Below are 228,856 nucleotides of genomic sequence, written 5' to 3' on the forward strand. Positions count from 1 at the left end.
GCCAGTTCCGAGGGCGGCCTGGCGCATTTTGCGGCCAGTACCGGCGTGGACTTTGCCCAGTATGACCTGGATGAACCCATCAGCTTTGGCCCCAGCAACGCGATTCAATCCGCAGCGGCCGCAGCCCAGAAACAAGGCTGGACGACGCGCCGCAAGCTGCTGGAGCAATTCACGCTGGGTAGCCGCTACAAAACCATTGTGGGCGACCCGCAGCAAGTGGCGGATGCGCTAAGCACCTGGATTGATGAAGGCGAGATCGACGGCTTCAACCTGACCCGCATCGTTGTGCCTGAAACCTGGGAGGACTTTGCCAGCTACATCGTGCCCGAGCTGCAAAACCGGGGCCGTTATCGCACGGCTTATGAAGGTGGAACCCTGCGTCAGCAATTGTTTGGACAAGGAGATCGGGTATCTGCCACGCACCCTGCCGCGCAGTGGCGGCATTTGGTGCCCGGTTCGACCCCGGAGGCGGGATCGGATGAGGCGGCTACCTCTGCCTTGCAGGCAAGCTGATTAAGGCGAGAAAGAGCCAGTATCTGCTGCGTTGGATCATTTTTTACGACCCCTTTTTTAAGGTCAGGATCATGTTGTTTGCCCGTTTTTCTATTCGTGCCGTGTTTGCCTTGGCAGCTTTGAGCCTAGCGGGCCATGTGTCTGCTGCTGCATTGAAAATCGGCGTCACGCCCGGCTCTTTGGCCGATTCTGTTGCCGTGGCAGCCAAGGAGGCCAAGAAACAGGGCCTGGAGGTCGAGGTGATTGAGTTCACCGACTGGACCACGCCCAATACGGCCTTGGCCTCCGGGGATCTGGATTTGAATTACTTCCAGCATCAGGCTTTCCTGGACAATGCCGTCAAGGAAGGCGGCTATGCCATTGAAAGTGTGGCTTATGGTTTATTGCCCAATATTGGCTTGTATTCCAAGCAGTATTCGTCCTTGGATGCGCTGCCCGAAGGCGCTTCTGTTGGGGTGGCGAGTGATCCGGTGAATCAGGCGCGCGGCCTGCTGCTTTTGCAGACGGCTGGCCTGATTCAGCTGAAAGAGGGGGCAGCTGCGCGTGCCTCGATTCATGATGTGACGGCCAACCCCAGAAAGCTGCGCATTGTGGAAGTCGAAGGGCCGCAATTGGTGCGCGCAGCCGATGACCTGCCCTTGGTCCAAGGTTATCCAGCCCATTTTGTGAACGCCGGGCAGGCCGAGCTGGCCAGCAAGGCCTTGCAGTATTCCACGGTGGATGATCTGTACTACGCGATTCGCTTTGTGGCTAGAAGCAGCCATAGAGAGGATCCGCGCATACGCCAGTTTGTGGATCTTTATCAAAATTCCCCTGCCGTGGCCGCGCAGATCGACAGGTCTTTTGCAGGAGACAAAAAGCTGTATGCCTTGCCGTGGAAGACGGCGGGTCATGCCTCCATTACGCAGGTTCCTTGAGGGCTGCACATCATGATTACTGACACTGCCGTTTTTACCTCTGATGTTGCGCCACGCCGGACTGTGCCAGAAAGGGCTGCGCCAGCAAGTGCACGAGCTTCCGATCTGGGCGCCTTGCGTGCCCGTTTCGGCGCCCTCTTTCAGCGCATTGCCGATACCGCGGCAGAGCGCGAGCACACCCGTACCTTGGCTTACGCACCCATTCTTTGGTTGAAAGACAGTGGTTTTACGGCTCTGCGTGTGCCGCCTCAATGGGGTGGTAGTGGCGTCTCCATCCCCGTGTTCTTTGAGCTGTTTCAGGACCTGGCCGCGGCCGACTCAAACGTCGCCCAAATTCTGCGCCCTCATTTCGGTTTCATCGACCGATTGTTGATTGATCGGGATGAGGCCACGCAAGCGCAGTGGCTGCCATTGGCAGGCCAAGGGGCGATTTTTGGTAATGCCACGACCGAGACTGGTTTGGGCGCTGTAGGCCAGTTGCAAACCACGCTGGAGCCCGATCCAGAGCAGGCCGGTCAATGGCGTCTGAATGGCCGCAAGTTCTACAGCACGGGCACCTTGTACGCGGATTGGGTCACGGTGGTGGCTCGCAGCACAGGAACGGAGAAGGAGGATGAAACGGTACATGCCGTGGTCGCCACCGATCAGGAAGGGGTGGAGCGTCTGGATGACTGGCATGGTTTTGGCCAAAGGCTGACGGGATCTGGCACGACGGTGCTGACGGATGTGCTTGTGCCCGAGAGCGCCATCATCCGTTTTCCGCGCCAGGAGCCCACACCCTTGGTGGCTTATTTTCAGCTGGTGCATTTGGCGACCCTGGCAGGTATTGCTCAAGCCGTGCAGCGTGATGCAGTGGCCTATGTACAGGCGCGCAAACGTGTCTTTAGCCACGGCAGTGCCGCGCTGCCCAAGGATGATCCCTTGGTGCAGCATATCGTTGGGGAACTGGCCAGCACGGCCTATATCGCCCAGTTGGTGGTGCGTGATGTGGCCACGCATTTACAAAGCATTGCGGATCAGCGGCAGGCAGGCCTGGAAGTGCCCCTCGCAACTCTGGATGCTCTGGAACTGCGCACGGCACAGGCGCAAGCGGCTGTCGTGGAACCCGTCTTGCGGGCGGCCACGCGTCTATTCGATGTGGGTGGTTCTACTGCCCTGGAGGAGTCCCGTCGCCTGGATAGGCATTGGCGTAATGCGCGGGCCTTGGCCTCGCACAACCCGGTGATCTACAAGGCCCGTTCAGTGGGGGATATTTTGCTGAACGAGGCCGAGCCTGTGTACTACTGGCATGTGGGGACCAAGGGGAGTTGAGCTGATGCGGCCAGAGGCGGGGCCGCCTCTTGGAAGCAAAAGGGCACGAATCATTCGTGCCCTTTTGCTTGGTACGCTCGGAGACCGATGCATTGATGACAGGCGAGCAGACTGTGGCGATATCGTTAATGTCACTTGGGTGTTTTTAGGGCGAAGACGTCGATAGGCTCCAAGGGACACCGTCAAAAAAGGGGCGATGGTCTCGCCCCTCCTGGTGTGCATCTTGCTCTGCGCCTGACGTTTGTCCTGGATGAGTCAAAGCCGCCAGCGTTACCTGGGCAGCTGAAACAGCCTGGCTGCATTGTCATAAAACAGCTTGTCCAGAATGCTGTCCTTGAAGCCCAGCTGTTGAAAGTCCTCAATACTCTGGCGAATCGGGCGGAAGGTGTAGGACGAGCCAAACAGCAATTGCTCGGACAGAAAGCTGTTGGCTGCCTGCACATAGCCCTCGTTTCCCGGCTGGAAAATGTACATATCCGGCACCAGATGCACGTTCTCGTGCAGAAAGGCCAGGCCTATGGCCTGTTGCACATTGGGCCAATAGCCGTGATAGACCACTAAAGGCAGATCCGGGAAGGCTTTGGCCACTTTGGCCAGCCCGGCCGGGTCGTTGTAGCGCGGGTCCGGCGTGGTGGGGCCACTCATCAAAAAGACGGGTACTTTCAGGTGGCGCGCCAGTTCGTAAACGGGCCAGTAAACAGGGTCATCGGGGTGACGTGCTGGAACACCAAAACCCGGCTCGATATCAATGCCGGACAAGCCCAGCTCCTTGATGGCGCGTTCTGCCTCGGCCAGGGCTTGCTGCTCGCCTTGCAGAGCCGGATCAATACCGGCAATGCCCAGCAATTCATCGTGTCCGTGCACGATCTGATGAATGGTGTCGTTGGGCAAATGTTGCGACGGTGTGTGGCGGCCTACGACGACCGCTTTACTCAGTCCGGCCTGGCGCACTTCTTCCAGAAAGCCTTCCTGGCTAAGTGACTTTTCAAAGTGAGTATCGCTGCCACGAGTGCCAACGCGGCGGTTTAGCCAGCGCGCGGTGGCATGTTCTGGCGTACCAGGTTCGGCCCCGAAAAACTTGTGCAGAAAGGCAGGTCGGCAGCGTAGATCAATTATTTTTTGGCTCATGATGCAGAGGAAAGTTGCTGGTTTTGAACACCGCGCGCGTCAAAGGCGCCGCCGGTCTGGGCGCGATCACTGACGGTGACGGCCCGTTTGCCCAGAAGTGGAAACACCAGCTCGGCAAAGCGTATGGATTCTTCCAGATGGGGGTAGCCCGAGAGCACAAAGGAGTCCGCACCCAGGTCTATGTATTCCTGCAAGCGCTGGGCCACGGTTTGGGCGTCGCCCACCAGTGCGGTGCCTGCCCCGCCCCGTACCAGCCCTACCCCTGCCCACAGATTGGGCGAGACTTCCAGCTGATCGCGACGGCCACCATGCAAGGCCGCCATGCGTTTCTGGCCTACCGAGTCCATGCTGGCGTAGTTGGCCTGTGCTTTGGCAATGTCCTCGTCCGTCAATTTGCTGATCAGACGATCCGCCTCGGCCCAGGCTTCTTCATTGGTTTCACGTACGATCACGTGCAAGCGTACCCCCAGCCTCAATTTGCGACCACGGGCGGCGGCACGGCGGCGGATGTCCTCAAATTTCTTGCCCACAGCAGCCGGTGGTTCGCCCCAGGTTAGGTAAGCATCGACATGCTCGGCAGCCAGCTCATGGGCGGCGTCCGAGGAGCCGCCAAAGTACAAGGGCGGATAGGGTTTTTGCATAGGCGGGAAGAAGTTGCGGCCATTCTCCACCTTGAAGTGCTTACCCTGAAAATTTACGGTGTCGCCAGAGAGCAATTGACGCCAGATCGTCAGGTATTCATGGGCGTATTCATAACGGGCATCGTGGTCCAGAAACACGCCTTCGGCGGCCAGTTCGGTGGCATCGCCGCCGGGCACCACATTCAGCAGCAAACGGCCATGCAGGGCCTGGTCCAGGGACGCTGCCTGACGTGCGCTGGAAACGGGTGCGCCCAAGGAGGTACGCAGTGCCACCAGCAGCTTGATGCGCTGGGTAACAGGAACCAGGCTGGCCGCCACCACCCAGGGATCCAGGCAGGAGGCGCCGGTAGGAATCAGCAAGCCGTCATAACCCAGGTTCTCGCTGGTGACGGCAATGCTGCGCAGATACTCGTTGGTAGGCGCGCGGCCAAAGTCGGATTTGCCCAGATAACGGGTATCGCCCGAGGTGGGCAGGAACCAGAAAATATCGGGTGTGGTGGAGGTGATTTGGCTCATGCTGCCTGCGCCTCCAGAACAGAGTTTCGCAGTGGCAAACGCGTTTGAATACTGTGCAGTACCGGCACGGCCAGATCAACGGTGCGCTGGATGTGCTGTTGCAGGGCGGCGCTGGTGACTTCGCCGTCCTGAATCTCCTCGGGCGTGGCATAGACCCCGATGGGCAGGGTCAGCGCCTGGAAGAAGCTGAACAGGGGACGCAGCTGATGTTCGATGACCAGGGCATGGCGTTGGCTGCCGCCAGTGGCGGCCAGCAATACGGGGGTGCCATTCAGGGCATTCATGTCGACCAGATCGAACAGGTGCTTGAGCAAGCCCGGAATGCCCGCGCGAAAGATGGGCGAGCCCACGATCAGAAAGTCGGCCTGCTCAATGGCGGTGATGGCCTGATGCGCATGGGCGGGCAAGGCATCGGTGGACAGGGCCGCGCCCAGTTCGGGCAGCAGGCTGACCAGCTCGATGTTTTGCACGTCCAGTGCCAGTTGGTCGTTCAGTGTGTCGCGCAGCGCATCCAGCAGCACTTGCGTGCGGGAGGGACGGTGCAGGCTCCCATTCACAATAACGGTTTTCAGAGGGCGGCTCATGGCAATTCCTTGCAGTGAAATCAGAACAAGGTGCCGCCAGAAAACGGGGGCACCTGTGCGAGTCAATGCCTTGTATTACATGCCTGATCGCCGCTGCCACGAAAGACAATTCGCTCATGTGTTTATGGCCGATAAGCGTCCTTACTCTTTTGATTTGCTTATGAAAATCAGTATTGTTGAATGTGGAAAAATGAGCTGCCAAATGGCATGGGCATGAACTGTGTCAGGAGTTCGTCGCCGGTCTTTTTCGGGGTCAAATAAAGCGATCGGAGCGGGAGTGCCAGAACTGGATAGTGCGCCGCTACGTTGTGCCAAAGCTGGATAGTTCGGCGCCAAATGGCTTCATAGAATGAAACCAGGTCAATCCGGGGGGATTGGCATCCGACTGTGTGGGAAACACAGCGGCTTTTATTTCTATGAGAGAGACAAGTCATGACTCAAAACAGCACCCCACCCTATATCGACATTGAAAAACGCATCGACAAGGTACGCGACGAATACGCGCTGGTTGAAGGCCACTTCGATACGTCCGAGGAAACCTCCCCCTGGATTCCTTTCGGCCCCAATATCTGGCTGCGTCACCTGAGCTTTGATATTCGCAACAACACCTCGGTGCACATCATGCGCGCTGACAAAGGTGGTTCTTTGGGGCGTCATCGCCACCGCGCTGTGGTGACCGGCTACATTCTGTCCGGCAGCCTGCGCTACGAGGAATACGATTGGGTGGCCCGTGCCGGTCATTACATCCACGAAAGCCCCGGTCGCACGCACACCCTGGTGTCCGACGAAGGCATGGAAACCCTGTTCCACCTGGGCACGCCTATCGAGTTCCTGGACGAGAACGACAACATCCTGGAAATCATTGATGTGTTCTGGATGATCGACCACTACACCAGCTACTGTAAGAAGCACAATCTGCCCATCAACAAGTCCATGTTCATCTAGGACTGTTTGATGCTTGTGTGCCGTGTCTGCCCCGTTTGATGGGGCAGTTCCTTGAAGCGTTGCTGGTAGTAGGCAGAAAACCGCCCCAGATGCCCAAAACCATGCGCCAGTGCCACCTCGGTGACGTTGGGGCGGGGTCGGCTTTGCAGCACCTGATGGGCGGCGTCCAGACGCAGATTGCGTACCCAGCTCATGGGGGACTGTTTGTAGTGACGACGGCACAGCAGATGCAGGAAGCGGGGACTCACACCCGCTGACTGCGCCAGATCGTCCAGTGAGATGTTGCTGTGCAAATGCGCCAATACATAGTTTTTAGCTTGGAGCAGACGCATCTGCCCTGCTCGGGCCGCCGCTCCCATGGACTCATCCACCAGAGTCTGCACGGCTTGTCCATCGGCAGGATGACACAGCAAGAACAAGGCCAGGCTGCTTTCAATATGCTGCGTCCAGTTGGCTGGACGGTCGCCATGTTGCGCCGGTAGCAGAAGCAGGTGCTGGATGAGGTTGGCCCATTGCGGGCCCATACAGGGGTCCAGTTTGTAGACACAGCCCCGGGTCATGCCCTCTTGTGTCAGAGTCTGATGGCCCACGCCATCAAACAAGCTGTAGGGGATTTTCACGATCAGCTGTTCGCAACCGGCCTGCCACAAGGTGCGCACATGGTGGCGAGGGGATACCACCGCAATATCGCCGGGATAGGCCGTTAGTTTGTGATGACCATCGCTGATGAATTCGGCCGTACCCTGCAAAGGCATTTGCACCAGACAGAAGTCCCCGAAGGCATCGGCCTGGATTTCCACTTCGGCACCGTAGCCCAGTCGCATCAGGCTGATCTGATCAATATCGCGACGGTACAGGCTGGTGTTGATGCGCCCGCGACCCCAATGCAGGGCATGCCGGGAAATGGCCCGGCTAAGCGGCTGATGAGACAGCTCGGCGCTGTGCGAATGAAAGATTGGATGGCGGTACAACACCGACAGATCCAAGCCATTTTCTGCCGACATTGGGAACCCCTTGTTCCAGAGCATAAGGATGCGCGTGACCAGCGCCTAGTGTAAAAGTTGAGCGGCTGGGTGGGCATGGGGGCTATCCCTGATCGGGGCTGGTCGGTTTCAGAATATTATTTATTTACAGATAGATAGCCAGTTTTCTATTTTATTTAAGTTTAAAAAAAGCTGTCTGCTTCTTGGTGCTGTGGTTGAGGCTTGAAGAAGTCGGCAGCAGGAGTTTTAACGCCCCTGGGCCCGATCCCCTTTCAAGGCCATGACGGCGCTTTCCACTGTCGCAATCATCTTGCCGTCTTCTCGCTGGATTTCACAGCGGTAATGGCTGATGCTGCGCCCGCGATGCGTGGCCCAGGCATGGGCTTGCAGCCGCTCTAGCCAGACTGGCCGCAGAAAGGTGGCTTTCAGATCAATGCTGGTAAAGCTCTCGCCTTCCTGCATCAAGGTGGAATGGGCCGTGCCGATGGCGGCATCGGCCAGTTCGCACAAGAGGCCGCCATGTACCGTGCCCTGCTGGTTGCCATGCAAGGCAGCGTCTGCGTCCAGTTCCAGCGTGGCGCTGGCTTCATCTATAGCGGTAATACGAAAGTTCAGCAGCCGGGAGATTGCGGTGGGGTAACGCATATGCGTGTGCTCGCCCTCGGTCAATGTGCCATCCAGTTGGCGTTGCAGATACTCCAGTACAGGCAAGTGGCGAGATGAGCTTGGCATGGTGGCTCCAGTCGTTGCTAGGCGATTTGAGAATGTGGTGCTGGCCGTGAGGGTGGCTCTTGGTGGATCAATACATAGTGAATGACGCTGTCAGTGTGGTGGCTTAGCTTAAAAGCGCTTGCACCGGCGGATTCACGTCGCAAACGGAGAGGGTCATGCTGCGGTCAGCGTTAAATAAAAGGTCGAATAATCAGTTGTAGACCCAGGGCCGCCAGAAACAGCAGCAAGCATTGCTTGAAGCGGCGCGGGCTGATGCGTACGCGGATCTTTTGCCCCAGCCACATACCCAGTAAAGCCGGAACAATCACCAAGGTGGACATGCCCAGCTGGTTCAGCTTGAACACATCGTGCATGAACAGACCGCCAGCCAGCGCGATGGTGGAGATTGTGAAGGACAGCCCCAAGGCTTGCACCAGCTCGTCTTTATCCAGATTCAGGGCCTGCAGATAAGGTACGGCTGGCATCACAAAAACGCCGGTAATGCCGGTCACCACGCCGGTCACCAGACCAATCAAGGGCGAAAGCCAGGGCTCGAAGCGGGGTGACACGGTCAGGGCGGGGGCGATAAGCGCATAGCTTGCATACACCAGCAACGCGATACCCAAGGCCATGCCCGATAGCTGTGGTGAGGTACTGGCCAGCAGCGTTGAGCCCCAGAGCGTGCCCAGCACAATGGTCAGCATCATGGACCAGAGTCTGCGCAGCAAGGCCAGCATGGACGGCCCGGCAAAGCATTGCCAGACGTTGGTGATGAAAGAAGGCAGTACCAGCAAGGCGGCAGCCGAGGCCGGTGACATCATCAGGCCCAGCAAGCTCATGGCTACCGTTGGCAGGCCCATGCCGGTAATGCCCTTGACCATGCCCGCTATCAGGAAGGTGGCACTGAGCAGAAGAAGGAAAGAGAGAGATTCGTGCATGTCTGTATTGAAGCGTGGCAGGCAGGCGCACACAATGTGGATTTAAGGCGCTATCCTTCGGTTTATCCGAAGGGTTTTCAGGAGTGGTGATGCGACTGGGTCTGGCCGATCTGCATTTGTTCTTGAGCATTGTGGATGCAGGCAGCATCACACAGGGAGCGGTACGCGCGAATCTGGCTCTGGCTTCGGCCAGCGAGCGTTTGCGCCGTATCGAGGACGATGCCGGCGTTGCTTTGCTGGAGCGTCTGCCACGGGGAGTCGTCACCACAGAGGCAGGCGAGGCGCTGGCCCACCATGCCCGTTTGATGCTGCGCCAGCATGATCTGTTGAAAGGTGAGTTGCAGGATTTTGCTGTCGGGGCGCGGGGGACTTTGCACCTGTATGCGAATACGGCGGCCTTAACCGAATTTCTGCCGTCCCGTCTGGCACCCTGGTTGGCGCAGCGGCCCAATCTGCATATCGAATTGAAAGAGCGTACCAGCGCAGATATTGTGCGTACGGTTGCCGCCGGTTTGGCCCAGGCCGGTGTGGTGTCGGATGCAGTGCAGGCACCGGGGCTGGTGCTGGAGCCGGTGGCCAAGGATCATTTGGTGCTGATTATGGCTGCGGCTCACCCCTTGGCGGCACACAGCAAATTGAGCTTGCAGGATGTTCTGCATGAGCCGTTCGTGGGCCTGATGCCGGGTAATGCCTTGCAAGACCATCTGGACGAACATGCTCGCGCTGCGGGCCATGCTCTGGCGCAGCGCATCCGTATGAAAACCTTCGAGGGGCTATGCCAGATGGTGGCCCACGGTGTGGGCCTGGGGATTGTGCCGCAAGGCGTGGCCAGCCGCTACAAGCGCCGTCACGGCTTTGTGGCGCGGTCTTTGAGTGACGCCTGGGCCAAGCGCTCCTTGTGCCTGTGTTATCAGGACTGGGGCGCCCTATCCAAACCCATGCAGCGCTTGTTGCAGCATTTGGGGTCTAAGGAGACTGTCTGAGCCCACCTTTTTTGTGAAAACGTGTTCACGGAGCTGCATGCTTTCCAAGCCGCCAGGGGGCAGATGCCAGGCGTAAGGTTCATGCTGATTTCCGCATTTTTTGTCGGATTCAGCGATCTGTTTTTCTATTGGTGGTGCTTTGCAACTCTGTCGTTTGATGACTGGCTCTAATGCCGGAGCTCACCTTCCTTGTTTTCGCTTAACACCTTAGTGGGTCAGGCTGACAAATAGTGAGCGGCCGGTGATTTTATTCCAGCCCTTCCAGTTTGCTGGCAACAAGCGGCTCTTGCGATTCTGCTGGCTCTGCCAAGTTGATCTTCACTCCAATATCGGCCGGTTTCGCGTAGTGCAGGCTGCTGGTCACCAAGGCATTGACACCCGTTGCGGCATAGGCGGCTGCGTTACCTGCATGAATCCCGCCCGCCGCCAGAATGGTGACGTTGGGATGCGCGTTGCGCAGCGCAGGCACAATTTGTGCCAGGGTCTCGGGCTGGACTTTGTCGAACTGCACCACGTCCGCACCCGCCTGAGCCGCGCTATAGGCTTCATCCAGATCTGCCGCTTCGATCACGATTTTCTTTTCGCACAAGGCGTATTTGTGACGGGCAATCGCCCGGCCCACCTCCTCCCAGCCACCCATCAGCGCGCGGTGCTGGGGGAAGATCAAAATGGTTTCGCCCAGTCCCAGCCGATGCGGCATGGCTCCGCCCGATAGTGTGGCTTTCAAGGCCAGCTTGCGTACCCCAGGCGCATGTTTGCGAGTGGTCAGCACAGCCACCGAGGCATCTACCGTTTGCACGGCTTGCACGACTTGATGTGTCAGGGTGGCGATGCCGCAGGCAAACTCCAGCAGGTTCTGGCCGACCTTCCAGGCGCGCAGCAAGGCTTTGGCGGGGCCTTGTGCCAGCAAGATGGTCTGACCGGGCATGGCCGCCACGCCGCTGGGGGTGTAGTGCTGGGTCTGGCCGCCGCAAGAGCGCACAATCTCGGCCACCTCCTCAGTGCCTGCCACGCGGATATGGTCACGCACGACGTAACGCAGTGTGGTGTTCTGGTTGTGCAGTCCCAGCATGTGGCTGGTCAGATCCAGGTAGGAGGCATCCTCGCCAATCCATTGGTCGATTTGGCTTTGTTCAAAAAAAACCGTCATTTTTGATTCCCGTAGCGCCGCAGCGCCCAAAAGCAGGCTAATGCCGTCAGCCCCAGCAAGCAGGACAGCGCATTGGCACAGTCTGTGTCGCCATCCAGGACGGCGTTGTAGATAGATAAAGACAGGGTTTCGGTGCGACCTGCGATATTGCCACCCAACATCAGCGAGATGCCCACTTCTCCCATTGCCCGTCCGCCTGACAGAATCAGTCCCGTGGCCAAGGCAGGGCGCAGCAAGGGCAATTCCACCCGGAAGAAGTAGGACCAGGTGCCGTGGCCCAGTGTGGCTGCCGCTTCACGCAGCCGTGGCGACAGGCTGTTCATGCTGTTTTGCACGGGTTTGACCATCAATGGCAGCCCGGCGATAAAGGCGGCGATCAGCAAGGCCGCGGGCTGAAAAACAATATTGGGTGACCAGCCGGTGGCACTGGCCAACCAGCCCTGCCTGCCCAGGGCAAGCAGCAGCAAGTAACCGATAACAATCGGTGGGAAAACCAGCGGCAGGCTCACCAGTGAATCGAGTAATCCGTGGCCTGGGAAGCGCTTTCTGGCCAGTACCCAGGCCAGGGTTACCCCCAGAACCAATTGGGCCACCAAGGTGGCGGCCAGCACATATACACTCAGGCCCAGCGAGCTACTGGAGCAGCTCATCCAGGCGGACATCACAGGCCGTGACGCTCAAGAATGGATTTGGCCTTGTCCGAGCCCAGGAACTGGGTCCAGGATTGCAAGGCAGGGCTTGCAGGACGGTCCTTGAGCACGGCCAGGCTCAGATCAATCGGGTCGTGACATTGGGCTGGCATGGGCAGGATGGTGCCCAGCTTGTCCTTGTGGGCCAGCGCTTCGCTGCGGTTGATGAAACCGGCGTCCACCTCGCCATTGAGCAGGTAGGTGGATACCTGCGGCAGCATGGCGACTTCAATGCTGCGACCCTCGGCCTGGATTTTTTCACGTTCCATGCAGGTGGTGGCGGCGCGACCGTAGACGGTTTTCTTGGCATCGCCGATAGCAATGCGGGCATAGCTGGGCTGCTGCAAGTCCTGGATGGAATCAATGGTCTTGCCTTTGGGCACGGCCAGCATTAGGGCACCCTGGCTGATGTTCACAAACTGCTGGGTAATGCCCATGGGTTCCAGAAAAAAGCGGTCGCCAATAATGGCAGCAATGTCTGGATTTTGCTCGCTCTGAGCCCGGACCTGCTGCATATTGCCAAAGCTGCTCTCTACCGTCAGGCCTGTTTCTTTATTGAAGGCTTCCATCAATTCCGTGACGGGTTTGCGGTAGCCTGCGCCAGTAGCAATTAGCAGGTCGGAGGCCTGAGCGGTGGTGGACAGTGCCAGCAGGCTGGCGGCAGAAAGCAGCAGAGATTTCATAGGGTTTCCTGTCAGTAAAATTCGTTATGAGTTTGAGTTTATAACGAGAAGAAGCAGACAGGGACCACCAGGGGGATTTTAGGCCGTGGGTTTGAAAGTGGTATCAGACGCTGTGGCTCGACCGCAGGGTTGAGAGGTGTGGAGAGGACGGCAAACCGCGATTAAGCAGATGTGATGGAGGGCATGACAAGGAGGCAGTGTCGCCGTGTGAACATGATGTTTGCATGAGCTGGCTTACGGCTTACGGCTTACGGCTTACGGCTTACGGCTTACGGCTTACGGCTCATGGTCCATAGCCCATAGCCCACCAGAGTTCACGGCAACAATCCCGCCTCTTTCAGCAAAGGCTCCTCATAAACGGAGTCTTCAGCGGGATAGCGCAGGTTTGGCATGTTTTTGGCCTTGGCCAAGGCCCAGATGATGCTCTCCCCAGCAGGCAATGTATCGGGGGCTTGTGCGTACAAGGGGTCCTGAAATGCTGCCTCTGTTGATGTGATGGTCCAACCCTTGGCGGTAAATGCCGCGAGCACATCCGGCAATGCAGCCGCATTGATCTGGTTGGTATGCAAGAGGATTACATGAGCCGGACTGCGTCCCAGAACCTCTTGCGCCAACTGATCGTAATAGCTGGCACGGTCCAGCAGGTGAAGGATGTATTGCTCTTTCACGCGCTCTGCCTTGGCACTATCGCCTGCTTGCACATGATCTGCAAAGACCCGGCTGTAATACCAGTCGCTGGCATCAATGGATACGGGCGCGCTCTTGTAATCATGCGCCGCCATCCACTGACGGAAACCGTCGCGCTTGGCGATGGTGTCCCCTTCTTTCAGGTAAGGGAAGCGCAGCATGGGTGTGAAGGTGGGCAGGCTTTTGAACGCGGCATCGGCAAGCTGCACATCTGTAATGAAGTCCTCCAGACTGAGCGCCGGGTCGGCCAGGCTTTTGTGGCTGGCGGTATGGTTGCCGATCCGATGTCCTTCCCTAGACCAGGCCTGCACAAGACCCAGCCCCTCTTCCCCGCCCATACGGGCTAGCGATGGGAACAGAGTGGCCTTGATCTGGTGGTCCCGCAAGCTGGTCAATATTTGCTCATTCCACTGATTGGCCTGTGGCTGCGTGCTGGGGTTGAAGCCGTCATCAAAGCTGAGGGCCAGGGTCTGGGACGTGGCCCAAGTAGTGCAGAGAGCCAGAACAGCCGTAGCCAGGAAGTGCAGGGGAGAAATACGGAAAGCCATGCGAAAACGGAGAGGGTGAAAAGAGTGACGGAAACAGGCAAGCTTGCCCAGGCCTTGTCAGCATGCAGGACTGCAAGCGGCGGTGCAAGTTCGTAGTTATCGCAAGGGGCAAGTCAGCAGGCGAAAAAAATCCCCATCCTGAACCAGCAAGATGGGGATTTTGGGACACTGTTACCCGGAGTCAGGCTCCAGGCGACATTGTGTGCTTCAGGCTTGAGCGGCTTTGAATGCCAGACGCCATTGGTGCAGCAAAGGCTCGGTGTAGCCGTTAGGCTGTTCCAGACCCTTCAGAACCAGATCCTGAGCGGCGCGGAAGGCAAAGGAGCCTTCGAAGTTGCCGGCCATGTTCTGGTAGGCTGGGTCGCCTGCATTTTGCTGGTCAACCACAGCAGCCATGCGCTGCAGGGTTTCAACCACTTGTTCGTGGGTGACGATGCCGTGCAGCAGCCAGTTGGCGATGTGCTGGCTGGAGATACGCAGGGTAGCGCGGTCTTCCATCAGGCCCACGTCGTGGATGTCCGGTACTTTGGAGCAGCCCACGCCCTGGTCAATCCAGCGCACCACGTAACCCAGGATGCCCTGAGCGTTGTTGTCCAGTTCTTCCTGGATTTCCTTGGCAGACCAGCTGGTGTCAGTGGCCACAGGAATGGTCAGGATGCTGTCCAGGTAGTCGTTGGTGTCGCCTTCCAGACCCTTCTGGACGTCGACCACGTTGACTTGGTGGTAGTGCAAGGCGTGCAGCGTGGCAGCGGTAGGCGATGGCACCCAGGCGGTGTTGCCACCGGCCTTCACGTGACCAATCTTCTGTTCCAGCATTTCAGCCATCAGGTCAGGCATGGCCCACATACCTTTACCGATCTGAGCGCGACCACGCAGACCGCATTGCAGGCCGATCTGAACGTTGTTGCGCTCGTAGGCTGGCTGCCAGTCAGCTTGTTTCATGTCGGCCTTGCGCACCACGGCACCCGCTTGCATGCAAGTGTGGATTTCGTCGCCCGTGCGGTCCAGGAAGCCGGTGTTGATGAACACGACACGCTCGGTGGCCTGGGCAATAGCTGCTTTCAGGTTCACGCTGGTGCGGCGCTCTTCGTCCATGATGCCCAGCTTGACGGTGTTGGGAGCCAGACCCAGCAGGCTTTCCACACGGTCAAAGATCTCGCTGGCAAACGCCACTTCGTCAGGACCGTGCATTTTGGGTTTGACGATGTACAGCGAGCCGCTGCGCGAGTTCTTCTTCAGTTCCAGATCGCGCATGCCGATCAGGGTGGTGATCACGGCGTCCAGAATGCCTTCAGGGATTTCGCGACCTTCGCCGTCAATGATGGCAGGGTTGCTCATCAGGTGACCGACGTTACGCACGAACATCAGGGAGCGGCCAGCCAGAGTCTGGGTAGCGCCCGTCAAGTCGGTGTACTGGCGATCGTCAGCCAGGCGGCGCGTAAAGACCTTGCCGTCTTTCTTGATTTCTTCGGTCAGCGAACCGGTCACCAGACCCAGCCAGTTGCGGTATGCCAGGACCTTGTCGTCGGCGTCCACGGCAGCCACGGAGTCTTCGCAGTCCATGATGGTGGTCAGTGCGGCTTCCAGAACGATGTCTTTCACGCCAGCCGGGTCGGTCTTGCCGATGGGGCTGTTGGGGTCGATCTGCAGTTCAAAGTGCAGGCCGTTGTGCAGGAACACGATGGCTTCAGGCGCATCGGGCTGACCGCGGTAACCCAGCAGGGTCGAGGCGTCTTTCAGACCGGTGGTGCCGCCGTTTTCCAGGGTGACGCGCAAAGCGCCGTCAGCGATGGTGTAGGAGGTAGCCTGATCGTGGCTGCCTTGAGCCAGAGGAATGGTGTCGTTCAGGAACTGACGGCCAAAGGCGATAACCTTGGCACCGCGCACGGCGTTGTAGCCACCGCCACGCTGAGCACCGTCAGTGTCAGGGATGGCGTTGGTGCCGTACAGCGCGTCGTACAGGCTGCCCCAGCGTGCGTTTACGGCGTTCAGCGCGTAACGTGCGTTCATGATGGGCACAACCAGCTGAGGACCACCTTGTTCGGTGATTTCGGTGTCGACGTTGGTCGTGTTGACCTTGACGTCGGCAGGCGCTTCTTTCAGATAGCCGATGGAGCTCAGGAAGCTCTTGTAGGCAGGCATATCGGTGATGGGGCCTGGGTTGGCCGTGTGCCACTTGTCCAGTTCGACTTGCAAGCGGTCGCGTTCGGCCAGCAAGGCGCGGTTTTTAGGTGCCAGATCATGGACCAGCTTATCGAAACCAGCCCAGAAGGCTTCGGAGGAGATACCTGTGCCGGGCAGGGCTTCTTGTTCGATGAACTGATGAAGCACCTCGGCGACTTGCAGTCGCTGGCAGGAGATTCGAGTGGTCATGTGTACCCTTGCTGATAGTTAAAAGTGATTCGGTACAGCGGCAGGCCAAAACGGCCTTGCTAACTGCAATTACCTGGTCAAGAGCACTTTCAGATCTTGCTGAAATCGCGGGTGACAAGACCCACGCGGCGCCAGGACACAAATGACATCAGAGGGCGAGCAAATGCTTGAAGCGAAAATCATTAAAATACGCTAACCCATTGTAAATTAGCCTAAATACAAGCTAATTTGCGCGATGACGAGCTATGTCTCACACGCATGCCGAGCACACTGCCAGGTTGGATAACTTAAATTATGAAGGACTGACGCTAGCTGGATTTAATACTAAAAGTATTAAGACTACATACTTAATGTATTTACTGGATTTGGGCAAGTCTTATATATGAGGTAGAAGACGTGCCTGACTTCCACTTGCCATCATAAGCTGCCTCATCTGGTCCCGCTTGAAATACCTGATATGCCCGCCAAGCCGCTTGTCTAGCGCCATTAGCATAAAAACAGGGTCTTGGGTCAAGGGCTTGCGCCAGGGCTCTACCTACCTGATTCCGGAAAAATGGAATTTGCCTAAAACCGGGGTAAAGCTGCCTGTTTAAATGGGGCCTGTGAGTAAATTCAGTCTCAAAACCAACGATAGTCGTGTCCATTGTGTGGACAGTGGGGCTTGTGATTCAGTCAAAAACCAGTAACGACATTTGCTTTGAGTGGGACTGGGTCTGGGTTGCCTTGCTCGGATACGGCAAGACGCTGGGGCGCTAGGCGAGCCATTGCAAAGGTATATGGGTGATGGCTTTAAGCGCAGGCGAAACCGATAGCCGAACGTCTGTATTGGGGAGCGATGGTTCGCGAAAGCGGCAGACGGTCAGGCCTGTCTGTTCGGCTGGTACATGAGCGTCAGGATCAGGCGGCTGAATTTGTCATGGAGTCGTGTAGGAGGCGGAACAATAAACAGCTTATGATGCTTGCAGATCTGCTTGTCTTTGTTTCCCCTTGGAATACTTGTTATGTCTGATCCCAGCGGTTTTTCTCGTATCACGTCCACGCCGGAGCTGATTCCATTCAATGGCTATCAGGATGCCGGCCAGGCTTTGGAGCAGCTGCGCCATATTTACGACCGCAACACCGCTTTTTTGCGCGACTCTTTTGCCCAGTGTCTGGAAACTGGATTTCCACGCGGGCAGCGCTTCAGAGCCTGCTACCCTGCCGTGCGTTTGCGCGTCGATACCTATCAGGAAGTGGATAGCCGCCTGTCTTATGGGCATGTGGTCGAGCCCGGCGTGTACATGACCACCATTACCGCTCCTGGCCTCTATCACGATTACTTGCTGGAGCAACTGGAACTGCTGCTGCGCAATCACGGTGTGCAGGTGGAAGTGGGGGAATCCTCCGTGCCTATCCCGCTGCATTTCGCCCTGAATAATGGTGTGCAGTCCACGGTGACAACCGTGCCTGAATCGCCCGGTGACACCTTGCGCGATCACTTCGATGTACCGGATCTGGCGTATATGGACGATGCCATCGTCAACGGTACGTGGGAGCGCGTGCATAACGAACCCTTGCCGCTGGCGCCTTTTACTGCGCCGCGTATCGATTACTCCTTGCATCGTTTGCAGCACTACAGCGCTACTCGTCCCGAGTACTTTCAGAACTTTGTGCTGTTCACCAATTATCAGTTTTATGTGGACGAGTTCTGCCAGTGGGCGCGTGAAGTGCTGCAGGCGGATGATCAAGGCTATATAGATCTGGTGGAGCCGGGCAATATCATCACTCCGGCGGGTGCGAATGCATCGACAACCGGTTCGCCTTTGGCTCGCGCGCCGCAAATGCCCTCGTATCACTTGCGCCGTGCCGATCATTCCGGCATCACCCTGATCAATATCGGCGTGGGGCCATCCAATGCCAAGACCATTACCGACCACGTTGCCGTTCTGCGCCCTGCTGCCTGGCTGATGCTGGGCCATTGCGCCGGTTTGCGTACTACTCAGCGCCTGGGTGATTACGTACTGGCACATGGCTATGTACGTCAGGATCACGTGCTGGACGAGGATTTGCCTACTTGGGTGCCCATCCCTCCTCTGGCGGAAATTCAGGTTGCCCTGGAGCAAGCCGTGGCCGAGGTGGCCGGGCTGTCAGGTTGGGAGCTGAAGCGCATCATGCGCACGGGTACGGTGGCGTCTATTGATAACCGTAATTGGGAATTGCGAGACCACCACGAGCCGGTGCGGCGCTTGTCGCAGTCGCGGGCGATTGCGCTGGACATGGAGTCCGCCACCATTGCTGCCAATGGCTTCCGCTTCCGTGTCCCGTATGGCACCTTGCTGTGCGTGTCGGACAAGCCTTTGCATGGCGAGCTGAAACTGCCGGGTATGGCCAGCGAATTCTATGCACGGCAGGTTGGCCAGCATTTGCATATCGGGATTAGGGCGCTGGAATTGTTGCGTGAGATGCCTAAGGAACGACTGCACTCGCGCAAGCTGCGCAGCTTCCTGGAAACGGCGTTTCAATAAGATATTGCAGGCCTTGTCAGTGCCTCAGCGCCTGGGTGAGCTGTTGGCTCTTAGCACTGACTTACCATTTTTAGTGGTTTGAGAGCAGGCCGGGCTACCAAGTGGAGCACGGCCTCTTGGTTTCTTTGAGGACAGCAGATACTCATATGGTTAAAGCGTTTCAAGATTTTTATGCCGACAACTTCAGCCATTGCTACGGTTGTGGCAAACATAATCCCGACGGGCATCAGCTTAAGAGCTACTGGGACGGCGACGATACCGTGGCCCGCTACACCCCCCAGCCGATTTACAGCGGTGGCGTGCCCAACCATGTATACGGCGGCTTGATTGCTTCCTTGTTGGACTGCCACGGTACTGCTTCTGCGGCAGCCTTCATCTATAGGGATCTGAATATCGAGATGGGCACCAGCGAGGAGCCGATCCGTTGCGTGACAGCCTCCCTGAAAGTGGAGTTTCGGCGTCCCACTCCAATGGGGACAGAGCTGACGGTACAAGGCAAGCTGCGTGAGCTGGATGGACGCAAGGTCTGGGTGGACCTGTCGCTTAGCGCGAATGGCGAAGTTTGTGCGACGGGTGAAATGCTGGCGATACGCTTCAAGGAATAAGCGGGATTTTTTTGGGGCTCAGCGGTCAACGTGCTTTGACACGGTGTCTTGGACTTGCTGATCGCTCAGAAGGAAGCTGGTTTTTGATATTTGTAGGCTGTAAAGAATGCCCTCAGGTTGTGCCGCCGATTTATGGCATTTCTTTCTTCGAGGGTAACCCGGAGGTTGAAAGTATCCCCACGCTGCGCTCGTAGGCTGCTGCTTTCATGAGGTTTGTTTTGTGCAGGGTAGCCAGACAATAAAAAAAGCCGGGCCTGTATGGGCCCGGCTTTCAGTCTTTCAAACCCAGCTAATTAGCGGCTGGCAGCAATTGCGTCGCGTGCCTTCTTCACCAAGTCTTCACCGATGGTCTTGGTCCATTTCTCGACCACGCCTTCGGTTGCCTTGGCAAAGGCAGCGTGCTGCTCAGGCGTCAGGCTGGTGACCTTCACACCGTGGCTTTCGATCTCTTTGAGCAAGGTAGGATCTTCCGCCGTGATGCCGGTACGGGCAATCACGATTTCACGTTTACCAGCTTCAATAGCGGCTTCACGCACGATCTTCTGGTCTTCCTCGCTCCAGGATTTCCACACGTCGCGGTTCACCACAAACACCAGTGGGTCAGACACGTAGTTCCACAGGGTCAGGTACTGCTGCTGCACGTCGTACAGCTTGGCACCGGCGTAAATGGACAGGGGGTTTTCCTGGCCGTCTACAGCCTTATTAGCCAGTGCGGGTTGTGCATCTGCCCAGCTCATTTGCGTGGGGTTGGCACCCAGGGCGCTGAAGGTGTCCATGTACAGCGGCGAACCGACCACGCGCAGTTTCAGGCCCTTCATGTCTTCAGGCTTGGTCACTTCGTGCTTGGAGTTGCTGAGCTGACGGAAACCGTTTTCACCCCAGGCCAGAGGCACCACACCGGCTTTCTCGATGTAGCCAAACAGGTCCTTGCCCACTTCGCCGTTGATCAGGGCGTCGGTGGCTTTGGCATCCGGTTGCAGGAATGGCAGGGAGAACAGGTTCAGCTGCTTGATCTGGGGGGACCAGTTGATGGTCGAGCCCACGGCCATATCAATCATGCCTTGGCGAATGGCGGTGAACTCGCGTGTCTGGTCACCTTGTACCAGCGAGGTGCCGGGGTAGATCTTGATATTGATGCGGCCATCGGTACGCTCGCGCACCAGGTCGGACCAGATCACCGCCCCTTGGCCCCAAGGGAAAGTGGTACCCACCACGATGGACAGCTTGTACTCGGATTTGTAGGCGGCTTGGGCAGCGGGAACCACGGCCAGGGTGGCGGCTGTACATGCCAGAGTGGCCAGAATGTGACGTAATTTCATGGGTCAGGTCTCCCTTTCTATGAGTTGTGTTTCAGTCTTGTGGTTTTAGTTAAAGCCCAGGTAGCGTGGCAGCCACAGGGCAATCTCGGGTTCTGCGATAACGAGCAGCATGGTCGAGCCCATGCCCAGCAGCAGCCAGCCTACCCAACGCAGGGTGCTTTCCATGGGGACGCCCGCGATACGGCAGGCGACCATCAGGTTGACGGCGACTGGCGGAGTGAACTGGCCCAGAGCCACGTTCAAGGTCAGCAGGACCCCGAACCAGACGGGGTGCCAGCCAAAGTTGTAGGCAATCGGCATGAATAGCGGCACGAAGATCAGGAAGATCGAAATGCCATCCAGGAACATGCCCAGCACAATCAGCATGACAATCATCAGCGCCAGAATGCCGTATTCGCCCAGACCGGAATTGATGATGGCATTGGTGACGGGGTCAATAATGCTCAGGGTGGACAGCGCCCAGGCAAAAATACCGGCCAGTGCCACAACCATCATGATGACGGCTGATAGTTCGGCGGCTTCCCGCAGGATCAAGAAAAGATCGCGGAACTTGATGGTGCGATGGATGACCATGCCCACGAACAGGCCGTAGAACACGGCCACTACAGCGGCCTCAGTAGGGGTGAACAGGCCCAGGCGCATCCCGCCCAGAATGATGACAGGCGCAATCAGGCCCCAGGCGGCTTCTCGCAGGCTGCGCCAGAATGGTGGACGTGGCAGCTCGGCCTCGGCCAATCCCAGCTTGTGACGGCGCGATAGCCAGATGGCCGGAATAATCAGGCCAATCCCCGCCAGAATGCCGGGGAACATACCGGCCGCAAACAGCGCAGGTACGGAGGCCTCGGGCACCAGCACCGAGTAAATAATGAAGGCGATGGAGGGGGGAATCAGAATGTCGGTGGCTGCACCCGCGCCCACAATACTGGCCGCAAAAGGACCGGGATAGCCCGCACGTTTCATCGCGCCGATCATGACCGCGCCCACGGCGGCCGCGCAGGCCGGGCCGGAACCGGAAATGCCACCCAGGAACATGGCCACGCCGATGGCAACGACGGGCAGCATGCCAGGGCCGCGGCCAACCAGCGCGACCGCAAAGTTCACCAGACGGCTGGCTACGCCCGATCGGTCAAAAATGGAACCCACCAACACGAACATGGGAATGGCCAGCAAAGGGTATTTGGCCAGACCGGCATAAAAGCTTTGCGGCACGGCCATCAGGCCAAACCAGTGCGTATCCAGGTTGGACATCAAAATCGCAAAGGCACCACCTATACCCAGGGACACGCCCACCGGCACGCCCACCAGCATCAGGCCGATGAAGATGACAAACAGCAAGGTTGCAATCATGATTTAGCCTGCCAACGACGCACCCACATGCCCAGCAAACGCAGGCTCAGGGTAGTAGACAGGATGGGCAGCCACATGCTGTACCACCAGGTCGGGACACCAATGGAGGGCGAGGTATCGCCCCACTCGAACTCGTCCAGGGCCATGCGGCCGGACAGAATGGCCATGCCGACAAAGAACAGCAGGCTCATGCCAATGCCAAACAGGGCCAGGCGGCGTTGACGACGCACCGTGCCCGCATCGGCAAAGACTTCAATACGAATGTGCAAGTGGCGCACACAGGCGCTGGCACCGGCATTCATGGTCAGGACCACCAGCAGGAAGATGGAGATTTCCTCGGTCCAGGCAAAGGAGCTATCGGTCAGATAGCGCACAAACACGTTGGCAAAGGTAATTAAAGCCAGGGCCGCCATGATCAGGACCGAAGCCCAGTCCTCTATTTGCAAAGGAATACGCAGGCCGGATTCGGCGGGCGAGGCGGCGTGATTATCAGGTGTATCTGTAGAACTTGAATCCATGAGGTCTGTCAGATTTGGCAATAAAGCTACATGCTAGCGGTCAAAGACGGGGCTGGCAGTGAGTAATTTCCCCCGGTGCAATAGCACCCGCGGGCCATCATTGGCCTGGGGAGAGACGATAGGGATGGGGGCGAGGGCACACGCAATATGGGGGTTGGTGCTTCGCCTAGCTGATGAGGTCTGAAACCTGGCCCGGCACGACAGATGGGCCTGTGTGTGGCGCTCTGAGAGGCCCGACAGGGGTGTTGCCGGGCTTGCTGTGCGGGTGATTAGCAAGGGTGCAGGCTGCCGGTGAGGCAGCCTGGGCTAATGCAAGCTGGGGGACAGCTTACTCTTTTTTACGGTCCTTTTTCCCTTTTTTGCCTTCTTTGTCCTTTTTGGAAGGCTTTTTGTCTTTATTTTTATCCTTGTTTTTGGCTTTTTCTTTTTTCTTCTTTTTGCTCTTCTTATCCTTTTTGCCTTTCGCGCTTGAGGATTCTTTATCGCTATCCGCGTCCTCATCTTTATCCTGATCGGACTCGCCCTTTTCTGCTTGCTTAATGGCAGTGGCCTTCAGATCAGCGGCTTTTTGTTTGGATGAAACCGGCGTTTTGCGGGCCTGTTCCATTTCCGCATCCAATTCTGCGGCCACTTCGCGTAGCTCGTCGGCAACAGCCTGGGAGCGATCTGATTGCAGGGCAATCATGGTGCCACGGCACTGGGGAGCGCCACACAGGCAGCGGTAGTTCTGCTTGAGCTCCTCGGTAATTTCATCGTCGATGACCAGCGAGTAGTCATACAAAAGCTCTTCCCCGGCGGGAATATCGCGCATGGCCACAATAAAGACACGCGAGCCATCGGCGTTCTCGTGACCTTCACAGTTGGGGGCGCAAGAGTGGTTGATCCAGCGTGAATCATTGCCTCCCTGACCACCGTCCACGATTTTGCCATTGCTCAGTGCAAAGAAAAAAGTGTGGAAAGGCTCATCCGGATTGACGGGGAACAAGGCATCGGCCTGTTCCGGCGTAAGCCGCTTGCCAGCATATTGCAGGATGCGTGTTCCGGCTGGAATATCGCGTAGCGCAAAGACGCCGTTGCCATGCAGTTTGGATGGTTTAACGACGTGCCAGGGTTGGCGTTGAGTGACCATGGGGAATCAGCCTGTAAAAGGGGATAAACTGGACGGCGATCTCTATCTTACAAAACATGCAGGGCTACGCAACCATGTCACTTGAAACGACCGCCCACAACGGCGCGCAAATCTTGCTCGAAACCTTGATCGCTCAGGGTGTAGATACCATTTTTGGTTATCCTGGCGGAGCGGTGTTACCGCTCTATGATGCTCTTCATGCCCAACCGCGAATTCGTCATATTTTGGTTCGTCACGAGCAAGCTGCCGTACATGCGGCCGAAGGCTATGCCCGCAGCACCGGCAAACCTGGCGTGGTGCTGGTGACATCAGGCCCCGGTATGGCCAATACCACCTCCGGTTTGCTCGATGCCTTGTGTGATTCTATTCCTGTCCTGTGTATTAGTGGTCAAGTAGCGACCACCGCAATTGGTACCGCCGCTTTCCAGGAGTGCGATGCGATTGGCATTTCCCGCCCTGTGACCAAGTGGAATGCCCAGGTTCGTCGTATTGAAGACGTGGCCTCCCTGACGGCCAAGGCCTTGCGCCTGTGTACCCAGGGTCGCCCCGGTCCGGTGCTGCTGGACTTCCCCAAAGATATTCAGATCGCCACCCTGCCCGCTGCCAGCAGCGATGCGCCGGCCCAGGACGAGGCTGACAGCCTCTTGGCTCCTGCCGCTCCGGCCTCTGCCCAGGAAGCGGCGATTAAACGCGCCGCCGCCATGATTGCGCACGCTCGCCGCCCCGTGTTTTACGGTGGTGGTGGCCTGATCAACTCCGGGGCCGATGCCAGCCACGCCTTCACCAGCCTGGTTCAGGAAACTGGTGCACCTTGCACACTGACCTTGATGGGCCTGGGTGCCTACCCTGCACGTGATGAGCAGTTCGTGGGCATGTTGGGCATGCACGGCACGCTGGAAGCCAACTTGGCCATGCACCATGCGGATCTGATTATCTGTGTGGGCGCTCGCTTCGACGACCGCATTACCGGCCGTCTGTCCGATTTCTGCCCCCATGCCAGCAAGATTCATATTGATATCGACCCCGGTTCCATCGACAAGGTGGTGCGTGCTGATGTGGCTTTGGTGGGCGACTGTTATCCCCTGCTGCGTGCCTTGCGCAAAGAGCTGTCGCATCACGAATTGCCTGAAGGTCGCTTGAATGACTGGTGGCAGCGTATTGGTGTGTGGCGTGCACAAGAGTGCTTGAAAGTGACGCCACATAACGACGCTATCTTGCCGCAGCACTTGCTGCAACGTCTGGACGCGCATCTGGAAGGCCGTGATGCCATCGTCTCTACCGATGTGGGCCAGCACCAGATGTGGGCTGCGCAGTACATCAAGTTTGATCGTCCTCGCCGTTGGCTGACTTCGGGTGGAGCCGGCACCATGGGTTACGGCGTACCTGCTGCGTTTGGGGCGCAGATTGCGCATCCGGACAAGCTGGTGGTGTGTGTCAGTGGTGACGCGTCGGTACTGATGAATATTCAGGAACTGGCCAGCGCTGTGCAGCACCGCACGCCGATCAAGGTGATTCTGTGCAATAACCGCCACATGGGCATGGTGCGCCAGTGGCAAGAGCTGATTCACGATGGTCGTTACAGCCACAGCTATAACGAAGCCATGCCCGATTTTGTGGCCTTGTCGCGCGCCTTTGGTTGGGAAGCCGAACGCGTGGAGCATCCCGATCAGCTGGATGCGGCGCTGGAGCGTTGTCTGGCCCACGATGGCCCGTTCTTTCTGAACGTGGAAGTGCTGGCGCTGGAAAACTGTTTCCCCATGATGCCAGCGGGCTATGGCCATCAACAGGTCATGTTGTCCGAAGATAACTGGTACGTAGAAGAATAAGGTGCCCGGCTGGGACACAGGCGTAAAAACCCCTATGTCCCAGCCCGAGCACTACGCATTAAATACACTGATCCATTCAGACAGGAGGGGCATGCATGATGTACCGTCACATGAAGAACCGTCTTTTGGCCGCAGGTTTGATGCTGGGCTTGGGCCTGGCGGCGGGAGCGGCCACGGCCCAGACTTCCTTGAAGCTGGCTTACGCTTTGTCCACCAGCTCTCACTATGGTGCGGGTGCAAAAGCCTTTGCCAGTGCCTTGGAAAAGGACGGCAACTACACCATCGAGGCCTTTCCCAACAGCGCCTTGGGCGGCGAGCGCGAAGTTATTGAAGGCTTGCAACTGGGCACGATTGATCTGGCGATTGTGTCTACCGGCGCAACCCTGAACTTTGTGCCCAAGACTGGCGTGTTCGATATTCCTTTCCTGTTCCGCGACCTGCAACATGCCCGCCATGTACTTGATGGCAAGATCGGTCAGGACATGCTGGCTGAATTTCCCAAACGCGGAATTGTGGCGCTGGCCTGGGGCGAGCAAGGTTTCCGTCACCTGACCAATAATGTGCGTCCTGTCACCACCCCAGCTGATGCCAAGGGCCTGAAGATACGCACCACAGAGAACCCCATTCATATTGCCGCTTTCCGTGAAATCGGTATTCTGGCTACGCCTATGGCCTGGCCGGAAGTGGCGACCGCCCTGCAACAAGGCACCATCGACGGCCAGGAAAATCCCTTGTCCGTGATTGTGTCGGCCAAGCTGCCGCAGCTGCAAAAGTACCTGTCGCTGACGGCTCACGTGTATGGCCCGGCCTTGGTGCTGATGTCTCCGGCGGTGTATGACGGCCTGTCCGATCAGGACAAGCAGTTGATGAAAGATGCCGGCGTAACGGCTGCCCAGGCCATGCGTGACTACGTGGACGATATCGAGAAAACCGGCGTGGATGCCGTCAAGGCTGAAGGCATGCAGGTCAATACCGTTGACCATGCGGCGTTTGCCAAAGCGGTGGAGCCTGTCTATCCCCAGTACTACAAACAGTTCGGCCAGGAACTGGTCGAATCTATCCGTCAGACTCAGTAAACGGCATTCATCATGAAAGCTCTGTTGTCCGTTCTGGATAAGGGCCTGTTTCGTCTGGTGTCCTGGGTGACGCAGTTGCTGCTGCTCTCGGCAGTGGCGGCTGCGTTCTATCAAGTGATCGCTCGTTTCGTGCTCCAGTCGCCCGCCGACTGGAGCGAGGCCTGGTCACGTGCCGCTCTGATCTGGACAGTCATGCTGGGCCTGTGTCTGGCCTTGCGTCAGGGTGCCATGCTAAGCGTGGATGTGCTGCGGCTCTGGGTCGGAAAGCGGACGCAGCATTGGCTGGATGTGGCCGTGCTGATTACGTGTCTGGCTTTCTTCGGCCTGTTGACCTGGGTCGGCATTCAAATGACCTGGCGGGTGCGGTTTCAGACCATGCCTAGTCTGGAGTGGTCCATTTCCTGGGTGTATATCGCGATCCCGATTGGTGCCGTGCTGGCCATTTTGGGCCTGTTGGCCCGTTGGCTGGAGAAACCAGCGCCTGCTGTGGTCGATAACACGCAGCTCTAATTCAAGACCTGATTCCGTGCCTGTAAAGCACCACCGAACTCTCGATGCCCTACGGGCATCTGTTTAGACCGGAGACCGTATCGTGTCCCAGATCATGCTTGTGTCCATGCTGCTGTTTTTTGTATTGACGGTGCCCGTGGCGATTGCCGTGGGGCTGGCCAATATGGCGGGAGTAGCCTGGGAGGGGCGCATGACTTTTCTGGTCATCGCCCAGCAGTTGTATGCAGCTCTGGACAAGTACCCCCTGGTGGCGGTGCCCTTCTTCATTCTGGCAGGCAACCTGATGGAGTCGGGCGGCATGTCCAACCGTATGGTGGAGTTTGCCAAAAGCCTGGTGGGTGGTGTTCAAGGGGGCCTGGCTTGTAGCTGTGTGCTGACCTGCATGATTTTTGCGGCAGTGGCCGGTTCCAGTGTGGCAACCACTTTTGCTGTCGGGGCAATTCTTATCCCTGCCATGGTCCGGCATGGCTACCCGGCACCGTTCGCGGCATCCTTGCAGGCCTCAGCGGCGGAGTTGGGGGTGATCATCCCGCCGTCCATTCCCATGATTCTGTTTGCCGTATCCACGGACACGTCGGTAGGCGAGCTGTTCGTTGCGGGTATTGGCCCTGGCTTGTTGATCGGCGGCGCCTTGATGATTTATGTGTGGCTGTATGCACGCCGCCATGGTCTGGGTTTGCAGGACGGTGTGGGTCGTTTGGGTGTCTGGACGGCGTTCCGTCAGGCGTGGCTGGCCTTGTTGATGCCGGTGATTATTCTCGGCGGGATTTACGGGGGTATTTTCACGCCTACCGAGGCTTCGGCGGTGGCGGTAGTCTATGCCTTGATCGTGAGCATGTTTGTCTACAGCAGCGTTAAATGGGGCGACCTGTCCAAGGTGCTGCATCGTTCCGTGGTGTCCACGGCGGTCATCATGTTCATCATCGCCAATGCGGGTGTGTTTGGCTTCCTGCTCAATCGCACCGGCATTCCGGCTGCCATGGGGATCTGGTTGGGGGAATTGTTCAGTAGCCCCATGATGTTTTTGCTGGGTGTGAACGCGGCCTTGTTTGTGGTGGGCATGTTTGTCGAGACCTCGGCCTCGATTGTGGTGTTGGCTCCGCTCTTGCTGCCGGTAGCCATGCAGTTCGGCATTGATCCGGCGCACTTCGGCATCATCATGGTGGTCAATCTGGCCTTGGGGATGGTGACACCGCCCTTTGGCGTGAATCTGTTTGCCGCCTGTTCAGTGGCCGGGATTTCTTTGGAAAAACTGATACGTCCACTGCTGCCTTTTGTCGTCGTCATCTTGGCTTGCTTGATGCTGATCAGCTATGTGCCAGAAGTCAGTTTGTGGGCGCGAGACCTGGTGTACCGTTGATGAATCGTCTGCTTTCCTGAGCGCTGTTCATGAGCTATTTCCTCCTGTTGTTGGTTCACCTTCTGGCTGCGATTTTTTTTATCGGTACTGTGTTTTTCGAGGTGCTGATGTTGTCGCCTTTGGCGCGTCAGGTTTCCCGGCCATCGATGCGGGAGTTCGAGTATGCCCTGGGGCGGCGGGCGCGTCGCATCATGCCTTGGGTTTTGTTATTGCTCTACGGTGCGGGCTTGAGTCTGGCCTGGCAGCATCGGGCCTTGTTTGAGGTTGGTGGCGCTCGTGCCTGGATACTGGGTGTAAAGATCACCCTGGCGCTAAGCGTATTTGGGCACTTTCTATCTGTAATGGTGATGAGCCGACGCAAGACCATGACAGCGCGGCGATCACGGATTATTCACCTTAGTGTTTTTGCACACGTGCTGCTGATTGTGGTGCTTGCCAAGGCTTTGTTTTATTTGCCGCTGTAGTTGCGGTTTTGATGCTGCTGCATTGTTGTTTAGAAGGGTTTTGGCTTCAGACTAGTGCTTGGGATGGAGCTTGGCATAGGAGAGGTGATTAAAAGCCAGGCTCGAGTCCGTGGGGCGCTGGGGGTGGGCTGAGCACTTGCCGGTGCTGCGCACCGGTGCCCTAGTCAGGAGATAGCGCAGGGCGCATCCTGAACTCGCACGATGGTTTGTCCACCGGACAAACCATAAGCGTCGTGCTCAAACAGCAGGATGCTTGTACCCCTGCGCTATCTCCTGCCCGCGGCAAGTACTCTGACCCGCCCACCCCCAGAGCCCCACGGCCTCGAGCCTTCACACCGTTTTAATACCTCGGCCTTGCAACACTGTTTCGGTTGGGTTTGCATTGGCTGTGGCTGCGTGCAGGGTGCTGCGTGCTATGCACTATGTGTTGTTGTTGTTGTTGTTGTTGTTGTTGTTGTTGTTGTTGTTGTTGTTGTTGTTGTTTACTTTTCGATGCTTATGTTTGGTTAGCAGCCTATGTTTCGGTCGTTTCTTTATGTCATGTCCAGGGGCATACATAAGTATTTGGGTGGAATTGAGGTCATAAGGGTAAGAAGCCTTACAGCTTCTGGGCAAAGAACTATTGTGAGCCGTTCAGGGACCGGGTTTGGGTCTCGGGGCGGTTCAGAGTACTTGCCGCAGGCGAGTGCGGGATCCGGGATGCAAGCGCCCTGCTGTTTGAGCCCGGCGTTTGTGGTTTGTCCGGGGGACAAACCACCGGGCGAGTTCAGGGCGCGCCCGGAGCCTGTGCTCGACAAGGGAACCGGTGCGCAGCACCGGCAAGTGCTCAGCCCGGAGACCCAAACCCGGTCCCTGAATGGCGTTTTCACAGAGACTCTCTTCCCCAGCCTGCAAGCCCTACACGACTACCCATAAAAAAAGGTCCCCCCAAAAAAGGGAGGCCATTCCTTCAAACAAGCCGAGCTTTTTACTCCGCCTTGCTGGCCGTCTTTTTAGCAGCTGTTTTTTTAGCTGCCGTCTTCTTGGCCGCCGTCTTCTTCACTGCTGTCTTTTTAGCCGCTGCTTTAGTGGCCGTTTTCTTGGCGGCTGTTTTGCGACCTGGCTTCTCTGGACGAGGTTCGAACTCAAAGCCGATCTTGCCGTCTGCCTGACGCACCAGGAAGGCCTTGAACTTGCGGTTGGTACGCGAGGACACGAAACCATCCAGCAGGTCTGTCTTGCCTTCGCCCAACAGCTTGGCCATCTGTTCGCGGGTAATTTCCTGCTGCAAGATCACCTTGCCGCTACGGAAGTCGCAGCTCTTGGATGGGCCGACCGACTTCTCGCACAAGTAACGCAAGCCGTGCTCAAAGACCGGGGACTGGCACTTGGGGCAGGGGCCGACCGGGGTCTGGCCGCTGAAATCCAGGGCTTCGTCATCATCGTCGTCGTTCTGGCCGAAGTCGAACTCCAGCTTGTACTCGTCGGTAATGCGTAAAAGTGCCGCAAAGGGACGACCCATCTTGCTGATGAAACCGGGCAGTGGGCCCAGTTCTTTCTTGGCCAACAGCTCTTCAACTTCAGGCAGCTCAAAGGTGCGACCACCGGGGTGCTTGCCGATAGAGAAATCGCAAGCCGTGCAGGCATAACGACGGTAATTTTCTTTGACCACGCCACCACATTTAGGGCATGGCGTCTGCAAGGTCGCGTAATCACCCGGAACCGTGTCGCGCTCATATTCTTTCGCGCGCTTGACGATAACTTGCGTCATCTGCGCGATTTCACGCATGAACACGTCGCGGTCCAGCTGACGTTGCTCGATCTGCTTGAGCTGGTGTTCCCACTCGCCAGTCAGTTCGGGCGATGTCAGTTCGCTAACACCCAGGCCGGACAGCAAAGTCATCAGCTGACGTGCCTTGGCGCTAGGCACCAGTTCGCGGCCTTCACGACGCAAGTAGGCTTCGTTCAGCAGACCTTCAATAATGGCAGCACGGGTGGCTGGTGTACCCAGACCGCGCTCGGACATGGCTTCGCGCAAGGCTTCATCATCTACCAGCTTGCCGGCGCTTTCCATGGCCGACAGCAGGGTCGCTTCCGTAAAGCGTGCAGGTGGCTTGGTAGCCAGGGCCTTGGTGTTCACGTCTTCAGTGCGAACCTTCTCGCCGTCAGCAACCGGCACCAGGGACGCATCTTCACCTTGGGCATCGCGGCCGTAAATAGCCAACCAGCCCGGTTTGACCAGCACTTTGCCTTCCGTCTTGAAGTGGTGACCGGACACCTGCGTAATACGCGTGGTGACGCGGAATTCTGCAGCCGGGAAGAACACGGCCAGGAAGCGACGGCTGATCAGCTCGTAAATCTTGTGTTCGGCATCGCTCAGCTCCCGAGGCACCTGCAAGGTGGGGATGATGGCAAAGTGATCCGAAACCTTCTTGTTGTCGAAAATCCGACGGTTGGGCTTGACCCATTTCTGCTCGACCACTTCCTGCGCAAACGGTTGCACTGAAGCGCTGGCAGGCGTGCCGCTGTCAGCCAGCGCACGCATGGTTTCTTGCACCGTACTTATATAGTCTTCAGGCAGATAGCGCGAATCGGTACGGGGGTAAGTCAGCGCCTTGTGGCGTTCGTATAGCGTCTGCGCCAAGGACAAGGTGGTCTTGGCAGAGAAGCCGAAGCGCGAGTTGGCTTCGCGTTGCAGCGAGGTCAAATCAAACAAGGCGGGCGACATCTGCGTGCTGGGCTTGGATTCCTCGGTGACTACGCCGGGTTGCTCGCGGCACGCGGCCACAATGGTTTGGGCAGCCGTCAGGGACCACAGACGCGAGTCTTTTTTCTCGGGGTCATGCTCGTCTTTGACGAACTTGGGATCGAACCAGCGGCCGGTGTACAGGCCTGCAGCGGCAATAAAGTCCGCATGTACTTCCCAGTAATCGCGCGACACAAACTGGCGAATGCGGTTCTCGCGCTCGTTCACGATAGCCAGCGTGGGGGTTTGCACACGGCCCACGGGGGTCTTGAAAAAACCGCCATCCTTGCTATTGAAAGCCGTCATGGCACGCGTGCCATTAATGCCCACCAGCCAGTCCGCTTCAGCGCGCGAACGGGCCGCCGCTTCCAGCGGTTTCATGTCTTCATCGTCGCGCAGGTTTTCAAATGCTTCACGGATCGCCGATTGTGTCATCGAACGTAACCAAAGCCTTTGCACCGGTTTTTTCGCGCCGGCGTACTGCATAATGTAGCGAAAAATCAGCTCACCCTCGCGCCCCGCGTCACAGGCATTAATAACAGCGGTGACATCTTTTCGTTTGATCAGCTTGACCAGCAGTTTCAAGCGCTCAGTCGATTTCTTGTCAGTCGGGTTGAGCTCAAACTGAGGGGGAATAACAGGTAGATGTGTGAAGCTCCACTTGCCGCGGACCGGATCATTAGGGGCCACCAGGCCCAGCAGATGGCCGATGCTGGAGGCCAGCACATAGCGATCGCTTTCGAAATAATCACCTTCTCGAGTGAAACCGCCCAATGCCCGCGAGATATCTACGGCGACTGAAGGTTTCTCGGCAATGATTAGTGTTTTATCCATATGATTCCAGTGACAGCAACTGCGCTGCAATGCGCGAAATGATACGAGGTGCTTATCCCTCTATGCAAGTTATGAGACCTGACAAGACTAACGTATGGCCCACAGACTGGCGAGTGTTTCTGACAAAACTGGCCTGGGGTTTGGCCGTTTTGCTGCTCGCTAGTGGTCTGGTGACCTGGATTGCGGCCAATTGGGAAAACTGGGGGCACGTAGCCAAATTTGCCCTGGCTCAAGGCGCCGTGCTGGTTTCTGCAGGGCTGGCCTTGCTGTTTCGCCGACGTTCCGGTGGCTGGGGTCATGATCTGGGAGTGCCTGCTGCGTTGACCGGCCTGGCCGCCGTGGCCACGGGCGGTTTGCTGGCGCTGATTGGCCAGACTTATCAGACTGGCGCAGACCCTTGGCAGCTTTTCGCATTGTGGACTGTGCTGATCATACCTTGGGTATTCACAGTGCGCAGTGTCTTTCTGTCGGTGCTGTGGCTGGTACTGATCAATACCGCCTTGTACTTGTGGATTGATGTTGCCCGCTTGGGCTGGTTCGGGCGCAGTTACATCTCGCAGACCTTGCTAGCTTTGGCAGTCAATGCGCTGTTGTTGCTGGCCGCCGAAACCATCTGGCGTGCGCGTCATGACCCGTGGCGCATCGTGCCGCGTGTGGCAGCAATTGCGGTGGGTTTTTTCATCGGTGCCCAGGTCATGGAAGGCAACTTCCTGCTGGGACTGGTCCTGTTCCTGGTGCTGTACGGTATTTATCACTATCGCCGCCCGGATTTGCTGATCATGTCCTTGGCCTCGTTCGGTGCGTATGGCTCCTTGAGCATGCTGATTATCGAGTATGCAAGCGATGCGTTTTTGCTGATCGTGGTGGTGATTGTGGGCCTGGGCCTGGGCTTGCTCCGCTTCCTGCAGCAACAGGTCGTCCATTGGCGACGGACTCATGGTGGCGAGGCGGCCGCAACTCAAGCACCAGTGAACGCAGCAATGGCAACAAGTCCTGCCGCCTCAACAGCAGAGACCCTGGCCCACGCACAGGCTAGTGTTCAAGCTGACGCTCAGGATAGTGACGAGCATCACCCCTGGTATCTGCGCGTGATCAAGCTGTTCCTCTACCTGCTGTTACCGCTGATTATTCTGCTGTACTTGGCTGTTTCTCTGGATTTGAGTCTGGAAGCGCTAGGTGTACTGGGCGGCATCATGGCTCTGGTGTCCCCCGTGCTGTTTGGCAAGGCTCACACAGTACCCAGCCGGGATCTGGTCGGCGGCTGGGTTGCGTGTGCGCTACTCTTGCTGAGCGTGCCGCTTGTGGACATGCGCTACCCCTGGCCACCTGAGGCCAGCGCCATGATAGCCGTCGTGATCAGCACCTTGCTGTACAGACTTGCCAAAGGCCAGTTCGTATTGCGCATGTTGCTAGTGATTTGGGCACTGGCCGCGATCGAGTTTCTGGTGATCGAGCGCTTGTTTGATCGCTGGACCATGATGCCTTATTGGGTGCTGGAAATGCCCGCGGCATTCATGTTCTTTGCCGCCTTGTTGCTGGGGCATTTCTATCTGCGTGGTGAGCGCAAGCCGCATTTCTGGCTGCCCTTGTTCTGGTCCTTGCTGCTCGCTTCCCAGATTCATCTTGTTTCGGCGGGCACGCTGTTTTATTCCATGCCCTTCTGGGACGAGTCGCGGCCGTACCTGACCGTAGCTGGCTTTCTGCTGGCCATGGCTCCTTTGGCGATACTGGCGTTTTATTGGCGCGGCTGGCGTGACCAGCCCCTGGTTTATGGCATTGCCTTGCTGGGGATGGCCGCTTTGTGCGCGGTCTGGACACCCTATCCGCCAGTGGCCCTGGCCTTGAGCTGGGTTCTGGTGGCTTATGCCTGGCGTTATCTCAGCTTGTTGGCGGTGGCCGTGGCAATGGGCCTGTTCTGCCTCTGGCGTCTGTATTACATCCTGAATATCAGCTTGCTGGACAAGGCTGAACTGTTGCTGGCAACCGGAGTGGGATGTCTGGTCTTTGCCTATTTGGGTCAGTTGAGTCGCAAGAAGAAAGGGGCGGTAGTAGCGCCGCAGGAGACGCCCAAGGGTATTGTTGCCAGCGTTCTGCTGGGGACTGTGCTGGTGCTGGGTGTGGCCAACGTGGCCATCGTGCAAAAAGAACGTATCTTGAGCGATGGTCAGACGGTCTTGCTGGAGCTGGCTCCGGTGGATCCCCGTTCGCTGATGCAGGGCGACTATATGTCCTTGAACTTTGCCCTGTCGCAGAACTTGTCTGCCCTGTCCTGGGGCTTGCCCAAGGATGCGCTTGCCAAGATGGACGCTCAGCAATGGGTTGTTGTGGCGGTGCAGCTGGATGAGAACAAGGTGGCGCAGCTCAAGGGTGTTTATCTGGAGCAGGACGGCCAGGAGCGTCTGTGGAGCGAAGAAGGCCCTGTGGCTGAACCTTCCGATGTGATGCGCTTGCGCATGCGTCGTCACCGCAGTAACTGGACGCCTGGAACAGATGCCTGGTTCTTCGCGGAAGGCTCGGCAGATCGCTTCGATGCCGCCCGTTATGGCGAGTTTGCGGTGGTCGAGGGTGGTCAAAGCCTGCTGCGCGCGATGCTGGACAAGGACAGAAAGGAAATCAAGTGAGCCTGAGCTGAACAACTGCGCTCAATAGCCTGGAGCCGGATTGCCTCTAATAAAGACAATCCGGCTTTTTTGTGTCTGGGGTTTGTTTCGCTAGAGGCAGCCAAGCCAGAGCCAGTCAGCAGCAAGCCCAATCAAAAAGGCCCGAATCAGATGTGGCGTCGGATTCGGGCCTTGGTTTTTTGTGTTGAAGGACCCTCTTTATCGGGGCCGTTTCCTGAACAAAAAATAGGTTCCTGTGTATCAGCTTAGTGGGACTGACGGGTGGAGTCGTCGCTGAGCAGCTCTTCAAAGATCAGGTGATCGATTTCGGCTTCGTGGCTCCACAAAACCATCAGGGCGACAATTTTTATTTTGTCCAACGAGACCGGGCTTTCGTCCACCGTCATGGCGCTTTCAATCAGGATTTCGCGCAGGTGGGCGGTAAGAGCGCCGGAATTTTGCAAAAAGGTGATGAAACCCATGGCATCAGCGCCCAGCACATGTTGTTCGTGCTCAGAAAAAATACGCTGACTGTTGGGACTGAGTTGAGCCGTAGGCTGGCACTGCTGCGAGGTCTCGCCCAGTGCATGTAACCAGCCCAGTGCGTCGTTGATGTCCTCGTCTTCAAAGCCAATAGCCGCCAGCTTGTGGGCCAGAACCTCCGCCTTGGGACAGGACTGGGGGTTGTAATACGTCTCGAATAGATAAACCAGGATATCAAACATGGGTATAAGGTTGCCGTCCTAAGTGATTAAAAAAACTGCGTGATTTCGGTAACCAGTGACCAAACTTTACGCTGATTTGCGGTAGGGGGCAAATGGGGTGTTCAGGGGATGGATGGGTCTTGCCTTGCGCATCCAGACTGCTTTTTGCCTGGGTCTGCTCTGGCAGACGCCCTTTGCGGCGGGGCGTCTTTATGATTGAAACATAAATCGATTGTTGGGGCAGAAACTGTCGTTTATTTGAAACCACTGCAAGTGGGACCGCAGCGGTTGAAAGGCCACTAAACTAGCTGGCATCCGCATCCGCATCCGCATCCGCATCCGCATCCGCATCCGCATCCGCATCCGCATCCGCATCCGCATCCGCATCCGCATCCGCATCCGCATCCGCATCCGCATCTAGCCTCGGCTCGTGGCTTAGTTGTTCGGGCTTGGCTTCGCAGGCAGCGGGAAGCGTTGCGCCCAAGCGCTGATGGCCTGGCTCCAGAACTCGTTCAAGCTGTTTGCAGCCATGGGAGCAAAACCCAGAAAGGTCCAAACCCGTTGTAGCGTTTCCAGAGGGTGCTCCAGGTCAAAGGCCGGGGCATGATTCTGTTTGGAGAGCTTGCGGCCTTGCTCATCACAGGCCAGCGGCACGTGCAACGTGCGCGGGACAGGCAGGCCCAGGACTTTTTGCAGTACGCGCTGGCGGGCTGTGGAGCTGAGCAAGTCTGCGCCGCGTACAACATCAGTGATCTGGCTGTCCGCATCATCAATGACCACGACAAACTGGTAAGCCCAGAGCTTGTCGGCGCGCTTAAGAATGTAGTCCCCGACTTCTTTGGCTACGTCCTGTTGCTGCGGCCCGGCCCAGCGATCGGTGAAGTGTTCCACCCCTTCCGAGACACGTAGCCGCCATGCACGGATGGTACGGTCTGCCGGGATGCCGTGGCGGCAGGTGCCTGCATAGGGATATTCATGCGAATCCGGGGCAACCGGCATGGAAGCCGCCAGAATTTCCTGACGGGTGCAGGTGCAGCCGTAGACCAGATCTCGCTCGCGCAGGCCATCAAACACTTCCTGGTAGCGTGCCAGCCGCTGGCTTTGCCAAATCACCTCGCCATCCCAATGCATGCCCAGGCCTTGCAACTGCTTCATGATGATCTGGTCAGCCCCTGCGACCACGCGTGGCGTGTCTATATCTTCAATGCGCAGTAACCAGCGCCCGTTCTGGGCGCGTGCATCCAGGTAGCTGGCCATGGCAGCAACCAGTGAACCCTCGTGCAAGGGACCACTGGGACTAGGCGCAAAGCGACCACAGTAAGGGGTAAGAGGCTGGGCGGTCATGAGTCGTTCTTAACGGCAAGAGCCCCTGGGTGGGGGCTCTTGTTTGTGCGACTTTACGCCTATTTTCCCAGCCCGGCAATGCGTTTTACACGGGCTGGAAGGGAGGGGTTTCAGCTCTCCATGGTGACCAGTTCTGCACCTTCAGGCACTTGATCGCCCACCGCAAAGAACAGCTCGGCCACGGTGCCGTCTGCCGGTGCCTGAATGGAGTGTTCCATTTTCATGGCTTCCATGACCAGCAGCACATCGCCCTGTTTGACGCTGTCACCTGCGCCCACATTCAAGGCAATGATCTTGCCCGGCATGGGAGCGGTCAGGCGGCCTCCGTGGGCTTCCTGGCTGTTGGTGCCGGCACTGGCCAAGGTGTCGACCACGGCCAGGGTCCAGTCTGAACCAGCCTGGGCAACTTGCAGATGGTCGCCATCTTGCAGCACCTGGGCGCGGTACTCGACCTGATCCAGCCACAGACGCAAGGTCAGGGTGTTGGCCAGACCAGCCCTTGCCTCGGCTTGCCAGCGCAGCGCGTGTTGGGTTTCGCCCAGCGTGATCTGCCACTGGTTGTCACGACGTTGCAGCAGCACTTCGTGGGCTTCTTCACCCAGTTGCAAGGCCACTTTCTGATCGTAGTCCCCGCTCAAACGCCAGGCGTCATGTACCGCCCACGGGTCGGAGTTGGGGGCTTGCCCGCTCATACCCTGATGAGTCAGCACGGCGCAGGCGGCGAAGGCCAGCACAGAAGCTGGAACGTCCTGATTGCTGGGGAACAGCGCATCGTGACGACGTGGGATCAGACCCGTATCCAGATCGGCCTGGGCAAAGGCTTCATCGCCCAGCAGACGTTGCAGGAAGGTCTTGTTGGTGTGTACACCGGCCACTTGAGTATCGGCCAGCGTGCGAATCAGGCGACGACGGGCCTGTTCACGATCAGCACCATGGGTGATGACCTTGGCAATCATGGGATCGTAAAAGGGGCTGATGACGCTGCCTTCACGCACGCCGCTGTCGATACGCACATCACCGGAGGTGAAGGACGCATGGGCGGGGTACCGCAAGCTGCGCAGTGTACCGATGGAGGGCAGGAAGTCCTTATCGGGGTTTTCTGCGTAAATGCGAACCTCAATGGCGTGACCATTGATGCTCAGCTCTTCCTGCTTGGCAGGCAAAGGCTGGCCATCGGCCACACGCAGCTGCCATTCCACCAGATCGTGGCCCGTAATCAGTTCGGTGACGGGGTGCTCCACTTGCAGGCGGGTATTCATTTCCATGAAGTAGAAACGACCGTCCTGCTCGGCAATGAACTCCACCGTGCCTGCGCCTACATAGTTCACGGCGCGTGCTGCTGCAATGGCCGCTTCGCCCATGGCCTGGCGACGCTCAGGCGTCATGCCGGGGGCGGGAGCTTCTTCAATCACTTTCTGGTGACGGCGCTGTACCGAACAATCGCGTTCGAACAAGTACACGTACCCACCGTGCTGGTCACCAAAGACCTGGATTTCGATATGGCGTGGTTTGGTGATGTAGCGCTCGATCAGTACGCGGTCGTCGCTAAAGCTGCTGGCGGCTTCGCGCTGGCAAGAGCGCAAGGCCTCCAGGAACGCGCCGGACTCTTCCACAATGCGCATGCCCTTGCCACCACCACCGGCACTGGCCTTGATCAGCACGGGGTAGCCGATCTTGTCGGCTTGCTGGTGCAGAAAGTCGGGGTCCTGGTTGTCGCCGTGGTAACCGGGCACCAAGGGCACACCGGCTTTTTCCATCAGGGATTTGGCGGCGGACTTGCTGCCCATCGCCGCAATGGCTTGAGCGGGGGGGCCCACGAAAATAATGCCGGCTTCTTCACAAGCGCGAGCAAAGTGCTCGTTCTCGGACAGAAAACCGTAGCCAGGGTGGATGGCATTCGCGCCAGTGGCACGGGCGGCTTCCAGAATGGCGTCGATCTTCAAATAACTGTCGCGTGGCTCGGGGCCACCGATGCGCACGGCCTGATCACAAGCACGTACATGCTGGGCGTCGGCGTCCGCGTCGGAGTAAACCGCAACGGTACGCAGCCCCAGGCTGCGGGCAGTGGCGGCCACCCGGCAGGCAATTTCACCGCGATTGGCTATCAGCAGGGTCTGAAACACAGTGTCTCCTTGTCTTACATGCGGAACACGCCAAAGCGGGTGTCTTCAATAGGGGCGTTCAAGGCGGCGGACAGGCCCAGGGCCAGAACGCGCCGGGTATCCGAAGGCTGGATGATGCCGTCATCCCACAAACGCGCGGTGGCATAGTAGGGGTGGCCTTCATGTTCGTATTGTTCACGGATGGGGGCCTTGAAGGCTTCTTCTTCCTCGGCGCTCCAGCTTTGGCCACGAGCTTCCAGGCCGTCGCGGCGCACGGTAGCCAGCACGCTGGCTGCTTGTTCACCACCCATGACCGAGATACGGGCATTGGGCCAGAGGAACAGCAGGCGCGGGCTGAAGGCGCGGCCACACATACCGTAGTTACCGGCACCAAAGGAGCCGCCCAGAATCACGGTGAATTTGGGCACGGCTGCGGTAGAAACGGCGGTGACCAGCTTGGCGCCATGACGGGCAATCCCTTCGTTCTCGTACTTGCGGCCCACCATGAAGCCGGTGATGTTTTGCAGGAACACCAAAGGCGTCTTGCGCTGGCAGCACAGTTCGATGAAGTGGGCGCCCTTCTGGGCCGCTTCGGAGAACAGAATGCCGTTATTGGCGATGATGCCTACGGGCATGCCGTGAATATGGGCAAAGCCGGTTACAAGCGTGGTGCCGAAGCGGGCTTTGAATTCATCAAAGTCCGAATCGTCCACAATGCGGGCGATCACTTCGCGCACATCGTAGGGCTTGCGGGTGTCGGCAGGGATGATGCCGTTCAGCTCTTGCGGGTCGTAACGTGGCTCGCGCACTTCTTTCAGCGGCCAGGGCAGTTTTTTCTCGCGGTTCAGACGGCCCACGCAGCGGCGCGCCAGCTCCAGCGCATGAAGATCGTTTTCGGCCAGATGGTCGGCTACGCCGGACAGACGGGTGTGTACATCGCCACCGCCCAAGTCTTCGGCGCTGACTTCTTCACCGGTTGCGGCTTTGACCAGTGGAGGGCCACCCAGGAAGATGGTGCCCTGGTCGCGCACGATGATGGATTCATCACTCATGGCTGGAACGTAGGCACCGCCAGCGGTACACGAACCCATCACGACAGCAATCTGGGCAATGCCCTGGGCCGACATATTGGCCTGGTTGTAGAAGATGCGGCCAAAGTGGTCACGATCCGGGAACACGTCTTCCTGGTTGGGCAGGTTGGCCCCGCCCGAGTCCACCAGGTACACGCAGGGCAGATTATTCTGTTGGGCAATTTCCTGGGCACGCAAATGCTTCTTCACCGTCAGCGGGTAGTAAGTACCGCCCTTGACCGTCGCGTCGTTGCAGACCACCACGCATTCAATGCCTGCAATGCGGCCAATGCCGGTGATGATGCCTGCGCCCGGAGACTCGTTGTTATAGACATCCTGGGCAGCCAAAGGCGAAAGCTCCAGGAAAGGGGTGCCGGGATCAAGCAGACGTTCGACGCGCTCGCGGGGCAGCAGCTTGCCGCGACCCACATGGCGTTGCCGGGAGGATTCGGACCCACCCAAGGCGGTTTTCTGTAGCTTTTGGCGCAGATCAAGGATCAGGGCCTGCATGATCGAGGCGTTGTCCTGAAAGTCTTGGGAACGCGGATTGATGCGGGATTCAATAACTGACATGGCGTGCCTGGAAAGAGAACAGAGAAAAGCCCATAAAATCAGCCGGGCCGCAGCCCGGCTGATGAGCTTGCTTTAGACCAGCTCGACGGCCAGGGCGACAGCTTCGCCACCGCCAATGCACAGCGAGGCAATACCGCGCTTGCCGCCGGTCTTGCGCAGTGCGCCGATCAAGGTCGCCAGAAGGCGAGCACCCGATGCACCGATGGGGTGACCCAGGGCGGTAGCACCACCGTGGATGTTGACCTTGTCGTGCGGGATGTTCAGCTCTTTCATGGCAGCCATGGTCACCACGGCAAAGGCTTCGTTGATCTCGAACAGGTCAACGTCAGCCACGCTCCAACCGGTTTTATCCAGCAGTTTCTGGATAGCAGCGACTGGAGCGGTCGTGAACCAGGCGGGTTCCTGTGCGTGCTGGGTGTGAGCCACAATGCGGGCCAGCGGAGTTGCACCCAGTTCCTTGGCTTTCTCTTCGGTGGTGATCACCATGGCGGCGGCACCGTCCGAAATGGACGAGGCGTTGGCAGCGGTAATCGTGCCGTCTTTCTTGAAAGCGGGACGCAGCGTGGGGATCTTCTCGGGCATGGCTTTGGTGGGGGCTTCATCCTTGGCCACAACGACATCGCCCTTGCGACCAGCGATGGTGACTGGCGCAATTTCCCATTCAAAGCTGCCGTCATCGCTGGCTTGGCGAGCGCGGCGCAGCGACTCCAGCGCGTAAGCATCTTGCTCTTCGCGGCTGAACTCGTATTTGCTGGCGCAATCTTCGGCAAATACACCCATGGCGGTGCCACGACTGTAGGCATCTTCCAGGCCGTCCATGGCCATGTGGTCATACACGGTGGAGTGACCGTAGCGGTAGCCTTCGCGGCCTTTCAGCAGCAGGTAGGGAGCATTGCTCATGCTTTCCTGACCGCCGGCCACCACCACGTCCACGCTGCCTGCCTTGAGCAGGTCGTGGGCAAACATGGCGGCTTTCAGACCGGAACCACAAACCTTGTGAATGGTGGTGCAAGCTACACCCTGGGGTAGACCGGCGCCCAAGGCAGCCTGGCGTGCAGGGGCCTGGCCCTGACCGGCTTGCAGCACGTTACCCATGATCACTTCGTCGACCTTGTCGGCCTGAATGCCCGAGCGCTCCATGGCCGCCTTGATGGCGACCGCGCCCAGTTCGTGGGCGGCCAGATCGGACAGGCTACCCATCATGCCGCCCATAGGGGTGCGGGCGATCGAGACGATGACAACGGAATTAGTCATGAAAGACTCCTGGTTGCAAAGAGGAGACCGGCGCGCGTTTGGCAAACTCGTGCAGCTGCCGATCTTTGTTATACGGAAAAATATTTTCGATCCGACCTTGTGTCACCCGCAAGCGGCACTGAGTCCACCATTCAGGCTCCAGCAGTTCTGCATGGTGGGCCATGAAGGCTTTGCGAATACGAGGGTCGGTCAATAGAAAGTAGCCGAATTCTTCGGGAAATACATCGTTCGGGCCGATGGGATACCAGGGTTCGCTGGCCATTTCGGCTTCTTCGTTCGGTGCTGGCGGAATGGCGCGAAAGTTCATCTCACGCATGTGCTGGATTTCGTCGTAGTCATAGAAGACAACGCGGCCCAGACGGGTCACACCAAAGTTCTTGAACAACATATCGCCGGGGAAGATGTCGGCGGCGGCCAACTCCCGGATCGCCTTGCCGTATTGCTCCACGGCGGCGTTCAGGGCGGGGTCGCTGGCTTTGTTCAGATACAGGTTCAGCGGGGTCATGCGCCGTTCAATGTAGACGTGGCGCAGCAAGATGGTGTCCTCGGACTCTTCCAGCAGGCTGGGCACTTCGCGGCGAAGTTCTTCCAGCAAGGCTTCGGAAAAGCGTGCCTTGGGCAAGGCCACCTGAGCGTAGTCCCAGGTGTCGGCCATGCGTCCGACACGATCATGTTTTTTGACCAGCTGGTATTTGCTGCGCACCGTGGCGTGGTCCATGCCCTGCTTTTGAATTCGGTCGCGGATCAGCTTGAACACATAGGGGTAGGACGGCAGGGTGAATACCGTCATCACCATACCGGCAATACCGGGAGCCAGATCAAAGTGATCGTGCGAGTGCGACAGGTGGTGCAGAAAGTCGCGGTAGAACAGCGTCTTGCCCTGCTTTTGCAGACCGATGGCGGTGTACAGCTCGGCCTTGGGCTTGCGTGGCAGCAGGCTGGACAGAAAGTCCACGTAGGCCGATGGCGCTTCCATATCGACCAGAAAATAGGCGCGTGTAAAGCTGAACAGCGTGGACAGGTCGTCCGTGGTGTGCAGCAAGGCGTCTATATACAAGTGTCCCGAGGGGCGATGCAAAATGGCAATCGAAAAGGGCAGCACTTCACCCTGATTGATCAGGCGGCCCACTACATAGGCACCCTTGTTGCGGAAGAACAGGGAGTTCAGCACCTGAATCTGGCAATCCGAGCCAATGCGCGAGCCGTAGCCACGTGGCAGGCGGCGGCACAATTGGCGCACGGCCATGCGAGCCAGCGTGCGCACATCGCGCGGCAGGTCGGCAAAGGGGGCGGCCAGACCGAAGTCGGCCAGCATACTGGTCAGACTGGCTTCCAGACCTTCTTCGGTGGGGTAATAGACCCGATACGAAGGCAGCGCGCCGTCCAGATAATCCGTGGCAACGGCTGGGCGCACGAAAATGAATTCGTTGCGGAAGTAGTGCCGATGCAGCACGCGGCAGGAGACGGAGTTGAAGAAGGTCTCGGCACATTCTGGCTGACGGTGGCCCGACAGCAAACGCACAAACTCCGCCTTGGCCTGCAACCACAACTGCTGCTGGGCCTCGTCCAGATGGGCCGGATCGGAAGGCGTGGGCTGATGCAAACGCAGGTTCTGACTAAGCATGGCCGCGCATTCGCGCACCCGTGTCGCGTAGTACTCGATACGTTCGCGCGAGAGCTGCTGAATACCATGCCAGTCGCCCGATTCGTACAAAGACTTGGCGCGCTGGGCGCTGTAGCGAAACAGCGCATAGTGGCGATTGAACCCATCCAGCATGGCCTGGGCCACCTGGATAGCCGTCATCCCCGGTTTTTGAACCGGGGTAATGACGGTGGTTTCGCCAAAATCAGGGTTGGACATGCCTTTGCCTTTTTAGGCGGTTTCGGCGAACAGTTCGCGGCCGATCAGCATGCGGCGGATTTCGCTGGTGCCCGCGCCGATTTCGTACAGCTTGGCATCGCGCCACAGGCGGCCTGTGGGGAATTCGTTGATGTAGCCGTTGCCGCCCAGAATCTGGATACCTTCACCAGCCATCCAGGTGGCTTTTTCGGCGCTGTACAGGATCGCGGCCGCGCAGTCTTTACGCACAGAACGTACATGGCCTGCACCCAGACGGTCCAGATTCTTGCCCACGGCATAGCACAGGGCGCGGCTGGCTTGCAGGGTGGTGTACATATCGGCCACCTTGCCTTGAATCAGCTGGAATTCGCCAATGGCCTGGCCGAACTGCTTGCGGTCGTGAATGTAAGGAATCACCACGTCCATGACGGCTTGCATGATGCCCAGCGGACCACCGGCCAGCACGGCGCGTTCGTAGTCCAGGCCGGACATCAGCACTTTGACGCCACCATTGAGTTGGCCCAGCACGTTTTCTTCAGGCACTTCACAGTCCTGGAACACCAGTTCGCCTGTGTGGCTGCCGCGCATACCCAGCTTGTCCAGCTTTTGGGCAACGGAGAAACCGGCAAAATCCTTTTCGATCAGGAAGGCGGTAATGCCGCGTGCGCCGGCTTGCGGGTCCGTTTTGGCGTACACCACCAGGGTGTCAGCGTCCGGGCCGTTGGTAATCCACATTTTGGAGCCGTTCAGCACGTAGCGATCGCCCTTTTTGTCGGCGCGCAGCTTCATGCTGACCACGTCCGAACCGGCACCGGGCTCACTCATGGCCAGAGCACCGATATGCTCGCCGCTGATCAGCTTGGGCAGGTATTTCTGCTTCTGGGCTTCCGTCCCGTTACGGTTGATCTGGTTCACACAGAGGTTGGAGTGCGCACCGTAGGACAGAGCCACCGAGGCGCTGGCACGGGAGATTTCCTCCATTGCGATCATGTGAGCCAGATAGCCCAGGTTCGCACCACCGTATTCTTCGCTAACGGTCATGCCCAGCAAACCCATCTCACCGAACTTCTTCCACAAGTGCATGGGGAACTGGTCATCGTGATCCAGTTGAGCCGCTAAGGGGGCAATTTCGGCCTGGGAGAAGTCGGCGACAGCGTCGCGCAGCATGTCCAGGTCGGAGCCAAGATCGAAATTCAGGCCGGGCAGGCTCATGAGACACTCCGTGGAAATAAATGGGTTGTGGAATTGTATTTATATTACGTTTACGTAAACGTCACATATATGGGTTTTCCCTTATCGGGACTCCAACTTCAACTGTTCGCTCATGGTGTGACAGATGTCGAGCTGGTCCTGAATTTCCTGCAAGGTCTGATCCAGGTCCTGCCGCTGGCGCTCCAGGCGCAGGCGGTGCTCGTTCAATACCTCCTGATAGTGCTTAAGCTGGGAAGCCGTGTCCATCGGGGATTCATACATATTGATCAGCCGCAGAATCTCCGATAACTGCAGCCCCAGGCGCTTGCCACGCAGAGCCAGCTTCAGGCGGGCACGATCGCGGGGCTGATAAATGCGCTGTGTACCTTGGCGCAGCGGGCTCAAGATCCCTTGGTCTTCATAGAAGCGCAGGGTGCGAGGCGTGATGCCAAACTCGTGCGCCAGATCCGATATTGTCCAGGTTGTCGTTGTCATTTTTAGTGTGATTTACGTAAACGTAAACTATCATGCCATAGAGCCGGGGTGCGAACTAGGGCCTTTTAGTATGGACAGCCCTTACGCCCTACAAGAGCCATTCATTGGAGCGAGCATGAATCCTAACGAACAAAAATTGAATTATCCCTGGGCAGATACCCTGCCCCCAGCGGGTGGCAGCCTGGAAGTCGCGCCGGGGGTGCGTTGGCTGCGTATGCCTTTGCCTTTTGCGCTGGATCACATCAATTTGTGGCTATTGCGCGACCAAATCGAGGGGCGCGAGGGCTGGACCATTGTGGACTGTGGCGTCGCCCGTCCCGAAGTGCGCGAGCTGTGGGAACAGGTTTTCCAGAACGAGCTGGAAGGCTTGCCCGTGCTGCGCGTGATCGTTACCCATATGCACCCGGATCATGTCGGTTTGGCGGACTGGTTGTGCCAGCGCTGGAATGCACCTTTGTGGATCAGCATGACGGACTACGCGACCGCCAGGCTGTGGTCGGGGACAGGTGGACGCCAGACTGGCGCGGAGGCCGGTGGCCCGAATGGTGTGGCGGCAGAAGCGCATTTTGTCCGTCATGGCCTGCAAGATGAGAAAGCCCGTGAGCAGATTCGCAGCCGTGGGGATTACTACCCTTCGATGGTGCCTTCGGTGCCCGAGCGTTTTGTGCGCTTGATGGATGGTCAGCGTGTGGTGATTGCCGGTCGCCCCTGGCGTTTGATCGTGGGCTACGGCCACGCTCCCGAGCATATGTCGTTGTACTGTGAAGAACTGAAGGTGCTGATTTCCGGTGACATGCTTTTGCCGCGTATCTCCACCAATATCAGCGTGTTCGATACCGAGCCCTTTGCGAATCCCTTGCCTTTGTACCTGAACTCCCTGCTGTCCTATCAGGATCTGGCCCCGGATACTTTGGTGTTGCCTTCGCATGGCAAGCCTTTCCGTGGCATGCACGAGCGCATTCGTCAGCAGCAGGAGCATCACGCCGAGCGTCTGGAAGAAGTGTTGGAAGCCTGTGCCCAGCCCTGTACCGCCGCCGATATTCTGCCTGTGCTGTTTCATCGCAAGCTGGACTCGCATCAGATGACCTTTGCCATGGGCGAGGCCATTGCTCACCTGCACGCCTTGTATTTTGATGATCGTTTGCGTCGTGAGATGGGCGAGGATGGGGTTTACCGTTTCCAGCGCATTTAAACACTGGGGCGCCTCTTAATAAGAAGGGGCAATATAGCGACTGTTGGCAGAGGCGACCGGGCCCGCTCGCCTGTGGTAGCGTAGAGCTTTTCTTGCTACCGCCTGCCAACACTATGAGCTCTGATCTCGCCCTGGACACCGCCCTGCAACATACGGGTCTGGCCCCGTTCGATCCGCATACGGATGCGGCGCCGGTGGCCGTGCCCATCATGCGCACCAGTACGGTGCGCTTTCGTAATCTGGACGCTCTGGATCGAGCCCAGGCGGACAAGGCAGATCCTGAAAAACGCTCGGTTACCTACGGGCGCTCGGGCATGGATACCCACGCTGCACTGGAGCAGGTGTTCTGTCAGCTGGAATCTGCCACCCAGGCTTTGCTGGCACCGTCCGGCATGGCAGCGATTACCTTGGGTTTGCTGGCACTGCTGGATTCTGGCGATCACGTGCTGATTGCTGACAGTGCTTATGGCCCCGTGCGTTATCTGGAAAAGACCGTGTTGCGCCGGATGGGCATACAGGCCACGTTCTGTGCACCGACCCCCGAGGAAATGGCCCGTCATCTGCAGGACAATACCCGCATGGTGTACGTGGAGTCACCCGGCTCCTTGTTGATGCAAATGCTGGATATGCCCGCCTTGGCGGAGTTTGGCCGCAAGCACGATTTGCTGCTGGTTACTGACAACACCTGGGGCTCGGGCTATATCTACCGTCCCTTGGAGTTGGGTTTTGACGTGTCTATCGTGGCTGGGACCAAGTATGTGGCAGGCCACTCCGACTTGATGCTGGGTGCAGTCATGTCCGCAGATCCAGCCATCAACAAACGCCTGCACGACAATCACTATGCGCTGGGTTTTTCCATCAGTGCCGATGACGCCTGGTTGGCATTACGCGGTGTACGCACTCTGCCTATTCGTATGCGTGAAAGTGCCGCCAATGCGCTGGCCGTGTGCCAGTTTCTGGATAGTCGCCCTGAAGTTACCCGTATCTATCATCCCGCTTGGCCACAAGATCCTGGCCATGCTTTATGGCAACGTGACTGCACCGGCTCTAACGGCATGTTGTCGGTGCAGCTACGACTGAACAATGCGCAGGCACGCGCATTCGTAGATGCCCTGACCCTGTTTGGTATCGGCTTTTCCTGGGGTGGTTTTGAAAGCCTGGTGCAGTTGGTGGATACGGCGTTTCTAAGTGGTCATAGCTACTGGCAGGACAGCCAGGACAGTCTGGTGCGCCTGCATATCGGTTTGGAATCGACCAAAGACTTGTGCGCTGACCTGACGCAGGCTTTTGAGACGGCGGCGCAGGCTTAGGCCTTTCACTGACTGCTCCAGCCAGGGACGCACCCTGGCTTTAATAAATGGCCCAGACTTGCAATGACGTTGGAATCCCGTACCTTCTTGTAAGCCGCTGTTATCGAATTACTTACGAGTTACCGGCAGCTAATAGATCACAGATATAGAAACGCCAAGGGCCCTCAAAACCGGAACGAATCCAGTCTTGAGGGCCCTTGGTGGTATGGCTCAGCCAGATCGCTAATTAGCGATTAGTGACCATCTTCACCAGCTCTTGAGCTTTGGTGATGCTTTCGTCGTAACCATTGGCCAGTGCAGGTGAAGTCACAAACTTGCCGCCCACGGCCAGGCTAGGTGTGCCTTGGATCTGGTAGGTGTTGGACAGTTCGTTGGCCTTGTTGGCCTTGGTTTGCACGCCAAAGGAGTTGAAGGTCTGCTCGAAGCGAGCCTTGTCTACGCCTTGTGCGGCTGCCCAGGCCGTGATGGTCTTGGCATCAAAAATGCGCTCACGTTTCTGGTGGATGGCTTCAAACACCTTGGGATGCAGGTCCAGACGGTCCATGGCTTCCAGGGTGTAGTACAGCTTTTGCAGATCAGTCATGCCGGCATTGAAGGCAACAGGCACACGGCGCAGTACGACGTTGTCTGGCAGGGTCTTGGACCAGGCTTCGACCTTGGGTTCCAGGATGGCGCAGTGTGGGCAGCTGTAGGAGAAGAACTCCAGCACTTCGGTTTTACCGACGCTGTCCGAGGGCTGAGCCGCAGGCAGGGTAACGTAGCCTTGGTCGGCTTGTTGAGCCAGCGCGCTGGTGGCGGGCAACAAGGTCGCACCAGCCAAGAGACTGGCACCGACCAGGGATCGTACAAACAATGCGTTCAGCTTCATGAATCAATTTCCTTAATGGGGAAGATGAGGTCTATGACCTGTGCAATGGCGGAAAAGTTCACCTTGGGGCTGCCTTTGGCACAAATTGCTTAGGGCCGGACCACCGAAGTATCAATTTTTTCCTCGGCCAGACGGCTGCGTGCCCGGTTCATTTCGTCTATGCCCTTGAAGGGGCCCATGCGTACCCGGTTCACCGTGCTGCCATTGACCTGTGCACTTTGCACTGAAGCGTCAAAGCCTAGCATCAACAAGCGGGCCTTCATGGCTTCGGCGTCCGCATTGTTGCGAAATGCGCCTGCTTGCAGGTAGTAGGGGGTGGAGGTGGTGGCTGGCTTGGTCGCCGCCGGGGGCGCAGCCGGAGCTGGTGTGGCGGGTTTGCTGGTGGCCGGTGCCGGGGTGCTTGGAGCGGCAGGCGTTGTGGCCGGAGGCGTTACCGCAGGAGCGGTATTGCGGGTCTCTGGCTGGCGAGCTGGTTCCGTACCCATGGCGGGCAAGGTGGCGATCAGATCACCCAAGGCGTCCGGTGCAGCAGGCTTGGACGGGATGCTGGGCAAATTCACGGGGGGCAAGGTCAAACCGGGAATGGTGTCGCCCGGCGGAGGAGTTTGTCCACTGGAGCTGCCATACAGGTCCCGGTTCGGGTCCAGCAAGTCTCGCCCTTCAGGCAAGGCAACGGTAGGTTTGTCCCGGCTGGCCTTGTCCACAAAGGGCATGGGCACTTTGGTGACAAACAGGGCAACGGCGACCGCCGCGCCCAGACCCAGAATCAGGCCAATCAGAATGCCGGTATACGTACCGCCGGAACTACTGGATTTTTTACGTGCTCTTGCCATATCTGCCTATGGGTTTACATACGTTCGGGTGCGGACACACCCAGCAGGTTCAGACCATTGCGAATGACTTGGGCGCAGGCCTGGGCCAGACGCAGACGGGCCAGACGCAAGGTGGTGTCGTCTACCGACACGCGCTCGGCGTTGTACCAAGAGTGGAAGTCCGCCGCGCAGTCGCGCAGCCAGAAGGCAATGTGGTGAGGAGCCAATTCGCGAGCGGATTGGGCCAGCACATTGGGGTATTCGGACAGGCGTTGCAGCAGGGCGATTTCGGTGGGGGCGGTCAAAGGCGTGATGTCGGCCTGAGGAACCTGATCCAGCAGTTCTGCCGACTGGTTCAACACGGAGTTGATACGGGCATGGGCGTACTGGATGTAGTAAACCGGGTTTTCTTCGCTCTTGGACAGGGCCAGATCGATATCGAATACGAATTCGGAGTCGGCACGACGTTGGATCAGGAAGAAGCGTACGGCGTCCTGGCCTACCCATTCGATCAGGTCACGCAAGGTGACGTAGCTGCCTGCGCGTTTGGAAATTTTCACTTCCTGGCCATTGCGCATGACTTTGACCATCTTGTGCAGGATATAGGCCGGGAATTCCTTGGGGATACCCAGACCCAGACCTTGCAGGCCAGCGCGCACACGGGCAATGGTGCCGTGGTGGTCGGAGCCCTGAATATTGATGGCGTGGTGGAAACCGCGCTCCCACTTGGCCACGTGGTAGGCCACGTCCGGCACGAAGTAGGTGTAGCCGCCTTCGGATTTGCGCATCACGCGGTCTTTGTCGTCGCCTGTGCCCAGTTCCGTGGTGCGCAGCCACAGCGCGCCGTCCAGCTCGTAGGTGTGACCGGCGTCGATCAGGGCCTGCACGGTTTTTTCAACCTTGCCGGAGGTGTACAGCGAGCTTTCCAGGTAGAAGTTGTCGAACTTCAGGCCGAAGGCTTGCAAGTCCAGATCCTGCTCGCGGCGCAGATAGGCCACGGCAAAGCGGCGAATGTCTTCCAGATTGTCCAGATCACCACTGGCGGTGACGGAAGCGCCATCGGCAGCCTGAACGGTTGCGCCGGCCTGGTAGTCGCGGGCGATGTCCAGGATGTAGTCGCCTTTGTAGCCGTCAGCAGGGAATTGCTCGCTGTCGGGCTCGATGCCACGGGCACGCGCATGCACGCTGGTGGTCAGGTTGTCGATCTGGTTACCGGCGTCGTTGTAGTAGAACTCGCGGGTTACGTCGTAGCCTTGGGAGCTGAATACGCGGCACAGCGAGTCACCCAGCGCAGCCTGACGGGCGTGGCCCACGTGCAAGGGGCCGGTCGGGTTGGCCGACACAAACTCCACCATCAGTTTTTCCTGGGTAGGAGCAAGGTGACCGAAGTTATCGCCCTGTTCAGCAATAGTCTTCAGGACAGCCTGGTGCGTGGCGGTGGACAGACGAAAGTTGATAAAGCCCGGACCGGCAATTTCCGCGCCTGCCAGCAAAGCGGCGGCGTTCGGATCGGCCAGGAGGGTATCGACGATTTGCTGAGCCAGCTCGCGCGGGTTGCGACCGGCTGGTTTGGCCAGTTGCATGGCAATATTGCAGGCAGCATCACCGTGCGCAGCCACTTTGGGGCGCTCCAGCGTGATGTTGGGTTCAGCCTGGGGCAAGATGGCACGGACGGCAGCCTGGAGGCAGGCGATTAATTGAGATTGTTGCTCAGCAAGCATAGGAAAGGTCTGGATTGGTAGAAAGACAACTGCGGCGTGTGGAACACGCCCCAGATGGAAGGCGCGACATTGGCCCGCCGGATAGCCCCACATGATAGCGTGATTTGACGCCAAATTCTTTTCAAGAAGCCTGGCGCTCCCATCCCAGGTGGTTATGTAACCACGTATCGTAAGCGTCCATGTCTACCCAACCCACCTGATTTCCGGGACGGATGCGCCAGCTGTTATGGCGTTTGATCACGGTTTCAATGGATTGTTGGGTAGCCTGCCCCAGACGTGGATGCAGGTCCTGATACATCAGGTTTCGACCCGCTCCGTGATAGTCCACACCCCGCAAACTGCCTTTCGTCAGTCGCAGCCCAGGCAGGCGCATGTCCAGTAATACAGGGTGAAGGACGCTAAGGTCTGTGTGCGCCAGTTCCGCCAGCGTCAGGCCCGTCGCCCTGGCCTGCCAATGCATCCAGGCCAGCGCTACCTTATCCAGATCGCTGATGGTTTCTTCGTTTTCATCCGGCAGCGCACCGCCGCCAATTTGGCTGTGCGCGCCGATAAAAGGCATTTCCACGGTGTTCATGGCCTCTGCCAGGGCGCTTAAAGGGAAGTAGGCGCGGTGTTCATGCATGGCGACGGCATGAGCAACCCAGCTCCAGGCGTCAGACACACCCAGGCGGTATTGGGAGTTGCTGCCGCCTCCCAGCCCGAACTGGGCCACGGTGTCGAACAGCCCTAGAAAACGGGGCGTGATGCAGGCACGGATGGCGCCGCGCTGCGGATCATTCAGCACAAACCAGCCCTGCTGCACGTGGTCCAGAATTCGATTGGAAAAGTCTCGTGCCAGTGCCGCTCCCCGAGAAAAACCCAGCAAGTCCACGGGTACAGCGCTAGGAGCCGGGCCTTGTTCCTGCATGCGATTCAGAAAATTGTTCCATTGCGACTCCAGAATCTGCCCTGCTCGCCAAGCAGTCAGTGCATCCCAGTTCAGGGTGACTGGATCACCCGGCCCTGCGGCGTAATGCACCGCCCCATCCTGATACAACTGCGACAGTTTCCACACATTGCTATTGGTAATAGGAGCCTGTCGTGTGCCATCAAAGGCGAACAGGAGCAGGCCGGTGGGATCAATATGACGCAAAGGCTGTTGCTGTGCGTAACCCACGGCCTGGGTTTGTGGCCAGGGCCCCAACGGGTCCGCTTCCAGATACTGCCCGTGATCGGGTAGATAGGTACGCAAGAGATTGTCGTGCCAGCCGGTAGCCGATTCCGCGTACTGCCCCGGCAGGCGTAGGTTGAATTCCAGGGTTTCAAGCAAAGGCTCGGCCCGTCCTAAAGGGTTCAGGTCGGCAGCCCAAACCGGCTGGGTTTGCTGATCGCTAATCAGCCGCACAGCTCCCATCAAATCACTATGCAGGTAATACAGCTGCCCTTGTCCGTCTGGCTGATAAACAATCATGCCTATTGGTGTCAGCCCGGCATACAGATAGCGCCGGGAAATGAGCTGGCCGGGTGTAGCTGGTAAATCCAGCTCAGCCATTAATTGCTGGCCGTGAAAGAAGAAGGCACGCTCTTGATTGCCTTGCTGGCGCCAGATACGTTGGCCAAAGGCATCGTGCCGGTATTCGACCAGTGTGGAGCTTGCTGTTTGCACACGCTTCAAGCGACGGTTGGGGCCGTAGTCCAGATTCAGGTTTCCGACGGCTTTCGCCGTGCCGGAGGGAGAACGCTGAATGGAGGCGGCTGGCTTCGGGTGGCGTGCAGCAAGGCCACCGTTGTGGCTCCAGGCCAGCCACTGTTCGGGTTCTGTCTGGTCCTGGCGGAAAGCGATGAGCCGGCTTTGGGCGTCGTAGTGCAAGAGCCAATGACGGGTTTGCTGTAGCAGCGGGTATTCATGACGATCCTCCAGCACCCTGCCTTGGGCATCCAGACGGCGGGCTTGTGTCCAGGCAGGTTTGCCATCCGGCTGCAAAAGCATCAAATCCACCGCTTGCCCGGTGCTGTTCGCATGGCTGATCAGTTGCAGGCCATTGCCCCAGGCATAGCCCACCTCTTGTGCGTGGATCACGGTCTGGCTTTGCCCGGTTTGCTTGATCCACTCCAGAGACAGCAATCGTCCGCTTTTGTCCCAGTGATAGCGTAGCTGGCCACCTTCCGGCAGGGTGTGCCGCGTCAGCTTGCGCTGCTCGTCGTACTCAAAGCGCTCGGTCCAGCGTTGGCCGGGACTATGGCGGCGTTCCAAACGGCGCTCTTGTAGTAAACCGGCCCGCAATTTGAGCCATTGCGTTTCTGTGGGATGACGAATACGCAGCGCGCCAGGCCCGAGCCAGTCCAGCTCACTGCGTTCAGTGTCCTGACCTTGCTGATGCTCAAGACTGCTCAGGCGTCCCTGTTGGTCGTATTGAATTTGGAGCGCGCCTCCTTCGGCATATTCGAGGTACGTCAGTTTGCCATTCGGGTTCCAGCGCCGTGTTTCGCTTCCATGCTGGCTGGTGGCCCAGCTTTGCAAGCGCCCTTTTTCATCCAGCTCCAAACGTAATGCTCCCCAGCCGCCCTGCCTTTTCTCCAGTCGAGAGAGCGTTCCATTTGCCCGGCGTTGCGCTGTCCAAGGTCCGGCCTGCAACCAGCGCCCTTGCGGGTCATATTGCCATTCCGTGCTGTGGACCGGGCAGTCCCTACACAAACGACTTTCCAGTTTTTGTAGCCGCTGCAGGCCTTGATAGTCTCGGTAATGGAAGCGATGTCGCTCCGTACCTATGGACCATTCGCTCAGACCTGGCTCATAGCGTGCCGTCCAGTCTTGCTTGAAGGCGTGGGAGATCAACCTATTGACTCGGCCTTGGGCGTCGTACTCCCATTGTTGGACTGGCTGAGGGGCTTGCCCCGGTGCTTGCAGGCTGCTGCCACCCAAACGGTGCGACCAAGCTGCGGGGGCTGGATGATAGAGACGTTGCATGCCGTCCGGACGGCTGACGCTGGCCAGCCAGATTTGTTGATCCTGCTGTTCCAGAAGCAAGCGAAACGGCCCGGCCGGGGTTTTAATATTGATAGCCGTAGCCGTAGCCGTAGCCGTAGCCGTAGCCGTAGCCGTAGCCGTAGTTGCCTCCGTCGTCGCTGCTGCTACTGCGGCCGTTCCCGCTGCCCTTACCGCCCTTGTGACATGGGTCAGGGAACTGGTTTTAGTTTGGGATTGAACCTGTCCTGATGCCTGAACTTGAGTTTGGTTTTGTCTTGGTTCTTGACTCTGCTCCGGCCCTGGTAGCGACACCGACTCCTGCGTTTGGCTTTCCCAGTCAAACACCAGCGCTTGGCCCAAATGATTACGGACAGTGTTAACCGCATACGCCTGCGGATGCGTGCCCGCAAAACGTTTTATATCCAGCCACTGCTGGGTAGATATACGCACATGGATTAACCAGCCCTGCTCATCAAACCGCAGAATCAAACCATTCGGCCCTTGCCAGAACCAGCCCGAACTTTGCCGCTGTGCAGGTGGGTACAAGCGCGTTTGTCTTCCATCCGGCATGAACAAGGCATGGCCTTGCTGCCGCAATTGCAGGTCGTAATTCAAGGCCCAGCCAGTTTGCCCAAGTGTCGGTGTGGGGTTTCGCCCCTGCCCATTCCAATGACGCTGTAATTGCAGCAAAGGCCAGGCCTGGCTTAGCGGCAGGTCCGTATCGCTTTGGTATTTTTGTCCGCTGAGCAAATCCACTGGATTGAGCAAACCCATATCCGTTGCGGGCTCGGCCTGTTCTCCCAAGGCGGCCGCTGGTGCGCAGCGGGTGGAAGATGGAGGCAATGGGCATTCAAGCGAGCTTTGTGACCAGACCAGGGACGGCAAGGTGGTCAAGAGCAAGATTAACCATGGCAGAAACGCGGCAGGCATGAAGGACTCTCCAAGACGGGGAAAATCCTGCTATCTTGCAGGGGTGTGTATCCTGAAAGTCGAATCGGAAACACAAAGATCCATAAGGAGAAACCGTATGCTAGTCGTCTTTAAAAGCAAAGCCGCCGCCGATGTTCTGATGTTCTCTGAACATGCCATGCCTATTCTCCGGGCCGCGGGGCGTTCCTATCCTGATGGTTTGCCCGAGCGTGGCGTGTTCACGGCAGAGCAACTGTCCGAAGCTATTGGCAATATTGAGCGAGCGATCGGGCAGGACCGGGAAAACAAGCATTCGCCCCACGAGGACGAAGACGATGAAAAGGAACACCCGATTTCACAGGCCGTGAGTTTCAGCCAACGCGCCTATCCTTTGCTGGATATGTTGCGCCAGGCGAATAACACTGGCGTGCCGGTGATGTGGGAACCGGCTGATAGCTCCTGGTAGTCCCTGGAATGTCGGCCTGCCGACAATTTGGCAGGCCTTCTTTGCTTAAGCTCCAAAGTTGATCTATTTTTTTTCGGAGATCGTCTATGAGCGCTATGGTGCTTGTGATCTTTAGTCCTCGCCAGCACATAGAGCTGGTCACTCCTATACAAACCATTGATGCGGACAGCGGCAAGCAATCGCGTGACTGGTTTGATCGCACCTGGCAAGAGCTTGGCTGTGAACCCCTGCGGGCCAGCGGCAAAGTGCTGTTGCTGGACAAGATTATGGGCGTGGCCGATGCCCTGGGTTACACGCTGCTGTCGCAAGACGATGAGCGCGCCCAGGAATTTGCACGCCATTGCTTGCAAGCGGTGGGCTCCATGCAAGTTACTGTGGATTTGCCGGGTTTGGCGGTCACGTACTGATCTGCGGCAAGGCAAACAAAAACCGGCTCTTGGGCCGGTTTTTTTTCTTTCTGATTCTTCGGCAAGGGTTGCCGTGTGTGCTGTGACACCCTTATCCTTGCCTGCACCATCTTCAACTTCTTCCTTCCCAGCGCCATGGATCTGAACACGCTAGAAAAGTACCTTGATGCCTCACCTGTGCTGCAAGCGCATAAACAGTATTTTCTGGACCTGGCGCAACCGGCGGTTGCGATCCGTTTGGGGAAAGGCCAGGGTCAGCCTTTGCAAAGCCGCTTTGGTGGCCAACCTATGGTTCCTCCAGGCTTTACTTGGCCCGAGCATCCGGACGGTGAATATTTATTTGTCGGCCAGATCAATTTTGCGGAGCTGCCGGAAGGACCGGATCGCCCAGCGAATTTGCCCACGAGCGGGCTGCTGTCGCTGTTTTACGGTATGGACCAGGAAGACGTCATTTTCTGGCGCGACGAGGACTATCTGAAGGCTTTTTACTGGCCGGACACCACTGATTTTCACGAGCTTCAGGCCCCTCATGATTGGGGTACAGCAAGTCGGGAAGTGCTGTTCGAAAACTGCATTGATATTCCTCGCCATGAAGAGCTGCGCAAGGATTGGCCAGTGGATATGGACGAGCTGTATGACTGGTTTGAGGAGCTGGAAGAAAGCGGCGACTTGCCGCGCGACTATCTGCTGGGTCGCCCCTCTTGGGACAGCCTGGGCTATGACCCTACGCCGACGCAGGACGAGTATCCCAGTCAGTCGCCATGGCGTTCACTGCTGACCTTGCAGTCCCATGATGAGTTGAACTGGTGCTGGCAAGATGGTGCCCGCTTGATGGCCTTTATTGAAGAGGACAAGCTGCGCGCCAAGGACTTTAGCCGTCTTCAAGTGGATTGCGGCTAAACAGGGGGCAAGCGCCGTGTGGTGAGATTGGTCGTTTAGAGGCATATTGGCACAGCCATTTGTACTGTGCCGCGAGCATTGGCTTTACGCTCTGGTGCCGAACAGCCGAACAGCCGAACAGCCGAACAGCCGAACAGCCGAACAGCCGAACAGCCGAACAGCCGAACCAACTGGGCTAGTCAAGCTGACCAGGTCCAGTCCGGTCAGACTTGGCCCAGTCCGGTTTATCTACGGTGTGGGGCCACAGACTAATGGCCCGCCCACGAAAAACCCGCCTTGTGGGCGGGTTGCGGGCAGAGCGACGATAAGCCGGGCTGCGAAAGCGGGTCAGGCGCGGTTATGGTGAACCGGGCGGGCGCTTGGGTGGGATCACCACCCAAGTCGCGACATGAAGACGGTATTAAGCCGTGGTGGCTTCAGCTTCTTGCTGGGCGATGGTGTGGCGGTTGACCGCACTCAAGATCGCCAGGAAGGAGGAAGTCACGATGTCGGCGTGGATGCCCACACCAAAGCCCGATGGGCTGTCGCCGATACGCATTTCCACGTAAGCGGCAGCGCGGGTTTCAGCACCGGAACCGATGGCGTGCTCGTTGTAGTCCATGATCTTGATGGACAGATCCAAGGCATTCACAAAAGCAGAGATCGCACCTTCGCCCGAACCCTTCAGGGTGCGAACCTGGCCGTCGTGCTCCACATCCACTTCAATCGTGAATTGCTGGCCGCTGTCAGCGTGAGGCTGGCTGATGATGTTGTGCTTGAGCAGCTTGTAGTGCTTCTTGCAGTTCAGGTATTCGGATTCGAAAATGCCGTACACATCTGCAGGCGTCACTTCCTTGCCGGAAGAGTCGGTGACGCGCTGAATGGCGCGGCTGAATTCGATTTGCATGCGGCGTGGCAAGACCAGACCGTGCTCTTGTTCCAGCAAGTAGGACACACCACCCTTGCCCGACTGGCTGTTGACGCGGATCACCGCATCGTAGCTGCGGCCCAGATCGGCCGGGTCGATAGGCAGGTAAGGGACTTCCCAGATTTCGTCGGCTTTTTGCTGGGCCAAACCTTTCTTGATGGCGTCCTGGTGGGAGCCGGAGAAAGCGGTAAAGACCAGATCGCCCGCGTAAGGGTGGCGTGGGTGCACGGGCAACTGGTTGCAGTACTCGGCGGTGCGACGCACTTCGTCGATGTCCGAGAAGTCCAGTTCAGGGTCCACGCCCTGGGTGTACAAGTTCAGGGCCAAGGTCACCAGGCAAACGTTGCCGGTGCGCTCGCCGCTACCGAACAAGCAGCCTTCGATACGGTCCGCGCCAGCCATCACAGCCAGTTCAGCGGCAGCGACCGCAGTGCCACGGTCGTTGTGCGGGTGCACGCTCAAGGTGACGTTGCTGCGCTGTTCCAGATTGTTGTGCATCCATTCGATCTGGTCGGCGTACATATTGGGTGTGGTGGCCTCAATCGTAGCGGGCAAGTTCAGAATGACACGTTCGTCAGCGGCTGGACCCCAGGCTTTCACGACGGCGTTGCACACCTCCAGAGCAAATTCGGGCTCGGTAGTGCTGAACACTTCGGGCGAGTATTCGTAACCCCATTGGGTTTGCGGATACTTGGCCACTTCGTTCTTGACCAGGCGTGTACCGGTCAAGGCAATTTCCTTGATCTCGTCCTTGCTCAAGTTGAAAACAATCTTGCGAAAGGCGGGGGCACAAGCGTTGTACAAGTGAATGATGGCGCGTTTGGCACCGGCAGCCGCTTCAGCCGTGCGCTTGATCAGGTCTTCACGCGACTGCGTCAACACGATGATGGTGACGTCTTCAGGGATGCGGTTTTCGTCGATCAGCTTGCGAACGAAATCGAAGTCGGTCTGCGATGCGGATGGGAAACCGACCTCGATTTCCTTGAAACCGATTTTGACGAGTTGCTCGAAAAAGCGCAGTTTGCGAGCCACGTTCATGGGCTCGATCAGGGACTGATTGCCGTCACGCAAGTCAGTGCTCATCCAGATGGGCGCTTTGGTAATGCGCTTGGAAGGCCAGGTGCGTTCAGCGAAGTCGCGATCAAAGGCGACAAAAGGACGATACTTTTGAGAGGGGTTTTTCAGCATTGCCATGGGGATACCTGTCGGACAAAAAGTGTTGATTACTTCTTGCCGTCACCAGCGATTGCAGCATTTACGTAGGCCGGTGGCGGCACAAATGACGTAGATGTGGCTGAGTATTGGCTGCCGAACTGCCACGGGACACTAGGCCCGGCAACCGGACGCTAGTAGTAGCAGCTGGGATAGGCTGGAGGCAGGGGCCGAAGAACGGCCTTCACGCACGGAACGCGACAAGGCTGCTTCAGCGGCGGGGCTGAAACCTTGGCAGGCGTAGGAGAATTGGCGTGCGTGAGTCATGACCGTTAGTCAAACACAAAAAAAACAGGAAGGCAAGCTTTAGGCTTGTGGCTCGTGACGTTCGTAGTCGGCTTGCAGCAGGCGGCTTTGCTGCTCGGCCAGTTCGATTTTGCTAAAACGTCCGGAGCGCAACTCGCTATGGGCTCGTTGTAAATCGCCCACAGTCAACGGGCTGCGCTGGTCGGGCCAGCACCACAAAATCACTTCACGGGCCGGACGGCTGAGTGATCGGGCCAGTTGAGCCACCGTGGACTCGTCGATAATGCGTTGCTGGTTGCGTCGCATGACCCCTTGTACGAAGCCATACAAAAGATAGGCAATAATGAGGGTTATGACGCCCACTACCGTCCACCAGAAAAACGGGTTGTATTGCTTGATCAGCGCCAGGTTTTGAATGCTCAAGGCCTGCAGGCCGGAGTAATCCAGGCCACGCCCAAAGCTGATAAGACGGTTGAGCAGGTCCCACCAGATAATGGCGACCACGATAGTGACTACGGTGCAGATAATAGTGGCCGTGGCGCACAGCTTGAACAGTGTGCTGCGCAGAGCCTGACTATCGTTGGCGGTGGGTGTCTGGGCGTTGTCAGTTTTCATGGAAACGATTGTACCTATGCTTACGCGTCAGTCACTAGATTTACGCCAGCAGCAAACGCTGGTTTTGACGCCGCAATTGCAACAGTCTATTAAAGTGTTGCAGCTATCGGGGGCCGAGCTGGAGCAGGAGTTGGCTCAAGCTTTGCTGGATAACCCCTTGCTGGAACGTCTGGACGTGCAGACGGATGTCGCCGCCGAGCCATTGCCCGAAGCCGCTTCGGGCGAGGCGGAATCCTCGTGGGCGAGCCTTGAGTTTCCCAAACATCAGGGGGATTCGGACGACCCTGACTGGACTCCCGAATCGGCCATTGCCCAGGACCTGGCGGCTTATTTAAGCGAGCAGCTGGGACTGTTGCGTTTGAGCGACCGTGACCGCGCTTTGGCCCAGTTATTGATCGATGAGCTGGACGATAACGGCTACCTGCCCGTCTCGCTGGAAGAGGTGCTGGACTGCCTGCCCGACGAGCTGGATATTGATGAAAGTGATTTGCGCTGTGCGCTGGCCCAGGTGCAGTCCCTGGACCCGGCCGGTGTCGGTGCGCGGGATCTGGCCGAGTGCCTGGACTTGCAACTGATGCAACAGGCTCAGCAATTGGAACCTGCCTTGCTCGACTGCGCCCGCTATCTGGTGCGCGAGCATGTCGGCATTTTGGCCTCTCCTAGTCAGTTGCGTCAGCGCTGTGCCGGCCGCTATTCGGCCGAGCTGGTCGAGCGCGCCCATCATCTGGTCTTGAAGCTGGACCCCAAGCCGGGGCGGGCCTGGACGCAGGACGTCTCGGCTTATGTGGTACCCGATGTGCTGTTGATTCGCGGCAAGGACAATTGGCAGGCGGCCTTGAATCCCCTGGCTGTGCCGCGCCTGCAATTGGTGAATCTGCACGATTACGAAATTGAAGCGCACCCTGCTTTGCTGGCAGAGCGCCAAAAAGCGACCGGCTTGCTGCGCAGCGTTAACAGCCGTTTCGTGACGATTTTGCGGGTGGCCCAAGCGATTGTGCAGATGCAGCAGGACTTCTTCACGCAAGGTGTGTCGGCTCTCAAACCCATGCAATTGGCCGATCTGGCAGCCGAGCTGGATTTGCACGAGTCCACGATTTCTCGTGCAACGCGGCAAAAGTACATGCAAACACCGCATGGGGTGATGGAGCTTAAACAGTTCTTTACCGTGGCCTTGGCCAGTGCTGATGGCAAGGCTGATCTGTCGGCGGCTTCGGTACGGGCACAGATCGCACAGATGATTCGTGACGAGTCGCCAGCCAAGCCTTTGTCGGACCAGCAGATTACCGACCTCTTGCAGGCTCAGGGCCTGACTTTGGCGCGCCGTACGGTGGCGAAGTACCGGGAAGCGGAAGGTTTGGCACCGGCTTCACAACGCAAGATGCGGGCGGCGGCTGGCGTTTAGGGACGACACGCCATAGCAGCTCAAAGATGCTTGGTGGGCCCAGAGGCTCACCGTTTTAGCTGACAAGACCTGTCAAAACAAAAAAAACAGGGCCTGCATACACGCATGAACAGGCCCTGCAAAAGCGGAGTTAGACCCTGCCAGCCAGACGGAGAACTGGATGGCAGGGGGATCGCTGGTCTACTTAGAATTTCATGGTGGCTGAAGCCAGGAAGGTACGTGGCGAACCTTGGCCATTGCTCAAGGGCACGACCCAGTAGGCCTTATTACCCACGTTTTCCAGGCTGGCGCGCAAGGTCACTTCCTTGCCGGCAAAGCGCGTTTTGTAGCGCATGCCCAGGTCATAGGTGGTCACGCCTGGCATGTAGTAGCTGTTGCTGGCGTCGGCATATTGCTTGGACTGGCTGTGCAGGTTGGCATTCAAGGTCAGGCCCTGAACAAAAGGCGTATCCCATTCAATTCCGGCCTTGGCGACCCAGCGGGACAGGCCCACGGCCATACGCCCTTCGTTGCTCGGGTTGCTGGCCTTGCGAATCTTGGGGTCCAGGTAGGCAATACCACCGGTCAAACGCCAGTTTTCGGCAATTTGACCAAAGACCTGCACTTCGACCCCTCGGTTGCGCTGACGGCCGTCGTAGCTCAGGTTGGGCTTGCCGTTGAAACGTTCAGCGCTCTCGTAGCTATTGGGTTGGGTGATGTCGAACAGGGCCGCTGTCAGAGCGTAATCCCCGCTGTCGTACTTCATCCCGATTTCGTATTGACGTGTTTTCTGGGGCGCGAAGATCTGGCCTTCGTTGGCGTAGTCGTCACCGACGATCATTCCTTGTGTCAGACCCTCGGCATAGTTGGCGTACAGCATCCAGTCGTCACGCAATTGCCAGACACCGGCAATGGTGGGCGTCAGTGCATTCTTGCTGTAGTTGTCGCTCTTGCCGCTTTTGTCTTTGGTGCTGACCCACTGCTGGCGCAGGCCCAGCGTCAGCTGATATTTGCCATCCGCAAAAGACAGGGTATCGGCTAACGCTGCACTGTACAGATAGCTGACGTTAGGCGCACTTAGCCCATTCATGGGGACATAGGGACGAGCCGGGTAGTCTGGGTCGTAGATATTGATGGTCTCGGACCAGCCTTTGATGGAGGTGTTGTCGCTGCGCGAGCTTTTGCGGTTCCAGTCCACTCCGGCGCTGATGGTGTGGTGCACGGAGCCGGTGTCGAAGTTGTAGAACAGACCACTATTGGCGGCCAGGTTGTAGCCGGTATTGTTGCGGCGGGTCGCAGCCAGTTTCAGGTCCCCTTGCTCATTCAGTAAGGTGCTGCCCTTGGTGTTGTAGTTGCTCATCTCGGACTTGCTGTAACCCGCAGAACCGTAGACGGCCAACTTGTCGTTGGCAGCCCAGTCTGCACGTACCAGTGCGGTGGTTTCACGCGTCAGGCCAGCCGCCCACGGTACGCCCAACAAGACATTGCCTTTGGGTGGCGAGGGCAATGGGTTCTTGTCCAGCCCCTTGGCCAGACGCACGCCCCGGTTCAGACCGGAAATGTATTCTTCCAGGTGGTACAGGTCGGCAGACAGTTTGACTGTGCCCAGGCGATAGTCGGCCCCCAGAGAAATCAGCTTGTCGCGATTGGTGCGGTGGTCCACCACGCCCTCGCCGTCCTTGAATACGCCGTTCAAGCGCAGGCCCAATTCATTGGATTCCCCGAAACGGCGGCCCAGATCCAGATGCGTCCCGAATTGGGAAGGCTGGATGTAGGACAGGGTGACGTTGCTAATGGGATCATCCGTGGCGCGCTTGGACACCAGATTGATTGAGCCACCCACATCATTGCTGGCATTCATGCCGTTCAGCACGGCAGAGGGGCCTTTGAGAATTTCTAAACGCTCTGCGATGGCCATCACGCGGCGGCCACTGGTCAAACCTTGCAAACCATTTAGAGACACGTCACCGGCACGGAAACCCCGTATATACATGGTGTCTTTGCCGCCCGTTCCACCTGCACCGGGAGTCTGCACGGAAGGGTCGTTCTTGCTGATCAGAATGCGCAGTTCCTGACCTTGCAGATCTTCGATGTAGTCGCTGGTGTAGTTGATGGTGCTAAATGGGGTGTTCATGACATCCCGGTTGCCCAGCAAACCCAGGTTGCCGCCGGTAGCGACATGATTGCCTTCATAAGCGGGCGGCAAGTCAATGTATTCGCTGGCTTTGACTTCAATGGTGGACAAAGATGTAACTGGGGGAGCATCGGAAGATTGAGCCCAACTGCTGCCCGCGCTGAGCAGGCTCAGGCCAATAAGATGAGAAATGCGCATGGATCTGTAAGTTAAATATAAATAAAAATGATTCTCATTAATGTTTCATTTGTAGCATTTGCTTGTAGGTGCTTCAAGCAGTTAGGCGCCTTTGTGATATAAAAACGACCCTAAAAAACTTATGGGTATAAGTAGGCGGAGTAGTCGATTTCGCTCCGAAACTGCGCCGGAATCAGGGTTTCAGAGGGATTTTTGAGCAAAATAGAGGCCTCGTCTGACACGAGGGTGGGAGTGCGTCCCATGGAACAGTTTTGGCAAGAACAGGTGATCTTTGCTTGGCGAGGGGAAGGCAAAGGAGCGGTGATGGCTCCTGGCTAATAAGGGAGCGGCTCAAGAAATTCTTCTATTTGTGACTTGAACAGGCTTGAGCTGTGTTTCGATACTTGTCGACTGCGACTGCGACTGCGACTGCGACTGCGACTGCGACTGCGACTGCGACTGCGACTGCGACTGCCAGGGCGGGAGGCAGGCAGCGGCAAAAGTCCCCTTCCGCCGCTGCCCCTCTATCTATCATGCTTAGCTAAATAACCAGGGTTCCTGTTCCCGGCGCCGTTGTTCGTAAGCCTGGATCTGATTCATTTTTTGCTCTGTCACGCTGATATCGTCCAGCGCCAGCAGCAGGCGGTGGCGGCGTTCAGACTCCACCTGGAAACGGATGTGCTGGTTGGGACCGATCAACATGCAGGCCTCCAGATCTACCGTCCATTCATCCCACGGATTTTGTGTAGCTGTGGTGAATAAACCATCAATTTGCTCCGTAGCCAGCTGGATGGGCAATATGCCGTTTTTAAAGCAGTTATTGCGGAAGATGTCGGCAAATGAAGGGGCGATCAGCACCGCAATGCCTAAGTCCTTCAGCGCCCAGACCGCGTGTTCACGGCTGGACCCGCAGCCAAAATTCTCGCGTCCCAGCAGAATGCGGGCGCCTTGTGCATGCGGCTGATGCAGGCAGAAACTGTTGATTGGCTTACGCTCGGCCAGTGGCTTGCCGGGGTAGCCAATATCCGCGTACCGCCAGTTGTCGAAGGCATATTGTCCAAAGCCAGTGCGCGACAAGGATGTCATGTACTGCTTGGGTAAGATAGCGTCGGTGTCTACATTGGCGCGGTCCAGCGCAATCACGCGCGAGCGCACGGAAGTAAAAGGTGTGTTCATGCGGCGTCCCAGTTACGGATATCAACAAGATGGCCCGCAATTGCAGCGGCAGCAGCCATGGCGGGGCTCATCAGGTGTGTACGTCCCAAGGCGCCCTGCCGGCCCTCGAAATTACGGTTGGAGGTGGAGGCGCAGCGCTCGCCCGGGTTCAGGCGGTCTTCGTTCATGCCCAGGCACATGGAGCAGCCCGGCTCGCGCCATTCAAAACCGGCTTGCGTAAAAATCTGGTCCAAGCCTTCCTGCTCGGCCTGACGACGTACCAGTCCCGAGCCGGGTACAACCAAAGCTTGCAGCACTGTGCTGGCCACGCGTTTGCCTTTGATCATGGCAGCGGCGCTGCGCAGGTCTTCAATACGGGCATTGGTACAGGAACCGATGAAAACCCGGTCTATGGTGATGCCTGCCAGCGGCTGCCCGGCCTGCAAAGCCATATAGTCCAAGGCGCGTTGGGCATCAGCTTGTTTGCCCGTGGCAGCGGCTAATGGATCAGGTACAAGCTGGTCGATGGCCGCCGCCATGTCGGGCGATGTGCCCCAAGTGACTGTGGGGGCAACCTGCGTGGCGTCGATCAGCAAGTGCTGATCGTATTGGCAGCCTTCATCGCTGATCAGCGTGCGCCAGTACTGCTCTGCCTTGTCCCATGCCTCTCCTTTTGGTGCCAAGGGGCGGCCGCGCACATAGTCCAGGGTCTTGTCGTCCACAGCGACCAGACCAATACGGGCCCCCGCTTCGATCGCCATATTGCACAAGGTCATGCGCCCTTCCATGGACAAGGCACGGATGGCGGGGCCGGTAAATTCGATGGCACAGTCCCGTCCTCCATCCGCACCCAGGCGGGCAATGATGTGCAGGACCAGATCCTTGGCGGTGCTGGTGGCAGGCAATTCACCTTGCACATCGACCTGCAGGCTGCGCATGCGTTTTGCGGCCAGGCATTGCGTGGCCAGAACATGCTCCACTTCGGAGGTGCCAATGCCAAAGGCCAAGGCCGCAAACGCACCATGCGTGCTGGTATGGGAATCTCCTGCCACGATGCTGGAGCCGGGCAAGGTCATGCCCTGCTCGGGTCCGATCACGTGGATGATGCCCTGGCGCTCGTCATCCAGGCCAAAGTAGCGCAGGCCAAACTCCCGGCTATTGATCTCCATCTGGTCGATCTGTGCCTGCGCCAACGGATCTTCCAGACGCTGATTGCGGCGGCGCGTGGGCACGTTGTGGTCCACCGTGGTCAGCGCAGTTTCCGGGCGACGCACTTGGCGTCCGGCCAAGCGCAAGCTCTCGAAGGCTTGTGGACTGGTGACTTCGTACAACAACTGGCGGTCTATGTAGATCAGATCATGCTCATCGTCTACCGTCGCAACGCGATGTGCATCCCAGAGCTTTTGAAAAAGGGTGCGGGCCGTGCTCATGGTTGGCACACCTTCAAGGCGTAGGCTGGCCCGGCTTTGTGCAGGCGACTTTGTATAGGCTCGTGCGTCAGAGCCGCGATTTCTTCAGCCAAAGGCTGGAGCGCTTCCAGATTCAAGCCTGTTTCCACACCGCTGATCTGGAACATATGCGCCAGATCTTCCAGGCTGGCATTGCCGCTGGCACCGGGGGCGTAAGGGCAACCGCCCAAACCGGCCAAGGCTGCGTCGAACCGACGCCCTCCTTCGCGATACGCGGCCCAGGCATTGGCCAGAGCCAGCCCGCGGGTGTCATGGAAATGGCCGGTGACGCCTTGTTCACCATACAAGCTCAAGGCAGCCTGAGTCAGGCGTTCTACATCCACGGGCGAACCCATGCCGGTGGTATCGCACAGGCTGACGGAGCTGGCTCCCATGCGCTGCACTTGCTGCATCAGTGCAATCACGTGCGTGGGGGCGACGGCGCCGGTAAAGGGACAGCCAAAAGCGGTGGACAGGGACACGTTGACTGGCGTTTTGCCCGCCGCTTCCAGCACTTGCTCCAGCTGGGTCAGTGATTGCGCAATATTCATGCGCAGATTGGCCTGGTTATGCGCTTCAGAGGCCGAAAATACAAAGTTCAGCTCGTCCATATTGGCAGCTAAAGCACGCTGTGCACCGCGCAGATTGGGAACCAGGGCGGTGTAGCAGACTTGGGGCTCGCGCGCGGTCAGGCGAGCCAGCTCGTCGGCATCCGCCAGGGATGGGATGGCTTTGGGCGAGGTAAAGGACGTCAGCTCTATCTTGCGCACGCCGCATCGGGGCAGTGCTTGCGCGATACGCAGCTTGTCCGGCGTAGGCACCCAGCGTGGCACAATTTGCAGGCCGTCACGCAAGGTGACATCAGTTAATAACACGGTACTCATTCCACGATTCCTTGTTCACGCAGAGCTTGGCGGCGCTCCGGGCTCATGCCCAGTTCTTGCAGGATGCTGTCTGTGTGTTCACCCAACTCCGGCCCTAACCATTGGGTGGCACCGGGGCTGCGGCTTAGCTTGGGGACGATGCCGGGTATGGTCAGTTCCTGGCCATCCTCCAAGGTGTGTTTCTCCAGCATGCCGCGGGCCTGGTAATGCGGGTCATCAAGAATGTCGGCGGCGGTATAGATGCTGCCGCTGGGGACTTCAGCCTGATCCAGCACGCTCAGTACCTCTTCCAGACTGCGGGCGCCTGTCCAGTCGCCAATAGTCTGGTCCAGCATGGCGCTGTGTTCCACGCGTCCGGCGTTGTCGGACAGGCGCGGATCGTTGGCCAGATCGGGCCGGCTCATAGCCTGCATCAGACGAATGAAAATGGCATCGCTATTAGCCGCAATCACCACCCATTTGCCGTCGCCGGTGGGATAGGTGTTGGAAGGGGCGATACCGGGCAAGCTGGCGCCAGTGCGTTCACGTTGATGACCGTTCAGTTGATAGTCCGGAATCAGGCTTTCCATGATGGCAAAGACAGATTCGTACAAGGCCACATCAATCATTTGGCCCTGCCCGCCTTCCTGGCGCAGATGGTGCATGGCCAGCAGCGCGCCTATGGTGCCGTACAGCGAGGCCAACGTATCGCCCAGGCTGACACCGGCTCGCACAGGGGGGCGATCCGGATAGCCGGTGCCATAACGCAGGCCACCCATACATTCTGCGATGGCGGCAAAGCCGGGGCGACGGTGGTAGGGGCCGTCCTGCCCATAACCGGAGACGCGCACCATGATCAGGCGTGGGTTCAGTGCGTGCAGCGTTTCCCAGCCCAGGCCCCAGCGTTCCAGCACGCCGGGGCGGAAGTTTTCAATGACGATATCGCTTTGCAGGGCCAGTTCACGAGCAATCTCCTGGCCTTCGGGCTGGCGCAGATCGAGCGCAATGGAACGCTTGTTGCGACTTTGCACGCGCCACCACAGGGAGGTGTCTTTGTGCAACTGCCGCCAGCGGCGCAGCGGGTCGCCCTTGCCGGGCGGTTCGATCTTGATGACATCGGCCCCGAATTGGGCCAGCAGGCTGCCGGCATAGGGGCCGGCAATCAAGGAACCCAGCTCCAGGACTTTGATGCCTTTGAGCGGGGGTTCGGTAAAGCTGTTCTTATCCATTTCTGTTTCCTCCAGTTATTGATTCTGGGATAGAAAAAGAAAGTAGAAAAGCAATCAAATATTATGCTGCCATCGTAAAAAACGTGGATGGAAAATTAAAAAAACCCGCATGAAGCGGGTTTTATTTTTTAAAGCGTTCTGGGTAACCAAAGAATGATTTCGGGGAAGATTGTCAAAATAACAATCGCCAAAATTTCCAGTGCCACAAAGGGCAGAGCCCCGCGTGTAATCTGCTGTAGCGATATTTGTGGGGCAATGCCCTTGATCACATAAAGGTTCAAACCCACCGGCGGCGTAATGACGGCCATTTCGCAGGCAATAATCATTACAATGCCAAACCATAATGGATCGTAGCCCAGCGCCACAATTACAGGCAGTAAAACAGGTGTGGTGATCAGGATAAGAGAAACAATATCCAGGAACATGCCCACGACAATCAGGAACAACAGCACAAACAGGAGAATGACCCAGGCAGGCTGAGACGATGCCGTAATCAGGGCCACCAGCTTTTGCGGAATCATCAAGCGGGTCATGATGTAGCCAAACAGCAGCGCTGCGGCCAGAATCAGCAAAATCATGCCACTGGTGACGGCGGTGGAGCGCAGGATCTGCAAAGCCGTGCGCCAGTTCATTTCCTTGTAGGCAATGGCAATGATGAATGCCCCTGCAGCACCAATACCGGCCGCCTCTGTCGGAGTAGCAATACCCAGATAGATCGTGCCCAGCACCAGCAGAATCAGCAAGGAAGCAGCCCAGATGTCTTTCAGGGCGGCCAGTTTCTGTGCCCAGGTAACGACTTCCGAATTGCGCGGTGCGGACTCTGGCTTGAATATCGCAACCAGAGCGACATAGATCACCATCATGACGGTGACCATCAAGGCGGGTAGCAAGGCACCAATGAACAGCTTGCCGATGGATTGATCCGCCATTTCGCCATACAGCACAAAGCCAATGCTGGGTGGAATCAGCAAAGCCAGGGCACCGGCCGCAGCAATCGTGCCGCCAGACAGGCTGGGCGAGTAACCACGCTTGAGCATTTCTGGAATGGCAAAGCGACCAATCGTGGCGGCACCCGCCACGCTGACCCCGCTCATGGCGCCGAAAACGGCCGAGCTGCCCACACTGGCTACAGCCAAACCACCGGGCAGGCGGTTCAGCCACAGATAGAACAGCTGATACAGTTTGCCGCCAATACTGGTGCGGGCAATGACCTCACCCATCAGAATGAACAGCGGAATGGCGATCAGGGAATAGCTGGCCATGCCTCGGTGCAAAGTGGCGGGAATGACGTCCAGGCCGCCCAGGCCGGATTTCATCAGAATGCCGGAAATACTGGCAACACCCAGTGCGGCAAAAATGGGGGTGCCGATAACCATCAGGATGGCAAAGCAGGCCATCATCAGGCTGAAAATGAGCATGGAATCCATGTCAGAACTCCTTGATGCTGTCGTTGGATTCCACACTGTTCGGAATGAACAGTTGGCGCAGGGTAGCCAGGCCCAGCAAGGTGCCGCCCAGCGGGATCATGCCGTAGGCAATCCACAGGGGGAAGCGCAGCATGGAGGCCGAGCGGTAGTTACGGGCAATCGCTGTTTCCACCACGGAAATACCGGCCCACAACAGCACCAGGCAGAAGAACAAGATGCACAGCTGCGAAATGCAGGTGGCCAGGCGCTGGCCGCGTGGCGAGAAGCGCATATGGAAGGCTTCCACGCTGACGTGGCGGTTTTCCAGGTGAACCCAGCCGATGGACAGCCAGGAGCAGACCAGCAGCAAATACACACATACTTCGGTGATATAGATGCTGGGGCTATTAAAGACGTAGCGTGCAATGACGCCATAGGTGCAGGCGATCATCAGAGCGGCCAGTGCAACTTCGGCCACCAGAATGGCGAGCCGATTGCTACCGCGCGCAAATGCGCCCAGAAAATGAATAAGTGGATTCATGGTGTCTCCACACGAGGGATGCACGCCGGTTTGTGGTCCGGCGCGCAGTCACGCGTGATCAGGGCTGGCGGGTTTTCTCGATCAGTTCCAGATAGGCGGGACCGTTCTCAACCTGCTTGCTCCATTCATCAATGGCGGCTTGGGTTTGCTGACGCATTTCGGCCAGTTGAGCGGGCTCAACACGGTTGATGGTCACACCGGCTTGCTCGTAGCGTTGCAGGGCCTGGCCTATAAAGGCGTTCACGCGCTCAAACTGTTCTTCGTCGCGCTGGTGGGCGGCCTTGCTGATGATCTCTTGCAGATCAGGGGGCAGGGATTCCCACTTTTTGCGGTTGATGGTCAGCACGGACACATCAATACCGAAGTTGGCGATGGACAGGTACTTGGCCACTTCATACAGGTTGCGGCCAATGCCGGTCAGCAAGGGACGTGGGGTGGCGTCGATCACGCCACGGTCAAAGGCCAGGTACAGCTCGGAAGATGGCATGCCGGTAGGTGAGCCCCCCAGCAGTTGCAGGGCGCGTGCGTCCATGGAGCTGGTCGATGCCCAGACTTTGCCCTTGATGTCCGCGGCCGAGTTGATCGGTGCCTTGCGGCTGTAAAACTCGTACGGGTCCCAAGGGGCCAGGCCCAGCACCACGGCATCGTGGGTGTCACGCAGTTCCTGCTCGGCACCCAGCTTGAACAGACCTTGATCCAGGGCACGCTTCAGGTGGGCCGTGCTGTCAAACAGGAATGGCAGGGTAAAGATGTTCAGCGCTGGCACGGTGCCGCTGGGGTACGTGCTGGTCATGTTGACGATATCCACGTCACCGCGTGACAAGGCTGGCAGCTCCTCGTAGCCATCGAACAGCTGACCGGAGTGGAACACGTTGATCTTGATGCGACCCTGGCTTTCTTTTTCCACGGTCTGAACGAAGTTCTCGATGGGTTTCCAGGCGTACTCGTAGGCCGGAGGCAAATAGGTTGAGAAAGTCAGTTCAACTTCTTGGGCTTGGGCGGGCGAGATGCCCAGCGCCAGGGTGCAGGCGGCCATCGCCGCTGTCAGGGCTTTTTTCATGAGAGTCTCCTGTGGTTTCTTTTTTTGTTGCGCGTTTAAAGCGTGTGTAGATGAGCGATCAAGTCTGCCGAGGGCAGGACTTCGGCGTATTTGCTGGCCATATCGATCAGATTGCTGCGATGTTGGGCTGCCGAGCGGTCAGCCACCGCATCTTCAGCCACGAACGGGGCAAATCCCGACTGCAAGCTGTCCACCACGCTGGCACGCACGCAACCGCTGGTGGTGGCACCGGCCACAATCAGCATGTCGCAGCCCTGATGGGCCAGCAAGGCGGGCAGCGGCGTGCCGTAAAAGGCGGAAGCCTGGGTCTTGTACAGGATGATGTCTTGTTCGGGGTCGTAGTCCAGCCGCGGGTCCAGCTCACAGGCAGGCGAACCACGCAGCAGGCAGCGCAAGGACGAGGCCTTGGTCAGCCACAGATTGGCGTCGGCCAGATGGGCTTCGTAGCCGATGATGGTGAAAATAACGCGACCCTTGCCACGCATGGCGCGAATCAGGGTGTTGGTTTGTTCGATCTGGCTGTCGCAGTTCGAGGCCAGTGGCGTCAAGCCAGGCTCGGTAAAGCCGCGTTGAAAATCGATAACGACCAAAGCCGGTTGTTGCCCCATGGGCAGGGTGCCGTCAAAGCCCCCTTTCAGATTGTCGCTGTCGCGCATCTTGTTTCTCCCCTCACTCTCTATTCCTGACTTAAATAATCAGGTTCCGTATTATGTGCGTAGTCTGTCATCGCTAATGACGTGAGTACAGCGTCAAATTGCGATGGTGCTATCGCAATTGATGATGGCAGAGTGCTTGTCGACCCGCCCTTCCTAGGATGGAATACTGGCTTATGAACATCGATCCCAAATCTTTACGGCTGTTTTTATTGGTGCTGGAACGCGGCACCATCTCGGGGGCGGCCGAGCAGTTTCATATTGCGCCTGCCGCGGTCAGCAAGCGCCTGAGCGATCTGGAGCAGCAACTGGGCGCGGCCCTGATCGAGCGCAGCAACAAGGGTGTGTGTCCAACGGCAGCGGGCAAATCATTGGCGGCCATGTCCCAGCGCCTATTGGACGATATGGATGCCATGGGCGCGTTGATGCGTGACTTTGCCGGCGGGGCTACCGGGCACGTGCGGATTGCGGCCAACCTGTCGTCCATCACGCAGTTTTTGCCGCAGGCTTTGAGCTCCTTTATGGCGAGGCATCCCAAAGTGCGGGTGTCGCTGGAGGAACGTATCAGTGCGGGAGTGGCCCAGGCGGTGGCCGATAACAATGCCGATCTGGGCGTGCTGATACGCGGTGTAGGCAGTGCGGAGGTGGAGTACTACGACTATCGCCAGGACGAGCTGGTGTTGCTGGTGCCTGCTACCCATCCTTTGGCAGGACGGGGAGAACTGGCCTTTGCCGACACGCTGGATTTTGACTACGTAGGTATGCATACCGGCAGTCACCCCAATCTGTTGCTGTTACGCGCCGCCAGCGAGCTGGAGCGCACTTGGCGTTGCCGCGTGCAGGTGACCAGTTACGATGCCCAGTGCCGCATGATTGAGGCGGGGCTTGGAATTGGCGTGTTGCCGCGTTCTGTGGCCGAATCCTATGTACAAAGCCTGGGCCTGGCCTTGTGCGTGATCAAGGAGCCCTGGACCTCACGCCGCGTGGCCTTGTGCGTGCGTAGCCGCTATAGCTTGTCGCCCGCCGCGCGCTTGTTGATGGACCATCTACTGCAGAATTGATGCGACTGTCGTTTTCAGACCAAGACCGCAAAGGCAGGCTGCAAGCCATTCCCAAGGCCATATCGAGGTAAGACAGTTCTTAATGAGAATGACTCTTGATATTTTTAGGTTTCTTGATAATAATGGTTCTCATGTTTATCTGCATATGTAACGCGATCACCGAGCGTCAAGTACAAGAAGCAGTACGTGGCGGCGCTTCCAGCCTGGCAGACCTGCAAGGTCAGCTTGGCGTGGCGTCTTGCTGTGGCTGCTGCGCGGAGACGGCTCAGGACTATTTGCCCGGCGGACGCTATGCCAATCAGACCATGATTGCCAGTCTTGAAACCGCCCGGGTGGATTACGCTGCCAACGACAGCCTGATTCCTGCCCCTGAGTTCGGCCGTCTTGTTTGCCGCGCCTAAGCGCGTGTTTTTGATCAGGATTTTCCATTCCCGCTATTGCTAGTGGGAATGATTGTTATTGGTCCTGTTACTAACCCAAAAGTGCAACGCTTTCTGGGTGTTTAGCTGTTTTTTAAGCCATGGCACATGCGTGCATGGTAGCCTGTCACATTCATCCCCCACTGTGTTTTTGCCTGCATCGCGCCTGCGTGCGATCTGTGGCGTGAGCAGCATTTGTGGGGGCTCGGCGGCTCCTTGGGGGGAGCGCCGTCAGATTTACAGGAGAACAGCATGTTTGGCGATAAAGTGGTAATTCAGCATCTGAACAAGCAGCTAAAGAACGAACTAACAGCAATCAATCAATACTTCTTGCACGCTCGCATGTTGAACCATTGGGGCTTTAACAAGCTGGGCAAACACGAGTATGACGAGTCCATCGGCGAGATGAAGCACGCCGATATGCTGATCGAACGTATCTTCATGCTGGACGGCCTGCCCAACCTGCAGGACATGCACAAGATCATGATCGGTGAGAACGTGCCTGAACTGCTGGGCTGTGACCTGAAGCTGGAACAGGCCGCCCGTCAGACCGTGGTAGAGGCTATCGAGTACTGTGAGTCCACCCGCGACTACGTGTCGCGTGATTTGTTCTTGAAGATTCTGGACGATACCGAAGAGCACATCGATTGGCTGGGTACACAGCTGGAGCTGATCGAAAAAGTGGGTCTGCAAAACTACCTGCAATCGCAGATGGGCGACCACGACGAGTAAGCGACACAGTTCTTGCTGGTGTGATGCCGACAAGACATAAGCGGCTTGCTCTGGAATGCAAAACACCCCATAGCCTGGATGAGCTCCAGTGCTATGGGGTGTTTTTTTATGGCTATCGTACGGCTTCGGTATCAGGATGCTAGGGCTGGATCGGCGGGAAGTACGCCAAGGTCTGCCCCAGGCCCCATAAGAGCAGCAGCACTACGGGAATATGGACCAGTAGTTGCACGAAGGTAAAACCAATCAGATCTCGCGCCTTCAAGCCCAGCACACCCAGCAAGGGCAGCATGTAGAAGGGGTTGATCAGGTTGGGCAGTGCTTCGGCCGCGTTATAGATCTGTACGGCCCAGCCCAGGTGATATTGCAGGTCATTGGCTACCTGCATCACATAAGGGGCTTCAATAATCCACTTGCCACCGCCCGAAGGAATGAAGAAACCCAGGACGGCCGAGTACACGCCCATCAGCAGCGCGTAGGTATCGTGCGAGGCAATCCGAACGAAGAATTCGGAGATGTGGTGGGCAATGGTTTCCCCGCCCGAGCCTTGTACCGTCGTCATGATGGCAGCAATCGAGCCATATAGCGGGAATTGAATCAGCACCCCGGTGGTGGTGGGCACGGCGCGAGACACAGCTTCCAGGAAGCTGCGAGGACGCCAATGCAGCAAGGCGCCTGCCATCAGGAACAACAGGTTATAGGTGTTCAGGCCTGAGATCGCCAGAATCGCAGGCTTGGTAGCGAATTCTTGCCACAACCAGCCACCGGCCAGCGCGACCAGTACAAGGATCAGGAAGGGGCTGTGCTCCAGCCATTCGCCAGGACGTTGTGGCTTGGGTGTCTCAGGCAGGACAACCGTAGGATCAATACCGCAGGCCGCCGCATCTTTTGCACTGGCGTCGCTGGGTGCGGTGGCATAGGCCACGATCAGGGAGACGACAACCAGGACCAGCAGCATGATGCCCGACTGCCATAGGAAAATGGTTTCCGTAAAGGGGATGACGCCTGTAATGGCCAGGATGGAGGGTGGCAGACTGGCAGGGTTGGCTTGCAGCTGCGCAGCCGACGACGACAGACCCAATGCCCAGACGGCGCCCAGTCCCAGATAGGCGGCTGCGCCAGCTGCGCGGTAGTCCATCTTCAGGTCGGTACGGCGGGCCAAAGCCTTGACCAGCAAGCCGCCAAATACCAGGCTCAAGCCCCAGTTCAGCAAGGAGGCTGCCATGGAGATCAGGGCGACCCAAGCCACGGCGGAACGTCCGTTGCGCGGCACGGCAGCACAAATATCAATCAGGCGGGAAGCCGGTTTGGAACTGGCCACCACATATCCGCCAATCACCACAAAGGCCATTTGCATGGTAAAGGGGATCAGACTCCAGAAACCGTCGCCAAATGCTTTGGCGGTTGCGGTCACAGGTGCGCCGATAGCCAGGGCGGCCACGGCCACAATCAGTACGGCCAGGGTCGCAAATACCCACGAATCCGGGAACCAGCGTTCAGCCCAACTTGCACAGCGCATTGCAAAACGTGCTGAGCGGCTTTCTTGTAATGCTCCAGACATAAAGTGCCCTCCACTTATTGATATGAAAACAAACAGCCGCACCTCTTCTCGGACGTGCTGATCTGGTCAGAGGTATCGGCTGTAAAGACTTCTGGGTACAAAGCTTGAGGTCGCTAAAACAAGCGGCCTGACCATCTGTTCCCAAGTGATCCCATGCCGTTGTTGAGCAGGACAGTGCGTGTCCGTTCCCCGGTCTCCGTCTGGAATTATTGATTTGCTTGCTACTGGCGGTTATTACGCACAGAAAAAGACAGGAAGGCGACCCAACCTGACGACATACCTTTTTTATATACGCGGACGCGGTGAGGCGATCCCACCGGGCATGGGCTTGACAATGACTGGGTCAAGCCTGAGCCCGGGAATATCAGAAGGATTTGCTAGGACAGCCTGCAACTTTGCCCCACGCATTATTGGGACCGCAGTACTTGTTGCGAGCATCCCAGGAACAACTTGGGCGATCGAAAAAGCCTTTTTGGCTACAGGCATTCAACTCTTGCTGCAGTTGTGCCTGCCAGGCACCGTTATTGTTGCCGGCCACTTGAATATCCTGTGGTGGCGGTGGTGGGGGCGTGCCTACATCTACCGGCTGGATAGGCTCGGGGCCGCCCAGGTTCACACGAGCAATCCCTTGCAACTCCCGGTTCTGCTCGGTCATGGCAATTTGAATGGCCTGCTCCAGCGAAATGGACGTGGTGGCCAAGGCAATAGGTGGCTTTTCTTCCGTCAGCGTGGACGTGTCGATTTCCCAAGCGATCGGTGTGGGTGCTTGTGGCACTCCCAGGCGACCATTGGGTAAAGGCTGCGGCGGTTGCGCGGTAAAGGGTTTGCCATCGGCATCGAGCGTAGGCAAGTCTGACGGGTCGGGGGTGCTGACCGCCATGGACTTTTCAGGGCCGTGCGCGATTAGCCAGTTCCCCAGTTCCAGGCCGCCCCACACTGAAGCACCTGCGGCCAGCAGCAAGACAGCAATGATAAAACGCCAGGGCATAAGCGATGTCTCGGTTGAATCAGGGGCAATCCGGTCGGCCGGATGCGCGTAATTAAAAGAAAAGAGCCGTCATTGTAGCGAAATGTCGGCCCTGCTCTTGTGACAGAATTAGACGGCATCCCCGAAAACGTGTCCACCATGTTCACGTAATGCGTGGAATTCAATGCCTGGATTCAGCTCCTGAGCCACGCGCAACTGCGCAGGCGAGGTTGCTAAAAAGGCAATGGCCTCGACCACGTCATAGGCAATATTGCCCGCGTTGGTCTCGATAAACTTCTTCATGTCCTTGGGGTCTTTGGCTGTTACCCAGCGAGCCATATTGAAGCGGCTGGACGACAGGCGCGCTTCCACACCGTACTCCGTTTTCAGGCGGTGGGCCACCACTTCAAACTGCAGTTGGCCAACCGCGCCCAGCAGCATCATGCCGCCTGCCATATGGGGACGGAACACCTGAATGGCGCCCTCTTCACCCAGCTGGGTCAGGCCGGTACGCAATTGCTTGGTGCGCAATGGGTCTTTGACCTCAATGGACTGGAACAGTTCGGGGGCGAAGAAAGGCAGCCCGGTAAATTGCAGGTTTTCGCCTTCGGTCAGCACATCACCCAATTGCAGGATGCCGTGGTTGGGCACACCGATAATGTCGCCAGCAAAGGCATCGTCCAGAAGTTCACGGCGTTGCGACAGGAAGGACACCACGTTATTGGGGCGGATTTCCTTGCCGGTACGCGACACTTTCAGTTTCATCCCGCGCTTGAAATGGCCGGAGCTGACGCGCACAAAGGCCACACGGTCGCGGTGGGCGGGGTCCATATTGGCTTGCACCTTGAACACCACACCACTGAACTTGGGCTCATCGGGCTGTACTTCGCGCTGCAAGGCGGCGCGTGGGCCAGGAGCAGGCGCCAGGTCAACCAGTGCGTCCAGCACTTCCTGCACACCGAAGTTATTGATGGCCGAACCAAAGAACACAGGGGTTTGCTTGCCTTGCAAGAACAGGTCCAGGTCGAATTCGGGCGCTGCAGCATTGAGCAGCTCGATTTCTTCCTGAGCCTTTGCAAAGGGCTCGCCAAAGCGTTCGGCAATCACGGGATTGTCCAGGCCGGGGATGATTTCATCCTCGCCATGACGTTCCTGACCAGGCTTGAACACACGCATATGGTTGGCGCGCAGATTGAACACACCGCCAAAGCGACGTGCCATCCCGATAGGCCAGGAAAACGGCACTACTTCCATGCCCAGGTGCGATTCGATTTCCGACAGCACATCCAGCGGCTCTTGAACTTCGCGGTCCAGCTTGTTCACGAAAGTGATGATGGGCGTATTGCGGGCCCGGCACACTTGCAAGAGGCGAATGGTTTGCGGTTCCACACCGTTGGCCGCGTCAATCACCATCAAGGCGGCGTCCACGGCGGTCAGCACACGGTAGGTGTCTTCGGAGAAGTCCTGGTGACCGGGGGTGTCCAGCAAGTTGATCACGCAGTCGCGGTATTCCATCTGCATGACCGAGGAGGCCACCGAAATACCACGTTGCTTTTCAATTTCCATCCAGTCCGAGGAGGCGTGACGGCTGGCTTTACGGGCCTTGACGCTACCTGCAATCTGAATCGCACCCGCGAACAACAGCAGTTTTTCTGTCAGTGTGGTCTTACCCGCGTCAGGGTGAGAAATAATGGCAAAGGTGCGGCGTTTCTTGACTTCAGAGCGTATGTCACCGGACGACATTGAAAATCCTTGTGGCAGCGCCGGTCTGGCGCGTGGAAAACAGTGAGCGAATTATCCGTAAAGCAGGGCTTGGGGGCAAGCTGATGCGTGCACAAGGCTAACGCGACACGCTGGCCAATACCGTCCCTGCCAGAATAAATAGCGAACCGAACACGCGGTTCAGCAGCCGTACATGGCTGGCCTGACGCAGCAAATGCAACATGCGAGCGGCCAGCGACGTGTAGCAACCCATGGCCACCAGATCCGTAAAGCACAGGGTCATGGCGATCAGCAGGTATTGCAGCGGCATGGGCCGATTCAAGTCCAGAAACTGGGGCATGATGGCCAGCAAAAATACCAGACCCTTGGGGTTGGTGATATTGATCAGGCAACCCCGTATCAACAAATCGCGAATACGAAAGTCGCTGGGTTCCTGACCTGTGACCTGCACCGGCATGGCGTCGGTGCGCAATTGCTTCCAGCCCAGATAAATCAGGTAGGCGGCACCCAACCATTTAAGCGTGGTGAACGCCAGTTCCGAGCGCGCCAGGACTTGGCCCAATCCCAGGCTGATGATGAATATCTGGATCATGATCCCGATATTCAGGCCTATCGCCATCCAGTAGCCACGCTTGAAGCCGTATTTCAGGCCGGAGGACATGGAGGAAATCGCACCTGGGCCAGGTGAAAACGAAATAACCCAGGAAGCCGCGAAAAAGGCGAGCCAGGTGCTCAGTGCCATGGTGTGCTCGGTTCAAAGGCGGGCGCTGTGCCCGCCTTTGGCAGGCACAGCCCCTTTGCAGGGTTTAGGCTTTGGCTTGTGCGGAACTGCGGTTGCTGCGGTTCGGGCCGCGGCTGTCCTGACGGCCACCGGGGCGACCTTGGCCGGCACGGGCTGCGCCACCGCCTGCACCGCCAGGAGCGGCGCTGCGACGTGGGCGGTTGTCGTTGCCAGGACGGCGTGGGCGGCTCTCGCCATTACCACCACGGCCTTCAGCGGAGCGACCTTGGCCACCACTGTTGGAGCGACGGGCACCAGGAGCACGAGCGCCAGGAGCGCTGTTGAAGCGGCGCTCCGCGTAGGTGTCTTCCTTGGCTTCTTCAGCCAGAGCAGCGCGCGAAGGAGGCGTCCAGCCTTCCACCACGATGCGCTCGATAGGATTGCGGGTCATGCGCTCGATCTGCTTGAGCAAACGCATTTCGCTGCGATCTACCAGCGACAGGGCCACGCCTTCGCTACCGGCACGGCCAGTACGGCCAATGCGGTGAACGTAGTCTTCAGGAACGTTAGGCAGTTCGAAGTTGACCACGTAAGGCAGTTGATCAATGTCCAGACCACGTGCGGCGATGTCGGTGGCAACCAGTACCACAACCTTGCCGTTCTTGAAGCCGGCCAGCGCACGGGTACGAGCCGCCTGGCTCTTGTTGCCGTGCAGGGCTTCAGCGGCCATACCGTCCTTGGACAGTTTTTCGGCCAAACGGTTGGCGCCGTGCTTGGTGCGGCAGAACACCAGAACCTGGTTCCAGCCGCTTTCGCGAATGATGTGGCTCAGCAGGTCACGCTTGTGTGCCTGGTCAGCCAGAATCACTTGCTGGGTAATCAGTTCGTTGGTGGTGTTGCGGGCAGCAACGGCCACTTCGTCAGGGTTGTTCAGCGAACCACGGGCCAGTTCACGGATTTCGTCCGAGAAAGTCGCCGAGAACAGCAGAGTCTGACGATCAACCGGCATCAGGCTGATGATCTTGCGAATGTCGCGGATAAAGCCCATGTCCAGCATACGGTCGGCTTCGTCCAGCACCAGGATTTCCACGCCGGTCAGGTCCACGGTGCGTTGACGCACGTGGTCCAGCAAACGGCCAGGAGTGGCTACCAGAATGTCCAGGGGCTTGCGCAGCGCATGGAACTGGGGGTTGATGTTCACGCCACCAAACATGACCATCGAGCGCAGACGGGTGTGCTGGCTGTACAAACGTACCGATTCTTCAACCTGGGCGGCCAGTTCACGGGTAGGGGCCAGGATCAGCGCACGCGGGCGGCCTGGTTTACGGTTTTGCTGAGGGTTGTTCAGCAGACGGTGCAAGATAGGCAGGGTAAAGCCTGCGGTCTTGCCGGTGCCGGTTTGAGCGGCAGCCAACAGGTCGCCACCTTCAATGACCTTGGGGATGGCCTGGGCTTGAATAGGGGTGGGGTGGGTATAGCCTGCGTCGGTTACAGCACGCAACAGAGGTTCTGCCAGCTCAAGAGAGGCAAAAGTGATTTGAGAGTCCAAGAATTTTCCAGTGACTAGCCCAAAAGCCCTCTTTGGGGCCCTACCAATCCAGGCTAAGGTGTTTTGTTATGGCGACAATGCCACGGCAGGGGCAAGAACGCCGCCTGCTGCAAGAGGCGCAGTGATTGGTGCGCTGCGCAATCTGCCATTATAGCGTGAAATTAGTAAAAATCCTCATTGACCATCTTGTATCATTTTGAGCGGTAGCGTTAAAACAACCTGCTTCAAACGTAAACGGTCAGGCGGATTGCCCTGCCGGATTTGACAGAAATTGTTAAGCGCCGCCATAGACGTACTTGTTATGCTGCGGTACGCGGTTTACGCTTGGCGTGCACGGACCGCCGGGCTCTGTTTGGCACGTGCCCGAGCAAATGGGTCGTAACCCGTTTTTGTTGTTTATCTGCTTATTTTTGCAGGAAAAAAATCATGACATCATGGATACGATGGGTCTTTATCAGCAGCGTGGCGGTTTTGCTGTCGGGTTGTGGGTATAACGAGATCCAGCGCCTGGACGAGCAGGTCAAGGCCGCTTGGTCGCAAACCTTGAATCAATACGAGCGCCGCGCCGAACTGGTGCCCAAGCTGGTCAGCTCGGTCAATGCCTATATGGTGAACGAGCGCGCGGTGCTGACGCAGGTTACCGAGGCGCGCGCCAAGGTTGGCACCATTCAGATGAAAGTGGATGATCTGGACAACCCCGAAGTGATGGCACGCTTTCAGGAAGCCCAGAATCAGTTGTCTTCGGCGCTATCGCGTCTGATCGCCGTGTCGGAAAACTACCCGCAACTGAAAAGCGATGGCCTGTTCCGCGACTTGATGACGCAGCTGGAAGGCACGGAAAACCGTATTGCCACCGAACGTGGCCGCTATGTACAGACGGTGCAGGAATACAACCTGTTCATCCGTCAGTTCCCTACCCTGATTACCGCCAAGCTGTTTGGCTACAAGGTAAAGGAAAACTACGGTGTGGATCGTCAAAGCGAAATCACGCGTGACCCCGAGGTCAAGTTTGATATTCCTGCGACCCCCGCTCCTGCTGGGTATTGATTAATTCTGGAGGTGGAGTCATGAACGTGCACGATCTTGCACTGACTGCTGGGCCTGGGTCTGCACGTTCTGGCAGGCTGGCCTGGGCCTGTGGTTTGTTGATGGCCTTGTTATTGCTGTGCTGGCCCTGGACGCAGGCGCAGGCCAAACCTGAACCTGTTCCTGCCATTGCAGGGTGGGTAACGGATACCACGGGCACCCTTAGCCCGGATCAAAAAGACGCCCTGAACCAGCAGCTCAAAGCCGTGGAACAGGAAAAGGGCGCGCAGGTCGTGATTCTGATGGTACCTACCACAGGCGAAGAAACCATCGAACAATACGCGTTGCGTGTCTTTGATCAGTGGGAAATTGGCCGCAAGAAAGTGGACGATGGCATCTTGCTGCTGGTGGCCAAGGATGATCGCCGCATGCGTATCCAGACCGGCTATGGTCTGGAAGGCGCGGTCACGGACTTGCAGGCGGGGCGCATCATCCGCGAACAGATGACGCCTCGTTTTATCGAAGGCAACTTCTATGCCGGTATCCAGGCCGCAGCCGACAGTCTGGTGGGTCTGGTCAACGGCGAAGAGCTTCCCCCTCCTCCTAAAAATGCCCCTGTCACCTCGTCGGGTGAAGAAGGCGTGTTCTGGGAGCCTTTGCTGGCTGTAGGCGCGATTGTATTTTTTGCTTCGCCTTTGTTTGCCGCCTTTGCTGCTGGTGTGTTCACGCTGGTGGTGTCGGGCAGTATTGGCCTGGCCCTGCTTGCCGCTGTTGTCGGTGCAGGCTTGAGCATGATTGGCCGACTCTTTGGGGCAGGCGGCAAGTCCAGTTCCGGGCGTGCCTCGCGCCGGGGTGGTGTCATTGGCGGCTTGGGTGGTTATTCCTCCGGTGGTTTTGGCGGGAATGGCGGCAGCAGTGGTGGTGGCTTCGGCGGTTTTGGCGGAGGCAGCGGCGGCGGTGGTGGCGGTAGCGGAGGCGGTGGCGCTTCCGGTAGTTGGTAAGGCCACAGGGGAGCGACATGAGTGTGAATTGGAAAGAATTGTCGGGTTGGGCATCGGTGCAAGGCCAATGGCTGCGCCGTCGTCATTTCAATGCTGAAATGTTGGGCCATCTGGCTGAGCAGATCCGCAAGGGTGAAGAGAACCATAGTGGTGAACTGGTCGTGGCGATTGAAGCGGTTTTGCCCGCCCATGAAGCCGATAGCGCCCAGCGTGCCCTTGAAGTCTTCGGTCGTTTACGTGTCTGGGACACACCCTTGAACTCCGGTGTCTTGCTGTATCTGGCCTTGGGTCAGCGCCGTATCCACATCATTGCAGACCGGGGCATCAAGGCCGATCAGGCTCAATGGACACAGATCTGTCAGCAGTTGGAAAAAGATCTGGCCTCGCGTGAGTATTTGTCTGGTTTGCTGGCCGCTGTCAGCGCGATTGAAACCGTCTTGCAGCAAGGCGCTCCGGCGCAGACTCCAGGCGTGGCGGCAGTCAATGCCTTGCCTGACGAACCTGTACTTCTTTAAGTGATGGCCAGTGCCATGAAACCGTCTGAATCCGTCGGCTCCTGGCAGCAGCAAACTCTGGTTGAAGCCATACGTTTGCGCGAGACCCTGTGGGGGCCTGTTGAAGACCTGTCTGAATCGCGCCGTGCGCGGGCTGCAGGCGGCTCCTTTGCCCAACGTGTGTCGGCTCGGGCCTTGGCGCTGGCGCGACGCGATGGGCTGGAACAAGCCTGGACGCGCTGGTGGCGTGTTGCCCGCCTTCTATTGATTGCCATGGCGGTGCTGGCTTTGCTGGCCGGGGCCGGGACAGCCGCGGGTGCATTGGGCGATGGCAGTCGAGCCGTGAATGTAGTGACGGCTTTGGGTGCGTTGCTGGGTCTGCACCTACTGACTTTTATTTTCTGGTTGTTCAGCCTGGCCTGGTCGGGCAAAAGTAGCGGCACAGGCAGTTGGGCCGGTGATGCCTGGTGGTGGCTCAGTCGCCGCTTCGTCAAAGGCGACGCCAGTCTGGTTCCCCAGGCTTTTGCCGCCGTGCTGGCGCGCCGGGGCAGCCAATCCTGGTTGGCCGGTCTGATCAGCCATAGCTTGTGGGTGCTGGCCTTTTTGTCGGCCCTGAGTACCCTGCTGCTACTGCTGGCCTCACGCCGCTATCACTTCAATTGGGAAACCACGCTTTTGACGCCGGATACCTTTGTCTGGCTGGTTGAAGGCCTGGGCGCCCTGCCTTCCTTGTTGGGCTTTGCCCTGCCCGATACCCTCACCATACGTAGCAGCGATGGCCTGCAAATGCTCGATGCCCAGGCTCAGGCCCTGTGGTCCAGCTGGCTGTTGGGTGCCGTGGTGACCTATGGTTTGATCCCCCGCGTGCTGGCTCTGGGCTGGAGCTTGTGGCAATGGCGCAGACATACAGCGCGTCTGACGCTGGATGACAGCTTGCCGGGTTTGGCGGAGCTGCGCCCGCGCCTGATGCCCGCTAGTGAGCCCACCGGTGTGGATGAGCTGGCCTCGCCCGATCGAGTGGCCCGTATTCAAAACGACACCCACCCTCCCTTGGAGGCGAATGCCTTGTGTGTGGTGGGGTTGGAGCTGCCACCAGAACATAGCTGGCCCCCTGCTTTCATGCAGGCGCAGATGCAGGATCTGGGGCGGGTGGACTCGCGGGCCGAGCGTCTGGATATTCTGGGCCGCTTGCAGTCTGCCAGTCCTCGTCATTTGTTGATGGTCTGTGATGCCGCTCAGACGCCGGATCGCGGGGTGGTGGCAACGCTGGTTGAATGGGCACAATTGGCGCAGCAGTCCGATGTGGTGTTGTTGGATGAAGCTTTGGCCGACCCGGATCAAACGCGTCGTCGTAGCTGGCATGAACGTTTGGTGGCGGCAGGCTTTGCGCCTGGGCAGATTCACGATCAATGGCCTGACTTGTCTTTGAAGGAGCCATCATGAGTGCTGCGGCTTTGACGCTGGCGGTGGTGGGTCACACCAATACGGGCAAGACCTCTTTGCTGCGTACTCTCACGCGAGATACGGAGTTCGGCCAGGTCAGCAATAGTCCTGGCACCACACGGCATGTGGAAGGCGCCAGGCTGACGGTGGACGGCGAGGCTTTGGTGGAGCTGTTCGACACCCCTGGTCTGGAAGACAGCATGGCCTTGCTGGATTTCATGGATCAGCTCAGCCAAGCCGGTGAACGTATTGATGGGCCAGAGCGGGTACGTCGTTTTCTGGAATCCCCAGCGGCACAGGGCCGTTTCGAACAAGAAGCGCGCGTGTTGCGCAAGCTGCAATCCTGCGATGCAGGCTTGTATGTGGTGGATGCGCGCGATCCGGTCTTGAGCAAGCATAAGGACGAGCTGACCTTGCTGGCCTATAGCGGGCGGCCTTTGCTGCCTGTACTCAATTTCGTTCGTAGTCCGCAGGCGCGGGTGCAGGAATGGCGCAGTGCCTTGGCACGCTTGGGTCTGCATGCCTTGGCGGAATTCGATACGGTGGCACCGGCTTTGGATGGCGAGGCCTTGCTGTACGACAAGCTGGCGGTGCTGCTGGAGACGCATGCTGGGGTGTTGCAGCAGTTGAAGGTGGATTTGGCGCAGCAGGCAGCATTGCGGCGGCGGGATGCCTTGCGCTTGCTGGCAGAGCTGTTGATTGATGTGGCGGCCTGGCGTGTCAGTACACCCTCGGACAAGGAGTCCATGGAGCTGGCCGCGCAACAGTTAAGGGAGCCGGTGTTGGCCCGCGAGGCCAAGAGTGTGCAGGCTTTGCTCAAGCGCTACAGCTTTGGCCGTCAGGATGTAGTGGCGGATTTGCTGCATTTCGAGGGCGGCCGTTGGGGCATGGACTTGTTTGATCCCCAGGCTTTGAAGGAATTTGGCGTGCAGTTGGGCAAGGGTGTGGCCGCAGGTGCCATGGCAGGCGCCACGCTGGATGTGATGACAGGTGGCCTGAGCCTGGGAACCGGGACGGTGCTGGGCGCCTTGGCCGGTGGTTTGTGGCAAGGCGCGGATAAGTGGGGCCAGCGTTTGATGGGCAAGTTGCGGGGCGAGACGGAACTTAGCGTGGATGATGCCGTGCTGCGTTTGCTGGCTGTGCGGCAGCTAAGCTTGATTGCGGCTTTGGAGCGGCGCGGTCATGCCGCACAGACGCCGATTCGCCTGGGCGAGATTGATGCCGAGAATTTCGATCAGGCCTTGCAGCGGGAATTGAATGTCTGGCGGGCGCAAGGCCTGCCGGAGGAACTGGCGCAGGCACGGATACATCCGACCTGGTCTACCTTGCGTTCAGACTATGCGCCGGATTCGCGGCGGGAGACCTGTGTGCAGAGCTTGGTGCAGCGTTTGCTGGGGGCGCGTAATGGGCCGAATGCTAACGCTGTCGGGCAGGCGCAGGAATAACAAACCCCGGATTATTTCTTTTCATCTTTCATTAAGTGCGCATAGCAAACCGGCGAGCTGGGTTCATTGCCGTCGTGTATGCGATCTTCTTCAAGCAAAGCCTGAATCACAGCCTGTTTGAGCACCGTCAGGTACGAGGTTTGCGGGTCGTGGGTGGCGGTTAGCAATTGCAGTTCGCCTTTGCGAGCCAGCTTCATCAAGGAGAGCAAGGAATCAGGGTCGTGCTTGAGCTGTTCCTGATAGCGACGCTGGAATTGCTCGGGCGAAATATCGCCCTTATGAAAGCTTTTGCGTAATTCGCTTGTGGGGCTGGCCTCGTGCAGCCACTGGATGTCGCCCAATTCGTCTTTACTCAGGCCGCGTGGCCAGAGGCGGTCTGTGAGTACACGGGCCGCTTTGCCGGCAGGCTCATGGACGGCGTCGTAAATGCGACTCAAGGTGATGGTGTAGGGCATGACTGGCTCCGGGAGCGTCAGGCTTTTTGTGTTCACGCGCTGGCGGTCAATGACTTATTGTCTATTTTTTCTGTGAGTCAGAGTCGCGTATCGACAGGTATCGGCGAATCGAGCCTCATGCAGACTAGCAAATTGTTGTGTAGCAGCCTTGCAGCCGTGTGTGGTGAGGTTTCGGATCGCCAATCACATTAGCTGCAAGGCTGCTGTTTTGTATTTATACGGCGTTTTACGCTTTCTTGCTGACCAGTCCGTAGACAAACAGGACGATGATGGCACCCACAATGGAACCGATCCAGCCTGCGCCTTCACCAGGCACGTACCAGCCCATGGTTTGTCCCAGGTAGCCTGCGACAAAGGAGCCGACAATACCCAGGATGGTGGTCATTATCCATCCCATTTTTTGATCGCCAGGCATGATGGCTCGTGCCAGCAAGCCTACGATAAAGCCCACAATAATCATGGAGATAATACCCATCGTGCTACTCCTGTTCTGTGTTTGCCGGTCTGGGATTCGGACCGCTCTGCTTATCTTAGGTATGGAGTTTTTAGGCGTCTATCGTTTTGCGTTTTTGAAACAGTTAAAAACGTCAGGTTTTGTAAATGGATGGTGTGTAATCAGCTTTGCTTAGGTCAGCAAGGCAGGTTTACGCTTTTGCACCCACTGTGTGGCCTGCTCATAGGCGTAGGACAGCTGCAGCACCGCCATATCGGCCTGGGCAGGGCCCATGATCTGCAAGCCCATGGGCAATCCGGCTTCGTTAAAGCCCGCAGGCACGTTCATGACGGGCAGCCCTGCCAGAGAGCCGCCGATCACGATTTCCATCCAGCGGTGGTAGGTGTCCATTCTGCGCCCGGCGATTTCGCCAGGCCAGTGGGTGGTGCCAGCAAAGGGGAAGACCTGGGCGGTAGGCAGCACCAGATAGTCGTAGGTCTGGAACAGCTTGCGCAGGCTTTCGTACCATTTGCTGCGGTTGATGGAGGCTTGATAGACCTGCGCCCCGCTCAGGTTCAGGCCCCCCGCTACTTCCCAGATCGCCTCAGGCTTCATTTGGGCGCGCAGTTCCGGTTTGGCGTACAGGCTCTGTGCGCTTCCGGCTACGGTGAAGTGGCGCAGCGTCAGCCAGGTTTGCCATAGCTGCTCCATGGAGTAGTCGGGCTGGGCCGCTTCAACGGTGCAGCCTATGGCTTCAAAGCTCTTCAATGCGTTTTGGCACAGGTCCATGATGCCGGCTTCCATAGGCAGGTAACCGTTGTAGTCGCCCAGCCAGCCAATCCGGGTGCCTTTGAAGTCGCGTTGCAGTTTCCCGGCGAATTGTTGTGGGTCTTGACCGATGCTAAGCGGGGCGCGAGCATCGAAACCGGCCTGGGTGGACAGCAGCATGGCCAGGTCGGACACGGTACGGCCCATGGGGCCTTCGTAGCCCATTTGCTGGAAGAACACTTCGGAGGACGGGCCATAGGGCACGCGGCCTTGGGAGGGGCGAAAGCCGTAGACGTTGTTGAAAGCACCGGGGTTGCGTAGAGAGCCCATCATGTCGCTGCCATCAGCGACGGGCAACATGCGGGTGGCCAGGGCCACAGCGGCCCCGCCACTGCTGCCGCCAGCACACAGATCGGGCTGGTAGGCATTGCCGGTGGTACCGAACACGGAGTTGTAGGTGTGCGACCCCAGGCCAAATTCCGGGGTATTGGTTTTACCGATCAGAATGGCACCGGATTGCCGCACGCGCTCCACGACAATGGCATCTTGTTTGGGCAGATAGTCCTTGAAAATCGGTGAACCGCTGGTGGTGACAATATCGACCGTGGCCGCCAGATCTTTGGGTGCCTGGGGCATGCCGTGCATCCAGCCCATGTACTGACCTGCTTTCAGTTGCTGATCGCGCTTGTCGGCCTGGGCCAGCAGGCCGCTGCGCTCTTGCAGGGACACAATGGCGTTGACCTTGGGGTTCACACGGTCGATGTGGTCCAGATAGGCCACCATCACTTCGCGGCAGGAGACTTGGCGTTGTGCGATCCAGCCCGACAGAGTCAACGCGTCGGCCATGATGATATCTTGAGCCGTGCCCGGACCGGGAGCGGTTTTTGCGAAGGCCTGACGTCCCAGGGAAGGGGCCATACCCGCCAGCGACAGCAGTCCGGTGGTTTTCAAAAAGCGGCGGCGTGTACCCAGCGGCGTTGGGGAATCAGTCATGTTTGTCTCCGGTATTTTTGTAGGGCCATCCAAGTGGCCAAGCCATTCTATGCAGGTACAATGCGCGGCTCAAACGCCAAAAAATCATCAAGTTGATGCGGTCTGTGCATAAGCCGGTTCAAGCGTCAGCAAGGGGACAAGCATGGACTTTCGCAAGCTACGGCACTTTGTGGCCGTTTGCGAACACGGTACGTTTCACCGGGCCGCGCAAGCTGTCCACTTAAGCCAGTCTGCCTTGAGCCGTAGCATTCAGGCTCTGGAGCAGGAGCTGGGTGTGCCGCTGTTTGATCGCAGCAGTCAGCGCATTTTCTTGACGCCTTATGGTCGGGTACTGCTGGAGCGAGCCCCCCGGGTTTTGCAGGAAGGCCGTGCCTTGCAGCGCGAGCTGGCCTTGCTTCAGGGCGAGGACGCAGGCAGCCTGCGTTTAGGCTTAAGTTCGACCCCCGCTGCGGTCTTGCTGCATCCGTGCATGGTGGCGCTGCTGGACGAGTACCCGCGTTTGCGTGTGGACGCGGTGATTGGCCGCACGCTGGAACTGATCGAAGGTTTGCGCCGGGAACGCTACGATATGGTGGTGCTGGACGTCAGCGCGGTGACCGATGTGCGTGGCCTGGATATTGAGTATTTGCCCGCCATGCAAGGCGATATGCTGGTACGCAAAGGCCATCCGCTGTTGCAGCTGGAGTCGCTGGACTTTGCTGCGATCAGCCAGTATCCCGTGGCCTGCTCCGTGATCAGTGATGATTTGACCGACCGTCTGATTGCCGAGTTTGGCGCCCAAGGCCATCCCGACAGCTTTGTACGCTTTTGTTGTGATAGCTTCAGCATTCAGCGCGACGTGGTGCTGGATAGCGATATGGTCTTGATGAGTGTGCTGGCGGCGGTACGGCGCGATATTGATGCTGGTGATCTGGTGCCGCTGGGCCTGTTCTCTTCATCCTTGTCCGGTCACTATGCCTTGGTGCGCCTGTCGGGCCGTACGCAATTGCCGGCTCTGGATATTGTGTACGATCTGGCGCGTCGCCTGTGCAGGGCCTAGGCTAGACGCCCCGCTTTCTGATCTGCCTTGTTTGAGGGTTTGCTGATGACGATTCCCTTGCCCATTCTGGACCTGAAGCAGTCAGGTGCCGAACACGTTTTTCGCGCTTTCATCGGCTGGTGGCCAGACGCGCAAACCCGCGCCTGGCTGGCGGAGCAGGCGCTGCACGCGCATGCGATTTACGGCGGGCGGATGATGCAGCCTGATCACTTTCACTTGACCCTGGCGTTTCTGGACGGCAGCCGTGTGTCGGATCTGCAGACTTTGGCGACACAGATGGCGCAATGGACGGTGCCGCAGATCAAGCTGGATCTGACCATACGGGATGTATTCGAGAAACCAAGGGTAGTGTGGGCCGGGCCGGACGAGTCGCAAACTCAGGCAATGGCGGCCTTGCAGCAGTGGCATGATGAGATCTGGGCCAAGCTGACTGCTTTAGGCTGGACGCAGCCGCCGCGTCGTTTTCGCCCGCATGTGTCCTTGCTGCGCCATGCGCGGATTGCCGCCGGTCAGTCCCATTGCCATGCTTTGCCCACGCAGGCCTTTGTGGGTGATGGTGCCGGTCTGATCGTGTCCGTTCCCGCAGAGCTGCGTAGCCAATATCATCTGGCCGCCCTGATGAAGCCTGAAAGGACAGGTACATGAATATCCGCTTTTTAGAAACCTTTATCTGGATTGCCCGTTTGGGCAGTTTCCGTGCGGCAGCGAACAAGCAGCATCTGACACAAGCCGCCGTGTCGGGGCGGATTGCAGCCCTGGAAGCCGAGTTCCAGAAAACCCTGTTCGAGCGGGGCCACCGCGATCTACGCCTGACTCCGGCAGGTCGAAAATTGATGCAGTACGCCGAGCAGATGCTGGGCATGGAACATGATTTGCGTGAAGCTCTGGCAGGCTCCAGCCGCTTGAGTGGACGGGTGCGCCTGGGCGTGGTCGAGTCCATTGTGCATACCTGGTTCAAGGATTTGATTCGTCAGTTGCATGCGCTCTATCCCGAGCTGGAAATTGAGCTGACCGCCGAGTCCACCTTGCGCCTTCATGACTTGCTCAAGCGCGGCACCATTGATGTGGCCTTGCAGACCGACCCCATCATGGGGGACGGCATACGCAACTTGCCCATGGGCTCCATGCGCATGGGCTGGGTATGCATGGCCGATGAGTCCATGCCGGTACGCAGCGGTTTACAGGAGCTGGTGCAACGCTGGCCTTTGGTGACCTTCCCTCGTGGTTCCCAGCCGCATCTGGCCTTGGTGCAGCTGCTTGAGCCCTTGCCTGTGGATCAGGCCCGGATTCACTACGTTTCTTCAATTGCCGCCAGCACGCAATTGATCGAAGCCCAGCCTTGCATTGCCACCTTGCCCCTGGCGGCAGTCAGCCGTCAGCTGGATAGCGGTCTGTACCAGGAAATTGTTTGCGAACATGCCTTGCCTGATTTGCGCCTGGTCGCCAGTTGGCGGCCCGACCCTTTAACGCAGACTGCTCAAGCGGTGATTGGCGTGGCGCTGGAGCGCATGCACCATTTTGCTGCCCAGCATCCTGGCCTGGCTTTACCCCCGCCAGACACGCGTGTCTTCGCGATTTAGCCTTTGAGGGTTTTCCCCTTGCCTGCGCATGTGTACTGAGCGTGGGCTTGCTTGATAATCTATATACCGCGCCATTCGCTTGATCTGATCGCTTTTTCTTATTGCCCCAGGCTGAAATAAACCGTTTGGAATCTGCTTAGCAGCCGTTGGACACTCCCACAAAGAGTGTGCAATGACCTTGATTCGGGAGGGCTGTCGTGTCTGCTACTTTTCGCACTGATCGTGATGCGCCGGGGGAACTGTTCATCTGGACAGACATCGCCCCAGAGCATGAGCAGGATTTCAATCAATGGTATGAGCGCGAGCACATGGCTGAACGCGCTGCCATACCGGGTTTTCAATGGTCGCGCCGTTATGTGCGCCAAGGCGCCGGGCGCAAGTATCTGGCCTTGTATCGCACCGAGTCCCTGCGGGTTTTTGGGACGGCAGAATACAAGAAGGCCTTTGAACAGCAAACGGATTGGTCCAATACCAACTTTGCCCGCATGAGCAATACCCAGCGGCGCGTGATGGTGGTGTCCTTGCTGGGAGGGGTTGGCACCGGGGCCGTGGTCTTGCTGGTGCGTTTGCCGGAGGCAGCACAACTGGATGTGCTGGCAGCTCAGAGTTCAGCCTATCTGAAGCAAACCGATGGCCTGCTGGCCTTGCGTGTGCTGACGCCAGACCCAGAGCTTTCGACCCCTTTGCCGTCCGAGGATACGCAGCAGCGCAGCCTGGACCCCTACCTGGTGGCGGATCTGACCACCTTGAATGCTGCTCGTACCCTGGCTGCCCGTTTGCAGCAGGATCTGGGGGTGGCGACCAACGATGTATCCGAGTTTTCTTTGTTGTGGGATCTGCAGTCACGGGATCTGAATGCAAGCCGCTCATAAGGCGGCCATCACCTCAATTCTTGGGAGAAGCGACATCATGATCAAAAAACTACTTTCCATGGCTTGCGTTCTGGCGCTGGCTGGCACCGCGCAGGCGGCGACCAACTGGAACATGAGTACCGAGCAGCCTGATAACAACTTCCTGACGCAAAACGCGCGTGAGTTTGCGGCCGACATCAAGGCGGCAACCAACGGGGAACTGAATATCAACGTGCAGTCGAACTCGGTGCTGCTCAAGCGCCCCGAGGTCAAGCGCGGTGTACAGCAAGGTGTGGTGCAGGCTGGTGAAATGCTGGTGGCGGCCATTGGCAATGAAGACCCTTTGTTCGAGGTCGATAGTGTGCCGTTCCTGGCCTCGTCCTTCGATCAGTCGGAAAAACTGTGGAAAGCCACTCGCCCCTTCCTGGCCGAGCGTCTGGACAAGCAGGGCATCGTCCTGGTTTATGGTTCGCCCTGGCCACCGCAAGGCATTTACACCAAAAAGCCGGTGGAACAGCTGTCTGATCTGGCCGGTGTCCGTTTCCGTGCCTACAGCCCCGCTACCAGCCGCCTGGTTTCCTTGATGGGAGCAGTGCCCACCACGGTGCAAACACCCGAAGTGCCTCAGGCGTTTTCTACCGGCATTATTGATGCCATGCTGACTTCGCCCGCAACCGGGGTGGATTCGCAGGCTTGGGACTACGTGAAGTATTACTACGACGCCCAGGTCTTCATTCCACAAAGCTTTGTGATCATCAACAAGCGTGCCTTCCAGCGCCTGCCTGAAACTGTGCAAAAAGCCGTGCTGGATGCGGGTGCACGTGCCGAGGAACGGGGTTGGGCCATGTCGCGCGAGCAAACGTCCAAGCTGACGCAAACCATGGCGGATAAAGGCATGGTAGTGGGTAATCTCAGCGAAAAACTGTCCAGCGAAATGCACGCGATTGGCCAAACCATGACCGAAGAGTGGCTGAAGAAAGCCGGTGCAGATGGTCAGAAGTTGCTTGACGCTTACCGTCAACCATAAGCAAGGGGTGCGTCCATGATCGTTCTGGAGCGTATGGCCAGAGTCTGCGGCGCACTGGCCGCATTCTTCCTGTGTTTGATCGGGGTTGTGGTGACTGCGCAGATTGTGGCGCGCCTGTTTTCCATGCAAATACCCGCCTCGGATGACTTTGCGGGCTGGTTTATGGCGGCGTCTATTTTCCTGGCACTGCCTTATGCCATGTTGCGCGGGGATCATATCCGCGTCACGCTTTTGCTGCAGGTGATTCCCGAGCGTTTCCATCGCCCGTACGAGCTGCTGGCCACCACGATTGGTCTGGTGCTGGCCGCCTGGTGCACTTGGGAGACGGCTCATTTTGTTTATGAGTCCTTTATCTACAAGGAAGTGGCACAGGGCATGGTGGCGGTACCGCTGTGGATTCCGCAACTGGGTATGCCGATTGGTCTGGGATTGTTGACCCTGATGCTGTTGCGGCGCTTGCTGCACGCGGCGCAAGGTCAAACACTGGAGGCAACTGAACATGGCTGATTTATCTCAGGCAATAGTGCTGTTTGTGGTTCTGCTTGCCTTGCTGGCCAGTGGTGTGTGGGTGGCGCTGGTTCTGATCGCTTGCGGTATTTTGTCTATCTTTCTGTATGCCGACGCGCCTGCAGGCATTATTTTTGCCACCAAGGCCTGGGACTCTTCGGCCAGTTGGGCCTTGACGGCCTTGCCCCTGTTTATCTGGATGGGGGAAATTCTGTATCGAACGCGGTTGGCTGAAGATATGTTCAGCGGCCTGGGGCCTTGGGTACAGCGTTTGCCTGGGCGACTGGTGCACGTGAACACGTTTGGTTGCGGTATCTTTGCCGCGGTCAGTGGTTCCTCGGCGGCAACGGCGGCGACCATCGGGCGCATCTCCTTGCCTGAGCTGAAAGCGCGTGGCTATGACGACAGCATCAGCATTGGCTCCCTGGCCGGAGCAGGGACCTTGGGCCTGCTGATTCCACCGTCCATTGTGATGATTGTGTATGCCGTTGCTGCTCAGGTTTCCATCATTCGCCTGTTTGTGGCGGGGGTGCTGCCCGGCATCATGCTGATGTGCCTGTTCTCGCTGTACATCGCGATCTGGTCCTTGCGTCACCCGGACCGTGTGCCTGCTGATGTCGAAACCTTGACCTGGGGCGAGAAAATTCGCCGTCTGCGCTTGCTCTTGCCCGTGGTGCTGCTGATTATGGCGGTGATCGGCTCTATCTACGGCGGTATCGCCACCGCCACCGAAGCCGCGGTGCTGGGTGTGATCGGCTCTTTGGTCATCGCTGCGTTTGGACGATCGCTTAACTGGAAGAATTTTGTGGAGAGTTTGCTGGGGGCGGCACGGACCTCCTGCATGATTTCTTTCATCCTGATCGGCGCCGCTTACCTGACCAGTGCCATGAGCTTTACCGGACTGCCTGCGAATCTGGCCGCCTGGATCGGCTCCCTGGGTCTGAGCCAGTACGCGCTGATTGCAGTGCTGACGGTGTTCTTCATCATTCTGGGGGCATTCCTGGATGGCATCTCGATTGTGGTCTTGACCACATCGGTCTTGCTGCCTGCCGTGATCGCTGCGGGTATTGATCCAATCTGGTTTGGTATTTACCTGATCTTGACAGTGGAGATGGCGCAGATCACCCCGCCTATCGGCTTTAACTTGTTCGTGATTCAGGGCATTACCGGGCGCAACTTGTTCGAGCTGGTGCGCATGGCCTTCCCCTTCTTCCTGGTGCTGGTTCTGGCCACGGTGATTGTGACGATATTCCCGCAAATCGTCATGGTCTTGCCCAACGCCATGTAAGGGGGATGGGAGATGGCAATGGCTTACGTAACTCTGGGTTCTCAGCGCTACAAGGTAGAGCGCGCCTGGACTCAGGCGGACATCAGCAGCATCACCAGTGTGGCGGTGCTGGCTGATGGGCGCATCGCGGCCTTGCTGCGTCGCCCGGCCTGCGTGCTGGTGCTTGGTCCGGATGGGCAGGTGTCGGCGCGCTGGTCCCTGGAGGAAATCCTGTGTCCGCACCATATCAGCGCCCGGCCGCAAGGCGGGGTGCTGATCACGGATCTGGACGGGCATCAGGTTCTGGCGCTGGACGCCCAAGGCAATGAGCAATGGCGTTTGGGCAAACCCGAGCAGCCTCGCTGGCAAGAGCCTTTCAACCATCCCACGCATGCGGTCGAGTGCGCCGACGGGGGCTTATGGGTCACCGATGGCTACGGCAATACGGTGGTCCATCGCTTTGACCCGCAACGCCAATGGCTGGCGGCATTAGGCGCGCCGGGCTCTGGCCCCTTGCAGTTCAGCACCCCCCATATGCTGGCCTGTGCCGCCGACGGCTCGGTCTGGGTGGCTGACCGGGAGAACAACCGTGTCCAGCATCTGGATGGGCAAGGCCGTTATCTGGGCGAGCTGCGTCCCATGCACAAGCCCATGGCGGTAGCTGTGCAAACAGACGGTGCGGTGTTAGTTAGTGATCAAACGGCCAGCCTGTCCTTGTTCGACCCGGATTCGGGCACCTTGGTGGGACGTTGCCGGGTACAAGGCGTGTACGGGCACGGCCTGTCCGCCGGTTTGGATGGGCGCATTTATATAGCGGAAATGTTGCCGGATTGTTTGACCTGCTTACAGCCTGCTTAATTGTCCACAAAGCATGAAAAAGTAGCCGGCGCTATGGAAGCTCTCAGAGCAAATCCATTAGACTATGCGCATGAATACGTCCGTGCCTCTGTATGTTCGTACAGATTCCTCCGGCCAGCTGCAATTGCTAGGCGATTGGTCCTTGCGTCACTACGAAGCGCTGCAAAGCAGTTTGCGCTCGCTCAGTGACAAGCAGGGCCGTTGGTCTTTGGATTTCAGCGAACTGAAGTCCTTGGACACCACGGGAGCTCAAGTTCTGTGCGAATGGCTGGGTGCCGAGCGTGTGCAGGCGGCGCTGGACAGTGCGCAAGGCTTGTCCAAAGAGCGCCATCAACTATTGCAAACCGTTGCCAAGGCGATGAGCCGCATGGACCATGAGCAGTTGGTTCCGGCGCGTTGGGGCATTACAGATTTGTTCGAGCGCGTGGGCCTGTCCATGGTCCATATTTCGCGCAATGTGCGCGAGCTGTTGGGCTTTATCGGCCTGACGCTGGAAACCCTGATTCTGAACATGCTGCGGCCCAGCCAGTGGCGCGTTACGTCGATCGTGGCGCAGCTGGAAGAGACGGCCTTTAACGCCGTCCCTATTGTGGCCTTGCTGACTTTTCTGGTGGGCGCGGTGATTGCGTTTCTGGGGGCGACGGTGTTGGCGGACTTTGGTGCCACCATTTACACCGTAAACCTGGTCGGCTTTTCCTTTTTGCGTGAATTTGCAGTGCTCTTGACCGCCATCCTGATGGCAGGCCGCACCGCCAGTGCCTTTACCGCGCAGATCGGCTCCATGAAAGCGAACGAGGAAATCGACGCTTTGCGCGCCCAGGGCTTGAATCCCATGCTGATTCTGGTCATTCCGCGTGTACTGGCCATGTTGCTGGCCATGCCTATTTTGACCTTTGTGGGTATGGTGGCCGGGATCTTTGGCGGTGGGCTGGTCTGCGCCCTGATTCTGGATATTTCACCCACCATGTTCATCAATATCTTCAATCAGGATATTGATTTGCGGCACTTTGTGCTGGGTATGGCCAAGGCCCCGATCTTTGCCTTTTTGATTGCCGTCATCGGTTGTCAGGAAGGCTTCAAGGTGACCGGTAGCGCACAGTCCGTGGGTGAACACACGACCTCGGCGGTGGTGCAGTCCATCTTTATCGTGATCCTGATTGATGCGCTGGCAGCGCTGTTCTTCATGGAGATGGGATGGTAGAGGCCACCGCTCGTCCCATTATTCAAGTACGTGACCTGGACAATCGCTTTGGCGATCACGTTGTGCACGAGCATCTGGATATGGATGTGTATCCTGGTGAAATCGTGGGTGTGGTGGGCGGCTCCGGCACGGGCAAGTCCGTGCTGCTGCGCTCCATTCTGGGATTGCGCCCACCTACTGGCGGTACAGTACGCATTTTTGATCAGGAAATAGGCACGCTGTCACCCGAAGCCCGTTCGCGGCTGGAGCGTCGTTTAGGCGTGCTGTTCCAGCAAGGGGCTTTATTCTCCTCGCTGACGGTGGTGGAAAACATTGCCATGCCCCTGATCGAGCATATTGGCTTGTCCCGGTCTTCTGCAGAACATATCGCCGCCATGAAAATGTCTCTGGCGGGTTTGCCGGCCAACGCGGCCACCAAATATCCGGCAGAGCTGTCCGGTGGCATGATCAAGCGTGCCGCTCTGGCACGTGCTCTGGCGCTGGACCCGGAAATTCTGTTTCTGGACGAACCCACTGCCGGGCTGGACCCGGTCGGTGCGGGGGATTTTGACCAGCTTATTTTGACCTTGCGCGATGCGCTGGGATTGACCGTGTTTCTGGTTACACACGATCTGGATACGCTCTACACCATTTGTGATCGAGTGGCCGTGCTGGCGCAAAAGCGTGTGCTGGTTAACGACATATTGGCGCGCGTAGAGCAAGTTGATAACGACTGGATCCGGGAGTATTTCCACGGTCCACGGGGACGGGCCGCCGAACAGGCCCAAAACCGTCGTCAGGAGCATAGTTAATGGAACCGCGTGCCCATCATGTATTGATCGGGGTCTTTACCTTGGTAGTGGCTGTGGCTGCTGTCCTGTTCTCGCTTTGGCTGGCCAAGGCGGGGCAAGATGCCGAGACCCGCGATTACGATATTGTCTTTCTGGAAGGTGTGCGTGGTCTGTCTCGTGGCAGCGCCGTGCAGTACAACGGCCTGCGGGTTGGTGAGGTACGCTCGCTGCGCCTGGACCCGAACGACTTGCAGCGTGTGCGTGCGCAAGTGTCAATTCAGGCCGCCATCCCTATTCACGAAGATACCCAGGCTCGCCTGGCACTGGCTGGCATTACCGGCCAATCCGTGATCGAACTTAGCGGGGGGACACCGAACAGCCCCTTGCTGGAAGCCACCGGCGATAGCCTGCCCATGATTGTGGCTTCGCCTTCCCCTCTGGCCCAGTTGATGGCCGGTGGTGAAGAGTTGATGACGCAAATTTCCAAGCTGCTGGAGAACGCCAATACCTTCTTGTCGTCCGAGAACTCCAAGTCCCTGTCCGCCAGTTTGCAAAAGCTGGAAGCCTTGATGGGCCAGCTCTCGACCGCTAGCGAAGGCGTGCCATCCCTGGTCAAGGAGTTGTCCCAGGCCAGCCAGCAAGCCACCACCCTGCTGTCGTCTACACAAGGTCTGGTAGACCGTCAGGGTACGCAAGCCATGAATGCCATCCAGAAATCCATGGAGGATTTCAGCCGTGCCACACAAAGCTTGAACAAGCTGTTGGAGCAGAATTCGGCCGCTATTGGCCGGGGTGCTCAGGGTCTGACCGAGATCGAACCCGCCTTGCGTGAATTGCGTCAGGTGCTGGCCGGTTTCCGTGCCGTCACCTCCCGTCTGGAAGATAATCCAGCCGGCTACCTTTTGGGTCGCGACAAATTACAGGAGTTCACACCATGATGCCCACTGTTGTGCGTCGTTTCTTGCAGGTATCGCTAGTCGGTCTGGCCGTCTTGTCCACCGCCTGCTCGGTCCTGCCTCAGGCCGAATCCCTGACGTATTATCAGCTTCCCGCTATCAGTTTGAAGGCCCAGCAAGCGCCCGCTTCGCACAAGAGTCTGATTATTCAGGTGAACCGGCCCCACGCCGAGCGCCTGCTGGCCAGCTCGCGCATTACGGTTCTGCCTCAAGGTAACGAGCTAAGTGCCTACAAAGGCGTACGCTGGGGTGACGATGTGCCCGCCTTGTTGCGTAATCGACTGGCCGATGCCTTGCGTGACTCGGCTCAGTTCCGGGCGGTGGTGCTGGATACCGAATCTGTCATTGCTGATGTGGAAGTGGGCGGGACGCTGGGAGCATTCCAGGTCGAGTATATTCAGGGCGCCCCACGGGTACGGATTCAGTTTGATGCGCTAGTACGCGATCAGCGCTCGGGCCAGTTGATTCAGACCCGTCGCTTTGTCGCTCAACAGGATGTTGTCGGCACGGCCGTGCCACAGGTGGTTGAAGCATTTGGGCAGGCCACAGATGCCTTGTCCTTGCAGGTCAGCCAATGGTTAGCTTCTTTAACGGTCCAGGCTAATACTCTTTAATGACATGTATGAGTCACGTGATGAGCCCCTGATTACGGGGTGGCAATTTGCCAAGCGCCTGTTGGCGCATGCCCTTATCGGTATTGTTTTTGTGGCCTTTTCTCTGATGCTGGGTGCATTGGGCCATATGTGGTTTGAAGAGAATGTGCACTGGCACGATGCGGCCTTGAATGCCGCCATGATGGTCGGTGGGCTGGGGCCGATGGCCTTGCCTGAAACGTGGGCTGGCAAGGTATTCTTTGCCATTTATGGCGCGTATATCAGTCTGGTACTGGCCGCGACTTTCGGTCTGATTATTGCCCCTGTGCTGCATAGAATTTTGCACACTTTCCATCTGGAAGACTAAGCAACAGAAAAAAGGCCCCACACTACGCTTTTCGGTTTGCTGCCGCCCGAGGGGGCTTTTTATTGGCGGCACCGAGTCTTAAGACGGTCTGGCGGCAAAAAAGGCGCTGTGCTTTAGGCAGTTTCAAAAGAGGGAGATCCCACCTTTTGAAACTGCTCAAAACACAGCGCCTTTTCGATTGCCTGGCTATGAATCAGCCTTGTACCCGTTCCTGCTCCAACTTGGCAATCAAAGCGGGTAGCTCGTCCATGCGGCGGAAGGTGTCACGCACACCCAGGCGGCGCAATTCCTCTTCCTTATCAGGAACCGGGCAGTAGCCCAGCACGGTTGCACCGGCGGCCAAGCCTGCACTTGCGCCAGTCACGCTGTCTTCCACGACCAGGCATTGTTGCGGGTCAACGCCCAGCCCTTGAGCGGCGGCCAGATAGACATCCGGGTAAGGCTTGTTGCGTGGCGTTTCAGCGCCGCTATAGATATGGGTGCCGAAGTAATCCAGCAGGCCGGTCTGGCCTAATTGCAGCACCAATTTGGCGCGGTCTGCGCCGGACGCGCAGGCAATCATGCCGGGCTTGTCGCGCAAGATCGCATCCAGCGTGTCCTGAATACCGGGAATGGCCATGACTTCATTGGTTAGGGCGTGGTTGCGGCGCATGCGAAAGGCCATCACCCATTCCATATCCAGATCTTTACCTGTCATCTTGCGCACGGTGGGCAGCTCGTCGGGTAGCGCCTTGCCAATGAACCAGTCATAGCACTGCTCATAAGTCATCACCCAGCCTTCTTCTTGCAACATATCCCGCAGTACACGAACCGTGATTGGCTCGCTGTCTACCAGCACACCGTCACAATCAAACAGCACAGCGGAAAATGTCATGGGTAATACCTTTTAAGCCAACAAAACTAGAAGTCTGTGATGATACAGCAGGCCGTCCGCATACAGAATTCAGGTGCAATATCGGCGCCAGACCTTATGGGCCCGTAGCGCGCTTAGTGAAAACCCCGACTTATAAATAATTGATTATTGATATATTTATATCTAAACTAAAATTTCATAACAAACCTTTCTGCGGAAGTTCCGTCATGGTGAATAAAACAACTCGGGTGGTGGCAGCGGCCTTGCTGGCTTTGGGAATGGCTGGCGCGCAGGCAGCGGAAGTAACGCTGAAAGCGGTATCTGTCTTTACGATGGACACCTTCTTTACCAAGCGCTTCAAACAGTTTGTGGACAAGGTCAACGCAGAAGGCAAGGGCCTGGTGCAGATCAACGTGATTGGTGGTCCAGAGGCCATTCCTCCTTTCGAGGTAGGTAACGCGCTACGTTCTGGCGTGATTGATTTTGCCAATACCACAGCCGTATTCCACGCCAATCTGGTGCCTGAAGCATTGGCTTTGACGCTGACAGAAAAACCCATGAGCGAGCTGCGTCAGAACGGCGGCTATGAGTTGATGGACAAGATTCACCGCGAGAAAGCCAACATCACCTGGCTGGCTCGTACGACAGATGGTTTGCAATACCACATCTATACCAACAAGCCTGTGACCTCGGCAGACCTGTCGGGCTTCAAGCTGCGTGGCGTGCCCGTGTACCTGTCTTTCTTCCGCGAAATTGGCGCAACGCCGCTGCAGATTCCACCAGGCGAGGTCTACACCGCGCTGGAACGCGGCGTGGTTGACGGCTATGGCTGGCCTTCCGTGGGTGTGATGGAAATGGGCTGGCATGAAAAGACCAAATACCGTGTCGAGCCAGGCTTCTACAACGTGGAAGTGGGTTTCTTCATGAATCAGAAGAGTTGGGAAAAACTGGACGAAGACCAGAAAGCCTTCATGCGTAAGCAAATCGAGTGGATGGAGTCGCAGAACGTGACTGAACACCAGATGGCAATTGATGAAAAAGCGGCCACCGAACAAGCCGGTGTGCAAGCCTTGGTTCTGGAACCTGAAGTGGCTCGTGCCTTGCGTACCAAGGCTTACGAAGCAGGCTGGGCCGGTATCGATAAATCCAGCCCCAAATACGCCGCGCAACTGCGTGAACTGTTTGGTGGTTATCAGCCTTAAACAAGATTGCTGATTACGTAGTTTTTGACAGTGGACATTGCGCCCTTGGGGACAGTGTCCACTTTTTGATGGTGCCATACGGGCGGCAAGATGCCCGCCCTTTCAGTGACTTTGATCTGCGGAGAAGACGCGATGTCTGCTGCAACTGCCCCGGAAGGCCAGCCTTCCAACACGACCTGGGGGCGTCCTTACGCCCTGTTAATGAACGCTTGCGGAGCCGTTGCGGCGCTGACTTTCGGGCTGATGAGCCTGCTGGTTTGTGCCGACGTGGTGCTGCGCAACCTGGGTTACGACGCGCTGTCCACCAGCGTGGAAGTAACCGAATACATGCTAATCATTGCCACCTTCGTGGCAGCGCCATGGGTGCTTTACCTGGGTGGTCATATCCGTATCGACGTGCTGTTCAACAATCTGCCCACATCTGTCCAGCGCTTGCTGGACCTAATCTCCAACCTGCTGGGTCTGGTGGTTTGTGGTGTGTTGGCCTGGCAATGTGCCGTCGTCGCTCTGGATGCTCACGAGCAAGGAGCCATGGTATTTAAAGCCCTGGTGTTCCCGGAGTGGTGGCTGAATCTGCCTTTGCTGTTTGGTGCATCCATGCTGGCGCTGGAATTCCTGCGTCGCCTGATTTCCCGTCCTGTTGAGCAAGGAGTCTGAGCATGGAATGGCACATGGCCTTGATCCTGCTGCTGGGATCACTTTTTCTCTTGATGGCCATCGGCACACCGGTGGTCTTTGCCTTCCTGTCCGTGAACTTGCTGGGCGCGTGGCTGTTTCTGGGTGAGGCGGCTGGTTTGGCCCAATGGGCGCGTAACACCACCGCCTCTATTGGCAGTTTTTCCTTAACTCCTATCCCATTATTCGTCCTGATGGGCGAGGTGCTGTTCCACACTGGATTGGCCTTCAAAGCCATCGACTCCATCGAACGCATGATTTCGCGTGTGCCGGGCAAATTGTCCATCGTCAGTATTCTGGGCGGTACGACCTTCGCTACCTTGTCGGGTTCGTCCATTGCCAACACCGCCATGATGGGCGGCGTGATGCTGCCAGAAATGCTGCGTCGCGGCTATCACCCCACCATGGCCATGGGCCCCATCATGGCCGTAGGCGGCATTGCCATGTTGATCCCGCCTTCGGCCCTGGCCGTCATGCTGGGTAGCCTGGCCGGCATCTCCATCGAACGACTACTGATTGGCGGCATCCTGCCCGGCATGTTGATGGCAGCAGGCTTTCTGGCCTATGTGGTCGTGCGCAGCCGCCTGCGTCCGCAAGACGCACCCATGAGCGACGAAGATCCAGCCACTCGCCTGAAAGGCTGGGCCTTGTGGAAACCCTTCGTGTTCAACGTCGTGCCGTTGTTGGGTATCTTTATTGCGGTGGTTGGCTCGATGCTGGCCGGTTGGGCATCGCCCACTGAATCGGCCGCGATCGGCGTGGTGGCTTCGGTGATCGCCACCATCGCCTACCGTGCCCTGACCTTGAAAGCCTTGTGGAAAAGCCTGATCGAAACTGCCAAAGTCTCGGTTGTGATCCTGTTCATCCTGGCTGCGTCCACCACCTTCGCACAACTGCTGAGTTTCTCCGGTGCTAGCGCAGGCTTCCTAGGCATGATCAAGAACTACAACCTGTCGCCTTTCGAACTGGTTGTGTGCATGTTGCTGGTCCTGCTGGTCATCGGTACCGTGCTGGACCAAATCTCCATGATGATGATCGCCTTGCCCTTCTTCATGCCCTTGGCTCTGGCCGCTGGTGTGGATACCGTCTGGCTGGGTGTAATGATCCTGATCGCACTGGAAATTGGCTTGCTGACGCCACCGTTTGGTCTGTTGCTGATCGTGATGCAAAGCGTGGCACCCCCGTCCATCCGTTTGCCCCACATCTACCGAGCCGCTGTGCCTTTTCTGGTCATAGAAGTTGGCATCCTGGCCCTGGTCTTGTTCGTTCCCTGGATTGCCGTGGGCCTGCCAGGACTGATCGGCTAAGACAGAGCAGGCAGTCTGAAAGCGGGACAATAAGGATGTTGTCCCGCGAAGAAAGCCAGAGTCTGGAAAAGCTTTCCAAAACAAAAAAACCTCAGTTCGGCAGATGCCAAACTGAGGTTTTTTTATGCTCGATAGCGTTGATCACTTTTTGCCGCATATCTATGTGCAACAAAGTGATTTATGTGGGAGCGGCGCATAAGAACTTTAACGATCTTTCTGCCTGTTGCTGAGATCGATTTTGGAGGTGAGCAGGACGCAGGTTGTGTGCGTACCGACAGCGTTCAAGTCAGCTTTTAAGGCTTAAGCGCATAAGCCGCTACGTTTTTAACCTGTATGTATTAAAGCGCACTCAGACATTGGCAAATATGGGCCTAGGACAGCGACTGTCTACTCCTATCTTTCCAAGTAATCCCTTTTATCAAGCAGCTCTACGATCAATCATTTCTACGATCAGCGATCCCGTTAAGAACACTAAGTCGAAGCATTCAAACCCCAATCAACAATCGTCCGATAAAAGATGCTGTGAGCTGATTGAGGGGCTGTCCCCGTGTTGGGGCGGATCAGGTGACTTGCCGCAGGCAGACAATTGCGCAGGGGTGCAAGCACCTTGCTGTTTGAGTCCGACGCTTGTGGTTTGTCCGGGGGACAAACCACCGGACGAGTTCAAGGTGCGCCCGTAGCGATTATCTGACCAGGGCACCGGCGCGCAGCGCCGGCAAGTTGCCAGCCCCAACACGGGGACAGCCCCTCAATCAGCGTCTTATAGTCACCTTCTTCATCGCGTCGAACAGTTGCTGACTCCAAGCCTTGCGTCATCCCGATCTCTACACGCTGGGCATCTAAACCCAACCCCATCCAATCGAGCCATTCCAAAGAAAGCTGTTGAGAACGTGCCTTTACTCTCGCACAGGATCAGCATAGATCCCGCCATCCCGCAAAGCCAAAGCGACCTTATCTCTCCGCTGTACTGCTTCATCCAGCACACGAGCAATCAACACCGGCCCTGCATCGCTGGTCACCGTTGCCAGCATATACACGCTTGGCTCCTCGCCAGAGATGGCACTACGCGTCAGTTCTGTGACCACACCAGACGCACACGTCTGCGCCTCAAACTCATCCCCATGACACCTCGGACACAAGAACCGCGCCGGAAACACCCGATGATCACACTGCACACAACGAAATACAGAAGGGCTCATCACAAGGCCTCCAAAACAAGCGCCGTCGAACACATGCCATAGCGATACTCCACCATGCCGTATCCCGTGACCAAACCATAACGGGCCTGCGCCACCTGACGCTCCCCCGCCTGACCGCTCAACTGACGCATCACCTCCACCAGTCCATGCAGACTGCAAGCAGCCCCGGCCTGCCCAGCCGACAATTGCCCGCCAGAGGTATTCAAAGGCACACGTCCCGTTGCAATCGACTCGTGAATAAACTGCTTGGCGTTATCAGCCCGAAAGAAGCCCAAATCCTGCAATTGCGCCAGAACCATGACGGGGTAGTCATCATAAATACTGAGGACATCCATATCAGCCGGACTCAGCCCCGAGTCCGCCCACAAAGCCGGAGCCAAAGCCGCCAAACCCGTGCTCAAGCCATCGCCTTGCTGATCATCAATATTATGAAAACTGCGTAAAGCCTTTACCGTAATCGCCGGCTGATTCTGCGCCGCCGGATGATCCGCGCGCATCACAATCAAGGCATTGGCTCCATCCACCACCGGCACACAATCCAGCCGCGTCAAAGGATCTGCCACTTGAGGCGCATTCAAGTACTCATCCAGATTCATGGGACTGCGATACGCAGCACCCGGATTCATGCTGGCCCATAGCCGCTGGCGCATCACCAGAGCTGCGTAGTCCTCTCGCTCCAAACCCAGCTTGCGCATTTGATTCGCCGTCAGCATGGCAAAGCGATGATTCGGACTGCCCGCCCCTAAAGGGCGCAAATGATCGTAAGTTGTCTGGTTATAGTTTTCGACCAGTTGCTGGAAGTCCTTGGCCTGAAAATGATCCCCGGCCACAATCGCAATACAGCGGGCATCACCCGCCTGAACCGCACGAATAGCGTGTTGCAGAATATTCAGACCACTGGCGCCGCCATTGCTGTCATCCATGATCCAGCCTACCTTCAAGCCCAGCTTCCAGGCCAGATCAATAGCCCGATCCGGTGCGTGGGTGAAGGAGGCTACCCCCAGGCCATCAATGTCGCTGGCCTTCAGACCTGCTGCGGCAAGAGACTGTTTGAAAGCCTGGGCCAGCAGCTCGGAGGTGCCAAGTTGACCACGCCGGGTGTAGGCGACCTCGGTTGCGCCCAGCAGGCGCACCGTGTCCAGATTGAAATTAGGCGTCATATTGAATTCCTGTGGCAGCCATCAGCGGCGAACCTGATAGCCTGCTTTTTCTCTATCCCAGGTGTCGGGACCAATGCCGCGATCACGCAGGGCAAACTTCTGAATCTTGCCATTTTCCGTGGTGGGCAAGACCTGGGCAAACTCAATAAAGCGCGGCACCGCAAAGTAGGGCAGACGGCGCTCGCAATGCTGCAGCAGCTCCTCGCAGCTGACCGTGCAATCCGGACGCAACACAATCATGGCCATGACCTCGTCTTCGGCCAGCTCGGACTTGGCGGCATAGACAGCAACCGTATGGACCGCAGGATGGCTGGCCAAAGCCTGCTCGACTTCGTAGGAGGAAATGTTCTCACCACGACGGCGAATCATGTCCTTCAGGCGGTCCACAAAGCGGTAGTAACCATCCGCATCGCGCACGACGCGGTCACCCGTGTGGAACCACAGGTTTTTCCAGGTCTCCACCGTCTTGTCAGGCTGTCCGTAGTAACCCAGCGCGAAGGCATAGGGTTCATCGGCGCGCAGCAACAGCTCCCCCACTTCACCGTCTGGCAGGGGGTTGTCATTCTCATCCACCACCAGCGCCTCAAAGCCTTCAGAGACGCGGCCCATATAGCCATTGCGCTGTTCCTGAATGCCACGGCCCATCACATAGTTGGTTTCGGTAGAGCCAAAGCCATCCAGCAGATGCATGTGGCAGCGCTCCAGAAACTGGCTATGAAACTGCTCGGGAACACCTGGGCCCAGGGCAATGCGCGTCTTGTGCAGCTTCTCTGCCGCCGTCTCAGGTTTGGACAGCAAGATAGGCACCATTGCGCCTAGCAGATAGGTAATCGTGGCGCCGGTTTCATACAGATTGTCGAAGAAACGGCTGGCCGAGAAACGCTTGTCCACCACCATGCAGGCGTCGCTGACCAGAGCCTGGAAAAACGTGTTCAAGGCATTGGTGTGGAACATGGGCAGGCAGGTGTACAACACATCATCGGGCTTCATGCCCAGCTTGCTGGCGGTGTAAATGCCCCACCAGTAGAACTGGGCGTGCGGGCACTGAACGCCTTTGGAAGGGCCCGAGGTGCCGGAGGTGTACAGAATGGCCAGCGTATCGCCGGGGCCTATATCGGCAGGCTCGCAGTAATCGCCCAAAGCAGGCAGATCGCAGGTGCTCACCGCCAGTGTTTGTGCCGCTTCCTGGCCTTGAATCAACCAGGCTTGCTGGACGGCGGTAGCGCCAAGGTCCACATCGGCCAGCAGCGGCGTCAGATCCGTTTCCACTACCAGCAAACTGGCTTGGCTATTGCACAAGATGTGCTGCAACTGCGCCCCGCGCGAGGCCGTATTGATAGGCACCACAATCGCGCCCAGCCAGCCGCAACCCAGAACCATATCCAGGAATTCGTGGCGGTTGGTGCACAGCAAGGCAACACGGTCGCCACGTTTGATACCGGCGCGGCTCAATCGACTGGCACTGGCAGCGGCCGTCTGCAAGGTTTGCTGGCCGGTGTAGTGCGTGTTGCGGTCTGAAAACAGCGGAGCATCACCCATGCGCTCTGCGCGCAGGCGCAACAGGGCGGGTACCGTGCGTTGCGTGGCAGGTATTGAAAACAGCGGCAATTCAGAAGCAGGAATGGAATGGGCGTGCATGATCTATCTGTCTCCCGGCCAGCGCGCGATCAAGGCGGCAAGCCGATATGCATGGGTGAAATTACTAATATCCTGCAAACAGTATACTGCAATATATTATTTTGAAATTCCTGTCCTTCACCGGAAAAACCCGAAGTAGCAGAGCTCACCAGGCAGTGGTATTTCGCGCAAACCAGGGGCGGAGCAAGGACAGAAAAGGGGGCGTTTTGCAGGCCGGAGCAGGATGGCCAGCAAGACGGTTGATCAGGTTTATGGACGACAGTCGATCAGCAACAAGCAGGCCAGGCTCACGTGTTTGAGCCAATGTGCTTCACAATGACTTTGAATAAGCCCACAGGGGCAACGGGGATAGAACAATGAAGGTATGGCTTAAATTAGCAACGTGTTGTGCGCTGATGTTGGGTGCACAGGCCCATGCTCAAAACAAGAATGTGACGCTGGTTGTGCCTTACCCACCGGGCGGTGCGGCTGACCAGTTGGCGCGGGTGATTTCTCAGGAAATGGGCACACGCTTTGATCAGAAAGTCATTGTGGAAAACCGCCCGGGTGCGGGTGCCCAGGTTGCCATGAACGTGGTGAAAAACGCCAACCCCAGCTCCTTGGGTACGGTGTTGTTCCTGGCCGATAGCGGTGCTTACTCCTTGAACCGCCACCTGTACCAACGTCTGAATTACGACGTGGCTACCGACCTGATCCCCATGACGCTGGCTGCCAAGGCGCCGGTGTTCCTGCTGGTCAATAAAGACAGCCCCTTCAAGACGGTTCAGGATCTGGTTGCAGCTGGCCAGAAGCAGGAGCTGACATACGGTTCGCCTGGTATGGGTACGGGCACTCATCTTTTGGGCGAGATGCTGCGTAAAGAAACCGGCGCCCGTTTGGTGCATGTGCCTTACAAGGGCGCAGGCCCCGCTTTGATTGATGCCGTCAGCGGCCAGATCGACTTTATCTTTGACGTGCTGACGGGCAGTCGTGGCTTCCTGGAAGATGGCCGCCTGCGCGCGATTGCCGCTGCGACAACGGAGCGCAGCCCTTTGCGTCCAGACGTTCCTACGATTGCCGAAGCCGGTATCCCCAATGTGGCATTCACCATCTGGTGGGGTATTTCGGCCAAAGCTGGTACGCCTGATGAAGACGTGGCCCGCCTGACCGAGCAACTGACGGCTGTCCTGAAAGAGGATGCAGTGGTCAAGAAATTCGTGGACTTCGGCATCCAGATCGAGCCTTCCACTCCCAAAGAGTTTGCTGATCTGATCGAGCACGATGCTCAGGCCATGGGACCAACCATCAAGGCCCTGGAAATCACGCTGGACTAAGACGTGACGGCTTGAAGAAAAAAGGCGCTACGGCGCCTTTTTTTGTTGTGCGTGGGCTGTCCCGGAGCCAAGAGGGGACACTGTCTTCAGCACACTAGACAGTTGCTTGGGCTGACGGGCTAAACCTTGTATATGGGTTACAGCCGGGGTTTTATATTGCCGGTGATTGAGCAGGAAGCATCGGCGGCGGCAATCACCGCCTGCCTTGCTGCTTCCTGCTTATGCTGAATCATTAAGCCAGCAGCTCCACCTGCTTGAGGCAGTAAGCCGAGCAGCAAATGACCAGATTTTCCATGATCAGATGGGCCGCCTGCTCTTCCTGACGCTCGCTGAAAGCCTGACAAATCCCCTTGGCCCGTTGCATGGTTTCCAGACGGAATTGAGGGTCTTGCAAGCAGGCAATCCGGGCCTGATCAGCCTGATCATGCAGGCGCGCCATCGTATCGACTAGTTGCTTGTTGGGCACCATGCTGATCCAGGCGCTGCGGAACGCCCAGTTGGCCTGAATATTGTCGATAGGGTCGCCTTGCTGATGAGTAGCTTCAATACGGCTCAAGGCCTGTTCCATGGCCTGCATGCCCACTCTGCTTTGATTGACGCAAGCCAGCTTGGCGGCAGGCGGTTCCAGCAACAGGCGCACCGAGAAAATATCTTCAATATCCTGGGCGGTGTAGACCCGCAATACAAAACCGCGCGAAGTTCCTTCCAGCACCCCTTCGTTTTTCAGTTGCAGCAAGGCTTCGCGCACCGGCATGCGTGAGACATTCAGGCTGGCGGCAATTTCGTTATCCACCAGCCGCACATCAAAACCGATTTTGCCCAAGGCAATGTCCTGGCGCAGCATGCCGTAGACTTGTTCACGGATATTGGGTTCGCGTTTTTTATAAGGATTGGCAGCCATAAGCTCGCCCGGCGCCTGGCGCACGGCAAAAGACTCAAAGGGCTATAGGATACCAAGTAAGCACCGGGGACTGACGCGTTTTATGTCAGGCCAAGTTGCAGGATAATACCTTGTTTTCAGACCAGTACGCAGCAGGAGGGCCAAGCGATGCGGTGGCGGCATGTGGAAATTTTTGATGCGATTTGCCGTGGCGGCTCGTTGACGCAGGCCGCGCAGCTGCTGCATATCTCTCAGCCAGCGGCCAGCAAAATGTTGGCGACTGCAGAAATGCAGCTGGGCTTTCGATTGTTCGACCGTGTGCGCGGCCGCCTGATCCCTACGCGTGAGGCCAGCATTCTGGCTCCCTACGTTGCGCGTCTGCATCAGAATCTGGATGACGTCAGCCGCTTGGCGCGTAATCTGCGCTCCCACCATGAAGGCTTGTGGCGTATTGGCAGCAGCCCGGCTTTTGGTTTGGAACTATTGCCGGTGGCCTTGAGCCGTTGTCGTCGGGCTCACCCGGCCATGAGTTTCGAGCTGCGCACACACCACAGCGGTGAGCTCTTGCAAGCTCTGGAAACGCGCGACCTGGATATGGTGATGAGCTTTGATCAGGGCGAATCTTCCGGCGTGCAACAGCAGGTGCTGGCCCATACCGAACTAGTGCACGTTACCTTGCCGGGCGTTGCGCCTTTGCGTCATTGGGAGGAGATGGCCGAGCGTGCTTTCATCGCTTTGGACGCTGACGATCCCGTTGGCGCGATGGTGGAGGATCTGCTGCAAAGCTATGTCCCCGATGTTGCGCCCTTCATGCGTGTGCAGACCCATTACGTGGCTTGTGGTCTGGTTTTACAACAGGTGGGCGAGGCTCTGGTGGATCTGGTTACGGCCCGTGCCATGCAGGGCCGAGGCCTTGCCATACACCGCCTGCCCGAGCCTTTGCCAATTCCAGTCAGCATTTTGACGGCTCACGACGATGCCGGTTCTGGCTCGCGTGAACGTGTGTTGGACCACATCCGGCAGGCTCTGCTGGAATGCCGTTTTCCGGATTGAGTAGAACGCTGATTCCATAACCCAGGGTTATGGAGTGCGCCAACTATTCATTGGCGCTCTGCGGCGACCCCCAAGACAATAGAGGCCAGTTATTGGGGGTATTTCCATGCATGTATGTATTATCGGCGCCGGTGTCATTGGGATGAGCACCGCGTTCATGTTGCGCCAGAAAGGGGTGAAGGTCACGGTACTGGAAGCCGGTTCGCAAGTAGCCGGACAGACCAGCTTTGCCAACGGCGGACAACTGAGCTACAGCTATGTGGCCCCCCTGGCCGATCCCGGTGTGTTCAAGGATTTGCCACGCTGGTTATTGAATAAAGACTCGCCCCTGCGCTTCAAGCCTGCGTTGAGCCCGCAGCAGTGGCGCTGGCTGCTGCATTTTCTGAAAGCCTGCCGAGGCGATGTGGTGCGCCGTACCACCGCGCAGATGCTGACCTTGTCCTATCTGAGCCGCGATATCCTGCACGACTGGCAAGAGCGCTTCAATCTGGAGTTTGTCCATCAAAACAATGGCAAATTGATTGTGTTCCGCAGTCCCGGCCCGTTCCAGCATGCGCGTGAACAGGCGCAATTGCAGGCGGATATGGGATCGTCACAACAAGTGCTGGAAGCAGCCCAAGTGCTGGAGCTGGAACCTTCTTTGCAGGCGTTGGGCTCGCGCTTGCAGGGGGCGATATACACACCTAGCGAAGAAGCGGGCGATGCTTATCTGTTTTCCGTGGCCTTGCATGAGCGCATGCAAAACGATAGCGACTACCAGTTGAAGTTGAACACGCCGGTGCAGCGCTTCGTGATGGAAGGGCGTGATATTCGTGCGGTGCAAACCGCTGAAGGCGAGATACAGGCGGATCAGTTTGTTGTGGCCAGCGGTATGGGCACGGTGCCTTTGCTGCGTCAGCTGGGTGGCCGTCCCCTGATCTACCCCTTGAAGGGTTATAGCTTGAGCCTTCCTCTGGAAGGCTTGAATCAGGCCGTGCCGGCTATCAGCGTGACCGACTACGAACAGCGCATTGTGTACGCCCGTCTGGGTGAAGTGCTGCGTATGGCAGCGATGGTAGATATTGGTTTTGATGGCCTGGATATTCCCGCTGCCCGTATGGCAACTTTGAAGCAACAGGTGAAGGATCTATTCCCTGGCCTGCCGCTGGAGCAGGCGCAGACCTGGGCCGGTTTGCGCCCTGCTACGCCTTCGGGCAAGCCCGTTGTGGGGGCCAGCAAGCTGGCCGGTCGCTTGTGGGTGAATGCAGGCCACGGCGCATTGGGCTTCACCTTGGCTTGCGGCAGCGCGGCGATTCTGGCGGCTCACCTTACGGGCGAGGCTTCGCCTATTGATGATGCTCCATTTCGTCCTTAGACCTTGAAGCGGATGATGGGTACGTGGCAATCAATTGTCCGTGGCCGGTCATGGGTTTACGGTAGCAGGGCGTGGTATTGAACGTTTGGCGCTGGGTAATTGGCCGCTAGTACTCAGTAGCGATGATTGCGTACCAGTAGATGGAGATGGGCAAGTTTTCCCTTGGAAGCTTGCCCATTTTTTTTGACGTATTTGTTTTTAGACGGTTGCCCGCAAAACCGGCGTCGCTTTGAAGCCCGCCGTCAGCAACAGGGATAGCCCATAAATAGCTACCGCCAGCACCGGAATCGACCACAGCGCATTGAAATCCAGTGCCGTGAACAGGTAGCGGTACATCAGGTCGATCAGCCAGGGGTGGATCAAATACACCCCCAAGGTCAGCTCCGCCAGATGGGCGCTGATACGCGAATTGATCAAAGGCTGATCCCAGTCACGCAGCAGCAGAATCAGCGCGATGGACATGGGGATGACGGTGATGCTCAGGTAATCATAAAAGTACGCACCCGTTTGTCTATCGTGCGTGATAGCCAGTGCATAAAAGCCCCAGGCCGTTGCCACGATACTGCCCAGCAGCACCGTGATAGTCAGCCAGCGGGGCACATTCACCGGCACTTTGCGCAGCAGGTAACCGAGCAGGAAATAGGGCAGATAGGACAGGAACCAGGTAAAGAAGGGCGCAGAGTGAGTGTTCAAATCCGGATTACTGAGGGTGCTAAGGGCGGACAGCACAAACGCCGCTCCGGTCAGCGCAGCCAGCTGCTTCAAGTTGGTGTTCTGAACCATGCGACGCAAAAAGGGCGTGAACAGGTACAGGAACACAATCATGTACAGAAACCAGAGATGGAAATAAGGCCGACCCTGTAGCAGCCGCTCCAGATAGGGATAGGGGTCCGCGTCCGGCGTCCACCAATGCTGCTTGAAGGCCGTCCAGCCCAGGTAAAAAGTGGTCCAGAACAGCAGCGGCAGCAAGACTCGCGATGCTCGCTTCCGATAAAACAGCTTCATGCCTTCCTGGGGACGAGGCTCCAGCAAGAGTGCGCCGCTGACCATGACGAATACCGGCACACACCAGCGGGTGGCAGCATCGTAGAAGTTGCCACTCCACCAGTTTGCAGTACCCAACTCGGCGTTCAGGACGGCATAGGCGGCGATATGCAGGCAGACGACAGAGAAAATCGCCACGATCCGTGCATTGCTGATCCAGTTCATGACAAGACATAAAAATCAGAGACCTCCCCATCCTAACGAGCAGACGTTTCTGATTTGTCCCCCAAATACGGGATTTAGCGTCCAGTTTTATCTGGATGTGACTGTATGGCTGAAGGTGGTATGTGAATGCGGATTGGATGAAATCATCCCGTTCCCTTTCGAGAGAGACTGTAAAAGGGTGTATAAATTACCAGCGTTATACGGTTAAATAGCAGGCTTAGCCAGACAGACCCGCCAGGGCATTCCTGAGCGGGCGGTGCTGGGCAGGAGTACGGTGGATGGAGCTGGATTTGAGGGGCTTGGATGTGCTGATTGCCCTGGTCGCCTTGGCGCTGGGTTTGCTGATCGGGCTGTGGCTGCGGGCACGCATGAGTGCGCCTATCGAGCAGGCACTGGAAGATCGCTGCACACGTCTGGAACAAGATCTGGCCCATGCTCAGGAGCAGACTCAGGATGCGCAGGATAGGGCAGTAGAGCTGGACAAAGAGCTGATACGCCGCGATGCCCAGTTGCAGGCTCAGGAGATGCGCAATCAGGCCATACAAGAGGACCTGGAGCATAGCCGCGAGCAGATGCGTTTGCAGTTCGAGTCTTTGGCCCAGCAGATTCTGGAGGCTAAAGGACAGACCCTGCGTCAGGATAGTCAGCGCACTTTGGATGAAATGCTGCGACCATTCCGGGAGCAATTGGCAGGCTTCCAGCTGCGTGTGAATCAAGTGCACGATGAATCCGTCAAAGGCCAGACCGCCTTGAGTCTGGAGCTGCAGCGCATGCAGGAAATGGGCCTGCGCATGAGTGCCGAGGCTCACTCCCTGGCGGTGGCGCTGAAGGGCGACAAAAAGACCACTGGCAACTGGGGCGAAACTCAGCTGGAAAAAACGCTGGAAGTGGCCGGTTTGGTACGAGGTGTCCACTTTGACACACAATGGCAAGCCCGCGACGAGCAAGGCCGCTTGCGATACCCCGACTTCGTGGTGCACCTGCCGCAGGACAAGCATCTGGTGCTCGATTGCAAAGTGTCCCTGGTGGATTACGACCGTGCTATCCGCGCTGAGACTGACGAGGAACGTCAACAAAGCCTGCAAGCGCATGTGCAAGCGCTACGCAATCATATTGATGATCTGGCCTCCAAGGATTACAGCGCCTTGGCAGGCTTGAACAGCCCCGGCTTCGTGTTCATGTACGTGCCCATTGAAGCGGCCTATATGCAGGCTTTGCAGCATCATCATGGCCTGTTTGACTATGGCCTGGGCAAGAACGTCCTGATGGTCTCGCACACAACCTTGCTGCCTATTTTGCGTACCGTAGCCAATATCTGGATGATGGTGCGCAGCAACGAGCAAGCCCATGAATTAAGTCAGCGCGCAGGTGATATCTACAACCAGGTATCCATCCTGGCCGAGCGCCTGAAAAAGCTGGGCGAAACCCTGGGGCAGGCGGGCAAACACTACAACAGCACGGTGACTGCACTGGCCGGCCAGCAAGGCTTGTACGGCAAAGTCAGCCGCTTTGCCGAGCTATCGGCCAGGGCTAAACGCACTCAACCTGGCATTGAGCCCTTGCATACGGATATAGAGCACGAACGTCTGGATTGGGTCTTGTCGGAGGATGAGGTGCCTGGCCAAAACAAGGAAGCTGATGCCTGATGGTGTTTAGATCAGTGTTTGGGGGCGAATCAAGCTTTCGGCTGGGATACCAAGGGTGGTGTGCAAGCGCCAGATCATTGGCAGTGTCAGGCCACGTTTGCGATTCAGGACCTCGTAGACGCGATTGCGCTTACCGATCATCGGCTCCAAGTCTTTGGCCGTCAAACCACCTTGTTCCATACGGAACTTGATGGCCTCTACAGGGTCTGGCAAATCAATCGGATAGTGTTTGGCTTCATAGGCCAATACCAGTGTGGTTAGCACATCCAGACGATCGCCATCAGGCGTGCCCAGATCTGGGTCAGACTCCATAAGCCGAGAGATTTCTTTCAGAGCCGACTTGTAATCGGCCTCGGTGTGTACGGGGCGGATTTCCATGTTTACTCCATTTCAATAGTTTCGGCGTCGACCTTGTCGTACTCCTCGTGAGTGCCGACAAATTTTATGTAGACGATGCCTAGTTTGAATGCCACTGCAACAATCAGGCGGTAGTTGTTGCCTTTGATGTTGAAGACGACACGCCGATTCTTCAAGATACTGGCACTACGATAGTGAGCCTTGATATCGGTGGGTTGAGTCCATTGCGCCTTAGTCGCTTCATCGACCCATGCTTTGATGGGCTGCTCTGCATCGGGGTGTTTCTCCCAGAATTGGCGAAGGGTGCTGACGGCTATAACTCGCATGATCTGATATTAGTCCCATTTTGGGACTAATGCAAGATTGTTGGAAGGGTGATGCAGGAGCTTACTGCGGCTCCACCGGTCCGCAGTCTTGCTGAATCACTTCCAGCCACTGCTCCACCAATTGCGGTGCGCTGAACAGATAGCCTTGCAGTGCATGGCAGCCGCGACGCAGCAGAAATTCTTTTTGCTGCTCGTTTTCCACGCCCTCGGCCACGACATGCAGGCCTAGCTGTCTTGCCATCGCCAGAACGGTGCGCACAATGGCGTTGGCTTCCTGTTCCATGGGTACGCCCAGAATCAGGCTGCGGTCCATTTTCAGCTCGTACAGAGGCAGGCGGCGGATGGCGGCCAGGTTAGAGTAGCCTGTGCCAAAGTCGTCCATGGAAAAGCGGATGCCCAGGTCTTTCAGCTCTCGCATCATGCTGTTGGCAGAGGCAAAGTCCTCCATCAGCACGCCTTCGGTAATTTCAAAGATCAGGCGGTGGGCGGGAGCACCGCTGCTCTCCAGAATCTGGCGGGTGCGGCGAGCAAAGTCGGGTCGACGGAACTGAATCGGGCTGACGTTGATGGAAATGGGGAAGCTGCATTCCTGGGTCTGTAGCAGCAGATCACAGACGGATGCCATGATCCAGTCGCCCAAGGGGGTGATCAAGTCCGTGCTTTCGGCCAGCGGAATAAACAGGTTGGGTGTCAGCATGCCGCGTGTCGGGTGCAGCCAGCGCAGCAGCACTTCGGCCCCGCAGATGCGGTTTTGCTTGTCGTACTGGGATTGGACAAACAGGCGCAACTGATCCGAACCAATGGCAAATCGCAGGTCGTGCTGTAGGCTCAGGTGTTCTTCAAGCGCCTCTTGCATGCCAGGTTCGTACAGGGTGATCTGGTTGCGGCCATTCTCCTTGGAGCGATACATGGCGGTGTCGGCCTGACGCATCAGGTCCTCAGAGGTCAGGGTGCTGTCGGTAATCAGTGCCAAACCAATACTGCTGCTGCTCAGATAGGAGTGGCCTTCGATGCTGTAGGGCTCCTCCAGGCGGGTGCGTACCAGTTCGGCAAACTCCAGGGCCTCCTTGTAGCAGTCACGCACAGTGCCGGGATGCAGGATTTTCAGGATGACGAATTCGTCTCCGCCCAGGCGGGCCACGATGTCCTGGGGATCAATCATCAAGGACAGACGGCGCGCGACTTTGCGCAGCAAGGCATCGCCAATCGCGTGTCCTCGTGCATCGTTAATGTGCTTGAAGCGGTCCAGATCCAGGAAGTACAGCGCACCGGGTCGTTTGTACGGTTCTATGGTCTGCAGGTGACGTTCCAGACGCTGCAGCAGCAGGCGGCGGTTGGGCAGCTCGGTGAGCGGGTCATAGAAAGCCAGCCGGTAGTTCTCTGACTGCGTGGCTTTCAGGGCCGAGATATTCGTGGAGATACAGTACAGACTGGTCTGCCGGGTCTCGGGGTCTTTGACCGGCATTTTGATGGAAAAGAATGTCGCGCGGATATCGCCTTTCCGGTCGCGTACCACTTCTTCCACGGCCAGGCGTTCACCGCTGTACAGCACCTGCTCGTCGTTATGGCGAAACTCGTTAATAGTCTGCTTGTTAGCGTACAAATCCTGGTCGGTTTTGCCCACAATGCTGACGGTCGTGTAGTTCAGGTCTTCGCACAGCTTGCGGTTGGCGTACTGATAACGAAACTGATCGTCCTTGATGTAAACGTACGCATCAATCGCATCCAGTACCGTATGCAGATGGTGTTCGGTACGGACCAGCTTCTTGCGTTGACGACGCAGGCCAATGCGCATCAGGGTGACAGTCAACAGGGCAATGGTCAGCAAGACACCCAGTGTCAGCAAGGCGGGGATAATCCAGGGCTTGGTCGGTTTCTCGATCAGGCGCAGGCCCCATTGGTTCAGTGTTTCTGTGTAAAACGGGTCGTTGTTGTCTTGCCATTGCTTGATGTGGGTATCAATGGCGGCCAGCAGGTCCAGGTGGCGGTCCTTGGCCGTGACAAAGTAGGTATTGGTTGGCTCCAGCCGGATGGGGGCGGTTTTCAGGCCGTGCTCGCCCGCATGGCGCACTCCAAATAAATGGCCGACTACGGCGGCGTCGGCCTGTTTGCTTTGGACCAGTTTCAGGGCGTTGTATTGGGAGTCAGTAATGACCAGCTTGGAACCCAGCTCCAGTTTCTGCAAAATATTGTAGAGCTGGGTTAGTTGCAGGGTGCCGCTCATGACAGCAATGCGCTTGCCATTCAAGTCGTTCAGTGCACCGATATGGGTGGTTTTACCTGTGAAGATCTGGGACCAGTCCTCCAGCACGGCGCGACTGTGAAAGCTGTACAGGGCGGCGCGCTCAGGGGAATAAGCCAGGCCGGGCACAATATCCAGCAAGTCATTTTGCAGGGCATTCAAGCATTGCTGCCAGTCGCATTGCACGGCTTCCAGAGTCCAGCCTTCACGCTTGGCAATCTCCAGCAGTAGCTCGCCCATGATGCCGCCGGGCCTGGCTTGGCTGTCCAGCAGCAGTTTGGGTGGGTTTTCGTAAATACCCACGCGCACAATATGCTGCTGGGAATGCGGTGCAGCATGGGCGGCGGGGGCGACGAACCCCAGAGCGGCCAGCATGCCTAGCACGTACATTGCCCTGCGCAGCGATAGAGTAAAAAGGCGGGGCAAATTCATAGGGTAGAGGCTGCACAAAGCAGGTAAGCGGGGGCGGGTGCGGTCATGCAACAATGATGCGACTAATTTAACTGAATATTGAGATGCGGGGCGGATGCTGCCACATTTCGGGCACAAATAGCAGGGAGCAGGCTAATGGCGGATTGTGAAACGGTAGAAGTGTGTGTTAAAGGCCGGGTGCAGGGGGTGGGGTTTCGGGCAAGTGCGCTACGCCATGCTCATCTATACGGCGTCAAAGGTTGGGTCAGTAACGCGGCCAACGGCTCGGTCGAATTGGTGTTGCAGGGCAGTACGGATGCGATTGACCAGATGGTTAGCTGGCTGCATATCGGCCCTGAACAGGCCCAGGTCGAGCAGGTAGATATCCAGCGTTCTTACACAGACAAACGCTACGATTTTTTTGATATACGCTAGCTCGGCAGCGTTGACGGCAGAAGCTGGTGGGGCGCATTTCACCGACAAACAAGTGGTTACGTGCCAGATAGTTTGCGGGCAAACCCTAGGAAAACACTTGTTTTTTTTTAGTCGGTTCAGATTACCATTCGTTTTATTTCCAGCAGAACGTCGATGGAAGCCGAATGGAACCTTTGCTGCGACTGCAACGCATTTTGCCAGAATTGACGCCTGAGTTGCTTCGGGCTGCCCAGTGGGTGGAGCGCCATCCTGTCGAGGTCAGCCTTTGGTCCATGCGCAGGCAAGCTCAGGCCTTGTCAGTGGCTCCCGCCACCATGCTGCGTTTGGCACGGGCTGCCGGTTATGACAGCTACGATCGTTTCCGGGCGCCGTTTCAACAAGCCTTGCATCGCAATGACGACACCATGGCTTCGCGGGCTCAATCCTTGCAAGGTAGTCGCGCTGCCGAACAGCAGACCCAGGCCTTGGGCCAGCAGCAGGAGGCAGCGGTGGAGTCTGTCCTTCGGCTTAATCCGGCAGGTAGCCTGGATGCGTGTGCCAAAGCCATTCTGGCGGCACCCAAGGTTGGCTTTCTAGGAGCGGGCGCCAGCTTTGCCTGCGCCTTCCAGATGCATTACGCCTATCAACTGATGTGTGGCAACGGGGTGTTGCTTAACCGTGCCGCAGATGTATTGGTGGAGCTGGAGACTGGCCTGGAAAGTGGTGGCGTGCTGCTTGTGATCAGCCAGGCTCCGTATGTGAAGGCCGTCGTGAACAGCGTTCGCTCTGCGGTGGAGCGTGGCACGACCGTGGTGGCCCTGACCGATAGCGTCTTGTCACCCATTGCACAAGGTGCCAAGCATGTATTGCTGTTTGATCCTCATACGGGCAAGCAGCCCATGGCCAGCTTTTTTCATTCCTTGGTAGGGCCTGTGACCGTAGCCGAACATCTGCTGGCTCGTATCGCTGCACAGGGCGGCAAGACAGTGGTAGAGCGTCTTGCGCAGCTGGAGTCCTCATTTCGCCGTCAGGAGATTTATTGGCAGGATGGTGATGTTGCTGTCACCAATCCGCCTTGAGCACCACGATAGAAAGTAAACCGGACATTCCGGCAATTCAAATGGGGTCCACCCCAAGGGAGACAAAAGATGAAGCACACTGCAAAGAAAACAGGTAAGAAACTGGTGTTGGCATCAAGCACAGCCGCCGCTTTATGTGCCATGTTATTGAGCCCTTTGCCGGCCAGTGCCCAGCAAAAATTTGTCAGCATTGGAACGGGTGGGGTGACAGGGGTGTATTACGCGGCCGGCGGAGCTATTTGCCGGTTGGTGAATAAAGACCGTGGGACCGATGGCGTGCGATGCTCTGTCGAGTCTACCGGCGGTTCGGTGTTTAACGTCAATACCATCAAGGCGGGCGAACTGGATCTGGGGGTGGTGCAGTCCGACGTGGGCTACAACGCCTATAACGGCGAAGGGCAGTTCAAGGACGGCGGTGCCTACACCAAGCTGCGCTCGGTGTTTTCCATCCATCCCGAACCCTTTACGGTGTTGTCGCGCAAAGAAGCCAATATCAGTACCTTTGACGACTTCAAGGGCAAACGGTTTAACGTAGGCAATCCGGGTTCGGGCACACGAGCATCGATGGATCAGTTGTTGCAGGCAATGGGCCTGGATAACAGCTTTTTCTCGCTGGCCTCCGAACTGCGCCCGGACGAACATGGTCCAGCCCTGTGTGATGGCAAGATTGATGGGTTCATCTATGGAGTCGGGCACCCTTCGGCCAATATTCAGGACCCGACCACATCTTGTGGCGCCAAGCTGGTTCCTCTGACGGGGCCTGCTGTAGAAAAACTGGTCGAAACCTATCCTTACTATGCCAAGGCCGTCATTCCGGGTGGTCTGTACCCCAACAACCCAGACGATGTCCAAACTTACGGTGTTTTAGCGACTTTTGTGACGTCGGAGGATGTCCCTGAAGAGTCCGTTTATAACGTCGTCAAAGCCGTGTTCGACAACTTTGATGATTTCAAGCGTTTGCATCCTGCATTGGCAAACCTGAAAAAAGAAGACATGGTCAAGAACGGCCTGTCTGCTCCTTTGCACAAAGGGGCTGAAAAGTACTTCAAGGAAAAAGGGCTGCTGTAAGGCGGCCTGATATTGACCAGGCTGGCTACGCTGGCCTGGTCGCAAGTGCCACCGCACCGGCTGTGGTCTTGCTTCTGGTTTGGAGTTCCTGGGCTGCCTGGCCCAGGTGATCGGTGCTTGGTCGTTTGACCCGGCTGCATCGGCGCTTCAAACCAGACTTTCCTGGAGACATATGCAAATGACACAACAAGAACAGAAGAAAATGGGGTCGGACGTTGCCCTGACACAGGATGAAACGGCAGAACTGGAAAAGCTGGTTGCAGACGTAGACAGGGGCGGGCGCACTGTTGCGGGCGCAGCGGGCATGGTTTTGTTTCTGGCGGCCATAGGCTGGTCCTTGTTCCAGCTTTGGTACGCTTCCCCGCTGCCCTTTGCCCTGAATATGGGCATTTTCAATGACACTGAGGCGCGTGCCCTGCATTTGGGCATTGCCATGTTTCTGGCTTATCTGGCGTTCCCTGCCCGCAAAAAGTCGGCTCGGGACCGTATTCCAATTCATGACTGGGTCCTGGCCCTGATCGCTGCTTTTTGCGGCTCATATTTGTTCTTTTTCTATAAAGAACTGGCCATGCGCCCAGGCATCCCGACCACAATGGATGTGGTCGTGGCCAGTGTTGGCCTGGTGTTGTTGCTGGAGGCTACACGTCGCTCTTTGGGCGCGCCGATGGCCGTGTTGGCACTGATCTTTATCGCTTATATTTTTCTCGGCCCCTGGTTGCCGGATGCGCTGTCTCATCGCGGTGCTTCATTGCAGCGCCTGGTCTCGCATATGTGGCTGACTACCGAAGGGGTTTATGGGGTCGCACTGGGCGTTTCGGTTTCTTATATCTTTATTTTTGTATTGCTGGGCTCCTTGCTGGATCGTTGCGGGGCGGGCAATTACATGATGCAGGTCTCGTTTGCCTTGCTGGGGCATTTGCGTGGGGGGCCTGCCAAGGTTGCCGTGGTGTCCTCGGCGGTGAATGGCATTGTGTCTGCGTCCTCCGTTGCCAATGTGGTGACGGGCGGTATTTTTACGATCCCTTTGATGAAGAAAGCCGGTTACGGCGGTATTCGGGCCGGGGCCATTGAAACGGCGTCTTCCGTCAATGGCCAGATCATGCCGCCTGTCATGGGAGCGGCGGCCTTCCTGATGATTGAGTATGTTGGCATTCCCTATACCGACATCATTCGACATGCGCTGCTGCCCGCGGTCATTTCGTATATCGCGTTGTTTTATATCGTGCATCTGGAAGCGCTCAAGCTGGGAATACAACCGATGATGGCATCGGGCAAACCCAGAACGTTCATGCAGAAGCTGGCCGGCTGGGGCATGGGTACGGCGGGCACCTTGATTGTGATGGGACTGGTGTACTGGATAGGCGTAGGGGTTCAGGCGGTAGCTGGTGCCGCCGCTATCTGGATCCTGTTGTTCCTGCTGCTGGTGCTGTACGTGTTCTTGCTGAAAGTGGCCGCAGACCACGAGGACCTGCCCACCGATATCAATGTCAACACACCGGTGCGCCCCGAGCCTTGGCCAACGGTGCGAGCCGGTTTGTATTTTCTGATCCCTATCGGCATTCTGGTCTGGTGTCTGACGGTAGAAGTGATGTCTGCGGGCCTGTCGGCCTTCTGGGCCGTTGTGGCCATGTTGTTCCAGATGGCAACCCAGCGTCCCATCATTGCCTGGTTCCGCAAGCAGGCGACAGCTCAGCCATTGCGCCAAGGAGTCAGTGAAGTCTGGGTGGGGCTGCAGGAAGGTGCCCGCAATATGGTGGGCATCGGCATTGCTTGCGGGACGGCCGGCTTGATTGTGGGTGCTATCACCTTGACGGGTCTGGGCCTGCGCATGACAGCCTTTGTGGAGCTGGTCTCCATGGGCAATGTGCTGGTCATGCTGTTTTTTACCGCTGCGGTGTGTCTGGTTTTGGGCCTGGGTATGCCTACCACTGCCAACTACATTCTGATGGCTACCTTGATGGCGCCGGTGGTGGTGGAGCTGGGGGCGCAAAGCGGCATGATCATTCCGCTGATTGCCGTCCATATGTTCGTGTTTTATTACGGGATCATGGCGGACATCACCCCGCCTGTGGGCTTGGCCACTTTTGCAGCCGCTGCCATTTCAGGGGAGGACCCGATCAAGACAGGGGTGCAGGGCGTGACCTATGCCATGCGTACAGCCGTGCTGCCCTTCATGTTCATCTTCAATCCCATGCTCTTGTTGATTGGCATACATAGCGTCTGGGAGTTGATTATGGTCGTGCTGGGTGCGACCGTGGCTTCCCTGACATTTGCAGCGGCAACCATGGGATGGCTGCGCATCAAAACAAGCTGGCTGGAGACAGTCTTGCTCCTGTTGGTGACGTTCATGCTGTTCCGACCGGACTGGTTCATGGACCATATCAGCGAAAAGTATCAGAGTCGTCCCCCATCAGAATTGATGCAGATTGTTCAGAACACGCCGGACGGTGGCAATCTGGTGGTGCAACTGGCCGGCATGAATCTGGAAGGCAAAGACTTGCAGAAAACGGTTGCCGTATCCTTGCCGGCCTTGCCCCAAGGAGACGGGGCGACCGGCTTGGCAGCGGCCAGCAAGCGTTTGTCTCAGGCAGGGCTGACGGTGATGGCTTTTGGAGATACGGCGCAAGTGGCATCGGTCGCTTTTGGCAGTTCAGCGCTTAGAGCCGGGTGGGAGCAGGGCTGGGATATTCTGGAGGTGAAAGTGCCTCATCCAGATCGACCGTCCGAGTTTTGGGTCTATATTCCCGCGTTCCTGATTTTGCTCTGGCTGTGGCTAAGGCAAGGCCGGCGGATGCGTCTTGATGCCGTCCCACAAGCTGCAGTCCAGAGCTGAGCGAGCCAGCCGCCCTGAGGGTGGCTGGTAGTACACTGATGGCTCTGGATGTCTGGCCCGCTGCAATAGCGGGCCATTTTCTATTTGGTTTTTGTAATGACACCAACAACAAGTGCGCCGCCTGTCCCTTCGCGCGGTGGGGTCAGCCCCAGCAAAGTATGGTGCCCGCGCGGGCACTGGAACTTGCTGGAGGAGTTCTTGCTGGAACGCTTCCCCCATGTCAGCCCCGAGATTCTGTTGGACAGGCTGGCACGAGGCGACATTCTGGATCAGGACGGGGTGCCGCAACATTTTGGTTCGCCTTATCAGCCCGATCGTTGGTTATGGTACTTCCGCATGGTGGAAAACGAAGCGGTCGTCCCTTTCGATATGCCCGTTCTATACGCGGATGAGCGTCTGATTGCTGTGGACAAGCCGCACTTTCTGGCTACAACGCCGGGCGGTCGCTACTTGTACGAAACCGCGCTGACTCGTCTGCGGCGGGACTTCGGAGAGGATGGCATCAGCCCCATTCATAGGTTGGACAGGGAAACGGCGGGTATCTTGCTGTTTTGTCGTGATCCTGCGGCTCGCGGGGCCTACCAGTCCCTGTTTCAGCAGGGCGGGATCGAGAAAGAATATGAAGCGGTCGCGCCGTTTCAGGAAAAGCTGGCAAATGGGCTGCTGTACAGCAGCTGCATGAAAGAAGTGCCCGGCAAGTTTGTCATGTGTGAGGTTGAGGGCGAGGCCAATAGCAGCACCGAAATTATTTGCGAACGCCACTGGCAGGATGAGCAGGGTCAGGAGCTGGCCTTGTATCGCCTGCGTCCCAAAAGTGGCCGCAAGCACCAGTTACGCGTGCATTTGAGCAGCCTGGGGGCACCTATTATCAATGATGTGTTCTACCCTGAGCTTTTGCCGGAGCGTGACGCGGACGATTTCAGCCAGCCCTTGCAGTTGCTGGCTCGGCACATTGCCTTTGTGGACCCCATAACGGGTGAGCAAAGACGCCTCAGCAGTCAGCGGCAGCTGGAATTGGCTTGAGCCTATTGGCATTGCGCTTGAGTACGCTATTGTCGAACAGCCACAGCCACAGCCACAGCCAGCCTTGCCGCCCCTGGCCGTTACTTAGCCAGCGTGTCCAAGGGACGACAGCGAAAGCCCGAACCTTAATAGTCGCGGAAAGCCGCCTCTATCTCATCGTGCTCCAGTTGAGCAGCCAGACACAGCATTAATAAAATTCGGGCCTTTTGAGCAGGCAAGTAATGCGCGGCAATGGTGTTGTGATCCTGGTCATACGCACTGTCTGTCACAGGTCCTGCATGGATGCGAGAAGCCCGCACACACACCACGCCTAGTCGGTGTGCCCGGCTGACACCTTCCAAGGCTCCGGGGGTCAGGCTGCCGTTGCCAGTCGCCGCCACCACAATGCCTTGCACACCGCTTTGTGCGGCGTGGCGGTACAGTTCGGCCAAAGTATCGGGGTGATCGTAAAAAATCTGCACTTTAGGAAGGCTGTGCAAAGAGCGCACATCGAACAGGCTGCTGTGCGTATGGGGCAGCAGCGTACGCATCATGAAGCGCGGCTGCCCGCCTGCAACCAGACCCAAGGGGCCGGCATCGGGTGAACCGAAGGCGCTGGTCTGAGTGGTGTGTTGTTTGCTCAGGAAACGGGCGCTGTGTATCTGGTCGTTTAGCAGTACCAGTACACCTTGATCCTGTGCCAGCGAAGAGCAGGCTACTTGCACGGCCTGATACAGATTCAGTGGACCGTCGGCACTCAAGGCCGAAGCCGGGCGCATGGCCGCGACCATGACCACAGGCTTGTCGGTTTTCAGGGTCAGGTGCAGGAAAAAAGCGCTTTCTTCCAGCGTATCGGTGCCGTGGGTAATGACCGCGCCGTTGATGTCCGGTCGTGCGAGCAGAGCATTGAGCTTGTGGGACAGCTCCAGCAGCATCAGCGAGCCCATGGCCCGGCTGTCCACGTTGAAAATCTGATGGCATTCCAGATCGGCCAGCTCGGTGATACCGGGCACGGCTTGCAATAGCGTTTCTACGCCCTGGGTGATGTCGTAGTCCGTCAGACCAAGATTGGATTGGGTTGTGGCGGCAATGGTGCCGCCGGTGCCTACCAGGGCCAGTTTGGGGCGAGTCGGCATGTGAGGGTGCTCCGCGTCCAGTTGTTGCGCTAGGGGGTGCGGAGAGCCTGGGGTGGCGCCGGTTTAACGGCGCACTTTCAACCAGCGCTCGACCAGGTGCACCACCGATAGCAGGGTAAAGTTGATCAGCAGGTACAGCAGACCCGCAATAACAAAGGTCTCGATGATGGCGTAGTTCTGGTTCATCAAGCGTTTGGCATGGCCGGTCAGGTCCATGACGGCAATGGTCGAGGCCAGACTGGTGCCTTTGATGGCCAGCACAATTTCATTGCTGTATGCGGGCAAGGCCTGGCGAATCGCCAAAGGAAACGCCACGCGACGAAAGCGCATCCAGGCGGACATGCCGATGGATTTGGCGGCCTCGATCTGGCCCACTGGCACAGCCTGAAAACCGCCCCGGAAGACTTCACTGACGTAGGCGCCACTGTTCAGGCCAATGGCCAGAATCGCGCAGCGCATGCCGTCGCTGAACAGCCACCACAACGTGGGTGAGTCCTTTACAAAACTCAGGGTGCCAACACCGTAGTACAGCAGGAACAACTGCACCAGCAATGGGGTGCCACGAAATACCGTGCTGTAGCTAAAGGCAAAGCTGCGCAAAATGCGGCTATGGGACTGGCGCATCAGGGCCAGTGACAGGCCGATGAACAGCGACAGCACAATGCCCCACAGACCGATATAGACGCTCATGCCGAACCCCTTGAACAGGGTTTCAACGGTGGTATTGAATAATTCCAGATCAATCATGCCTGGGCTCTCATGCCTTTGCCGGTATAGCGTTCGGCCAGCAAAAACAGGGCCTGACTACAGGCACCAATCAGAAAATAAAGCACGCCTGCAATCAGGTACATGGCCATGGGTTCGCGCGTGTTGGCGGCTCCCAGGGTCGCGGCCCGCATGATCTCGACCAGACCCACCAGGGAGATCAGAGCCGTGTCTTTCAGTGCGGTTTGCCAGACGTTATTGGCGCCGGGCAGGGCGTACCAGAACATTTGCGGCAGGATAATGCGGCGCAGGCGCTGCCAGGGGGACATGCCAATGGCTTTGGCGGCCTCGATCTGGCCTTCGGGAATGGCTTGCAAGGCACCGCGAAACACCTCCACGCTGTACGAGCCTGCAATCAGGCCAATGGCCAAAATGCCGACCAGTGCGGGGAACCAGCGCGTCATCACATCTTCCATGCGCATGAAATCGGCCAGATCGGAGACGACTTGGACCGAGCCAAAAAACAGCAGGTAGATGATGAGCAGCTCGGGGATACTGCGAACAACCGTGGTGTACAGGCTAACGGGGCCACGCAGCCAGCGTGGCCCGTTGGTCTTGATGCTGGCTCCTGTAATCCCAATGACTACGCCCAGGGCCATGCCCAAAACGGAGATCAGCAAGGTCATTGCTGCTCCGCGAAGGAACATCCAGCCCCAGCCTTCGCGCAGCACATTAAAAATGGTCTCTAGCATCAAGTGGTACTTCTCGACTTATTTCTTGCAGATCTCGTAGTTGGCGATGTCGATGTCAAACCACTTTTCGCTGGCGGTCTTGACGGTGCCATCGTCGATCAGCTTGCACAGGGCAGCGTCAACCTTGGCTTTCAGTTCTGCATTGTCTTTGTGAATACCGACGGCAATGCCATAACCCAGAGTTTCAGGGTCGGAAGAGCCTTTGATGACCAGCTTGGACAGTGCAAAGTTGTCCTCGCCGACTTTATGCAGGAACTTGGACTGGGAGGTCAGGTCGGCAAAGGTGCCGTTCAGACGACCGGCGTCCAGATCGATTTGCATCTGGTCCAGGGTCTCGTAGTTCTTGACGGTGGTCTTGGGGGCTTTTTTGGACAGGAAAGCGCCGTGAGTGGTGCCACCTTGAACGCCAATGGTTTTGCCAGCCAGACCATCAAAAATAGCTTGTTCGTTGTCGGCACCGACCAGTTCACTGTTCTTGGGCAGAACGAAAATGGCGTCTTCAACGGCGTAAGGAATACTGAAATTCACGCGCTTGGCACGCTCGGGGGTGTAGGACATACCCGAGATGATCAGGTCAAAGCGTTTGGCATCCAGCGAAGGAATCAGGCTGTCAAAGGCTTGCACCATGAATTTGCAATCGCTGTTCAGCTCCTTGCACAGGGCAGCGCCCACGTCGGCGTCAAAGCCGGTGACTTTACCGGCTGCGTCCACCATGCTCCATGGTGGGTAACCGCCTTCGGTACCGATTTTCAGGGTGTCTGCCATTGCAGCCTGGGAGCCCAACAGGGCCAGGCTGGCACAGATCAGGGTCTTGCTGAGGAAACTCATGGTCTGGCTCTCCTTTGTGGATAGGCTGGTCAGAGCCGTATTGGCCCTGCTGGTTTTCCAGCCGGTGTCGTATTCACGAAGCGATGATCTTACTGCATTGGTTGTAGAAACTGCTGTAGACGCTCGGATTGTGGCCTATCGAACAGATCTTTGGGATGGCCACGTTCTTCAATCAGGCCGTTGTGCATGAAAATGGTCTCGGAAGAGACGTCACGCGCAAAATTCATTTCGTGGGTGACCAGGATCATGGTGCGGCCTTCCTGGGCCAGTTGGCGAATCACGCGCAGTACTTCGCCCACCATTTCCGGGTCCAGCGCCGAAGTCGGTTCGTCAAACAGCAAGACATCCGGGTCCATGGCCAGGGCACGGGCAATGGCCACGCGCTGCTGCTGACCACCGGACAGTTCGGCCGGGTAGGCATCGCATTTGTTGCTCAGGCCCACCTTGCCCAGCAGTTCGCGGGCGTATTCAGCCGCTTCACGGGCCGGGCGGCCTTTGACATGGATGGGGCCTTCGGTGACGTTTTGCAGCACCGTGCGGTGCGACCACAGATTGAAGTTCTGAAACACCATCCCCAAGCGGGCGCGGACTTGTTCCAGCAGGCGCGGATTGTCTGTCTGGCAAATGCCCTTGCGATTGCGATGGCTGCGCAAAATGTCATTGCCGATCTGGATTTCGCCCTGATCGGGGACGACCAGATGGTTAATGCAGCGCAGCAGGGTACTCTTGCCCGAGCCGGAAGCTCCAATAATGGAGAGCACATCGCCCTTGTGAGCTTGCAGGGAAATACCCTTGAGCACCTCGTTGGTGCCAAAGCGTTTGTGGATGTCGCGTACCTGGACCGCCGCGTTCAGGTCATTGTTATTCACAGCAACGTCCTTGCGGTCAAAGAGAAAGGGGGTAAGGGTTTCATACGGGTGTCATATCCTGGATGCCCCGATTCTACCGCTTTCCCCCTGTTTTTTTTGCACAAGCGCTGTATTTTGCTCATAAAAAGCGGCATAAACCGGGTACGCCGCCTTATGACCTTATGGATACAGGCCGCGTACCTGACGAGATTCCAGAATGCGGGCGCAACCCACGATAAAGGCAGCCGTACGCAAGGTGACGTTGTGCTCTTTGGCAACCGCCGCCACCGTGGTGTAGGCCGAGCGCATCATCATTTCCAGACGGTTGTTGATCTCGTCCTCGGTCCAGAAGAAGCTGGAGAAGTCCTGGACCCATTCGAAGTAGGACACGGTCACGCCACCGGCGTTGGCTACCACGTCCGGAACAATGATCACGCCCTTGTCGTTCAGGATGTCGTCGGCTTCCGGGGTGGTGGGGCCGTTGGCGCCTTCGATCACAATGCGGGCGCGGATGCGGTCGGCATTGTTCTTGTTGATCTGGCCTTCCAGCGCGGCCGGGATCAGCAGATCGGTTTCGATATGCCAGAAGTCTTCGTTGGAAATGGCCTCGGCATTGGGCGCTCCGGCCAGACCTTTGTGCTGCTCCATGTGGTTCAGCAAGGCCAGTACGTCCAGACCATTGGGGTTGTACACCGTGCCGGTGTGATCCTGTACGGCCAGCACCTTGGCACCGGCTTCCTGGAACAGGCGGGCAGCGGTGCCACCCACGTTACCGAAGCCTTGCACAATGACGCGGGCGCCATTCAGGTCGATACCGGCGTCGCGGGCCGCTTCACAACCCACGGTATACACGCCGCGGCCAGTGGCTTCCACACGGCCCAGGCTACCGCCCAGGGAGACAGGCTTGCCGGTGACCACGCCGGTGCTGGTGCCACCGACATTCATGGAGTAGGTGTCCATCATCCAGGCCATGGTCTGGGCGTTGGTGTTCACGTCCGGGGCTGGAATGTCCTTGTTGGGGCCAATAATCACACCGATTTCGCTGGTGTAGCGGCGGGTGATGCGCTCCAGTTCGGCCTGGGAGTGGTTGCGCGGGTCAATACGAATACCGCCCTTGGCACCGCCAAATGGCAGGTTCACGGCAGCCGATTTGATCGACATCCAGGCAGCCAGAGCCATCACTTCGGACAGGGTGACATCCTGGTGGTAGCGCACGCCGCCCTTGCCTGGGCCACGGGAAGTATTGTGCTGAACGCGGTAGCCCTCGAAGTGGGCCACGGTGCCGTTATCCAGTTCAATGGGTACGTCGACAATCAGCGTGCGCTTGGGGCGCTTGAGTGTTTCAACCCATCGGGACAGTTTGCCCAGATACGGAGTGACTCGCTCCACTTGTTCGAGATAAATACCCCACGGGCCGACGTCGTCGGCGTTCAGGTATGACGGCAAAGCATGGGTGGGACGATCTGTCATGAGCTCCTCGATAAGGTTGGGGAAACGGGATACGAGTACACAGTGAAGACGTGTGATTGCGCACAGACGCAGAACTTGGCAAACACGCTGTGGATGGGCTTAGCGGTGGCCGTGTGCAACAGTTATGCTATCGGAAATGGCCGCTGTTGTGTTTGCAGCGTTTGCGATGGTTTTATCTGGGTGCGTGTGCATTGATGGCTTCTTCTGACTCTTCCCTTTCTGGTCGCTTGGCGCAATTGCGCCAACGTATCGAACAGGCTTGCTTGCAGGCCGGCCGCCCTGCGGATGCGGTGGCTCTTTTACCGGTAAGCAAAACCTTTCCTGTGCCCGTGCTGGCTCAAGCTCTGGATTTGGGCCTGTCGCGAATGGGCGAGAACAAGGTTCAGGAGATTCGAGACAAGCAGGCAGAGCTGGCCGATCGCGCGGTGCAGTGGGTGATGATAGGCCATCTGCAGAGCAATAAGGCCAAAGATATTGCACGCTTAGCCAGCGAAGTACAGTCTTTGGACCGTTTGTCCCTGGCTCAGGCCCTGGATCGACACCTGCAACACGAGCAGCGTAGCTTGGACGTGCTGATCCAGGTCAAGACCTCGCCCGAGCCCAGCAAATTTGGTTTGGCACCTGAAGAACTGCCCGCTTTCATGCAGTCCCTGCGTTCGCTCGATACCTTGAAGGTCCGCGGTCTGATGACCATGGCCGTCAATAGCGATGACCCCCAGGCAGTTCGCGCCTGCTTTGCCAGCCTGCGCCAGTGGCGCGATCGTCTGGTGGAGTTGGGCCATGAACAGGTACAAGGCCTGTCCATGGGCATGAGCGGTGACTTTGAGCTGGCGATTCAGGAAGGTTCCACTGAAGTGCGAGTGGGTTCGGCCCTGTTTGGCGCACGCGATTACAGCTAATCGATATCCGCATCGTTACTAATGCCCTGTGCAGGGCTGTCCGCGCATAATGTCTCTGCGCATCCCGGACGGGATGCTTAAAACTTAAAAAAATAGCGCCAAAAGCGCTGTCTACACGCATGGAGGAGACATCATGCATTGGAAGAACTTTGGAGCCGGTGTGCTGTTGCTAAGCGCCAGCCTGACAGGAACGGCCTTGGCAGCAGACTGGCCCCAGTCTGCCGTCACCTGGGTAGTCCCTTATCCTGCAGGCGGCGGTTCAGATGTGATTGCCCGGCTGGTCGCCAAGCAGCTGGAAAGCAGCCTGGGCCAGACCTTGATTGTGGAAAACAAACCGGGGGCCGCCACCATTATTGGCGCAACCTACGTCAGCAATGCCAAGCCCGATGGCTATACCGTAGGCACGGCTGATTCAGGCACGCTGGCCTTTAACTCCTCTTTGTACAGCAAGCTGCAATACGACCCGGCTGCCTTCACCTATGTGGGCGGTCTGGCCCGCTTCCCCCTGATGCTGGCAGTGCCACAGGAGTCGCCCTATAAAACCGTGGCCGATCTGCTGGAAGCAGCGCGTAAACAGCCTGAAAAGCTGACGTCCTCGTCCGCTGGCAGTGGCTCTCCACACCATTTGGCTCTGGAGATGTTCAAGCAGCGCACGGACACCAAGATCGTGCACGTTCCTTACAAGGGAGCCGCACCCGCCATTCAGGATTTGCTGGGCGGCCAGGTGGATATGTCCTTTGTGGATTCCGCCGCAGCGCTATCCAACATCAAGGCCGGCAAACTGCGAGTGCTGGCGGTTGCCACGCCTGAGCGCAGTAGTCTGTTGCCTGATGTGCCAACCATGGCCGAAGCGGGTATTGCCGACTTCTACGCCTATGCCTGGCAAGGTTTGGTGGGCCCACCCAAGATGGACGAAGGCGCCCGTCAACGCTTGAGCCAGGACTTGATGCAGGCCCTGAAAACGCCCGAGCTGGACCAGCGTATTCGCGAGATGGGGGTGGAACCCATGCCCATGACGCCCGATGAATTCCAGGCTTACGCCCAGCGTGAACGCGCTGAATGGGCCACGGTTATCGAGCGTGCGGGCATCCGTATGGATTGACCTTGATGCGGCCCACAGTGGCCGCATAATCAGGCGGCATATTCATCGCCGTAACGTTTCAGGCCGTCCAGGTCCAGCACCTGGACGCCACCATACTTGATCAACAACAGCCCTTCGTTTTCCAGTTGGCGCAGGGCCTGATTGGCTCGTTGGCGCGACACACGCGCCAGGTAGCCGATCTCTTCCTGGGTAATGTCCAGGCGCAGACCTTTTCCGGGGTAGAGCAGCGGGTTGAATAGCTCTGCCAGACAGCGTGCCACGCGGGCATCGGGGGTAGACAGGCTGTTGTATTCCGCCTTGCCGATAAATTGCGCCACACGTTCATTGAGCTGATGCAGGAGGTAGCGGTTGAAAGCAATGCTCTGGTCCAGCAAATCGTTAAAACTGTGTACGGGCAAGCGGGCCACCTGGCTGTCGCGCAAGGCGACCACATCGTATTTGCGCTCTTCGTTTTTCAGCAAGGAGCCTTCGCCTATCCAGCCACCGGCAGGTACCCCGGTCATGGAGGCGATCTTGCCTTCGGAATTTCCCACCGACACTTTGAGCAAACCCGAGAGCACGCCAATCCACGCGGTGGCGCGTTCTCCCTTGCGTTCGACGATGGCCCCGGCCTCGTATGCGGTGATCAGTGTGTCGCGGCGGACACGCTCTTGCAGCTCGGGTGTCAACAAGCGAAACCAGGCGGCTCGCTCCGATAAAGCATCTACAACATGCATGAGGATTAACCCTCGATAAAGGTCGAATGTCATGTCCGTGACAATCTTCGGGACGGGCAGCCGATAACTTGATTATTAACAGGCTGCAAATAGCTTGAGGGCATAACATCTGCCTTCTGCCGCAATCATAAGCAGCCTCCTGGACCATAACAAGCCGGGAAAATTCGGAGGAGACATGGTTGTGCGGATGGATAAAGAGCAGGTAGCGGGTTTACCCGGCACCTTCCCAGCCTGGATAGAACACCATGCCCAGGTGCGCGGCAACAAAGTTGCCATGCGCGAAAAAGACCTGGGAATCTGGCAGACCTGGACGTGGCAGGAGCTGGCCGAACAGGCCGAGCAACTGGCTGCGGGCCTGGCCGGGCTGGGTGTCAAAGACGGTCAGCACGTCGCGGTGATCGGTGAAAACCGCCCGCGCCTGTACCTGGCCATGATGGCGGCGCAAATGCTGGGCGCTGTGCCCGTGCCTTTGTATCAGGATGCGGTAGCCCAGGAAATGCTGCACGTATTGCTGGATGCCAGCATACGCGTGGCCGTGGTCGAGGACCAGGAGCAGGTCGACAAGCTGCTGGAAGTCTGGGATCAGTGTCCCGATCTGGATGCACTGATTTATGACGACCCACGCGGTCTGCGCAATTATCAGCAAGAGCAGCTGCAATACATCGAGCAGGTCATGGAGCAGGGCCGCCTGCAATTGGCGCGGGATCCGGACTGTGTGCGACGTATCTGGAAGGCTATTACGCCTGACCATGCTGCCGCCATGTTCTACACCTCCGGCACCACCGGCAAGCCCAAGGGTGTGGTGCTGACTCACGGCGCTCTGGTGGATCGTGGCCTGGCCATTCAGGAACTGGAATCGCTGACCGATGCCGAGGAAGTGCTGGCTTATCTGCCTCCCGCCTGGATCGGGCAGAACATGTTTTCCTACACGCAGTTCCTGGTCACGGGCTTTACGGTGAATCACCCTGAGTCACCCGAAACCGTGTCCATCGACCTGCATGATATTGGCCCGACCTATTACTTTGCGCCTCCCCGCGTGCTGGAAGGCTTGCTCACGCAAGTGACTATCCGCATGGAGGATGCCGGTGCCCTGAAGCGCGCCTTGTACAAGCGTTTCATGTCTCTGGCGCACCGTGTGGGTGTGAAGATTCTGGACAAGCGCCCCGGCGTGGGGATGTGGGATCGCCTGTGCTATGGCCTGGGCAATATCCTGATCTACGGCCCCTTGCGTAATGCCTTGGGCATGAGCCGCGTGCGTGTGGCCTATACCGCTGGTGAAGCCATCGGACCCGATCTGTTCGACTTTTACCGTTCCATTGGCATCAACCTGAAGCAGCTCTATGGCGCTACCGAGACCTCGGTATTCGTCTGCGTCCAGGAAGACGGCCATGTGCGTGCCGACACCGTAGGCCCACCTGTGAAAGGCGTGGAAATCCGCGTGGCCGATAACGGTGAAATTCAGGTGCGCAGCCCCGGCCTGTTCAAGGAGTACTACCGCAACCCCGAGTCCACCGCCGAGTCCTTTACCGAGGACGGCTGGTACCACACGGGTGATGCCGGTTATCTGGACACCGATGGTCAGTTAAAGATCATCGACCGTGCCAAGGACGTGGGCAAACTGGCCGATGGCTCCTTGTTTGCACCCAAGTACATCGAGAACAAGCTCAAGTTTTTCCCCTTCATCAAGGAAGCCGTGGCTTTTGGCGATGGTCAGGAGGAAGTGTGTGCCTTTATCAATATTGATCTGGAAGCCGTGGGTAACTGGGCCGAACGTCGCAACCTGCCCTATGCCGGTTACACCGATCTGGCCGGCAAACCCGAGGTCTATGCCCTGATTCGGGATTGTGTGGCGCAGGTCAATGCTGATCTGGCTAACGACCCCAAGCTGGCCGGATCGCGCATCAGCGCCTTCCTGATTCTGCACAAAGAGCTGGACCCCGATGACGATGAACTGACCCGTACCCGCAAAGTACGTCGCGGCTTTATCGCGCAAAAGTACAAGGTTCTGGTCGACGCCCTGTTCAATGGCCTGGACAGGCAGTTTGTGGAGACAGAAGTGAAGTTTGAGGATGGGCGCAGCGGTCGCATTTCGGCAGACCTGCACATTGAGCGCATGACAGACGCAGCAGCAAGGAGCGCATGATGAGTGAGGCGCAAATGCCGGGCCGTCGCATTGGCCCAGTGGTACTGGATTTGAAGAATATTTCGCTGTCCTTTGGTGGTGTGAAAGCGCTGACCGACATCTCGTTCAACATCCGTGAGCACGAGATCCGCTCCATCATCGGCCCGAACGGCGCAGGCAAAAGCTCCATGCTGAACGTCATCAATGGCGTGTATGCACCACAACAAGGCGAGATTGTCTTGCGTGACCAGAGTTATGCCCGCATGAACTCGCGTCACACCGCCGAGCAGGGCATTGCCCGCACCTTTCAGAACCTGGCTCTGTTCAAGGGCATGAGTGTGCTGGACAACATCATGACCGGCCGCAATCTGCACATGAAAAGCGGGGTGTTTGCCCAGGCTTTCCGACTGGGCGGTGCCGAGCGTGAAGAGATTCGCAACCGTGAATATGTGGAAGGCATCATCGACTTTCTGGAAATCCAGGCCTACCGCAAAACGCCGGTAGGACGCTTGCCTTACGGCCTGCAAAAGCGGGTTGACCTGGGGCGGGCACTGGCGATGCAACCGAGCATTCTGCTACTGGATGAGCCCATGGCGGGCATGAACATCGAAGAAAAGCAGGATATGTGCCGTTTCATTCTGGATGTGAACGAAGAGTACGGCACCACGATTGTTTTGATTGAACACGATATGGGTGTGGTCATGGATATTTCGGACCGTGTGGTGGTCCTGGACTATGGCAAGAAAATTGGTGACGGAGTACCGGACGAAGTACGACAAAATCCGGACGTCATCCGCGCCTATCTTGGCGCTGGCCATTGAGGGGAACGGACATGGCATTTTTTCTTGAAACTTTGCTGGGCGGCCTGATGAGCGGGATGTTGTACGCCCTGGTCGCGCTGGGCTTTGTGCTGATCTTCAAAGCATCGGGTGTCTTTAACTTTGCACAGGGCGCCATGGTGCTGGTGGCCGCGCTGGCCATGGCCCGTCTGTCCCAGTGGATTCCGCAGTTGCTGGGCATGGAGCCGGGCATCCTGGGCAATGTGCTGGCTTTCATTGTCTCGGCCATCTTGATGTTTGTGCTGGCCGTCGTCATTGAGCGCTGGGTGCTGCGCTATCTGGTGAATCAGGAAGGCACAACCTTGCTGATGGCCACGATCGGTATCAGCTATCTGCTCGACGGTCTGGGTCAGATCGTGTTTGGCAGCTCCGTGTATTCCATTGATGTGGGCATGCCCAAAGACCCGGCTTTCATTCTGGAGTCCATGTTTGAAGGCGGCGTGCTGGTCAGCCTGGAAGACCTGAGCTCGGCCGTGGTTGCAGCCTTGCTGGTTGTGGCCCTGGCCATCTTCTTCCAATACACCAGCGTGGGCCGTGCCCTGCGTGCGGTGGCGGACGATCATCAGGCAGCGCAATCCATTGGTATTCCCTTGAACCGTATCTGGGTGGTGGTCTGGACCGTAGCCGGTTTGGTGGCTCTGGTTGCCGGCATTATCTGGGGCTCCAAATACGGGGTGCAGTTCACCTTGTCGACCGCAGCGCTGCGCGCCTTGCCGGTGGTGATTCTGGGTGGTCTGACCTCGGTGCCCGGCGCTATTGTGGGTGGCCTGATTATTGGTGTGGGCGAGAAGGTGTCCGAGGTGTACCTGGGCCCTTATGTAGGTGGCGGCATCGAGATCTGGTTTGCTTATGTGCTGGCCCTGGTGTTCTTGCTGTTCCGACCACAAGGTCTGTTCGGCGAGAAGATTATTGATCGCGTCTGAGGTGGAGTCGATATGATTTACCGCGAAAATGGTCAGTTCAAAAGCAGCTATCGGGCTGACCAGCAGATTTTTCCCATCCGCCAGGATCGCTATGTGGTGTTGGGCTTGTTGCTGGTGGCATTCCTGCTGGTGCCAGCCATGGCATCCAACTACTTCCTGCAAGCTATTCTGATCCCCTTTCTGATCCTGTCTTTGGCAGCGATTGGCCTGAACATTCTGGTGGGCTATTGCGGCCAGATTTCCATCGGTTCGGGGGCTTTCATGGCTGTGGGTGCGTATGCCGCCTGGAACTTTGGTGTCCGTATTCCGGAGCTGCCACTGGTCCTGCAGATCCTGCTGGGCGGCGTGTTCGCCACCTTGGTAGGCGTGGCCTTTGGTATCCCCAGCTTGCGTATCCGTGGCTTGTACCTGGCCGTCACGACCTTGGCCGCACAGTTCTTTGTGGATTGGGCTTTCCTGCGTATTGCCTTCTTCACGAACTACTCGCCTTCGGGCAACGTGTCGGTGCCTGCCTTGAGCGCCTTTGGCTTGCCGGTTCAAACCCCCATGCAGAAGTACCTGTTCGTGCTGATCTTCGTGGTGGTGTTTGCTCTGCTGGCCAAGAACCTGGTGCGTGGTGCGATTGGCCGCCAATGGATGGCTATTCGTGACATGGACGTGGCCGCAGAAGTGATTGGTATTCGTCCGGTCTACGCCAAGCTCACCGCCTTTGCCGTCAGCTCTTTCATCATCGGTGTGGCCGGTGCCTTGTGGGCCTTTGTGCACCTGGGTTCCTGGGAGCCGCTGGCCTTTGACCTGAACCGCTCCTTGCAGTTGCTGTTCATCGTCATCATCGGTGGTCTGGGCTCGATCGTAGGCAGCTTTTTCGGTGCCGCGTTCATGGTCCTGCTGCCCGTGTTCCTGACCAACGTGCCGCACTGGTTTGGTGTGTCTATTGGCGTGGATACCGCCTCGCATATTGAACACATGGTGTTCGGTGCCCTGATCGTATTTTTCTTGATTGTGGAGCCACACGGTTTGGCTCGACTCTGGAGTATTGGTAAGGAAAAGCTGCGCTTGTGGCCCTTCCCCCATTAACAGCAGGTAGGCAGTTCATTACAACAACAGCCCCGCCAATCGGGACGGGGTACTTAGACAAATGGTACTTATCGGAGGACCAGGAGATGACAACACGACTGAAACGCGCTGTGCTCGGTTTGAGTGCTTGCGCTGCAATGCTGACCATGAGTACAGCCGCTGTAGCAGCCGAGGAACAGTACATTCCCTTGCTGACCTACCGCACCGGCTCCTTCGCCCCACTGGGTATTCCATGGGCGGATGGCAAGCTGGACTATCTGGCTCTGGTCAATGAACGTGACGGCGGTGTGAATGGCGTCAAGCTGGTATACGAAGAGTGTGAAACGGCGTACGCCACCGACCGTGGCGTAGAGTGCTACGAGCGCATGAAAGGCAAGAACGGGGGGGCGTCTGGTTTTGACACCCAGTCCACGGGCATTACGTTCGCGCTGACCGACAAGGCCTTTGTGGATGGCGTGACCATTGAGACCATGGGCTACGGCCTGTCGCATTCGGCTAACGGTGCGGTATTCGAGTGGAACTTCCCGCTGCTGGGTACCTACTGGACTGCGGCTGACGTCATGATCCAGGACATCGCCAAGCAAGTGGGCGAGGACAAGCTGAAGGACCAGCGCATTGCCCTGGTTTATCACGACTCGCCGTACGGCAAGGAGCCTATCGCCCTGTTGCAAGCACGCGCCAAGGAACAAGGCTTCAAGCTGGATCTGTACCCGGTGACCGCCCCTGGCGTGGAACAGAAATCCACCTGGCTGCAAGTGCGCAAGAACCGTCCTGACTTCGTCCTGCTGTGGAGCGCCGGGATCATGACGCCTACCGCCATCCGTGAAGCTCAGGCTGTGGGTTACCCACGCGACAAGATCTACGGCATCTGGTGGGCAGCTTCCGAGAGCGATGTGGTCGATCTGGGCCAGACCGCCAAGGGCTACAAGGGCATCACCATTCACAACAGTGCCGGAGACGGTCCAGTGCATGACGCTGTGCGCGAGATGCACGCCAAAGGCAAAGGCGCTGAAAACGGTGACAAGTACGTCGGCACGCTGGCTCACACTCGCGGCATGATGATCTCCATGATGCAGGTTGAGGCTATCCGCACCGCACAAGAGAAGTTCGGCAAAGGTCAGCACATGACTCCCGAGCAAGTGCGCTGGGGCTTCGAGAACCTGAATCTGGACGAAGCACGCCTGAAAGAGCTGGGCTTTGAAGGCATCATGCGTCCCGTCAAAACCTCGTGCAACAACCACATGGGTGATGACTGGGCCCGTATTGTGCAGTGGGACGGCAGCAAGTTCGACGTCGTGTCCGACTGGTATCAGTCCGACAAGAAGTTTGTCGATCCTTTAGTCAAGGAAATGTCGGCTAAATACGCCGCCGAGAAGAAAATTACGCCTCGCACCTGCGAAGGCTAAACCCAGGCGCCCAGGGTTCGCCCTGGGCACTGCATTGCGTGGGGAAGATTATGAGTGAGACCGTAGGCCAAGTGGATGAGACGCCCATCTTGTTGGACGTCAATGGCATCGAAGTGATTTACAACCACGTCATTCTGGTACTCAAGGGCGTGTCCTTGCGTGTGCCAGAAGGGCGGATTGTTGCCTTGCTGGGCGCCAACGGTGCCGGTAAAACCACGACCTTGCGGGCCGTATCGAACTTGCTGCGCGCAGAGCGTGGCGATGTGACCAAAGGCCAGATCCATCTGCGTGGCGAACGTATTGATCAGCTGACTCCGGCGGATCTGGTCAAGCGCGGCGTGGTGCAGGTGATGGAGGGGCGTCATTGTTTTGCGCACCTGAGCATTGAAGAGAACTTGCTGACCGGGGCCTATACCCGTTCCTTGTCGCGCGGTGACCTGAGCGCCGAGCTGGACAAGGTGTACCAGTATTTTCCGCGTCTGAAGCAGCGCCGTACCAGTCAGGCCGGCTATACCTCGGGCGGGGAGCAGCAAATGTGTGCCATTGGCCGTGCCTTGATGGCCGACCCGGGCATGATCTTGCTGGATGAACCCTCCATGGGCCTGGCACCACAGGTGGTGGAAGAAATTTTCGAGATCGTGCGTGACCTGAATCAGCGCGAGCGCGTCAGCTTCTTGCTGGCCGAGCAAAACACCAACGTGGCCCTGAAGTATGCCGACTACGGCTACATCCTGGAAAACGGCCGCGTCATGATGGATGGACCCTCCCAGGCCTTGGCCGAGAACGAAGACGTCAAGGAGTTCTATCTGGGTGTGTCCGGGGGCGAGCGCAAGAGCTTTCGCGACAATAAATTTTATCGACGACGCAAGCGCTGGCTGGCTTAACTCCCAAGGATTTCCAATGTATCAGCAGGGCCTGGCCTGTATTGAAAGCAGCAGGATCAGCACAGGAGCAGGCCACCGATCGGGATGCACACAAGGTGCCGCCCTGACCCCTTTTGACGTTTTTAGTTTTGGGCAGCTTCTGGCTACACGGGGTGTGGTAGCAGAGCTTGGTATCGACACCTGTCTGTCTGCGGACAGAACGTCGGCTGGGCGCGGGAGTGTTTGAATGCCAATTCATCCCACTGGAGGAGAGATGAGCGAATATTACGACGAGCGCGAAACCCTGGAGCCGGACGAGCGCGAAGCCGATTTACTGTCCCGTTTGCCGCAGGTCTTGCAAGCGGCCGCAAAAGGGGCCCCTGCGATTGCCAAGCAACTGGGTTCGGTTGATCTGGCCGCCGTGCGCAGCCGCGAGGATCTGCTGGCCATTCCGGTGTTTCGTAAAAGCGAGCTGCTGAAAGCTCAGCTGGAAGCACGTGAGCAGGCTCGCTCGGGCGGGCCATCGGCTGATTACGCGCAGTCCGTATTCGGGGGCTTTTCCTCCATTGCCTGGGGTGCGGCCCGCAAGGTGTTTGCCTCGCCCGGTCCCATGTACGAGCCAGAAAGCCGTCGCCCGGATTATTGGGGCTTTGCGCGCGCACTGTACGCGGCTGGCTTTCGCCGCGAGGAACTGATTTTCAACTGCTTCTCCTACCATTTCACTCCGGCTGGCTCCATGATGGAGACCGCCGCACATGCCCTGGATTGCACGGTGTTTCCAGGCGGCGTGGGTCAAACCGAACAGCAAGTACAGGCCATGGCCGATTTGCGCCCGCATGGTTATACCGGCACACCCAGTTTTCTGAAGATCATCATGGAAAAAGCCCAGTCCATGCAGATTGCTCTGCCAGGGCTGAGCAAGGCCTTGTTCTCCGGCGAAGCCTATCCGCCTTCCTTGCAAAAGTGGTTCAGCGAGCACGGCGTGGCAGGCTACCAGGCCTACGGCAGTGCTGATCTGGGCATGATTGCCTATGAGACACAGGCCCGCGAAGGCTTGGTGCTCAATGAAAACCTGATTCTGGAAATTGTGCGTCCTGGTACAGGCCAGCCGGTTGCGCCGGGCGAAGTGGGCGAGGTGGTCGTGACCTCCTTTAACCCCGACTATCCGCTGGTGCGTTTCGGGACAGGAGACTTGTCTGCTGTCATGCCCGGCCAGTCTCCTTGCGGTCGTACCAACCAGCGCATTCGCGGCTGGATGGGGCGTGCTGACCAGACGACCAAGGTGCGCGGCATGTTTGTGCATCCGGGGCAGGTGGAGCAGATTCGTCTGCGTCACAAGGAGCTGGGCCAGGCTCGCCTGGTGGTGCGTGGTGCCAGCGGCCAGGATCAGATGGTGTTCCAGGTAGAAGTCGCGTCCAAGCCCGAAGGTCTGGAAAACGCTTTGGCCGACTCGATTCGTGAAATTACCAAACTGCGTGCCCAGGTGGAGTTCATGGAGCCAGGAGCCTTGCCTCGGGATGGTAAAGTCATCGAGGACCAACGCAGCTACGATTAATTAGCCATGTAGATATGCACACAAGTAGCAGTCGGGCTGCGGTACTATGCTGGAAAATAGTCAATACCTATATCTTTGAGGAGAGCCCGATGCGCTTTGTGCCAGTTTCTGCTGTAGTCCTGGCCTTGATGGCCAGCATGCCTGCTGCCCACGCCGACACCCTGGACAACGTCAAACAGCGCGGTCATGTGCTGTGTGGTGTGACCACCGGATTTGCCGGTTTTTCTGCCCCTGATGATAAGGGCACGTGGACGGGGCTGGATATCGATGTGTGTCGCTCGGTAGCCGCCGCCACCCTGGGGGACGCCAGCAAATTCAAGGCTGTACCCTTGAACTCGCAGCAGCGCTTTACGGCCCTGCAGTCCGGTGAGATTGATCTGTTGGCCCGTAACACCACCGTGACCCAGCAGCGTGACACCGCTGTCGGTGCTATCCACGCCGGTATCAACTTCTACGACGGCCAGGGCTTTTTGGTGTCCAAGAAACTGGGCGTATCCAGCGCCAAGGAATTGAACGGTGCCACGGTTTGTATGCAGACTGGCACGTCCAACGAAAACACCATGGCTGACTGGGCCCGTGCCAACAAGGTTGAGTACAAGCCTGTAGTGATCGAACAGTTCAACGAAGTGGTTAACGCTTTCGTGGCTGGCCGCTGTGACGTGTTCTCTACCGACGCTTCCGGTCTGGCGTCGATCCGTATCTCCAAAATGGAGAACCCGGACGATTACCTGGTACTGCCTGAAATCATTTCCAAAGAGCCACTGGGCCCATTCGTCCGTCAGGGTGATGATGCTTGGCTGAACATTGTGAAATGGTCCATTCAGGCCAGCTTCAACGCCGAAGAACTGGGTGTGACCGCTGCCAACGTGGACGAGAAGCTCAAGAGCAACAACCCCAATATCCAGCGTTTGCTGGGCGTGACTCCCGGTGCCGGTAAAAACCTGGGCCTGGACGAGAAATGGGCTTACAACATCATCAAGCAAGTTGGTAACTACGGTGAGTCCTTCGAGCGCAACGTGGGTAAAGGCAGCCCGCTGCAAATCGAACGTGGCCTGAACGCCTTGTGGATCGACGGTGGCCTGATCTACGGTCTGCCGATTCGTTAATCCTTTCGGGATTCGCGATATGCAAAAAGCAGCTCTCTTTGAGGGCTGCTTTTTTATTGACTGATCGATCTGGGGGTTATGACGTTGATGAGCTTTGTGCTTTTTGCCCCCTGGCGATATGGGCTGCCCTGAACCCTTGGTGTATGTATCGCCGTGTATTGGAACACGGCGATAGATAGGCTGCTTAACTGCAACGTACGGTTCTCGGTTTATCCCCATATGGTTAGCCGTATGGGGCAAACAGAGAGACTTAGCTCTTGCGCCGCAATACCAGCGAAATCTTGGCAAAGGCCACTTGCAGATCCTGTGTGGCACCCTGAAAAATCACAGGGCGGCCACGCCGGGTAAAGCAGATCAGGCGCTTTGAGTTGAATAGAGGTACAAATTTGGCAAAGTGAATATCCTGCCATTGCACCTCCCGTTTCATGATCCAGTTCTGGCGTATGCCATTCTGGTCAATCGTGGTGACGCCGTGCCACATGTGCCAGGCAATCAGAATCAGGCCGGTAAACAGCAGGACCAGGCAGCCCGCCAGGACGGGGCTGATGGCGGCCCCTTGTGGGGAGCTGGCCACCAGCGCGAAACGCACGCCGATCAGGGCCAGCACAATCCAGGCGCTGGCTGCTACCCATTTGGGCCAGGAACGGCCTTGAATGGGAAGCGAGCCCAGATCCTTCAACATGGCATCAATTTCCTCTTTCGAGGGAGCTTGGCTCATCAGCACGCGGCGGCCCCTTGCTTGCGGGCGGCCAGAGCGTTACCGGCGTTGCTGGCCGATTTGCGCTTCAAATGAGCCGAAATCCATTGCCCCGTGTCTACCACGGCGTTCAGATCAATGCCGGTTTCAATATCCAGGCCTTGCATCAGGAACAGAACGTCTTCAGTGGCGACGTTGCCGGTTGCCCCCTTGGCGTAGGGGCAGCCGCCCAGACCGGCCACGGAACTGTGGAAAATATGAATGCCAGCCTGCATGGAAGCAACGATATTGGCGATGGCCTGGCCGTAGGTATCGTGGAAGTGGCCGGACACATGAGCCGGGTCAATGTGCTCGGTTACCATGCGCATGACGTCATACACCTGGCGGGCCGTGCCTACGCCGATGGTGTCGGCCACATCGATCTCGTCACAGCCCAATTCGATCAGGCGTTTGCCCACTTTCAGCACATTGGAGGGAGCCACAGCGCCTTCATAGGGACAGCCGAAAGAACAGCTGATGGAGCCGCGCAGACGCAAACCGGCTTCTTTGGCAGCCTGGGCAACCGGGGCAAAGCGCTCCAGCGATTCTTCGATGCTGCAATTGATATTGCGCTGGGAAAATGCCTCACTGGCGGCGGCAAAGATCACTATTTCGTCAGCCTTGGCGGCCAGGGCACCTTCAAAACCACGCATATTAGGTGTCAGAACCGAATAAATCGTACCGGGGCGTCGGTCGATAGTGGCCATTACATCCGCACCGTCCGCCATTTGTGGCACCCATTTGGGCGAGACAAAGGAAGCGGCTTCCACGTTCACAAAACCGGCGTGGGACAAGCGGTTGACCAGTTCGACCTTGATGTCGGTGGGGATGAATTCTTTTTCGTTCTGCAAGCCGTCCCGAGGGCCGACCTCCACAATCTTGACGCGCGATGGGTATGACATGAAGTTTCCTGAAGGGGTAGATGGCTGGGGCTGGAAGGCCCTTACGTAATCGTCATGATACCTCTTGAAGGCCAGGGCTGGCGTCCTAGGAACTGCCCTATGGTCTTTAAGGTTTCAAGCGTTGAAAGCGTCCGTCTGCCAGGGGCTCGATGCAGCCTGCCAGCTCCAGTTCAGCCAGAACGGCGGGCAGTTCGGTCGCCAGCAGGCCTGTGCGTCGCATCAGCTGTTCGGGGCTGAGGGGCGCAAAATCGATACGCTCCAGAATAGGGCGCAATTCCTCGGGCAAGGCTTCATAAGGATTGGGTTTTGAACCAGTTTGTGGAGCCCTATCCAGATTGAAGTCGCCTTGCACATTGCCCAGTTCGTCCAGAATATCCTGGGCGCTTTCCACCAGTTTGGCGCCTTGGCGTATCAAGGCATGGCAGCCGCGAGCCAAAGGGGAGTGAATGGAGCCGGGAATGGCAAAAACTTCTCGGCCTAATTCTCCGGCCAGACGGGCCGTGATCAGGGAGCCACTTTGTTTGGCCGCTTCAACCACCAGTACGCCTTTGGCCAAGGCAGCCACAATGCGATTACGGCGTGGGAAGTGATGGGGCATGGCCCGGGTGCCCAAAGGAAACTCGCTCAGCAAGAGACCGTGAGCGCTGATCTGATGAGCCAGATCGCGGTGTGCTGCCGGGTAGACCAGGTCCAGCCCCGTCCCCATAACGGCAATAGTGCCTGCGGCAGAAGGGCCGGCTTTTAACGCCCCTTTGTGTGCCGCCTGGTCGATGCCGCTGGCTAGGCCGCTGATAATGCACCAACCCCTGGCTGCCAGAGTAGCTGCAAAATCTGTCGCGATTTCCTGGCCGGATTGGGTGGCATTGCGGGCGCCCACAATAGCCAGTCCTTTGCGTTGCAAGGCTCCCAGATCGCCGTTGGCATATAACAGCAAAGGTGGGTCGTGCAGGTCCAGCAAGGAGGCGGGATAGGTGGGGTCCGCCAGCGTCACGATATGGTGATTGGCTTGCTTGAGCCATGTCACCGCTTGTTCAATCTGCGCCTGCAGCTCGTCCAGTGGTTCCTGGCTTAATTGCACAGCCAGTTCGGCCGGAATATGACGTGACAGGGTTTGAACCGAGCTTTGATAGATTTGCGGTGGCAGCCCACAGGCAGCCAGCAATTGCCGGGCCTGGGCGGGCGCAAGCTCTGGCTCCAGCGACAGGCGCAACCAGGCACGCAATTCTTCCGAGATTTCATCCGAGCTAAAATGATCAGGCATAAGGTAGTGTGGCACGAAACCGATCTTTGTTCTGTGTGGCCCGGACGTTTGTATCCAGTGTGACTGCCGCTTTGTGGGCTAGGGCTTCATATGCTGCCGGGGCAATCGGGTGCCGCCCTGAAACTTGTTTTATTATATCGACTTATCGCTTTTTCTTCGGACATGACAATGGCTTTGCTTCCTATCCTTAAATTTCCTGACCCACGTCTGCACACGGTTGCCAAACCCGTGCAGGAGGTCGACGACCGCATTCGCAAACTGGTCAAGGATATGGCCGAGACCATGTATGACGCGCCCGGCGTAGGGCTGGCCGCGACGCAGGTTGACGTGCACGAGCGCGTGGTGGTCATTGACGTATCGGAAAGCGGCAATGAATTGCTGGTGCTGATCAACCCTGAGATCACCTGGAAAAGCGAAGAGCTGAAGGTTTACGAAGAAGGCTGCCTGTCTGTACCTGATACCTACGACAAGGTTGAGCGCGCCGCCAATATTCGCTTCAAGGCCCAGAATGAAAAAGGCGAGTGGTACGAGAAAGAAGCCGATGGCCTGTTGGCCGTGTGTGTTCAGCATGAACTGGACCACCTGGATGGCAAGGTGTTTGTGGAGTACCTGTCCGTGCTCAAGCGTGAGCGTATCCGCAGCCGTCTGCGCAAGCAGCAGCGTGAAGCACTGAAGGCAGGGCAATAGTCGCCATGCGTATTGTTTTTGCCGGCACCCCGGATTTTGCCCGTATCGCCCTGGAAGCCCTGTTAGCGCAGGGCTTTGATGTTCCTTTGGTCATGACGCAGCCAGACCGTCCAGCTGGCCGTGGCATGAAGCTCAGTCCCAGCCCGGTCAAGCAAGCCGCTGTGAACGCTAATATCCCGGTGCTGCAGCCGCACAGCTTGCGTCTGGATGGCAAGTATCCCGAGGAAGCAGCCCAGGCCCGCCAGACCTTGCTGGATTTACAGCCGGATCTGATGGTGGTGGCAGCCTACGGCCTGATTTTGCCCAAGTGGACTTTGGAGCTGCCGCGCTATGGTTGCTTCAATATTCATGCCAGCCTCTTGCCTCGTTGGCGCGGTGCGGCACCGATTCAGCGTGCGATTCAGGCGGGTGATGCGGCCACGGGCATTACCATCATGCAGATGGATGAAGGCCTGGATACCGGCGATATGCTGGTGCGCAGCGAGCTGGCGATTCGTGATGATCACAGTGCCGCAACCCTGCATGACGATTTGGCGCAGCTAGGTGCACAGGCCTTGCTGGAAGCCTTGCAGCAAGTGCGTGATGGCACCTTGCAGGCGACTCCCCAGCCAGAAGAAGGCGTGACCTACGCCGAGAAACTGTCCAAGGCCGAATCAGTGCTGGAGTTAGGCCAACCGGCCAAGGAGCTGGAGCGCCGTATTCGCGCGTTTGACCCAGTGCCTGGCTCCACCCTGTCCCTGCCCGGTTTGGAGCAGCCCGTGAAGGTTTGGCGCGCTCAGGCGCTAGAGCAGAAGCATTCAGCAGAACCTGGTCAGGTTCTGAACGTCAGTGCCCAAGGCATTGACGTGGCTTGCGGTGAAGGTGTGTTGCGTTTGCTGGAGCTGCAAAAAGCCGGTTCCAAGCGTCAGCCCGTCGCCGTCTTTGTGCAGGGCTGGCAGTCTCGCTAAGCCTTGCCGCCTGGACTCAGGCGCCAGACCTGTTCTGGCGCCGCCACTCCAGAGTCCCAATCACAATGCCGCTGGTACACACCACGGCAATCCCGATCCAGGTAAAGACATCCGGGAACTGACCCCAGATCAGCCATCCCAGCGCGGCTGCGGCCACAATTTGCAGATACACAAACGGGGCCAGCAAAGACGCCGAGGCGCGTTGATAGGCCTGGATTTGCAGCAGATGGCCCAGACAACCCCACAGCCCGGTCGAAATCAGAATCAACCATTGGAAAAAGCTCAGCTCTTTTAAGGCAGGCAGGGCGGCGGGCAGTAAAAAGGGTAAGGCAATGGTCAGGCAGATGCTGCCGACTGCACCGCTCCAGATCAGGGTGGTTAGCGAATTGTCCACAGCCACGCGACGTGTTGCGATAAATTGCGTGGCGAACAGACAGGCGGTCATCAAGCCAAACAGCACCCCTATTGGGTGCAGGCCAGCGGTAGGCCGGATGATGATCAGCACGCCCAGAAAGCCGACCCCGGCAGCTACCCAGCGACTGATGCGCGGTGGCTCTTTCAGAATCCAGGGGGCAACAGACAGCACCAGCAAAGGGGCCAGAAAGTTGATGGAGGTGGCTTCGGCTTGAGGCAGATAGCTCAAGGCGTTGAAAAACGAGAAGGTGGACAGCATCATCACTGTGCCACGCAGAATTTGTGCTTTGGGGCGGGAGCTGCGCAGGATCTTGCGGCCCTTGACCGGCAAGACCAGCGCCAGCACTAATCCCAGATGGATGACGTAGCGAAACCAGCACATCACCAGCAGGGGCACGCCAAAGCCCATGATCCATTTGCCGCTGGCATCCAGACCCGACAGGGCCCAGGAAGACAGAATCAGAATGAGCACCCCCGCCAAGGGAAAGACCGTGGGCGTCAGGGTCTGGGGCAAGGAGGAGGACTGGGGTGTGCTCATGACAGGCTCCTGACGAAAAGCACAAGGACGGCCGGATGGCCGTCCTGGAAGGAACGTAAATCTTACTGGATTAGCGTTTGCGCAGGGGTAATACCCGTTCGATTGCTGAACCTACTGCCAGCAGATGTTCGTCGTGGTAGGCAGGGGCTGCCACCATCAGGCCCACAGGGGCTTCATCAGCGGCATGACAAGGCAGCGACAGGGCGCAGCCGTCCAGGAAGTTGATCAGGGTGGGGTTGCGCAGGACCAGGCCGTTAGTGGCGAAGTAGACGTCGTCCGACTCTTTCAGATCGGCAATGCGGGGAGCGACAACGGGCACGGTAGGCATCAGGACGGCGTCGTAGCGCTCCAGACGGCTTTCCACCGCGCTGATCCAGGCCTGGCGGGTGTCTTGCAGTTCGATGTAGTCGGCGCAATCGATGTCCTTGCCGCGCAGGATGCGGGAGGCCACGCGTGGGTCATATTGCTCGCCCTTGCTTTGCAGGGTGTCGCGGTGCACGGACCAGGCTTCGGCGCAGACAAAGCCGCCTTTGCGGTTGATTTGCGGCAGTTGGTCAAACTCGGGCAAGTTGATTTCCTCAACCACAGCACCTTGCTCACGCAGCAGGGCGATGGCACGGTCAAAGGCGGCGCGCACGGTTTCATCAATGCCGTCAAACACAAAGGTCTTGGGCACAGCCAGACGCAAGGTGTCCAGGGCAGGTGTTGCCACGGGCACATAAGGCTGGTCGGTCAGGATGGAGTCCACAATGGCGCAACACTCTACCGAGGCAGCCAGAGGGCCATTGGAGTCCAGGCTGCGCGACAAAGGCATGGTGCCTTCGCTGGGAACGCGCTCGGCGGTGGGTTTGAAACCGGTCAGGCCGTTAAAGGCCGAAGGGATACGGATGGAGCCGCCCGTGTCGGTACCAATGGAGAAAACCGACATGCCTTGAGCGACGGCCACGCCGGCGCCGGAGGACGAACCACCCGGGATGCGGGCATTGTCACGGTCCCAAACGGAACGAGGCGTACCGTAGTGGGGGTTGATGCCCAGACCGGAGAAGGCAAACTCGGTCATATTGGTGGAGCCGATCAGAATGGCACCGGCGCGCAGCAGGCGCTCCACAATGGTGGCGTTCTGTTCGGCCGGTTCGGCGTCTTTCAGTACAGCCGACCCACCCAGAGTGATGTAGCCTGCGATGTCATGCAGATTCTTGACCGACATGGGCAGACCTTCAACCAGCGAGCGGCTCAAACCGGCAGCGCGCAAAATGTCGGAGGCCTTGGCGGCGGCCAGAGCCTGTTCAGCAAACACTTCGATGAACGTGGCAGCGCCGTCACGGCTTTCGTCCTGGATACGGTCCAGGGCTTGCTGGGTCAGTTCGACCGAGGTGGTTTCGCCACGATCAAGAGCACGTTGCAGTTCGGTAATAGTCGCTAGCATGGGTCACTCGCAAAATAAATGGGTGGGGCGGGCTGGGCCAGTTTAGGCTACTTCAGGCAGGATTTCGGTTACGTAGGTATGACGGATGCTGCGTTCGCGGCGGGGGTCATACAGTTCCATGGTGAACTGGGTGGCAGGGCGAATGCCACCAATGGCACCCACGGTACCGCAGGTCATGCCAAAGCCTTCAGGCATGGTGGTGGACTGGAAGTAGCCTTCGATCAGCTCCAGCGGGTTCTTCAGGGTGGACAAGGGACCATCCTGGTACAGGACTTCCTTGCCGTCTTCCTGAATGTAGGCGCGGATGATCAGCTCGTCCCAGTAGTCGGCCACATCGCTGAACAACCAGGCTTCGCGGGCAACGGGCTTGGCGCAGATCTGCTTGGACAGGGCCACGCTGTGGGCTTCCAGCACGCGGTCCGTGTGGTCCGAGGCCAGGCTGACCAGCAGGCGGCCCTGGTGGTTGAACACAAACACTTCGGTCTCGCCGGACGAACCGGAGCCCACGACCTGGATGTCGGCATCCTGGATCATCTGGTTGGCGGCGATGCGGTAGTACAAAGGCACCGAGCTAGGGCGTGGTACGCCCAGTTCGGCCAGCTCTTCAATGTGGTGCTCGATGGCAGCCAGATCGCGGCCAGCCCAGCCGGCCACGATGCAGTGCTGCAAATCAGCTTCGATGATTTCAGTGTGGGTGGCCTGGGCCAGTTCAAAGGTCAAACGCATAGCAGTACTCGTTTACTCAAAGACAGATTGGGATTAACCGAACAGGCGTGGCAGCCACAAAGCCAGATCCGGGAAGATAGCCAGCAGGCCCACCATGGCCAGCAGCATGATCACAAAGGGCAGGCTGCCAATCATGACGTCATTCATGCTGCCGCTCTTGCGCAGGCTCTGGACCACAAACAGGTTCAGACCAACCGGCGGAGTGATCAGCGCCACTTCCACCAGAATGATGATGGCAATACCCAGCCACACCGGATCAAAGCCCAGGGCGATCATGATGGGAGCCACGATAGGGATGGTGGTGATCATCATGGACAGGGTTTCCATGAAGCAGCCCAGCACCAGGTAGAACACCACAATGATCAGCAGCATGACCATGGGCGAGACACCCAGGCCCGTGATGGCATCGGTCAGTGCGTTGGTCAGGCCGGTGGCGGCCATGACAAAGTTCAGGAAGGCCGAACCGATCACGATCAGCATGATCATGGCGGTGGCTTTCATGGTGCCTTCCAGCACTTCCTTGATCATGTTCCAGCTCATACGGCCCGAGAAGGCAGCCAGAATCAAGGCACCGACCACACCCAGGGCAGCAGCCTCCGTTGGGGTGGCAATCCCGGCGTAAATCGAGCCCACGACCAGCAGGAAAATACCCAGTGGTGGAACCAGATGCACCAGGCTGGCAAAACGCTGGCCCCAGGAGGCCTTGATCTTCGCACCGCCCCATTTGGGTTTGACCATACATGCAGCAGCAATTGCCAACATGAACAGCAAGGCCATGCCCAAACCGGGGATGATGCCGGCCAGGTACAGCTTGGGCACCGAAGTATTGGTCAGTACGCCGTAGATCACCAGGTTGATCGAAGGCGGAATCAGAATGCCCAAGGTACCGCCAGCCGCCAGACTACCCAGGAACAGAGGCTCGTTATAGCCTTGTTTCTTGATTTGCGGCAGGGCCACGGTGCCCACGGTGGCAGCAGTGGCCACGCTGGAACCGGAGGTGGCGGCAAACAGGGCGCTGGCACCAATGTTGGCGTGCATCAGGCCGCCGGGTAGCCAGGACAGCCACAGGCTCATGGCGTTGTACATCCGTTCAGCCATGCCCGAGCGCAGCAGGATCTCGCCCAGCATGATGAACAGGGGAATGGCCACCAGCAGGAATTCGTTGCTGGTGCCCCAGGAAATTTCACCCAATGCGCCAGTCAGGGGCAGCATGGAGTACAGCGGGTCCAGAATCAGGCCCAAAACACCCAGGGCAGCGCCCACGGGAATGCTCAGTCCGATCAGAACGAGCAAGAGAGTCAGTGCGGTTGTAATCATTTGGCGTCTCCTTGCACCATGCGTTTGCCAGCCTCGGCTTCTTCAGAGGCTTCTTCCTGGGTGCTGCGGATACCGCACAGGGATTGGATACCGGCCAGGTCACCTGTAATCAGGGCCAGGCTGGAGCGCAGCAGCATCAAGGCCAGAACGACGCACAACCAGATCAGGCCGCCCACCCACAGGAACTGGGGAATCCACAAGGGAGTGCCCATGGCGGTGTTGGCGGTGGACTGGTTGGTCCAGGACAGGCCGGCCACGTCGGTGGCGTACAAGGTCAGGTAGACAATGAAAACAGACAGGGCCACCAGAGCAATCCAGTCCAGCAGGGCAGCCAGACGAACAGGTAAGTGCTGGTAGATGGCGTCGATACGGATATTGGCCCGTTGCAGGGTGGCAAAGGACAGTGCCCATGAAATGCTGATGGCAAAGGCATAGCCGGACAGTTCATCCGAGCCGCCCAGAGAGCTGCCACTGAATTTGCGGAACAGGACGTCCGCGGTGATGTAGAGGGCGCTGATCAATGTCAGGCTGCCTGCGAACCAGATGGCGACGCGCGACAGGGATGTGGCGGCGGACAGCAAACGGTTCAGCATGGCGAATTTTTCGGTATTTTCCATGATGTCTACCCCGTACAGGGTCTAGGAGGGAGGGGCCTGGGGTACAGGCAGCCTGCCACCGTGAGTCTGGTGGCAGGCAGGACGTACAGATTTACTTCTTGGCTTCGAAGCCCAGGATCGGGCTCAGGCTGGTGTTGAATGCAGCCACGGTGTCGGCGGCGCTACGCTCGGCCCACTTGGGAACCACGGTCTCGCTCATGACTTTCTTGAGCAGTTCACGGTCAGCGTCGGTAGGCTTGACCAGAGTCATCTTGCCTTTGACGGGCTGCGTGCAAGCGTCGGCGCCCGTGTTGCAGTCATAGCCTTCCTGTGTTTCCTTGGCAGCGGCAACCCAGATTTCTTCGGTCATGGCCTTGATGTTGCTGGCCAGGAACTCTTGAACTTTGGGGTCCAGCTTGTTCCAGGTGCCCAGGTTGGCTGCGTGAATCTGCTGGTTCCAGTTGATGGGCATTTCGTACAGCTTGGAGCTGACTTCGTACCACTTGGCCGAGTAGCCGGACATGGAGCCGGTAATGGCGCAATCGACCACACCGTTTTGCAGGGCAGGAACCACTTCACCAAATGGGATGGTTACGCTGTTGCCGCCCAGAGCCTGAACGAATTCAGCCTGAGTACGGCTGCTGGTACGCACCTTCTTGCCTTTCAGGTCGCTCAGGCCATTGAAGTTGCCATTGCAAAACAGAACTTGGGCGGGGTAGGTGGAAAAGCCCAGAACCTTGACGTTGCTCTTGGCGTAGAACTGTTCGTAGGCGGGAGTGAACGCGTCGGTCAGCTTCTTGGCCACTTCAATATCGGGAGCCAGACCAGCCAGGTCGATCGCTTCGTTAATGGAGTTGTCGCTGGCAAAGTAAGCCAGGGTGGCGGTACCGAAAGGAATCACACCTTGGCTGATCAAGCGCATGATTTCAGGACCTTTCAGGCCCATGTCGTTAAAGCCCTTGATATCGGCCGTGATCTGGCCGCCGGACAGCTCAGGTACTTTCTTGGTCCAGAAGGGCTGCTCGGTGTTCTGGTAGGCGGTCAGGTTGCTCAAGCCACCGACAACTTTCAAAGAAGTCTTGGGCAGTTCCTGGGCCATGGCAGCAGAGCCCAGGGCCAGCGAGCCCAAAGCCAGGGAGGTCAGTACGATTTTTTTCATAAGGTGCTCCTAATAGCGGTCCAGCTGTATGGTTGATAGAGTGCGCGCCCTTGTTGTCAGGGAGCTGCATATTGAAACCAAAGGGGCGACCGGTTTTGTGCCGGTCAAAACTTGCTTAAAGCGCGGCCAGCCGTGTGTTGGGCAGATCGGTAATCAACATATGGCCAGGGGCATGCGTGATACAAAACTGCGGCTTGGCCTGGGCAGCAACGGCTTGAGGGGTGACGCCGCAAGCCCAGAAAACGGGTAATTCGTCGGGGCCGACTGGCACTGCATCGCCATAGTCGGGTTGTTGCAGGTCGCTGATTCCAATCAGGGACGGGTCGCCGATATGAACCGGGGCACCGTGCACGGACGGAAAGCGCGAGGTGATCTGAATGGCACGGATGGCATCGGCCGCACGCATGGGGCGCATCGACACCACCAGCGGGCCAGACAGGCGCTGTGTGCCCTGGGTCTGGATAGAGCAGCGATACATGGGCACATTCACGCCCGCACTGATATGGCGTACATCAATCCCGTCGGCCAGCAGCGCTTCTTCAAAGGAGAAGGAGCAGCCAATCAGAAAGGACACCAGATCATCGCGCCAGACATCTTCGATGTTCAGCGGCTCGGCGCTGAGCTCGCCGTTCTGCCAGACACGGTAACGAGGGAAATCCGTGCGCAGATCAATCGAGCCACCCAAGGTTGGCACCTGAAGCTGACCGGGTTCCGTCACGGCCAATAAAGGGCAGGGTTTGGGGTTGCGCTGACAAAACAGCAGGAACTCATCGGCCCAGTCTTTGGGCAGAATCATCAGGTTGGCCTGCACATAGCCTGCGGCCAGTCCTGCGGTAGGACCAGTATGAGTTTCTTGACGGATCAGCTCGCGGCATTTTTCAGCCTCGGGCGCCAGCACAGGCAGGGTTTGCAGGTTCATGATGACCACTCGCACAAAGGGGGTTGATCACAGCCTCGGATTGCAACCGATCAGATAATTTGTGTCCAATCGTATGTTTGAATCCTAGGCCATAACGATTACTTATCGGACTGCACGTATTGTTGGGCGATTTCTTGGGCGTGATTGGCCACGACGCGGGCAATATGACTGTCCGGAGAATCCATCCAGCAGGCAAAAAATTCGATGGCCGGCAGGGGCTGATCCACCTTCAAAAGGCGCAGTTTTCCCTCGGAAAGCTCGTCTTTTATGACCTCGGGAGCCAGCACGCTGGGGCCCATGGCATGACGCGTCATTTGCACGATTGTGCTTAGCGATGCACTGCCAAAAATACGTGGGGATTTGACGCCGGCACGCAGCAAAGCTTCGCGTGTGGCGAGGTAGGGAACGCTACCGGATGGATAGGTGATTACAGGGTAAACCCCTAGCTCGGAAACGCTGACTTTGCGGCCATGCAACTTCAATTCGGGACTGGCGACCCAGCCTAACTGATAAGCGCACAGTCGAATGCATTGTTCTTTGGGATCCTGGCCTACGCCCACAATCATGGCCATATCAATCTGGAAGCTGGCCAGTTGCTGGCGCAGCACGCTGGTGGTGTCGACATGAATCTCGATGACCAAAGCCGGGTATTCCTGATGCAGCTTGTCGATCAGCTCATGCAGCCAGGTCTGCACAATGGTTTCAGCCACCCCCAGACGCAGCAGGCCGCGGATGGCGTTCTGCTCTTTGGCGGCGCGCAGCATCTCGGTACGCAGATCCAGCATGCGCTGTGCGTGCGACAACAACTCCTGGCCTTTATCGGTCAGCTTGATGCCCCGGGCACCCCGATCAAACAAGCGCAGCTCCAGACTGGATTCCAGTCCGGCGATACGCTGAGAAATAGACGGTTGGGTCGTGTTGAGTTTTTCGGCAGCTGCCCGGAAACCGCCAAGCTCGGCAACCCATACAAAGGCTTCGATCTGTTTGAGATCAATCATGTTTCCGGTCCAGAAAATAGGCAGTCTTATTATGCCTGATGGCAATTGGCGGGCATAAGTAGAGCAGGCGGATATTTTTCTGCATCTTTGTTTGATTGGACGCGGCCACCACTATAATTCGCCCATGACTTGCAAGATACTGATTGTGCGTACGTCCTCTTTGGGAGATCTGGTGCATATGCTGCCAGCAATCTCGGACATTGCACGCCATGTGCCCGGTGCACAAATTGATTGGCTCGTAGAAGAGAGCTTTGCTCAGATTCCGGGCTGGCATCCGGCAGTAAATGAAGTGATCCCGGTGGCGCATCGGCGCTGGCGCAAACAGTGGTGGTCTGCCCAGACACGCCAGGAACGCGCCGCCTTGCGCGAACAACTGCAATCACGCCAATACGATGTTGTGCTGGATATGCAGGCGCTGATGAAATCCATCTGGCTGGTACGGCAGACTAAAGGCCGTCGTCATGGGCTGGATTGGAAGTCGGCGCGTGAACCGCTGGCCTCGCTGTTCTACGATGTGCGTCATCGCGTCGGTTTCTGGCAGCCTGCTGTGTTCCGTCAGCGCAGCTTGGCCGCGTCTGCCTTTGGCTATCAGTTTGAAGGCGCTCCTGATTTTGGTTTGCAGGGTTTGGCCGCGCAAGCCCCCAAGGACGAGGATCCTTACGCCATTATCATGCCGTCGGCCAGCCGCGACGATAAGCTCTGGGAGCCGGAGAACTGGCAACAGGTCTTTGATCGCCTGCAAGGGGAAGGGATGGCATTGCGCTTGTTGGCGGGCAGCCCTGCCGAGTCCGCCCGTGCCGAGGCGCTGATTATTGGTCGCAGCCAGGCTCAGGTGATGCCAAGAATGGATTTGACGCCTATCGCTTTGCAATTGGCTGGAGCGCAAGTCATGGTGGGTCTGGACAGTGGTCTGACGCATTTGTCAGCCGGTTTGGGCCGTCCTACTATTGGTATCTATAAAGCCTCGACCCCAGTGCGTACCCCCCTGGAAGGTTCCGCCTACACCGCCAGCCTGGGCGAGCGTGGGCATCCTCCTTCAGCGGAAACGGTGCTCTGTGCCATCGATCAGGCGCTGGGGCGGACAGTAGTGCCGGAGGCGGCCTTGTTGGGCGCGCCAAAAGGCTAGTTCGGGTCTGATCGCCAATTCGTTTTTTTGTCAGCCGGCTTTGTGCTTACAATACGCGATGCTAAGGGGCCTGCAGCCCCGCCTGGGTGCAGGCCCTTTGTCTGCCTGACATTATTTTCTATTCGTCTTCCTGGTAGCGCCGAGCGTGGCTTGGCTGCTGCTGATTTCGTACTGAGGCTAAGCGGGTGAACCGATTCTTCTATACCGCCTCTATTCGCATATTGGCTCCAGCCTTGATGGCCTGGATGGGCTTGCGTGCCCGTCGAGCTGGTGGCGAATGGCAGGTGTTATCGGGTCCCCGCTTTGGTTTTTATGGTTCGCTGCCTGCGCCCAGGAAAGCCCCGGTGTGGGTGCATGCGGTCAGCCTGGGTGAAACGCGTGCGGCGCAGCCTTTGATTCGTGCTTTGCTGGATCAGGGTGAGACGGTCCTGTTAACCCATATGACAGTTACGGGCCGTACAGAAGGTGCGACTGCGTTTGCGGCTGAGATTGCCAGCGGGCAATTGCTGCAACAATGGCTACCCTACGACTTTCCGGGCTCGGTACGACGTTTTTTCGCCCATTACCGGCCATGTGCCGGGGTGCTGATTGAACGCGAGGTGTGGCCCAATCTATTGGCTGCGGCACGCCGGCAAGGTGTTCCCATGATGTTGGCCAGTGCCCGGTTCTCGGAAAGTGCATTGCGTACCAGCCTGAAAGCAGGTTCGGTCATGCGAGAGGCCTACCGCTCCTTCAAGTTGATCTATGCACAAAGCCTGGCTGATGCACAGCGGCTGGAGTTGGCGGGCGCACAAGGCGTGCGCGTGTCAGGGAATCTGAAGTTTGATGTAGTTTTGCCACAGGACAAGATTGCACGTGGCCGTGGCTTTGCCAGTGACCTGGGACGGCGTGTGGTGGTGATCGCCAGTACGCGCGAGACTGAGCATGTCGATTTCATTGATGCCATTGCCCATTACCTGCGCCGTGAACGAGAGCATGGTAGCGAGCTGCATAGCCCAGTCCTGTTTGTTGTGATTCCACGTCACCCGGAGCGGTTTGAAGAAGCGGCAGATTATCTGAATCAGCTAGGTTTGCGTTCCGTGCGGCGTAGCGAGTTGCTGGAGCAGGGCGATACCAGCACCAGTGCGATCAAGGCTTGTCGTGAAGTGGATGTGCTGCTGGGCGACACCCTAGGTGAAATGCACTGGTATTACGGCCTGGCACGAGTCGCCATTGTGGCGGGCAGCTTCCAGCCTTTGGGCGGGCAGAACTTTATCGAGGCCTGCGCAGTGGGTGTCCCTGTGATTGTGGGCCCGTATACTCATAATTTTGCCCAAGCCATGCAAGATGCCATGCAGGCCGGCGCTGCGATACGTGCGGGTACGCCAGCCTTGGCGTTGCAGCAGGCACTGGAGCTAGTAGATGATCCAGCACGTCATCACAAAATGGCTGATGCGGGTTTGCATTGGGTTCAAATGCACGAAGGCGCAGTGCAGCGTGTACTTTCTGGATTGGCACAAATCCGCGATTAAATACGTGGCTGTTTATTAGCTAATAAGTATTTAGTTTTACGTGTTTTGGAATTTGTGGCGATTTGAGGACAACTCGTCTTGATTTGAATCAAGTTAAATAAAAAAGCCCGCATTTAGCGGGCTTTTTTGAGATCTAAAAACTAATCGAGATCGATTTACAGTTTTTGGATGCTCTTAGCTTGTGGACCCTTTTGGCCTTCAGCCGACACGTACGAAACGCGCTGGTTTTCTTCCAAGGATTTAAAGCCCGTGCCCAAGATGTCGGAATGGTGAACGAAAAGATCTTTGCCACCGTTGTCGGGGGAGATAAAGCCGTAGCCTTTTTCGTTATTGAACCATTTCACGATACCGGTTTCTGTTTGCATTTCCTGCATTCCCTAAAAATGACGAGCAATCTGCTCAAAAAAGATTGTCAAGATGTAAAAATCAGGGCAATGAGTATTAGAAACAATACCGTATTGAACAAACTTCGACGAACTTGAAATCCTGCACCGCCAATCGTAGGGGGTATTTAACCTGTAAGTCAAGCTAAATCGACCCTCTGCGTGGTTTTAAGGCAGTGTTTGATCAACAATTGCAACCAAGCTTGTTATCGTAACGGACCCCTCTGCGCCCCTCGTTAAAGTCCGTGGTATTTACGACCAAATTCAAGCGTAGCATGAAAGAAACCGGACTTGCTACCACAGTCGTAACGTGTGCCTTCATATTCATATGCATATACCGCACGACTTTCCAAAAGACTGGCAATTCCATCCGTTAATTGAATCTCTCCACCTACCCCTGCTTGAGTGCGTCGCAGGTGGTCAAATATTTCCGGTTCCAATACATAACGGCCTACAACGGCTTGTGTAGAAGGGGCTACTTCGGGTGCGGGCTTTTCAACAATTCCATTAAGTCGAGTTGCTTTTGAGTCGACTAAATTACCCGAAACAATTCCATATTTATTTGTTTCATTTCTATTTACATTTTGAGTTGCCACAATACTTCCGTTGTATTGATGCGCAGCCTCAACCAGTTGCCGCGATACAGGTGTGGTGGCGTCGATCAGGTCGTCCGCCAGCAGGACCAGGAAGGGCTCGTTGCCCACAATGGGGGCAGCGCACAGCACGGCATGGCCCAGACCCAGCGCACGTGGCTGGCGGGTGTAAATACAGCTGACATGGCTGGGAATGATGTTTTGAACGGCATCCAGCAATTCCAGCTTGTTCTTGCCTTCCAGTTCGTGTTCCAGTTCCGGGATGCTGTCAAAGTGATCTTCAATGGCTCGCTTGTTGCGGCCAGTGATAAAGATCAGTTCTGTGACTCCAGCGGCAATGGCTTCTTCAACGGCATACTGAATCAGCGGCTTGTCGACAATAGGCAACATTTCCTTGGGCATGGCCTTGGTGGCAGGCAAAAAACGCGTGCCTAGACCAGCGACGGGGAAAACAGCTTTGCGTATGGGTTTCATAGTGTCGTCAATCGGGGATCAAGGGGAAGCTGGCATTGGATGGGCCGGGGTTCCAAGTTGAATGGCATCTTGGTTACGCTGCGAAAACTGTCTAGGCTCACGGCCTTGTTCGCTGGGGGGCGTGCCAAAAAAACCTTGTCCAAAAGCCAGCAAGGCCAGGTTTGCCACCAGGATCAGTATGAAAAGCAGTCGCATCGCAAATGCCTTGAAAAATACGGTTCAACCCAAGATTGTACGGGTAGGGGAGTTTAAGTTCATCCGTTTTAATGCCAATCGTATCTATGGGTCACCGGCAGTTCACAGGCAAGAGGGGGCAGAGGGACCGTTATAAGCTCGAATCGACTTACGGGTGCGCCGCAAACAGCGACAGACCTCGCAAGGCAGGAGTTTCCAGCTCGTGTAGATGGGGGGGCTCTATATTGAGCAAACGGCAATGATGACTTAATTGTTCTAACAGTTCTTGCTGGGCCAGTGCGCGGCCACCGCCCGCCAAAAAGACCAATGGGCTGTGTCCCAGATGCTGACGGCCTTTCTCCCATTGTCGCAACACGGCTCCGGCCTGTGCGGCAGCCACCCCGGTACTGATAGCTTCTTGAGTATTGCGTGGGAACGCCGCAGTTTGCCCATGCGCCTCAGGAAGCTGCGCCGTATTTTGCTTGAGTGAAGCCAGCATCAAGCTGGGACCGGGCAGAATGGAGCCACCTAAAAAGTGACGCACTCCATTTTGTGCAGGTCCCAGCAAGTCAATCGTGGTAGCAGTACCAAAGCTGATCAGCAAGGCGCCTTGGTCGACTGGGTATTCCTGGGTTAGCAAATCGCTTAACCCTAATAAGGAGGCCCAACGGTCGGCACCCAATTGGCCAGCCTGTTCATAATCGTTGTGCAGCCCAAAAGCCTGCTCTTGGGCCTGCAACCAGCGTACCGGGCCCAAGCCCAGACGGCTGACGGCCGCATCAATTTGCGCTTGGACCTGTGGCCCGGCCACATTCACTCCTAGTGCTTGTACACCTTTTTGTTGGGCGAATTCCTGCAGCGGGGCCTGGCCTGCCTCCAGCCAAACCGCCAATTGATCCAATTGGTCGGCATGCACGCTAACCGGCTGGCTTTCGCGCGCGCCGCTTAAAGGATGACACCACCCTAGTTTGATACGGGTGTTGCCAGAGTCGATGAGCAGGGTCATGCCGGATCGTCAGAGCTAAAAAGAGTGCAGTATAGCGATCAGCGGTGAGCGCGAACGGAAACTTCGCCCACTGTGACCGCACGTTCGGAACCATCGGGGTGGCGCAATAATAATTGCCCCGAGGTATTGATGCCCGTCACGATGCCTGTATGCAGGACTTGGCCATTGTCAATAATATGGACTTGCTGGCCAATTAGTGCGTCAACTTGCGCGTAGCGTGTAGGCAGATCAGCAAAACCGTGGGCTGTGACATGATTCAGGCTCAGGTACAGGCTTTGCGCGACTTTGGCCACAAGGTCCGAACAGCGTGCCAGAGACGCTTGTTGGGAGTGTTCAGCAATGCTGGTCCAGTCTGCAATGGCGCGTTGCGTGTTCTGGCTGACGGTCTCTGCTTCACGCAGGTTCAGGCCTATGCCGATAATCACCACATGATGGTCACTGGAGCTGGGCGCTGCACTGGCGCGAGTCGCCTCAACCAGAATGCCGGACAGCTTGGCCTGATCCCATAGCACGTCATTCGGCCATTTCATGGCCAGACGATTACGCACTGCCGGTTCCAGAAACTGGCGCAGTGCTTCCGTTGTTGCCAGACCGGACAGCGGCGAAAGAGTAGGCAGTTGCCGCGCAGGCAGAAAAATATCAAAGGCACAGGAAAACATCAGGTTTGCACCGACGCTGTTTTCCCACGTGCGTCCGGCACGCCCACGACCACGACTTTGCAGATGTGCGCCCAGCAACCAGGGACGCACACGCGGCCCGGATTCCTGACGAGCCAGGGCAAGCAAATCGGCGTTGGTCGATTCGGTCGAGTCTACCCAGCGTATCTGGGGAAAATGTGGCAAGCGCGTACGCAGCTCTGCCACCATATCGCGCGGGCTGGGTAGGGTGAATGCAGAAGAGGTATTCATGACAATCCGGTACACTGGATGAGTTAAACGTAATCTTATGTGATATTTGATCTGAGCATGTCTGAACGCGTAGATACAATCCAATTTTCCGGCCAGGCCGGTGTTATTGACTGTGCTCTGGACTGGCCTGCGGGCGAGCCCAAGGGTTGGGCCTTGTTGCTGCATCCTCACCCTTTGCATGGTGGGGCACGTAACAACAAAGTGGTGACAACCTTGTCGCGCAGTGCCACTCAACATGGTTTGCTGGCAGTACGCCCGGATTTCCGTGGTGTCGGAAAGTCTGCCGGGGAGTTCGATAGCAGCCGCGGCGAAACTGCCGATATGCTGGCTTTGATTGAGCAATTCCCATCACATTTCCCGCAGTGGAGTTCCGGCCCATCCATGTTGGCCGGGTTTTCATTTGGCACTGCAGTCGCTGCTCAAGTGTATGTCAGCCTGCAGGAAGCCCAGGCACCTTTGCCCGGCGCCTTCATCCTGACTGGTACTGCGGTCAATCGTTTCCGCTTCCGGGATGTCAGCCCTCCTGCCGATACCTTGCTAGTGCACGGTGAAACCGACGATGTCGTTCCCTTGTCGGAAGGCATGGACTTTGCGCGTGAGCATCAGTTGCCCATGGTTGTGCTGCCCGAGGCCGGCCACTTTTTTCATGGCAAGCTGATTCAGCTGCGTGAGTTGGTCAGCCGTCATTTGGCCGGGCTTGGAACCTAAGCCGGGTTTTGCTTTCAAATCGTTGCGTTTTCCTGTTCAGACTCAGGGGCCTTGCCTCTCACAGGCCCAGATGGCTCTGCCATAATGGGTTCTTTCCGCCACTGTCAAAGCAATCGATTTTTTCCATGACTTCTATTCAAAAATTTGCATCTCCAGTCCTCTCTCGTTGTGTGGTGGCACTTGCCCTGGCGCTGCCTATGGTGGCTCAGGCACAGACTCAAACCCCTACCCCGACAGAATCGGCTCAAGTGCTTGGCGCTCAGACGCCTGCCTTGCCAGGTGATTTGTCCGTTGTACCCGCACCTAGCCTGACGGCACGTGCCTGGTTGTCCATGGACGTTAATAGTGGCCAGATCATCGCGGCAGAAGGGCTGAACGAACAGGTCGAGCCTGCCTCCCTGACCAAGCTGATGACGGCCTATCTGGTCTTTGATGCTTTGGAATCCGGTCGCCTGAAGCTGGATCAGACCGTTGTGATTTCGGACAAGGCATGGCGCACCGAAGGTTCGCGCATGTTCGTGAAAGTTAATTCGCAAGTGGCCGTGAATGATCTGCTGCAAGGTGTGATCGTGCAATCGGGCAATGATGCCTCTGTTGCCTTGGCCGAAGCCGTTGCGGGTAGCGAAGGTGCTTTTGCCGCCTTGATGAACGAAGAAGCCGCCAAGCTGGGTTTGACGGCTACGCATTTCAAGAACTCCACCGGCTTGCCTGATCCAGAGCATCTGACCTCGGTACGTGATCTGGGCGTGTTGTCCGCGGCACTGGTTGCCCGCTTCCCCCAGTATCTGCACTACTACAGCCAAAAAGAGTACACCTACAACAATATCAAGCAGCCCAACCGTAACCGCCTGCTGTGGCTGGACAATACAGTTGATGGTCTGAAAACCGGCCACACCCAATCGGCCGGTTACTGCCTGGTGTCGACGGCCTTGCGCGATGGTCGTCGTGTGGTGTCGGTTGTCGTGGGTACAGCGAACGATGCCGCCCGTACAGAAAACAGCCTGAAGCTTCTGAACTGGAGCTTCCAGAACTTTGAAACGGTCAAACTGTACGACGCCAGCAATCCTGCTGTCACCGCCCGTGTTTGGGAAGGTGAGGTCGAAAATGTAGGCCTGGGTACAGAAGGAGCCTTGTGGTTGACGGTTCCTCGTGGCAAGTCCTCGGAAATCAAGCCTGTTGCCAACTATACCCAGCCTTTGCTGGCTCCGTTGAGCAAGGGTGACAAGGTCGGTACACTGACTTTGTCCCTGGATGGCAAAGTTTTGGCAGAGCAGCCTTTGCTGGTGCTGCAAGATGTGCCCGAGGCAGGCTTTTTTGGTCGTATGGTCGACAAAGTGCGCTTGATGTTTGAGTAATTCCTTGGTGCGAGGCTAAATCCTATGATTGCAGGCATTGACCCCGACAGCATTGTTTATTTGAACGGCGACTTTGTGCGCTTGGGTGAAGCGAAGATCTCGGTACTGGATCGTGGCTTTATCTTTGGCGACGGCATTTACGATGTCGTGCCTGCTTATCACGGGAAACCTTTTCGTATTGATGGGCACCTGGGGCGCTTGGAGCGCAGTCTGGCAAAAGTGGGCATCACCAACCCTTTCACTCGCCGTGAATGGGAAAAGCTGGTGCTGGATATGCTGGCCCGTTCGGGCCGGGGTGCCGACTGCATGGTCTACATTCAGGTAACCCGCGGTGTTGCCAAGCGCGACCACGCCTTCCCCAGCAATGTGCCGCCCAGCATCTTCATCATGGTCTCGCCCTTCAAGCGAGTGCAGCAAGAGCGCGAAACAGGTTTGAAGGCGGTGGCCATTGAAGATGAGCGTTGGCTGCGTTGCGATATAAAATCCGTTTCCTTGCTGGGCAATGTTTTGGCCAAGCAACAGGCTCTTGAAGCCGGTGTGGACGAGGTCATTCAGTTCAGAGACGGTTTTCTGACCGAAGGGGCCTCCTGCAATATCTGGATTGTGCGCGACGGTACTTTGCTGGCACCCATGCGCAACAATTTGATCCTGGAAGGGATTCGCTACAGTTTGATGGAGGAGCTGGCCGCCCAGGCGGGTATAGCTTTTCAGGCGCGTCAGATCTCTCGTGAAGAGGTCGACACTGCCGATGAAATTATGATGACGTCAGCTACCAAAGAGGTGCTGCCCATCGTTGTATTTAACGGTCAGCCCGTCGGCGACGGACGACCCGGCCCTGTCTTTGCCAAATTACGTGAAGGCTATGACAAGGCCATCAAGGCTGCGGAGCAAGCATGACAATTTCCCCCGAAGAATCGTTGATCGAATACCCCAGCGACTTTCCTATCAAAGTCATGGGCCAGACTCACGAAACCCTGCAAGACGAATTGCTGGCTATCGTGCTGGAACACGATCCAGGTTTTGACGCTGCCACCATTGAGGTGCGTCCCAGCAAGGCAGGCAACTACACGGGCCTGACTTTCACGGTGCGCGCTGTCTCGCGTGAGCAGTTGGATAACCTTTACCGTGCCCTGCATGCGCATCATCTGGTGCGTGTGGTGATGTAAAGCAGGGATCAGGCGTTCATGTCCGACTCAGTTCGTATCAAGTGGTTTGAGCGGCCTAGCGCCTATGAACCCATCTGGCAGGCAATGCGCGACTTTACCGAGCAGCGCGGGCCAGAGACTGCTGATGAAATCTGGCTTGTCGAGCACACGCCTGTCTACACTCAAGGGCAAGCCGGCAAGCCGGAACATCTACTGAATCCCGGTGGCATCCCCGTGGTGCAAACCGACCGGGGCGGGCAGATTACCTATCACGGCCCTGGGCAGTTAATGGTGTACTGCCTGTTTGATCTGCGCCGGGTAGGCTTATACGTCAAAGAATACGTACGCCTTTTGGAAGAGGCTGTTATTGCCTGTCTGACGCATTTTGGTGTCGAAGGGGCTTGCTGCAAGCCAGGGGCACCGGGTGTCTATGTACCGCAAGGGGTGGCAAGGCAGGAGTTGGCCAAGATTTCCGCATTGGGGATCAAGATTCGCAATGGCCGCTCTTACCATGGACTGGCCTTGAATATAGGCATGGATCTAAGCCCATTTAGCGGCATCAATCCCTGTGGCTATGAAGGGCTGCAAACAACGGATATGCGTTCGCAAGGCGTCGTGGTCCCCATGGACGAGGTTGCACAGTATTTGTCTAATTATCTATCGCAAGCGATGGCTCTGCGCCTACAGGCAGCGGCAGCTTAAATAGCGCAGCGATAAAGCGCCGCATGTGGCGGCGCTCATCTTTATATTGTTATTTATTCGTCAAGTGCCGCCTCAGGTTCCTCTCCAGTGCGGCGCGCGTTTCTCGATAAAAGCATCAATACCTTCGCAGGCATCATTGCTCATCATATTGTCAGCCATGACCTGACCGGCGTAGTCGTAGGCTTGTTCAATAGCCAGGCTGCGCTGGCGGTAGAACATGGCCTTGCCTGCGCGGACGGCGACCGGACTCTTGGCCATGATGCTGTCGGCCAGTTTCTGTACGGTTTGATCCAGCTGGTCTTCGGCTACCGCGTAATTGATCAGCCCCAGCTCTTGAGCTCGTTGGGCGCTGATGAATTCGCCAGTCATCAACATTTCCATGGCGGCCTTGGGTGGCACGCAGCGTGACAGGGCAACAGCAGGGGTGGAGCAGAAAAGGCCAACATTAATGCCTGATACTGCAAAGCGAGTGGACTCGGTGGCCACAGCCATATCGCAGGTAGCAACCAGCTGACAGCCCGCTGCGGTGGCCAGCCCTTGCACACGAGCAATCACCGGCACGGGCAAGGCCAGCACACCTTGCATGACGCGGCTGCAGCGGCTGAACAGATCACGGTAATAGTCGTGTTCGGGTTTGGAGCGCATCTGTTTCAGATCGTGCCCGGCACAAAAGGCCTTGCCTTCCGCCTGAATGATGACGCACTGCAAGCTGGGGTCCTGGGCCAGCTTGTCCAGAATGTGTTGTAAAGAGTCCAACACTTCTTCAGACAGCGCGTTGTACTTGGCGGGCCGGTTCAAGGTGATGCGGGCCAGTCCCTGATGCTGTTCCAGCAGGACGGGATCGGCGAGGTGCTCTTGTGACATGCAAGTCTCCGTACTTATAGTATGTGCAGGTTTTATTTTCGGGTGTTGCTGCATCGTTAAGTCGACCTCTATATTAGAGGGGTCTGGTACAAACTATCGCCCTTGTTCTAGGCGCTTGTAAAGCGAAGGGGCTACAATTGACCACTGCGCCCATCGTTTAGTGATGTTGCCCGCACGCTGTTTTTCTATTTAGACGCCTATGACCACCCCTACAGATACGTCCGTCGATTCCAAACCTACTGTGCGTCCTCGCGTTGTCGAATACGACGCAACGCAAAAGCAGAAGGCCGAGGCCAAGACCTCGCGCATTCCCATTAAGGTCGTGCAGGCAGAGCGTTTGAAAAAGCCTGATTGGATTCGGGTGAAGGCGGCTGCACCGAATTCCCGTTTCTACGAGATCAAGGAAACTCTGCGCGAGCACAAGCTGTTCTCGGTGTGCGAAGAAGCTTCCTGTCCCAATATCGGGGAGTGTTTTGGCAAGGGCACGGCCACCTTCATGATCATGGGCGACAAGTGCACACGTCGTTGCCCATTCTGTGATGTGGGCCATGGCCGTCCTGACCCGCTGGACGAGAATGAACCTGCCAACCTGGCCAAGGCCATTGGCGCCATGAAGTTGTCCTACGTGGTTATTACCTCCGTAGACCGTGACGATTTGCGTGATGGTGGCGCTGCCCACTTTGTGGAATGTATCCGTCAGGTGCGCGAGCATTCGCCAACTACGACCATTGAAGTGCTGGTGCCGGACTTCCGTGCTCGTCTGGATCGTGCGTTGGGCATCCTGAATGCCTGCCCTCCAGATGTGATGAACCACAACCTGGAAACGGTACCTCGCTTGTACAAGCAGGCGCGTCCTGGTTCGGATTACCACCACTCCTTGAAACTGCTGCAAGAGTTCAAGAAGTTGCATCCAAACATTCCAACCAAATCCGGTTTGATGGTTGGCTTGGGTGAGACCAACGAAGAGATTCTGGAAGTGATGCGCGATATGCGAGCTCACGATATTGATATGCTGACCATTGGCCAGTATTTGCAGCCATCCGGCCACCACTTGCCCGTGATGCGCTACGTGACGCCTGATGAATTCTTGATGTTTGAGCGCGAGGCCTATGCAATGGGCTTTACCCATGCGGCGGTTGGTGCCATGGTGCGTTCGTCCTATCACGCAGACCAGCAGGCGCACGCAGCAGGTGTGCAACCTTAAAGATAAGAGAACAGGTCTTTGTAAGACTTGGCTTTTATTTGAAGAACCCGGCCTTGGCGCCGGGTTTTTTTTATGACTTCCGGGTTTTCCGGTGTTGTTGATCCGCGTCTGCCTGTTTTTTTACAGGTTTCAGGGCAGCCAGCAAGCCGGAGAGTCGTTCGCGGTTCTTGGGGCATGTATCCCTGGCTGCCTGTATCACTGCTTGCTGGTGTCCTTTTATTCGGACGGTGGGCTTTCTACTGCATCACTCTGGGCCAGGGCCTTGGCAGACAAGCTCTCTATATAAGGCTCCAGCACTTCGTCGTAATCTTCGACGCCCAGATACCAGGCCGTCAGACCTTTGTTGTCTTGTTTAAGATCAGTCCAGCAGAATAAAGAGCGATCAAAAGAGTCCTTGATGGTCTCGTTCACAAACTTGAACAATTCATCCAGCAAGGGCAGGCTGCTTAAGGGGACGGCAAACGGCGTTTCTCCCTGAAATTGCCAGCCATATTGTTCGAGCAGTTCGTTCGACCAAAGAGCATGTTGTTCTTGAGAGTTTAATTCTGGATTGGCAGGGCTTAAAGGCATGGTTCTGGATCAGGTAAGGGGAACGGATGGTCAAGCGCCAGTGGCAAACCATTGTATGGGAGTGACGCCTTGCTCTTTGAGCCAGTCATTGGCTTGCTGGAAATGACCACAGCCAATAAAAGGAACAGGGGGGCGGCGAGCAGCCAAGGGGGAAGGGTGATTGGCCTTCAAAATTAGGTAAGGATGCTGGGAGTGCTGCTGAATCAGTGCTTCTTTGGCTTGGGCGTGAGCACCCCACAACATATAAACAATAGGGCGTGTAGTCTGCTGGGCCAGGTTCATCAGCAGGGAGTCAGTAATCTGCTCCCAACCTTTCTTGGCGTGAGAGGCAGGCAAACCATCTTCTACAGTCAGCGATGTATTCAATAGCAAGACACCTTGTCGACCCCAGTTGCTCAGATCATGACTGCTTGGCAAGGTGGTGTCGGGATATTCCAGCTCCAGCTCTTTAAAGATATTGCGCAGACTGGGTGGGGCCGGGCAAGTGTCAGGCACGGAAAATGACAATCCCTGCGCCTGATTGGGACCGTGATAAGGGTCCTGGCCCAGAATCACGACGCTGACTTTCTGCAATGGCAGCAGTTCCAGTGCGCGGAAAGGGGCGGCCGGGTAAATAGAGGCGCCATCCTGGCACTCCTTGTCCAACCACTTGGCCAGCGTTGCCAATATGTCTTGCAGCTCCGGGCGATCCAATGTTGCACGCCAGTCGCTGGGAAGGCGGGCAATTTGATTCAGGATGTTCTCGGTCAGGAGATTGCCGGAGAGTAGTTCCTCGCCAATCAGGCTGAGCTGTGCCGCAGGGGCTTGAGAAGATGAGCGGGCCATAGTCTGCATACAGAGTTATTTGTCTGCCTATTGTAATAGGGCAGAGGTGACCTACCTATCTGCTTGGATGGGGTGCCTCTATATAGAGAGGGGTTTGTGGGTCAAGAGTAGGGCGCTTGGTATGTCTCTATATGTAGAGGGATGGCCGGCGCTCTATATATAGAGTGTTGTAGACCAGGTTCTAGATTAGCGGCCCATGGTGATAGCCGGGGCTTTGTGTAGCCTTCCCCAGGGTTGCAACTGCATTCTTATCTTTTCTGTCTGTCTGTCTGTCTGTCTGTCTGTCTGTCTGTCTGTCTGTCTGTCTGCGAAAATACGTTTCGGGCGGGAGTTCAGCGCGAAACAAGAGAATCGATGCTGAGCTGGAGAGGAAAAGCCCGGAATCGACCTGTTCTGCGATGGGGCATCCTGGCGTTTCACCTGCCAGTTCTGGTGTCTCTCCAGCTATGAACGAGATACAGTCATTTCAGTATCATTTGGTTTCATTTAAGATTTGTTATATATAACAATGATCTAAGTGGAAAACTACTGTAAACCGCCTTTTTTACATGAAATATTCAGGTAAAAAACTTGCCAAGTCGAAAATCGTCGTGCTATAGTTCTTTTCTCGCTGCAGCACACACAGGGTTTTCCCTGAAGCGCTACAGAGAGCAGTTAGACAAGTTTCACCGCCTTGGCCAAGAGGCCCGCACCGAAGCTTGAATGACTGGTCAGAAAACTGACAGGGTGTAAAACCCGGAGCTTGACAAATCAGAAAATTCTGTGTTAAAGTTCTAGGTTCTGCTCCAGAGAACGCAACGTTAAGTTTTTAAGCGGTTTTGCAGGTTGAAACGGTTTTGAAAATTTACCCTTGTTTGTGAAGTTGGGTGGTTAGCCTCACGGTTGATTGTTCAGCAGGTAGAAAGGAACGAAAGTTCTGGTTTAAGCGAGACGAGTTGGACGGTTTTAAAACTTTCTAACTTCTTCAAAAAAACGCTTGACACACTGCCTGATCTGCTTCATAATCTCGTTTCTCTGCTGCTAACACAGCAAGGCACGAAGCGCTAGGCGCGACGAGCCAGCCGGGTTAGTCAGTAGAACGACAGGCAACTGTCACTGCTCTTTAACAATTAACAGCCGATAAGTGTGGGCGCTTGGAATGAGCGAGTCGAACCCTTCGGGGATCGCCACAAGTTTGTATCAAGTGCTCACAAACGAAAGATGAAGAATTACCTTGTGTAACTCTGAATTTTTCTTTGAGACACAATCGGTCTCGTCGCAAGACGGGACAACCACAGAGATTAAACTGAAGAGTTTGATCCTGGCTCAGATTGAACGCTAGCGGGATGCTTTACACATGCAAGTCGAACGGCAGCGCGAGAGAGCTTGCTCTCTTGGCGGCGAGTGGCGGACGGGTGAGTAATATATCGGAACGTGCCCAGTAGCGGGGGATAACTACTCGAAAGAGTGGCTAATACCGCATACGCCCTACGGGGGAAAGGGGGGGATCGCAAGACCTCTCACTATTGGAGCGGCCGATATCGGATTAGCTAGTTGGTGGGGTAAAGGCTCACCAAGGCAACGATCCGTAGCTGGTTTGAGAGGACGACCAGCCACACTGGGACTGAGACACGGCCCAGACTCCTACGGGAGGCAGCAGTGGGGAATTTTGGACAATGGGGGAAACCCTGATCCAGCCATCCCGCGTGTATGATGAAGGCCTTCGGGTTGTAAAGTACTTTTGGCAGAGAAGAAAAGGTATCCCCTAATACGGGATACTGCTGACGGTATCTGCAGAATAAGCACCGGCTAACTACGTGCCAGCAGCCGCGGTAATACGTAGGGTGCAAGCGTTAATCGGAATTACTGGGCGTAAAGCGTGTGTAGGCGGTTCGGAAAGAAAGATGTGAAATCCCAGGGCTCAACCTTGGAACTGCATTTTTAACTGCCGAGCTAGAGTATGTCAGAGGGGGGTAGAATTCCACGTGTAGCAGTGAAATGCGTAGATATGTGGAGGAATACCGATGGCGAAGGCAGCCCCCTGGGATAATACTGACGCTCAGACACGAAAGCGTGGGGAGCAAACAGGATTAGATACCCTGGTAGTCCACGCCCTAAACGATGTCAACTAGCTGTTGGGGCCGTTAGGCCTTAGTAGCGCAGCTAACGCGTGAAGTTGACCGCCTGGGGAGTACGGTCGCAAGATTAAAACTCAAAGGAATTGACGGGGACCCGCACAAGCGGTGGATGATGTGGATTAATTCGATGCAACGCGAAAAACCTTACCTACCCTTGACATGTCTGGAAAGCCGAAGAGATTTGGCCGTGCTCGCAAGAGAACCGGAACACAGGTGCTGCATGGCTGTCGTCAGCTCGTGTCGTGAGATGTTGGGTTAAGTCCCGCAACGAGCGCAACCCTTGTCATTAGTTGCTACGCAAGAGCACTCTAATGAGACTGCCGGTGACAAACCGGAGGAAGGTGGGGATGACGTCAAGTCCTCATGGCCCTTATGGGTAGGGCTTCACACGTCATACAATGGTCGGGACAGAGGGTCGCCAACCCGCGAGGGGGAGCCAATCTCAGAAACCCGATCGTAGTCCGGATCGCAGTCTGCAACTCGACTGCGTGAAGTCGGAATCGCTAGTAATCGCGGATCAGAATGTCGCGGTGAATACGTTCCCGGGTCTTGTACACACCGCCCGTCACACCATGGGAGTGGGTTTCACCAGAAGTAGGTAGCCTAACCGTAAGGAGGGCGCTTACCACGGTGGGATTCATGACTGGGGTGAAGTCGTAACAAGGTAGCCGTATCGGAAGGTGCGGCTGGATCACCTCCTTTTAGAGCGAATGGCTCGCAAAGCGAAAGCGTCCACACTTATTGGCTGTTAGTTAATGTCATGACCATTGAAGGTATCGCCCACTGGTGATAGATGGGTCAGTAGCTCAGTCGGTTAGAGCACCGTCTTGATAAGGCGGGGGTCGTTGGTTCGATTCCAACTTGACCCACCAACGATTACCTCGGGGGATTAGCTCAGCTGGGAGAGCACCTGCTTTGCAAGCAGGGGGTCGTCGGTTCGATCCCGTCATCCTCCACCACCGCTTTTGTGGTTGGTTGTCGATACAGCAAGGTTCATGACAGAGTATAGGGCACAGGCCAACAGCGGTTGACCTGGCGCTAGATTCAACGAAGAGTGTTCTTTTTAAAGAATACTGCTCGTTGGGTTATGCAACCCACGAATTGCTCTTTAACAATTAGGAAGAAGCACAACGAAGGTGTGTTGTCTAATAAACGCAAAGCGAATTTCGCCTTGTGATGACAATACACGGGTTGTGATTGCAACAGAACAAATTATGTTCAACGAAAGTTCTCAAAAATATAGACGTTGTTCAGTCTTCGGATTGGATAACAGCTAAGGATTGATGAACGGCAACAACGTATACTCATATTCCTATAACAGCATCAAGCGTTATAGGATCAAGCGAATAAGTGCATATGATGGATGCCTTGGCGATCACAGGCGATGAAGGACGCGGTAGCCTGCGAAAAGCTACGGGGAGCTGGCAAACAAGCTTTGATCCGTAGATGTCCGAATGGGGAAACCCACCGTAGTAATACGGTATCCCATGCTGAATACATAGGCATGTGGAGGCGAACCGAGTGAACTGAACCATCTCAGTAACTCGAGGAAAAGAAATCAACCGAGATTCCGGAAGTAGTGGCGAGCGAAACCGGACCAGCCTGGATGTTTTAGCGTAGTGAATAGTCGAATGGAATGGAAAGTCCAGCCGTAGCAGGTGATAGCCCTGTAGGCGAAATTCAGTACGTGGAACTAAGCATCGAACAAGTAGGGCGGGACACGTGAAATCCTGTCTGAATATGGGGGGACCATCCTCCAAGGCTAAATACTCGTGATCGACCGATAGTGAACCAGTACCGTGAGGGAAAGGCGAAAAGAACCCCGGAAGGGGAGTGAAATAGATCCTGAAATCGTATGCATACAAACAGTAGGAGCACCTTCGTGGTGTGACTGCGTACCTTTTGTATAATGGGTCAGCGACTTACATTCAGTGGCAAGCTTAACCGAATAGGGGAGGCGTAGCGAAAGCGAGTCCGAATAGGGCGATTCAGTCGCTGGGTGTAGACCCGAAACCAGGCGATCTATCCATGGCCAGGTTGAAGGCACGGTAACACGTGCTGGAGGACCGAACCCACTAATGTTGAAAAATTAGGGGATGAGCTGTGGATCGGAGTGAAAGGCTAAACAAGCCTGGAGATAGCTGGTTCTCTCCGAAAACTATTTAGGTAGTGCCTCGTATATTACTGCCGGGGGTAGAGCACTGTTATGGCTAGGGGGTCACAGCGACTTACCAACCCATGGCAAACTCCGAATACCGGCAAGTACAGTACGGGAGACAGAGCACCGGGTGCTAACGTCCGGACTCAAGAGGGAAACAACCCAGACCGCCAGCTAAGGTCCCTAACTATGGCTAAGTGGGAAACGAAGTGGGAAGGCATAGACAGTCAGGAGGTTGGCTTAGAAGCAGCCATCCTTTAAAGAAAGCGTAATAGCTCACTGATCGAGTCGTCCTGCGCGGAAGATGTAACGGGGCTAAGCCATAGACCGAAGCTGCGGATGTGTACTTTAGTACACATGGTAGGAGAGCGTTCCGTAAGCCTGTGAAGGTGTTCCGTGAGGAATGCTGGAGGTATCGGAAGTGAGAATGCTGACATGAGTAGCGATAAAGGGGGTGAAAAGCCCCCTCGCCGTAAGTCCAAGGTTTCCTGCGCAACGTTCATCGGCGCAGGGTGAGTCGGCCCCTAAGGCGAGGCAGAGATGCGTAGCTGATGGGAAGCGGGTTAATATTCCCGCACCGTCGTAGAGTGCGATGGGGGGACGGATTGCAGAATGTTATCGGGGTGTTGGATGTCCCCGTTGGCGCATCATAGAAGGCACTTAGGCAAATCCGGGTGCGTAATTCAAGGGTGTGACTGGATAGAGCTTCGGCTCTAAACTAACTGGAAGCAGTTCCAAGAAAAGCCTCTAAGCTTCAGCTCTACGAGACCGTACCGCAAACCGACACAGGTGGACGGGATGAATATTCCAAGGCGCTTGAGAGAACTCAGGAGAAGGAACTCGGCAAATTAATACCGTAACTTCGGGAGAAGGTATGCCTCATTAGTGTGATGTGCCTGCGCACAAAGCATGAAGAGGCCGCAGTGAATCGGTGGCTGCGACTGTTTACTAAAAACACAGCACTCTGCAAACACGAAAGTGGACGTATAGGGTGTGACGCCTGCCCGGTGCCGGAAGGTTAAGTGATGGGGTGCAAGCTCTTGATCGAAGCCCCGGTAAACGGCGGCCGTAACTATAACGGTCCTAAGGTAGCGAAATTCCTTGTCGGGTAAGTTCCGACCTGCACGAATGGCGTAACGATGGCCACACTGTCTCCTCCTGAGACTCAGCGAAGTTGACATGGTTGTGATGATGCAATCTCCCCGCGGCTAGACGGAAAGACCCCATGAACCTTTACTGTAGCTTTGCATTGGATTGTGAACCGGCCTGTGTAGGATAGGTGGGAGACGTTGAAGCGTGGTCGCCAGATCGCGTGGAGTCATCCTTGAAATACCACCCTGGTCTGTTTGCGGTTCTAACCTAGGTCCCTAATCGGGATCGGGGACCGTGCATGGTGGGCAGTTTGACTGGGGCGGTCTCCTCCTAAAGTGTAACGGAGGAGTTCGAAGGTACGCTAGAGACGGTCGGAAATCGTCTTGATAGTGCAATGGCATAAGCGTGCTTGACTGTGAGACTGACAAGTCGAACAGGTACGAAAGTAGGACATAGTGATCCGGTGGTTCTGTATGGAAGGGCCATCGCTCAACGGATAAAAGGTACTCTGGGGATAACAGGCTGATACCGCCCAAGAGTTCATATCGACGGCGGTGTTTGGCACCTCGATGTCGGCTCATCTCATCCTGGGGCTGTAGCCGGTCCCAAGGGTATGGCTGTTCGCCATTTAAAGAGGTACGTGAGCTGGGTTTAAAACGTCGTGAGACAGTTTGGTCCCTATCTGCCGTGGGCGTTGGATACTTGACGGAGCCTGCTCCTAGTACGAGAGGACCGGAGTGGACGTACCACTGGTGTATCGGTTGTCATGCCAATGGCATTGCCGAGTAGCTACGTACGGAAGAGATAACCGCTGAAGGCATCTAAGCGGGAAACTCGTCTGAAGATTAGGTATCCCGGGGGCTTGACCCCCCTGTAGGGTCGTCCGAGACCAGGACGTTGATAGGCTGGGTGTGGAAGTGCAGTAATGCATGTAGCTAACCAGTACTAATTGCCCGTGTGGCTTGATCCTATAACCCTTGAGGTTGTAGTGAGTTAAGTTGTTGACCACAGAACGTAATATTGAAGTGCAGCGCAACCCGCGCTTGACACCTTCGTAACCGCTGCTAGTTGATCCGTACTGATCGCTAGCGGTGTGCTTCTTCCAATTGGCTGGGGCGTCCCTTAAAAAGACGACTCGGCAACCAGTTACGCTTGACGACCATAGCAAGGTGGTCCCACACCTTCCCATCCCGAACAGGACTGTGAAACGCCTTTGCGCCGATGATAGTGGACGGACGTCTGTGAAAGTAGGTCATCGTCAAGCTCTTATTCCTCAAAACCCCCGCAAGCATCCCTTGCGGGGGTTTTGTTTTAGGCGTCGACAAAAGCGCAGGCTACCGGCCTGTCTCGGATTGCTCGAAGGCCTGACCCTGGACCGCCCGGTTCAGGCGCACCGCCACCCCTCCTGGCCCGTTCCGGGCTGCGTGTATTCCGTGTTCTTACCGACGCCGATTGGCCTAAGCCTAGTAGGTCGGTCATGGCATCCTGTCCCTGCACCCTAGGGTTTGACGTTCAATCCATCGCTGCTTACCTGCAGGGGGCTCGGTCGTTCTACTCTGCGCGCTTGTAGCATTAGTTGCTGAGCTTTCTGCATCAATCAGCTTTGATGACCAAGATTGACGCCTGCAACTGCCGACATCTGTCTCCTTAGCTTAGGGCTGTAGCGTACTTAGTCACTGCCTGTATTCGTCCTCCCTGATCCTTCTGAAATTCCTACTCAGTTTTCTCTTTAACGTCGACGTAGCTGGCTCTGCTAAGGCCTATTGCATCCATTCAGAATTCAAGTCGATTTGGAAATGAGGCTGTCCCCAATCAGTTTCCCCTCTCAATATTCCCTACCTCTAACATGGTCAAACTTGACCGCTTCTTGCTTGGATCTGTTCCTAAGTCATGCTGAACTAGCAGTTCTGACTATCTTTTTACGTCCTCTTTAAAACCTCGATTTATCTGTTTGACGTGTATCAATCAGGCACCGAGCTAATCTGAACAAGAGGGAACGGAGTATGTCAGTCTAGCTATGGTTCTATTTGGCTTACGGGAAAGATATGGCGGCTCAAGACATGGCCTCGCAGGCAAGCAATGAAGAATTGTCAGACACCAGGCTACTGCAGGGTGAAGGGCCGGGACGCTGGAAGCGGATACAGGCCCAGCTGGCTCATCTGCCTATATTCAAGGAGCTGCCACCGGAACAGCTGGAGCCCATCGCTAAAGGCACTCAGGAAATACATGCTTTGCGTGGGACGACTTTATTTCACAGTGGTGACCCTTGTTTGGGCTTTCACATGTTGGTCTATGGTCGGGTGAAGCTGGTATTTGTCTCGTCCACGGGCTCAGAGCGCGTCGTTCGCCTGGTGGGGCCAGGAGAGGGGTTTGGTGAGGCGCTGATGTTCATGGGCCGTAATTACATTGTGACGGCCCAGACTTTGGTGGATTCTCTGCTCTTGCATATCAACAGAGACACCTTGATGGAGCAGCTGGAGAAGGGCAGTGATGTTGCTCGCCTGATGCTGGCTGGTTTAAGTGAGCGGCTTTATCGCTTGATGGGCGAGTTGGAGGCCTATACGCTGCAAAATGGTGTGCAACGTCTGGTGAATTACCTTTTGCAGGAGTGGCCGGGCGAAGAGGGTGTCCCCTTCAGGATCGATGTCGGTAAGTCCGTCATTGCTTCCCGCCTGAATCTGACCCCGGAGCACTTATCACGTACCTTGCGTGATTTGATGGACCGGGATCTGATTCGGGTTCAGCGACGTAATTTTACGATTCTGGACAGCGCGGCTTTGCGGCAATATGGTGCTCTGCCTGATATGCGTGGATAGCGCGCAGGCTATGGCGATAACGCTGCCAGGCTGCCCATAGATTCCATGACAGGATCGCAAAGGACAGCAGCAAGGCAGGTGCTGCCAACCACGCGAAAGATTCGACGCCCAAGCTTGCCCCTGTCCAGAGTATCAGGCCCAGGCTATGCAAAGCCCAATGCGCGCGGGCGGTGGACGCGGGGATGTAGTTGGCAGTCTTGGGAATAAGGCGCAAGAGGGCACGCGTGTGCTCGGTATTGTCCGTATCCATGCTGACATGCTCCTGGGCCTCCCGCCAAAGTAGAAAGGGCACGATGGTATAGAGCATCCCACAGACGACGGAACCCAAGGCTCCCATAATGAGCAAGACACCAATCGCCAGCTCTGCGTTGGAGGCGGCGGGATTGTGGGTCCAGAAGTTCAACAGAACAGCAATCAACAGGCTGCTTAAGGAGCTATACCAGAATAAAGTGCTGGCTCCTGCTGTCGGACGCTTGCGTTTCCAGAGGCGCGCCCACGTAATCACCGCCCATAAGCCGTAGCTTAAAAAGATCAGGTAGGTGACCAGATCACGCACAGGTAACCAGGAGCCAGGTAAGGAGGCCAGGGCCCACTGTGCAATCAACAAGGCTCCTACGACCCAAGGTAGCCAACGTACTAGAGGCGCTGGGTAGAGTTCGGTGATTTGAAAAATAGGCAGCAGTTGGAACGACATGGCAATCAGCAGCAAGCCTGCCCAAGCTGCCAAGCCCATCGTCATGTGAAAATTCAGCAAATTGGCGACGGCTTGTTCGCTTGCCAGGGCGACCAGCATGGCAAGCCCCGTTGATACAGTCAGCAACAGTCCCAGCAAAGCCAGTCGGATAGGAGCAACGATTTCTTTGGCGCCGCGAAAGACGTCGCGCCGAGAGCGCCACAAGGTCAGCATGGCAGTCAGTAGATAAGCCCCCAAAGCAAAGGCAAGACAAGCGCCTGCCAGCGTGTAAGCCCAGCTTTGCCAGCTAAGAAAGCCCGTCATCAGAAATAGTGTGCCAGCGCTGAGCAAGCCCCAAAAAGCTAGCGCCTGACCGCGTGATACCTGAATACGCACATTGCAGGCCACGGCCAGGATATGTGCCAAAGAGGCAAACATGGCACTGCCCACGATCCCCAAGGTCCAGGCATGGGTTATGGCCAAGGTAGCGGGGTGCCAGCGGGAGTTGAATAATTCCGGTCCGCTATAGAGCGCCAGCATGGCAGCCAGCATTCCAAAAAAAGGGACATTCGCAAACAAGGGCAAGGTCAGTGACAAAGAGGGTGACTGATCCAGCGATAAAGCGCGTTGCATAGACTTAGTTCCTGCGGATGATGAGCTTGAAGCCGTTTTCTTGGTGGGTGCCGTGATATTTAAAGCCGCTGCGTCGCAGGATTTCATACAAGGGGAAGGGCTCTCGATCCAGCCACATGAGCAAGGCCTGGGTAGGAGCCAGTTCAGCCAGTGCTTCCAGGCAATGCTCCAAAGGCTCGGGTGCGGGCAGGCCGCGAGTATCCAGCGTGATCTCAGTTTGTGTCATCAAGACTCCAGCACGAAAGGCTTGGAAGGCATTGTGGACCATTCTGCCCGCCTATGGCGCAGGCAAAGTGGGACTTGTTTGCCACGGGTCAGGAGGTGGGAAGAATTTGATATGCGTTAAGGCCCCTTAATTTCAGAGCAGGCATAGTGGTGGTCTTGTCGAGCCAGGATCCACCCTGGCCAGATTGCTGATCGGGGAGTGTCATGAATACAGCGTCCACGGCTTTAGCCGCGTCCGATAACCCGCAGATGGAACTGGTTTGCCCAGCGGGCAGCTTGCCTGCTTTGAAAGCAGCCATTGATAACGGAGCCGATAGTGTCTATCTGGGGTTCCGGGATGCCACCAATGCCCGGAACTTTGCCGGGCTTAATTTTGATGCACAGGCGATTGCACAAGGGATTGATTACGCACACCAGCGCGGCCGCAAAGTTTTGCTGGCTCTCAATACCTACCCGCAACCCAATGCCTGGCAACAGTGGCGCGATGCGGTGGACCGAGCTGCCCAGGCTCAGGTCGATGCGGTCATCATGGCAGACCCTGGTTTGATGGCCTATGCCAGCCAGGCACATCCCAATCTGCGTTTGCACTTGTCGGTGCAGGGTTCAGCCACCAATCCGGAAGCCATCAAGTATTACCACCAGAACTTCGGTATTCAGCGCGTGGTTTTGCCGCGTGTCCTGTCCATGACCCAAGTGGAGCAGGTCTGTGAGCAGGTCCCTGTTCAGGTTGAGGTTTTTGGCTTTGGCAGCTTGTGCGTGATGGTGGAGGGCCGCTGTGCCTTGTCCTCCTATGCCACTGGTGAGTCCCCCAATACACATGGAGTCTGTTCCCCCGCCGGGCATGTGCGCTGGGAGCAGACTGATCAGGGCCTGGAGTCGCGTCTGAATGGTGTGTTGATCGACCGCTATCAGGATGGTGAAAACGCGGCTTACCCCACTTTGTGCAAAGGGCGTTTTGATGTGGCGGGCGAGAACTATTACGCACTGGAAGAGCCCACCAGCCTGAACACCTTGTCCTTGTTGCCACAACTGTTGGCGGCGGGTGTCAGCGCAATCAAGATTGAAGGCCGACAGCGCAGCCCGGCTTATGTGGCTCAAGTTACCCAGGTTTGGCGTCAAGCCATTGATTCGGCCAAATCCACGCCAGCCCGTTATTCAGTCCATCCGGCCTGGATGGGGGCTTTGAACAAACTGGCCGAAGGGCAGCAACATACGCTGGGTGCCTATTCTCGGCCCTGGAAGTAGAGCATGGGAGGCTCAATCATGAAATTATCTTTAGGCCCCTTGCAGTATTACTGGTCCCGCGTTGCCACGATGCAGTTTTATGAGTCGGCCTGCGACTGGCCGATCGATGTGGTGTATCTGGGCGAGACCGTATGTTCGCGTCGTCACGAGCTACGACTGGATGATTGGCTGGATATTGCCCAGATGCTGGCCCAGGCTGGCAAGGTGCCGGTTTTGTCTAGTCAGGTCTTGCTGGAGTCCGGGCGGGACGTGAATACGCTACGCAAGGTCACCGAACAGGCTGATTATCTGGTCGAAGCCAATGATATGGGAGCAGTACGTTTGATGCAGGGTCGGGACTTTGTCGCCGGCCCTTTTTTAAATGTTTATAACGGGCCAGTGCTGGATTTGATTGCTTCTCAAGGCGCGGTGCGTTGGGTGATGCCTCTGGAAATGGGCCGTGCAGGATTGGCGCAGTTGCAACAAGACAGACCTGCCGGTTTGGAAACCGAGGTCTTTGCCTTCGGGCGTTTGCCCCTGGCTTTCTCGGCCCGTTGCTTTGCGGCGCGTAACCGCAATCTGCCCAAGGACAATTGCCAGTACGTATGCATGGACTATCCCGATGGCTTGCTGCTGGAAACTCGTGAAGGGCAGGGTTTTCTGACGATTAACGGTATCCAGACTCAATCCGCCTGGGTGTACACCTTACTGGAGCAGGTACAGGATTTGCGCGATTTGGGTGTGAATATGCTGCGTTTGAGTCCGCAATCTCAGCATATGGATGCGGTCGTGCATTTGTTTAATGACGTGATTCAGGGGCGTATTCAGGCAAGGGATGCCCACGAGGATATGCTGCCTTTACTGCCCGCTAAGGCCTGCAACGGTTTCTGGCATGGTCGCCCCGGTTTGGAATGGGTGTCGCCGGTGTCAGAGCGTTTTTAAGGGAGGGATGGAAGAATGAATGAAATAACGACTCCCCGTTTACCCGCTGTTGTGGCGGGTGTTTTAAGCCGATTACCTCCGTGGCCCGGCTCCCGCTTGTTTTGTACGGGCTTGAACGTGCTGATGCGTCCGCACTTGCCGGCTGACATTGCGGAACGATTGGAAGGTCGAGCTTTACGCATACAGGTGGCGGATGCCGGTTTAGCGTTTGACTATACGTGGCGCCAAGGGGCTTTTTACCCTCTGTCGGCACGCGCACAACATCCGGATTTGACCCTGAAAGCGGATCTTTGGGCTTTTTATCAGCTTTTGCAGAGGCAGGAAGATCCGGATACCTTGTTCTTTAATCGACGTCTGTCGATTGAGGGTGATACCGAATTGGGTCTGATGGTGAAAAACACCCTGGACGCCTTGGACCCCGATATTCTGCATCCGCGTGCAGTGCTTAAACAGGGTAAAGCGGCTTTACAGGATGTGCTGCGCCGCCCGATACGCACCCCCGCTTCTTCCTGAGACAATTAAGAGCGTCGCACTTCAAAGTGCGGAAACAGCTTCTGGAGGTTTTCCAAAACTTCCGCTCCTGGGTAGGCCTGCAAAGCCTGCCCAGTTTCATTCAGGAAATCATCATTACAGCCTTGTGTGCGGAAAATCTGCACGGCATAGCGCTGGACGCCCAGCTCATGCAGGTGTTGTCCCAAAGCTTGTACCGAGGCGGGACTGTGCAGCTGGGGATGAATAGTGCTGCGGCACTCAAACAGAACGTCTTCGTTCAGCAGCAACTGCAAACTGCGTAAGGGCGCAGCGGCACTATTGCTGCGTTGAGTAATGGCGTCGTAGTGACTGAACTCTGCCTTGATATCCAGGCCTATCCAGTCCACCCAAGGCAGGATTTCCAGCAGTCTGGCCGGATGTGTGCCGGCCGTGTGTAAACCGATTTTGAAACCCAGCCTGCGCACCGCGCGGATGGCGGAGCCCAGGGCCGGGTCCAGTGTGGGCTCGCCGCCGCTAAAGACGACGGCATCCAGCAGGCCGACGCGGCGATTCAGAAAGTCCAGCAGGGCGTTCCAATCAATAGCACTGTCTGGTGTGCGCTCTTGCAGGTGGGGGTTGTGGCAGTAGCCACAGCGCCAGGGGCAGCCTTGCACAAAGATGACAGCGGCTAATTGGCCGGGGTAATCCGTAGCCGAGAAAGGGGCGCAGCCACCCACTTTCAATGCCACTTTGTGGGCAGGCGTGGCCGGGTAAAGATGGCGCGTGGCGTAAGTCATGGAATTTGACCGGGCTGTTTATAGGGTGGGGACGGCATTGCTTGCGCAGGCGCTGGCTTCGGTGAAGTAGCGTCGCTCATGAAACTCACCTTGCTTGCCAATATTGAAAGACGACATGGGACGGTGATAGCCCATGACGCGTGTCCAGATTTCGCAAGGCTGGCGTTCGGAATCTTGAAGAGTGATGGTGTCGGTGTTCATGAATAACTCCTTGGAAAAAAGGGCCGTCACGCTATGCGGATGTGACTAGCCTGGGTGTGTGCCAAGAGGCTGGTTGTAGATAAAGGCTGAGGACAACCAAAAGCCTGGTTTTAGTTGAGCCAAGTGGATTGGGTTTAGCCTGTCTTGGTAAAAAGTTGGCTTGAAGAGATCGGTTTTAATGGACTGGTGTCGGTGTCGGTGTCGGTGTCGGTGTCGGTGTCGGTGTCGGTGTCGGTGTCGGTGTCGGTGTCGGTGTCGGTGTCGGCGTGTCCGCGATAACTTCGTTTTGAACGTCAGCCTCGGCCCGAGCTTGAGCTAACTTGTTGGCCAGCAATTCGCTGTCGCAATGCGGGCAAAACTCATGTTTTCCAGACAGATAGCCGTGCTTGGGGCAGATAGAAAATGTGGGCGTAACGGTGATGTAAGGCAAGGAAAAACGGTTCAAGGCTCGTTGCACCAGATTGCGGCAGGCATCAGTGCTGGACAGTGCTTCGGTCATGTACAGGTGCAGCACGGTGCCGCCGGTGTATTTGCCTTGCAGCTCGTCTTGTCGCTCCAATGCCTCGAAGGGGTCTTCAGTAAAGCCCACCGGCAGCTGTGAGGAATTGGTGTAGTAAGGCATTTGCTCGGTCCCTGCTTGCAGAATGTCGGGCCAGCGGGCGCGATCTTCTTTGGCAAAGCGGTAAGTGGTGCCCTCGGCAGGGGTGGCTTCCAGGTTGTACAGGTGGCCGGTACTTTCCTGAAACTCCACCATGCGCTCCCGAATATGATCCAGCAAACGCAGGGCAAAGCGGTGCCCCCACGGCGTGCAAAGATTTTGCTTGTCCTGGGTAAAGTTGCGGATCATCTCGTTAATGCCGTTAACTCCCAGTGTGGAAAAGTGATTGCGCAAGGTGCCTAGATAGCGGCGTGTGTAGGGAAACAGCCCTTGGTCCATATGCTGCTGGATCACCGTGCGCTTGATTTCCAGGCTGTCGCGGCCCATTTCCAGCAGTTCATCCAAACGGGCAAACAGACCGGCTTCATCGCCTTGATACAGATAACCCAGGCGGGCGCAGTTCAGGGTGACCACCCCCAGGGAGCCAGTTTGTTCGGCAGAGCCAAACAAACCATTACCGCGTTTGAGCAGCTCGCGCAGATCCAGCTGCAGGCGGCAGCACATGGAGCGGATCATATTGGGTTCCAGCTCGGAGTTAATGAAGTTCTGGAAGTAGGGCAGGCCATATTTGGCCGTCATGGCAAACAGGCGCTCGGCATTCGGGCTGTGCCAGTCAAAATCCCGGGTGATGTTGTAGGTGGGGATCGGAAAGGTGAAGGCACGGCCACGGGCATCGCCCTCGCTCATGACTTCGATATAGGCCTGGTTGATCATGTCCATTTCGGTCTGCAGATCCCCGTAGCAAAACGGCATTTCTTCGCCACCGATTTGCGGAACTTGCTCGCGCAGGTCGTCGGGGCACACCCAGTCAAAGGTCAGATTGGTAAAGGGCGTCTGTGTCCCCCAGCGCGAGGGTACGTTCAGGTTGTAGATCAGTTCCTGCATGCATTGGCGCACCTGCTTGTAGCTCAGGCCGTCCTTGCGGATGAAGGGCGCCATATAGGTATCAAAGGAGCTGAAGGCCTGGGCACCGGCCCATTCGTTCTGCAGGGTGCCCAGGAAATTGACGACCTGACCGACCGCACTGCTTAGATGACGGGGTGGGCCGGATTCGATTTTTCCGGGTACGCCATTGAGCCCTTCGTTCAGGAAAGTGCGCAAGGACCAGCCGGCGCAGTAGCCAGAGAGCATGTCCAGATCGTGGATGTGCAGGTCGGCCTGACGGTGTGCCTGGCCGATCGCTTCGGGGTAAACGTGGCTGAGCCAGTAGTTGGCAATCATCTTGCCTGAGCTGTTCAGAATCAGACCGCCCAGCGAATAGCCCTGGTTGGCATTGGCTTGCACGCGCCAGTCCTGGCGGTCCAGATATTCAGTAATGGAACGGATGATGTCCAGCTGAGCAGCTGGACGCGATGCAGTTTCCTGGGTAGCCATATTTTTCACCAAAACCTATATGTAGTGATTTTTAGGATTAACGACACTATATATGGTGGTTTTTGAAGGGGCTAGGCGATTGTCATCCAGGCTTGATCTAGGTTAATTTTGTGCTCGAAGTGACTGGGTCAAGGGTTTTGTCGGAAAGAAGTCGTTGGGCACTCCTTACCCTGATCGTTCGTAGGTGGAGATTTGTGAAGTCGAGGTGGTCGTGCTGCCAGGTATAAAGAGTTGGCTATGGCCATGCTATGCAAGCAAGCTGTTTATGTGGGTTGCCGTGCAAGTAGCACAACAGCAGCTTGGCTCCTGCCGGTGGAGTCGCACTGTAGCGGGCTCCACGGATAAGCGGTGTACTTGTCTGTTACAGTGCGCCGTCTCTTTTCCGGGAGGCAAAAAAATACCCGCTGACTTTTTACAGGCCAGCGGGTATTTCTTGAATAGCAGGACTTGAATAGCGGGTTTAGTGCTTGAATCGTGCTTCTAGCGCAGTACGCAGTGCCTGCTGATAATCGCTGACTTGTTCAAGCAGGCGTTCCTCGTGGGAAGCCCAGCTTTGTTTCTGCTCTTCGGTGCGTGTGGGGGCGGGCGACCAGGCTGAATCCGGAAAGAAAGGGTCGTCCTTCCAGCGAGGGATGATGTGCCAATGCAGATGAGGCACTTGATTTCCGAATTGAGCCAGATTGATCTTGGCGACTCCCAGTTGTTCACGCTGAGTCTGCTCAACCACATATACGGCTGCCATGATGTGCTGCCGTTGTTCTTCAGACAGGTCTGTCATTTCAGCCACATGATCTTGCCAGATTACCCGTGTATAGCCGGGAAACGGGCTGTCCGTGACGGCCAGTACCTGCAGCCCTGCACCCGACCATAGCAATTGATCGGGTTTCAAGGCACACAGGGGGCAAGCGTGGGTGCTCATGCAGGCTGACCGAAGAACAGGTTCTGCAAGGCAACGCCTGGATCAGGTTCACGCATGAAGGCCTCACCGACCAGGAAGGCTTGCACCTGGTTCTCGCGCATCAGGGCCACATCTTCAATGGTGTGAATACCGCTTTCGGTGACAACGCGTTTTTCGCTGGGGATAAAGGGCAGCAGGTCCAGCGTGTTCTGGGTGCTGGTTTCAAAGGTGCGCAGATTGCGGTTATTGATGCCCAGCAGGCTGGTCTTCATTTGCAAGGCAATATCCAGCTCGGCGCGGTCATGTACTTCAACCAGTACGTCCATGCCCAGTTCGTGGGCCATTTCTTCGTACTCCATCAGCTGATCCTTCTCCAGCGCGGCGACGATCAGCAAGATGCAGTCGGCACCCATGGCTCGGGCATGGATGATCTGATAGGGGTCAATAATGAAGTCTTTGCGCAGTACGGGCAGTGCGCATACGGCACGGGCCTGGCGCAGGTGGTCGTAGGAACCCTGGAAATACTGGATATCGGTCAGGACCGACAGGCAGGCCGCGCCGTGGGCGGCGTAGCTGGAGGCAATCTCAGTCGGGTTGAAGTCGGCACGGATCACACCCTTGGACGGGGAGGCCTTTTTGACTTCCGCAATAATGGCAGGCTTGCCTTGAGCGATCTTGTCTTCAATGGCGCTGGCAAAGCCGCGCAGGTCGTTCCGGTTCTTCGCTTCGCGCAGCAGATCGGACTCGCTGCGCAGTTGGCGGGCGGTGACGACTTCAGCTCTTTTGGTGTCGAGGATCTTGGCCAGAATGTCGTTCATGGATTTAACTTCCTTGTATAAGCGCGGAATTGTTCGAGTTTTTCGCGTGCGGCACCGTTGGCAATGGCCTCAAAAGCCATGCGCAGGCCTTGTTCAATGGAGTCGGCGTGGTTGGCAGCATAGATGGCCAAACCAGCATTGAGGCCCACGATATCACGAGCCGTACCCTCTTGGTTATTGAGGGCTTCCATAATCATCACGGCAGATTCTTCCTTGCTGGAGACGCGAATGCTGCGGTTGGAGGTCATGGCCATGCCAAAGTCTTCGGGGTGAATTTCGTATTCCCGCACCTGACCGTCTTTCAGTTCGCCCACCAGGGTGGCCGCACCCAGAGAGGCTTCATCCATACCGTCCTTGCCGTGCACGATCAGCACGTGCTTGGCGCCCAGGCGTTGCATTACGCGCACCTGAATCCCCACCAGGTCCGGGTGGAAGACGCCCATCAATTGGTTGGTTGCTCCGGCCGGGTTGGTCAGTGGGCCCAGAATATTGAAAATAGTGCGCACGCCCAGCTCTTTGCGGACAGCAGCCACATTTTTCATGGCGCCGTGGTGAGCGGGGGCGAACATGAAGCCAATATTGGTTTCGGCAATGCTTTGCGCCACTTGCTCGGGCGAGAAGGTCAGGTTTACGCCCAGGGCTTCCAGCACGTCCGCACTACCGGACGAGGAAGAGGCACTACGGTTGCCGTGCTTGGCTACTTTCACTCCTACGGAGGCGGCCACAAACATGGAGGCGGTGGAGATATTGAAGGTATTGGAGCCGTCGCCACCTGTACCGCACATATCCAGCAGTTCGTCCGGATTGGGCGTAATGACGGGGGTGGCAAATTCGCGCATCACCTGGGCGGCGGCAGAAATTTCACCCACGCTTTCTTTTTTCACGCGCAAGCCCATCAGCAAGGCAGCCGCGATCTGAGGCGACATTTCGCCGCGCATGAGCATGCGCATCAGATGCAGCATTTCGTCGTGGAAGATTTCCCGGTGTTCGATACAGCGCACCAGTGCTTCGGTAGGAGTGATGGTGTTCATGATTTAAAGGTCCAGAAAGTTCTTCAGTAAGGCGTGGCCATGCTCGCTTAGCACCGACTCGGGGTGAAACTGCACGCCATAAATAGGCAATTCGCGGTGACGGACACCCATGATCTCGCCGTCTTCGGTTTGCGCGGTTACCTCCAGACAGTCGGGCAGGCTGTCGCGCTCGATGGCCAGGGAGTGATAACGGGTGACGTTAAAGGGCGAGGGCAAGTTGCTGAATACGTCCGTGCCCTGGTGAGTAATAGGGGAGACTTTCCCATGCATGATTTGCTGCGCACGGATAATGCGCGCACCAAAAGCATGCCCGATCGCCTGATGACCCAGGCAGACGCCCAGAATCGGTAGCTTGCCGGCAAAGTGCTGGATCAGTGCAACCGACAGGCCCGCATCCGCAGGGGACTTGGGGCCGGGCGAGACGCACAGATGGCTGGGATTCAAGGCTTCAATTTCTTCAAGTGTGACTTGATCGTTGCGTCGTACCACTACTTCCTGACCCAGTTCTCCAAAGTACTGGACCAGGTTGTAGGTAAACGAGTCATAGTTATCGAGCATGAACAGCATGGGAATACTCCGGCAAAAAAAGGATGGCAGTGGGGCGATTAAATAGGCTCGTCCAGACCGAATTGCACTTGTTCGGCAGCGCGGATTACGGCGCGTGCCTTGGCTTCGGTCTCTTGCCATTCTTTTTCGGGATCGGAGTCGGCCACGACACCGGCGGCGGCCTGCACATAGAGCATGCCGTCCTTGATGACGCCGGTGCGTATGGCAATGGCCAGATCCATTTCGCCCGAGTAGCTCAGGTAGCCAGCAGCACCACCGTAAACGCCACGGCGCACGGGCTCCAGTTCATCAATGACTTCCATGGCGCGTACCTTGGGGGCGCCGGTCAGGGTGCCCGCGGGGAAGGAAGCGCGCAGCACGTCCATCTGGCTCATGCCGTCCTGCAGTTCACCGCAGACGTTGGAGACCAGGTGCTGAACATGCGAGTAACGTTCGATCGCCATGGTGTCCGTGACTTGTACCGAGCCGGTTTTGGCGATACGGCCAATATCGTTGCGGGCCAGGTCGATCAGCATCAGGTGTTCGGCGCGTTCTTTAGGGTCGGACTTCAGCTCGGCGGCCAGTGCGGCATCGGCTTCAGGTGTGGCACCGCGTTTGCGAGTGCCGGCCAGTGGGCGAATAGTGACGCGCTCCATGTTGCGGCCATCCTGACGGTGTTCTTCCTGACGCACCAGAATTTCTGGCGAGGCACCCACGACCTGGAAGTCGTCGAAGTTCCAGAAGTACATGTAAGGCGATGGGTTCAGCGAACGCAGGGCGCGGTACAGGGATAAGGGCGAGTCGCGGAAAGGTTTGGTGATGACCTGGCCGATCTGCACTTGCATCAGGTCACCGGCTGCAATGTATTCCTTGGCGCGGGCCACGGCCTTCAGGTAATCCTCTTTGTCGAAGTCGCGCTCGCATTCGGTTTGCATGCTGGCGTAGGCGTAAGGGATCACGACGGGTGAACGCAGCTTTTCGCGTAGATCCTTCAAACGACGCTTGGCCAGTACGTAGGCTTCGGGCTGGGCGGGATCGGCGTAGACCAGCAGGTAAGTGCGGCCAGCCAGATTATCCACAATCACCAGCTCGTCTACTTGTAGCAGCATGATGTCCGGCACGCCTTCTTCCTGGTCGGAAGGGAAGGGTTTGCGGTTCATACCCAGGGACGGTTCGATGTGACGCACCGTGTCGTAGCCGAAGTAACCAGCCAGACCACCCGCAAAGCGGGGCATGCCAGGACGCAGGGCTACTTTGAAACGGGCCTGGAATTGCTCGATGAATTCCAGCGGATCGCCTTCGGCTGTTTCGACAATCTTGCCATCGTGCAGCACTTGGGTATGACGGCCGTAGCTGCGGATCACGGTACGGGCAGGCAGGCCAATAAAGGAGTAGCGACCGAACTGCTCGCCGCCCACAACCGATTCCATCAGGCAGCTGTAACGTCCGCCTTCGGGGCCGTTGTGCGCCAGTTTCAGATAAATCGACAGGGGCGTATCCAGGTCGGCATAGGTTTCCGCAATCAGGGGAATGCGGTTAAAGCCTTCTGCTGCTAGGGCATTGAATTCTATTTCTGTCATTGGGATCTCGAGGGTCAGTGGGTACGACGAGCCGGACAGAAACAAAAAAAGCCCGGTCGTTGTGATTACCGGGCTTATTTTCCTGGAGGCGGTCCGCTGTGTACTACTTTGCAGGGACGCCAGACTTCAAGGTTATATCTACCCGATACACGAACGCCACCAGCGCCAATAAGCGCCGTAGATTGTGGATGCGTGAGTGCGAGTAGACATGAATTTTATGACGTAAATATGGTGTTGCGTTTATTGCGCAGCCAGGTGGCCGCGTCGGCAATAGAGGCAACTATACCATCGGAATCCAGGCTTTGCACATCCTTGCCTTCGTTATAGCCGTAAGGAACCAACAGTACGGGGATGTTCGCCGCACGCGCTGCCTGGGCGTCATTCATGGAATCCCCAATGACCAAGGCCTGTTCGGGAGCCAGTTTCATTTGCTCGCAGGCGTAGACAAAAGGCATGGGGTCGGGCTTTTTGCGCGGGCAGGTATCACCGCCCACCACCAGTTCGAAGTACGGGCCCAAACCTGTTTGTTCCAGCAAGGGGCGGGCAAATTGTTCGGGCTTGTTGGTGACCACAGCCAGACGCAATCCCTGGCTTTTAAAGTCATCCAATCCTTCTAGTACACCCGGATACAGGCGGCTGTGTTGGCCATTACATAATTGGTAATGGTAATAAAATGATTCCAATGCCGGGGTGTAGTCGGCAGGAGGTTCAGGTAGATCGGTCAGAGCGCGTCGCACCAGGTTTTCCGAGCCTTTACCCACGAAAGTGGCGATGCGCTCCTCTGGGAGCGGGGGTAAACCCAGGTCGATACGCATGGCATTACATGCCGAGGCCAGATCGGGAATGGTATCGAGCAGGGTTCCATCCAAATCAAACAGCACAGAGAAAATATTCATCTTTTTGTAGCGGACTTGTGACAAAATATTGTCAAATTCCTGTTAAGGTCGAGCAGAAAAAAGTTTTCGGAACGTCGGGTTTTCATTTCGTTTGATTCATCATGTTAAAGCTCCTTACTGCACGCGGGCTTATCAATTTAGTGAGCAAACCGTATTTTGGTACAAGATTGGCTTTCGATAGTCCGTTCAGAAAGGCCCTAGGAGCGGAAGTATGATGCTCGATACATTTCATCAGATTCTCGTAGAAAAACAAGTTACGCCGGTCTTTCAGCCCATTGTGGATTTGCAGTCCGGCTTGATTCTGGGTTACGAGGGTTTGATTCGAGGGCCAAAGGACAGCAGTTTTTATTCGCCCTTGGCCTTGTTTGACGCCGCCCGGCAATGTGGCCGCTTATGGGATCTGGAAGAGCTGTGTTGCCATACCTTGGTCAGCAGTTTCAAGCAGCAGGGTTTGGCGGGCAAACTGTTTTTGAACTCCAGCCCGGATGTGGTGATGCGCATGTTGCCTTCGGCCCGCATCGAACCGCGTACCGGTATGCCACAGCTGGATGGCATTGACTGGAGCCGGGTGGTGGTCGAATTGACCGAATCCGAGCGTACTGACAGCTACGACTATCTGAATCAGGCTATTGAGCTTTATCGAAAAGAAGGCCTGCAGTTTGCCATTGATGATCTGGGTGAAGGCTATGCCTCGCTGCGTTTGTGGTCCGAATTGCGACCCGAGTACGTCAAGATCGACAAATACTTTGTGCGCGATATTGATACCGATGTGCTCAAGCAGCAATTGGTACGCTCCATTTGCGATATTGCCAGCCATGCGCAATCCGTTGTGATTGCTGAAGGGATTGAAACCGGCGCGGAACTACGCACCTTGCGGTACTTGGGCGTGGCCTGTGGGCAGGGCTATTTGCTGTGTCGCCCTCAACCTAACCCCCCGCCTCAGCTGGAGCCCGCTCAAGCCGCGCTGTTTGGACCATCCACTGTGCGCACTCAGCGTCAAGTGCAAGGCCGTGATTCCATGAGCGTGCGGCGTTTACTGCGTGCCGCGCCAGCGGTGCCTGATAATACACCCACGAATCGTGTGTATGAGCTGTTTCAAAGCCACCCAGATCTTAGTGCCGTGGCTCTGGTGCGAGGGGATCGACCGACGGGTATTTTGCGTCGTAGCCAGCTTTATGATCAGCTTGCCCGGCCTTATCACCGCGAACTGTATGGCAACAAGCCATGCTCCCTGTTTATTGAAACCCCACCGCTGATTGTTGACTGCGATACCAGCTTGCTGGAGTTGGGCACCTTGATGACGCAGGGAGCGGGGGATGCCTTGAGTGATGGTTTCATCATTACCGGGGCGGGTGAGTATCTGGGCCTGGGCTCCAGTGTGGAGCTGATGCGTGAAATTACGCAGATTCAGATCATGACGGCGCGTTATGCCAATCCACTGACGCAATTGCCGGGTAATGTGCCGATTGATGAGCATATTGATGGTTTGCTGCGTAATCGGCAGAATTTCGCTGTGTGCTATGCGGATCTGGACCACTTCAAACCCTACAACGATTTGTACGGCTATCGCAAAGGCGATGAGCTGTTACGCTCCATGGCCGAGCTCTTCACCCGTTACGCGGTGGCTCGCATGGACTTTGTGGGCCATGTGGGGGGGGACGATTTTATTTTGGTGTTTACCAGCCCGGACTGGGCCGAGCGCTGCCAAAGCATTCTGGACGAGCTGGAAAAAGAGCTGGAGTCCTTGTATAGACTGGAGCATCGGCAAGCAGGCGGCTATTTGGCTGAAAACCGTCAAGGCGTGCTGGTGTTTCACCCGCTAGTGAGCCTGTCTTTAGGTGTGGTCACAGTCGAGGAGCCCGAATTGTATTCGGGCTCTTTAATTGCGGAGCTGGCCAGTTCTGCCAAGGCACAGGCCAAGCGGGTGCAGGGCAATGCCTTGTTTGTGGAGCGCCGCCGCCCCGACAGTGCGGTTCGGCAGGGCAGTTATAGCCGCAATACGATGCTGCAGTAGCGGGAACAGCAGACCGAACGCAGGATTTAGGCCTGCTCTGCCAGAGCGATTTGCGCGCGCATGTCGCGGATGACCTGAGCGTAGTCGGGCTGACCAAAAATAGCCGAACCGGCCACAAAGGTGTCAGCACCGGCTGCACGGATGGCGCCGATATTGTCCACCTTCACGCCACCGTCGATTTGCAGCAGGATGGGCTGACCACCTTCTGCAGTCCACGCATCAATGCGGGCGCGGGCTTGGCGCAGCTTGTCCATGGCGCTGGGGATAAAGGTCTGGCCACCAAAGCCGGGGTTAACGGACATCAGCAGGACCAGATCCAGCTTGTCCATCAGGTGATCCATCCAGTTCAGCGGGGTGGCCGGGTTGAATACCAGGCCGGCCTTACAGCCGTGGTCACGGATCAGCGACAGGGTGCGATCCACGTGGCGCGAGGCTTCGGGGTGAAAACTGATGTAATCGGCACCGGCTTTGGCAAATTCGGGGATCAGCGCGTCCACGGGCTCTACCATCAGGTGTACGTCGATGGGGGCAGTGGTGTGGGGGCGCAGCGCAGCACAGACCATGGGGCCGAAAGTCAGGTTCGGTACAAAGTGGTTGTCCATGATGTCGCAGTGAACCCAGTCGGCACCGGCGGCGATAACATTGCGGACTTCTTCACCCAGGCGGGCGAAGTCGGCCGATAAAATACTGGGAGCGATACGTGTGGAGCTGGCTTGGGACATAATAGGTGCCGTAAAGATTAGACATCACGAAAATCGTGGCCATATGTCATCATTATAGTTTCAAGCGGGGGGCTGTGCAGCGCCCCGTATTTGTACAGCCGTAACCTGGAATCCATCATGAAGCCTGACGATATTGAGGTGCAGATCACGCCCCAGTACCTGCCTGAGCAATCCGAGCCCGATAGCAATCAATATGTTTTTGCCTATACCGTACGGATTACCAACAATGGACAGCAGACGGCCCAGATTATCAGTCGTCACTGGATCATTACGGACGACAATCAGCAGGTTCAGGAAGTGCGTGGCCTGGGCGTTGTAGGACAACAGCCGGTGCTGGCTCCAGGTGAGACCTTTGAATACACCAGTGGTTGCCCCCTGAACACGCCGTTTGGCACCATGCGCGGCAGCTATCAATGTGTTGGTGAAAATGGTGTGCCCTTTGAGGTCGCCATTCAGGAGTTCATCCTTTCCTCTCCCCGTACCTTGCACTAAGGGCCAAACCCAGCCATGAAGATAATTTATTGCGTGCCAGCCGTACTGCTGGCATTAAGTGCCTGTTCCACCATTCCTGGGGATCAGGGTTCTTCGTCAACGGCTCCGGGTACAGCAGAAGGCGGTCCTGATATCGCTCTGCAACCGTTGCGCGTGCCGTCCTTGTCGGCACTGCCGGAAACCCCGGCGCGTGCGTTGGCAGGGCGTTATCAAGCCGTGAACTGGTCCGCCTTGCCGGGCTGGCAGGCTGATTCGCTGGACCATGTCTGGAAAGGTTTCATCAATAACTGCAAGGGCCTGATGCGTCCTGTCAGCGGTTCGCTGGCCATGCCCGCACGTGCCAATCCCCGTGCCTGGCAGCCCGTTTGTCAGGCTGCGGCTTCTGCCGGTCTGAACGCTGACACCAAAGATACGGCCGCTGTACGTGATTTTCTGCAGCAACAGTTGCAGCCCTGGCGTTTGCTGACCGGCGACGGCAAGGTGGCTCAAAATACGGTCACGGGCTATTACGAACCTTTGCTCAAGGCCTCGCGTACCCGTAGTTCCAGCTATCAATGGCCGCTTTTCGCTGCGCCGGATGATTTGCTGACGATTGACCTGGGTAGCTTGTACCCCGAGCTGGCTGGCAAGCGTATTCGCGGCAAGCAAGTGGGCAAACGCATTGTGCCCTACGACACACGCGAGCAGATCGTGTCCAAGCAGGATCGCCAGCCACCTGTGATCGTGTATGCGGAAGATCCGGTAGAAGGCTTTTTCCTGCAGATCCAAGGCTCGGGCCGTGCGGTCCTGCCCGATGGCAGCGCCGTGCGTCTGGCCTATGCCGACCATAACGGTCGCCCTTATGCCTCGGTAGGCCAATGGCTGGCCAAGCAGGGCGAGATGCCTTTGGCGCAGACTTCCATGCAAAACATCAAGGCCTGGGCCAAGCGCAATCCGCATCGCGTTCAGGAAATGATGAATGTAAATACCGCCATGGTGTTCTTCCGCGAAGAGGCCATTGTGGATCCGGAGCTGGGCCCTAAAGGTGCCTATGGCATTCCCTTGATTGGTCTGCGTTCCGTGGCTATTGACCCCACTTACGTGCCTTTGGGTACGCCTGTGTACTTGGCTACCTCGCAGCCTGCTTCTAACCAGCCTTTGCAGCGACTGGTTTTTGCTCAGGACACGGGCGCGGCGATTAAAGGTGCCGCACGTACCGACTTGTACTGGGGCACGGGCGATCAGGCTGGTGCGCAGGCAGGGCGCATGAAGCAGCAAGGTCAAATGTGGCTGTTGTGGCCACGTCAGGCAGGAGCACCGAGCGCACGATGAGCAAAGAACGAATTGTGGTGTGTGGCGGGGCCTTGGCCGGTATGGCCAGCGCTCTGGGTTTACGCAAGGCCGGGTTTGATGTCAGCATCTTGTCCCCCGCTTACAAGCCTATGGAACTGGCGGCGGGGCAGTATCACCCCCGTGTCTACGCCGTCTCGGTCGCCAGCCAGCGTTTTCTGACGCAGTTGGGTGCCTGGAACTTGATGTCGGCCCAGCGCATTTCGCCAGTGCAGGCCATGGAAGTACATGGTGATGGCGGCGGTTGCCTGAATCTGCATGCTTGGCAGGATGCGCAGGATTATCTGGCCTGGATCGTTGAGTCCGGACAGATGGAGCAGGCGCTGTATCAGGCCTTGCAAGTGTTCGGTGTGCCCTGGATTGAAGACCGTTTCGAGCGTCTGGAAGGCAATACCATCATCACCGCCGGACAGAAGCGCATCAGCGCCGATTTGTTTGTGGGGGCAGATGGTGCCCGTTCCGGCCTGCGGTCTGCGGCCGGCATTGAGCACCATGGTCGTGAGTATGGGGACGCCGGTTTGGTGGCCCACTTCAACGTGGAGCGCCCGCACCAGCAAGTCGCCTTGCAGTGGTTTACTGGCGATTCGATTCTGGCCTTGTTGCCTATGCCGGATGTGGATGGCAAACCGCAAGTCTCCATGGTCTGGTCCGTGCCGCAAGCGCAGGCCGACAAGGTGTTGGCCATGCCTTTAGAGGAGCAGGTGCAGTATCTGCAAAACAGCTTGTTCTCTTTATCCAATGGCCGTTTGGGGCAGTTAAGCTTGCGTAGCCCGGTACACGGTTTCCCGTTGACCTTTGAGCGTAGCGGCCTGGTGTCGCCCGGTGTGGCCTTGGTGGGTGATGCGGCGCATCGCGTCCATCCTTTGGCTGGCCAGGGTTTGAATCTGGGTCTGGGCGATATCGAAGCCCTGATCAAGGTCTTGTCCGAGCGTGGCCCGCATTATTCGGTCGGTGATATGCGTGTACTCAATCGCTACAAGCGCGCTCGCGCTGAACCGATTGCGGCCATGCGGGCAGCCACCGATGGCTTGTATCGTCTGTTTGCGGCACCGGGAGCACCGGCTTCCATGCTGCGCAATGCCGGTATGCAAGTGGTGGACCGCCTGCCCTGGGTGAAACGCCGCCTGATTGCGCATGCTGCCGGCGTCAGCCCCGGCGCGCTCTTGTTCTAAGGCCGCTAGGGTCTTGTCGATTAGCAAAGGAAGTACGTCATGATGTTGCACCTTCGTTCTGTATTGGCTCTGGCGTTTTTGTCGCTGTGCAGCCTGGCTCAGGCCACCAGCCCCGCCAAAGTAGACACACGTTTCGAGACTACCCGCCAGGCCTTTGAAGCCGCTTTCCCCGGCGTGACGGTCGATGGTATTCGCGCTACACCATTTCCCAATTTGCTGGAAGTGGAAGTGGGCGGCACCTTGCTCTACACCGACCCGCAGGCCAGCTTTGTGATGCAGGGTTCTTTGCTGGATAGCAAAACTCGTGTTGATCTGACCGAGCAGCGCATGCAGGAACTCAATCGTGTGTCGCTGAATGACTTGCCGCTGGATAAGGCCATCAAGCTGGTAAAAGGCGACGGTAGCCGTCAAATGGTGGTTTTTGAAGATCCCAATTGCGGCTATTGCAAACGTCTGCATACAACTTTGCAGGAGATCGACAATGTTACGGTTTATAGCCTGATGTTTCCCATCCTGGGACCGGACAGCCGCCGCAAAGCCGAGGACATCTGGTGCGCCCAAAACCCCGCTAAAACCTTGAGTGATTGGATGGGGGGCGGAGCGCGACCCGAGAAAGCCTCGTGTGAGCATCCATTGGATCAGTTATTGGCAGTAGGACAAAAACTGCGCGTTCAAGGCACCCCGGCCATTTACTTTGCTGATGGCAGCCGCGCTGATGGCTGGCTGCCTGCTGCCCAGTTGCAGTCTCGCCTGGACGCTGCCGCCCAGTAAGTATTCTGGCTGGTCTTGAGCTAGAACAACCCGCTTTCGAGCGGGTTTTTTATGTCCCATCGTTATGGAAACTATAATTATTTGTGGGGCATGATTTTAAAAGAGCAGCGATTAGAAAATAATCCCGAGATGGTTCAGGCGGTAAGGCGGACGTTATTTTGAAGACAAAAAATTTCAAACGCCACATTTGACCATTCTTTACTTTGTGCTCCGTATTCTAGAAGTGATAATTCTAACTATTGATAAAAATAGTATTGTCGGCCCTCGCCGGGAACGTCGTGGGACTGACAATAATTAAATAGTAGGCGCTTATGGAACATGCACGCTGCGTGTTGATTGTTTTGGAAGAAGGCGAAGGCTTGCACTACTGGCTGGAGCAACTGCGGGTTTTCGGTACCAAGACAAGCGTTGTCAGATCCCTGGAGAAGGTAGCCGAGGCGCGTCTGAGCCAGGCCGATCTGTTGCTGTTTCCTGTTGAGACGGGCTACGTGCCTTTGATGGTGGCCAAATTGCGCAATGACTTTGGCTCGCTGGGTATTGTGGCCGTTCAGTCCGGCCTGTCTGCCAGTGCTCGTGTGCAGTTGCTGCTGACGGGCGCTGATGCGTGTCTGGCTATGGATGTGCAAGTTCCCGAGCTGATGGCCTGGTGCCATGCCGTGCGCCGCCGTAATGTTTATGCCGCCGTGGGTGCCACCCAGGCGATGGAAGAGGTTCAGGATCAGAGTGGCCAGCAGGAATGGATCTTGCGCGATAAAGGCTGGACTCTGGTGGCTCCCAATGGGGTGGGACTGGAACTGACGCATAGCGAACGTCAATTGATGGACGCATTCATCCGCCATGCGGATGCCCGTTTCAGCCGTGAAGACCTGATGCGTGACAAAGGCTTGGCTGCCAGTGACAGCCGTGCAGTGGATTCCCTGATCAGCCGTTTGCGCCGCAAGGCCAGTCAGGCAGGGGTGGCCTTGCCGATCAAGTCGGTGCACGGCTGGGGCTACACCTTTACGGGCAAGTTGATCGCCCAGCAAGAGCCGCAAGATACTGAAATCATGGAGTTTTACGCCCAGCGCGACGAGCAGGAAGCATCCCAGCCCACGCCGCTGGAACTCTTGCGTGCGCTGGAAACTCTGGATGTGCTTGATCCCCAGGCCAGCGAAGCGCTGTCTTTCTCTTATCAGTTGCGCGTGGCGACCAGTACGGGCCAATACAGTGGTGTGGACGCCCAGGTGTTCTGGACCTCGCCCACAGGCTTGCGTCTGTCATCGGATCTGGTGTTGCGCCATATGCCTGACGCCATTCACCGTCAGGCTTTGTGCGAATGGATGCTGCGCACCCTGATGGCTGACGTGCGTCGCTGGTGGCAGGAGTACTCGCTGCGTGCCAGCCATATTGGCCTGAAGTTGCCCATCGATATGCTGCTGCCTATCTATAAGCGCATGCCCAGCATGTTGCGTCAGTTCGAGTTGCAGCCTTGCTGTGTAGAACTGGACTTGTTCAGCGACGAGGAATTGGAAGAAACACCAGAACTGATCCAGGCTTTGCAGTTTCTGAAAGAACAGGACATTCAGGTCTGGCTGACCAGCCCCGATATTGAGAACAACAAGCTCAACCGTTTGCGTGGCTGGCCAATTAGCGGCGTCAAACTGGAAGCCGAGGTTATTCAACGCGCCTGCCGTGAACCGACGTTCAAGGCATTGCTGGAAACCGCGTGCCATTTACTGAGCGAGCAGGGCTTTGAGCTGGTTATCAAAGGTGTCGATAACCTGGAACAGCGCGATCTTGCCTTGAATCTGGAGCTGGGTCATTACCAGGGGCGTCTGACCTCGGAATTGATGTCTGAAGATGGCTTCTTGCTGACTCTGGCCAGCAGCGAACCCTCTTTTGGCCAAGGCCATGAAGCTTCCCGACGCTTGAGTGGTAGTGTTTTATAAGCCGCCTTAGCATCCAATTATCTCGATATGTAACTTTAATTAAGTATTTCAAGCCCGAGGCCGTTACCCAGCTTGTTCGATGGGGCCTCCATGTAGGCCGACCGTGGTGACACGGTCGGTTTTTGCGTACCTGGGACCTGTCTTTTCAGCGTTGCTCGGGGAATATGATGCGTTTGGGCTTGAAACAGAAGTTGTGGTTGCCATTGATCTTGTGCTTGATGGCGTTGGTGGCGGTTTTTGCGTTTGTGAACTATCAGCTCTATCAGGCACAGATGGAGGAGCGAAAAAGTAGTTTGCAGCACATCGTCAATATTGCAGCAAACATTACGCAGGACTATCAGCAACTGGTCAGCAAAGGCGTTCTGAGCAAGGAAGAGGCGCAAAAGCAGGCGCTGCAACGCATCGCTAGTATCCGTTTTGGGCAGGAAGGTTATGTGTCGGTGTTATCGACCGATGTGGTGTCCATCATGAATCCCAGTCGACCGGAGCTGGACGGCCAGGACGTCAGTGCCGTGGTCGATAGCAACGGCGTGCACCCTTTTGCCGAGATGAGCCGCATCGGCCGCAATGGTGGCGAAGGTTTTCTGGAGTATCACTGGCCCAAACTTAGCGACAAGAGCAATGCCCCCAAACTGGCCTTTGGCAAAGGGGTGACGCAGTGGGATTGGGTGCTGACCTCGGGCGTATATATCGACAATATTCAGGCGCGCTTCCTGAGCAATCTGCTCAGCTCGTCAATCGTGTTTGTTCTGATCGTGCTGCTGGTATCAGCGGTTACTGTGTTTCTGGCGCGCCAGATCTTTGCCGAGCTGGGGGCTGAGCCCAAAATTTTGCATGAAGCGGCCCAAGCCATTGCCAATGGCGATTTGCGTGTGACTCATTCCCTACGCTCGATTCCGGACAATAGCGTGATGGCCTCCATCGAGCAGATGCGCCTGAAGCTGAACGAGGTGATGCGCACGCTGCAACACAGCAGTGGTGTGATTGCGGACGATACCTCGCAACTGTCTGTGGGCAATCTGGAGCTGTCCAGTCGCACGACTCAGCAGGCCGCGGCCTTGCAGGAAACAGCATCGGCCATGGAAGAGATGACGGGCACCGTTCGCATGAGCGAAGAAAACGCCATGCGTGCCGAGGAAGTTTCCAGCCAGGTGCAGAAAACTGCCCAGCATGGTGGTCAGATGGTTAGTGAACTGGTGGACCGCATGGGCGCGATTCGCGCTACCAGTGGCAAGGTGGCGGACATCACCACGGTGATTAACTCGATTGCCTTCCAGACCAATATTCTGGCCTTGAACGCGGCTGTGGAAGCGGCGCGAGCCGGTGAGCAAGGTCGAGGCTTTGCGGTGGTGGCGGGTGAGGTACGTGCTCTGGCGCAGCGCACGACGGCGTCAGCCCAGGAGATTGCTCAATTGGTGGAAGCGTCCTCCAATAGCACCCGCGAAGGCGTGCAGCTGATGGGGCAGGTCGGTGAGGTCATTGATGAGATGGTCACCGGCAGTTCGCAAGTGATGACGATTGTGCACGAGATTGCGGCTTCTACTCGCGAGCAAACCATTGGTATCGAGCAAATCAACGTGGCGGTGGGGCAGTTAGATTCGGCCACTCAGCAAAACGCGGAAATGGTGAACCAGGTGGCGCACACCTCCAGCGAGTTGCAGGAGCAGGTGCAAGAGCTGGATCGTTTGATTCAGGCCTTCCGTCTGGGGTGATAAATGGCGCCGCCTCGCGCCAGCCAAGGGGTGCGCTGATTATTTTTGATCGTATACTGCTTCTTGGTACTGGGCTTGTCCTGCGGCAAACCGGCATTTAGGAGGATGTATGTTGCGCGCACCTGTTGTTGCTGTATTGATGGTGGGAATGGTTGGGTCGGCTTGGGCGGCTACGCTGCCTTCGGCTCAAGGTGAGGTTCAGGCGCACGAACATCATGAACGAATACTGAGCTTGCAGCAAAATGAGCTGGTGCAAGGCAGTTGGCAGCACAGTGGTGATGTGGCGCTGGAATTGTTCGGCCCGGATGGCAAGGCGATTCGTCATTGGGCAGATGCACCGGAACGGGGTGGCCCTTTTGGCTTTATTGCCAGCACGGCGGGCGAGTATCGTTTGCGTGTGCAAGGGCAGGGCGAGTATCAGTGGCAGGTTAAATCGGTTACGGCTCCCCAGGCGCCGGCTCAGGCCGAGCCTTTGCAAGGCGATGTGATCCGTCAGTGGAGCATGCGCTTGCGCGCGGGCGAGCCGTCTCGCGGTTTCTGGGACTATGTGCAGCGTGTAGGTTCGCCTTTGGTGGAGCGCTACAGCACTACGCATGATCGCGTCACGTTTGTCTGGCGCGGTGCTCAGAACGAGGTGCGTCTGCATGGCGGGCCTTTCTCGTATACCGATCGCATGCATCGTTTGGGTGAGTCGGATATCTGGTACATCACCTACGATTTGCCGCGTGATGCCCGCTTTGCCTATCGCATGGCGCCGGATGTGCCTTATGTGGGCCAGAACCTGGCGCGTGAAGTGCTGCGGGCGGCGTTGCAGCGCGATCCTCATAACGCCAAAGCTTTGCCGGAAAACAGCAAGGATCTGTTTGATGGTGAGTCTGTCTTGCGTTTGACGCAGGCACCTGCCGAGGTGGTGAGCCTGGAGCCGCAGCAGTTGGGGCAGGGGCAATGGCGTACGGAGCGCTTGCCCAGCGAGGCTTTGGGTGTGGAACGGCAGGTGCAGATTTATCAGCCTGCGGGCACTCGGGCTCAGGAAATTGATCACACCTTGATTTTGTTCGATGGTCGGGACTATCGGGATTTGGCGCGCGCGCCGGCCATGCTGGATACTTTGATTGCGCAGGGGCGCGTGGAGCCTATGTGGCTGGTCCTGGTGGACAATCCGGGCATGGCGGAACGGGCTCGTGAGTTGCCGCCTAATGAGGCTTATATCAAGTTTCTGGATAAGGAATTGATGCCTTGGCTCAAGGCCCAAGGGGTGCAGTCGACAGCGGACAAGACGGCGATTGGCGGCTCCAGCTACGGTGGTTTGGCTGCCATGAATGCCGCCTGGCGTTTGCCGCAGCTGTTTGGCAATGTTCTGAGCATGTCGGGGTCGTTCTGGTGGGCTCCGACGGGTGATGCTCGTGGGCAGTGGCTGACGCGGCAGATGGCGGACTCAGAAGCTGTGCCAGTGAAGATTTATATGAGCGCCGGGGTGTTTGAGTCTTCAGGCTCCAGCCGGGATGTCAGCCTGGTGCAGGCGAATCGTCATCTGGATGATGTGCTGCGGGCGCGGGGGTATGACGTGCGTTACGTGGAAAGTGCGACGGCACATGATTTTGTGGCGTGGCGGGATGCTTTGGCTTTGGGTTTGGAGCATTTGTTCGGGATTGAGCAGGTTGAGGCTCCGGTCGAGAACAAGAAGTAGCTGGACTTAAGTTGTGAGGGACGGGCTATAGGCGGGCTCAGGAGGCTGGACCGGGGGGCTGTTCGGATCGGGGCAGGCTCCGGCGGGGCTGAGCGCTTGCTGGTGCTGCGCACCAGTGCCCTTGGCATAAGATTGCTACGGGCGGGGCCTGAACTCGCCGGGTACTTGGTCCCCCGGACCAAGTACAAACGTCCGGCTCAAACAGCAGGCCCCTTGCATCCCTACGCAATCTGATGCCCGCGGCAAGCACTCTGATCCGCCCCGCCGGAGCCTGCTCCGACCCGAACAGCATGGTGGCAGTGCTCTTGAGTGGGCCTGCTTTCAACGGTTGTTGGCGGGGGCGGTTGGCACGCTGGAGCTGCTCGATCTAGTTCACAGACTCGACGGAATTAAGAGGTAGCTGATAGGAGGCTACCTGCACTGAGCAGGTCTAATCTGATGCTGACCTGACCTGACCTGACCTGACCTGACCTGACCTGACCTGATTCGATCCGATTTGACCTGACTGAGTCTGTCTTCATTGAGCCGCATTTACGATGTTTCGGTTCGTTCGTATTCTTCCTTGACTTGGCAATAGGTGGTCAGTCCTTATCGGCACTGTCACTAGTAGGGATGTTCGTATGCTTTTGTCCGGCCTCGTTCCGATGGGCAATAAAAAAGGGCGGAGATTCCGCCCTTTTTTGCGTCTGGCTGTTTAGCCTTGGTCCAGTGTGGCACCGCCGTCCACGCGCAAGTCGGACAGGGTGATGTGGCTGGCGCGGTCCGAGAGCAGGAACAGGACGGCTTCGGCGATTTCTTCGGGGGTGGCGATTTTTTGCAGGGGGATGCCCAGGCGGTAGTTTTCGCCGGAGCCCGCGATGACGGTTTCGCGCGAGCTGCCTTGTGCCCACATGGCTTGTTGCATGGGGGTGTCGGTGGAGCCGGGGGAGATGATGTTCACCCGGATGCCGTGGGGGGCCAGTTCCAGGCCCAGGCAGCGGCTCAGTTGGGTGACGGCGGCTTTGGAGGCGGCGTAGGCTCCCATGGCGATGCGTGGTGTGGCGGCGGAGTTGGAGCTGACGTTGACGATGGCGCCTTGCTTGCGCTCGATCATGCCTTTGGCCACGTTGCGGCAGACGTTGAAGACGCCGGTGGTGTTGATGGCAAAGGTGCGATCCCATTGTTCGTTGCTCAGCTCGGTGATGCGGCCCATTTGCAGGACGCCCGCGACACAGGCCAAACGATGAATAGGACCCAGTTTTTCCTGCCCTTGGGCCAGCGCTGCATCAACGGCATCGGCTTGGCTGATGTCGACCAGGTGGCAGGAAACCCGATCACTGTATTCGGATTGACTCAGTTGGGTCAGTCCTTCTACATCCAGGTCCAGAGCGATGACGCTGGCGCCTCGTTCCAGCAGTAGTTGGGTGACGGCAGCGCCAATGCCACGGGCCGCGCCCGTGACGGCTACGCATTCACCTGCAAATTCTTGTGTGCTCATGTGTGCTTCCTGTTTAGCTCTGCAGGCTGTCCTGGATTTCGGCGCAGGTCAGGCTGACGCCGCAGCGTTGCGAGACGTGGCGGATCGCCATGTGGTGTTCTTCCAGCGAGAAGTCGGCAACGCCGTCGATGGCCAGGAAGGGCTGCACGTCTTGCATGAAGGCTTCCAGGGCGGTGGTCATGCAGCCGATGTGGGCGTAAACGCCGGTGATGATCAGCTGGTCGCGGCCCAGCTTGCGTAGTTGCTCACGCAGGTCGGAGCGCTGGAAGGCGCTGTAGCGCCACTTGGTCAGCATGATGTCGTTTTCGGCCGGTGTCAGCTCGGGCACGACGGCTTGCTGGCTGTGAAATTCGCTGGCGGTCAGGCCGGGGCCCCAGAAGTCGTTCAGCAAGGCCCGGTCTTTCTCGGGTTGTTCGGTAGGCTGGGCGGTGTAGAACACGGGTATTCCCAGCTTGTGGCAAACCTCGCGCAGGGCGGCAATGCGTTCGATCAACATGGGGATAGGAGCCTGGCTCATATCGTATTTCTGCAGAAAGTAGGTCTGCATATCGTGTATGAGCAGGGCGGCACGATTGGCCTGTGGGCGCCAATTGACGCGGTTGGCTACGGAGGTTTGAGGCAGTTCGTAGCTGGGCAAGGCGTGAATGGTCATGAATCGTGTCTCCTTTAGATTGTTATGTTCTGGGCCAGACCCAATGAGTTGATCAGGGTCATGAGTTTATTGCCGGTTTCCTGGCGTTCCAGGGCAGGGACGGAGCCGTCCACAATGCCGGCGCCAGCCGATAAGGTCAGCCCTTGCTGGGTGTAATGGCCGCAACGAATGGCGACTGCCCATTCGCCGTTGCCTTCGTGGTCGTTCCAGCCTATGGCGCCTGCAAAGTAGCCGCGATCAAAGACTTCAGTGGCCTCGATGGCCTGCATGGCGGGCTGGGTGGGCAGGCCGCAAACGGCCGGCGTGGGGTGCATGGCCAGTGCCAGCTCCAAAGAGGTGACGGACGGGTCACGCAAACGGCCGCTGATACGGGTGGACAGGTGCCACAGGTTGGCGGTGCTGGTCAGGCTGGGGCCATCAGGCACGTCCAGGGAGTCGCAGAACTGGGACAGGATACGCACCACGTCTTCAATGACGTAGGCGTGCTCGCGCAGGTCTTTGCTGGAGGCCATCAAGCTGTCGGCGCTGGCCTGGTCGCGCTGTGGGTCGGCAAAGCGGGGGGCGGTGCCTGCCAGCGGGTTGACGGTAACCAGATCGCCCTGGCGACGCACCAGCAACTCGGGGCTGGCCCCAAAAAACAGATCCGGGTCTTGAGCCTTGCCGCCCGGCAAGGGCAGGGCGTAGGTGTAACCGGCAGGATTGCTGTGGAGCATATTGCTCAACACAGTCTGACGGTCCAGGGCTTCGTTCAGGGTGATGGTGACAGTGCGGGCCATCACGGTTTTGGCAATGTTCTGTTCGCGCATCGTGGCCAGGATGCGGCTGACGCTGTCTTCGTAGCCTTCGCCATCAGGCAGCAGGCTTTGGCTGGCAATGCTGTTGTTGGATTTGGCCAACGGCGGGCGCTGTACCGGGCGCAGCAGGACGGGATCGCGCTGATATTCTTTGGGAACGCGCAGGTAAGCCTGGCGAGTCGGGTTAAAAGGGATCACTCCCATCAACAGGGGGGCGTCCAGACCTTGCTGAGCGGCTTGCGCCAGCAAGGCTTGGGCATCAGAGAGCAGTTGCCCTTGGGCATTGTTGGTATGCCGCTCCAGTGCCGTGCCGTGGGCCATCAAACTGACGGTGGGAGAGGCAAATACGCTGCTGTCGGCCTGGTAATGACCTAACCATTCTTCAATGGTGGCATGGCGGACTTGGTCGGCTATACGGCTATTCATAGGAGTCCTTTTTGGGGCAAGGGTTTTGCCTTGGCGCCCCTTTTCATGGAAGGGGCGCATCGGGCGGTTTACTTCAGGTGCAGGCGTGTGATGCGGTCAGCCGTCTGGTCATCCTTACCTTTGGATTTGTTGACCAGATAGGCATTGCCTTCGCCATCCAGGGAGACGTGGTTGGGGAAGCTGCCACCGTCCAGGTTGGCAACGATTTCACCCTTACCGTTCACGGCCGTCACGGTGCCCGCACCGCGGGAGGCCACGTAAGCCAGGGATGTCTTGGGATCGAAGACCACGTTCAGGGCACCGGCACCGATCTTGATGTCGTGCTGAACGGCACCGTCTTTGGCATTGATGATCAGCAGGTTGTCGCTGCCTTGGGCAGCGACATAGACCTGGTCATTCTTGCTGTCTACCGACACACCAGCCAGACCACGTGCACCGGGCACGGGGAATACGGTTTGAGCATTGCCGTTTTTCAGGTCAATAATGATCAGCTCGTTGGTGCTGGCGCTGACGGTGTACAGACGGTCTTTTTCAGCGTCCAGAATCAGGCTCATGCTGCCGGGCTTGTTGCGGGTCTTCGATTGCAGCTCGATCGGGTCCAGCTGAGTCAGCTTCTTGGTGTCGAATACAGCTATGGTGTTGGCGCCGGGCGAGGACACGTAGGCACGGTCTGTTTTCTCGTCTACAACCACGTCGCGTGGGTGGCTGACGACGCCGTCTTCAAACTGTTTGACCAGTTTCAGGTCTTTCTGGCTGTAGACAGCAATGGAGCTGCTGCGGGTGTTGGTGACCCAGACATTGCCTTGCTTGTCGTCCACGTCCACACCGTAAACGGCTTGAACCTGACCATCGTCACGGCCTTTTTGGGCGGCAGGTGTCACGCTGGCCTCAACCGCCAGGGTCTTGGGGTTCACTTTGACCAATTGCGACTGCTTGACGGGTGGGCGGCCTACGGCGGAAGTCACGAACAGCACTTTGTTCTTGGGGCTGTAGGCGCTTTGGTACAAGCCGGGCACCAAGTGCTGGGATTGCAGTTCGAATTTGTCCTGACCGCTCAGCTCAACTTTTGGGGACACCTTCAGATTGAAGATGTCGGCCGTCGAGGGCTTGCTGACTTGCATGACGACAGGGTGCACGCCCACAGCGGCGTCAGCGGGGATGGCGATCTTGGTGCTCAGATTGCCTTCTTTGTCGGCAACCAGGGCTTGAGGGGTCAGGGTGTGACCGTTTTGCAGCAGGATCACTTCCTGGCCGGGGGTGAAACCACGGCCAGCCAGTTGGGCTTCGGAGCCTGCATAGACCACGCCAGCAGCATTCAGGGAACCGCGAAAGTCAGCATCAGGCTGGTCAAAAGCGGGGGCTGCAAAGGCATTGGCCAGGGACAGGGACAGTACGGCTGCGCTCAGGCCGGCCTTGCGCAGCAATGCGGCAGGGGTACGGCGAATGCAATTGACATTGATTAGCATCTTTTAATCCTAAATAAAGGTTCGGTCGACAAGACGGTCCATGTAGGAGATCTTTCTACAGGCGTGCAGCAGGCGTGGGTAGAACAAAATCGAGATGTCAGGCATTGGGTGGGCCATCCTGTTTGCTGGCCGAACGCAGGCCTTGGTTGAACACGCCGAAACCGCAAGCGACAGCGGCACAGGCCAAACCACCCACGGCCACGGCGACTGCCGGGCCCAGCAGACGGGACAGATAACCCATTTGCATATTGCCCAGGGCCTGGCCCAGGGAATATTGCGTCATCCACAAGCTGGAGACACGGCCCAACAGGTAATCGGGGGTGTGGTGCTGAACCAGCGCCATACGCATGATTTTGGAGATGGTGTCGGCAGCACCCATGATGGCCAGGCAAACCAGTGCCCACCACAGGGTCGCTTGCAGGGACAGGGCCGCTACCGCCAGGCCCCAGATCAGTACGGCAATCACAATGGCAGCACCTGGGCGGGATACCTGACGGCACCAGCCACTGGACAGGGCGGCCAGCGTGGCACCCACAGCCGGAGCGGCATACAGATAGCCGGTGGCGGTGGCGCCCATTTTCAGAATGGTGTCGCCCCACTCGGGCATCAGGGCCAAAGGCGTGGCCAGAATCAGGGCAGCCAGATCAATCAGCAACAGGGCGCGCAGCAAGGGGTGGCTGGCCACAAAACCAAGGCCATCACGCAGGGATTGGAAGGCGTTTTTCTGGGGTTGCTTGCCCGCTTGCGGAGGCAAGGGCGGCAGAGCACGCAAGAGTAAAGGGGTGACGATGACACCGCACAGGACAATCACGTAGCAGAAAATCAGACCAGGACCGGAGATCAGTACGCCTGCCAAGGCGGGGCCGATAATGCCGCCCAACTGCATGGCCAGACCGGACAGGGCGGCCGCCGCGGCCAGCTTGTCTCGACCGACCAGTGCCGGGGTAGCGGACATCATGGCCGGGACGCTGATCCCGCCTGCCGCACCACCAATGGCAGCGGCCACATAGATCAACCAGACCTGCGGGTTGGGCAGCAGCGTATTGAGCAGGAACAGCACCACGCTGATGATGTAGACACTGCGCGACCAGACCATCAGGCTGCGCCTGTCCATGCGGTCCGACAAGACACCGCCGGCAATCAGTGCCAGCACCATGGGGGTGGCCATGGATACGTTCAGGAAAGCAACGGCCACACTGGATTTGGTCAGCTCATAAAGCTGCACGCTGGCAGCCACCATCAACATGCCGGTGACCAGCACCGTGGCGGCCCGAGCGAAGTAGGCAAAGCGGAATGCTCGACTTTCGATTAGTGGCGAGATATCCAGAAAGAAACGTCTTACAGACATGGCTTATACATCGAGTTCAGGTTGGGCTTGTGCCTGTTCGGCAAAAGCCATGGCCGAGTCCATCAGCGGGGCCATGATGGCCACGGCTTCAGTACCGGTCAAATGCGCGTGCAAGGAGGCAATGTCATGCACGTCCAGTTGCCCTGCATAGGGCTTCCACAAATCGGGATGCAATTGTGTGCCGGCGTGATCCAGCGCTGCGCGGAAGTAAAGCATGGGGCCGTCATAGACGTGATGCTCGTACAGGCGCACCAGGCGGTTATTGTTTTCCACCACCTGAAATACGCTGTCCAGACGCGTGTCGGGCAACTCGGCCAGCGGGTGACCGCTGCGCTTGAGGAAGTCCACCACACCCTGACGGGTCAGGGAAACGTCGGGCAAGCTATCTGGGTCGTGGCCCGCAATATGCAGCAGCGCCTTGTAGATGGCATTGGGCTCGGGGGCCGGTTCGTTACGCCACGCGTCGCTGGGATAGGCGTCCAGCAAGGACAACATGCCTACCAGTTGACCGCGACGACGCAGCTCCACGGCCATGGCCTGAGCAATAATGCCGCCCACGGACCAGCCTGCCAGATGGTAGGGGCCTTGTGCTTGAACTTGCTCGATACGATCCACATACACCTTGGCCATGGCATCCAGGCTGCCATCCAGACCCAGCGAGGCGTCAGACAGCACACTGGCTTGCAAGCCATAAACAGCGCGGCCGGCAGGCAGGTGACGTGCCAGTGCCCCATAGCACCAGGACAAACCACCGGCCGGGTGAACCACAAACAGCGCGGGCTGGTCGTTCAGCCCCGGACGCAAGGCGATGATGGGACCAAAACCATCGGCTGCTGCGCTGCCAGACTGATCCAGATGTTTTGCCAGACGGGCAATAGTGGGGTATTCAAAAATAGTGCCAATTGATACGGCCTGACCGCGTGCTTCGCGCAGTATCAAGGCCAGTTTGGCAGCCAGCAGCGAGTGTCCGCCCAGGGCGAAGAAGTCGTCGTCGGCGTAAAACGCTTCGCTGCTTTCCAGCACGGTGGCGAAAGCGGCGGCGATTTGGTGCTGAGTGGCACCGTCCAGCGGCAAACCTGCCGAGCGGGCCTGCAAGGCAGGGACGGGCAGCGCCTTGCGGTCCAGCTTGCCATTGGCTGTCACCGGCAGGGCATCCAGGCTGATCCAGGCGCTGGGCACCATGTAGGACGGCAAGTGCTCGCCTACATAAGCGGCCAGCGTGTTGTCCGTGCACTGGCTGCCTGCTTGCGGTACCCAGTAAGCCACAATCGCCATTTGACCGGGTATGTCTTCACGGGCAATCACGGCTACGTGGGCTACATCGGGATGACGCGCCAGCAAGGCTTCAATTTCACCCAGCTCGATACGTTGACCGCGCAGTTTGATCTGGTGATCGGAGCGGCCCAGGAAAATAACCGCGCCATCTTCACGCCAGCGGGCCACATCGCCGGTGGCGTACATGCGGTCGCCATGCAGGGCGTAAGGGTCGGGCACAAAGCGTTCTTCAGTCAGGTCCGGGCGGCCCCAGTAGCCTTGCGCCAACTGTCGGCCAGCCAGGTAAAGATGACCGGCCACGCCGGGCGGTACAGGTTGTAACTGCTCGTCCAGAATGTACAGGGCGGTGTTCCATACGGGGAAACCGATGGGCACAGGCTGGGATTGGTCATCCCGCGACGCAGGCCAGTAGGACACGTCCACGGCAGCTTCGGTTGGGCCGTACAGATTGTGCAGCTCGGCGTTCAGCAAAGAATGGAAGCGGTCGCGGGTAGCGGCCGACAGTTCTTCACCACTGCAAAACACCAGACGCGGAGCCAGTCCACGAGCGGCAGGCTCATCCAGGAAGGCGCTGAGCATGGAGGGCACAAAGTGCAGCACTGTGATGCTTTGTTCGCGCATCAGACGGGCAATATGAGCCGGATCGCGGTGCGCTTGTGGTGGGGCGACGACCAAGGTTGCACCTGACAGGAAGGGCAGGAAGAACTCCCACACCGACACGTCAAACGTGGCCGGGGTTTTCTGCAAAATTCGATCACCGGCACCAATGCTGTAGTGCGTCTGCATCCATACCAGACGATTGACGATGGCGTCGTGGTTAACCAGCACGCCTTTGGGTGTGCCGGTAGAGCCGGAGGTGTAGATCAGGTAGGAAGGATCGTGCGGACCGGCGGCGGCCCAGTCTGGCGCAGTGCAGGTTTGTTCAGGCTGCGGGACCAGCAAAGAGGCATTGAGCGTGCAACCGGGCTGGCCGACCAGCAGTCGCGGTTGAGCGGCCTGCAAGATGGTGTTCAGGCGATCGGCAGGCTGGTCCAGATCCAGCGGCAAGTAGGCAGCACCAGCACGGTGAATAGCCAGCAAGGACAGCACCAGCTCCAGCGAACGAGGCAGGGCCACGGCGACAATATCGCCGGTCTGCACACCGGCCAGACGCAGTTGCGCGGCCAGATTGGCGGTTTGTTCGTTGATCTGGGCGTAGCTGAGCTTCTTGCCCTCAAATTCCAGGCCACTTTGTTCCGGGTGAGCCTGCAACTGGGCGTGGATCAGTGCCCACAGCGTTGTTTCAGGAACCGGGTGAGCGGTCTGGTTGACGGTCTCAATCCAGTGGTGGTGTTCGGCATCCGTCAAGGTCGGCACGGCAGACAGGGTTTCAGCCTGTAAAGCGCGCAGCAGGAACTGCTCCAGACGGACCAGATGGGTTTGAATCTGCTCGTCGGTGTACAGACGCGGGTTGGCTTCCACTTCCAGACGCAAGCCACTGGCATCGGGTTGGGCGCGGAAGGTGAAGTTCAAGTCTTCCACGGGGCCAGCGCACAGCACGGTCTGGCTGGCGGTCAGGCCCGCTTGTTCGTAGGGTGCATCGAACGGCAGCACGTTGATGATGGGGCCGTGCAGGCGACGCATGCCACCCAGCAAACCCAGATCACGGCGCAGTTGTTCACTACGGTAGCGGCCATGACGACGTGCCTGACGCAGAGCCTTGGAAACTTGGATCAGGTACTGATTCAACGGCTGGGATTCGTCGATCTGCAAACGCAGCGGTGCCACGTTCATGACGGTGGAGACGATACGGGCACTGATATGGCCCAGACGGCCCATCCAGGGCACGCCCACCGTGCATTCGTCCTGGCGGGTGTGACGGCGCACATAGGCGGCGGTCAGGCCCGTCAGGATGTCTGGCCAGCTGATGTCGCTGCTTTGTGCCAATGCTTGCAGGCTGGCTGTCAGTTCGGGCTTGACGGCGCTGCGTGCCAGCAGGAAATGATGATCGCTCAAAGCCTGGGATTCGCTCAGGCTTTGGGCGGGTTCTGCATCGCTTAATGTGTCCAGCCAGAACTGTCTGTCCTTGCTGCGGCGCTCGCTATTCCGATAGCTTTGATCGTCATCCTGCAAAAGGGTGAACGATTCCAGCTTATGCCCATGATCTTCACGGCCACTTAGCAGCGCCTTGTAGAGTTTGACCACTCGCGTCTCGATCAGCGCCATGCCATAGCCGTCAGCGGCCAGGTGATGGATACGCTGATACCAAAGATGGTGCTTGGGCCCCAGTACAAACAGGATGTGTCGTGCCAGTGGCGCAACGGTTGGGTCCAGCGGTGTGCGCAGGTCTGCCATCAGCTGGGCTTGGGCTTGTTCGGCCCCGTCTGCGTGGGCAGACAGGTCCACAATTTCCAGTTGAATGGGCTCTTGCGGGCGCAGGTACTGGGCCGGGCCGTCGGGCGTGTCCACCATGCGCAAGGTCAAGGCATCGGCTTCGGTCAGCGTCAGATTGATGGCTTGCGCAAACAGCGCGGTGTCCAGCGCCGAATGGATATGCGTGCAGTGCCCGGTATTGAAAATCGGGTTGAGCGGGTCCAAACGCTGGGCGTACCACAGACCTTCTTGTGCTTCGGTCAGGGGGCGCAATGGCAGTTCGGAAGGGGAGCTAAACATAAGCGTGTTGCAGTAAGAAAATCAACGGCCGTTCTGTTGGGCGCGTTCGATCAGGGACCACCACTGGCCCAAGGTGACCACCGAGGCCATCTCGGAAAACTCGATAGGAGCGCCAGCTTCGCGCCAGCGGGTGGCCAGGGTCATGACGCGCATGGAGTCCAGACCCAGGTCGATCAGATTGTCATCATCCAGAATGTCCTGGGGGTCTTCATGCAGCATGGCGGCAATATCTGCGCGCATGCGTTCCAGGGTAAGTGCAGTACTCATGATTGTTCTTGCGTTGTGTTTTCGAGTTGTTCGCGCAGTTGGGCGCGCAATTCCTTGCGGCTGATCTTCAGGGCCGCAGTTTCCATGAAACGGTCCACAAACACGATTTGATCCGGCACTTTGAAGTCGGCCAGACCGCGGCTGCGTATCCATTTCTTCAGTTCAATCGCGCGGGGCTTGTCATCCTTGGGGATGATGAAAGCGCAGCTGCGCTCACCCAGAAACTCGTCGGGCACCGATACCACGGCAGCATCAAAGACCTGCGGGTGAGCCAGCAGATGATCTTCAATTTCCTCGGCGGAGATTTTCTCGCCAGCGCGGTTGATGTGGTCAGTGGCACGGCCCTGAACCATCAAGTAGCCTTCGGGCGTCATGCGCACCACGTCGCCTGTGCGATAGAAGCCGTCCTCGGTAAAGGAGCGGGCATTGGCCGCGGGGTTGTTGTGGTAGGCACGGATCGTGTAAGGGCCCCGTGTCAGCAGATAGCCGGTTTCTCCAGGGGCGACCGGATTGCCGTTGTCATCCACGATCAGGATTTCATCGTCCGGGCTGATGGGACGGCCCTGCGTGTTGATGATGGTGTCCTCGGGATCGTCCAGGCGGGTGTAGTTCACCAGACCTTCGGCCATGCCGAACACCTGCTGCAAGGTCACACCCAGAGTGGGACGTACACGCTTGGCCGCTTCGGCGTTCAATTTGGCACCACCCACCTGGATTACTTTCAACGAATCCAGCTTGGCATCGGTCTTGGTGGCTGCATCCATCCACAGCATCAGCAGGGGGGGAACCAGACTGGTGTCGGTTACGCCTTCGCGCTCGATCAGCTCAAAGCAAACGTCCGGGCTGGGGGCGGGGCTCAGCACCACTTTGGCTCCGGCGTACAGAGCACCCAGAAAACCGGGCGAACTCATGGGAAAGTTGTGGGCAATGGGCAAAGCGCCCAGAAACACACTGTTCTCGTCCAGTCCGGCAATCTTAGCGCTCTCGCGCAAGGTGTAGATGTAGTCGTCGTGCGTGCGGGGGATCAGCTTGGACAAGCCGGTGCTGCCCCCCGAGATTTGCAGGAACGCCACTTCGGAAGGCTGGGCCGCCGATACGGGTACGTCTACATTGGCAGCGCTGCTTTGCAACTGGGCCAGGGACGTAAATTCTTGTGCGTCGCCCACGATGTAAACCTGCTCGACCTGCGGGCAGCGTTCACGCAGTTCGCGCACCAAAGGCAGGTAGTCAAAACCGGCATGAGCGTCCACACCAATATAGGCGCGCGCTTGAGCAGTATTGGCAAAGTGTTCGACTTCGGTGATGCGGTGCGCAGGCAGGACGTACACGGGCAAAAGACCGGCACGGAACAGGCCAAAGATCACACTGACAAACTCAGGGATGTTGGGCAGGTGCACCAGGACGCGGTCGCCCTTGCGCAGACCGGCTTGCAGCAGGCCCGCTGCGATCTGACTGGCGTACTGGTCCAGCGCGCCATAGGTCCAGCGCTGGGTGCCGCCAACAATGGCTTCGCGTTCCGGGTGGTTTTGCGCGCGCGTGCGCAGCAAAGCGCCAAAAGTTTCCCCTTGCCAGTGTCCAGCATCGCGGTATCGCTGGGCAAAAGCGTCAGGCCAAATTTGTTCAACAGGAATAGATTTCATCATGGTAATGAGAACTATTACATAAATAAGTAGGCTTGTCAGATTTACTCGTGCTCAGTCAGCTTGGTGTCAGGCAGTTGAGCGCTGTCCAAAAAGCTGACTGTCCACGGAGCAAAGGGGGTGTTCAGGCAGATGGCGGCGGCATAGTTTTCCACCGGCCGGTGACTGTGCACCACCAAACCTTGCAAGATGGGATGGGGGGATTGTACGGTGCATCCATGATCTGGGTGACCGTCTAAGGATAATTCTTGAGGCTGAATATGAAAACCCGTGCCAGCATGTTTCAGGGCGGCCTCTTTGCCACACCAAAGCGCGTAGAAGTCCAGATCGCTCTTTAGCCAGGAACGCTCGGACGGCACACTGCAATGTTCGACCAGCCCTGGTTTGACGGGCAGGCGCATGGCCTCGATGTCTACGCCTATAGTTCGGTCGGCAATTCCAATCAGCACACGCTCGCCGCTGTGCGACAGGCTAAAGTGCAGATCGGCATCGTCCAGATCCAGCACGGGCTTGCCATGTTCCAGATGGGCGATAGGAACAGCGCGTGGCGTGCAGCCCAGCAAGGGCGCCAGAAAATGGCGCAGCGCACCGTGGGCCAGCAGGCTTAAATGCTGGTCCGACTGCTGTCTGCGACGGGCAATCACCGCCAAGGTGTGGTCGGGAACCTGGTTTCGTAACCAGGATTCCATACCGTCGGGCAAGGGAAGCGACAAACTGTATACAGACAGCATGTCAAAGTCCCAAATGGCGTTGCAAAAGGGCGGCGTCCTGGCGCAGTTGCTCGGCAGGGCCGTCATACACCAGTTGACCATTACCCAATAACAAAGCGCGTTCGGCCAACTGCAGAGCCAGACTTAAATTCTGTTCGGCGATCAGTACGGTAATGCCTTGCTCGTTCAGCGTTTGCAGCTGCGGCAGCAAGGTGTCCTGAATCGTCATGGGAGCCAGGCCTTCGCTGGGTTCGTCCAGAACAATAATGGAGGACTGCGTCAGCAGCGCACGGGCCAGTGCCAGCAATTGTCGTTCGCCACCGCTCAAGGCGGAGCAGGAGGACTGGCGGCGTTCGTACAGACGCGGCATGGCTTCGTAGATACTGTTCAGCGTCCAACGATCATCCGAGCGCGGACGTCGTGCCAGCCCGGCCAAACGCAGGCTTTCCTGCACGGTCAGCGTTGGGAAACGGCCTCGGCCTTGGGGCACCAAAGCCATGCCCAGCAGGGCGATTTTGTGCGTGGGCCAACCTGCAATGTTTTTCCCGTGCACATTGATTTGTCCGCTCCACTGCGGGCCCATATTGAACAGGCAGTGCAGCAGGCTGGTTTTTCCGGCGCCGTTGCGGCCCAGCAGGGCCACACTTTGCCCGGCGGGGATATCCAGCGAAATTTCTTGCAGAATGTCGGCACGGTCGTAGCGTGCATGCAGGCCGGAGATGGTCAGCGCTGTGCTCATGCCGCCTCCAAAGCCAGTTCGCCCAGATAGGCCTGACGCGCGCCTTCGTGCTGGCGCACGGCGTCCGGGGTGTCGCAGGTCAACAAGGTGCCCGATGACAGCACGGCAATCCGGTCACATTCCTGGAAAACAATATCAATGTCATGGCTGATAAGCAGCACGGCACATTGGCCGCGCATGGCGTGGACCAATGCCATGACTTCACGCGATTCGGACTCGGACAGACCAGCGGTAGGCTCGTCCAGCAAGAGCACGCGGGGTTGCTGCGCCAAGGCGATCAGCAAATCCAGAATGCGCTGCTCTCCATAGGACAGGGATCGACCCAGCACATGGCCCCGGCCGGCCAGGGCGCTATGTTCCAGCAATGCTTCGGCTGCTTCTTGGCTGGCGGCGCGGGCGGCCTTGCGGCCCCACCAGTGGTAGGCGCAATCTTTTTTGATGCGCACGGCCAGAGCCAGGTTTTGCAGCAGGGTCAGTTCAGGAAAAATACGGCTGGTCTGAAAGCTGCGCACCATGCCTTGTTTGGCGCGTTCAATCGGGCCCAGACTGCGTAGGTCCTTGCCTTCCAGGAAGACCTGACCGCTGGAAGGAGAGGCCAGACCACTGATGATGTTGAACAGCGTGGTTTTACCTGCGCCGTTGGGGCCAATCAGCCCCAGGGTTTCGCCCGCACGCGGCTCCAGGCTGACGTCCGTCAGGATATCCAGACCGCCTACATGCAAGGCCAGTTCGCGAGTGCTTAATAAAACGCTCATGCAGACCTCTTGCGTCGTTCTGCCAGACCATTGGGCATGAACAGAACTGTCAGCACAAAGATCAAACCTACCAGTAACTGCCAACGATCCGTGTAGGAGCTCAGGTAGGTCTGGGCAAACAGATAGAAGGTGGCCCCAATAAATGCGCCGCGCCAGGTGCGTATGCCACCGATCACACCCATGATGATGAGCGTGGCCGAGAAGCTCCAATGCACTTGTTGCGGGCTGACGTACTGATTCGCAAAGGGATACAGGCCGCCAGCAGCACCTGCTACCGCACCTGCAATCATGAAGGTGTAAAGGCGGATACGCCATGCCTGATAACCCAGGGCGGCCATGCGCAAGGGCTGATCGCGCAGACCGGTCAAGGCCAGCCCGATTGGGGCGCGGCTGAAAGAACGCAGCAGCAACCAGCAGATGACCGCCAGTGCCAGGGCCAGAATCATCAGGGTGTAAGGGGCGCTCAAGGGCAGATCGCCCAGGCTCAGACGCGGGAAACCGCGCAGGCCATCGGCACCGCCCGTGACATCACGCCAGCGAAATGCAACCTCCCAGATCAATTGCCCGGCGACCAGCGTAGCCACCATGAAAAACAGCTCGGAACTGCGCAGGCTGATCAGCGCCATCAATATGGATAGCAGGGTGCCCGCCCCAATGCCCACCAGCAGCATCAGCGGCAGGGACGCGCCCCAATACTGGCTGCTGACAGCGGTGGCATAGGCGGCAAAGCCAAAGACGGCACCGTGGCCCAGGGATACCAGACCGCCGTAACCTATCAGGAGATTGACGCTAAGGACTGCGCAAGCAATCAGCAGGGCTTCGGTGCCAAAGCGCCACAAGAAGGCGTCGCCCCAGAAATAGCTGCTCAGCAAGACCAGGCAAGCCAGAGCAGGCCAAAGTCCAGTGCGCAGCAGGCAGGTGTTGAGCTTGTTCATTTAAACCTGACGCGTAGCGGATTTGCTCAAGCCATTGGGCCAGCAAAGCAGAAGGCCCAGCATGACGGCCAGGGTGGCGGCATTGGCGAAGGCCGGAACCCAGACGCGGGCGAAGGTGGTGACGAAACCCAGGATCAGCGCGCACAGCAAGGTGCCGCGTACCGAGTTCAAGCCGCCAATAACCACCACCAGCAAGGCCAGCAAGAGGATTTCTTCATCCAGACCGGGGTAAACCGACAGCATGCCAGCGCCCAGGGCGCCACCCAAACCGGCCAGACCGGCGGCCAGCGCCATGCCGATGGCAAACAGGCGACGCGAGTTCAAGCCCAGGGTTTCGACAATCTGGGCGTCCTGCACGCAAGCGCGAATGGCCGCGCCCCACAGGGTGCGATCCAGCAGAAACCAGAACAGCAAGGCCAGTGTCAGGCCGGTGACGATCAGGAACAGACGATAGGTGGGGAAGGGTAGGCCCATGATCCACACCCCGCCACGTAGCACTTGCGGCAGCATGGGCGAGAGCGTGTCGGCGCTGAAGCCCCAGCGCATCAAATCCGCCAGAATGACGGACAGGCCGTAGGTCAGCAGCACCTGCATCAAGTGGGTGCGCTGGTAGAACTGGCGAAAGGGGAAACGGTCCAGCAACAGGCCCATCAGCCCGCACAGTGCGAAAGCGGCGGGAAAGGCCAGCCACCAGGGCGCGCCGGATGCCAGCCACTGGACGCTGATATAGCCGCCCAGCAGGAAAAAAGAGCCGTGTGTCAGGTTGATGAAGTTCATCAGGCTGAGCACTAAAGACAGCCCCAGCCCCGCCAACATCAGCAGTGCTGAGAAGGACAGGGCATTGAGGATTTGAAGCAGAAAATAAGACAAGGTGGAGCTCAAGAACGCGGGCCGGGGTCCTGGATACGCTGGTAAGTGTGGACCACCGTGTTAAAGGGGCGACCTTGCGCGTCTTTTTCCACCCGGTTGACGTAAATATCCAGAATGGACTGGTTATTGCGCGGGTCAAAAGCCATAGGGCCAAAGGCGGTGTTGATAGGCTTGTCCAGCAGGGCCTGTTTGAAGGCCGCCTTGTTGGACAGATCACCCTTGACCGCATCCAGACCGGCCTTGATGACCTGGCCGGTCACGTAACCGGAGGTGCTGGCTTCGCCGGGCAAACGGCCACGGCTGGCCTGGTAAGCAGCCACAAAGTCCTGGGCAGCCGGAGCGCCGGGCGATTGGTGGAAGGTACTGACGCCACCTAAAGCAGCTTCGCCCACAGCGGTAATCACGTCTTCCTGATCGAACAGGGCACCGGGGCCCACGATCTGGATCTTGCCGTGCAGTTGGTAGTCCTGCATTTGCTGGTGGAAACGCACAGCGTCGGCACCGGCCAGAAACGTGTAGACAAACTTGGGATTGCTGGCGGCCAGATTCATCAGGATAGGTGCGAAGTCGGGTGTGCCCAAGGGCGTCCAGATGCGCTCACCCAGCGTGCCGCCTTGTTCCTGATAAGTATTGGCGAAGTCTTCAATGTATTCGCGGCCAGCGGTGTAGTCCGAACCCAGCGTGATGCCGCCGGATTTTTCAATGTGCTCGAAGGCCCACAAGGCGCCGGTGTGGCCCAGCATCCAGCTGGTTTTGGTGGGGCGGAATACGTAGGGGCTGGCGGCTTCACGAGCCAGACCATTGGCCGCGGCATTGGAAATGAAGGTAGGCAGTTGCGCATCGTGCACGATGTCACGAATGGCCAGTGCGATATTGGCGCTGATGACACCGCCCAGAACGTCGATCTTGTCGCGCTCGATCAGCTTGCGCACTTTACGGATGGCTTCGTCCGGTTTGCCGTGGTCGTCTTCTACCAGCAACTGCACCTTGCGCCCGCCCATCTCGTAATTGCACTGTTGCAGCATCAACTCCAGACCGGCGCGCATGCTTTCGCCCAAAGAGGCGAAGGGGCCGGACAAGGATGTCAGCAGGGCAATTTTCAGGGGACCGTCTTGGGCGCGAAGCAGGCGGGGAACGCCAAACAGCAAAGGGCTGGCTGCGGCAGCCAACAAAAGCTGGCGACGTCCAGCACGGGTAGGGGAGAGAGTCACGAGATCTTATTTTCCGTAAGAAAGCCAAGCTTGCCTGGCAGGACATCTCAGGCAGGAGGCTGCGCTACTAAATGTTAATCATTATCATTTTATGGTCTTTCCTGACGTAAATAAAGGCTCATACCCTTGAATGTCCATTTCGTGCGTGGGTCTTTAAAGGCAACGCGCCCCGATTGGGGGCGGATTCAGGGTGACAACGGCATGAAAACGGCCACGCGGACGCTTTATAAAAAAGCACAGGGGCGGGCTATTTAGCGCGCATCTCCATTGATATTGGCGCGAATGCGGTTCAGGAACTGGCGCAACTGGGTCAGCTCTTCCGCCGAAAAGCCCTGGATGGCGCGGTGATGAATGTCCAGAGCCGCGGGCAGAACACGCAGAAAGTGCTGGCGACCTTGCTCATGCAGATGGATCAGTACACGGCGCTGGTCCAGCGGGTCGGGCTGGCGGGACAGGTGGCCCGCGTTTTCCATTACCACCAGGGCGCGCGACAAGGTGGTTTGATCCACGTCGGTATATTGCGCCAGGGTACTGACGCCCAGGCCATCGGTTTCGTTCAGAAAAGCCAGCACACGCCAGTGCAGCAGGGTCAGTTCATGGCTGCGCAGCAAGGTTTGAAAGTCAGCATTTAAGGCCGAGGTGCTGCGATTGAGCAGATAGGGGATAAACGTATCGTGCCCGGTATAGGCGTCAGTCAGAGTACGGCTGGCCATAGTGAAGCGGCTTCCTTGATGCAAAAAAAGCAGGCTACTCGTTCAGAGTGTTTGAGTGAGCCTGCGAAAGCCCGGCCAGCGCTGCCATTGGCCGGGCAAGTGGTTGGTTCAGTGTCAGTTCGTATGATCCACTTTGCGCTGCAAAGCGGCAATCGTCAGGTTCAGTGCGAAGCCCAGCACACAGATCCAGACCAAGGGTACAAACATATCAATCGTGCGGTAGCTGCGTGCGGCGGCGGTCAGCATATGACCCAGACCGTCGGTGGAGGCAATCATTTCGGCCAGAAAGACCACCACGCAGGCAATGACGCCTGCCACCCGTACACCGGCCAGCACGGTCGGGCTGATGGCGGGCAAAATGATTTTCCACAGGCAGGCGCTGCGAGATGTCCCGGCGGCACGCGCCGACCAGATCAGCTTGCGGTCCACCGTTTGCGCAGCCACCCAACTGGCCATCAGCACAGGGAAAATCGCATCCGAGACCACCAGAGCGATTTTCGATGAGCTTTCAAACCCCATGATCAGGATTAGTGCCGGGTAAAGGGCGATCTTGGGGATAGGGGCCAGCAGACGGATCAGGGCATCCAGCAGAAACGAGCTCCAGCGCGTCAGCTGTGCAATCAGCGCCAGGGCCACACCGGCCACACAGGCAATCAGCAAACCGCTGATCAGGCGGTAGACGGTGATGCCCAGGTTCTGCCAGAAGTCCGCCTGACCGGCCAGCTCCAATACACGCATCAGAATGGAAGAGGGGGCAGGCAGCAACTGCGGGCTGACCCAGCCCGAGCGGGTGCACAGCTCCCAGACAATCAGCATCAGGGCCGGACTGATGCATAAAGACAGTCCCGACAAATCCCGGCGTTTGGCCGGGCGGGTTTGAGTAGAACGCATAGCTTGTCCCGGTGAGGCTAAGGTTTTGGTGGTCATAGCGTCATCCTTTGTCCATCAGGCTCTGGGTCGAGTCATGCCAGTGTGTGCAGCGTTTGCGGACAAACTCGAACAGCGCATCGCAGGCAATGCCCAGCACGGCCAGCAGCATGATGACGGCATACACCGTGGAGTACTGCGCCATATCCATGGAGGTGAACAGCAGATTGCCTATACCTTCCTGACGCGCAATCATCTCGGAGGACACCATCACGATCAGGGCCATGACCACCCCGACCCGGCAGCCAATCATGACTTCCGGCAAGGAGGCGGGCAGAACAATCTTGCCCAGACGGGCAATGGGCCCCATGCCCATGGACTGGGCGACCCAGATCAGCTTGGGCTCGATACGGGTGGCACCGTGATAGCTGTGATAGAGCAAAGGCAGGGACACGCCCAGCGCAATAACCAGGATCTTGGAGAAATCCCCCAGACCGAACCACAGCATCAAGATCGGCATCAAGGCCGCTTTGGGCATGGGATAGGCCAGGGCCACCAGAGGATAGAAAGCGGTATAGACCAGGCGGCTGCGGCCCATGGCCAAACCCAGGGGGACAGCCACGACCAGTGCCAGGGCATAACCGGCAAACATGCGGCCAACCGACTGCAGGATTGCCGACCAGGCCATCGGGTCGCTGATCAGGGCAGGCAGTTCGCCCAAGGCCGCCCAAGGGCTGGGGAAGGAATCCAGCCCTACCCAACGGGCCAGCCCTGCCCAGGCCAGCAGCACCAGAATGGCCGCCATGACCAAGGAGGCCCAGCGATGTTCATACCAGTGCTGTGGCGTCATGGGTGGGCCTCCGCCATCAAGGATTGCTCCAGACGAATAATGGTTTCCTGATAGACCGGATTGCGCAGCAGCTCGCTACGGACGCGGGGGCGGGGCAGATCAATCTCCACTACCTCCTTGATGCGGCCGGGCGAGCCAGTCATGACAATCACGGTATCGGACAGGAAGACGGCCTCGTCCACGCCGTGCGTCACAAAGACCACGGTATTGCGCAACTGCTCCCACAAGCTGAGCAGTTCCGTTTGCAGGGTGACGCGCGTGTGGGCATCCAGCGCCCCGAAGGGCTCGTCCATCAGCAGGATGTCCGGCTCATAGGCCAGGGTGCGGGCAATGGCCGCGCGCTGACGCATGCCCCCGGACAGTTCACGCGGATAGAAGGAGGCGTAAGGCCCCAGCTTGACCTTGTCCAGCCATTCGCTGGCGCGCTGTTCGGCCTGGTCCTTGGGCATGCCTTGTTCGCGCATGCCGTAGGCCACGTTTCCCAGCACGGTTTTCCAGGGAAACAGGGCGTACTCCTGAAACACCGGGCCCCGGTCTGGACCTGGGCCGGTAATGGGCTTGCCCTTGACGCGGATCTGGCCGCTGGAGCAGGACTCAAAGCCCCCTAACATATAGAGCAGGGTGCTTTTGCCGCAACCGCTGGGTCCCAGAATAGACACAAAGCGCCCTGCCGGAATGCTCAGGGCGATGTCTTGCAGGGCCGTATGGCTGCGGCCCTGCCGGGTGTTAAAGGTTTTACCGACACCATCCAGTTCAATCATGGTGTTGCCTCGCGTAAATCAGCCCGATAAAAGTCCTGCACGTTCAAGGCTTTCTTCAGGAAACCCGCCTTGTGATAGCGGTCGTAGGTGCCCTGGATGGATTCCAGATTGGGCTGCATATCCGGGACGCGGGCAAAGTCCTTGTCGGTGAACAGGTACTGGGCCAGCAAGTCCTTGGGCGCACGGGTAATTTGTGCCGTGACTTCTACGGCCAGTGCAGGATCTTTGCTGAGCATGCCCATGGCTGTTTTCAAGTCCTGCACATAGGCGCGCACCACTTCGGGATTGGCGTCGCTATAGGATTTGCTGCAGGCTTCGAAAATCTGTACGGATGGGCTGGCCACTTCGGACAGGGAGAACAGTTTGCGCAAACCGCCTTTCTTCTCGTTCAGCAGGGCAAAGGGCTGGGCCATGGGACCGGCATCAATGCGGCCACTGCGAATGGCGTCGGCCGCAGGGGGAAAGCCGGTTTCGACGATTTTCACGTCCTTGTCCGGGTCGATACCGTTTTGGCGCAGCCACAGCAGCATGTCGAAGTACACACCGGCTCCATAAGCATTGGTGCCAATGACCTTGCCTTTCAGGTCCGCCGCGGTCTTGATCGGGCTGTCTTCCTTCACGGCCCAATAGACGGAGAAGTGATCATCGTCCGAATGCACGTGCTGGGCCACGATATAGGCTTCCAGACCGCTTTCAATAGCGCCATTGGCCAGCGACATGGGGGCCATGGTGGAGCATTCCAGAACGCCAGCACGCATGGCTTGCACCATGGGCGAAGTGCCCTGGAACTGAGTCCACTGGATTTGATATTTCTTGCCCAGTTGCGGGAACAGCTCGGGGCGCTTGGCCATCAGGTACTTGGCTTCCTCGCCCGGAATGGTCCAGCCTACCCGCAAGGTGGGGACTTCCTGAGCCTGGCTCAGACCGTGACAGCTCATCAGGGCAAACAGCAACGCAGCGGTTTTTTTCATTCCTGTGTCTCCTTGGCAAGGTGTTCGGCGCGGGCAGGGGCCAGGCCGATGTGATCCAGCATTCCCAGTACGCGGGCCAGCACGTCGCGTCGATACGCTTGTTGCTGGTCCACCGGGTATTCGTGAAAGCCTTGTCCGCTGCGCAGACCGTTGCGTCCACTTTCCATATAACGGGTGATGATGTCGGGTACGGCGTAGCGTTCCGGGTCCAGGTTCTGCGACAGGTATTGCCCGGCGTGATACAGAATGTCGTTGCCGCCGTAGTCGATGAACTCCAGCACGCCGATGCTGGCAAAGCGGAAACCCAGGCCGTAGCGGGTGGCCTTATCAATATCGGCTGCGCTGGCTACGCCTTCCTCAACCATGCGAGCGGCCTCATTCATGATCAGGGTTTGCAGGCGTGGAACGATGAAACCGGGGTGGCAACCACAGACCACAGGCACTTTGCCGATGGATTCCAGATTGCTTTGCAGACGGCTCAAGGTCTGCTCGCTGGTGCCGGGGTGGGCACTGATTTCGACCAGTGGAATCAGGAATGCCGGGTTAAGCCAATGTGCGTTCAGGAAACGCTCCGGATGGCTCAACATGGGGGCCAGATCCGAGGCCAGCATGGTGGAAGTGGTGGAGGCGATCAGCGCATCGGGCCGGGCCAGTTCACCGATACGTCCCAGGGCGTCGGTCTTGGCTTCTTGTGTTTCGGGCACGCCTTCATAAATCAGATCGGCCTGGCCCAGCACTTGCGCCGCTGCGCTCAAGGGGGCGACGCTGATGCAGGCCAGATGGCCGTCGATCTGTTCGGTGGCGAACATGCCCAGGTCGGCCAGTTGTTCCAGCGTGGCACGCAATTCCTGGCGTATTTCGGCTTCCAGACGGGCACTATCAGCAGGCTGACGGGGTTTGAAATCCAGTAAGGTCACGGCTTGGCCGCGCAGCGCATAGGCCAGGGCGATGCCCCGCCCCATGCGACCTGCGCCCACCGCAACGATACGTTTGATCGGGGCGGGCGCGTTCATCAGGCTCTCCCGGCTTGCAGCATCTCTTGCAGTTGCTCGCGGCTCATCGTGTCCAGACCCAGGCTGGCCAGTGTGCGTTGGCCTTGGCGCAAATCTTCACCCACGATGGCACCGGCAATCGCCAGCAAGCCTTTGGTGACGGGAGCATCTACACCGGCCCAGTCGGCTACCGATGCAAAGAAGGCCAGACCCAGCATGGTGTCTTCACGCATGTAACGGTGTTCGTGCAGGTCGATCTTCTCGCGCCAGTCGCCGCTTTTCACCAGCTTGGAGTGCGAGGAACGGTCGCCATACATCCACTGATCGTTTTCATAATGGTCGGAAAGCGGGAAGTGCGGGGCACCGTAGCCCAGCGCTTCACGAATGCGCATGCGCTCATTGTCCAGTTGCGTGGTCACGGCACGGACCGAGGGCTGAGTGCCTTCGTTATGAATATCCCAGGCCGGGAAGTGCTCCAGCGGGCCGGCGTTCATCATGATCAGCGGTGGGTGGATGATGGGGCCGGCGTTCATCAGGGCGCCGGACAGGGCATCTTCGCAGCGCTCCACGCTGGGGAAGACCTTGCCAATCACATCCAGGGCGTGATCGGTATTGCGCGCAGGGTACACGCCAGTAGGCAGGCGGGTGGCGCGGGTGGTGATGTTGATGACGGTATCGCCATGTTTGCGAGCCAGCCAGGGCAGGGTGCCGGTTTCGGCCCAGCTGACATCGGCCTTGTTGCCGGTGCCGCGCACGATCTCGCTCATGATGAAGGAGCCAAAGGTGCCTGGGGGCAGAAATACGACCTGGCCGTCTGTCAGGTGCGGAGCCATGACGCGGGCAATATCGGTTTGGGCAATGGCGGGCGAAGGGATCAGTACCAGATCGGCACCGGCGATGGTCTCGCCAATATCAGCGCAGACTTTGGCAATGGGGATTTCGCGCTCGCCTGCTTCGTCTTTCAAGGTCATGACTGGACGGTCCAGCAAGGGCTGCAACTGGGCCGTATCACGACGCCATAAACGGACCTCGTGGCCCTGTTCGCTCAAGTCTGCCGCTGCTGCGTAACAACCGTGCCCGCCACCTAATACCGCTACCTTCATGTTTGTCTCCAATCTCTTTTTTTGATTTCTATGCACTTGCATATAAATACAGACTAAAAGAAGTTGAGGCCTAAAACAAGAGGATGAATGGGGGGAGTTACCCTAGGGCGGGAAAACTTGGATATGAAGTGAAAAGGCGCGTCATGCGCGCCGGAAGAACACGGCTAAGCCGCGCCACAAGCCAGTTCCAGGGCACGCAAGGTGGCTTGTGCCAGAACGTGGCCGTGGCCGGCTCCGGGCAGAACATGCAGATTCGCCTGCATGCCTTGGGCTTGCAAGTGCGCTTGGAGTTTTTGCATGGTGGGCAGGGTAGGTACACCATTTTTGCGCCCTTCCGGGCCCGCTGCCTGAGCGCTAAGCGGATACCAGGCCTCGGAGGCACCGGCCAGAATATCTACCAGTACCGGCTTGTCTACCCGCTCCAGCAAGGTCCAGATCAGGGGATCACGCCACCACAAGGAAGGGCTGGCGCACAGGTAGTGCTGAATGGGCAGGCTTTGCCGGCTAAGGGCATACAGCACAAACAGACCAGCGTAGGAGTGGCCGTACAGGCTGATGCGCGAACGGGTCAGCGCAGGCTCCATGCTTTGGGCCAAGGCTAGTGCCATACGCACTTGTTCGATCATGGCAGGAGCGCCACCCGCCTGCCATTGGGGGACGCGTGGGTCTTCCCATAGAGTGCCGTCCGGGCTGGGCGGGGTGTAATCCAGAGCGCGATAACGTGTGATCTGATCGCGCTCGCCTTGGTAACCCAGCGACAGAATCGCGCAGTGCTGCAAGGCGGGGTGGCCGCTTTCTTCCAGCAAGGGCAAGGTCCACTGACCATCGAGCAGGCACAGCAAAGGCAGGGGGCCTTGTTCTGGCTTGCTGTCTGGCAGGCGTAGCAAGACGTGATGGGGATGGCCGCCCGCAGGCGGCAGTTCCAGTGGAATCAGGCGTGACATGAAGGCTTAGGGGGCGGGCTTCAGATCAATCATGTAGGTGCCTTCCATCGGCACGGTCAGGAAGCGCTGGTTCACTTCTTCCAGTGTTTTCAGAGCCGAGACGCCCTGGAAGCGGTCGGGGTGAATCCAGGCCGCCAGAGCTTCGATAAAGATCATGTGCAAAGGCGAATCGTTGAAGGCATGCCAGATGCCGTGGCTATTGCCGCTGCGCACGGCTGGCAGGGCTTGCAGACGATTGCCGTCAATAATGGCTTGCAGGCTTTTACGAGCCTGGTCTTCGCTGACGCCTGTGCCAATAGCCAATCCACCGGAGGTGGTGCGCTTGCCTGCGCCTGTGCCCGTAGCCACATAGACCACAGGCGCGCGGGAATTGATGTATTCAAAATTCAGCTTGCCGGTGGAGCTCTTCAGGACATCCGCGCCAATATTGTGGCCGCCTGCATAGCTGATCATGTCGTTAAAGGTGCCTGCGCCGGGCGAGTTGCAGCAGTCCGTGCTGCCTGCATGGGCATGCACAAAAACGGGCGGATGATCTTCCTTGGGCAGATCGGCCAGTCGCTGGGCAACGCCCTGCATGTGTTCTTCGTAGAACTGGATGAACTCGTCGGTGCGTTCTTTCTCACCTACGGCGTAGCCCAATGCGCGCAGGCTGGGTACGGTGTTCTCCAGCGGGTTCACAAAGAAGTCGATCACAATGACGGGCACTTTGGCGGCAGTCAGGCGCTGGATCAGGGCCGAGTCGCGTGTGTCCTGACCGGGAGTCAGGCCCGCAAAGGCAGCCGTCAGCACGACCAGATCCGGACGCAGGGCCAAGGCCTGTTCGATCGAGAAGGTGTCTGCCGTATGGCGACCCACAATAGGGATATTGGCCAGTTGCGGGTAGCGCTTCAGATAGGTCTCGTACTCGTTGGAGAAGGAGGTCTTGAACTCGTCCGACCAGCCTGCAATCAGGTTTGCAGGCTCGGGGTGGACCAAAGCCAGTACCGGGAAGTGACGTGCCTGAGTCAGCACAATGCGTTTGGCGGGGCCAGGCAGGGTAACGGTACGACCCATGGCATCAGTAACTTCGATGGGCTGGGCCTGCACGCCTAAAGGCAAGAGCAAGGTCAGCGACAGCAGCAGGTGGCGCAGGATGTTCATGGGTTCTCCGAAGGTCACAGCACAGGCTCTTGCAGCCCGTCGATAATGATTTGCAAGGTGCCTTGCGAGCAGCTCTCCACGCGGGCGCGTACGCCATAAGCCTGGGCCAGCGAGTTGGGGGTAATCACCTTGGCAGGCTCGCCTTGCGCCAGCAGACCACCGCCTTCAATCATCAGCGCATAGTCACTATGGCGCAGAGCTACGTTCAGGTCATGCAGCACGATCAGGGTGATCAGATTGTTGTCGTGGGTTTCCTGGGCCAGCAAGTCCATCACGTGGAATTGATAGTTCAGGTCCAGAGCCGACAAGGGTTCGTCCAGCAGCAGCAGGGTAGGCTTGCGTATCAGGGCTTGCGCCAGGCCCACCAGCTGTTTCTGACCGCCCGAAAGCTGGTCCAGATAGTGCATGGACAAGTGCGCAATGCCCAGGCGTTGCAGGATGTGCATGATGTGCTCATGATCCACATCGCGGGCGTGGCCACCAGGGGCCGAGGCATTGGCCGCCACCAGTACGGATTCAAACACACG

General features: G+C 57.4%; 202 protein-coding genes, 2 tRNA genes, 3 rRNA genes and 1 pseudogene (2 of these 208 running past the window's edge). 89 read left to right on the forward strand and 119 right to left on the reverse strand.

Annotation, left to right across the window (positions count from 1 at the left end):
* The 3 genes from NIZ92_RS00510 to NIZ92_RS00520 form a co-directional block, all read left to right on the forward strand.
* A protein-coding gene (locus NIZ92_RS00510; RefSeq protein ID WP_060186585.1) for an LLM class flavin-dependent oxidoreductase crosses the window boundary here: on the forward strand, nt 1-513 show its 3' portion. 915 nt of this gene lie to the left of the window's left edge; 513 of the gene's 1,428 nt are visible here — the last part of the coding sequence; its start codon lies off the left edge, out of view; it ends in the stop codon at nt 511-513.
* Between the two features lie 71 nt (nt 514-584).
* The gene (locus tag NIZ92_RS00515; protein ID WP_052159247.1) at nt 585-1,430 is read left to right on the forward strand and encodes a MetQ/NlpA family ABC transporter substrate-binding protein; all 846 of its coding nucleotides are present in this window, start codon (nt 585-587) and stop codon (nt 1,428-1,430) included.
* Nucleotides 1,431-1,442: 12 nt separating this feature from the next.
* A complete protein-coding gene (locus NIZ92_RS00520; RefSeq protein ID WP_254002520.1) occupies nt 1,443-2,741 on the forward strand; it encodes an acyl-CoA dehydrogenase family protein in 1,299 nt (432 codons plus the stop codon).
* Between the two features lie 270 nt (nt 2,742-3,011).
* Here NIZ92_RS00520 and NIZ92_RS00525 read toward each other — a convergent pair whose 3' ends face one another.
* The 3 genes from NIZ92_RS00525 to msuE are packed head-to-tail and all read right to left on the reverse strand — an operon-like array spanning nt 3,012 to nt 5,610.
* Entirely contained in the window at nt 3,012-3,869 is an 858-nt protein-coding gene (locus NIZ92_RS00525; RefSeq protein WP_254002521.1) for an amidohydrolase family protein, read from the reverse strand.
* The gene (gene ssuD / locus NIZ92_RS00530) at nt 3,866-5,026 is read right to left on the reverse strand and encodes an FMNH2-dependent alkanesulfonate monooxygenase (RefSeq protein ID WP_115634747.1); all 1,161 of its coding nucleotides are present in this window, start codon (nt 5,024-5,026) and stop codon (nt 3,866-3,868) included. Before ssuD ends, NIZ92_RS00525 begins: the two co-directional genes overlap by 4 nt.
* Complete coding sequence (gene msuE / locus NIZ92_RS00535; RefSeq protein WP_251197089.1) at nt 5,023-5,610, reverse strand: FMN reductase; 588 nt, start codon at nt 5,608-5,610, stop codon at nt 5,023-5,025. The genes ssuD and msuE overlap by 4 nt, the downstream gene beginning before the upstream one ends.
* Nucleotides 5,611-6,042: 432 nt before the next feature.
* Between msuE and NIZ92_RS00540 the strand changes: the two genes are divergently transcribed.
* Nucleotides 6,043-6,555, forward strand: a complete 513-nt coding sequence (locus tag NIZ92_RS00540; RefSeq protein WP_009461189.1) for a 2,4'-dihydroxyacetophenone dioxygenase family protein — start codon at nt 6,043-6,045, stop codon at nt 6,553-6,555.
* Here the strand turns inward: NIZ92_RS00540 and NIZ92_RS00545 are convergent.
* The 3 genes from NIZ92_RS00545 to NIZ92_RS00555 form a co-directional block, all read right to left on the reverse strand.
* Nucleotides 6,552-7,559, reverse strand: coding sequence for an AraC family transcriptional regulator (locus NIZ92_RS00545; RefSeq protein ID WP_254002522.1), 1,008 nt, complete (start codon nt 7,557-7,559; stop codon nt 6,552-6,554). The genes NIZ92_RS00540 and NIZ92_RS00545 overlap by 4 nt on opposite strands.
* Before the next feature lie 225 nt (nt 7,560-7,784).
* Nucleotides 7,785-8,270 (reverse strand): PaaI family thioesterase, encoded by a 486-nt coding sequence (locus NIZ92_RS00550; RefSeq protein ID WP_254002523.1) that lies wholly within the window; start codon nt 8,268-8,270, stop codon nt 7,785-7,787.
* A 170-nt stretch (nt 8,271-8,440) separates the two neighbouring features.
* Nucleotides 8,441-9,187 carry a sulfite exporter TauE/SafE family protein gene (locus NIZ92_RS00555; RefSeq protein WP_254002524.1) on the reverse strand — a complete coding sequence of 249 codons (747 nt, stop codon included), beginning with the start codon at nt 9,185-9,187 and terminating at the stop codon, nt 8,441-8,443.
* A gap of 89 nt (nt 9,188-9,276) precedes the next feature.
* Here NIZ92_RS00555 and NIZ92_RS00560 point away from each other — a divergent pair, with 89 nt between their 5' ends.
* On the forward strand, nt 9,277-10,170 hold the full coding sequence (locus NIZ92_RS00560; RefSeq protein ID WP_254002525.1) for a LysR family transcriptional regulator: 894 nt from the start codon (nt 9,277-9,279) through the stop codon (nt 10,168-10,170).
* 247 nt (nt 10,171-10,417) lie between these two features.
* On the opposite strand, the gene modD is transcribed toward NIZ92_RS00560, so the two are convergent.
* From modD to NIZ92_RS00585, 5 genes are all read right to left on the reverse strand, one after another.
* Nucleotides 10,418-11,320 (reverse strand): ModD protein, encoded by a 903-nt coding sequence (gene modD / locus NIZ92_RS00565; RefSeq protein ID WP_254002526.1) that lies wholly within the window; start codon nt 11,318-11,320, stop codon nt 10,418-10,420.
* A complete protein-coding gene (modB, locus tag NIZ92_RS00570; protein ID WP_035269950.1) occupies nt 11,317-11,970 on the reverse strand; it encodes a molybdate ABC transporter permease subunit in 654 nt (217 codons plus the stop codon). The genes modD and modB overlap by 4 nt, the downstream gene beginning before the upstream one ends.
* A gap of 11 nt (nt 11,971-11,981) precedes the next feature.
* A complete protein-coding gene (gene modA / locus NIZ92_RS00575; RefSeq protein ID WP_254002527.1) occupies nt 11,982-12,692 on the reverse strand; it encodes a molybdate ABC transporter substrate-binding protein in 711 nt (236 codons plus the stop codon).
* Between the two features lie 314 nt (nt 12,693-13,006).
* Nucleotides 13,007-13,927, reverse strand: a complete 921-nt coding sequence (locus NIZ92_RS00580; RefSeq protein WP_060186575.1) for a polysaccharide deacetylase family protein — start codon at nt 13,925-13,927, stop codon at nt 13,007-13,009.
* 207 nt (nt 13,928-14,134) lie between these two features.
* Nucleotides 14,135-16,300 (reverse strand): malate synthase G, encoded by a 2,166-nt coding sequence (locus tag NIZ92_RS00585; protein WP_254002528.1) that lies wholly within the window; start codon nt 16,298-16,300, stop codon nt 14,135-14,137.
* Between the two features lie 1,001 nt (nt 16,301-17,301).
* On the opposite strand from NIZ92_RS00585, the gene NIZ92_RS00590 reads away from it, so the two are divergent.
* Both NIZ92_RS00590 and NIZ92_RS00595 read left to right on the forward strand, forming a co-directional pair.
* Entirely contained in the window at nt 17,302-18,804 is a 1,503-nt protein-coding gene (locus NIZ92_RS00590) for an AMP nucleosidase (RefSeq protein WP_026483878.1), read from the forward strand.
* Between the two features lie 146 nt (nt 18,805-18,950).
* The gene (locus NIZ92_RS00595; RefSeq protein WP_254002529.1) at nt 18,951-19,409 is read left to right on the forward strand and encodes a PaaI family thioesterase; all 459 of its coding nucleotides are present in this window, start codon (nt 18,951-18,953) and stop codon (nt 19,407-19,409) included.
* Nucleotides 19,410-19,702: 293 nt separating this feature from the next.
* Here the strand turns inward: NIZ92_RS00595 and NIZ92_RS00600 are convergent, their stop codons facing one another.
* The 4 genes and pseudogenes from NIZ92_RS00600 to NIZ92_RS19645 all read right to left on the reverse strand — a co-directional run.
* A complete protein-coding gene (locus NIZ92_RS00600) occupies nt 19,703-20,728 on the reverse strand; it encodes a DctP family TRAP transporter solute-binding subunit (RefSeq protein WP_035269299.1) in 1,026 nt (341 codons plus the stop codon).
* A gap of 45 nt (nt 20,729-20,773) precedes the next feature.
* Nucleotides 20,774-22,075 (reverse strand): TRAP transporter large permease, encoded by a 1,302-nt coding sequence (locus NIZ92_RS00605; protein WP_035269297.1) that lies wholly within the window; start codon nt 22,073-22,075, stop codon nt 20,774-20,776.
* Entirely contained in the window at nt 22,072-22,593 is a 522-nt protein-coding gene (locus NIZ92_RS00610; protein ID WP_060186573.1) for a TRAP transporter small permease, read from the reverse strand. Before NIZ92_RS00610 ends, NIZ92_RS00605 begins: the two co-directional genes overlap by 4 nt.
* A 640-nt stretch (nt 22,594-23,233) precedes the next feature.
* A pseudogene (locus NIZ92_RS19645) lies at nt 23,234-23,722 on the reverse strand (SET domain-containing protein); the annotation flags it as partial.
* A 56-nt stretch (nt 23,723-23,778) separates the two neighbouring features.
* Here NIZ92_RS19645 and ilvB point away from each other — a divergent pair.
* From ilvB to NIZ92_RS00640, 5 genes are all read left to right on the forward strand, one after another.
* A complete protein-coding gene (gene ilvB / locus NIZ92_RS00620; protein ID WP_083055205.1) occupies nt 23,779-25,548 on the forward strand; it encodes a biosynthetic-type acetolactate synthase large subunit in 1,770 nt (589 codons plus the stop codon).
* Between the two features lie 110 nt (nt 25,549-25,658).
* A complete protein-coding gene (locus NIZ92_RS00625) occupies nt 25,659-26,624 on the forward strand; it encodes a TRAP transporter substrate-binding protein (protein WP_035269947.1) in 966 nt (321 codons plus the stop codon).
* A 12-nt stretch (nt 26,625-26,636) separates the two neighbouring features.
* A complete protein-coding gene (locus NIZ92_RS00630; RefSeq protein ID WP_009463607.1) occupies nt 26,637-27,134 on the forward strand; it encodes a TRAP transporter small permease in 498 nt (165 codons plus the stop codon).
* An 82-nt stretch (nt 27,135-27,216) separates the two neighbouring features.
* The gene (locus NIZ92_RS00635; RefSeq protein WP_254002531.1) at nt 27,217-28,494 is read left to right on the forward strand and encodes a TRAP transporter large permease; all 1,278 of its coding nucleotides are present in this window, start codon (nt 27,217-27,219) and stop codon (nt 28,492-28,494) included.
* 29 nt (nt 28,495-28,523) lie between these two features.
* Nucleotides 28,524-28,958, forward strand: coding sequence for a CopD family copper resistance protein (locus NIZ92_RS00640; protein WP_009463604.1), 435 nt, complete (start codon nt 28,524-28,526; stop codon nt 28,956-28,958).
* A gap of 967 nt (nt 28,959-29,925) precedes the next feature.
* Here NIZ92_RS00640 and NIZ92_RS00645 read toward each other — a convergent pair.
* Complete coding sequence (locus tag NIZ92_RS00645; RefSeq protein WP_083055210.1) at nt 29,926-32,517, reverse strand: DNA topoisomerase III; 2,592 nt, start codon at nt 32,515-32,517, stop codon at nt 29,926-29,928.
* 113 nt (nt 32,518-32,630) lie between these two features.
* Here NIZ92_RS00645 and NIZ92_RS00650 point away from each other — a divergent pair, with 113 nt between their 5' ends.
* Entirely contained in the window at nt 32,631-35,138 is a 2,508-nt protein-coding gene (locus tag NIZ92_RS00650; RefSeq protein WP_254002532.1) for a GDYXXLXY domain-containing protein, read from the forward strand.
* A gap of 245 nt (nt 35,139-35,383) precedes the next feature.
* Here the strand turns inward: NIZ92_RS00650 and NIZ92_RS00655 are convergent, their stop codons facing one another.
* The 9 genes from NIZ92_RS00655 to NIZ92_RS00695 all read right to left on the reverse strand — a co-directional run bounded on the left by NIZ92_RS00655 (nt 35,384) and on the right by NIZ92_RS00695 (nt 45,690).
* The gene (locus NIZ92_RS00655) at nt 35,384-35,842 is read right to left on the reverse strand and encodes a DUF494 family protein (protein WP_009463598.1); all 459 of its coding nucleotides are present in this window, start codon (nt 35,840-35,842) and stop codon (nt 35,384-35,386) included.
* A 283-nt stretch (nt 35,843-36,125) separates the two neighbouring features.
* Nucleotides 36,126-36,305, reverse strand: coding sequence for a hypothetical protein (locus NIZ92_RS00660; protein ID WP_254002533.1), 180 nt, complete (start codon nt 36,303-36,305; stop codon nt 36,126-36,128).
* Nucleotides 36,257-37,165: a tRNA glutamyl-Q(34) synthetase GluQRS gene (gene gluQRS / locus NIZ92_RS00665; RefSeq protein WP_254002534.1), complete on the reverse strand. Its 909-nt coding sequence runs from the start codon at nt 37,163-37,165 to the stop codon at nt 36,257-36,259. The genes NIZ92_RS00660 and gluQRS overlap by 49 nt, the downstream gene beginning before the upstream one ends.
* Before the next feature lie 110 nt (nt 37,166-37,275).
* Entirely contained in the window at nt 37,276-39,288 is a 2,013-nt protein-coding gene (locus NIZ92_RS00670) for an acetyl/propionyl/methylcrotonyl-CoA carboxylase subunit alpha (protein ID WP_254002535.1), read from the reverse strand.
* Between the two features lie 14 nt (nt 39,289-39,302).
* A complete protein-coding gene (locus tag NIZ92_RS00675) occupies nt 39,303-40,910 on the reverse strand; it encodes a carboxyl transferase domain-containing protein (protein WP_042484787.1) in 1,608 nt (535 codons plus the stop codon).
* Between the two features lie 72 nt (nt 40,911-40,982).
* The gene (locus NIZ92_RS00680) at nt 40,983-42,164 is read right to left on the reverse strand and encodes an acetyl-CoA C-acyltransferase (protein ID WP_035269274.1); all 1,182 of its coding nucleotides are present in this window, start codon (nt 42,162-42,164) and stop codon (nt 40,983-40,985) included.
* A complete protein-coding gene (aceK, locus tag NIZ92_RS00685) occupies nt 42,157-43,968 on the reverse strand; it encodes a bifunctional isocitrate dehydrogenase kinase/phosphatase (RefSeq protein WP_238399759.1) in 1,812 nt (603 codons plus the stop codon). The genes NIZ92_RS00680 and aceK overlap by 8 nt, the downstream gene beginning before the upstream one ends.
* Before the next feature lie 69 nt (nt 43,969-44,037).
* Nucleotides 44,038-45,216, reverse strand: a complete 1,179-nt coding sequence (locus NIZ92_RS00690; protein ID WP_026483861.1) for an isovaleryl-CoA dehydrogenase — start codon at nt 45,214-45,216, stop codon at nt 44,038-44,040.
* A gap of 81 nt (nt 45,217-45,297) precedes the next feature.
* Complete coding sequence (locus tag NIZ92_RS00695; RefSeq protein WP_009463587.1) at nt 45,298-45,690, reverse strand: MerR family DNA-binding transcriptional regulator; 393 nt, start codon at nt 45,688-45,690, stop codon at nt 45,298-45,300.
* 115 nt (nt 45,691-45,805) lie between these two features.
* On the opposite strand from NIZ92_RS00695, the gene NIZ92_RS00700 reads away from it, so the two are divergent.
* Together NIZ92_RS00700 and metC are read left to right on the forward strand one after the other, a co-directional pair.
* Nucleotides 45,806-46,882, forward strand: coding sequence for an MBL fold metallo-hydrolase (locus NIZ92_RS00700; protein WP_060186560.1), 1,077 nt, complete (start codon nt 45,806-45,808; stop codon nt 46,880-46,882).
* Between the two features lie 113 nt (nt 46,883-46,995).
* Entirely contained in the window at nt 46,996-48,192 is a 1,197-nt protein-coding gene (metC, locus tag NIZ92_RS00705) for a cystathionine beta-lyase (RefSeq protein ID WP_060186559.1), read from the forward strand.
* 226 nt (nt 48,193-48,418) lie between these two features.
* On the opposite strand, the gene NIZ92_RS00710 is transcribed toward metC, so the two are convergent.
* From NIZ92_RS00710 to NIZ92_RS00725, 4 genes are all read right to left on the reverse strand, one after another.
* Nucleotides 48,419-49,060: a thiol:disulfide interchange protein DsbA/DsbL gene (locus NIZ92_RS00710; protein ID WP_009463582.1), complete on the reverse strand. Its 642-nt coding sequence runs from the start codon at nt 49,058-49,060 to the stop codon at nt 48,419-48,421.
* 89 nt (nt 49,061-49,149) lie between these two features.
* Nucleotides 49,150-49,893, reverse strand: a complete 744-nt coding sequence (locus NIZ92_RS00715; RefSeq protein WP_021447119.1) for an SPOR domain-containing protein — start codon at nt 49,891-49,893, stop codon at nt 49,150-49,152.
* Between the two features lie 14 nt (nt 49,894-49,907).
* Nucleotides 49,908-51,593, reverse strand: coding sequence for an arginine--tRNA ligase (argS, locus tag NIZ92_RS00720; protein WP_026483856.1), 1,686 nt, complete (start codon nt 51,591-51,593; stop codon nt 49,908-49,910).
* Nucleotides 51,594-51,714: 121 nt separating this feature from the next.
* Nucleotides 51,715-55,470: a DUF2235 domain-containing protein gene (locus tag NIZ92_RS00725; protein ID WP_254002536.1), complete on the reverse strand. Its 3,756-nt coding sequence runs from the start codon at nt 55,468-55,470 to the stop codon at nt 51,715-51,717.
* 97 nt (nt 55,471-55,567) lie between these two features.
* On the opposite strand from NIZ92_RS00725, the gene NIZ92_RS00730 reads away from it, so the two are divergent.
* The 3 genes from NIZ92_RS00730 to NIZ92_RS00740 all read left to right on the forward strand — a co-directional run bounded on the left by NIZ92_RS00730 (nt 55,568) and on the right by NIZ92_RS00740 (nt 57,222).
* Nucleotides 55,568-55,915: a DUF1840 domain-containing protein gene (locus NIZ92_RS00730; protein ID WP_009463576.1), complete on the forward strand. Its 348-nt coding sequence runs from the start codon at nt 55,568-55,570 to the stop codon at nt 55,913-55,915.
* Between the two features lie 86 nt (nt 55,916-56,001).
* Nucleotides 56,002-56,322, forward strand: a complete 321-nt coding sequence (locus tag NIZ92_RS00735) for a hypothetical protein (RefSeq protein WP_009463574.1) — start codon at nt 56,002-56,004, stop codon at nt 56,320-56,322.
* Nucleotides 56,323-56,457: 135 nt separating this feature from the next.
* Complete coding sequence (locus tag NIZ92_RS00740; protein ID WP_060186556.1) at nt 56,458-57,222, forward strand: YwqG family protein; 765 nt, start codon at nt 56,458-56,460, stop codon at nt 57,220-57,222.
* A gap of 400 nt (nt 57,223-57,622) precedes the next feature.
* Here the strand turns inward: NIZ92_RS00740 and leuA are convergent, their stop codons facing one another.
* The 3 genes from leuA to NIZ92_RS00755 form a co-directional block, all read right to left on the reverse strand.
* Entirely contained in the window at nt 57,623-59,317 is a 1,695-nt protein-coding gene (gene leuA / locus NIZ92_RS00745) for a 2-isopropylmalate synthase (protein ID WP_035269943.1), read from the reverse strand.
* A gap of 138 nt (nt 59,318-59,455) precedes the next feature.
* Nucleotides 59,456-59,608 (reverse strand): hypothetical protein, encoded by a 153-nt coding sequence (locus tag NIZ92_RS00750; RefSeq protein ID WP_155624357.1) that lies wholly within the window; start codon nt 59,606-59,608, stop codon nt 59,456-59,458.
* A 39-nt stretch (nt 59,609-59,647) separates the two neighbouring features.
* Nucleotides 59,648-60,202, reverse strand: a complete 555-nt coding sequence (locus NIZ92_RS00755) for a hypothetical protein (RefSeq protein WP_009460264.1) — start codon at nt 60,200-60,202, stop codon at nt 59,648-59,650.
* 16 nt (nt 60,203-60,218) lie between these two features.
* Between NIZ92_RS00755 and rpoN the strand changes: the two genes are divergently transcribed.
* Nucleotides 60,219-61,604, forward strand: coding sequence for an RNA polymerase factor sigma-54 (rpoN, locus tag NIZ92_RS00760; protein WP_009460262.1), 1,386 nt, complete (start codon nt 60,219-60,221; stop codon nt 61,602-61,604).
* 184 nt (nt 61,605-61,788) lie between these two features.
* On the opposite strand, the gene NIZ92_RS00765 is transcribed toward rpoN, so the two are convergent.
* The 9 genes from NIZ92_RS00765 to NIZ92_RS00805 all read right to left on the reverse strand — a co-directional run bounded on the left by NIZ92_RS00765 (nt 61,789) and on the right by NIZ92_RS00805 (nt 72,252).
* A complete protein-coding gene (locus NIZ92_RS00765; RefSeq protein WP_060186555.1) occupies nt 61,789-63,915 on the reverse strand; it encodes a TonB-dependent siderophore receptor in 2,127 nt (708 codons plus the stop codon).
* Nucleotides 63,916-64,431: 516 nt separating this feature from the next.
* On the reverse strand, nt 64,432-65,070 hold the full coding sequence (leuD, locus tag NIZ92_RS00770; RefSeq protein WP_254002537.1) for a 3-isopropylmalate dehydratase small subunit: 639 nt from the start codon (nt 65,068-65,070) through the stop codon (nt 64,432-64,434).
* Nucleotides 65,067-66,479, reverse strand: coding sequence for a 3-isopropylmalate dehydratase large subunit (leuC, locus tag NIZ92_RS00775; RefSeq protein ID WP_254002538.1), 1,413 nt, complete (start codon nt 66,477-66,479; stop codon nt 65,067-65,069). The genes leuD and leuC overlap by 4 nt, the downstream gene beginning before the upstream one ends.
* Nucleotides 66,476-67,381 carry a hydroxymethylglutaryl-CoA lyase gene (locus NIZ92_RS00780; RefSeq protein ID WP_254002539.1) on the reverse strand — a complete coding sequence of 302 codons (906 nt, stop codon included), beginning with the start codon at nt 67,379-67,381 and terminating at the stop codon, nt 66,476-66,478. The genes leuC and NIZ92_RS00780 overlap by 4 nt, the downstream gene beginning before the upstream one ends.
* Entirely contained in the window at nt 67,378-68,589 is a 1,212-nt protein-coding gene (locus tag NIZ92_RS00785) for a CaiB/BaiF CoA-transferase family protein (protein WP_060186551.1), read from the reverse strand. The genes NIZ92_RS00780 and NIZ92_RS00785 overlap by 4 nt, the downstream gene beginning before the upstream one ends.
* 128 nt (nt 68,590-68,717) lie before the next feature.
* A complete protein-coding gene (locus NIZ92_RS00790) occupies nt 68,718-70,016 on the reverse strand; it encodes a TRAP transporter large permease (RefSeq protein ID WP_060186550.1) in 1,299 nt (432 codons plus the stop codon).
* 1 nt (nt 70,017) lies between these two features.
* Entirely contained in the window at nt 70,018-70,536 is a 519-nt protein-coding gene (locus tag NIZ92_RS00795; protein WP_026483845.1) for a TRAP transporter small permease, read from the reverse strand.
* Nucleotides 70,537-70,594: 58 nt separating this feature from the next.
* Entirely contained in the window at nt 70,595-71,596 is a 1,002-nt protein-coding gene (locus NIZ92_RS00800; protein WP_035268657.1) for a TRAP transporter substrate-binding protein, read from the reverse strand.
* Nucleotides 71,597-71,631: 35 nt separating this feature from the next.
* On the reverse strand, nt 71,632-72,252 hold the full coding sequence (locus NIZ92_RS00805) for an isochorismatase family protein (RefSeq protein WP_026483844.1): 621 nt from the start codon (nt 72,250-72,252) through the stop codon (nt 71,632-71,634).
* A 173-nt stretch (nt 72,253-72,425) separates the two neighbouring features.
* On the opposite strand from NIZ92_RS00805, the gene NIZ92_RS00810 reads away from it, so the two are divergent.
* The 3 genes from NIZ92_RS00810 (at nt 72,426) to bfr (ending at nt 74,461) form a co-directional block, all read left to right on the forward strand.
* The gene (locus NIZ92_RS00810) at nt 72,426-73,310 is read left to right on the forward strand and encodes a LysR family transcriptional regulator (RefSeq protein ID WP_254002540.1); all 885 of its coding nucleotides are present in this window, start codon (nt 72,426-72,428) and stop codon (nt 73,308-73,310) included.
* A 113-nt stretch (nt 73,311-73,423) separates the two neighbouring features.
* Nucleotides 73,424-73,711: a (2Fe-2S)-binding protein gene (locus NIZ92_RS00815; protein WP_254002541.1), complete on the forward strand. Its 288-nt coding sequence runs from the start codon at nt 73,424-73,426 to the stop codon at nt 73,709-73,711.
* 270 nt (nt 73,712-73,981) lie between these two features.
* Nucleotides 73,982-74,461 (forward strand): bacterioferritin, encoded by a 480-nt coding sequence (bfr, locus tag NIZ92_RS00820; protein ID WP_035268652.1) that lies wholly within the window; start codon nt 73,982-73,984, stop codon nt 74,459-74,461.
* Nucleotides 74,462-74,600: 139 nt separating this feature from the next.
* Here the strand turns inward: bfr and NIZ92_RS00825 are convergent, their stop codons facing one another.
* From NIZ92_RS00825 to NIZ92_RS00845, 5 genes are all read right to left on the reverse strand, one after another.
* Nucleotides 74,601-76,019 carry a short-chain fatty acid transporter gene (locus NIZ92_RS00825; protein ID WP_035268650.1) on the reverse strand — a complete coding sequence of 473 codons (1,419 nt, stop codon included), beginning with the start codon at nt 76,017-76,019 and terminating at the stop codon, nt 74,601-74,603.
* Between the two features lie 364 nt (nt 76,020-76,383).
* The gene (locus NIZ92_RS00830; protein WP_254002542.1) at nt 76,384-77,007 is read right to left on the reverse strand and encodes a hypothetical protein; all 624 of its coding nucleotides are present in this window, start codon (nt 77,005-77,007) and stop codon (nt 76,384-76,386) included.
* Nucleotides 77,008-77,115: 108 nt separating this feature from the next.
* Nucleotides 77,116-78,729 (reverse strand): peptide chain release factor 3, encoded by a 1,614-nt coding sequence (locus tag NIZ92_RS00835; RefSeq protein ID WP_035268647.1) that lies wholly within the window; start codon nt 78,727-78,729, stop codon nt 77,116-77,118.
* 97 nt (nt 78,730-78,826) lie between these two features.
* A complete protein-coding gene (locus tag NIZ92_RS00840) occupies nt 78,827-79,450 on the reverse strand; it encodes a LysE family transporter (protein ID WP_009460249.1) in 624 nt (207 codons plus the stop codon).
* A 64-nt stretch (nt 79,451-79,514) separates the two neighbouring features.
* On the reverse strand, nt 79,515-80,978 hold the full coding sequence (locus tag NIZ92_RS00845) for a DEAD/DEAH box helicase (RefSeq protein WP_254002543.1): 1,464 nt from the start codon (nt 80,976-80,978) through the stop codon (nt 79,515-79,517).
* A gap of 426 nt (nt 80,979-81,404) precedes the next feature.
* On the opposite strand from NIZ92_RS00845, the gene NIZ92_RS00850 reads away from it, so the two are divergent.
* From NIZ92_RS00850 to NIZ92_RS00870, 5 genes are read left to right on the forward strand one after another with little or no spacing between them, the layout of a single operon-like run.
* Entirely contained in the window at nt 81,405-82,025 is a 621-nt protein-coding gene (locus tag NIZ92_RS00850) for a LemA family protein (RefSeq protein WP_009460247.1), read from the forward strand.
* 20 nt (nt 82,026-82,045) lie between these two features.
* The gene (locus NIZ92_RS00855; protein ID WP_239054975.1) at nt 82,046-83,005 is read left to right on the forward strand and encodes a YgcG family protein; all 960 of its coding nucleotides are present in this window, start codon (nt 82,046-82,048) and stop codon (nt 83,003-83,005) included.
* 17 nt (nt 83,006-83,022) lie between these two features.
* A complete protein-coding gene (locus NIZ92_RS00860) occupies nt 83,023-83,520 on the forward strand; it encodes a TPM domain-containing protein (protein ID WP_035268642.1) in 498 nt (165 codons plus the stop codon).
* A gap of 15 nt (nt 83,521-83,535) precedes the next feature.
* Nucleotides 83,536-84,942, forward strand: coding sequence for a DUF2868 domain-containing protein (locus NIZ92_RS00865; RefSeq protein WP_254002544.1), 1,407 nt, complete (start codon nt 83,536-83,538; stop codon nt 84,940-84,942).
* Nucleotides 84,939-86,387: a DUF3482 domain-containing protein gene (locus NIZ92_RS00870; RefSeq protein ID WP_035268640.1), complete on the forward strand. Its 1,449-nt coding sequence runs from the start codon at nt 84,939-84,941 to the stop codon at nt 86,385-86,387. The genes NIZ92_RS00865 and NIZ92_RS00870 overlap by 4 nt, the downstream gene beginning before the upstream one ends.
* Before the next feature lie 11 nt (nt 86,388-86,398).
* Here NIZ92_RS00870 and NIZ92_RS00875 read toward each other — a convergent pair whose 3' ends face one another.
* The 3 genes from NIZ92_RS00875 to NIZ92_RS00885 all read right to left on the reverse strand — a co-directional run bounded on the left by NIZ92_RS00875 (nt 86,399) and on the right by NIZ92_RS00885 (nt 89,036).
* The gene (locus NIZ92_RS00875; RefSeq protein WP_083055238.1) at nt 86,399-86,842 is read right to left on the reverse strand and encodes a DUF488 domain-containing protein; all 444 of its coding nucleotides are present in this window, start codon (nt 86,840-86,842) and stop codon (nt 86,399-86,401) included.
* 226 nt (nt 86,843-87,068) lie between these two features.
* Nucleotides 87,069-87,317, reverse strand: a complete 249-nt coding sequence (locus tag NIZ92_RS00880; protein WP_026483834.1) for a GlsB/YeaQ/YmgE family stress response membrane protein — start codon at nt 87,315-87,317, stop codon at nt 87,069-87,071.
* Nucleotides 87,318-87,467: 150 nt separating this feature from the next.
* A complete protein-coding gene (locus NIZ92_RS00885) occupies nt 87,468-89,036 on the reverse strand; it encodes an amidase (RefSeq protein WP_254002545.1) in 1,569 nt (522 codons plus the stop codon).
* Nucleotides 89,037-89,178: 142 nt separating this feature from the next.
* On the opposite strand from NIZ92_RS00885, the gene NIZ92_RS00890 reads away from it, so the two are divergent.
* The 13 genes from NIZ92_RS00890 (at nt 89,179) to NIZ92_RS00950 (ending at nt 100,052) form a co-directional block, all read left to right on the forward strand.
* Nucleotides 89,179-90,075: a LysR family transcriptional regulator gene (locus NIZ92_RS00890; protein WP_009460224.1), complete on the forward strand. Its 897-nt coding sequence runs from the start codon at nt 89,179-89,181 to the stop codon at nt 90,073-90,075.
* Nucleotides 90,076-90,120: 45 nt separating this feature from the next.
* Complete coding sequence (thpR, locus tag NIZ92_RS00895) at nt 90,121-90,720, forward strand: RNA 2',3'-cyclic phosphodiesterase (RefSeq protein WP_254002546.1); 600 nt, start codon at nt 90,121-90,123, stop codon at nt 90,718-90,720.
* Nucleotides 90,717-91,655, forward strand: a complete 939-nt coding sequence (locus tag NIZ92_RS00900) for a LysR family transcriptional regulator (RefSeq protein WP_009460222.1) — start codon at nt 90,717-90,719, stop codon at nt 91,653-91,655. The genes thpR and NIZ92_RS00900 overlap by 4 nt, the downstream gene beginning before the upstream one ends.
* A gap of 197 nt (nt 91,656-91,852) precedes the next feature.
* Nucleotides 91,853-92,527 (forward strand): DUF4286 family protein, encoded by a 675-nt coding sequence (locus NIZ92_RS00905; protein ID WP_254002547.1) that lies wholly within the window; start codon nt 91,853-91,855, stop codon nt 92,525-92,527.
* 37 nt (nt 92,528-92,564) lie between these two features.
* Nucleotides 92,565-93,533, forward strand: coding sequence for a TRAP transporter substrate-binding protein (locus tag NIZ92_RS00910; RefSeq protein WP_009460211.1), 969 nt, complete (start codon nt 92,565-92,567; stop codon nt 93,531-93,533).
* A gap of 15 nt (nt 93,534-93,548) precedes the next feature.
* Nucleotides 93,549-94,040: a TRAP transporter small permease gene (locus NIZ92_RS00915; protein ID WP_254002548.1), complete on the forward strand. Its 492-nt coding sequence runs from the start codon at nt 93,549-93,551 to the stop codon at nt 94,038-94,040.
* On the forward strand, nt 94,033-95,328 hold the full coding sequence (locus NIZ92_RS00920; protein WP_137431052.1) for a TRAP transporter large permease: 1,296 nt from the start codon (nt 94,033-94,035) through the stop codon (nt 95,326-95,328). Before NIZ92_RS00915 ends, NIZ92_RS00920 begins: the two co-directional genes overlap by 8 nt.
* Nucleotides 95,329-95,346: 18 nt before the next feature.
* Nucleotides 95,347-96,165 (forward strand): PQQ-binding-like beta-propeller repeat protein, encoded by an 819-nt coding sequence (locus NIZ92_RS00925; protein WP_254002549.1) that lies wholly within the window; start codon nt 95,347-95,349, stop codon nt 96,163-96,165.
* Nucleotides 96,166-96,229: 64 nt separating this feature from the next.
* A complete protein-coding gene (locus NIZ92_RS00930) occupies nt 96,230-97,366 on the forward strand; it encodes an MlaE family lipid ABC transporter permease subunit (protein WP_009460199.1) in 1,137 nt (378 codons plus the stop codon).
* Nucleotides 97,360-98,157 carry an ABC transporter ATP-binding protein gene (locus NIZ92_RS00935; RefSeq protein ID WP_254002550.1) on the forward strand — a complete coding sequence of 266 codons (798 nt, stop codon included), beginning with the start codon at nt 97,360-97,362 and terminating at the stop codon, nt 98,155-98,157. Before NIZ92_RS00930 ends, NIZ92_RS00935 begins: the two co-directional genes overlap by 7 nt.
* Complete coding sequence (locus NIZ92_RS00940; RefSeq protein WP_239054982.1) at nt 98,157-99,074, forward strand: MlaD family protein; 918 nt, start codon at nt 98,157-98,159, stop codon at nt 99,072-99,074. Before NIZ92_RS00935 ends, NIZ92_RS00940 begins: the two co-directional genes overlap by 1 nt.
* Nucleotides 99,071-99,706: an ABC-type transport auxiliary lipoprotein family protein gene (locus tag NIZ92_RS00945; RefSeq protein WP_251196999.1), complete on the forward strand. Its 636-nt coding sequence runs from the start codon at nt 99,071-99,073 to the stop codon at nt 99,704-99,706. Before NIZ92_RS00940 ends, NIZ92_RS00945 begins: the two co-directional genes overlap by 4 nt.
* Before the next feature lie 4 nt (nt 99,707-99,710).
* On the forward strand, nt 99,711-100,052 hold the full coding sequence (locus NIZ92_RS00950) for a hypothetical protein (RefSeq protein ID WP_009460191.1): 342 nt from the start codon (nt 99,711-99,713) through the stop codon (nt 100,050-100,052).
* Nucleotides 100,053-100,245: 193 nt separating this feature from the next.
* On the opposite strand, the gene NIZ92_RS00955 is transcribed toward NIZ92_RS00950, so the two are convergent.
* A complete protein-coding gene (locus NIZ92_RS00955) occupies nt 100,246-100,926 on the reverse strand; it encodes an HAD family phosphatase (RefSeq protein ID WP_247966140.1) in 681 nt (226 codons plus the stop codon).
* 206 nt (nt 100,927-101,132) lie between these two features.
* Between NIZ92_RS00955 and dctP the strand changes: the two genes are divergently transcribed.
* The 3 genes from dctP to NIZ92_RS00970 all read left to right on the forward strand — a co-directional run bounded on the left by dctP (nt 101,133) and on the right by NIZ92_RS00970 (nt 104,089).
* Nucleotides 101,133-102,107, forward strand: a complete 975-nt coding sequence (dctP, locus tag NIZ92_RS00960) for a TRAP transporter substrate-binding protein DctP (protein ID WP_035268610.1) — start codon at nt 101,133-101,135, stop codon at nt 102,105-102,107.
* 132 nt (nt 102,108-102,239) lie between these two features.
* A complete protein-coding gene (locus NIZ92_RS00965; RefSeq protein WP_035268608.1) occupies nt 102,240-102,764 on the forward strand; it encodes a TRAP transporter small permease in 525 nt (174 codons plus the stop codon).
* 2 nt (nt 102,765-102,766) lie between these two features.
* Complete coding sequence (locus tag NIZ92_RS00970) at nt 102,767-104,089, forward strand: TRAP transporter large permease (RefSeq protein WP_035268605.1); 1,323 nt, start codon at nt 102,767-102,769, stop codon at nt 104,087-104,089.
* An 896-nt stretch (nt 104,090-104,985) separates the two neighbouring features.
* Here the strand turns inward: NIZ92_RS00970 and NIZ92_RS00975 are convergent.
* The 3 genes from NIZ92_RS00975 to NIZ92_RS00985 form a co-directional block, all read right to left on the reverse strand.
* Nucleotides 104,986-105,126 carry a hypothetical protein gene (locus NIZ92_RS00975; RefSeq protein ID WP_254002551.1) on the reverse strand — a complete coding sequence of 47 codons (141 nt, stop codon included), beginning with the start codon at nt 105,124-105,126 and terminating at the stop codon, nt 104,986-104,988.
* Between the two features lie 161 nt (nt 105,127-105,287).
* Nucleotides 105,288-106,448, reverse strand: coding sequence for a thiolase family protein (locus NIZ92_RS00980; protein WP_254002552.1), 1,161 nt, complete (start codon nt 106,446-106,448; stop codon nt 105,288-105,290).
* Nucleotides 106,449-106,469: 21 nt separating this feature from the next.
* The gene (locus NIZ92_RS00985) at nt 106,470-108,086 is read right to left on the reverse strand and encodes an ATP-dependent acyl-CoA ligase (protein WP_254002553.1); all 1,617 of its coding nucleotides are present in this window, start codon (nt 108,084-108,086) and stop codon (nt 106,470-106,472) included.
* A 356-nt stretch (nt 108,087-108,442) separates the two neighbouring features.
* Between NIZ92_RS00985 and NIZ92_RS00990 the strand changes: the two genes are divergently transcribed.
* Complete coding sequence (locus NIZ92_RS00990; RefSeq protein ID WP_026483815.1) at nt 108,443-109,399, forward strand: tripartite tricarboxylate transporter substrate binding protein; 957 nt, start codon at nt 108,443-108,445, stop codon at nt 109,397-109,399.
* Nucleotides 109,400-109,631: 232 nt separating this feature from the next.
* On the opposite strand, the gene NIZ92_RS00995 is transcribed toward NIZ92_RS00990, so the two are convergent.
* Nucleotides 109,632-110,300 carry a GntR family transcriptional regulator gene (locus NIZ92_RS00995; RefSeq protein ID WP_254002554.1) on the reverse strand — a complete coding sequence of 223 codons (669 nt, stop codon included), beginning with the start codon at nt 110,298-110,300 and terminating at the stop codon, nt 109,632-109,634.
* A 147-nt stretch (nt 110,301-110,447) separates the two neighbouring features.
* Between NIZ92_RS00995 and NIZ92_RS01000 the strand changes: the two genes are divergently transcribed.
* Both NIZ92_RS01000 and NIZ92_RS01005 read left to right on the forward strand, forming a co-directional pair.
* Nucleotides 110,448-111,332: a LysR family transcriptional regulator gene (locus tag NIZ92_RS01000; RefSeq protein ID WP_026483813.1), complete on the forward strand. Its 885-nt coding sequence runs from the start codon at nt 110,448-110,450 to the stop codon at nt 111,330-111,332.
* A 106-nt stretch (nt 111,333-111,438) separates the two neighbouring features.
* Complete coding sequence (locus NIZ92_RS01005) at nt 111,439-112,686, forward strand: D-amino acid dehydrogenase (RefSeq protein ID WP_254002555.1); 1,248 nt, start codon at nt 111,439-111,441, stop codon at nt 112,684-112,686.
* A gap of 198 nt (nt 112,687-112,884) precedes the next feature.
* Here NIZ92_RS01005 and NIZ92_RS01010 read toward each other — a convergent pair whose 3' ends face one another.
* Nucleotides 112,885-113,895, reverse strand: a complete 1,011-nt coding sequence (locus NIZ92_RS01010) for an acyltransferase (protein ID WP_247966135.1) — start codon at nt 113,893-113,895, stop codon at nt 112,885-112,887.
* 278 nt (nt 113,896-114,173) lie between these two features.
* Here NIZ92_RS01010 and rmuC point away from each other — a divergent pair, with 278 nt between their 5' ends.
* Nucleotides 114,174-115,541 (forward strand): DNA recombination protein RmuC, encoded by a 1,368-nt coding sequence (gene rmuC, locus NIZ92_RS01015; protein WP_083055253.1) that lies wholly within the window; start codon nt 114,174-114,176, stop codon nt 115,539-115,541.
* Nucleotides 115,542-115,547: 6 nt separating this feature from the next.
* Here the strand turns inward: rmuC and NIZ92_RS01020 are convergent, their stop codons facing one another.
* The 3 genes from NIZ92_RS01020 to NIZ92_RS01030 all read right to left on the reverse strand — a co-directional run bounded on the left by NIZ92_RS01020 (nt 115,548) and on the right by NIZ92_RS01030 (nt 118,856).
* Nucleotides 115,548-115,919: a type II toxin-antitoxin system HigA family antitoxin gene (locus tag NIZ92_RS01020; RefSeq protein ID WP_021447101.1), complete on the reverse strand. Its 372-nt coding sequence runs from the start codon at nt 115,917-115,919 to the stop codon at nt 115,548-115,550.
* 2 nt (nt 115,920-115,921) lie between these two features.
* Nucleotides 115,922-116,224: a type II toxin-antitoxin system HigB family toxin gene (locus NIZ92_RS01025; protein WP_009460162.1), complete on the reverse strand. Its 303-nt coding sequence runs from the start codon at nt 116,222-116,224 to the stop codon at nt 115,922-115,924.
* A 61-nt stretch (nt 116,225-116,285) separates the two neighbouring features.
* Nucleotides 116,286-118,856, reverse strand: a complete 2,571-nt coding sequence (locus tag NIZ92_RS01030) for an EAL domain-containing protein (RefSeq protein ID WP_083055255.1) — start codon at nt 118,854-118,856, stop codon at nt 116,286-116,288.
* Between the two features lie 177 nt (nt 118,857-119,033).
* On the opposite strand from NIZ92_RS01030, the gene NIZ92_RS01035 reads away from it, so the two are divergent.
* The 5 genes from NIZ92_RS01035 to NIZ92_RS01055 all read left to right on the forward strand — a co-directional run bounded on the left by NIZ92_RS01035 (nt 119,034) and on the right by NIZ92_RS01055 (nt 125,294).
* Nucleotides 119,034-119,312, forward strand: a complete 279-nt coding sequence (locus NIZ92_RS01035) for an acylphosphatase (protein ID WP_009460160.1) — start codon at nt 119,034-119,036, stop codon at nt 119,310-119,312.
* Nucleotides 119,313-119,476: 164 nt separating this feature from the next.
* Complete coding sequence (locus NIZ92_RS01040) at nt 119,477-120,370, forward strand: MurR/RpiR family transcriptional regulator (protein WP_026483806.1); 894 nt, start codon at nt 119,477-119,479, stop codon at nt 120,368-120,370.
* Nucleotides 120,371-120,439: 69 nt separating this feature from the next.
* A complete protein-coding gene (locus NIZ92_RS01045) occupies nt 120,440-121,438 on the forward strand; it encodes a TAXI family TRAP transporter solute-binding subunit (RefSeq protein ID WP_009460158.1) in 999 nt (332 codons plus the stop codon).
* Nucleotides 121,439-121,640: 202 nt separating this feature from the next.
* Nucleotides 121,641-124,271, forward strand: coding sequence for a TRAP transporter fused permease subunit (locus tag NIZ92_RS01050; protein ID WP_254003236.1), 2,631 nt, complete (start codon nt 121,641-121,643; stop codon nt 124,269-124,271).
* Nucleotides 124,272-124,367: 96 nt separating this feature from the next.
* Nucleotides 124,368-125,294, forward strand: coding sequence for a pseudouridine synthase (locus NIZ92_RS01055; protein WP_251196987.1), 927 nt, complete (start codon nt 124,368-124,370; stop codon nt 125,292-125,294).
* Nucleotides 125,295-125,419: 125 nt separating this feature from the next.
* Here the strand turns inward: NIZ92_RS01055 and NIZ92_RS01060 are convergent, their stop codons facing one another.
* The 6 genes from NIZ92_RS01060 to NIZ92_RS01085 form a co-directional block, all read right to left on the reverse strand.
* The gene (locus NIZ92_RS01060) at nt 125,420-126,409 is read right to left on the reverse strand and encodes an asparaginase (RefSeq protein WP_009460155.1); all 990 of its coding nucleotides are present in this window, start codon (nt 126,407-126,409) and stop codon (nt 125,420-125,422) included.
* 63 nt (nt 126,410-126,472) lie between these two features.
* Nucleotides 126,473-127,156 (reverse strand): ABC transporter permease, encoded by a 684-nt coding sequence (locus tag NIZ92_RS01065; protein WP_021447100.1) that lies wholly within the window; start codon nt 127,154-127,156, stop codon nt 126,473-126,475.
* A complete protein-coding gene (locus NIZ92_RS01070; RefSeq protein ID WP_009460152.1) occupies nt 127,153-127,866 on the reverse strand; it encodes an ABC transporter permease in 714 nt (237 codons plus the stop codon). The genes NIZ92_RS01065 and NIZ92_RS01070 overlap by 4 nt, the downstream gene beginning before the upstream one ends.
* Before the next feature lie 18 nt (nt 127,867-127,884).
* The gene (locus NIZ92_RS01075) at nt 127,885-128,694 is read right to left on the reverse strand and encodes a transporter substrate-binding domain-containing protein (protein ID WP_254002556.1); all 810 of its coding nucleotides are present in this window, start codon (nt 128,692-128,694) and stop codon (nt 127,885-127,887) included.
* A gap of 89 nt (nt 128,695-128,783) precedes the next feature.
* Nucleotides 128,784-129,563, reverse strand: coding sequence for an ABC transporter ATP-binding protein (locus NIZ92_RS01080; protein WP_009460150.1), 780 nt, complete (start codon nt 129,561-129,563; stop codon nt 128,784-128,786).
* A 159-nt stretch (nt 129,564-129,722) separates the two neighbouring features.
* On the reverse strand, nt 129,723-131,012 hold the full coding sequence (locus tag NIZ92_RS01085) for a Glu/Leu/Phe/Val dehydrogenase (RefSeq protein WP_035268560.1): 1,290 nt from the start codon (nt 131,010-131,012) through the stop codon (nt 129,723-129,725).
* Nucleotides 131,013-131,206: 194 nt separating this feature from the next.
* Between NIZ92_RS01085 and NIZ92_RS01090 the strand changes: the two genes are divergently transcribed.
* Nucleotides 131,207-131,911, forward strand: a complete 705-nt coding sequence (locus tag NIZ92_RS01090; RefSeq protein ID WP_170978573.1) for a YggS family pyridoxal phosphate-dependent enzyme — start codon at nt 131,207-131,209, stop codon at nt 131,909-131,911.
* Between the two features lie 133 nt (nt 131,912-132,044).
* Nucleotides 132,045-133,013, forward strand: a complete 969-nt coding sequence (locus tag NIZ92_RS01095; protein WP_009460137.1) for a tripartite tricarboxylate transporter substrate binding protein — start codon at nt 132,045-132,047, stop codon at nt 133,011-133,013.
* A 29-nt stretch (nt 133,014-133,042) separates the two neighbouring features.
* Here the strand turns inward: NIZ92_RS01095 and NIZ92_RS01100 are convergent, their stop codons facing one another.
* Nucleotides 133,043-133,729, reverse strand: coding sequence for a Crp/Fnr family transcriptional regulator (locus tag NIZ92_RS01100; RefSeq protein WP_009460136.1), 687 nt, complete (start codon nt 133,727-133,729; stop codon nt 133,043-133,045).
* Between the two features lie 175 nt (nt 133,730-133,904).
* On the opposite strand from NIZ92_RS01100, the gene NIZ92_RS01105 reads away from it, so the two are divergent.
* From NIZ92_RS01105 to NIZ92_RS01140, 8 genes are all read left to right on the forward strand, one after another.
* A complete protein-coding gene (locus NIZ92_RS01105) occupies nt 133,905-135,872 on the forward strand; it encodes a long-chain fatty acid--CoA ligase (RefSeq protein WP_052159208.1) in 1,968 nt (655 codons plus the stop codon).
* A 14-nt stretch (nt 135,873-135,886) separates the two neighbouring features.
* Entirely contained in the window at nt 135,887-136,672 is a 786-nt protein-coding gene (locus NIZ92_RS01110) for an ABC transporter ATP-binding protein (protein ID WP_009460135.1), read from the forward strand.
* 11 nt (nt 136,673-136,683) lie between these two features.
* A complete protein-coding gene (locus NIZ92_RS01115; RefSeq protein ID WP_009460134.1) occupies nt 136,684-137,613 on the forward strand; it encodes a branched-chain amino acid ABC transporter permease in 930 nt (309 codons plus the stop codon).
* Nucleotides 137,614-137,625: 12 nt separating this feature from the next.
* The gene (locus NIZ92_RS01120) at nt 137,626-138,690 is read left to right on the forward strand and encodes a branched-chain amino acid ABC transporter permease (protein WP_009460133.1); all 1,065 of its coding nucleotides are present in this window, start codon (nt 137,626-137,628) and stop codon (nt 138,688-138,690) included.
* Nucleotides 138,691-138,776: 86 nt separating this feature from the next.
* Nucleotides 138,777-140,096: an ABC transporter substrate-binding protein gene (locus NIZ92_RS01125; RefSeq protein WP_031232792.1), complete on the forward strand. Its 1,320-nt coding sequence runs from the start codon at nt 138,777-138,779 to the stop codon at nt 140,094-140,096.
* 50 nt (nt 140,097-140,146) lie between these two features.
* On the forward strand, nt 140,147-140,980 hold the full coding sequence (locus tag NIZ92_RS01130; protein WP_021447096.1) for an ABC transporter ATP-binding protein: 834 nt from the start codon (nt 140,147-140,149) through the stop codon (nt 140,978-140,980).
* Between the two features lie 253 nt (nt 140,981-141,233).
* A complete protein-coding gene (locus NIZ92_RS01135; protein WP_254002557.1) occupies nt 141,234-142,514 on the forward strand; it encodes a phenylacetate--CoA ligase family protein in 1,281 nt (426 codons plus the stop codon).
* A gap of 128 nt (nt 142,515-142,642) precedes the next feature.
* Nucleotides 142,643-143,620 carry an amino acid ABC transporter substrate-binding protein gene (locus NIZ92_RS01140; RefSeq protein WP_250757277.1) on the forward strand — a complete coding sequence of 326 codons (978 nt, stop codon included), beginning with the start codon at nt 142,643-142,645 and terminating at the stop codon, nt 143,618-143,620.
* A gap of 250 nt (nt 143,621-143,870) precedes the next feature.
* Here NIZ92_RS01140 and NIZ92_RS01145 read toward each other — a convergent pair whose 3' ends face one another.
* The 3 genes from NIZ92_RS01145 to dprA all read right to left on the reverse strand — a co-directional run bounded on the left by NIZ92_RS01145 (nt 143,871) and on the right by dprA (nt 146,519).
* On the reverse strand, nt 143,871-144,338 hold the full coding sequence (locus NIZ92_RS01145; protein WP_083055264.1) for a hypothetical protein: 468 nt from the start codon (nt 144,336-144,338) through the stop codon (nt 143,871-143,873).
* Nucleotides 144,338-145,258 (reverse strand): hydroxymethylglutaryl-CoA lyase, encoded by a 921-nt coding sequence (locus tag NIZ92_RS01150; RefSeq protein ID WP_254002558.1) that lies wholly within the window; start codon nt 145,256-145,258, stop codon nt 144,338-144,340. Before NIZ92_RS01150 ends, NIZ92_RS01145 begins: the two co-directional genes overlap by 1 nt.
* 106 nt (nt 145,259-145,364) lie before the next feature.
* Nucleotides 145,365-146,519 (reverse strand): DNA-processing protein DprA, encoded by a 1,155-nt coding sequence (gene dprA, locus NIZ92_RS01155; protein ID WP_254002559.1) that lies wholly within the window; start codon nt 146,517-146,519, stop codon nt 145,365-145,367.
* A 168-nt stretch (nt 146,520-146,687) separates the two neighbouring features.
* On the opposite strand from dprA, the gene def reads away from it, so the two are divergent.
* Together def and fmt are read left to right on the forward strand one after the other, a co-directional pair.
* Nucleotides 146,688-147,206 carry a peptide deformylase gene (gene def / locus NIZ92_RS01160; RefSeq protein ID WP_009460127.1) on the forward strand — a complete coding sequence of 173 codons (519 nt, stop codon included), beginning with the start codon at nt 146,688-146,690 and terminating at the stop codon, nt 147,204-147,206.
* Nucleotides 147,207-147,211: 5 nt separating this feature from the next.
* Entirely contained in the window at nt 147,212-148,153 is a 942-nt protein-coding gene (fmt, locus tag NIZ92_RS01165; protein WP_009460126.1) for a methionyl-tRNA formyltransferase, read from the forward strand.
* A gap of 16 nt (nt 148,154-148,169) precedes the next feature.
* Here the strand turns inward: fmt and NIZ92_RS01170 are convergent, their stop codons facing one another.
* The 8 genes from NIZ92_RS01170 to NIZ92_RS01205 form a co-directional block, all read right to left on the reverse strand.
* A complete protein-coding gene (locus tag NIZ92_RS01170) occupies nt 148,170-149,105 on the reverse strand; it encodes a DMT family transporter (RefSeq protein ID WP_060186528.1) in 936 nt (311 codons plus the stop codon).
* Nucleotides 149,106-149,175: 70 nt separating this feature from the next.
* The gene (locus tag NIZ92_RS01175; protein ID WP_042484585.1) at nt 149,176-150,531 is read right to left on the reverse strand and encodes an amidase; all 1,356 of its coding nucleotides are present in this window, start codon (nt 150,529-150,531) and stop codon (nt 149,176-149,178) included.
* Between the two features lie 42 nt (nt 150,532-150,573).
* On the reverse strand, nt 150,574-151,257 hold the full coding sequence (locus NIZ92_RS01180) for a DUF2848 domain-containing protein (protein ID WP_009460123.1): 684 nt from the start codon (nt 151,255-151,257) through the stop codon (nt 150,574-150,576).
* A gap of 33 nt (nt 151,258-151,290) precedes the next feature.
* Complete coding sequence (locus tag NIZ92_RS01185) at nt 151,291-152,574, reverse strand: TRAP transporter large permease (protein WP_035268536.1); 1,284 nt, start codon at nt 152,572-152,574, stop codon at nt 151,291-151,293.
* The gene (locus NIZ92_RS01190) at nt 152,571-153,191 is read right to left on the reverse strand and encodes a TRAP transporter small permease subunit (protein WP_009460121.1); all 621 of its coding nucleotides are present in this window, start codon (nt 153,189-153,191) and stop codon (nt 152,571-152,573) included. The genes NIZ92_RS01185 and NIZ92_RS01190 overlap by 4 nt, the downstream gene beginning before the upstream one ends.
* A gap of 91 nt (nt 153,192-153,282) precedes the next feature.
* Nucleotides 153,283-154,329, reverse strand: a complete 1,047-nt coding sequence (locus tag NIZ92_RS01195) for a TRAP transporter substrate-binding protein (protein ID WP_009460120.1) — start codon at nt 154,327-154,329, stop codon at nt 153,283-153,285.
* A 115-nt stretch (nt 154,330-154,444) separates the two neighbouring features.
* Nucleotides 154,445-155,248, reverse strand: coding sequence for a putative hydro-lyase (locus NIZ92_RS01200; protein WP_254002560.1), 804 nt, complete (start codon nt 155,246-155,248; stop codon nt 154,445-154,447).
* A gap of 98 nt (nt 155,249-155,346) precedes the next feature.
* Nucleotides 155,347-156,246 (reverse strand): LysR family transcriptional regulator, encoded by a 900-nt coding sequence (locus NIZ92_RS01205; protein WP_009460118.1) that lies wholly within the window; start codon nt 156,244-156,246, stop codon nt 155,347-155,349.
* 124 nt (nt 156,247-156,370) lie between these two features.
* On the opposite strand from NIZ92_RS01205, the gene waaC reads away from it, so the two are divergent.
* Nucleotides 156,371-157,372: a lipopolysaccharide heptosyltransferase I gene (gene waaC / locus NIZ92_RS01210; RefSeq protein ID WP_247966124.1), complete on the forward strand. Its 1,002-nt coding sequence runs from the start codon at nt 156,371-156,373 to the stop codon at nt 157,370-157,372.
* A gap of 185 nt (nt 157,373-157,557) precedes the next feature.
* Nucleotides 157,558-158,883, forward strand: coding sequence for a 3-deoxy-D-manno-octulosonic acid transferase (locus NIZ92_RS01215; protein ID WP_254002561.1), 1,326 nt, complete (start codon nt 157,558-157,560; stop codon nt 158,881-158,883).
* 155 nt (nt 158,884-159,038) lie between these two features.
* On the opposite strand, the gene NIZ92_RS01220 is transcribed toward NIZ92_RS01215, so the two are convergent.
* The 4 genes from NIZ92_RS01220 to NIZ92_RS01235 all read right to left on the reverse strand — a co-directional run bounded on the left by NIZ92_RS01220 (nt 159,039) and on the right by NIZ92_RS01235 (nt 162,421).
* Entirely contained in the window at nt 159,039-159,248 is a 210-nt protein-coding gene (locus NIZ92_RS01220; protein WP_026483779.1) for a cold-shock protein, read from the reverse strand.
* Between the two features lie 254 nt (nt 159,249-159,502).
* Nucleotides 159,503-160,333 (reverse strand): UTP--glucose-1-phosphate uridylyltransferase GalU, encoded by an 831-nt coding sequence (gene galU / locus NIZ92_RS01225; protein ID WP_236780496.1) that lies wholly within the window; start codon nt 160,331-160,333, stop codon nt 159,503-159,505.
* 343 nt (nt 160,334-160,676) lie between these two features.
* A complete protein-coding gene (locus NIZ92_RS01230; RefSeq protein ID WP_083055279.1) occupies nt 160,677-161,513 on the reverse strand; it encodes a type III pantothenate kinase in 837 nt (278 codons plus the stop codon).
* A 38-nt stretch (nt 161,514-161,551) separates the two neighbouring features.
* Nucleotides 161,552-162,421, reverse strand: coding sequence for a biotin--[acetyl-CoA-carboxylase] ligase (locus NIZ92_RS01235; RefSeq protein ID WP_254002562.1), 870 nt, complete (start codon nt 162,419-162,421; stop codon nt 161,552-161,554).
* 57 nt (nt 162,422-162,478) lie between these two features.
* Here NIZ92_RS01235 and NIZ92_RS01240 point away from each other — a divergent pair, with 57 nt between their 5' ends.
* From NIZ92_RS01240 to lipB, 5 genes are all read left to right on the forward strand, one after another.
* On the forward strand, nt 162,479-163,129 hold the full coding sequence (locus tag NIZ92_RS01240; RefSeq protein WP_254002563.1) for an alpha/beta hydrolase: 651 nt from the start codon (nt 162,479-162,481) through the stop codon (nt 163,127-163,129).
* A gap of 125 nt (nt 163,130-163,254) precedes the next feature.
* Nucleotides 163,255-164,484 (forward strand): D-alanyl-D-alanine carboxypeptidase family protein, encoded by a 1,230-nt coding sequence (locus NIZ92_RS01245; protein ID WP_254002564.1) that lies wholly within the window; start codon nt 163,255-163,257, stop codon nt 164,482-164,484.
* A 24-nt stretch (nt 164,485-164,508) separates the two neighbouring features.
* Nucleotides 164,509-165,381, forward strand: a complete 873-nt coding sequence (locus NIZ92_RS01250) for a D-amino acid aminotransferase (protein WP_060186523.1) — start codon at nt 164,509-164,511, stop codon at nt 165,379-165,381.
* Entirely contained in the window at nt 165,378-165,650 is a 273-nt protein-coding gene (locus NIZ92_RS01255) for a DUF493 family protein (RefSeq protein ID WP_009460108.1), read from the forward strand. Before NIZ92_RS01250 ends, NIZ92_RS01255 begins: the two co-directional genes overlap by 4 nt.
* Before the next feature lie 18 nt (nt 165,651-165,668).
* Complete coding sequence (gene lipB, locus NIZ92_RS01260; RefSeq protein WP_137431032.1) at nt 165,669-166,331, forward strand: lipoyl(octanoyl) transferase LipB; 663 nt, start codon at nt 165,669-165,671, stop codon at nt 166,329-166,331.
* A gap of 72 nt (nt 166,332-166,403) precedes the next feature.
* Here the strand turns inward: lipB and NIZ92_RS01265 are convergent, their stop codons facing one another.
* Complete coding sequence (locus NIZ92_RS01265) at nt 166,404-167,195, reverse strand: enoyl-CoA hydratase (protein ID WP_254002565.1); 792 nt, start codon at nt 167,193-167,195, stop codon at nt 166,404-166,406.
* A gap of 199 nt (nt 167,196-167,394) precedes the next feature.
* On the opposite strand from NIZ92_RS01265, the gene lipA reads away from it, so the two are divergent.
* Nucleotides 167,395-168,399 carry a lipoyl synthase gene (gene lipA, locus NIZ92_RS01270; RefSeq protein WP_021447088.1) on the forward strand — a complete coding sequence of 335 codons (1,005 nt, stop codon included), beginning with the start codon at nt 167,395-167,397 and terminating at the stop codon, nt 168,397-168,399.
* A gap of 216 nt (nt 168,400-168,615) precedes the next feature.
* Here lipA and NIZ92_RS01275 read toward each other — a convergent pair whose 3' ends face one another.
* Complete coding sequence (locus NIZ92_RS01275) at nt 168,616-168,969, reverse strand: hypothetical protein (RefSeq protein ID WP_254002566.1); 354 nt, start codon at nt 168,967-168,969, stop codon at nt 168,616-168,618.
* Between the two features lie 30 nt (nt 168,970-168,999).
* Nucleotides 169,000-169,794: a uracil-DNA glycosylase gene (locus tag NIZ92_RS01280; RefSeq protein ID WP_240688249.1), complete on the reverse strand. Its 795-nt coding sequence runs from the start codon at nt 169,792-169,794 to the stop codon at nt 169,000-169,002.
* A 1,282-nt stretch (nt 169,795-171,076) separates the two neighbouring features.
* On the opposite strand from NIZ92_RS01280, the gene NIZ92_RS01285 reads away from it, so the two are divergent.
* The 6 genes from NIZ92_RS01285 (at nt 171,077) to NIZ92_RS01310 (ending at nt 177,977) form a co-directional block, all read left to right on the forward strand.
* Nucleotides 171,077-172,613, forward strand: a 16S ribosomal RNA gene (locus NIZ92_RS01285).
* A 93-nt stretch (nt 172,614-172,706) separates the two neighbouring features.
* Nucleotides 172,707-172,783: transfer RNA gene (locus NIZ92_RS01290), tRNA-Ile, on the forward strand.
* An 11-nt stretch (nt 172,784-172,794) separates the two neighbouring features.
* A tRNA-Ala gene (locus NIZ92_RS01295) sits at nt 172,795-172,870 on the forward strand.
* A gap of 377 nt (nt 172,871-173,247) precedes the next feature.
* Nucleotides 173,248-176,131, forward strand: a 23S ribosomal RNA gene (locus NIZ92_RS01300).
* A 181-nt stretch (nt 176,132-176,312) separates the two neighbouring features.
* A 5S ribosomal RNA gene (rrf, locus tag NIZ92_RS01305) occupies nt 176,313-176,425 on the forward strand.
* Together the 16S, 23S and 5S rRNA genes with 2 tRNA genes alongside form the textbook arrangement of a ribosomal RNA operon.
* A gap of 781 nt (nt 176,426-177,206) precedes the next feature.
* Nucleotides 177,207-177,977, forward strand: coding sequence for a Crp/Fnr family transcriptional regulator (locus NIZ92_RS01310; protein WP_060186097.1), 771 nt, complete (start codon nt 177,207-177,209; stop codon nt 177,975-177,977).
* Here NIZ92_RS01310 and NIZ92_RS01315 read toward each other — a convergent pair.
* Nucleotides 177,916-179,283: a hypothetical protein gene (locus NIZ92_RS01315; protein ID WP_254002567.1), complete on the reverse strand. Its 1,368-nt coding sequence runs from the start codon at nt 179,281-179,283 to the stop codon at nt 177,916-177,918. The genes NIZ92_RS01310 and NIZ92_RS01315 overlap by 62 nt on opposite strands.
* A 4-nt stretch (nt 179,284-179,287) precedes the next feature.
* Nucleotides 179,288-179,509: a DUF2249 domain-containing protein gene (locus NIZ92_RS01320; protein WP_035268878.1), complete on the reverse strand. Its 222-nt coding sequence runs from the start codon at nt 179,507-179,509 to the stop codon at nt 179,288-179,290.
* A gap of 248 nt (nt 179,510-179,757) precedes the next feature.
* Between NIZ92_RS01320 and NIZ92_RS01325 the strand changes: the two genes are divergently transcribed.
* From NIZ92_RS01325 to NIZ92_RS01335, 3 genes are read left to right on the forward strand one after another with little or no spacing between them, the layout of a single operon-like run.
* Nucleotides 179,758-180,753, forward strand: coding sequence for a peptidase U32 family protein (locus NIZ92_RS01325; protein ID WP_009458516.1), 996 nt, complete (start codon nt 179,758-179,760; stop codon nt 180,751-180,753).
* Between the two features lie 18 nt (nt 180,754-180,771).
* The gene (locus NIZ92_RS01330; RefSeq protein ID WP_031232782.1) at nt 180,772-181,674 is read left to right on the forward strand and encodes a U32 family peptidase; all 903 of its coding nucleotides are present in this window, start codon (nt 180,772-180,774) and stop codon (nt 181,672-181,674) included.
* Between the two features lie 15 nt (nt 181,675-181,689).
* A complete protein-coding gene (locus tag NIZ92_RS01335; RefSeq protein WP_254002568.1) occupies nt 181,690-182,187 on the forward strand; it encodes an SCP2 domain-containing protein in 498 nt (165 codons plus the stop codon).
* Between the two features lie 5 nt (nt 182,188-182,192).
* Here NIZ92_RS01335 and NIZ92_RS01340 read toward each other — a convergent pair whose 3' ends face one another.
* The 9 genes from NIZ92_RS01340 to NIZ92_RS01380 all read right to left on the reverse strand — a co-directional run bounded on the left by NIZ92_RS01340 (nt 182,193) and on the right by NIZ92_RS01380 (nt 190,944).
* Nucleotides 182,193-182,942, reverse strand: coding sequence for an anaerobic ribonucleoside-triphosphate reductase activating protein (locus NIZ92_RS01340; protein WP_254002569.1), 750 nt, complete (start codon nt 182,940-182,942; stop codon nt 182,193-182,195).
* 18 nt (nt 182,943-182,960) lie between these two features.
* Entirely contained in the window at nt 182,961-183,143 is a 183-nt protein-coding gene (nrdD, locus tag NIZ92_RS01345) for an anaerobic ribonucleoside-triphosphate reductase (RefSeq protein ID WP_009458520.1), read from the reverse strand.
* A gap of 175 nt (nt 183,144-183,318) precedes the next feature.
* Entirely contained in the window at nt 183,319-185,175 is a 1,857-nt protein-coding gene (locus NIZ92_RS01350) for a ribonucleoside triphosphate reductase (RefSeq protein WP_254002570.1), read from the reverse strand.
* A 460-nt stretch (nt 185,176-185,635) separates the two neighbouring features.
* The gene (locus NIZ92_RS01355; protein ID WP_203145195.1) at nt 185,636-186,094 is read right to left on the reverse strand and encodes an HIT family protein; all 459 of its coding nucleotides are present in this window, start codon (nt 186,092-186,094) and stop codon (nt 185,636-185,638) included.
* Nucleotides 186,091-186,891, reverse strand: coding sequence for an indole-3-glycerol phosphate synthase TrpC (gene trpC / locus NIZ92_RS01360; protein ID WP_009458523.1), 801 nt, complete (start codon nt 186,889-186,891; stop codon nt 186,091-186,093). The genes NIZ92_RS01355 and trpC overlap by 4 nt, the downstream gene beginning before the upstream one ends.
* The gene (gene trpD, locus NIZ92_RS01365; protein WP_035268496.1) at nt 186,888-187,922 is read right to left on the reverse strand and encodes an anthranilate phosphoribosyltransferase; all 1,035 of its coding nucleotides are present in this window, start codon (nt 187,920-187,922) and stop codon (nt 186,888-186,890) included. The genes trpC and trpD overlap by 4 nt, the downstream gene beginning before the upstream one ends.
* A 3-nt stretch (nt 187,923-187,925) precedes the next feature.
* Nucleotides 187,926-188,489: an aminodeoxychorismate/anthranilate synthase component II gene (locus NIZ92_RS01370; protein ID WP_021447083.1), complete on the reverse strand. Its 564-nt coding sequence runs from the start codon at nt 188,487-188,489 to the stop codon at nt 187,926-187,928.
* A 38-nt stretch (nt 188,490-188,527) separates the two neighbouring features.
* Nucleotides 188,528-190,048, reverse strand: coding sequence for an anthranilate synthase component I (gene trpE / locus NIZ92_RS01375; RefSeq protein WP_009458527.1), 1,521 nt, complete (start codon nt 190,046-190,048; stop codon nt 188,528-188,530).
* A 215-nt stretch (nt 190,049-190,263) separates the two neighbouring features.
* Nucleotides 190,264-190,944, reverse strand: a complete 681-nt coding sequence (locus NIZ92_RS01380; protein WP_021447082.1) for a phosphoglycolate phosphatase — start codon at nt 190,942-190,944, stop codon at nt 190,264-190,266.
* A gap of 211 nt (nt 190,945-191,155) precedes the next feature.
* Between NIZ92_RS01380 and NIZ92_RS01385 the strand changes: the two genes are divergently transcribed.
* Nucleotides 191,156-192,958: a GGDEF domain-containing protein gene (locus NIZ92_RS01385; RefSeq protein ID WP_035268491.1), complete on the forward strand. Its 1,803-nt coding sequence runs from the start codon at nt 191,156-191,158 to the stop codon at nt 192,956-192,958.
* Between the two features lie 26 nt (nt 192,959-192,984).
* Here NIZ92_RS01385 and rpe read toward each other — a convergent pair whose 3' ends face one another.
* Nucleotides 192,985-193,680 carry a ribulose-phosphate 3-epimerase gene (gene rpe, locus NIZ92_RS01390; protein ID WP_254002571.1) on the reverse strand — a complete coding sequence of 232 codons (696 nt, stop codon included), beginning with the start codon at nt 193,678-193,680 and terminating at the stop codon, nt 192,985-192,987.
* Between the two features lie 117 nt (nt 193,681-193,797).
* On the opposite strand from rpe, the gene apaG reads away from it, so the two are divergent.
* From apaG to NIZ92_RS01425, 7 genes are all read left to right on the forward strand, one after another.
* Entirely contained in the window at nt 193,798-194,172 is a 375-nt protein-coding gene (apaG, locus tag NIZ92_RS01395; protein ID WP_021447080.1) for a Co2+/Mg2+ efflux protein ApaG, read from the forward strand.
* Between the two features lie 15 nt (nt 194,173-194,187).
* Nucleotides 194,188-195,483, forward strand: coding sequence for a murein transglycosylase A (locus NIZ92_RS01400; RefSeq protein ID WP_035268486.1), 1,296 nt, complete (start codon nt 194,188-194,190; stop codon nt 195,481-195,483).
* Nucleotides 195,480-196,673, forward strand: coding sequence for an FAD-dependent monooxygenase (locus NIZ92_RS01405; RefSeq protein WP_254002572.1), 1,194 nt, complete (start codon nt 195,480-195,482; stop codon nt 196,671-196,673). The genes NIZ92_RS01400 and NIZ92_RS01405 overlap by 4 nt, the downstream gene beginning before the upstream one ends.
* A gap of 39 nt (nt 196,674-196,712) precedes the next feature.
* A complete protein-coding gene (locus NIZ92_RS01410; RefSeq protein ID WP_254002573.1) occupies nt 196,713-197,444 on the forward strand; it encodes a DsbC family protein in 732 nt (243 codons plus the stop codon).
* Nucleotides 197,445-197,755: 311 nt separating this feature from the next.
* A complete protein-coding gene (locus tag NIZ92_RS01415; protein WP_203145194.1) occupies nt 197,756-199,372 on the forward strand; it encodes an EAL domain-containing protein in 1,617 nt (538 codons plus the stop codon).
* A 179-nt stretch (nt 199,373-199,551) separates the two neighbouring features.
* Nucleotides 199,552-201,084, forward strand: a complete 1,533-nt coding sequence (locus tag NIZ92_RS01420; RefSeq protein WP_254002574.1) for a methyl-accepting chemotaxis protein — start codon at nt 199,552-199,554, stop codon at nt 201,082-201,084.
* A gap of 109 nt (nt 201,085-201,193) precedes the next feature.
* Complete coding sequence (locus NIZ92_RS01425; RefSeq protein WP_035268476.1) at nt 201,194-202,771, forward strand: alpha/beta hydrolase-fold protein; 1,578 nt, start codon at nt 201,194-201,196, stop codon at nt 202,769-202,771.
* 694 nt (nt 202,772-203,465) lie between these two features.
* On the opposite strand, the gene NIZ92_RS01430 is transcribed toward NIZ92_RS01425, so the two are convergent.
* The 24 genes from NIZ92_RS01430 to NIZ92_RS01545 form a co-directional block, all read right to left on the reverse strand.
* Nucleotides 203,466-204,248: a 2,3-dihydro-2,3-dihydroxybenzoate dehydrogenase gene (locus tag NIZ92_RS01430; RefSeq protein ID WP_203145191.1), complete on the reverse strand. Its 783-nt coding sequence runs from the start codon at nt 204,246-204,248 to the stop codon at nt 203,466-203,468.
* 13 nt (nt 204,249-204,261) lie between these two features.
* Complete coding sequence (locus NIZ92_RS01435; protein ID WP_226349570.1) at nt 204,262-204,900, reverse strand: isochorismatase family protein; 639 nt, start codon at nt 204,898-204,900, stop codon at nt 204,262-204,264.
* 14 nt (nt 204,901-204,914) lie between these two features.
* A complete protein-coding gene (locus tag NIZ92_RS01440; RefSeq protein WP_254002575.1) occupies nt 204,915-206,120 on the reverse strand; it encodes an isochorismate synthase MenF in 1,206 nt (401 codons plus the stop codon).
* Nucleotides 206,121-206,188: 68 nt separating this feature from the next.
* Nucleotides 206,189-207,586 carry a YncE family protein gene (locus NIZ92_RS01445; protein WP_083054358.1) on the reverse strand — a complete coding sequence of 466 codons (1,398 nt, stop codon included), beginning with the start codon at nt 207,584-207,586 and terminating at the stop codon, nt 206,189-206,191.
* A gap of 97 nt (nt 207,587-207,683) precedes the next feature.
* Nucleotides 207,684-208,934 carry an enterobactin transporter EntS gene (gene entS, locus NIZ92_RS01450; RefSeq protein ID WP_239055007.1) on the reverse strand — a complete coding sequence of 417 codons (1,251 nt, stop codon included), beginning with the start codon at nt 208,932-208,934 and terminating at the stop codon, nt 207,684-207,686.
* 3 nt (nt 208,935-208,937) lie between these two features.
* Nucleotides 208,938-212,861 (reverse strand): amino acid adenylation domain-containing protein, encoded by a 3,924-nt coding sequence (locus NIZ92_RS01455; RefSeq protein WP_254002576.1) that lies wholly within the window; start codon nt 212,859-212,861, stop codon nt 208,938-208,940.
* A gap of 21 nt (nt 212,862-212,882) precedes the next feature.
* Complete coding sequence (locus tag NIZ92_RS01460) at nt 212,883-213,128, reverse strand: phosphopantetheine-binding protein (protein WP_003804459.1); 246 nt, start codon at nt 213,126-213,128, stop codon at nt 212,883-212,885.
* Nucleotides 213,125-214,771, reverse strand: coding sequence for a (2,3-dihydroxybenzoyl)adenylate synthase (locus NIZ92_RS01465; RefSeq protein ID WP_035268463.1), 1,647 nt, complete (start codon nt 214,769-214,771; stop codon nt 213,125-213,127). The genes NIZ92_RS01460 and NIZ92_RS01465 overlap by 4 nt, the downstream gene beginning before the upstream one ends.
* A gap of 41 nt (nt 214,772-214,812) precedes the next feature.
* Nucleotides 214,813-215,499, reverse strand: a complete 687-nt coding sequence (locus NIZ92_RS01470) for a 4'-phosphopantetheinyl transferase superfamily protein (protein ID WP_254002577.1) — start codon at nt 215,497-215,499, stop codon at nt 214,813-214,815.
* 1 nt (nt 215,500) lies between these two features.
* Nucleotides 215,501-216,217, reverse strand: a complete 717-nt coding sequence (locus NIZ92_RS01475; RefSeq protein WP_254002578.1) for an ABC transporter ATP-binding protein — start codon at nt 216,215-216,217, stop codon at nt 215,501-215,503.
* Complete coding sequence (locus NIZ92_RS01480; RefSeq protein ID WP_254002579.1) at nt 216,214-216,972, reverse strand: ABC transporter ATP-binding protein; 759 nt, start codon at nt 216,970-216,972, stop codon at nt 216,214-216,216. The genes NIZ92_RS01475 and NIZ92_RS01480 overlap by 4 nt, the downstream gene beginning before the upstream one ends.
* Nucleotides 216,969-217,907 carry a branched-chain amino acid ABC transporter permease gene (locus NIZ92_RS01485; protein WP_009462849.1) on the reverse strand — a complete coding sequence of 313 codons (939 nt, stop codon included), beginning with the start codon at nt 217,905-217,907 and terminating at the stop codon, nt 216,969-216,971. Before NIZ92_RS01485 ends, NIZ92_RS01480 begins: the two co-directional genes overlap by 4 nt.
* Complete coding sequence (locus NIZ92_RS01490) at nt 217,908-218,777, reverse strand: branched-chain amino acid ABC transporter permease (RefSeq protein WP_035268872.1); 870 nt, start codon at nt 218,775-218,777, stop codon at nt 217,908-217,910.
* 8 nt (nt 218,778-218,785) lie between these two features.
* Nucleotides 218,786-219,988 carry an ABC transporter substrate-binding protein gene (locus tag NIZ92_RS01495; RefSeq protein WP_230940611.1) on the reverse strand — a complete coding sequence of 401 codons (1,203 nt, stop codon included), beginning with the start codon at nt 219,986-219,988 and terminating at the stop codon, nt 218,786-218,788.
* Nucleotides 219,989-220,239: 251 nt separating this feature from the next.
* Nucleotides 220,240-220,701 (reverse strand): MarR family winged helix-turn-helix transcriptional regulator, encoded by a 462-nt coding sequence (locus NIZ92_RS01500; protein ID WP_009462841.1) that lies wholly within the window; start codon nt 220,699-220,701, stop codon nt 220,240-220,242.
* 114 nt (nt 220,702-220,815) lie between these two features.
* Nucleotides 220,816-221,592 (reverse strand): ABC transporter permease, encoded by a 777-nt coding sequence (locus tag NIZ92_RS01505; RefSeq protein ID WP_226349577.1) that lies wholly within the window; start codon nt 221,590-221,592, stop codon nt 220,816-220,818.
* Nucleotides 221,593-221,632: 40 nt separating this feature from the next.
* Nucleotides 221,633-222,418 (reverse strand): ABC transporter permease, encoded by a 786-nt coding sequence (locus NIZ92_RS01510; RefSeq protein ID WP_035268452.1) that lies wholly within the window; start codon nt 222,416-222,418, stop codon nt 221,633-221,635.
* Entirely contained in the window at nt 222,415-223,179 is a 765-nt protein-coding gene (locus NIZ92_RS01515) for an ABC transporter ATP-binding protein (RefSeq protein WP_009462836.1), read from the reverse strand. The genes NIZ92_RS01510 and NIZ92_RS01515 overlap by 4 nt, the downstream gene beginning before the upstream one ends.
* On the reverse strand, nt 223,176-224,150 hold the full coding sequence (locus NIZ92_RS01520) for an ABC transporter substrate-binding protein (RefSeq protein WP_009462834.1): 975 nt from the start codon (nt 224,148-224,150) through the stop codon (nt 223,176-223,178). The genes NIZ92_RS01515 and NIZ92_RS01520 overlap by 4 nt, the downstream gene beginning before the upstream one ends.
* Complete coding sequence (locus NIZ92_RS01525) at nt 224,147-225,163, reverse strand: 3-hydroxybutyryl-CoA dehydrogenase (protein ID WP_060186118.1); 1,017 nt, start codon at nt 225,161-225,163, stop codon at nt 224,147-224,149. Before NIZ92_RS01525 ends, NIZ92_RS01520 begins: the two co-directional genes overlap by 4 nt.
* The gene (locus NIZ92_RS01530) at nt 225,163-226,245 is read right to left on the reverse strand and encodes an NAD/NADP-dependent octopine/nopaline dehydrogenase family protein (protein ID WP_254002580.1); all 1,083 of its coding nucleotides are present in this window, start codon (nt 226,243-226,245) and stop codon (nt 225,163-225,165) included. The genes NIZ92_RS01525 and NIZ92_RS01530 overlap by 1 nt, the downstream gene beginning before the upstream one ends.
* A gap of 164 nt (nt 226,246-226,409) precedes the next feature.
* Nucleotides 226,410-227,189 (reverse strand): alpha/beta hydrolase, encoded by a 780-nt coding sequence (locus NIZ92_RS01535; RefSeq protein WP_247966104.1) that lies wholly within the window; start codon nt 227,187-227,189, stop codon nt 226,410-226,412.
* Between the two features lie 6 nt (nt 227,190-227,195).
* The gene (locus NIZ92_RS01540) at nt 227,196-228,329 is read right to left on the reverse strand and encodes an ABC transporter substrate-binding protein (protein ID WP_035268440.1); all 1,134 of its coding nucleotides are present in this window, start codon (nt 228,327-228,329) and stop codon (nt 227,196-227,198) included.
* A 14-nt stretch (nt 228,330-228,343) separates the two neighbouring features.
* Nucleotides 228,344-228,856, reverse strand: partial view of an ABC transporter ATP-binding protein gene (locus tag NIZ92_RS01545; RefSeq protein WP_254002581.1) — the 3' portion only. It continues 273 nt past the right edge of the window; only the last 513 of its 786 coding nucleotides appear in the window; the start codon falls outside the window, past its right edge; it ends in the stop codon at nt 228,344-228,346.

It is taken from the genome of Alcaligenes sp. 1735tsa3 (genome assembly GCF_024134565.1).
In the GTDB taxonomy this organism is placed as follows: Bacteria; Pseudomonadota; Gammaproteobacteria; order Burkholderiales; family Burkholderiaceae_B; genus Alcaligenes; species Alcaligenes phenolicus.

What these genes read in the sequence shown, in the direction of transcription:
- NIZ92_RS00515 (WP_052159247.1), top strand. Translation starts at nt 585, where the DNA reads ATGTTGTTTGCCCGTTTTTCTATTCGTGCCGTGTTTGCCTTGGCAGCT.
- NIZ92_RS00520 (WP_254002520.1), top strand. Translation starts at nt 1,443, where the DNA reads ATGATTACTGACACTGCCGTTTTTACCTCTGATGTTGCGCCACGCCGG.
- NIZ92_RS00525 (WP_254002521.1), bottom strand. Translation starts at nt 3,869, where the DNA reads ATGAGCCAAAAAATAATTGATCTACGCTGCCGACCTGCCTTTCTGCAC.
- ssuD (WP_115634747.1), bottom strand. Translation starts at nt 5,026, where the DNA reads ATGAGCCAAATCACCTCCACCACACCCGATATTTTCTGGTTCCTGCCC.
- msuE (WP_251197089.1), bottom strand. Translation starts at nt 5,610, where the DNA reads ATGAGCCGCCCTCTGAAAACCGTTATTGTGAATGGGAGCCTGCACCGT.
- NIZ92_RS00540 (WP_009461189.1), top strand. Translation starts at nt 6,043, where the DNA reads ATGACTCAAAACAGCACCCCACCCTATATCGACATTGAAAAACGCATC.
- NIZ92_RS00545 (WP_254002522.1), bottom strand. Translation starts at nt 7,559, where the DNA reads ATGTCGGCAGAAAATGGCTTGGATCTGTCGGTGTTGTACCGCCATCCA.
- NIZ92_RS00550 (WP_254002523.1), bottom strand. Translation starts at nt 8,270, where the DNA reads ATGCCAAGCTCATCTCGCCACTTGCCTGTACTGGAGTATCTGCAACGC.
- NIZ92_RS00555 (WP_254002524.1), bottom strand. Translation starts at nt 9,187, where the DNA reads ATGCACGAATCTCTCTCTTTCCTTCTTCTGCTCAGTGCCACCTTCCTG.
- NIZ92_RS00560 (WP_254002525.1), top strand. Translation starts at nt 9,277, where the DNA reads ATGCGACTGGGTCTGGCCGATCTGCATTTGTTCTTGAGCATTGTGGAT.
- modD (WP_254002526.1), bottom strand. Translation starts at nt 11,320, where the DNA reads ATGACGGTTTTTTTTGAACAAAGCCAAATCGACCAATGGATTGGCGAG.
- modB (WP_035269950.1), bottom strand. Translation starts at nt 11,970, where the DNA reads ATGAGCTGCTCCAGTAGCTCGCTGGGCCTGAGTGTATATGTGCTGGCC.
- modA (WP_254002527.1), bottom strand. Translation starts at nt 12,692, where the DNA reads ATGAAATCTCTGCTGCTTTCTGCCGCCAGCCTGCTGGCACTGTCCACC.
- NIZ92_RS00580 (WP_060186575.1), bottom strand. Translation starts at nt 13,927, where the DNA reads ATGGCTTTCCGTATTTCTCCCCTGCACTTCCTGGCTACGGCTGTTCTG.
- NIZ92_RS00585 (WP_254002528.1), bottom strand. Translation starts at nt 16,300, where the DNA reads ATGACCACTCGAATCTCCTGCCAGCGACTGCAAGTCGCCGAGGTGCTT.
- NIZ92_RS00590 (WP_026483878.1), top strand. Translation starts at nt 17,302, where the DNA reads ATGTCTGATCCCAGCGGTTTTTCTCGTATCACGTCCACGCCGGAGCTG.
- NIZ92_RS00595 (WP_254002529.1), top strand. Translation starts at nt 18,951, where the DNA reads ATGGTTAAAGCGTTTCAAGATTTTTATGCCGACAACTTCAGCCATTGC.
- NIZ92_RS00600 (WP_035269299.1), bottom strand. Translation starts at nt 20,728, where the DNA reads ATGAAATTACGTCACATTCTGGCCACTCTGGCATGTACAGCCGCCACC.
- NIZ92_RS00605 (WP_035269297.1), bottom strand. Translation starts at nt 22,075, where the DNA reads ATGATTGCAACCTTGCTGTTTGTCATCTTCATCGGCCTGATGCTGGTG.
- NIZ92_RS00610 (WP_060186573.1), bottom strand. Translation starts at nt 22,593, where the DNA reads ATGGATTCAAGTTCTACAGATACACCTGATAATCACGCCGCCTCGCCC.
- ilvB (WP_083055205.1), top strand. Translation starts at nt 23,779, where the DNA reads ATGCAGGGCTACGCAACCATGTCACTTGAAACGACCGCCCACAACGGC.
- NIZ92_RS00625 (WP_035269947.1), top strand. Translation starts at nt 25,659, where the DNA reads ATGAAGAACCGTCTTTTGGCCGCAGGTTTGATGCTGGGCTTGGGCCTG.
- NIZ92_RS00630 (WP_009463607.1), top strand. Translation starts at nt 26,637, where the DNA reads ATGAAAGCTCTGTTGTCCGTTCTGGATAAGGGCCTGTTTCGTCTGGTG.
- NIZ92_RS00640 (WP_009463604.1), top strand. Translation starts at nt 28,524, where the DNA reads ATGAGCTATTTCCTCCTGTTGTTGGTTCACCTTCTGGCTGCGATTTTT.
- NIZ92_RS00645 (WP_083055210.1), bottom strand. Translation starts at nt 32,517, where the DNA reads ATGGATAAAACACTAATCATTGCCGAGAAACCTTCAGTCGCCGTAGAT.
- NIZ92_RS00655 (WP_009463598.1), bottom strand. Translation starts at nt 35,842, where the DNA reads ATGTTTGATATCCTGGTTTATCTATTCGAGACGTATTACAACCCCCAG.
- gluQRS (WP_254002534.1), bottom strand. Translation starts at nt 37,165, where the DNA reads ATGACCGCCCAGCCTCTTACCCCTTACTGTGGTCGCTTTGCGCCTAGT.
- NIZ92_RS00675 (WP_042484787.1), bottom strand. Translation starts at nt 40,910, where the DNA reads ATGTCAGTTATTGAATCCCGCATCAATCCGCGTTCCCAAGACTTTCAG.
- NIZ92_RS00680 (WP_035269274.1), bottom strand. Translation starts at nt 42,164, where the DNA reads ATGACTAATTCCGTTGTCATCGTCTCGATCGCCCGCACCCCTATGGGC.
- aceK (WP_238399759.1), bottom strand. Translation starts at nt 43,968, where the DNA reads ATGACGGCTATCCAGGTGGCCCAGGCCATGCTGGATGGGTTCAATCGC.
- NIZ92_RS00690 (WP_026483861.1), bottom strand. Translation starts at nt 45,216, where the DNA reads ATGAGCCTGCCCGGCCTGAATTTCGATCTTGGCTCCGACCTGGACATG.
- NIZ92_RS00695 (WP_009463587.1), bottom strand. Translation starts at nt 45,690, where the DNA reads ATGACAACGACAACCTGGACAATATCGGATCTGGCGCACGAGTTTGGC.
- NIZ92_RS00700 (WP_060186560.1), top strand. Translation starts at nt 45,806, where the DNA reads ATGAATCCTAACGAACAAAAATTGAATTATCCCTGGGCAGATACCCTG.
- metC (WP_060186559.1), top strand. Translation starts at nt 46,996, where the DNA reads ATGAGCTCTGATCTCGCCCTGGACACCGCCCTGCAACATACGGGTCTG.
- NIZ92_RS00710 (WP_009463582.1), bottom strand. Translation starts at nt 49,060, where the DNA reads ATGAAGCTGAACGCATTGTTTGTACGATCCCTGGTCGGTGCCAGTCTC.
- NIZ92_RS00715 (WP_021447119.1), bottom strand. Translation starts at nt 49,893, where the DNA reads ATGGCAAGAGCACGTAAAAAATCCAGTAGTTCCGGCGGTACGTATACC.
- argS (WP_026483856.1), bottom strand. Translation starts at nt 51,593, where the DNA reads ATGCTTGCTGAGCAACAATCTCAATTAATCGCCTGCCTCCAGGCTGCC.
- NIZ92_RS00725 (WP_254002536.1), bottom strand. Translation starts at nt 55,470, where the DNA reads ATGCCTGCCGCGTTTCTGCCATGGTTAATCTTGCTCTTGACCACCTTG.
- NIZ92_RS00730 (WP_009463576.1), top strand. Translation starts at nt 55,568, where the DNA reads ATGCTAGTCGTCTTTAAAAGCAAAGCCGCCGCCGATGTTCTGATGTTC.
- NIZ92_RS00735 (WP_009463574.1), top strand. Translation starts at nt 56,002, where the DNA reads ATGAGCGCTATGGTGCTTGTGATCTTTAGTCCTCGCCAGCACATAGAG.
- NIZ92_RS00740 (WP_060186556.1), top strand. Translation starts at nt 56,458, where the DNA reads ATGGATCTGAACACGCTAGAAAAGTACCTTGATGCCTCACCTGTGCTG.
- leuA (WP_035269943.1), bottom strand. Translation starts at nt 59,317, where the DNA reads ATGCTGAAAAACCCCTCTCAAAAGTATCGTCCTTTTGTCGCCTTTGAT.
- NIZ92_RS00750 (WP_155624357.1), bottom strand. Translation starts at nt 59,608, where the DNA reads ATGACTCACGCACGCCAATTCTCCTACGCCTGCCAAGGTTTCAGCCCC.
- NIZ92_RS00755 (WP_009460264.1), bottom strand. Translation starts at nt 60,202, where the DNA reads ATGAAAACTGACAACGCCCAGACACCCACCGCCAACGATAGTCAGGCT.
- rpoN (WP_009460262.1), top strand. Translation starts at nt 60,219, where the DNA reads ATGCTTACGCGTCAGTCACTAGATTTACGCCAGCAGCAAACGCTGGTT.
- NIZ92_RS00765 (WP_060186555.1), bottom strand. Translation starts at nt 63,915, where the DNA reads ATGCGCATTTCTCATCTTATTGGCCTGAGCCTGCTCAGCGCGGGCAGC.
- leuD (WP_254002537.1), bottom strand. Translation starts at nt 65,070, where the DNA reads ATGAACACACCTTTTACTTCCGTGCGCTCGCGCGTGATTGCGCTGGAC.
- leuC (WP_254002538.1), bottom strand. Translation starts at nt 66,479, where the DNA reads ATGAGCACGGCCCGCACCCTTTTTCAAAAGCTCTGGGATGCACATCGC.
- NIZ92_RS00780 (WP_254002539.1), bottom strand. Translation starts at nt 67,381, where the DNA reads ATGAGTACCGTGTTATTAACTGATGTCACCTTGCGTGACGGCCTGCAA.
- NIZ92_RS00785 (WP_060186551.1), bottom strand. Translation starts at nt 68,589, where the DNA reads ATGGATAAGAACAGCTTTACCGAACCCCCGCTCAAAGGCATCAAAGTC.
- NIZ92_RS00790 (WP_060186550.1), bottom strand. Translation starts at nt 70,016, where the DNA reads ATGGATTCCATGCTCATTTTCAGCCTGATGATGGCCTGCTTTGCCATC.
- NIZ92_RS00795 (WP_026483845.1), bottom strand. Translation starts at nt 70,536, where the DNA reads ATGAATCCACTTATTCATTTTCTGGGCGCATTTGCGCGCGGTAGCAAT.
- NIZ92_RS00800 (WP_035268657.1), bottom strand. Translation starts at nt 71,596, where the DNA reads ATGAAAAAAGCCCTGACAGCGGCGATGGCCGCCTGCACCCTGGCGCTG.
- NIZ92_RS00805 (WP_026483844.1), bottom strand. Translation starts at nt 72,252, where the DNA reads ATGCGCGACAGCGACAATCTGAAAGGGGGCTTTGACGGCACCCTGCCC.
- NIZ92_RS00810 (WP_254002540.1), top strand. Translation starts at nt 72,426, where the DNA reads ATGAACATCGATCCCAAATCTTTACGGCTGTTTTTATTGGTGCTGGAA.
- bfr (WP_035268652.1), top strand. Translation starts at nt 73,982, where the DNA reads ATGTTTGGCGATAAAGTGGTAATTCAGCATCTGAACAAGCAGCTAAAG.
- NIZ92_RS00825 (WP_035268650.1), bottom strand. Translation starts at nt 76,019, where the DNA reads ATGTCTGGAGCATTACAAGAAAGCCGCTCAGCACGTTTTGCAATGCGC.
- NIZ92_RS00830 (WP_254002542.1), bottom strand. Translation starts at nt 77,007, where the DNA reads ATGCCCTGGCGTTTTATCATTGCTGTCTTGCTGCTGGCCGCAGGTGCT.
- NIZ92_RS00835 (WP_035268647.1), bottom strand. Translation starts at nt 78,729, where the DNA reads ATGTCGTCCGGTGACATACGCTCTGAAGTCAAGAAACGCCGCACCTTT.
- NIZ92_RS00840 (WP_009460249.1), bottom strand. Translation starts at nt 79,450, where the DNA reads ATGGCACTGAGCACCTGGCTCGCCTTTTTCGCGGCTTCCTGGGTTATT.
- NIZ92_RS00850 (WP_009460247.1), top strand. Translation starts at nt 81,405, where the DNA reads ATGACATCATGGATACGATGGGTCTTTATCAGCAGCGTGGCGGTTTTG.
- NIZ92_RS00855 (WP_239054975.1), top strand. Translation starts at nt 82,046, where the DNA reads ATGAACGTGCACGATCTTGCACTGACTGCTGGGCCTGGGTCTGCACGT.
- NIZ92_RS00860 (WP_035268642.1), top strand. Translation starts at nt 83,023, where the DNA reads ATGAGTGTGAATTGGAAAGAATTGTCGGGTTGGGCATCGGTGCAAGGC.
- NIZ92_RS00865 (WP_254002544.1), top strand. Translation starts at nt 83,536, where the DNA reads ATGAAACCGTCTGAATCCGTCGGCTCCTGGCAGCAGCAAACTCTGGTT.
- NIZ92_RS00870 (WP_035268640.1), top strand. Translation starts at nt 84,939, where the DNA reads ATGAGTGCTGCGGCTTTGACGCTGGCGGTGGTGGGTCACACCAATACG.
- NIZ92_RS00875 (WP_083055238.1), bottom strand. Translation starts at nt 86,842, where the DNA reads ATGCCCTACACCATCACCTTGAGTCGCATTTACGACGCCGTCCATGAG.
- NIZ92_RS00880 (WP_026483834.1), bottom strand. Translation starts at nt 87,317, where the DNA reads ATGGGTATTATCTCCATGATTATTGTGGGCTTTATCGTAGGCTTGCTG.
- NIZ92_RS00885 (WP_254002545.1), bottom strand. Translation starts at nt 89,036, where the DNA reads ATGACTGATTCCCCAACGCCGCTGGGTACACGCCGCCGCTTTTTGAAA.
- NIZ92_RS00890 (WP_009460224.1), top strand. Translation starts at nt 89,179, where the DNA reads ATGGACTTTCGCAAGCTACGGCACTTTGTGGCCGTTTGCGAACACGGT.
- thpR (WP_254002546.1), top strand. Translation starts at nt 90,121, where the DNA reads ATGACGATTCCCTTGCCCATTCTGGACCTGAAGCAGTCAGGTGCCGAA.
- NIZ92_RS00900 (WP_009460222.1), top strand. Translation starts at nt 90,717, where the DNA reads ATGAATATCCGCTTTTTAGAAACCTTTATCTGGATTGCCCGTTTGGGC.
- NIZ92_RS00910 (WP_009460211.1), top strand. Translation starts at nt 92,565, where the DNA reads ATGATCAAAAAACTACTTTCCATGGCTTGCGTTCTGGCGCTGGCTGGC.
- NIZ92_RS00915 (WP_254002548.1), top strand. Translation starts at nt 93,549, where the DNA reads ATGATCGTTCTGGAGCGTATGGCCAGAGTCTGCGGCGCACTGGCCGCA.
- NIZ92_RS00920 (WP_137431052.1), top strand. Translation starts at nt 94,033, where the DNA reads ATGGCTGATTTATCTCAGGCAATAGTGCTGTTTGTGGTTCTGCTTGCC.
- NIZ92_RS00925 (WP_254002549.1), top strand. Translation starts at nt 95,347, where the DNA reads ATGGCTTACGTAACTCTGGGTTCTCAGCGCTACAAGGTAGAGCGCGCC.
- NIZ92_RS00930 (WP_009460199.1), top strand. Translation starts at nt 96,230, where the DNA reads ATGCGCATGAATACGTCCGTGCCTCTGTATGTTCGTACAGATTCCTCC.
- NIZ92_RS00935 (WP_254002550.1), top strand. Translation starts at nt 97,360, where the DNA reads ATGGTAGAGGCCACCGCTCGTCCCATTATTCAAGTACGTGACCTGGAC.
- NIZ92_RS00940 (WP_239054982.1), top strand. Translation starts at nt 98,157, where the DNA reads ATGGAACCGCGTGCCCATCATGTATTGATCGGGGTCTTTACCTTGGTA.
- NIZ92_RS00945 (WP_251196999.1), top strand. Translation starts at nt 99,071, where the DNA reads ATGATGCCCACTGTTGTGCGTCGTTTCTTGCAGGTATCGCTAGTCGGT.
- NIZ92_RS00950 (WP_009460191.1), top strand. Translation starts at nt 99,711, where the DNA reads ATGTATGAGTCACGTGATGAGCCCCTGATTACGGGGTGGCAATTTGCC.
- NIZ92_RS00955 (WP_247966140.1), bottom strand. Translation starts at nt 100,926, where the DNA reads ATGACATTTTCCGCTGTGCTGTTTGATTGTGACGGTGTGCTGGTAGAC.
- dctP (WP_035268610.1), top strand. Translation starts at nt 101,133, where the DNA reads ATGGTGAATAAAACAACTCGGGTGGTGGCAGCGGCCTTGCTGGCTTTG.
- NIZ92_RS00965 (WP_035268608.1), top strand. Translation starts at nt 102,240, where the DNA reads ATGTCTGCTGCAACTGCCCCGGAAGGCCAGCCTTCCAACACGACCTGG.
- NIZ92_RS00970 (WP_035268605.1), top strand. Translation starts at nt 102,767, where the DNA reads ATGGAATGGCACATGGCCTTGATCCTGCTGCTGGGATCACTTTTTCTC.
- NIZ92_RS00980 (WP_254002552.1), bottom strand. Translation starts at nt 106,448, where the DNA reads ATGACGCCTAATTTCAATCTGGACACGGTGCGCCTGCTGGGCGCAACC.
- NIZ92_RS00985 (WP_254002553.1), bottom strand. Translation starts at nt 108,086, where the DNA reads ATGCACGCCCATTCCATTCCTGCTTCTGAATTGCCGCTGTTTTCAATA.
- NIZ92_RS00990 (WP_026483815.1), top strand. Translation starts at nt 108,443, where the DNA reads ATGAAGGTATGGCTTAAATTAGCAACGTGTTGTGCGCTGATGTTGGGT.
- NIZ92_RS00995 (WP_254002554.1), bottom strand. Translation starts at nt 110,300, where the DNA reads ATGGCTGCCAATCCTTATAAAAAACGCGAACCCAATATCCGTGAACAA.
- NIZ92_RS01000 (WP_026483813.1), top strand. Translation starts at nt 110,448, where the DNA reads ATGCGGTGGCGGCATGTGGAAATTTTTGATGCGATTTGCCGTGGCGGC.
- NIZ92_RS01005 (WP_254002555.1), top strand. Translation starts at nt 111,439, where the DNA reads ATGCATGTATGTATTATCGGCGCCGGTGTCATTGGGATGAGCACCGCG.
- NIZ92_RS01010 (WP_247966135.1), bottom strand. Translation starts at nt 113,895, where the DNA reads ATGAACTGGATCAGCAATGCACGGATCGTGGCGATTTTCTCTGTCGTC.
- rmuC (WP_083055253.1), top strand. Translation starts at nt 114,174, where the DNA reads ATGGAGCTGGATTTGAGGGGCTTGGATGTGCTGATTGCCCTGGTCGCC.
- NIZ92_RS01020 (WP_021447101.1), bottom strand. Translation starts at nt 115,919, where the DNA reads ATGGAAATCCGCCCCGTACACACCGAGGCCGATTACAAGTCGGCTCTG.
- NIZ92_RS01025 (WP_009460162.1), bottom strand. Translation starts at nt 116,224, where the DNA reads ATGCGAGTTATAGCCGTCAGCACCCTTCGCCAATTCTGGGAGAAACAC.
- NIZ92_RS01030 (WP_083055255.1), bottom strand. Translation starts at nt 118,856, where the DNA reads ATGTACGTGCTAGGCATGCTGGCCGCTCTGGGGTTCGTCGCCCCCGCC.
- NIZ92_RS01035 (WP_009460160.1), top strand. Translation starts at nt 119,034, where the DNA reads ATGGCGGATTGTGAAACGGTAGAAGTGTGTGTTAAAGGCCGGGTGCAG.
- NIZ92_RS01040 (WP_026483806.1), top strand. Translation starts at nt 119,477, where the DNA reads ATGGAACCTTTGCTGCGACTGCAACGCATTTTGCCAGAATTGACGCCT.
- NIZ92_RS01045 (WP_009460158.1), top strand. Translation starts at nt 120,440, where the DNA reads ATGAAGCACACTGCAAAGAAAACAGGTAAGAAACTGGTGTTGGCATCA.
- NIZ92_RS01050 (WP_254003236.1), top strand. Translation starts at nt 121,641, where the DNA reads ATGGGGTCGGACGTTGCCCTGACACAGGATGAAACGGCAGAACTGGAA.
- NIZ92_RS01055 (WP_251196987.1), top strand. Translation starts at nt 124,368, where the DNA reads ATGACACCAACAACAAGTGCGCCGCCTGTCCCTTCGCGCGGTGGGGTC.
- NIZ92_RS01060 (WP_009460155.1), bottom strand. Translation starts at nt 126,409, where the DNA reads ATGCCGACTCGCCCCAAACTGGCCCTGGTAGGCACCGGCGGCACCATT.
- NIZ92_RS01065 (WP_021447100.1), bottom strand. Translation starts at nt 127,156, where the DNA reads ATGATTGATCTGGAATTATTCAATACCACCGTTGAAACCCTGTTCAAG.
- NIZ92_RS01070 (WP_009460152.1), bottom strand. Translation starts at nt 127,866, where the DNA reads ATGCTAGAGACCATTTTTAATGTGCTGCGCGAAGGCTGGGGCTGGATG.
- NIZ92_RS01075 (WP_254002556.1), bottom strand. Translation starts at nt 128,694, where the DNA reads ATGAGTTTCCTCAGCAAGACCCTGATCTGTGCCAGCCTGGCCCTGTTG.
- NIZ92_RS01085 (WP_035268560.1), bottom strand. Translation starts at nt 131,012, where the DNA reads ATGACAGATCGTCCCACCCATGCTTTGCCGTCATACCTGAACGCCGAC.
- NIZ92_RS01090 (WP_170978573.1), top strand. Translation starts at nt 131,207, where the DNA reads ATGGCTTCTTCTGACTCTTCCCTTTCTGGTCGCTTGGCGCAATTGCGC.
- NIZ92_RS01095 (WP_009460137.1), top strand. Translation starts at nt 132,045, where the DNA reads ATGCATTGGAAGAACTTTGGAGCCGGTGTGCTGTTGCTAAGCGCCAGC.
- NIZ92_RS01100 (WP_009460136.1), bottom strand. Translation starts at nt 133,729, where the DNA reads ATGCATGTTGTAGATGCTTTATCGGAGCGAGCCGCCTGGTTTCGCTTG.
- NIZ92_RS01105 (WP_052159208.1), top strand. Translation starts at nt 133,905, where the DNA reads ATGGTTGTGCGGATGGATAAAGAGCAGGTAGCGGGTTTACCCGGCACC.
- NIZ92_RS01110 (WP_009460135.1), top strand. Translation starts at nt 135,887, where the DNA reads ATGCCGGGCCGTCGCATTGGCCCAGTGGTACTGGATTTGAAGAATATT.
- NIZ92_RS01115 (WP_009460134.1), top strand. Translation starts at nt 136,684, where the DNA reads ATGGCATTTTTTCTTGAAACTTTGCTGGGCGGCCTGATGAGCGGGATG.
- NIZ92_RS01120 (WP_009460133.1), top strand. Translation starts at nt 137,626, where the DNA reads ATGATTTACCGCGAAAATGGTCAGTTCAAAAGCAGCTATCGGGCTGAC.
- NIZ92_RS01125 (WP_031232792.1), top strand. Translation starts at nt 138,777, where the DNA reads ATGACAACACGACTGAAACGCGCTGTGCTCGGTTTGAGTGCTTGCGCT.
- NIZ92_RS01130 (WP_021447096.1), top strand. Translation starts at nt 140,147, where the DNA reads ATGAGTGAGACCGTAGGCCAAGTGGATGAGACGCCCATCTTGTTGGAC.
- NIZ92_RS01135 (WP_254002557.1), top strand. Translation starts at nt 141,234, where the DNA reads ATGAGCGAATATTACGACGAGCGCGAAACCCTGGAGCCGGACGAGCGC.
- NIZ92_RS01140 (WP_250757277.1), top strand. Translation starts at nt 142,643, where the DNA reads ATGGCCAGCATGCCTGCTGCCCACGCCGACACCCTGGACAACGTCAAA.
- NIZ92_RS01145 (WP_083055264.1), bottom strand. Translation starts at nt 144,338, where the DNA reads ATGAGCCAAGCTCCCTCGAAAGAGGAAATTGATGCCATGTTGAAGGAT.
- NIZ92_RS01150 (WP_254002558.1), bottom strand. Translation starts at nt 145,258, where the DNA reads ATGTCATACCCATCGCGCGTCAAGATTGTGGAGGTCGGCCCTCGGGAC.
- dprA (WP_254002559.1), bottom strand. Translation starts at nt 146,519, where the DNA reads ATGCCTGATCATTTTAGCTCGGATGAAATCTCGGAAGAATTGCGTGCC.
- def (WP_009460127.1), top strand. Translation starts at nt 146,688, where the DNA reads ATGGCTTTGCTTCCTATCCTTAAATTTCCTGACCCACGTCTGCACACG.
- fmt (WP_009460126.1), top strand. Translation starts at nt 147,212, where the DNA reads ATGCGTATTGTTTTTGCCGGCACCCCGGATTTTGCCCGTATCGCCCTG.
- NIZ92_RS01170 (WP_060186528.1), bottom strand. Translation starts at nt 149,105, where the DNA reads ATGAGCACACCCCAGTCCTCCTCCTTGCCCCAGACCCTGACGCCCACG.
- NIZ92_RS01175 (WP_042484585.1), bottom strand. Translation starts at nt 150,531, where the DNA reads ATGCTAGCGACTATTACCGAACTGCAACGTGCTCTTGATCGTGGCGAA.
- NIZ92_RS01180 (WP_009460123.1), bottom strand. Translation starts at nt 151,257, where the DNA reads ATGCGTTTGACCTTTGAACTGGCCCAGGCCACCCACACTGAAATCATC.
- NIZ92_RS01185 (WP_035268536.1), bottom strand. Translation starts at nt 152,574, where the DNA reads ATGATTACAACCGCACTGACTCTCTTGCTCGTTCTGATCGGACTGAGC.
- NIZ92_RS01190 (WP_009460121.1), bottom strand. Translation starts at nt 153,191, where the DNA reads ATGGAAAATACCGAAAAATTCGCCATGCTGAACCGTTTGCTGTCCGCC.
- NIZ92_RS01195 (WP_009460120.1), bottom strand. Translation starts at nt 154,329, where the DNA reads ATGAAAAAAATCGTACTGACCTCCCTGGCTTTGGGCTCGCTGGCCCTG.
- NIZ92_RS01200 (WP_254002560.1), bottom strand. Translation starts at nt 155,248, where the DNA reads ATGAACCTGCAAACCCTGCCTGTGCTGGCGCCCGAGGCTGAAAAATGC.
- NIZ92_RS01205 (WP_009460118.1), bottom strand. Translation starts at nt 156,246, where the DNA reads ATGATTGATCTCAAACAGATCGAAGCCTTTGTATGGGTTGCCGAGCTT.
- waaC (WP_247966124.1), top strand. Translation starts at nt 156,371, where the DNA reads ATGACTTGCAAGATACTGATTGTGCGTACGTCCTCTTTGGGAGATCTG.
- NIZ92_RS01220 (WP_026483779.1), bottom strand. Translation starts at nt 159,248, where the DNA reads ATGCAAACAGAAACCGGTATCGTGAAATGGTTCAATAACGAAAAAGGC.
- galU (WP_236780496.1), bottom strand. Translation starts at nt 160,333, where the DNA reads ATGAAACCCATACGCAAAGCTGTTTTCCCCGTCGCTGGTCTAGGCACG.
- NIZ92_RS01230 (WP_083055279.1), bottom strand. Translation starts at nt 161,513, where the DNA reads ATGACCCTGCTCATCGACTCTGGCAACACCCGTATCAAACTAGGGTGG.
- NIZ92_RS01235 (WP_254002562.1), bottom strand. Translation starts at nt 162,421, where the DNA reads ATGAATACCTCTTCTGCATTCACCCTACCCAGCCCGCGCGATATGGTG.
- NIZ92_RS01240 (WP_254002563.1), top strand. Translation starts at nt 162,479, where the DNA reads ATGTCTGAACGCGTAGATACAATCCAATTTTCCGGCCAGGCCGGTGTT.
- NIZ92_RS01245 (WP_254002564.1), top strand. Translation starts at nt 163,255, where the DNA reads ATGACTTCTATTCAAAAATTTGCATCTCCAGTCCTCTCTCGTTGTGTG.
- NIZ92_RS01250 (WP_060186523.1), top strand. Translation starts at nt 164,509, where the DNA reads ATGATTGCAGGCATTGACCCCGACAGCATTGTTTATTTGAACGGCGAC.
- NIZ92_RS01255 (WP_009460108.1), top strand. Translation starts at nt 165,378, where the DNA reads ATGACAATTTCCCCCGAAGAATCGTTGATCGAATACCCCAGCGACTTT.
- lipB (WP_137431032.1), top strand. Translation starts at nt 165,669, where the DNA reads ATGTCCGACTCAGTTCGTATCAAGTGGTTTGAGCGGCCTAGCGCCTAT.
- NIZ92_RS01265 (WP_254002565.1), bottom strand. Translation starts at nt 167,195, where the DNA reads ATGTCACAAGAGCACCTCGCCGATCCCGTCCTGCTGGAACAGCATCAG.
- lipA (WP_021447088.1), top strand. Translation starts at nt 167,395, where the DNA reads ATGACCACCCCTACAGATACGTCCGTCGATTCCAAACCTACTGTGCGT.
- NIZ92_RS01275 (WP_254002566.1), bottom strand. Translation starts at nt 168,969, where the DNA reads ATGCCTTTAAGCCCTGCCAATCCAGAATTAAACTCTCAAGAACAACAT.
- NIZ92_RS01280 (WP_240688249.1), bottom strand. Translation starts at nt 169,794, where the DNA reads ATGGCCCGCTCATCTTCTCAAGCCCCTGCGGCACAGCTCAGCCTGATT.
- NIZ92_RS01310 (WP_060186097.1), top strand. Translation starts at nt 177,207, where the DNA reads ATGGCGGCTCAAGACATGGCCTCGCAGGCAAGCAATGAAGAATTGTCA.
- NIZ92_RS01315 (WP_254002567.1), bottom strand. Translation starts at nt 179,283, where the DNA reads ATGCAACGCGCTTTATCGCTGGATCAGTCACCCTCTTTGTCACTGACC.
- NIZ92_RS01320 (WP_035268878.1), bottom strand. Translation starts at nt 179,509, where the DNA reads ATGACACAAACTGAGATCACGCTGGATACTCGCGGCCTGCCCGCACCC.
- NIZ92_RS01325 (WP_009458516.1), top strand. Translation starts at nt 179,758, where the DNA reads ATGGAACTGGTTTGCCCAGCGGGCAGCTTGCCTGCTTTGAAAGCAGCC.
- NIZ92_RS01330 (WP_031232782.1), top strand. Translation starts at nt 180,772, where the DNA reads ATGAAATTATCTTTAGGCCCCTTGCAGTATTACTGGTCCCGCGTTGCC.
- NIZ92_RS01335 (WP_254002568.1), top strand. Translation starts at nt 181,690, where the DNA reads ATGAATGAAATAACGACTCCCCGTTTACCCGCTGTTGTGGCGGGTGTT.
- NIZ92_RS01340 (WP_254002569.1), bottom strand. Translation starts at nt 182,942, where the DNA reads ATGACTTACGCCACGCGCCATCTTTACCCGGCCACGCCTGCCCACAAA.
- nrdD (WP_009458520.1), bottom strand. Translation starts at nt 183,143, where the DNA reads ATGAACACCGACACCATCACTCTTCAAGATTCCGAACGCCAGCCTTGC.
- NIZ92_RS01350 (WP_254002570.1), bottom strand. Translation starts at nt 185,175, where the DNA reads ATGGCTACCCAGGAAACTGCATCGCGTCCAGCTGCTCAGCTGGACATC.
- NIZ92_RS01355 (WP_203145195.1), bottom strand. Translation starts at nt 186,094, where the DNA reads ATGAGCACCCACGCTTGCCCCCTGTGTGCCTTGAAACCCGATCAATTG.
- trpC (WP_009458523.1), bottom strand. Translation starts at nt 186,891, where the DNA reads ATGAACGACATTCTGGCCAAGATCCTCGACACCAAAAGAGCTGAAGTC.
- trpD (WP_035268496.1), bottom strand. Translation starts at nt 187,922, where the DNA reads ATGAACACCATCACTCCTACCGAAGCACTGGTGCGCTGTATCGAACAC.
- NIZ92_RS01370 (WP_021447083.1), bottom strand. Translation starts at nt 188,489, where the DNA reads ATGCTGTTCATGCTCGATAACTATGACTCGTTTACCTACAACCTGGTC.
- trpE (WP_009458527.1), bottom strand. Translation starts at nt 190,048, where the DNA reads ATGACAGAAATAGAATTCAATGCCCTAGCAGCAGAAGGCTTTAACCGC.
- NIZ92_RS01380 (WP_021447082.1), bottom strand. Translation starts at nt 190,944, where the DNA reads ATGAATATTTTCTCTGTGCTGTTTGATTTGGATGGAACCCTGCTCGAT.
- NIZ92_RS01385 (WP_035268491.1), top strand. Translation starts at nt 191,156, where the DNA reads ATGATGCTCGATACATTTCATCAGATTCTCGTAGAAAAACAAGTTACG.
- rpe (WP_254002571.1), bottom strand. Translation starts at nt 193,680, where the DNA reads ATGTCCCAAGCCAGCTCCACACGTATCGCTCCCAGTATTTTATCGGCC.
- apaG (WP_021447080.1), top strand. Translation starts at nt 193,798, where the DNA reads ATGAAGCCTGACGATATTGAGGTGCAGATCACGCCCCAGTACCTGCCT.
- NIZ92_RS01400 (WP_035268486.1), top strand. Translation starts at nt 194,188, where the DNA reads ATGAAGATAATTTATTGCGTGCCAGCCGTACTGCTGGCATTAAGTGCC.
- NIZ92_RS01405 (WP_254002572.1), top strand. Translation starts at nt 195,480, where the DNA reads ATGAGCAAAGAACGAATTGTGGTGTGTGGCGGGGCCTTGGCCGGTATG.
- NIZ92_RS01410 (WP_254002573.1), top strand. Translation starts at nt 196,713, where the DNA reads ATGATGTTGCACCTTCGTTCTGTATTGGCTCTGGCGTTTTTGTCGCTG.
- NIZ92_RS01415 (WP_203145194.1), top strand. Translation starts at nt 197,756, where the DNA reads ATGGAACATGCACGCTGCGTGTTGATTGTTTTGGAAGAAGGCGAAGGC.
- NIZ92_RS01425 (WP_035268476.1), top strand. Translation starts at nt 201,194, where the DNA reads ATGTTGCGCGCACCTGTTGTTGCTGTATTGATGGTGGGAATGGTTGGG.
- NIZ92_RS01430 (WP_203145191.1), bottom strand. Translation starts at nt 204,248, where the DNA reads ATGAGCACACAAGAATTTGCAGGTGAATGCGTAGCCGTCACGGGCGCG.
- NIZ92_RS01435 (WP_226349570.1), bottom strand. Translation starts at nt 204,900, where the DNA reads ATGACCATTCACGCCTTGCCCAGCTACGAACTGCCTCAAACCTCCGTA.
- NIZ92_RS01440 (WP_254002575.1), bottom strand. Translation starts at nt 206,120, where the DNA reads ATGAATAGCCGTATAGCCGACCAAGTCCGCCATGCCACCATTGAAGAA.
- NIZ92_RS01445 (WP_083054358.1), bottom strand. Translation starts at nt 207,586, where the DNA reads ATGCTAATCAATGTCAATTGCATTCGCCGTACCCCTGCCGCATTGCTG.
- entS (WP_239055007.1), bottom strand. Translation starts at nt 208,934, where the DNA reads ATGTCTGTAAGACGTTTCTTTCTGGATATCTCGCCACTAATCGAAAGT.
- NIZ92_RS01455 (WP_254002576.1), bottom strand. Translation starts at nt 212,861, where the DNA reads ATGTTTAGCTCCCCTTCCGAACTGCCATTGCGCCCCCTGACCGAAGCA.
- NIZ92_RS01460 (WP_003804459.1), bottom strand. Translation starts at nt 213,128, where the DNA reads ATGAGTACTGCACTTACCCTGGAACGCATGCGCGCAGATATTGCCGCC.
- NIZ92_RS01465 (WP_035268463.1), bottom strand. Translation starts at nt 214,771, where the DNA reads ATGATGAAATCTATTCCTGTTGAACAAATTTGGCCTGACGCTTTTGCC.
- NIZ92_RS01470 (WP_254002577.1), bottom strand. Translation starts at nt 215,499, where the DNA reads ATGCTGTCTGTATACAGTTTGTCGCTTCCCTTGCCCGACGGTATGGAA.
- NIZ92_RS01475 (WP_254002578.1), bottom strand. Translation starts at nt 216,217, where the DNA reads ATGAGCACAGCGCTGACCATCTCCGGCCTGCATGCACGCTACGACCGT.
- NIZ92_RS01480 (WP_254002579.1), bottom strand. Translation starts at nt 216,972, where the DNA reads ATGAGCGTTTTATTAAGCACTCGCGAACTGGCCTTGCATGTAGGCGGT.
- NIZ92_RS01485 (WP_009462849.1), bottom strand. Translation starts at nt 217,907, where the DNA reads ATGAACAAGCTCAACACCTGCCTGCTGCGCACTGGACTTTGGCCTGCT.
- NIZ92_RS01500 (WP_009462841.1), bottom strand. Translation starts at nt 220,701, where the DNA reads ATGGCCAGCCGTACTCTGACTGACGCCTATACCGGGCACGATACGTTT.
- NIZ92_RS01505 (WP_226349577.1), bottom strand. Translation starts at nt 221,592, where the DNA reads ATGCGTTCTACTCAAACCCGCCCGGCCAAACGCCGGGATTTGTCGGGA.
- NIZ92_RS01510 (WP_035268452.1), bottom strand. Translation starts at nt 222,418, where the DNA reads ATGACGCCACAGCACTGGTATGAACATCGCTGGGCCTCCTTGGTCATG.
- NIZ92_RS01515 (WP_009462836.1), bottom strand. Translation starts at nt 223,179, where the DNA reads ATGATTGAACTGGATGGTGTCGGTAAAACCTTTAACACCCGGCAGGGC.
- NIZ92_RS01520 (WP_009462834.1), bottom strand. Translation starts at nt 224,150, where the DNA reads ATGAAAAAAACCGCTGCGTTGCTGTTTGCCCTGATGAGCTGTCACGGT.
- NIZ92_RS01525 (WP_060186118.1), bottom strand. Translation starts at nt 225,163, where the DNA reads ATGAACGCGCCCGCCCCGATCAAACGTATCGTTGCGGTGGGCGCAGGT.
- NIZ92_RS01530 (WP_254002580.1), bottom strand. Translation starts at nt 226,245, where the DNA reads ATGAAGGTAGCGGTATTAGGTGGCGGGCACGGTTGTTACGCAGCAGCG.
- NIZ92_RS01535 (WP_247966104.1), bottom strand. Translation starts at nt 227,189, where the DNA reads ATGTCACGCCTGATTCCACTGGAACTGCCGCCTGCGGGCGGCCATCCC.
- NIZ92_RS01540 (WP_035268440.1), bottom strand. Translation starts at nt 228,329, where the DNA reads ATGAACATCCTGCGCCACCTGCTGCTGTCGCTGACCTTGCTCTTGCCT.